Origin of the sequence: Caballeronia sp. LZ024 (assembly GCF_031451455.1) — a bacterium.
In the GTDB taxonomy this organism is placed as follows: Bacteria; Pseudomonadota; Gammaproteobacteria; order Burkholderiales; family Burkholderiaceae; genus Caballeronia; species Caballeronia telluris.
Map to the genome: position 1 here is coordinate 284909 of NZ_JARUXL010000004.1, position 226716 is coordinate 511624.

203 protein-coding genes and 5 pseudogenes (1 of these 208 running past the window's edge) are annotated in these 226716 nt (G+C 65.7%); 110 read left to right on the forward strand and 98 right to left on the reverse strand.

Annotated features, from left to right (window positions below):
* Window positions 1-190: 190 nt before the first annotated feature.
* The 4 genes and pseudogenes from QCE48_RS23465 to QCE48_RS23480 form a co-directional block, all read left to right on the forward strand.
* Window positions 191-499 carry a hypothetical protein gene (locus QCE48_RS23465; RefSeq protein WP_309782560.1) on the forward strand — a complete coding sequence of 103 codons (309 nt, stop codon included), beginning with the start codon at window positions 191-193 and terminating at the stop codon, window positions 497-499.
* Between the two features lie 2 nt (window positions 500-501).
* The gene (locus QCE48_RS23470; protein WP_309782561.1) at window positions 502-912 is read left to right on the forward strand and encodes a hypothetical protein; all 411 of its coding nucleotides are present in this window, start codon (window positions 502-504) and stop codon (window positions 910-912) included.
* Entirely contained in the window at window positions 909-1661 is a 753-nt protein-coding gene (locus tag QCE48_RS23475) for an ATP-binding cassette domain-containing protein (RefSeq protein ID WP_309782563.1), read from the forward strand. Before QCE48_RS23470 ends, QCE48_RS23475 begins: the two co-directional genes overlap by 4 nt.
* Window positions 1662-1839: 178 nt before the next feature.
* Window positions 1840-2559 (forward strand): annotated as a pseudogene (locus QCE48_RS23480) (NADPH-dependent F420 reductase); the annotation flags it as partial.
* 1 nt (window position 2560) lies between these two features.
* Here QCE48_RS23480 and QCE48_RS23485 read toward each other — a convergent pair.
* The gene (locus QCE48_RS23485) at window positions 2561-4180 is read right to left on the reverse strand and encodes an ABC transporter substrate-binding protein (RefSeq protein WP_404982035.1); all 1620 of its coding nucleotides are present in this window, start codon (window positions 4178-4180) and stop codon (window positions 2561-2563) included.
* 226 nt (window positions 4181-4406) lie between these two features.
* On the opposite strand from QCE48_RS23485, the gene ribA reads away from it, so the two are divergent.
* Window positions 4407-5093, forward strand: coding sequence for a GTP cyclohydrolase II (gene ribA, locus QCE48_RS23490; RefSeq protein WP_309782565.1), 687 nt, complete (start codon window positions 4407-4409; stop codon window positions 5091-5093).
* Window positions 5094-5099: 6 nt separating this feature from the next.
* On the opposite strand, the gene QCE48_RS23495 is transcribed toward ribA, so the two are convergent.
* From QCE48_RS23495 to QCE48_RS23520, 6 genes are all read right to left on the reverse strand, one after another.
* A complete protein-coding gene (locus tag QCE48_RS23495) occupies window positions 5100-5837 on the reverse strand; it encodes a 2OG-Fe(II) oxygenase (RefSeq protein ID WP_309782566.1) in 738 nt (245 codons plus the stop codon).
* A gap of 114 nt (window positions 5838-5951) precedes the next feature.
* On the reverse strand, window positions 5952-6557 hold the full coding sequence (locus QCE48_RS23500; protein WP_309782567.1) for a recombinase family protein: 606 nt from the start codon (window positions 6555-6557) through the stop codon (window positions 5952-5954).
* Window positions 6558-6594: 37 nt separating this feature from the next.
* Window positions 6595-7086 (reverse strand): hemerythrin domain-containing protein, encoded by a 492-nt coding sequence (locus QCE48_RS23505; RefSeq protein ID WP_309782568.1) that lies wholly within the window; start codon window positions 7084-7086, stop codon window positions 6595-6597.
* A gap of 81 nt (window positions 7087-7167) precedes the next feature.
* The gene (locus QCE48_RS23510) at window positions 7168-9495 is read right to left on the reverse strand and encodes an ATP-dependent DNA helicase (RefSeq protein ID WP_309782569.1); all 2328 of its coding nucleotides are present in this window, start codon (window positions 9493-9495) and stop codon (window positions 7168-7170) included.
* Between the two features lie 82 nt (window positions 9496-9577).
* Window positions 9578-9817 (reverse strand): hypothetical protein, encoded by a 240-nt coding sequence (locus QCE48_RS23515; RefSeq protein WP_309782570.1) that lies wholly within the window; start codon window positions 9815-9817, stop codon window positions 9578-9580.
* A 291-nt stretch (window positions 9818-10108) separates the two neighbouring features.
* Entirely contained in the window at window positions 10109-10336 is a 228-nt protein-coding gene (locus tag QCE48_RS23520; protein ID WP_309782572.1) for a DUF6900 domain-containing protein, read from the reverse strand.
* 273 nt (window positions 10337-10609) lie between these two features.
* Between QCE48_RS23520 and QCE48_RS23525 the strand changes: the two genes are divergently transcribed.
* Complete coding sequence (locus tag QCE48_RS23525; protein ID WP_309782573.1) at window positions 10610-12043, forward strand: cytochrome P450; 1434 nt, start codon at window positions 10610-10612, stop codon at window positions 12041-12043.
* Window positions 12044-12115: 72 nt separating this feature from the next.
* Here the strand turns inward: QCE48_RS23525 and QCE48_RS23530 are convergent, their stop codons facing one another.
* Entirely contained in the window at window positions 12116-12946 is an 831-nt protein-coding gene (locus tag QCE48_RS23530) for a transporter substrate-binding domain-containing protein (RefSeq protein ID WP_309782576.1), read from the reverse strand.
* Between the two features lie 177 nt (window positions 12947-13123).
* Here QCE48_RS23530 and QCE48_RS23535 point away from each other — a divergent pair, with 177 nt between their 5' ends.
* Window positions 13124-13477, forward strand: coding sequence for a DOPA 4,5-dioxygenase family protein (locus QCE48_RS23535; RefSeq protein ID WP_309782578.1), 354 nt, complete (start codon window positions 13124-13126; stop codon window positions 13475-13477).
* Between the two features lie 67 nt (window positions 13478-13544).
* Here the strand turns inward: QCE48_RS23535 and QCE48_RS23540 are convergent, their stop codons facing one another.
* Window positions 13545-14126, reverse strand: coding sequence for a phasin family protein (locus QCE48_RS23540; protein ID WP_309782579.1), 582 nt, complete (start codon window positions 14124-14126; stop codon window positions 13545-13547).
* A 530-nt stretch (window positions 14127-14656) separates the two neighbouring features.
* Here QCE48_RS23540 and QCE48_RS23545 point away from each other — a divergent pair.
* Window positions 14657-14941: an XRE family transcriptional regulator gene (locus QCE48_RS23545; RefSeq protein ID WP_309782581.1), complete on the forward strand. Its 285-nt coding sequence runs from the start codon at window positions 14657-14659 to the stop codon at window positions 14939-14941.
* A 23-nt stretch (window positions 14942-14964) separates the two neighbouring features.
* On the opposite strand, the gene QCE48_RS23550 is transcribed toward QCE48_RS23545, so the two are convergent.
* A complete protein-coding gene (locus QCE48_RS23550) occupies window positions 14965-15189 on the reverse strand; it encodes a hypothetical protein (RefSeq protein ID WP_309782585.1) in 225 nt (74 codons plus the stop codon).
* Between the two features lie 30 nt (window positions 15190-15219).
* Window positions 15220-16143, reverse strand: a complete 924-nt coding sequence (locus QCE48_RS23555) for a DMT family transporter (protein ID WP_309782587.1) — start codon at window positions 16141-16143, stop codon at window positions 15220-15222.
* Window positions 16144-16568: 425 nt separating this feature from the next.
* On the opposite strand from QCE48_RS23555, the gene QCE48_RS23560 reads away from it, so the two are divergent.
* Window positions 16569-16790: a hypothetical protein gene (locus tag QCE48_RS23560; RefSeq protein ID WP_309782589.1), complete on the forward strand. Its 222-nt coding sequence runs from the start codon at window positions 16569-16571 to the stop codon at window positions 16788-16790.
* Between the two features lie 19 nt (window positions 16791-16809).
* Here the strand turns inward: QCE48_RS23560 and QCE48_RS23565 are convergent, their stop codons facing one another.
* A complete protein-coding gene (locus tag QCE48_RS23565) occupies window positions 16810-17268 on the reverse strand; it encodes a hypothetical protein (protein ID WP_309782591.1) in 459 nt (152 codons plus the stop codon).
* 281 nt (window positions 17269-17549) lie between these two features.
* Between QCE48_RS23565 and QCE48_RS23570 the strand changes: the two genes are divergently transcribed.
* Entirely contained in the window at window positions 17550-17924 is a 375-nt protein-coding gene (locus QCE48_RS23570; RefSeq protein ID WP_309782594.1) for a hypothetical protein, read from the forward strand.
* A 25-nt stretch (window positions 17925-17949) separates the two neighbouring features.
* On the opposite strand, the gene QCE48_RS23575 is transcribed toward QCE48_RS23570, so the two are convergent.
* Complete coding sequence (locus QCE48_RS23575; RefSeq protein ID WP_309782595.1) at window positions 17950-18114, reverse strand: hypothetical protein; 165 nt, start codon at window positions 18112-18114, stop codon at window positions 17950-17952.
* Between the two features lie 306 nt (window positions 18115-18420).
* Here QCE48_RS23575 and QCE48_RS23580 point away from each other — a divergent pair, with 306 nt between their 5' ends.
* A complete protein-coding gene (locus tag QCE48_RS23580; protein WP_309782597.1) occupies window positions 18421-18708 on the forward strand; it encodes a hypothetical protein in 288 nt (95 codons plus the stop codon).
* Here the strand turns inward: QCE48_RS23580 and QCE48_RS23585 are convergent.
* The 3 genes from QCE48_RS23585 to QCE48_RS23595 form a co-directional block, all read right to left on the reverse strand.
* Window positions 18705-19733: a trypsin-like peptidase domain-containing protein gene (locus QCE48_RS23585; protein ID WP_309782599.1), complete on the reverse strand. Its 1029-nt coding sequence runs from the start codon at window positions 19731-19733 to the stop codon at window positions 18705-18707. The two genes, QCE48_RS23580 and QCE48_RS23585, sit on opposite strands and share 4 nt — an antisense overlap.
* Window positions 19734-19800: 67 nt before the next feature.
* Window positions 19801-20706, reverse strand: coding sequence for a DUF4922 domain-containing protein (locus tag QCE48_RS23590; RefSeq protein ID WP_309782600.1), 906 nt, complete (start codon window positions 20704-20706; stop codon window positions 19801-19803).
* Window positions 20707-20743: 37 nt separating this feature from the next.
* The gene (locus tag QCE48_RS23595; protein ID WP_309782601.1) at window positions 20744-21472 is read right to left on the reverse strand and encodes a GntR family transcriptional regulator; all 729 of its coding nucleotides are present in this window, start codon (window positions 21470-21472) and stop codon (window positions 20744-20746) included.
* Between the two features lie 159 nt (window positions 21473-21631).
* Between QCE48_RS23595 and QCE48_RS23600 the strand changes: the two genes are divergently transcribed.
* The 5 genes from QCE48_RS23600 (at window position 21632) to QCE48_RS23620 (ending at window position 29334) form a co-directional block, all read left to right on the forward strand.
* Window positions 21632-22852: an aminotransferase class V-fold PLP-dependent enzyme gene (locus tag QCE48_RS23600; RefSeq protein WP_309782602.1), complete on the forward strand. Its 1221-nt coding sequence runs from the start codon at window positions 21632-21634 to the stop codon at window positions 22850-22852.
* A gap of 4 nt (window positions 22853-22856) precedes the next feature.
* Window positions 22857-25865, forward strand: coding sequence for an FAD-linked oxidase C-terminal domain-containing protein (locus QCE48_RS23605; protein WP_309782603.1), 3009 nt, complete (start codon window positions 22857-22859; stop codon window positions 25863-25865).
* Between the two features lie 173 nt (window positions 25866-26038).
* Window positions 26039-27328, forward strand: coding sequence for an MFS transporter (locus QCE48_RS23610; RefSeq protein WP_309782604.1), 1290 nt, complete (start codon window positions 26039-26041; stop codon window positions 27326-27328).
* A gap of 13 nt (window positions 27329-27341) precedes the next feature.
* Window positions 27342-28124, forward strand: a complete 783-nt coding sequence (locus QCE48_RS23615; protein WP_309782605.1) for an enoyl-CoA hydratase-related protein — start codon at window positions 27342-27344, stop codon at window positions 28122-28124.
* A 1-nt stretch (window position 28125) separates the two neighbouring features.
* Window positions 28126-29334: a CoA transferase gene (locus QCE48_RS23620; RefSeq protein WP_309782606.1), complete on the forward strand. Its 1209-nt coding sequence runs from the start codon at window positions 28126-28128 to the stop codon at window positions 29332-29334.
* Between the two features lie 88 nt (window positions 29335-29422).
* On the opposite strand, the gene QCE48_RS23625 is transcribed toward QCE48_RS23620, so the two are convergent.
* Genes QCE48_RS23625 through QCE48_RS23635 form a run of 3 tightly spaced genes read right to left on the reverse strand, consistent with a single transcriptional unit; the run spans window position 29423 to window position 33254 of the window.
* Entirely contained in the window at window positions 29423-30517 is a 1095-nt protein-coding gene (locus tag QCE48_RS23625; RefSeq protein WP_309782607.1) for a serine hydrolase, read from the reverse strand.
* 33 nt (window positions 30518-30550) lie between these two features.
* On the reverse strand, window positions 30551-31843 hold the full coding sequence (locus QCE48_RS23630) for an MFS transporter (protein ID WP_309782609.1): 1293 nt from the start codon (window positions 31841-31843) through the stop codon (window positions 30551-30553).
* Window positions 31833-33254, reverse strand: coding sequence for a M20 family metallopeptidase (locus QCE48_RS23635; protein ID WP_309782611.1), 1422 nt, complete (start codon window positions 33252-33254; stop codon window positions 31833-31835). The genes QCE48_RS23630 and QCE48_RS23635 overlap by 11 nt, the downstream gene beginning before the upstream one ends.
* A 145-nt stretch (window positions 33255-33399) precedes the next feature.
* On the opposite strand from QCE48_RS23635, the gene QCE48_RS23640 reads away from it, so the two are divergent.
* The 3 genes from QCE48_RS23640 to QCE48_RS23650 all read left to right on the forward strand — a co-directional run bounded on the left by QCE48_RS23640 (window position 33400) and on the right by QCE48_RS23650 (window position 35458).
* Entirely contained in the window at window positions 33400-34305 is a 906-nt protein-coding gene (locus QCE48_RS23640; protein WP_309782613.1) for a LysR family transcriptional regulator, read from the forward strand.
* A gap of 126 nt (window positions 34306-34431) precedes the next feature.
* On the forward strand, window positions 34432-34734 hold the full coding sequence (locus QCE48_RS23645) for a hypothetical protein (RefSeq protein ID WP_309782614.1): 303 nt from the start codon (window positions 34432-34434) through the stop codon (window positions 34732-34734).
* Window positions 34735-34870: 136 nt separating this feature from the next.
* Complete coding sequence (locus QCE48_RS23650; protein ID WP_309782615.1) at window positions 34871-35458, forward strand: hypothetical protein; 588 nt, start codon at window positions 34871-34873, stop codon at window positions 35456-35458.
* Between the two features lie 28 nt (window positions 35459-35486).
* Here the strand turns inward: QCE48_RS23650 and QCE48_RS23655 are convergent, their stop codons facing one another.
* Both QCE48_RS23655 and QCE48_RS23660 read right to left on the reverse strand, forming a co-directional pair.
* Complete coding sequence (locus QCE48_RS23655) at window positions 35487-37844, reverse strand: type VI secretion system tip protein TssI/VgrG (protein WP_309782616.1); 2358 nt, start codon at window positions 37842-37844, stop codon at window positions 35487-35489.
* Window positions 37845-37876: 32 nt separating this feature from the next.
* Window positions 37877-38359 (reverse strand): type VI secretion system tube protein Hcp, encoded by a 483-nt coding sequence (locus QCE48_RS23660; RefSeq protein ID WP_309782618.1) that lies wholly within the window; start codon window positions 38357-38359, stop codon window positions 37877-37879.
* A gap of 160 nt (window positions 38360-38519) precedes the next feature.
* Between QCE48_RS23660 and QCE48_RS23665 the strand changes: the two genes are divergently transcribed.
* From QCE48_RS23665 to QCE48_RS23695, 7 genes are all read left to right on the forward strand, one after another.
* Complete coding sequence (locus QCE48_RS23665; RefSeq protein WP_087629433.1) at window positions 38520-39119, forward strand: type VI secretion system tube protein Hcp; 600 nt, start codon at window positions 38520-38522, stop codon at window positions 39117-39119.
* Between the two features lie 43 nt (window positions 39120-39162).
* Window positions 39163-39669 (forward strand): type VI secretion system baseplate subunit TssE, encoded by a 507-nt coding sequence (gene tssE / locus QCE48_RS23670; protein WP_309782621.1) that lies wholly within the window; start codon window positions 39163-39165, stop codon window positions 39667-39669.
* Between the two features lie 15 nt (window positions 39670-39684).
* On the forward strand, window positions 39685-41568 hold the full coding sequence (gene tssF, locus QCE48_RS23675) for a type VI secretion system baseplate subunit TssF (RefSeq protein ID WP_309782623.1): 1884 nt from the start codon (window positions 39685-39687) through the stop codon (window positions 41566-41568).
* Entirely contained in the window at window positions 41544-42629 is a 1086-nt protein-coding gene (gene tssG / locus QCE48_RS23680) for a type VI secretion system baseplate subunit TssG (RefSeq protein WP_309782625.1), read from the forward strand. The genes tssF and tssG overlap by 25 nt, the downstream gene beginning before the upstream one ends.
* A 107-nt stretch (window positions 42630-42736) precedes the next feature.
* On the forward strand, window positions 42737-45415 hold the full coding sequence (gene tssH / locus QCE48_RS23685; RefSeq protein WP_309782626.1) for a type VI secretion system ATPase TssH: 2679 nt from the start codon (window positions 42737-42739) through the stop codon (window positions 45413-45415).
* Between the two features lie 25 nt (window positions 45416-45440).
* The gene (gene tagH / locus QCE48_RS23690) at window positions 45441-46835 is read left to right on the forward strand and encodes a type VI secretion system-associated FHA domain protein TagH (protein ID WP_309782628.1); all 1395 of its coding nucleotides are present in this window, start codon (window positions 45441-45443) and stop codon (window positions 46833-46835) included.
* A 23-nt stretch (window positions 46836-46858) separates the two neighbouring features.
* Window positions 46859-47644, forward strand: a complete 786-nt coding sequence (locus QCE48_RS23695) for a serine/threonine-protein phosphatase (RefSeq protein ID WP_309782630.1) — start codon at window positions 46859-46861, stop codon at window positions 47642-47644.
* A 31-nt stretch (window positions 47645-47675) separates the two neighbouring features.
* On the opposite strand, the gene tssC is transcribed toward QCE48_RS23695, so the two are convergent.
* The 12 genes from tssC to QCE48_RS23755 form a co-directional block, all read right to left on the reverse strand.
* Window positions 47676-49181 carry a type VI secretion system contractile sheath large subunit gene (gene tssC, locus QCE48_RS23700; RefSeq protein ID WP_309782631.1) on the reverse strand — a complete coding sequence of 502 codons (1506 nt, stop codon included), beginning with the start codon at window positions 49179-49181 and terminating at the stop codon, window positions 47676-47678.
* 57 nt (window positions 49182-49238) lie between these two features.
* On the reverse strand, window positions 49239-49760 hold the full coding sequence (tssB, locus tag QCE48_RS23705) for a type VI secretion system contractile sheath small subunit (RefSeq protein ID WP_309782632.1): 522 nt from the start codon (window positions 49758-49760) through the stop codon (window positions 49239-49241).
* Window positions 49761-49827: 67 nt separating this feature from the next.
* A complete protein-coding gene (locus QCE48_RS23710; protein ID WP_309782633.1) occupies window positions 49828-51117 on the reverse strand; it encodes a TIGR02270 family protein in 1290 nt (429 codons plus the stop codon).
* A 211-nt stretch (window positions 51118-51328) separates the two neighbouring features.
* On the reverse strand, window positions 51329-52012 hold the full coding sequence (locus tag QCE48_RS23715) for a hypothetical protein (protein WP_309782636.1): 684 nt from the start codon (window positions 52010-52012) through the stop codon (window positions 51329-51331).
* A 9-nt stretch (window positions 52013-52021) separates the two neighbouring features.
* Window positions 52022-52918 (reverse strand): PAAR-like domain-containing protein, encoded by an 897-nt coding sequence (locus QCE48_RS23720; RefSeq protein ID WP_309782638.1) that lies wholly within the window; start codon window positions 52916-52918, stop codon window positions 52022-52024.
* On the reverse strand, window positions 52915-53946 hold the full coding sequence (locus tag QCE48_RS23725) for a hypothetical protein (RefSeq protein ID WP_309782640.1): 1032 nt from the start codon (window positions 53944-53946) through the stop codon (window positions 52915-52917). The genes QCE48_RS23720 and QCE48_RS23725 overlap by 4 nt, the downstream gene beginning before the upstream one ends.
* Before the next feature lie 9 nt (window positions 53947-53955).
* Window positions 53956-55044, reverse strand: coding sequence for a DUF2169 domain-containing protein (locus QCE48_RS23730; protein WP_309782641.1), 1089 nt, complete (start codon window positions 55042-55044; stop codon window positions 53956-53958).
* A 13-nt stretch (window positions 55045-55057) separates the two neighbouring features.
* Window positions 55058-55525 (reverse strand): DUF6484 domain-containing protein, encoded by a 468-nt coding sequence (locus QCE48_RS23735; protein WP_309782643.1) that lies wholly within the window; start codon window positions 55523-55525, stop codon window positions 55058-55060.
* Between the two features lie 59 nt (window positions 55526-55584).
* Window positions 55585-56595, reverse strand: coding sequence for a type VI secretion system protein TssA (gene tssA / locus QCE48_RS23740; protein WP_309782644.1), 1011 nt, complete (start codon window positions 56593-56595; stop codon window positions 55585-55587).
* A gap of 10 nt (window positions 56596-56605) precedes the next feature.
* Entirely contained in the window at window positions 56606-62464 is a 5859-nt protein-coding gene (locus QCE48_RS23745; RefSeq protein ID WP_309782645.1) for a filamentous hemagglutinin N-terminal domain-containing protein, read from the reverse strand.
* Between the two features lie 31 nt (window positions 62465-62495).
* Window positions 62496-64271: a ShlB/FhaC/HecB family hemolysin secretion/activation protein gene (locus QCE48_RS23750; RefSeq protein WP_309782646.1), complete on the reverse strand. Its 1776-nt coding sequence runs from the start codon at window positions 64269-64271 to the stop codon at window positions 62496-62498.
* 57 nt (window positions 64272-64328) lie between these two features.
* On the reverse strand, window positions 64329-66566 hold the full coding sequence (locus tag QCE48_RS23755) for a CHAT domain-containing protein (protein ID WP_309782647.1): 2238 nt from the start codon (window positions 66564-66566) through the stop codon (window positions 64329-64331).
* 150 nt (window positions 66567-66716) lie between these two features.
* Between QCE48_RS23755 and tssJ the strand changes: the two genes are divergently transcribed.
* The 9 genes from tssJ (at window position 66717) to QCE48_RS23800 (ending at window position 79761) form a co-directional block, all read left to right on the forward strand.
* Window positions 66717-67262, forward strand: coding sequence for a type VI secretion system lipoprotein TssJ (tssJ, locus tag QCE48_RS23760; RefSeq protein WP_309782648.1), 546 nt, complete (start codon window positions 66717-66719; stop codon window positions 67260-67262).
* A 133-nt stretch (window positions 67263-67395) separates the two neighbouring features.
* Window positions 67396-68742 carry a type VI secretion system baseplate subunit TssK gene (gene tssK / locus QCE48_RS23765; RefSeq protein WP_309782650.1) on the forward strand — a complete coding sequence of 449 codons (1347 nt, stop codon included), beginning with the start codon at window positions 67396-67398 and terminating at the stop codon, window positions 68740-68742.
* 32 nt (window positions 68743-68774) lie between these two features.
* Window positions 68775-70091 carry a DotU family type VI secretion system protein gene (locus QCE48_RS23770; protein WP_309782651.1) on the forward strand — a complete coding sequence of 439 codons (1317 nt, stop codon included), beginning with the start codon at window positions 68775-68777 and terminating at the stop codon, window positions 70089-70091.
* Window positions 70092-70104: 13 nt separating this feature from the next.
* On the forward strand, window positions 70105-73731 hold the full coding sequence (gene tssM / locus QCE48_RS23775; RefSeq protein ID WP_309782652.1) for a type VI secretion system membrane subunit TssM: 3627 nt from the start codon (window positions 70105-70107) through the stop codon (window positions 73729-73731).
* Window positions 73728-74480 (forward strand): type VI secretion system-associated protein TagF, encoded by a 753-nt coding sequence (gene tagF, locus QCE48_RS23780; RefSeq protein ID WP_309782654.1) that lies wholly within the window; start codon window positions 73728-73730, stop codon window positions 74478-74480. Before tssM ends, tagF begins: the two co-directional genes overlap by 4 nt.
* On the forward strand, window positions 74477-76327 hold the full coding sequence (locus tag QCE48_RS23785) for a serine/threonine-protein kinase (protein ID WP_309782656.1): 1851 nt from the start codon (window positions 74477-74479) through the stop codon (window positions 76325-76327). Before tagF ends, QCE48_RS23785 begins: the two co-directional genes overlap by 4 nt.
* 81 nt (window positions 76328-76408) lie before the next feature.
* Window positions 76409-78265 carry a murein transglycosylase A gene (locus QCE48_RS23790; RefSeq protein ID WP_309782658.1) on the forward strand — a complete coding sequence of 619 codons (1857 nt, stop codon included), beginning with the start codon at window positions 76409-76411 and terminating at the stop codon, window positions 78263-78265.
* A 36-nt stretch (window positions 78266-78301) separates the two neighbouring features.
* Entirely contained in the window at window positions 78302-79009 is a 708-nt protein-coding gene (locus QCE48_RS23795; protein ID WP_309782659.1) for a response regulator transcription factor, read from the forward strand.
* The gene (locus QCE48_RS23800; protein ID WP_309782660.1) at window positions 79006-79761 is read left to right on the forward strand and encodes a hypothetical protein; all 756 of its coding nucleotides are present in this window, start codon (window positions 79006-79008) and stop codon (window positions 79759-79761) included. Before QCE48_RS23795 ends, QCE48_RS23800 begins: the two co-directional genes overlap by 4 nt.
* 25 nt (window positions 79762-79786) lie before the next feature.
* Here QCE48_RS23800 and QCE48_RS23805 read toward each other — a convergent pair whose 3' ends face one another.
* Window positions 79787-81562: a hybrid sensor histidine kinase/response regulator gene (locus QCE48_RS23805; RefSeq protein WP_309782661.1), complete on the reverse strand. Its 1776-nt coding sequence runs from the start codon at window positions 81560-81562 to the stop codon at window positions 79787-79789.
* 219 nt (window positions 81563-81781) lie between these two features.
* On the opposite strand from QCE48_RS23805, the gene QCE48_RS23810 reads away from it, so the two are divergent.
* Window positions 81782-82558, forward strand: coding sequence for a hypothetical protein (locus QCE48_RS23810; protein ID WP_309782662.1), 777 nt, complete (start codon window positions 81782-81784; stop codon window positions 82556-82558).
* A 24-nt stretch (window positions 82559-82582) separates the two neighbouring features.
* Here the strand turns inward: QCE48_RS23810 and QCE48_RS23815 are convergent, their stop codons facing one another.
* The 6 genes from QCE48_RS23815 to QCE48_RS23840 all read right to left on the reverse strand — a co-directional run bounded on the left by QCE48_RS23815 (window position 82583) and on the right by QCE48_RS23840 (window position 88237).
* Window positions 82583-83413, reverse strand: coding sequence for a glycosyltransferase (locus QCE48_RS23815; RefSeq protein WP_309782664.1), 831 nt, complete (start codon window positions 83411-83413; stop codon window positions 82583-82585).
* A 29-nt stretch (window positions 83414-83442) separates the two neighbouring features.
* On the reverse strand, window positions 83443-84087 hold the full coding sequence (locus tag QCE48_RS23820; RefSeq protein WP_309782666.1) for a DsbA family oxidoreductase: 645 nt from the start codon (window positions 84085-84087) through the stop codon (window positions 83443-83445).
* Between the two features lie 31 nt (window positions 84088-84118).
* Window positions 84119-84652: a cytochrome b gene (locus QCE48_RS23825; protein ID WP_309782667.1), complete on the reverse strand. Its 534-nt coding sequence runs from the start codon at window positions 84650-84652 to the stop codon at window positions 84119-84121.
* The gene (locus tag QCE48_RS23830) at window positions 84652-85710 is read right to left on the reverse strand and encodes a catalase family peroxidase (RefSeq protein ID WP_309782668.1); all 1059 of its coding nucleotides are present in this window, start codon (window positions 85708-85710) and stop codon (window positions 84652-84654) included. Before QCE48_RS23830 ends, QCE48_RS23825 begins: the two co-directional genes overlap by 1 nt.
* A 96-nt stretch (window positions 85711-85806) precedes the next feature.
* Complete coding sequence (locus tag QCE48_RS23835) at window positions 85807-86787, reverse strand: bile acid:sodium symporter family protein (RefSeq protein WP_309782669.1); 981 nt, start codon at window positions 86785-86787, stop codon at window positions 85807-85809.
* Between the two features lie 190 nt (window positions 86788-86977).
* Window positions 86978-88237, reverse strand: a complete 1260-nt coding sequence (locus QCE48_RS23840) for a multidrug effflux MFS transporter (RefSeq protein ID WP_309782671.1) — start codon at window positions 88235-88237, stop codon at window positions 86978-86980.
* 376 nt (window positions 88238-88613) lie between these two features.
* Here QCE48_RS23840 and QCE48_RS23845 point away from each other — a divergent pair, with 376 nt between their 5' ends.
* Window positions 88614-90740 carry an ATP-binding protein gene (locus QCE48_RS23845; RefSeq protein WP_309783768.1) on the forward strand — a complete coding sequence of 709 codons (2127 nt, stop codon included), beginning with the start codon at window positions 88614-88616 and terminating at the stop codon, window positions 90738-90740.
* Window positions 90741-90772: 32 nt separating this feature from the next.
* Here the strand turns inward: QCE48_RS23845 and QCE48_RS23850 are convergent, their stop codons facing one another.
* Entirely contained in the window at window positions 90773-91672 is a 900-nt protein-coding gene (locus QCE48_RS23850) for a LysR family transcriptional regulator (RefSeq protein WP_309782672.1), read from the reverse strand.
* A 128-nt stretch (window positions 91673-91800) separates the two neighbouring features.
* Between QCE48_RS23850 and QCE48_RS23855 the strand changes: the two genes are divergently transcribed.
* The 5 genes from QCE48_RS23855 to QCE48_RS23875 all read left to right on the forward strand — a co-directional run bounded on the left by QCE48_RS23855 (window position 91801) and on the right by QCE48_RS23875 (window position 96903).
* Window positions 91801-92685 carry an NmrA/HSCARG family protein gene (locus QCE48_RS23855; protein ID WP_309782673.1) on the forward strand — a complete coding sequence of 295 codons (885 nt, stop codon included), beginning with the start codon at window positions 91801-91803 and terminating at the stop codon, window positions 92683-92685.
* A 225-nt stretch (window positions 92686-92910) separates the two neighbouring features.
* A complete protein-coding gene (locus tag QCE48_RS23860) occupies window positions 92911-94005 on the forward strand; it encodes an extracellular solute-binding protein (protein WP_309782674.1) in 1095 nt (364 codons plus the stop codon).
* Window positions 94002-94928, forward strand: coding sequence for an ABC transporter permease (locus tag QCE48_RS23865; RefSeq protein WP_309782675.1), 927 nt, complete (start codon window positions 94002-94004; stop codon window positions 94926-94928). The genes QCE48_RS23860 and QCE48_RS23865 overlap by 4 nt, the downstream gene beginning before the upstream one ends.
* Window positions 94925-95794, forward strand: a complete 870-nt coding sequence (locus tag QCE48_RS23870; RefSeq protein WP_309782676.1) for an ABC transporter permease — start codon at window positions 94925-94927, stop codon at window positions 95792-95794. Before QCE48_RS23865 ends, QCE48_RS23870 begins: the two co-directional genes overlap by 4 nt.
* A gap of 35 nt (window positions 95795-95829) precedes the next feature.
* Complete coding sequence (locus QCE48_RS23875; protein ID WP_309782678.1) at window positions 95830-96903, forward strand: ABC transporter ATP-binding protein; 1074 nt, start codon at window positions 95830-95832, stop codon at window positions 96901-96903.
* 491 nt (window positions 96904-97394) lie between these two features.
* Here QCE48_RS23875 and QCE48_RS23880 read toward each other — a convergent pair whose 3' ends face one another.
* The 7 genes from QCE48_RS23880 to QCE48_RS23910 form a co-directional block, all read right to left on the reverse strand.
* The gene (locus QCE48_RS23880; RefSeq protein ID WP_309782679.1) at window positions 97395-97802 is read right to left on the reverse strand and encodes a DUF3331 domain-containing protein; all 408 of its coding nucleotides are present in this window, start codon (window positions 97800-97802) and stop codon (window positions 97395-97397) included.
* Between the two features lie 236 nt (window positions 97803-98038).
* Window positions 98039-98704 (reverse strand): response regulator transcription factor, encoded by a 666-nt coding sequence (locus QCE48_RS23885; RefSeq protein ID WP_309782680.1) that lies wholly within the window; start codon window positions 98702-98704, stop codon window positions 98039-98041.
* Complete coding sequence (locus QCE48_RS23890; RefSeq protein WP_309782682.1) at window positions 98694-100889, reverse strand: PAS domain S-box protein; 2196 nt, start codon at window positions 100887-100889, stop codon at window positions 98694-98696. Before QCE48_RS23890 ends, QCE48_RS23885 begins: the two co-directional genes overlap by 11 nt.
* Before the next feature lie 208 nt (window positions 100890-101097).
* The gene (locus QCE48_RS23895; RefSeq protein ID WP_309782684.1) at window positions 101098-101517 is read right to left on the reverse strand and encodes a response regulator; all 420 of its coding nucleotides are present in this window, start codon (window positions 101515-101517) and stop codon (window positions 101098-101100) included.
* A gap of 110 nt (window positions 101518-101627) precedes the next feature.
* Entirely contained in the window at window positions 101628-102683 is a 1056-nt protein-coding gene (locus tag QCE48_RS23900; RefSeq protein ID WP_309782685.1) for an aldo/keto reductase, read from the reverse strand.
* Window positions 102684-102763: 80 nt separating this feature from the next.
* Complete coding sequence (locus QCE48_RS23905; RefSeq protein ID WP_309782686.1) at window positions 102764-103750, reverse strand: aromatic ring-hydroxylating dioxygenase subunit alpha; 987 nt, start codon at window positions 103748-103750, stop codon at window positions 102764-102766.
* A gap of 106 nt (window positions 103751-103856) precedes the next feature.
* On the reverse strand, window positions 103857-104342 hold the full coding sequence (locus QCE48_RS23910; RefSeq protein ID WP_309782688.1) for a hypothetical protein: 486 nt from the start codon (window positions 104340-104342) through the stop codon (window positions 103857-103859).
* Window positions 104343-104619: 277 nt separating this feature from the next.
* On the opposite strand from QCE48_RS23910, the gene QCE48_RS23915 reads away from it, so the two are divergent.
* Window positions 104620-106194: a methyl-accepting chemotaxis protein gene (locus QCE48_RS23915; RefSeq protein ID WP_309782690.1), complete on the forward strand. Its 1575-nt coding sequence runs from the start codon at window positions 104620-104622 to the stop codon at window positions 106192-106194.
* Between the two features lie 31 nt (window positions 106195-106225).
* Here the strand turns inward: QCE48_RS23915 and glcC are convergent, their stop codons facing one another.
* Complete coding sequence (gene glcC / locus QCE48_RS23920; protein ID WP_309782691.1) at window positions 106226-106993, reverse strand: transcriptional regulator GlcC; 768 nt, start codon at window positions 106991-106993, stop codon at window positions 106226-106228.
* 232 nt (window positions 106994-107225) lie between these two features.
* On the opposite strand from glcC, the gene glcD reads away from it, so the two are divergent.
* The 4 genes from glcD (at window position 107226) to QCE48_RS23940 (ending at window position 111252) form a co-directional block, all read left to right on the forward strand.
* Window positions 107226-108725, forward strand: coding sequence for a glycolate oxidase subunit GlcD (glcD, locus tag QCE48_RS23925; RefSeq protein WP_309782692.1), 1500 nt, complete (start codon window positions 107226-107228; stop codon window positions 108723-108725).
* Window positions 108725-109792 (forward strand): glycolate oxidase subunit GlcE, encoded by a 1068-nt coding sequence (gene glcE, locus QCE48_RS23930; RefSeq protein ID WP_309782693.1) that lies wholly within the window; start codon window positions 108725-108727, stop codon window positions 109790-109792. The genes glcD and glcE overlap by 1 nt, the downstream gene beginning before the upstream one ends.
* Before the next feature lie 13 nt (window positions 109793-109805).
* Window positions 109806-111023 (forward strand): glycolate oxidase subunit GlcF, encoded by a 1218-nt coding sequence (gene glcF / locus QCE48_RS23935; RefSeq protein WP_309782694.1) that lies wholly within the window; start codon window positions 109806-109808, stop codon window positions 111021-111023.
* 67 nt (window positions 111024-111090) lie between these two features.
* Window positions 111091-111252, forward strand: a complete 162-nt coding sequence (locus tag QCE48_RS23940) for a hypothetical protein (protein WP_309782695.1) — start codon at window positions 111091-111093, stop codon at window positions 111250-111252.
* A 22-nt stretch (window positions 111253-111274) separates the two neighbouring features.
* On the opposite strand, the gene QCE48_RS23945 is transcribed toward QCE48_RS23940, so the two are convergent.
* Both QCE48_RS23945 and QCE48_RS23950 read right to left on the reverse strand, forming a co-directional pair.
* Complete coding sequence (locus QCE48_RS23945) at window positions 111275-111781, reverse strand: CBS domain-containing protein (protein ID WP_309782696.1); 507 nt, start codon at window positions 111779-111781, stop codon at window positions 111275-111277.
* Window positions 111782-111879: 98 nt separating this feature from the next.
* Complete coding sequence (locus tag QCE48_RS23950) at window positions 111880-112191, reverse strand: zf-TFIIB domain-containing protein (protein WP_309783769.1); 312 nt, start codon at window positions 112189-112191, stop codon at window positions 111880-111882.
* A 130-nt stretch (window positions 112192-112321) separates the two neighbouring features.
* On the opposite strand from QCE48_RS23950, the gene nhaR reads away from it, so the two are divergent.
* From nhaR to QCE48_RS23990, 8 genes are all read left to right on the forward strand, one after another.
* Complete coding sequence (gene nhaR / locus QCE48_RS23955) at window positions 112322-113215, forward strand: transcriptional activator NhaR (protein WP_309782697.1); 894 nt, start codon at window positions 112322-112324, stop codon at window positions 113213-113215.
* 606 nt (window positions 113216-113821) lie between these two features.
* Window positions 113822-114844, forward strand: a complete 1023-nt coding sequence (locus QCE48_RS23960; RefSeq protein ID WP_309782698.1) for a glycosyl hydrolase — start codon at window positions 113822-113824, stop codon at window positions 114842-114844.
* Between the two features lie 207 nt (window positions 114845-115051).
* The gene (gene fae / locus QCE48_RS23965) at window positions 115052-115585 is read left to right on the forward strand and encodes a formaldehyde-activating enzyme (protein ID WP_309782699.1); all 534 of its coding nucleotides are present in this window, start codon (window positions 115052-115054) and stop codon (window positions 115583-115585) included.
* An 87-nt stretch (window positions 115586-115672) separates the two neighbouring features.
* On the forward strand, window positions 115673-116176 hold the full coding sequence (locus tag QCE48_RS23970; protein WP_309782700.1) for an SLATT domain-containing protein: 504 nt from the start codon (window positions 115673-115675) through the stop codon (window positions 116174-116176).
* A gap of 19 nt (window positions 116177-116195) precedes the next feature.
* Window positions 116196-117368, forward strand: coding sequence for a DNA polymerase IV (dinB, locus tag QCE48_RS23975; RefSeq protein ID WP_309782701.1), 1173 nt, complete (start codon window positions 116196-116198; stop codon window positions 117366-117368).
* A 213-nt stretch (window positions 117369-117581) separates the two neighbouring features.
* Window positions 117582-118529, forward strand: a complete 948-nt coding sequence (locus tag QCE48_RS23980; RefSeq protein WP_309782702.1) for a histone deacetylase family protein — start codon at window positions 117582-117584, stop codon at window positions 118527-118529.
* A gap of 350 nt (window positions 118530-118879) precedes the next feature.
* Window positions 118880-119923, forward strand: coding sequence for an ABC transporter substrate-binding protein (locus tag QCE48_RS23985; protein ID WP_309782704.1), 1044 nt, complete (start codon window positions 118880-118882; stop codon window positions 119921-119923).
* A 34-nt stretch (window positions 119924-119957) separates the two neighbouring features.
* Window positions 119958-121625, forward strand: a complete 1668-nt coding sequence (locus QCE48_RS23990; RefSeq protein WP_309782705.1) for a GMC family oxidoreductase N-terminal domain-containing protein — start codon at window positions 119958-119960, stop codon at window positions 121623-121625.
* A 12-nt stretch (window positions 121626-121637) separates the two neighbouring features.
* Here QCE48_RS23990 and QCE48_RS23995 read toward each other — a convergent pair whose 3' ends face one another.
* Entirely contained in the window at window positions 121638-122624 is a 987-nt protein-coding gene (locus QCE48_RS23995) for a LysR substrate-binding domain-containing protein (protein WP_309782707.1), read from the reverse strand.
* Window positions 122625-122724: 100 nt separating this feature from the next.
* Between QCE48_RS23995 and QCE48_RS24000 the strand changes: the two genes are divergently transcribed.
* The 6 genes from QCE48_RS24000 (at window position 122725) to QCE48_RS24025 (ending at window position 129090) form a co-directional block, all read left to right on the forward strand.
* On the forward strand, window positions 122725-123801 hold the full coding sequence (locus tag QCE48_RS24000; RefSeq protein ID WP_309782708.1) for an ABC transporter ATP-binding protein: 1077 nt from the start codon (window positions 122725-122727) through the stop codon (window positions 123799-123801).
* Between the two features lie 79 nt (window positions 123802-123880).
* Window positions 123881-124594 (forward strand): HAD-IA family hydrolase, encoded by a 714-nt coding sequence (locus QCE48_RS24005; RefSeq protein WP_309782709.1) that lies wholly within the window; start codon window positions 123881-123883, stop codon window positions 124592-124594.
* A 3-nt stretch (window positions 124595-124597) separates the two neighbouring features.
* Window positions 124598-125917, forward strand: coding sequence for an FAD-binding oxidoreductase (locus QCE48_RS24010; protein ID WP_309782711.1), 1320 nt, complete (start codon window positions 124598-124600; stop codon window positions 125915-125917).
* Between the two features lie 20 nt (window positions 125918-125937).
* A complete protein-coding gene (locus QCE48_RS24015; RefSeq protein WP_309782712.1) occupies window positions 125938-126843 on the forward strand; it encodes an ABC transporter permease in 906 nt (301 codons plus the stop codon).
* Window positions 126840-127637 (forward strand): ABC transporter permease, encoded by a 798-nt coding sequence (locus QCE48_RS24020; RefSeq protein WP_309782713.1) that lies wholly within the window; start codon window positions 126840-126842, stop codon window positions 127635-127637. The genes QCE48_RS24015 and QCE48_RS24020 overlap by 4 nt, the downstream gene beginning before the upstream one ends.
* Window positions 127638-127662: 25 nt before the next feature.
* A complete protein-coding gene (locus QCE48_RS24025) occupies window positions 127663-129090 on the forward strand; it encodes an aldehyde dehydrogenase family protein (protein WP_309782714.1) in 1428 nt (475 codons plus the stop codon).
* 44 nt (window positions 129091-129134) lie between these two features.
* Here QCE48_RS24025 and QCE48_RS24030 read toward each other — a convergent pair whose 3' ends face one another.
* The 11 genes from QCE48_RS24030 to QCE48_RS24080 form a co-directional block, all read right to left on the reverse strand.
* The gene (locus tag QCE48_RS24030; RefSeq protein ID WP_309783770.1) at window positions 129135-129467 is read right to left on the reverse strand and encodes an AraC family transcriptional regulator; all 333 of its coding nucleotides are present in this window, start codon (window positions 129465-129467) and stop codon (window positions 129135-129137) included.
* Complete coding sequence (locus QCE48_RS24035; protein ID WP_309782715.1) at window positions 129467-130618, reverse strand: FAD-binding oxidoreductase; 1152 nt, start codon at window positions 130616-130618, stop codon at window positions 129467-129469. The genes QCE48_RS24030 and QCE48_RS24035 overlap by 1 nt, the downstream gene beginning before the upstream one ends.
* The gene (locus QCE48_RS24040; RefSeq protein WP_309782716.1) at window positions 130615-131997 is read right to left on the reverse strand and encodes an FAD/NAD(P)-binding oxidoreductase; all 1383 of its coding nucleotides are present in this window, start codon (window positions 131995-131997) and stop codon (window positions 130615-130617) included. The genes QCE48_RS24035 and QCE48_RS24040 overlap by 4 nt, the downstream gene beginning before the upstream one ends.
* On the reverse strand, window positions 131982-132293 hold the full coding sequence (locus QCE48_RS24045) for a (2Fe-2S)-binding protein (RefSeq protein WP_309782717.1): 312 nt from the start codon (window positions 132291-132293) through the stop codon (window positions 131982-131984). The genes QCE48_RS24040 and QCE48_RS24045 overlap by 16 nt, the downstream gene beginning before the upstream one ends.
* Window positions 132290-134119 carry an ABC transporter ATP-binding protein gene (locus QCE48_RS24050; protein WP_309783772.1) on the reverse strand — a complete coding sequence of 610 codons (1830 nt, stop codon included), beginning with the start codon at window positions 134117-134119 and terminating at the stop codon, window positions 132290-132292. The genes QCE48_RS24045 and QCE48_RS24050 overlap by 4 nt, the downstream gene beginning before the upstream one ends.
* Window positions 134119-135072 carry an ABC transporter permease gene (locus tag QCE48_RS24055; protein WP_309782719.1) on the reverse strand — a complete coding sequence of 318 codons (954 nt, stop codon included), beginning with the start codon at window positions 135070-135072 and terminating at the stop codon, window positions 134119-134121. Before QCE48_RS24055 ends, QCE48_RS24050 begins: the two co-directional genes overlap by 1 nt.
* Window positions 135069-136025, reverse strand: coding sequence for an ABC transporter permease (locus QCE48_RS24060; protein ID WP_309782720.1), 957 nt, complete (start codon window positions 136023-136025; stop codon window positions 135069-135071). Before QCE48_RS24060 ends, QCE48_RS24055 begins: the two co-directional genes overlap by 4 nt.
* 67 nt (window positions 136026-136092) lie before the next feature.
* The gene (locus QCE48_RS24065) at window positions 136093-137712 is read right to left on the reverse strand and encodes an ABC transporter substrate-binding protein (protein ID WP_309782721.1); all 1620 of its coding nucleotides are present in this window, start codon (window positions 137710-137712) and stop codon (window positions 136093-136095) included.
* 73 nt (window positions 137713-137785) lie between these two features.
* Complete coding sequence (locus QCE48_RS24070) at window positions 137786-139060, reverse strand: FAD-binding oxidoreductase (RefSeq protein WP_309782723.1); 1275 nt, start codon at window positions 139058-139060, stop codon at window positions 137786-137788.
* A gap of 25 nt (window positions 139061-139085) precedes the next feature.
* Complete coding sequence (locus tag QCE48_RS24075; protein WP_309782724.1) at window positions 139086-139754, reverse strand: haloacid dehalogenase type II; 669 nt, start codon at window positions 139752-139754, stop codon at window positions 139086-139088.
* 195 nt (window positions 139755-139949) lie between these two features.
* Entirely contained in the window at window positions 139950-141428 is a 1479-nt protein-coding gene (locus QCE48_RS24080) for an aldehyde dehydrogenase family protein (RefSeq protein ID WP_309782726.1), read from the reverse strand.
* Between the two features lie 241 nt (window positions 141429-141669).
* Between QCE48_RS24080 and QCE48_RS24085 the strand changes: the two genes are divergently transcribed.
* The 4 genes from QCE48_RS24085 to QCE48_RS24100 all read left to right on the forward strand — a co-directional run bounded on the left by QCE48_RS24085 (window position 141670) and on the right by QCE48_RS24100 (window position 146256).
* Complete coding sequence (locus QCE48_RS24085; protein WP_309782727.1) at window positions 141670-142551, forward strand: GNAT family N-acetyltransferase; 882 nt, start codon at window positions 141670-141672, stop codon at window positions 142549-142551.
* 3 nt (window positions 142552-142554) lie between these two features.
* Window positions 142555-143481 (forward strand): glyoxylate/hydroxypyruvate reductase A, encoded by a 927-nt coding sequence (locus QCE48_RS24090; protein ID WP_309782728.1) that lies wholly within the window; start codon window positions 142555-142557, stop codon window positions 143479-143481.
* Window positions 143482-144288: 807 nt separating this feature from the next.
* Window positions 144289-145698 (forward strand): aspartate aminotransferase family protein, encoded by a 1410-nt coding sequence (locus QCE48_RS24095; protein ID WP_309782729.1) that lies wholly within the window; start codon window positions 144289-144291, stop codon window positions 145696-145698.
* A gap of 60 nt (window positions 145699-145758) precedes the next feature.
* Window positions 145759-146256: an Lrp/AsnC family transcriptional regulator gene (locus QCE48_RS24100; protein ID WP_087629512.1), complete on the forward strand. Its 498-nt coding sequence runs from the start codon at window positions 145759-145761 to the stop codon at window positions 146254-146256.
* A gap of 19 nt (window positions 146257-146275) precedes the next feature.
* On the opposite strand, the gene QCE48_RS24105 is transcribed toward QCE48_RS24100, so the two are convergent.
* Window positions 146276-147190 (reverse strand): LysR substrate-binding domain-containing protein, encoded by a 915-nt coding sequence (locus QCE48_RS24105; protein ID WP_309782731.1) that lies wholly within the window; start codon window positions 147188-147190, stop codon window positions 146276-146278.
* 94 nt (window positions 147191-147284) lie between these two features.
* Here QCE48_RS24105 and QCE48_RS24110 point away from each other — a divergent pair, with 94 nt between their 5' ends.
* The 4 genes from QCE48_RS24110 to QCE48_RS24125 are packed head-to-tail and all read left to right on the forward strand — an operon-like array spanning window position 147285 to window position 151208.
* A complete protein-coding gene (locus QCE48_RS24110; RefSeq protein WP_309782733.1) occupies window positions 147285-148367 on the forward strand; it encodes a tartrate dehydrogenase in 1083 nt (360 codons plus the stop codon).
* Between the two features lie 16 nt (window positions 148368-148383).
* Complete coding sequence (locus tag QCE48_RS24115) at window positions 148384-149856, forward strand: NAD-dependent succinate-semialdehyde dehydrogenase (protein WP_309782734.1); 1473 nt, start codon at window positions 148384-148386, stop codon at window positions 149854-149856.
* The gene (locus QCE48_RS24120; RefSeq protein ID WP_309782735.1) at window positions 149853-150830 is read left to right on the forward strand and encodes a M14 family metallopeptidase; all 978 of its coding nucleotides are present in this window, start codon (window positions 149853-149855) and stop codon (window positions 150828-150830) included. The genes QCE48_RS24115 and QCE48_RS24120 overlap by 4 nt, the downstream gene beginning before the upstream one ends.
* Window positions 150831-150863: 33 nt before the next feature.
* Window positions 150864-151208, forward strand: coding sequence for a cupin domain-containing protein (locus QCE48_RS24125; RefSeq protein WP_309782736.1), 345 nt, complete (start codon window positions 150864-150866; stop codon window positions 151206-151208).
* Window positions 151209-151267: 59 nt separating this feature from the next.
* Here the strand turns inward: QCE48_RS24125 and QCE48_RS24130 are convergent, their stop codons facing one another.
* From QCE48_RS24130 to QCE48_RS24145, 4 genes are all read right to left on the reverse strand, one after another.
* Window positions 151268-152044: an alpha/beta fold hydrolase gene (locus tag QCE48_RS24130; RefSeq protein ID WP_309782737.1), complete on the reverse strand. Its 777-nt coding sequence runs from the start codon at window positions 152042-152044 to the stop codon at window positions 151268-151270.
* A gap of 34 nt (window positions 152045-152078) precedes the next feature.
* Window positions 152079-153203, reverse strand: coding sequence for a DUF3182 family protein (locus QCE48_RS24135; RefSeq protein WP_309782739.1), 1125 nt, complete (start codon window positions 153201-153203; stop codon window positions 152079-152081).
* A gap of 170 nt (window positions 153204-153373) precedes the next feature.
* Window positions 153374-154624, reverse strand: coding sequence for an FAD-dependent oxidoreductase (locus tag QCE48_RS24140; RefSeq protein WP_309782741.1), 1251 nt, complete (start codon window positions 154622-154624; stop codon window positions 153374-153376).
* Window positions 154625-154729: 105 nt separating this feature from the next.
* Complete coding sequence (locus QCE48_RS24145; RefSeq protein WP_309782743.1) at window positions 154730-155887, reverse strand: epoxide hydrolase; 1158 nt, start codon at window positions 155885-155887, stop codon at window positions 154730-154732.
* Window positions 155888-156043: 156 nt separating this feature from the next.
* Between QCE48_RS24145 and QCE48_RS24150 the strand changes: the two genes are divergently transcribed.
* Genes QCE48_RS24150 through QCE48_RS24160 form a run of 3 tightly spaced genes read left to right on the forward strand, consistent with a single transcriptional unit; the run spans window position 156044 to window position 157370 of the window.
* Window positions 156044-156367 carry a metalloregulator ArsR/SmtB family transcription factor gene (locus QCE48_RS24150; protein ID WP_309782744.1) on the forward strand — a complete coding sequence of 108 codons (324 nt, stop codon included), beginning with the start codon at window positions 156044-156046 and terminating at the stop codon, window positions 156365-156367.
* On the forward strand, window positions 156360-156821 hold the full coding sequence (locus QCE48_RS24155; RefSeq protein WP_309782746.1) for an SRPBCC family protein: 462 nt from the start codon (window positions 156360-156362) through the stop codon (window positions 156819-156821). The genes QCE48_RS24150 and QCE48_RS24155 overlap by 8 nt, the downstream gene beginning before the upstream one ends.
* 15 nt (window positions 156822-156836) lie before the next feature.
* The gene (locus QCE48_RS24160; RefSeq protein WP_309782748.1) at window positions 156837-157370 is read left to right on the forward strand and encodes a nucleoside deaminase; all 534 of its coding nucleotides are present in this window, start codon (window positions 156837-156839) and stop codon (window positions 157368-157370) included.
* A gap of 4 nt (window positions 157371-157374) precedes the next feature.
* On the opposite strand, the gene QCE48_RS24165 is transcribed toward QCE48_RS24160, so the two are convergent.
* Both QCE48_RS24165 and QCE48_RS24170 read right to left on the reverse strand, forming a co-directional pair.
* A complete protein-coding gene (locus QCE48_RS24165; RefSeq protein WP_309782749.1) occupies window positions 157375-158766 on the reverse strand; it encodes an FAD-binding oxidoreductase in 1392 nt (463 codons plus the stop codon).
* Window positions 158763-159752, reverse strand: coding sequence for a 2-oxoglutarate and iron-dependent oxygenase domain-containing protein (locus QCE48_RS24170; protein WP_309782751.1), 990 nt, complete (start codon window positions 159750-159752; stop codon window positions 158763-158765). Before QCE48_RS24170 ends, QCE48_RS24165 begins: the two co-directional genes overlap by 4 nt.
* 288 nt (window positions 159753-160040) lie before the next feature.
* Here QCE48_RS24170 and QCE48_RS24175 point away from each other — a divergent pair, with 288 nt between their 5' ends.
* The 7 genes from QCE48_RS24175 (at window position 160041) to QCE48_RS24205 (ending at window position 165654) form a co-directional block, all read left to right on the forward strand.
* Window positions 160041-160868 (forward strand): transporter substrate-binding domain-containing protein, encoded by an 828-nt coding sequence (locus tag QCE48_RS24175; protein WP_309782752.1) that lies wholly within the window; start codon window positions 160041-160043, stop codon window positions 160866-160868.
* A 34-nt stretch (window positions 160869-160902) separates the two neighbouring features.
* Entirely contained in the window at window positions 160903-161553 is a 651-nt protein-coding gene (locus QCE48_RS24180) for an amino acid ABC transporter permease (protein ID WP_309782754.1), read from the forward strand.
* Between the two features lie 10 nt (window positions 161554-161563).
* On the forward strand, window positions 161564-162226 hold the full coding sequence (locus QCE48_RS24185) for an amino acid ABC transporter permease (protein WP_309782756.1): 663 nt from the start codon (window positions 161564-161566) through the stop codon (window positions 162224-162226).
* Between the two features lie 53 nt (window positions 162227-162279).
* Window positions 162280-163152, forward strand: coding sequence for an amino acid ABC transporter ATP-binding protein (locus QCE48_RS24190; protein ID WP_309782757.1), 873 nt, complete (start codon window positions 162280-162282; stop codon window positions 163150-163152).
* Complete coding sequence (locus QCE48_RS24195; RefSeq protein WP_309782758.1) at window positions 163149-163577, forward strand: aminotransferase class I/II-fold pyridoxal phosphate-dependent enzyme; 429 nt, start codon at window positions 163149-163151, stop codon at window positions 163575-163577. The genes QCE48_RS24190 and QCE48_RS24195 overlap by 4 nt, the downstream gene beginning before the upstream one ends.
* A gap of 12 nt (window positions 163578-163589) precedes the next feature.
* Window positions 163590-164393: a histidine utilization repressor gene (hutC, locus tag QCE48_RS24200; protein WP_309782760.1), complete on the forward strand. Its 804-nt coding sequence runs from the start codon at window positions 163590-163592 to the stop codon at window positions 164391-164393.
* A gap of 292 nt (window positions 164394-164685) precedes the next feature.
* A complete protein-coding gene (locus tag QCE48_RS24205; protein ID WP_309794335.1) occupies window positions 164686-165654 on the forward strand; it encodes a ferritin-like domain-containing protein in 969 nt (322 codons plus the stop codon).
* Window positions 165655-165675: 21 nt separating this feature from the next.
* Here the strand turns inward: QCE48_RS24205 and QCE48_RS24210 are convergent, their stop codons facing one another.
* The 3 genes and pseudogenes from QCE48_RS24210 to QCE48_RS24220 form a co-directional block, all read right to left on the reverse strand.
* The gene (locus tag QCE48_RS24210; protein ID WP_309782764.1) at window positions 165676-166542 is read right to left on the reverse strand and encodes an NmrA family NAD(P)-binding protein; all 867 of its coding nucleotides are present in this window, start codon (window positions 166540-166542) and stop codon (window positions 165676-165678) included.
* 297 nt (window positions 166543-166839) lie between these two features.
* Window positions 166840-167340, reverse strand: a complete 501-nt coding sequence (locus QCE48_RS24215) for a CPBP family intramembrane glutamic endopeptidase (RefSeq protein WP_309782765.1) — start codon at window positions 167338-167340, stop codon at window positions 166840-166842.
* Window positions 167341-167412: 72 nt separating this feature from the next.
* Window positions 167413-167952, reverse strand: a pseudogene (locus QCE48_RS24220) (aldo/keto reductase); the annotation flags it as partial.
* A gap of 167 nt (window positions 167953-168119) precedes the next feature.
* Here QCE48_RS24220 and QCE48_RS24225 point away from each other — a divergent pair.
* Window positions 168120-168257, forward strand: a pseudogene (locus QCE48_RS24225) (IS110 family transposase); the annotation flags it as partial.
* A gap of 103 nt (window positions 168258-168360) precedes the next feature.
* Here the strand turns inward: QCE48_RS24225 and QCE48_RS31975 are convergent.
* Window positions 168361-168485, reverse strand: a pseudogene (locus QCE48_RS31975) (IS5/IS1182 family transposase); the annotation flags it as partial.
* A gap of 150 nt (window positions 168486-168635) precedes the next feature.
* On the opposite strand from QCE48_RS31975, the gene QCE48_RS24230 reads away from it, so the two are divergent.
* Entirely contained in the window at window positions 168636-169613 is a 978-nt protein-coding gene (locus QCE48_RS24230) for a LysR family transcriptional regulator (RefSeq protein ID WP_309782767.1), read from the forward strand.
* On the opposite strand, the gene QCE48_RS24235 is transcribed toward QCE48_RS24230, so the two are convergent.
* Window positions 169555-171684: an FUSC family protein gene (locus QCE48_RS24235; RefSeq protein WP_309782768.1), complete on the reverse strand. Its 2130-nt coding sequence runs from the start codon at window positions 171682-171684 to the stop codon at window positions 169555-169557. The two genes, QCE48_RS24230 and QCE48_RS24235, sit on opposite strands and share 59 nt — an antisense overlap.
* Window positions 171685-171880: 196 nt before the next feature.
* Here QCE48_RS24235 and QCE48_RS24240 point away from each other — a divergent pair, with 196 nt between their 5' ends.
* Window positions 171881-172147, forward strand: coding sequence for a hypothetical protein (locus QCE48_RS24240; RefSeq protein ID WP_309782770.1), 267 nt, complete (start codon window positions 171881-171883; stop codon window positions 172145-172147).
* A gap of 62 nt (window positions 172148-172209) precedes the next feature.
* On the opposite strand, the gene QCE48_RS24245 is transcribed toward QCE48_RS24240, so the two are convergent.
* On the reverse strand, window positions 172210-172347 hold the full coding sequence (locus QCE48_RS24245) for a hypothetical protein (RefSeq protein ID WP_309782772.1): 138 nt from the start codon (window positions 172345-172347) through the stop codon (window positions 172210-172212).
* 226 nt (window positions 172348-172573) lie between these two features.
* Between QCE48_RS24245 and QCE48_RS24250 the strand changes: the two genes are divergently transcribed.
* Both QCE48_RS24250 and QCE48_RS24255 read left to right on the forward strand, forming a co-directional pair.
* A complete protein-coding gene (locus QCE48_RS24250) occupies window positions 172574-173416 on the forward strand; it encodes an alpha/beta hydrolase (RefSeq protein ID WP_309782774.1) in 843 nt (280 codons plus the stop codon).
* A gap of 84 nt (window positions 173417-173500) precedes the next feature.
* Entirely contained in the window at window positions 173501-173974 is a 474-nt protein-coding gene (locus tag QCE48_RS24255) for a hypothetical protein (RefSeq protein ID WP_309782775.1), read from the forward strand.
* Window position 173975: 1 nt separating this feature from the next.
* On the opposite strand, the gene QCE48_RS24260 is transcribed toward QCE48_RS24255, so the two are convergent.
* Together QCE48_RS24260 and QCE48_RS24265 are read right to left on the reverse strand one after the other, a co-directional pair.
* A complete protein-coding gene (locus QCE48_RS24260) occupies window positions 173976-175304 on the reverse strand; it encodes an MFS transporter (protein WP_309782776.1) in 1329 nt (442 codons plus the stop codon).
* Between the two features lie 109 nt (window positions 175305-175413).
* The gene (locus QCE48_RS24265; protein ID WP_309782777.1) at window positions 175414-176373 is read right to left on the reverse strand and encodes an MBL fold metallo-hydrolase; all 960 of its coding nucleotides are present in this window, start codon (window positions 176371-176373) and stop codon (window positions 175414-175416) included.
* 102 nt (window positions 176374-176475) lie between these two features.
* Between QCE48_RS24265 and QCE48_RS24270 the strand changes: the two are divergent.
* Window positions 176476-178117: pseudogene (locus tag QCE48_RS24270) on the forward strand (IclR family transcriptional regulator).
* Here the strand turns inward: QCE48_RS24270 and glgA are convergent.
* Together glgA and glgC are read right to left on the reverse strand one after the other, a co-directional pair.
* A complete protein-coding gene (glgA, locus tag QCE48_RS24275) occupies window positions 178114-179577 on the reverse strand; it encodes a glycogen synthase GlgA (protein WP_309782778.1) in 1464 nt (487 codons plus the stop codon). The pseudogene QCE48_RS24270 and the gene glgA overlap by 4 nt on opposite strands.
* Window positions 179578-179623: 46 nt before the next feature.
* A complete protein-coding gene (glgC, locus tag QCE48_RS24280; protein ID WP_309782779.1) occupies window positions 179624-180895 on the reverse strand; it encodes a glucose-1-phosphate adenylyltransferase in 1272 nt (423 codons plus the stop codon).
* Window positions 180896-181435: 540 nt separating this feature from the next.
* Here glgC and pdxY point away from each other — a divergent pair.
* The 4 genes from pdxY (at window position 181436) to QCE48_RS24300 (ending at window position 186575) form a co-directional block, all read left to right on the forward strand.
* Window positions 181436-182317: a pyridoxal kinase PdxY gene (pdxY, locus tag QCE48_RS24285; protein WP_309782780.1), complete on the forward strand. Its 882-nt coding sequence runs from the start codon at window positions 181436-181438 to the stop codon at window positions 182315-182317.
* 131 nt (window positions 182318-182448) lie between these two features.
* Window positions 182449-183249 (forward strand): SDR family oxidoreductase, encoded by an 801-nt coding sequence (locus tag QCE48_RS24290; RefSeq protein ID WP_309782781.1) that lies wholly within the window; start codon window positions 182449-182451, stop codon window positions 183247-183249.
* Window positions 183242-185095 (forward strand): glycoside hydrolase family 15 protein, encoded by a 1854-nt coding sequence (locus QCE48_RS24295; RefSeq protein WP_309782782.1) that lies wholly within the window; start codon window positions 183242-183244, stop codon window positions 185093-185095. The genes QCE48_RS24290 and QCE48_RS24295 overlap by 8 nt, the downstream gene beginning before the upstream one ends.
* 31 nt (window positions 185096-185126) lie before the next feature.
* Window positions 185127-186575: a dihydrolipoyl dehydrogenase gene (locus QCE48_RS24300; RefSeq protein WP_309782784.1), complete on the forward strand. Its 1449-nt coding sequence runs from the start codon at window positions 185127-185129 to the stop codon at window positions 186573-186575.
* Between the two features lie 76 nt (window positions 186576-186651).
* Here the strand turns inward: QCE48_RS24300 and QCE48_RS24305 are convergent, their stop codons facing one another.
* The 3 genes from QCE48_RS24305 to QCE48_RS24315 form a co-directional block, all read right to left on the reverse strand.
* Window positions 186652-186999 (reverse strand): hypothetical protein, encoded by a 348-nt coding sequence (locus tag QCE48_RS24305; protein WP_200818936.1) that lies wholly within the window; start codon window positions 186997-186999, stop codon window positions 186652-186654.
* 297 nt (window positions 187000-187296) lie between these two features.
* On the reverse strand, window positions 187297-188184 hold the full coding sequence (gene mmsB, locus QCE48_RS24310) for a 3-hydroxyisobutyrate dehydrogenase (protein WP_309782786.1): 888 nt from the start codon (window positions 188182-188184) through the stop codon (window positions 187297-187299).
* A 16-nt stretch (window positions 188185-188200) separates the two neighbouring features.
* A complete protein-coding gene (locus tag QCE48_RS24315) occupies window positions 188201-189739 on the reverse strand; it encodes a CoA-acylating methylmalonate-semialdehyde dehydrogenase (protein ID WP_309782787.1) in 1539 nt (512 codons plus the stop codon).
* Between the two features lie 190 nt (window positions 189740-189929).
* On the opposite strand from QCE48_RS24315, the gene QCE48_RS24320 reads away from it, so the two are divergent.
* Window positions 189930-190895: a LysR family transcriptional regulator gene (locus tag QCE48_RS24320; RefSeq protein ID WP_309782788.1), complete on the forward strand. Its 966-nt coding sequence runs from the start codon at window positions 189930-189932 to the stop codon at window positions 190893-190895.
* 39 nt (window positions 190896-190934) lie between these two features.
* Here the strand turns inward: QCE48_RS24320 and QCE48_RS24325 are convergent, their stop codons facing one another.
* Window positions 190935-191528, reverse strand: a complete 594-nt coding sequence (locus QCE48_RS24325) for a hypothetical protein (protein ID WP_309782789.1) — start codon at window positions 191526-191528, stop codon at window positions 190935-190937.
* 469 nt (window positions 191529-191997) lie between these two features.
* Here QCE48_RS24325 and QCE48_RS24330 point away from each other — a divergent pair, with 469 nt between their 5' ends.
* From QCE48_RS24330 to infA, 6 genes are all read left to right on the forward strand, one after another.
* Window positions 191998-192978 (forward strand): M23 family metallopeptidase, encoded by a 981-nt coding sequence (locus tag QCE48_RS24330; RefSeq protein WP_309782790.1) that lies wholly within the window; start codon window positions 191998-192000, stop codon window positions 192976-192978.
* A complete protein-coding gene (locus QCE48_RS24335; RefSeq protein ID WP_309782792.1) occupies window positions 192965-193333 on the forward strand; it encodes a hypothetical protein in 369 nt (122 codons plus the stop codon). The genes QCE48_RS24330 and QCE48_RS24335 overlap by 14 nt, the downstream gene beginning before the upstream one ends.
* 60 nt (window positions 193334-193393) lie before the next feature.
* Window positions 193394-193804: a polymer-forming cytoskeletal protein gene (locus QCE48_RS24340; RefSeq protein ID WP_309782794.1), complete on the forward strand. Its 411-nt coding sequence runs from the start codon at window positions 193394-193396 to the stop codon at window positions 193802-193804.
* Window positions 193805-193989: 185 nt separating this feature from the next.
* Window positions 193990-194967: a magnesium/cobalt transporter CorA gene (gene corA, locus QCE48_RS24345; protein WP_309782795.1), complete on the forward strand. Its 978-nt coding sequence runs from the start codon at window positions 193990-193992 to the stop codon at window positions 194965-194967.
* 555 nt (window positions 194968-195522) lie between these two features.
* Complete coding sequence (locus QCE48_RS24350) at window positions 195523-195813, forward strand: hypothetical protein (protein ID WP_062632301.1); 291 nt, start codon at window positions 195523-195525, stop codon at window positions 195811-195813.
* Window positions 195814-195898: 85 nt separating this feature from the next.
* Window positions 195899-196168, forward strand: a complete 270-nt coding sequence (gene infA / locus QCE48_RS24355) for a translation initiation factor IF-1 (protein ID WP_309782798.1) — start codon at window positions 195899-195901, stop codon at window positions 196166-196168.
* Window positions 196169-196297: 129 nt separating this feature from the next.
* On the opposite strand, the gene QCE48_RS24360 is transcribed toward infA, so the two are convergent.
* From QCE48_RS24360 to zwf, 3 genes are read right to left on the reverse strand one after another with little or no spacing between them, the layout of a single operon-like run.
* Window positions 196298-197188: an HAD family hydrolase gene (locus QCE48_RS24360; protein WP_309782799.1), complete on the reverse strand. Its 891-nt coding sequence runs from the start codon at window positions 197186-197188 to the stop codon at window positions 196298-196300.
* A complete protein-coding gene (locus tag QCE48_RS24365) occupies window positions 197185-197973 on the reverse strand; it encodes an ROK family protein (RefSeq protein ID WP_309782801.1) in 789 nt (262 codons plus the stop codon). Before QCE48_RS24365 ends, QCE48_RS24360 begins: the two co-directional genes overlap by 4 nt.
* A gap of 13 nt (window positions 197974-197986) precedes the next feature.
* Entirely contained in the window at window positions 197987-199546 is a 1560-nt protein-coding gene (zwf, locus tag QCE48_RS24370; protein WP_309782802.1) for a glucose-6-phosphate dehydrogenase, read from the reverse strand.
* Window positions 199547-199772: 226 nt separating this feature from the next.
* On the opposite strand from zwf, the gene QCE48_RS24375 reads away from it, so the two are divergent.
* The 6 genes from QCE48_RS24375 (at window position 199773) to QCE48_RS24400 (ending at window position 204080) form a co-directional block, all read left to right on the forward strand.
* A complete protein-coding gene (locus QCE48_RS24375; RefSeq protein WP_309782803.1) occupies window positions 199773-200597 on the forward strand; it encodes an arylamine N-acetyltransferase in 825 nt (274 codons plus the stop codon).
* A gap of 9 nt (window positions 200598-200606) precedes the next feature.
* Window positions 200607-202313 (forward strand): penicillin-binding protein 2, encoded by a 1707-nt coding sequence (locus QCE48_RS24380; protein ID WP_309782805.1) that lies wholly within the window; start codon window positions 200607-200609, stop codon window positions 202311-202313.
* 109 nt (window positions 202314-202422) lie between these two features.
* The gene (locus QCE48_RS24385; protein ID WP_309782807.1) at window positions 202423-202752 is read left to right on the forward strand and encodes a hypothetical protein; all 330 of its coding nucleotides are present in this window, start codon (window positions 202423-202425) and stop codon (window positions 202750-202752) included.
* Between the two features lie 14 nt (window positions 202753-202766).
* Window positions 202767-203045: a hypothetical protein gene (locus QCE48_RS24390; protein ID WP_309782808.1), complete on the forward strand. Its 279-nt coding sequence runs from the start codon at window positions 202767-202769 to the stop codon at window positions 203043-203045.
* 262 nt (window positions 203046-203307) lie between these two features.
* Entirely contained in the window at window positions 203308-203616 is a 309-nt protein-coding gene (locus QCE48_RS24395) for a hypothetical protein (protein WP_309782809.1), read from the forward strand.
* A 149-nt stretch (window positions 203617-203765) separates the two neighbouring features.
* The gene (locus QCE48_RS24400) at window positions 203766-204080 is read left to right on the forward strand and encodes a beta-xylosidase (protein WP_309782812.1); all 315 of its coding nucleotides are present in this window, start codon (window positions 203766-203768) and stop codon (window positions 204078-204080) included.
* 20 nt (window positions 204081-204100) lie between these two features.
* On the opposite strand, the gene QCE48_RS24405 is transcribed toward QCE48_RS24400, so the two are convergent.
* The 8 genes from QCE48_RS24405 to QCE48_RS24440 form a co-directional block, all read right to left on the reverse strand.
* Complete coding sequence (locus QCE48_RS24405) at window positions 204101-205015, reverse strand: formate/nitrite transporter family protein (RefSeq protein ID WP_309782814.1); 915 nt, start codon at window positions 205013-205015, stop codon at window positions 204101-204103.
* Window positions 205016-205142: 127 nt separating this feature from the next.
* Window positions 205143-206513 (reverse strand): exopolysaccharide Pel transporter PelG, encoded by a 1371-nt coding sequence (gene pelG / locus QCE48_RS24410; protein WP_309782816.1) that lies wholly within the window; start codon window positions 206511-206513, stop codon window positions 205143-205145.
* A gap of 27 nt (window positions 206514-206540) precedes the next feature.
* Window positions 206541-208097, reverse strand: coding sequence for a GT4 family glycosyltransferase PelF (gene pelF, locus QCE48_RS24415; protein ID WP_309782818.1), 1557 nt, complete (start codon window positions 208095-208097; stop codon window positions 206541-206543).
* A complete protein-coding gene (locus QCE48_RS24420) occupies window positions 208094-209164 on the reverse strand; it encodes a hypothetical protein (protein WP_309782820.1) in 1071 nt (356 codons plus the stop codon). Before QCE48_RS24420 ends, pelF begins: the two co-directional genes overlap by 4 nt.
* Window positions 209151-210632, reverse strand: coding sequence for a PelD GGDEF domain-containing protein (locus QCE48_RS24425; RefSeq protein ID WP_309782822.1), 1482 nt, complete (start codon window positions 210630-210632; stop codon window positions 209151-209153). The genes QCE48_RS24420 and QCE48_RS24425 overlap by 14 nt, the downstream gene beginning before the upstream one ends.
* 31 nt (window positions 210633-210663) lie before the next feature.
* Window positions 210664-211215 carry a penicillin-binding protein activator LpoB gene (locus QCE48_RS24430; RefSeq protein ID WP_309782824.1) on the reverse strand — a complete coding sequence of 184 codons (552 nt, stop codon included), beginning with the start codon at window positions 211213-211215 and terminating at the stop codon, window positions 210664-210666.
* A gap of 28 nt (window positions 211216-211243) precedes the next feature.
* The gene (locus tag QCE48_RS24435) at window positions 211244-215077 is read right to left on the reverse strand and encodes a tetratricopeptide repeat protein (RefSeq protein WP_309782827.1); all 3834 of its coding nucleotides are present in this window, start codon (window positions 215075-215077) and stop codon (window positions 211244-211246) included.
* Entirely contained in the window at window positions 215058-217973 is a 2916-nt protein-coding gene (locus QCE48_RS24440) for a bifunctional glycoside hydrolase 114/ polysaccharide deacetylase family protein (RefSeq protein ID WP_309782829.1), read from the reverse strand. The genes QCE48_RS24435 and QCE48_RS24440 overlap by 20 nt, the downstream gene beginning before the upstream one ends.
* A gap of 406 nt (window positions 217974-218379) precedes the next feature.
* On the opposite strand from QCE48_RS24440, the gene QCE48_RS24445 reads away from it, so the two are divergent.
* The 6 genes from QCE48_RS24445 (at window position 218380) to QCE48_RS24470 (ending at window position 223478) form a co-directional block, all read left to right on the forward strand.
* Window positions 218380-219516: a fatty acid desaturase gene (locus tag QCE48_RS24445; protein WP_309782830.1), complete on the forward strand. Its 1137-nt coding sequence runs from the start codon at window positions 218380-218382 to the stop codon at window positions 219514-219516.
* Window positions 219414-220259, forward strand: coding sequence for a DUF3667 domain-containing protein (locus tag QCE48_RS24450; protein WP_309782831.1), 846 nt, complete (start codon window positions 219414-219416; stop codon window positions 220257-220259). The genes QCE48_RS24445 and QCE48_RS24450 overlap by 103 nt, the downstream gene beginning before the upstream one ends.
* A 103-nt stretch (window positions 220260-220362) precedes the next feature.
* The gene (locus QCE48_RS24455) at window positions 220363-221178 is read left to right on the forward strand and encodes a PhnD/SsuA/transferrin family substrate-binding protein (protein ID WP_309782833.1); all 816 of its coding nucleotides are present in this window, start codon (window positions 220363-220365) and stop codon (window positions 221176-221178) included.
* Window positions 221179-221358: 180 nt separating this feature from the next.
* Window positions 221359-222351 (forward strand): LLM class flavin-dependent oxidoreductase, encoded by a 993-nt coding sequence (locus tag QCE48_RS24460; protein ID WP_309782835.1) that lies wholly within the window; start codon window positions 221359-221361, stop codon window positions 222349-222351.
* A 237-nt stretch (window positions 222352-222588) separates the two neighbouring features.
* Window positions 222589-222834 (forward strand): hypothetical protein, encoded by a 246-nt coding sequence (locus QCE48_RS24465; protein WP_309782836.1) that lies wholly within the window; start codon window positions 222589-222591, stop codon window positions 222832-222834.
* 335 nt (window positions 222835-223169) lie between these two features.
* Window positions 223170-223478 carry an H-NS family nucleoid-associated regulatory protein gene (locus QCE48_RS24470; RefSeq protein WP_087629577.1) on the forward strand — a complete coding sequence of 103 codons (309 nt, stop codon included), beginning with the start codon at window positions 223170-223172 and terminating at the stop codon, window positions 223476-223478.
* A gap of 57 nt (window positions 223479-223535) precedes the next feature.
* Here QCE48_RS24470 and QCE48_RS24475 read toward each other — a convergent pair whose 3' ends face one another.
* Both QCE48_RS24475 and QCE48_RS24480 read right to left on the reverse strand, forming a co-directional pair.
* Entirely contained in the window at window positions 223536-223931 is a 396-nt protein-coding gene (locus QCE48_RS24475) for a hypothetical protein (RefSeq protein WP_309782838.1), read from the reverse strand.
* 11 nt (window positions 223932-223942) lie between these two features.
* A complete protein-coding gene (locus tag QCE48_RS24480) occupies window positions 223943-224500 on the reverse strand; it encodes a hypothetical protein (protein WP_309782840.1) in 558 nt (185 codons plus the stop codon).
* An 888-nt stretch (window positions 224501-225388) separates the two neighbouring features.
* Between QCE48_RS24480 and QCE48_RS24485 the strand changes: the two genes are divergently transcribed.
* Window positions 225389-225793: a helix-turn-helix domain-containing protein gene (locus QCE48_RS24485; protein WP_309782841.1), complete on the forward strand. Its 405-nt coding sequence runs from the start codon at window positions 225389-225391 to the stop codon at window positions 225791-225793.
* Between the two features lie 44 nt (window positions 225794-225837).
* The gene (locus tag QCE48_RS24490; protein ID WP_309782843.1) at window positions 225838-226446 is read left to right on the forward strand and encodes a copper-binding protein; all 609 of its coding nucleotides are present in this window, start codon (window positions 225838-225840) and stop codon (window positions 226444-226446) included.
* A 166-nt stretch (window positions 226447-226612) separates the two neighbouring features.
* Here QCE48_RS24490 and rhaS read toward each other — a convergent pair whose 3' ends face one another.
* Window positions 226613-226716 carry the 3' portion of a rhamnose ABC transporter substrate-binding protein gene (gene rhaS, locus QCE48_RS24495; RefSeq protein WP_309782844.1) on the reverse strand. The gene runs 910 nt beyond the window's last position, so only the last 104 of its 1014 coding nucleotides appear in the window; its start codon lies beyond the right edge, outside the window; the stop codon is at window positions 226613-226615.

Below are 226716 nucleotides of genomic sequence, written 5' to 3' on the forward strand. Positions count from 1 at the left end.
TCTATACGCGGTTAAAGAACAAGTCGGCCCTCATTCATTTTATGCCAGCAAGTTTCTAAGTCCTTCACTGTTTCTTCATATGGATAACGCTAGCGGAAACAATCTGGACAATAAATTAAGTAAAGACTGCCACCTGGAATATATTCATGACCGTGTCGGCACCATGGTTCCATTTCCCTAGGATGATGTAATGAGTCTGTTGAAAAGCGCGAATATTTTCATCAAGGAACAGGTGCGTGAACCTATCGGCGTATTCTGGGCGTTCGGGGCGCCGCTAGCTTATATAGTCATGTTTTCTAATTCGCCGCACACCCAGGTCGACCAGACTATTTACCTTCGTCTGGTCGGACTCTGTCTAGCCTATATCGCACTGACAACATCCGTATTTAATTTTGGTCTGTACTGGTCGGACGACGAGAAAGCGGTTTCGTTCGAACCTTCCTCACCGATCCGCATCGCCGACATCGTTTTCTCGGGGCCCAGTTTCTGGCCTCGTTAGTCATGGCATTGGGCTATGGCGCTGCGTTTCTAGCCTTGACGTCGGCAATCGTGATGCGGATGCCGTTCACCCAGTTGCTCAGTTTTTATTCGCTGTACGCCTGCGTTTGTGTGCTTTTCATGTTCGGCGCGATTGTAGTTGCGGCCCTGCCGCTCACTTTTCAGGCAGCAAGCAGTTCGCTGTCTATTTTTGTCACGATATGCGTTGTCGCCGGGTTGTCCTCGCGCGACGTCCAGTACTTTGGTTTCCCTGCAGAAATGATCAATCCCTTTGCGCTAGCAGGAAAATTGATTTCCGGGGCGATGTCATTAACGTGGCTGACCGCCGTCTCAGTTCACGCGCTGTTGCTAATGGCGTTCGGATTTTTTGGCATCGCGCATCAGCGACTTAACCCGCAATGGAGTAACCGATGAGCGCCTACGTGCCGGCAATCAAAATAGAAGATCTGCATTTTTCTTATAAGGAACGGCCCGTCTTGCGCAGCTTGAATCTCGACATACCCCCGTCGAGCGTCGTCGGGCTGCTGGGTTCTAACGGGGCAGGAAAAACCACGCTGTTCGATATTGTCTGCGGATTGAAGAAGCGAGATAGTGGAGTCATACGGACGAGGTCGAATCGGCGCGACCTGGCCTATCTCACGCAGGTCATTACCATACCGAATGCGTTGAAACTCGGCGAGATGGCCGAGCTGGTTCAAGATTTCTCACGTGATGATCCGCAAAATCTGACGCAACTCGTGCTGAGTTTGAGTTCGAAAGAGCAGAATAAATTTGCCGACCTCTACGAGCGGAAAGCGACTGGTTGCAGTTACGGTGAGAAGAAATGGTTTGTTTTTTTGACGCTCATGGCGGTACGCGCGGAGATGTATCTCCTGGATGAACCGACTGCAGGCGTCGATCCGGAGTTCAGCATCTATATGCAGCGAACGCTACGACATGTCGCTAAAAGCGGGACGTCGATTCTTTTTTCGACTCATAACATCGCGGAAATAGATCGGAACTGTGATTTCTTCTACTTTCTCCACGACGGTGTGGCGCAGCGATTTGAAAACATCGCAGACTTCATTTGCTTCAATCACGCAGACAGCGCGGAACAGGCATTTGTCCGCTATGTGACCGAGGAACCACGCGATCATGCCGCATGCGGCGCGCTAACAGGTTAAACAGGTCAAACGCGTCACCGCTACCTGGTAGTGCGCTGCGAGTCGCCCACCGCAATATAAAGCGCGAGCAACTCGATCTATGACGATGGCTCCGATTTGGCGTGGTCCAGGTTCTGCTCGAAAACCGCACCGGCAGTAAGATTAGACGACCGGTGCCGCGCGTCGCGCGTGGCGACGCCGAGCAATCCAACGGAGAGTCGCAATGAAGATTGGCATCATCGGAGCGGGCAATATCGGCAGCGTGCTGGCGCTGCGTTTTGTGGAACGCGGGCACGAAGTCAGGATCGGCAACTCGCGCGGACCGGGCACGCTCGGCGAAGTCGAGCGCGAAACCGGTGCCACGCCTTCCGAACTGAAAGACGTGGTAAAGGACGCGGACGTCATCGTCGTGACGATCCCGGAGGCGAAGGTGCCCAACCTGCCGAAAGACCTGTTCGCGGGCGTGCCGGCGAGCACGGTCGTGATCGACACCGGCAATTACTATCCGCGTCAGCGCGACGGGCGCATCGCGGGCATCGAGAAGGGTTCGACGGAAAGCCGCTGGGTCGAGGAGCAGATCGGGCGGCCGGTCGTGAAGGCGTTTAACAACATCTACGCGGCGCATCTGCGCAACAAAGGCGCGCCTTCCGGCACGCCGAAGCGCATCGCGCTGCCGGTGGCGGGCGACGATGCGAAGACGAAAGCCGTGGTGATGAAGCTCGTCGACGAAGTGGGTTTCGATGCCGTCGACGCCGGCACGCTCGACGATTCCTGGCGCCAGCAGCCCGCGACGCCCGTCTACACCGCCGATCTCGACGCCGAAGGCGTGCGCGCCGCGCTGCAACAGGCCGATCCGGTCAGGAAGCCCGAGTGGCGCGCAACCGACCGGAGCCCCGGCGACTTCGACAACCCCGCGTGACCTAGTCGAGCGTGATGCCGTCGAAACGGTGGCCGCCGAGCGGGCTGATCAGATAACCGTGCACGCGCGTCGAAACGGGCTGATAGGCGTTCGCGTGGGCGATCGGCGTGTACGGCACCTGATCCTTGAAGACGACCTGCGCTTCCTCGTAGAGCTTCGTGCGCGCGTTCTGGTCCGTGACGAGACGCGCCTTCGCGAGCAGGTCGTCGAACTGCTTGTTGCACCATTTCGCCATGTTGCTGCCGTGCACGGCGTCGCAGCCGAGCGTCGTGCCGAGCCAGTTGTCCGGGTCGCCGTTGTCGCCGAGCCAGCCGTAGAGGATCGCGTCGTGCTCGCCGTCCTGCTTCGCGCGCTTGTTGTACTCGGCCCATTCGTAGCTGACAATCTTCGCCTTCACGCCGATCTTCGCCCAGTCCGACTGGATCAGTTGCGCCATCAGCCGCGCGTTCGGGTTGTAGCCGCGCTGGACCGGCATTGCCCAGAGCGTGATTGAGAAGCCGTCCGCGAAGCCGGCCTGCTTCAGCAGGTCGCGCGCCTTCGCGGGGTCGTAAGGGGCGTCCTTCAGCGCCTTGTTGTACGACCATTGCGACGGCGGCATCGGGTTGCTCGCGACGGTCGCCGCGCCCTCGTAGACGTTCTTGATGATCGCCTGCTTGTCGACGGCCATGTCGAGCGCGCGGCGCACGAGCACGTTGTCAAGGGGCTTGTGCGTCGTGTTGTAGCCGACATACGCGACGTTGAAACCGACGCCCGACAGCACCGCGAGCTTCGGATCCTTCTTCGCGGCGGCAATGTCGGCGGGACGCGCGAACGACGTCAACTGACACTCGCCGCTTGCGAGTTTCTGCATGCGCACGGCGGCATCGGGCGTGATCGAGAAGACGAGCTTGTCGATGTGCACGTCTTTTTTGTTCCAGTAGGTCGGGTTCGCGTCGTAGCGGATCGTCGCGTCCTTCTGATAGTCGCGGAACACGAACGCGCCCGTGCCGATCGGCTTCTGGTTGATGTCCTCAGGCTTGCCCGCCTTCAGCAATTGTGCCGCGTATTCGGCCGAAACGATCGAGGCGAATTCCATCGCGATGTTGCGCACGAACACGACGTCCGCCGTCTTGAGCGTGAAGCGCACGGTGTAGTCGTCGAGTTTTTCGACCGATGCGATGTTCTTGTCGTAGCCGAGGTCCGTCAGGTAAGGAAAGCCGACCGGATGCGCCTTCTGGAACGGCTCGTTCGGGTCGACCATGCGCTTGAACGTGAAGACGACGTCGTCAGCGTTGAAATCGCGCGTCGGCTTGAAATACGGTGTCGACTGGAACTTGACGCCGTGTCGCAGGTGGAAAGTGAAGGTTTTCGCGTCGGGCGCTTCGTCCCACTTTTCGGCGAGTCCCGGCACGAGATCGAGCGAGCCGCGCCTGAACTCGACGAGCGTATCGTAGACGGCGTGGGCGCCCGCATCGAAATCGGTGCTGGTCGTGTATTGCGCGGAATCGAAGCCCGCGGGGCTGCCTTCGGAGCAGAACACGAGGGTTTTGGTCGCGGCCGATGCCATGTGAGGCGCGGCGGCGAACGCCACGGCAATGGCGCCGAGCGCCTTCAAACGCGATACGGAACGTGAACGGATCATTTTTCTTCTTCGCTGGAGTGTTGAAAAGTTGCCCCGTACTCTACCAAGCGATGAATTTCTGACGAAGCGATGCTTTCTGCTTTCGATCCCCGGCACGCGGCATCCTGCCCCAAACGACGGCAAAAACCCTGCATACCGGGGCGAAAAGCTGCAAACTTTCCCGAGGGGCTTTAACATGACGTCCCGGGCAGCCGCAAATTGCCGCCAGAGACTCACCGAAACAACCATGAAAACCGCTTCCGATTCACAAGCCGTGCAAGACGCGCAGCCCACGCAGGCCGACCACGCGGGCTTCGGCCAGTGCGCCCCCAACGAAGACGTCGAACTCGCCGCCACCGCGACGATTCCGACGCGCTACGGCACGTTCGCGTCGTATGTCTATCGCGTGAAGCGCACCGACATCGAGCACATCGTGTTCGTGATGGGCGACGTGCGCGGCGGCGAATCGGTGCTGACGCGCCTGCATTCGGAATGCGTCACGGGCGACGTGTTCGGCTCGTACCGCTGCGACTGCGGCGAACAACTCGACCTCGCGCTGCGCTACATCGCGGCGGAAGACCGCGGCATCCTGCTGTACCTGCGCGGCCACGAAGGGCGGGGCATCGGCCTCGCGAACAAGATCCGCGCGTATGCGCTGCAGGAGCAGGGGCTCGATACCGTCGATGCGAACCTGCACCTGGGTCTGCCCGACGACGCCCGCGAATACGACTCCGCCGCCGCGATCCTGCGCGCGCTGAACGTGCGGTCGGTGCGCCTGATGAGCAACAATCCGTCGAAGTTCGACACGCTGCTCAAGCACGACATCCCGGTGTGCGAACGCGTGGCGCTCGCCATTCCGATGCGCGAGGAAAACGAGCGCTACATCAAGACGAAGCAGGCGCGCTTCGGCCACTACTTCGACGAAAACGAATAACGCGCGTCACTGTGCATCATGAAAGATGATGCCGAGCGTATGCCGGTGCCCCGAGCGCAGCCGGCTCACGCCATGTCGCATGGTCACGCGATACGCGCCACGCGTGCCCGTCACGGGCCGATGATGCACGGCAAAAACCACGGCGTCGCCCTGCGAAAGCGGCACGACTTCCGCGCGTGACTGCATCCGCGGACGCTGCTCGGTCAGCACGAACTCGCCGCCGGTGAAATCGCGTCCGGGCTGCGAGAGCAGGATCGCAAGCTGGATCGGGAAGACGTGTTCGCCGTACAGGTCCTGATGCAGGCAGTTGTAGTCGCCTGCGCGGTAGTGCAGGATCAGCGGCGTCGGCCGTGTCTGACCGGCGCGGTGGCAACGTTCGATGAATTCGCCGTGCCGCGCCGGATAGCGCGCGTCGATCTTCATGATCTCGTTCCAGCGGTTCGCGACCGGCGCAAGATGCGGGTAGGCCGCACCGCGAAGCGCTTCGATCGTCTCTGGCAGCGGATAGTCGAAATACTTGTACTCGCCGCGTCCGAAGCCGTGTCGCTCCATCACGACGCGGCTGCGGTAGAGGTCCTCGCGTGCATAGTTTGCGGCGAGCGCCTCGCATTCCTGCGGCGTCAGCAGTTGCTCGACCACCGCGCAGCCGAACCGGTCGAGTTCGTCTTCGACACGGGACCAGTCGACCGCCGCCACGCGCTCGGCCGCCGATGCGGCTTTCGCCGCGTTTTCCCACACCTTCATCGATGGCTCCTGTCGTCCACACGAGGCCTGATCGCCTTCCGAAGCATGCAGTGTGCATCCGGGCGCGCAGGAAGAACCATCCGCGTCTTGCTCTGACATTCGAAGCGCGGGCGATCAGGTGCCGGCGGGGGTGTCGGATTGCTCGCGCGCGTGCGCGTTGCGCAGGCGGATGATCGTCTGGCGCGATGTGTTGAAGGTCTGCGCGACCGCCGTCACGGTCTTGCCAGCGGCGAGCGCGCGCAGCGCCTGATTGCGCTGGCTGTCGGTGAGCGAGGCGGGCCGGCCTTGCGGCAATCCCAGGCGTTTGGCCGCAGCCGCGGCCTCCAGCGCCCGTGCGCGCTTGGCGAGACGCTCCACTTCGACTGCGATTTCGAGCGCGCGCATCGGCGAGTCGCTGCCGCTCGCGGTCAGGCTGGTGCGGCCGTACTCCAGACAAACGACATCGACACCGCGATGCCCGAGCATCTTGAGCGTGCTCACGACGTCGCCGATGCTGTTGCCGAGGTAGTGCAGCCGCGCGATCAGCATCGTGTCGCCGGCCGTCACGCGGCGCAGCACGCGCTGCAGCGCGGGGCGCGCCGCAGCGGGCGCGGCGATGCCGCAGGCGTCGGCCACCACGCCGCTCATGTCCACGAGAAAGCCGGCGGCGTCGATGTCGAAGAGATCGCGCTCGCGCACGGTATCGTCGTCGCCGGTGTTCATGTACACGATGTACGCCATCGATCGCGCTCCTCCGGTTCTGCCTCGTGGCCCGCGCTCAGTGCGCGGTCGCCACTTCGGTGATCTTGTTCTGCAGCGCCTCTTTGCGCGCCGCGATCTTCGCGCCGAGCGCCATCAAGTCGATCCCGGCGCCGCGCAACTCCGGAAAGAGCGTCGATTCTTCTTCCTCGACGTGATGCTTCACGTTTTCGGAGAGCACCTTGTAGGTCGCATCGAAGCCCTCGTCGCCGGCCTTTAGCTCGGTGAACTTTTCGATCAACGTCTTGACGAGGAAGTGCTCGACATAGGCCTCGTCGACTTCGTCTTTTTCGTCGTCTTTCAGGACGCCGCGCGCGCCGGGGTAAAGCAGTTCTTCCTCGACCATCGCGTGGATCGTGAGAAGTTCGCAGGTGCGCTGCACGAGCGTCGTCTTGCGTTCGAGATCGTCTTTCGGTGCGCGCTCGAAGGCGTCGAAAAGTTGTTCGATGGCGCGATGGTCGGCTTCGAGTATCGCGAGCGCGTCCTGCGCGGAGGCTTTTGCTGTGGTCATGATGGCACCTCGGTTGTGGGTGCACACCTATAGCAATGCGGGTGCCAGCGGTTAAAACCGGCATTACGGCCGCCCAGCGTTTCAGGCGTCGCAATGCCGCATCACGTCCACGCGCCACCACGCCGGCAAGAGCCTTTGTACATCGGGCCGCGCGAAGCGATCGTCGATCAGATAGAGCACGCCGCGGTCGTCGGGTCCGCGAATCACGCGACCCGCCGCCTGAACGACTTTTTGCAAGCCAGGGAAAAGATACGTGTAGTCATAGCCCGCGCCGAATGCCTCGTGCATGCGCGCTTTCATCTGCTGGTTGACGGGATTGAGCTGCGGCAGCCCGAGCGTCGCGACAAATGCGCCGACGAGCCGCGTGCCCGGCAAGTCGATGGCCTCACCGAACGCGCCGCCCAGCACCGCGAAACCGATGCCGCAGCCGTCCGGCGCGAAGCGCGCGAGAAACGTGTGCTGGTCGGCTTCGCTCATTGCGCGCGCCTGCTCCCACACCGGAACGTGCGGATGGCGCGCGGCGAATGCGGCCGCCACTTGCGCCAGATAGTCGAAGCTGCTGAAAAAGCTCAGATAGTTGCCGGGCGCGCGCGCATATTGCGCGGCGATCAGGTCGACCACCTGCGCGACCGATTGCGCGCGGTCGCGATAACGCGTGGAGACGTCGGCGATGGCACGCACCTGCAACTGCTCCGCGACGAACGGCGAATCGACATCCACGCGCGCGCTCGTTTCCGGCAGGCCGAGCGTGTCGCTGTAGAAGTGCGCCGGCGTGAGCGTCGCGGAAAAGAGGGCGACCGAATGCGCGCGCGCGAAGCGCGGCTTCAGATGTGGCGCCGGGATCACGTTGCGCAGGCACAGCACGGCGTTCGGCGTCGTCGAGCGAAAACGCGGGGCGAGCGTGATGTCGAAAAGCGAATGCGTGTCGAAGCGCTCGGCGATGCGCACGAAATGCATCGCGTCGAAATAGAAGCGCAGGGTTTCGGGCGCGAAGGCGTCGGGATGCTCGGTCAGGAAATCGCTCATCTGCGAGATCGCGCGTTGCAGGGTGTCGACGAAATCGGCCGGCAACGCCGTGGACGCGAGGTAATCGGCCGTCTGACCCGCCGCCAGATCCTTCCAGCTTCTCGCGACCCGGGCGAGGGCGCGCTTGAGCGGCGCTGGCAGGGTGCGGCGCATCGCGTCGAAGACAGCCTGGTGGAGCGTCGCCGAATACATGCCGCGCGCGCGTTCGACGAGATTGTGCGCCTCGTCGACGAGCACGCTCACGCGCCAGCGGTTTGCTTCGGCGAGCGCGTACAGCATGGCGCTCGTGTCGAAGTAGTAGTTGTAGTCGCCGACGATCACGTCGCTCCAGCGCGCCATTTCCTGCCCGAGGTAATAGGGGCAGACGTCGTGCGCGAGCGCGACCTCGCGAAGCGCGGTCTTGTCGAGGCTCGCGACTTGCAGCGCGGCGGCGCGCGCATCGGGCAGGCGGTCGTAGAAGCCGCGCGCGAGCGGACACGATTCGCCGTGGCACGCGCGGTCCGGATGCTCGCAGGCTTTCTCGCGCGCGGTGAGTTCGAGCACGCGAAGCGGCGCGCGGTCCGGCGCTTCTGTCAGCGTTTTCAGAGCGTCCAGCGCGAGTTGCCGCCCGGCGCTTTTCGCGGTGAGAAAGTAAATCTTGTCGAACTGCTGCGCGGGCCACGCCTTGAGCAGCGGAAAGAGCGTACCGACGGTCTTGCCGATGCCCGTCGGCGCCTGCGCCATCAGGCAGCGCTGATGCACCGCGCAGCGATAGACGGCTTCAGCCAGTGCGCGCTGTCCCGGCCTGAACGACGCGTGCGGAAAGGTGAGCGCCGCGAGCGCCGCGTCGCGCGCCTCGCGATGCCGCACTTCCTGCGCGGCCCACGCGATGAAACGCTCGCACTGTTCGACGAAATGCGCGCGCAACGCGTCGGCTGAGTGCGTCTCGACGATCACCGTTTCCTTCTGGCTCGCGATGTCGAAGTACACGAGGGCGATGCGCATCTGCGCAAGGCCGAGCTTGCTGCACAGCAGCCAGCCGTAGACGCGCGCCTGCGCCCAGTGCAGATGCCGGTGATTGTCGGGCATCGCATCGAGCTTGCCGCGATGGGTCTTGATCTCTTCGAGCTGATTCGACGCGGGATCGTAGCCGTCGGCACGACCGCGCACCTGAAGCGGGCCGAAGACCTCGCCGAGTGCAATTTCCGTCTGATAACCCACAGGCCGCCGGGCGGTCACCGTCGTGTGTCCGGCGATGCCTTCGAGTGCCGTGGGCGAAGGCGTGAAGCGTAGATCGAGGTCGCCGCGCTTGGCCGTGAATTCGCACAGCGCGCGGACCGCGACGACGTAGCGCGGCGCGTCGTCCGAGGCGGGAGGGTCCGGTTGTTTGGCTACTGTACGCATGTACAGTAGTTTAGCATTTGGTGCTAAGGACGCGTCCGGTAGCGATGACGCTCGCCGCCAGACGCATCTTTCCTGCAACGGTTTACTGCTGGGCTTCGGCGGTCACGTCGGCTTGCTGGGCTTTGGCGAGTCGCGCAGCGCTTCCGTTGTCCTGACCGGCTTGCTCGGCCGCAATCGTTTGCTCGCTCATCCCGCGTTGAGAACTCGGCGCGCCCTGCGACGGACCATAGAACGGCGCCGGCCCATAACCGCTCGCAAAGACAGACGACGCGAACACCGTGACGAGCGCGGCACTAATGGACATCCATACCTTCTTCATCATGTTGCTTCTCCTGGATCGGGTTTCAATATGCACTTCATCGGCCTTGCCTAACGGGGGTGAGCTTTCGACCAGCTGAAATGTGAAGGCAGTGTACGGGCCGATCCGTAAGATTTAATCCCCCAAGAAGCCCATGTTCTTTTGGGTGTACGGATGATCGATGCGATCGCTTGGATCGATGCGGAAGCGCTTCAAGAAGTGCTTAAATCAGGAGATGGAGAGGCGTCGAAATGCGCCTCATGGAGATTATAAAATTCGGATAACTAATTAAAAGCGATTTCGCTCGCGAGCCTGTCAGGCCGCGAGACCTGCGTCGTTCGATGCGGACTGCAAGCCCAGTCGATAACCCGTCACGAGACCGAGGTCATACGCGCTTTCAAGCGCACGCGCGAGATTTTCCACGCCGATCACGCGAAAGTCGGCAGTGAGTTTGCCGGTCGCTGCCAGACTCGTGATGCCGAGCGCGTCGCTCGCGATCATTTCCAGCAACTCAAAACGTTCGTCCTTGGTAATGTTGCTCATGTTCTGCTCCCATGTGCGAATGAACCCGAAGCCGCTCGTGCTTCAGGTTCGCTTGAACTGCTTAGATAATAGGCAGCAGGGGGTGCGACAACCTGTGGTGGAATGCCGCGGAAACGCGTCGTCGGGTGGAATATTCAATTGCAAAAATGTTCACGATGCGCGTCCGACCACAGGACGGGGCCGTGCGTGCGCCGCATGTTCTATGCTGGTTGATGGCCGGCCGATCTGCGCGAGCTTACGCCGCGGGCGGATACGGCACGTGAGGGAACGACGATGGACGTTCAGCAATTCGGCGATGCCCGCCTGAAGCACGTGCGCGATCTGCCCGGGCCGCCGGGGCTGCCGCTCTTCGGCAATTCGCTCCAGGTCTCGCCGAGCACGATGCATACCGTGCTCGAACGATGGGCGGTCGAGTACGGTTCGCCGTATCGCTACCGGCTCGGTCCGATGATCGTCACGGTCTGGACGCAGGCCGACCTCTTCCAGACTGTCATGCGCGAACGGCCGCATTTGTATCGCCGCTTTTCGCCGATCGAATCCGTGATGGCGGAGATCGGCGGCAACGGCCTCTTTTCCGCCGAGGGCGCCGCGTGGGAGCCGCAACGCAGGCTCGTGATGCAGGCGCTGTCGATTCCGAACATCAAGGCCTTTTATCCCGCGCTCGCCGCGATCACGGATCGCTTGCAGCGGCGTCTGACACGCGCGGCATCGGAAGGGCGCACGCTCGAGATGACCGAGGAGCTCAAGCGCTACACCGTCGACGTGACGAGCGCGCTCGCGTTCGGCGAAGATCCGAACACGCTCGAACAGGAACACGGCGTCATCCAGGAGCACCTCGCGCTGATCCTGCCCGAGATCATGCGTCGCGTGAGCGCGCCGTTCCCGTACTGGCGATATGTCCGCTTGCCGCGCGACCGCCGCTTCGATCGCACGATGGCCGAAGTGCACCGCTACATCCACGCGATGATCGGACGCGCGCGCGAGCGCATGCAGCAGGCGCCGAGAGACGAGCCGCGCGAACCGCACGATCTGCTCGAAGCGATGCTCATGGCGCGCGATGCGCCCGGCTCCGCCATCACCGACCAGCAGATCGCCGCCAACGTGCTTACGCTGCTCGTGGCCGGCGAGGACACCACCGCCAACACGATCAACTGGGCGCTCATGTACCTCAGCGGCGACGCGGCCCTGCAGCAGCGCCTCGCGGATCATGCGCGCGCAGTGCTCGGAGCATCGGCGGTCTGTCCGGACTACGGCGCGCTCAAGGGTCTCGATTTCTGCGAGGCGGTCTGCAACGAAGCGAACCGGCTGCGCCCGGTCGCCGCGATCCAGACGTTCGAGCCGCTCGAAGACGTGTGCCTCGGCGGCGTCGCGATTCCGGCGGGCATGCGGCTCTTTTTTCTCACGCGGCCGGCGATGCTCGAAGCGTCGAACTTCGCCAGGCCGCAAGCATTCGACCCCGACCGCTGGATGCATCGGCACGACGAATCACGGGGCGCGCACGAGCCGCGCGCATTCCTGACCTTCGGCGGCGGCCCGCGCGTCTGTCCGGGCCGTCACCTTGCGAACGTCGAAATGAGGCTGGTGCTGTCGATGCTGGCCGCGAACTTCGAGATATCGCTGGCGGTCGATCCCGCGACAATCAAGGAAATCTCCGCCTTCACGATGGTGCCGAGCAGGATGCCGATCAACCTCAAACTGCGCGCGTAATTGAATCTCCGGGAATATTCGGTCGCTCGGCGCGCGCGTTGCGTGACGAATCGGACGCGCACGCTGACGACGTCAGTCGAAGGTCTGCGCCATCTGCTGCGGCAGCGGCACATGCAGCCACTTCTGCACGATGGCGTTCAGCTCGCCGTTCTTCTTGGCGTCGGTCAGGACGCCGTTCACGCGCGTCATGAGCTTCGGCTCGCTCTTGTTGAGCCCGACGCGGCACGACGATTCATGAATCACGTATTTGAGCACCGGCTTGTTCGGCGCGTCGGCGGGCATCAGCGTGGCGAGCTTGGTCGCGACGAAGTCGCCGGTGCCGATGAGCGGCACCTGTCCCGAGACGTAGGCGGCGATCATGCCGTTGTTGTCGTCGTAACGCTTGACGACCGCGCTCGGCGGCACGCTCTTCGTGAGCAGCAGGTCCTGGAACGTGCCGCGCGCCACGCCGACCGTCTTGCCCGCGAGATCCGCCGGGCCGTCCACCTTGAGGCTCGCTGGACCGAACACGCTGTTGTTATAGGGCGAGTAGGGCTGCGAGAAGTCGATCACCTTGTCGCGCTCGGCGTCCTTGCCGAGCGTCGAGATCACGAGATCGACCTTTTTTGTTTGCAGATACGGAATGCGGTTCGCGCTCGTGACGGGCACGAGCTCGAGCTTCGCGCCCATCTTCTTCGCGAGCAGCGCGGCGACGTCGATGTCGAGCCCTTCGACCTGCATGCTCGGACCGACCGAGCCGAACGGCGCGAAATCCTGCGGGACGGCCACGCGCAGCACGCCGCGCTTTTCGATATCGTCGAGCGCGTCGGCGTGGGTCGCCGGCGCGTATGAGAGCGCGCCGAGTGCACTGCACAGGCTCAACGCAACTGCACTGGATCGCAACGAGAGCTTCGATTTATTCATGCGTCGTCTGAACGTGAGGAGGAGGGGAGATTGTGTCCGCCGGACCGCGCGGGCAGGCTCCGACTATCTCACGAAACGCGGCGCCGAAAAAAACCGGGCGGTGTGCGGGCGCGCATCGTTAGAATCGGTTCAGGGACGCAGCACGCGGCCTGCCATCGCACGCAAAGAGGACTCACGATGACCCCGACAGACGCATCGGCGATCAGCAGCTGGCACGCGCATGTCTACTTCGATGCCTCAAGCCGCGATGCCGCGTGGCAGCTTCGCGAAACCATCGAAACGCGTTTCGCGGGCAGGCTCACGATGGGGCGCTTTCACGAGCGGCCGGTCGGCCCGCATCCGATGTGGTCGTATCAGATGGCGTTCGAGCCCGCGCGTTTCGCGGAGATCGTCGAATGGCTGACGCTCAATCATGGCCCGCTCGACGTTTTCCTGCACCCCAATACCGGCGATGCCTTGCGCGATCATCGCGATGCCGCGGTGTGGATCGGGCGCTCGCACGAACTCGTGCTGAAGAACCTCGGTCCGTGAAGGGCCGCGCCAAAGAAAAAAGCGAGCCAGGCGGCTCGCTCTTTTTGCGACTGGCGACTGCCCGCGCTTACTTCTTCGCGCTGGCGGCCTTGCCGGCTGCGACCAGTTGCGTCGCGCCCTTGTTGGCTGCTTCGGCGCTGGCGTTCGCGTTGGTTTCGGCGGCGTCGACCACTTGCTTCGCGGCCTTCTTGGCGGCCTCGTAAGCCGTGTTCGCCGATTCCGTCGCCGCGCCGAACGCCGACTTCCACGCCGTCACGACCGCTTCGCTGCCGGCCGGCGCGTTCTTCGCGAGGTTTTCGACGTACGACTGCGCGTCGTCCTGCGACTTCTTCAGTTGCGCTTCGGCCGCGGAGGCGAAGGCGCTGCGCGTTTCGTTCACGACGGCATACACATCGCGCCAGTAAGCTTGCACGCGCTCGACGCTCGTCTGCGACTGGCCCGTCTGCAACGCGAGGAATTCCTGCGGATCGCGGACTGACAGCGCCTTGCCCACCAGCTCCTGGCTTTCTGCAAGCGACGTCTGAACGGCCTGCACATTCAGTCCGACCAGCTTTTCAAAACCTTCGAACGTTTTGGCGGCGAGACCGTACAGCGTGTCGAAGCCCGCTTTCTGAGAGGCAACGATTTGTTCCGGGGCAAGACTGCTCATCTGTGAACTCTCCAGTTAAAAATATCGGCCTGTTTGTAGTGTGATCTGCCGCGCCGTTTGTTGCGGCGCAACGAAGGAATCAATTCTAGGGATTAATCGATGTGTGTCAACTGCGTTTTCCCCGCTTGACCGGCATCGGGACAGTTTGATAGCGACGCCAAAATTGAATGAAGCCGATTATTAATTAACGGTCGTTCGTCATATTTCCCTTGCTGCGCGGTCCTCGGCGCCGATTCAGGGATTCCCCGGATAGCCATTCCACGTGCATCAGCAAATGGAGAAGCGTGCGAGTAAACACCTACGGGCAAAATCGTTAGAAATTATTTTTATAGTTGACAGTGACGCTTCGGCTCTCGAAAATTCATGCATTGCAGCAAGCGCAGAAAAATACGTGAAAACGCGCAAAAAGTGTAATTAGTAGGATTTAATCTGTGTCACGACGAGGTCATCGTCGGCAGTTAGCATTTCATTGACGCTGCAAAACGCGGCGCTCAATGTGAAAAATATAAATCGAGAGAGACTTGAAGCACATGGGGCGATATTCCCAAACCATCGGACACCTCGAACGCAGTCACGAGGACAACGCACTCCGGCGCGCCATTGCCGCGCGCCTCGACAGGACCCTTCAGAAGGCCGGCGTCAGTTCCGCGAAAGCGGCGAACTGGCTCGACGTGAGCGAACACGACGTGCAGTTCTGGCGACGTGGCATTACGGTTCCACCGCTCGCCGCCTTCACGCATATCGCGCGCACGCTCGACGTCGACGTGCACTGGCTCTGCACCGGCCAGTCGACTGCATCGCAGGCGGCGCCTTAACGTCGTCACGCCGTAACGGTTCGCTAGGACAGCGACGCGAGCACGTTCGACAGCCGTCTCACATGCGCCTTGAACGCGTCGCTTGTTTCGCGCTCGCTCGTTGTCAGATGCGACGTTTCGGCGATCGCGGCCTGCTCGTGAAAGTCGCCGACGATCCGGTCGCGCACGTCCGGCGGCATCGACCGGACGATGGAAACCAGCAGGGCTTCTTCTGCGTGCAGCATGCCGAGTATCGAACGCGTGTCCATGTGACGCTCCTTCGAGAGAAACGCGCGCGGCTAGGGCGCCGGCGTGCGTCCGTGCAGCAGCACCGTGCCGATGCCGCTCGCGGCGATCACGGCCATGCCGATCGACATCCACAAGTCGGGCGCCTGGCCGAAGAACGCCCAACTGAACAGCGACGCGAACGCGAGCTGCGCATACCCGAACGGCGTCAGCACGGAAAGCGGCGTGCGGCGCAGCGCCTGCAGCATCAGTAGTTGCCCGAGCGTCGCCATCGACGCCATCAGAACCACGAGCGCCCAGCTTCCGACGCGCACCTGCCCGAGTGCGGGCAGCGTCTCCGCCTGATCCATCCAGACGAGCACGCACAGCACGATGGTCGCGACCAGCGCGGTCAGGAAGTTCGTGGTGATTGCATCCTCGGTGCGCGACAGATGGCTCGACAACACCTGGAAGCACGCAAAGGTCGTCGCCGCCGCGATCGGAAAAATCACCGTCCAGCTGAACGCGCTGCCGCCCGGCCGCACGACGAGCAGCATGCCGACGAAACCGAGCACGACCATCGCCCACTTGCTGCGCGGCACGTTGTCCTTCAAAAGCGTCGCGGCGAGCAGGGTGGAGATGAGCGGCGCAAGCATCGCGAGCGAGGTGGTCACCGGCAGCGGAAGATGCCTCAGGCCCGCGAATGTGCAGGCAGAATTCGTGAGCAACAGGACGGCGCGCAGGCATTGCAGCTTCACGTTCGCCGAGCGAAACAGCCCGAAGCCGCCGCGCTTCGCGAGCCACACGCCCAGCACGATCATCTGGAACAGATAGCGCACCCAGAGCAGTGCAAGAAGCGGCACGGCCGCGCCGATCAGCTTCACGGTGGAATCGCTTGCCGCGAACGCCGCCGTGGTCAGAATCATGATGGCGATGCCGGCGCCGGGCCCTTGCGCATCGATGCGATATCGCGCGCGGCCTTCTCCTAGTGCTGCCATGTCGTGTCCGTCAATCTGCTTTCTCCCCGCGAAGCACCCTGCACGGCGATCGATCGCCGGCATGGACGCGCTCCACGCGTCCGATTTAACCAATTGGTTCATTTTACGGACGCGCGGCGCATCGTCAACGCGATTCTCCGGTGATCGAGCGCGCGAGGCAAGGCGCGGCGGGCAGTGGCGCAAAGCGGCATGCGCTTCGGTGTGCCGCAGCGAACACACACGCGGACCGGAACGTGAACGCGCGCACCGACGGCCGCTGCCGCGCGCCGCTATCGTCGGACCCGGATGGTCGAGATCTGAAGTACATCGCACAGCGCGATTCGCAGGGCGTTGCTATTTCGCGAAGAGGCTTTGCGTTCGGCTATTTGCGACCTACACTTAAAGTGATTTCTCAGGATGTCGGACGCTTGTTGCAGGAGGCAGCGATGAGAACGAGGACGCGTCAGGTGGTGCGCATGCTGGCGGACATGAGGCATGCAGCGCATTGCAGGGCATTGCGCGCCGTCGCGACCCAGCAGGCGATGCGCCTCGCCGCGGCGGAAGCCGAAGCGGACGCCGGGTCGCAGGCAGAAACGCACGAAGCGCCGGACACGAGCAGCGACGCGCGTCCGCTCGAAGCCGTCAAGCGAGGCCCCGGCTATCACTGATCGCGCGGGGCCACGCCGGTTATCGCGGCGTTCTTGATCCGCCGCGATAGGGCGAGAAGCGCCAGTGGCCCGAGGCGTCCTTCACGGCGATGGCGCCGTGTTCGTGCAGCATTTCGCCCACCGCGCCGGGCTTGATCTCGTCGCTCAGGCGGATTACAAGCAGGGTGCGTCCGCGGTATTCCACAGGCGGGGTTTTGTCGTTTCCCGGCAGCGGCTCGGGCAGCCTTGCACTCGCCGCCGTAAAGCGGTTCCGGCCGCCCACCACGCCCTGATGCTCGCCGTGCGCGACGTATTCCGCTTCATCCTCGCGATGCGCATCCGTCGTCGGCAGGCACTCCTCGTCGATTTGCGGCGCGCCTGGCTGCCCCGCGCGATACAGGTGGGCGTCGTCGCGCCTGAGTCCCGCCAATTGCAACGCGCGCAAAGCCTCGTGTCCATCTCGATACGACGCGAATACACCCACTATGACCTGATTCATCATCGACCTCCCACGTCGATTGGCGACGCACGGCCGGGACTGTGGTTGGCCCGGTCCGAAGCGACGCATCGGCGTCTTTGCTTTCATGCGTCGCCTTTCGTCAGAGGAACGAAAGCAACCCGCATTCCCGAGCGCCGAGAATCATTGATTTCGTCGGTGTAATGAGCGCACGCGCTAGCAAGGGGCTGCGCCGGGTTGCGGCCCGGGGCCCGATCACTTAAGCTGCACGCAATGCTGCATGAAGACGTCCTCAGCCCCCATCGCACCGACGCGAGGTTGGAATGACAGCGAAGGCCTGCGCTTATGCACTCTTGCTGCTGACGGCTTCTGCTTCAGCGGCCCCGTGCTATTCCGATGGCGACGTCGTCACGCTCGAGGGCACCGCCACGCGTCAGGCCGCGCGCGCCGCCGAAGCTTCGGCCAAATCCGTTTGGGTGCTCTCGCTCGCGAATCCCATCTGCGTGAATTCGCCCGGCGCCCCGGCGGGCCAGAAGCAGCAAAGCTCGATCGACGTCGTGCAGATCGTCGATACAACGCCCACCGAAAACTCGCGCATTCAATTGACCGGCAAGCTCGTCACGGGCAACGTGAGCGGCTACTACGCGGTGCCGACTGCGATCTGGGTGCTGAAGCAGCGCGTGCTGTCGGGGCAATGAATGAGGCGTGCCGAGCCTAACGCCTTCACGACGAAGGCCGCTGCAACCGGCACCATTGTGCGACCACGAACTGCAACGGCTGATGTTCCAGTCCGCGTTCCTCTGCAAACCGAACGATCGCATCGAATTCCTGGCCGGTGCAGCGAAACGCTTCACGCGTGGACGACGGGCAGTCTGTCTGGTTCGGCATGGCGATCCTTTTTTCAGGGCCTTCTCCCGGCGTGCATGCGTCATCGACCGATGGCACGCAGTCTCGGAGTGCTTGCACTGATTAAGCCGCAGCACCGATCCCGCCACCGCCTGCTAGCGCACACAAACGCTCATACGGATAGGATCGCCAACGGGAACGCGTCGTCTTCGGCGTGACACCGCACGCCGATGCGCCGCGAGCATGGAATAAAACCGATGCTTCGTCCGTTTAGTGGATGGGCCGGCGTTCGCGCATCGCCTTCATGTGGCGCGGCCCGGTGGCAAAGAAAACAAGAAACCGGAACCGATGCGCGTTGCCGTTGACGCAAGCGGCGAGGAGGAGACCGTGAGTTCGGAAGCGTTTCAGCAGCAGGAACTCGTGCATATCGAGCGGATGATCGCCGAACTCGAGCGCATGCCGGGGCGTCGCCGTGGCGTGGCGGCGCACAATCCCGTCATGCAGCCCGAGTACTGGAGAAAGCGCATCCACGCGCTGATGAAGTCGCCCGATGCCACCGAGACCGTGGTCCGTCACGCGGCCGCGTTGCTCGCGAAACTGGCCGAACCCGCCGACCCGCCGCGCCGCCGCGGCTAGGCGTTTTGCTCGACCGGCGTCACGACGAGGTCGAGCTTCTGCGAACCGCGCAGCAGGGTGATAGTCACCGCGCGGCCGATCCGCGATCCGTCGAGCGCACGCTGGAGCGCATCGACGCTGTCGACCGTGAGGCCGTCGATGGCGACGATGCGGTCGTCGTTGCGCAGCCCGCCGAGCGCGGCCGGACTGCCTTTGACGAGCTCCATCACATGCACGCCGCTCGTCGAGTTCAGGTCGAAATAGCGCTGCACGCGCCGCGAGACCGGCACCGTCGTGCCCGCCACGCCGATATACGCGCGCCGCACGCGTCCGTGCGCGAAGATCTGCATGATGACCCACTTGGCCGTATCGATCGCGATGGCGAAGCAGATCGCCTGCGCGCCCTGGATCACCGCCGTGTTCACGCCGATCACCTGGCCGGACGAATTGATGAGCGGCCCGCCCGAGTTGCCCGGGTTGAGCGCGGCGTCGGTCTGGATCACGTCCGGGATCATGCGGCCCGAGGTCGAGCGCAGCGACCGCCCGAGCGCGGAGACGACGCCCGTCGTGACCGTCTGCGCGAGCCCGAGCGGATTGCCGACGGCAATCGCGATCTGGCCGACCGACAGCCGCGACGAATCGCCGAGTTCCACATGCGGCAGCGGCTCCGGCGAGCCGATGCGCAGCACGGCGAGGTCGCTGCCGGGGTCTTCGCCGACGAGATCGGCGTCGAACGTCGCGCCGTCCGCAAGCGTCACGCGGATGTGCGTCGCGCCGTGCACGACGTGGCTGTTGGTCAGCAGATAGCCGTCGGGCGTGAAAATGAAGCCGGAACCCGTGCCACCGCGCGCGCCGCGGCCGTTCGCATCGCCGGGCAGGCGTCGTTCGACGGAAATGAAGGCCACAGCCTGCTGCACGCGTGCAAGCGCGCCGATGACCGTGCGGGAGTAGGCGTCGAGGAGTGCGTGGTCGCCAAGCGCAAGCGGTTCGGCTGCGTCCGGCGCGCCCCGCGACAGATCGTCGATGAAACGGGGACGGCTTCCCATGATGGGGCTCCGCAATGATCGGATACCGACATGCGGGGCGGACGAGATGTTTTCAAGACGTGCCCGTTCAGCGGCCTGCGCGTGCGAGCATGTTCATCGGTCCGAGCCGCTCGACGGTGCGCATTTGCGCTTCGTCGCGCACGAAGAGCGAGCCCGCATAGCCGAGCGCATTGACCGCGATGCCGTCGACCGTCGCGACGGAGCGCGGCACGAGCAGCATCCAGTCGCGTGCGACGAGCAGGTTGTACGGCGCTGACTGATGCGCCTTGCCGTCGACGTCCACGGGCGGCACGCCTGCTGCGTCCAGCAACGCGCGATAGCACGCCCAGGCACTGTGCGCGGTCCCGGGCGCATTCATGCCGCGCGATACGTCGAAGCGGGCGAACGCGTGGGCGAACGGCAATCCCGGCACGACGCCGGTTCCATCGCGCAGGCGCGCAGCCGCGACGAGCGGTTCGACCGGCAGCGCGGGGCCGGGATGCCCGAGCGGTAGCGGCACGATCTGCAAATGCTTGTGCGGCTGGCTCGCGCCCGCTTCGGGGCCGCCGTTGTAGAAACCGAGTCCGTCGAACTGATCGAGGCACGCGAACCACGCCGCGAAGTCCGCGAGGTCGATCAGCGCGGATTGCGGCTCGAAGCGGCGCGTGACGACGAGCAAATGCTGGTCGATCACGTTGAACTTGTTGAGCAGAAGAATGTGACTCTCGCCGATATCCGCGACGACCAGATCATCGTCGCACGGCAGGAAAGGGTTCACGCGCACCGTGCCCGGCGGTGCGGAATCGCGCCGCGCGCGGTCCTCGTCCTTGCGCGCGACGCTCGACACCTGCCGCACGAGAAACGTCACGCCTGCGTCGTCGATCGTCGCCTGAACTGTGTCGATTGGGCGCAGCGCGCCGCAGTCGAGCGCGCGGCGCGACTGCCGCAGGATTGCGGGCCACAGCGAGCCGGGTTCGGGGAAGGGTTGCGTCATCTGTCAAGCGTAACACCCGCGACGGCGCGCGTTCGATTCACGGCTCCTGGCGATCGGGCGCTGGACGCACCGTCGTCAAGGTGCGCTCGGCCAGCACCGCATCGCGCTTGGAAAGCAGATGCGCACGCAGGATGGTCGCCATGCGGCGGCCGTCGCGCGAATCGAGCGCCTGGATCATCTCTTCGTGATCGCGGATCGCGCTGTCCCACTTCGGCGTCTGAAAGTTCGAGCGAAAACGCAGCGCCTGCAGCCGCCGGTTGATCGACACATACGTCTGCCGCAAGGCCGAATTGCGCGCGGCTTCGTTGATCTTGTCGTGGATCGCCTGATTGCGCGCGTAGTAGCCGGACAGGTCGTTCTGCTGGCGGCACGCGAGCATCGCGTAGTGCAGCGCCTTGATCTCGGCGATCTCGGTTGCCGTGATCCGCTCGCAGGCGAGTTCGCCAGAAAACGCTTCCAGTCCGCTCATCAGCTCGAAAGTTTCGCGAATCTCGGCTTCGCTCATCTGCGAGACCGACGCGCCCTTGTTCGGCGAGATGTCGATCAGCCCTTCGGCGGCCAGCACCTTCAGCGCCTCGCGCAGCGGCGTGCGCGAGATGCCGAGCGTTTCGCACAGCTTGCGCTCGTTGAGCTTCACGCCGGGCGCGAGCCGTCCCTCGACGATGAACGTGCGCAGATGGTCGACGACCGTGTCGTGCAGCCGCTGGCGTTCGACTTTCGGCAAGGCCAGCTCGAACTGCGCTTCGGGCAGGTCAGCATTTTGCATTCAATACTCCGAGCTTCTTTTTTCGCGATTTTACCGCACTGCCGCACGCCGGCACCGCCAATTGCTGCGGCGGGGTTTTCCCCTAAGCAAAACGGCTTTGCGCGCGACCATCCGTGCGCTAGAGTATTTTGCATGCAAAATTCCAAAAGGACGCGCACCATGCTCAAGCTCGATTTCCATCCCGCCGGACGCCATTTCCTGCAGATTCCGGGGCCGAGCCCGGTGCCCGACCGCATCCTGCGCGCGATGAGCTATCCGACGATCGACCATCGCGGACCGGAGTTCGGCGCGCTCGGGGTGAAGGTGCTCGACGGCATCAAGAAGATCTTCAAGACGACGCAGCCGGTCGTGATCTATCCGGCGTCGGGCACGGGCGCGTGGGAAGCGGCGCTCGCCAACACGCTTTCGCCGGGCGATACGGTCCTCATGTACGAGACCGGCCATTTCGCGACGCTCTGGAAGAAGATGGCCGAGAACCTCGGCCTGAAGCCCGAATTCCTCGGGTTGCCCGGCATCGAAGGATGGCGGCGCGGCGTGCAGCCGGACATGATCGAAGCACGCTTGCGCGAAGACAGCGGTCACGCGATCAAGGCCGTGTGCGTCGTGCACAACGAAACGTCGACGGGCGTCACCTCGGATATCGCCGCCGTGCGCCGCGCGATCGATGCGGCGGGGCATCCGGCGCTCTTGCTCGTCGATACGATTTCCGGCCTCGCTTCCGCCGACTACCGTCACGATGAATGGGGCGTCGACGTGACCGTGTCGGGCTCGCAGAAGGGCCTGATGCTGCCCCCGGGGATCAGCTTCAACGCGGTGTCGCAGAAGGCGATCAAGGCGAGCGAAACCGCGACGCTGCCGCGCGCGTTCTGGGGCTGGGACGAGATCATCGAGATGAACAAGCAGGGCTACTGGCCGTACACGCCGAGCACGAACCTGCTGTATGGCCTTTCCGAAGCGCTCGACATGATCCTCGACGAAGGGCTCGAACAGGTCTTCGCGCGCCATCAGCGGCTCGCGGCGGCCTGCCGCGCGGCGGTGAACGCGTGGGGCCTGCCGGTCCAGTGCGCGGACCCGTCAGTGTATTCGCCGGTGCTGACGGGCGTGATGACGCCCGAAGGTGTCGATGCCGATGCGGTGCGCAAGCTGATCTACGAACATTTCGACATGTCGCTCGGCACGGGGCTCGGCAAGCTGAAAGGGCGCATGTTCCGCATCGGGCATCTCGGCGACTGCAATGACCTCACGCTGATGGCGACGCTCGCCGGCTGCGAGATGGGCCTGAAGCTCGCGGGCGTGAAGCTGGAAGGCAGCGGCGTGGCCGCCGCGATGGACTATCTGACGAGCCATGCCGCCAAGCCTCAGTTGAAGGCCGCTGCCTGAAGCCATGCTGACCCGAACTTCCGAAGCGCTCGTCAAGCCGATACACCTGCTGCCCGCGTCCGCGCGTGCCGCGCTCACGCCGCTCGCCGCGCGCCTGCAAAAGGAGTTAAAGGGCGACGTGCTGTTCGAGCGCGCCGCGCGCGGCCGCTACGCCACCGATGCGTCGATCTATCAGATCATGCCGCTCGGCGTCGTGGTGCCGAAGGACCAGGACGATCTCAGGCTCGCGCTCGAGATCGCGCGCGACAGCCGGACCGCCGTGCTCGCACGCGGCGCGGGCACGAGCCAGTGCGGACAGACGGTCGGCGAGGCGCTTGTCGTCGATACGAGCAAGTGGCTCAACAACATCGTCCACTTCGACAAGGATGCGCAGACGGTGACGGTCGAGCCGGGCGTCGTGCTCGATCACCTCAACGCGTGGCTGAAGCCGCATGGGCTGTGGTTCCCGGTCGATGTGTCGACGAGCGCGCAATGCACGATCGGCGGAATGGCGGGCAACAATTCGTGCGGCTCGCGCTCGATGGAATACGGGATCATGGTGCACAACGTCGAGGCGATCGACGCCGTGCTCGCCGACGGTCACGAGACGCGCTTCGCCGCGCTCTCGCAGATGCCCGCCGATGCCCGCACACGCGCGCTCGTCGAAGGCGTCGCGCGGATTGCGGCGCGCGAACGCGACGAGATTCGCGAGCGCGTGCCGAAAGTCCTGCGGCGCGTGGCGGGCTACAACATCGATCTCTTCGATTGCCAGAGCCCGCTGCCGTTCAGCGCAGGCGACGAGCCGAACCTCGCGAACCTGCTCGTCGGATCGGAAGGCACGCTGGCGTTCAGCCGGCAACTTACGCTCAAGCTCGCGCCGCTGCCCGCGCACAAGACGCTCGGCGTCGTGAACTTCCCGACCTTTCACGACGCGATGGACATGACGCAGCACATCGTGAAGCTCGGGCCGGTCGCGGTCGAACTGGTCGATCGCACGATGATCGACCTGTCGATGGGCAATCCGGCGTTTCGTCCGGTCATCGAGAAGGCGCTGGTCGGCGAGCCGCAGGCGGTGCTGCTCGTGGAGTTCGCGGGCGCGGACAAGGCCACGCAGGTCGCGAAGCTCGCGCAACTCGTCGAACTGATGGGCGATCTCGGCTTGCCCGGATCAGTGGTGGAGATGCCCGACGCGGCGCCGCAGAAGGCGCTCTGGGAAGTGCGCAAGGCGGGTCTGAACATCATGATGAGCATGAAGGGCGACGGCAAGCCGGTGTCCTTCATCGAAGACTGCGCCGTGCCGCTCGAACATCTCGCGGAATACACGGGGCGGCTGACTGAAGTGTTCCGCAGGCATCGCACGGAAGGGACGTGGTACGCGCACGCGAGCGTCGGGACGCTGCACGTGCGGCCGATTCTCGACATGCGCCGCGACGGCGCGCAGAAGATGCGCGCGATCGCGGAAGAAGCGGCAGCGATGGTGCACGAATACAAGGGCGCGTATTCGGGCGAACACGGCGACGGCCTGTGCCGCGGCGAATGGGTCGCGTGGCAATACGGTCCGCGCATCAACGAGGCGTTTCGCGACATCAAGGCGCTCTTCGATCCCGACAATCGCATGAGTCCGGACCGCATCGTGAATCCGCCCAAGATGGACGACGCAGCGCACTTCCGTTTCCCGCCGACATATCGCGAGCGCGCACTGAAGACGCAACTCGACTGGTCGGCATGGAACGTCACGCGCGATCCGCTGACGGGCGCAGAAGGCGGCCCAGGTTCCGGCGGCGACCTGAGCAGCGGGCTCGCGAAGGCCGTCGAGATGTGCAACAACAACGGCCATTGCCGCAAGTTCGACGCCGGCACGATGTGCCCGAGCTATCGCATCACGAAGGACGAACAGCACGTGACGCGCGGGCGCGCGAACACGCTGCGGCTCGCGTTGTCCGGCCAGCTCGGCGAAGAAGGACTCGCGAGTCAGGACGTGAAGGACGTGCTCGACCTGTGCGTGTCGTGCAAGGGCTGCAAGCGCGACTGTCCGACGGGCGTCGACATGGCGCGCATCAAGATCGAAGCGCGCGCTGCCTGGACGGCGCGCCACGGTCTGCGCCTGCGCGAGCGGTTGATCGCGTTCTTGCCGCGCTATGCGCCTTATGCGAGCCGCATGCCGTCGCTCTTCGGCGCGATCGACAAGATGCCGTGGCTCAAGAAGCGGCTCGGTCTGGCTGCGGAGCGCTCGTTTCCGCGCTTCACACGGTCGTTCCTCGAACGCGAGGTGCAGCCGATCAAGCCGCCCGTCGGCACGAAGGAAGTGCTGCTCTTCGTCGATACGTTCAACAACTGCATCGAACCGGACAACGCGCGCGCGGCCAAACGCGTGCTCGAAGCGGCCGGCTATGTGGTGCATTTCAACACGATGCCGAACGAGCGGCCGCTCTGCTGCGGGCGCACGTTTCTCGCCGCAGGACTCGTCGACGAAGCGAAGGCGGAAGCGCGCCGCACGCTCGATGCGCTCCTGCCTTATGTCGAGCGAGGCGTGCCGATCGTCGGGCTGGAGCCGTCGTGTCTGCTGACGCTGCGCGACGAATTCCTGGCTTTCGGTTATGGCGATGAAGCCGTGCGCCTGTCGAAGTCGTCGTTCCTGTTCGAGGAATTTCTCGTGCGCGAAAAGGCGGCGGGCCATATGCGTCTCTCGCTCAAGCCGCTCGACACCCCGAAGGCGCTCGTCCACGGACATTGCCATCAGAAAGCGTTCGACGCGTTTCGTCCCGTGCAGACGGTGCTCGGCTGGATTCCGGGGCTCGACGTGTCGGTGGTGGAATCGTCGTGTTGCGGGATGGCGGGCAGCTTCGGCTACGAGGCGGAGCATGTCGAGGCATCGAAGGCGATGGCGGAACTGTCGCTGCTGCCGGCGGTTCGCGCGGCGGGCGACGCGGTGATCGTCGCCGATGGCACGAGTTGCAGGCATCAAATCGCGGACGGTACGCAAAAGCATGCGCTGCATGTGGCGCAGGTGCTGGCCGCGGCGCTGGCAGATTGAATCGACCAAAACGAGCAGCACAGAAGACAGGAGACAAGCCATGACACGACCGCGCAAACCGAGAATCCGCACCCTCGCACGACGGATGCAGTGACCGCATCCGGCGACACGATACGAGCAATCCGCTTCGGGCGCACGCATGCGCCTGCGAAACACGCAGCCCCAAGGAGACGATGATGTTCCGTCGAGCCACGACGCGCGTTCTGTTGCTGCTATGCGCGATGTATTTCATCACGTATGTCGATCGAGTCAATGTCAGTACCGCTGCGAGCGCATTCGCCTCGGAGCTGCATTTGTCGCACACGGAGATCGGTTTCGTGTTCTCCGCGTTCGCCTATCCGTATCTCGTGTTCCAGATCATCGGCGGCTGGGTCGGCGACCGCTTCGGTCCGCACCGCACGCTCGCCGTCTGCGCGGTCATCTGGGCCGGCGCCACGGTCATGACGGGCTTGTCGGGCGGCTTCGTCTCGCTGATCGTCGCACGCCTTTTGCTCGGCCTTGGCGAAGGCGCCACCTTCCCGACCGCGACGCGCGCCATGTCCAACTGGGTTCCCGCCGACCAGCGCGGCTTCGCCCAGGGCACGACGCACGCGGCATCGCGCATCGGCAATGCCGTGGCGCCGCCGCTCATCGTCTGGCTGATGGTCGCGACGAGCTGGCGCGGCGCGTTCATCATCACGGGCATCGTGAGCTTCCTGTGGGCGGTGGCCTGGATCTGGTACTTCCGCGACAATCCGCGCGAGCATCGGGGCATCACCGAGCCCGAGTGCGCGACGCTCTCGAACTATTCCGGCATCAAGGAGCGCCTGCCCGTGCCGTGGCGCGCGTTGCTCGGACGCATGGCGCCCGTCACCGCCGTGTACTTCTGCTATGGCTGGGTGTTGTGGCTTTTCCTCGGCTGGATTCCGCAGTACTTCCTGCACAACTATCACATGCAGCTCGGCAAGTCCGCGCTCTTCGCGTCGGGCGTGTTCTTCGCGGGCGTGCTCGGCGACTGGCTCGGCGGCACGGTCACGGACCGCATCCTGCGCAAGAGCGGCAACGTGCGGCTCGCGCGCAACGTGATGGTCGGCGTCTGCATGCTGCTCACGCTGCTCTCGCTCGCACCGATCATGTTGGTGTCCGACATCTCGATCACGATGGCGGCACTGTGCCTGTCCGGCGGCTTCTTCTTTAACGAGATGACGATCGGGCCGATGTGGGCCGTGCCGATGGATATCGCGCCGAAGCACGCGGGCACCGCGAGCGGCATCATGAATTCGGGCTCGGCGCTCGCGGCGATCATCAGCCCGGTGGTGGGCGGCTTTCTCATCGACCGCACGGGTAACTGGAACCTGCCGTTCACCGTCTCGATGGTGCTGATGGCGGCGGGCATCGTACTCTCGTTCACGATGCGCCCGGATCGCGCGCTCGAAGTCGAGGGCGGCGAAGCGGCGGCCCGCGACGCACGCAAGTTTGTTTGAACGGAGAGTGAACGTGGCTGACGCATCCATCACGATAGAACGCGAGGAGACCATCGCGACCGTCGTCATCGACCGGCCTGAGAAGCTGAACGCGATGACGAAACCTCTGTGGCACGCACTCGGCGATGGGATCGAAACGCTGTCCGCCGACGAGTCGCTGCGCTGCATCGTGCTGCGCGGCGCGGGCGAGAAAGCGTTTTCGCCGGGCAACGACATCGCCGAGTTCCGCACCGACCGCGCGAATGTCGAGCAGGCGCGCGAGTACGGCGCGATCATGCATCGCACGCTTTCCGCGCTGAAGGACTGCCGGCATCCGCTCGTCGCGATGATTCACGGCATCTGCGTGGGCGGCGGGCTGGAGATCGCTGCGATGTGCGATTTGCGCATCTGCGGAGAATCGAGCCGCTTCGGCGTGCCGATCAAGAACCTCGGGCTCGTGATGGCGCATGCGGAGATCGAAGGACTCGTGCGTCTTGCGGGACCGGCGGTTGCGCTGGAGATTCTGCTGGAGGGCCGCGTGTTCGATGCGCGCGAGGCGTTCGAGAAGCGGCTCGTCACGCGCATCGTGCCCGACGACCAGGTCACCGCCGCGACCTACGAGACCGCACGCCGGATCGCGGATGGCGCGCCGCTCGTCGCGCGCTGGCACAAGCAGTTCGTCCGACGCGTGATGGACCCGGCGCCGCTCTCGCCGGAGGAACGCGACGAAGGCTTTGCCTGCTACGGCACGGAAGATTTTCGCGCAGGCTATCAGGCTTTCCTCGACAAGGTGAAGCCGCAATTCAAGGGACGCTGACATGACCCACCACGCACAAGGACCGCTTGCCGGCATGAAGGTCGTCGAGCTGGCGCACATCATGTCGGGGCCGATCTGCGGCATGATGCTCGCCGACATGGGCGCCGACGTCATCAAGGTCGAGAAGGTCCCCGGCGGCGACGACTGCCGCCGCTTTGCGCCGATCCTCGAAGGCGGCGAATCGGCGTCGTTTCTGATCGTCAATCGCAACAAGCGCGGCATCGCGCTCAACCTCAAGACCGAGGGCGGCCGCGAAGTGCTGCGCAAGATGCTTGCGACCGCGGATGTCGTCACCGAGAACTACCGTCGCGGCACGATGGAGAAGCTCGGCATGGGCTACGAGGCGCTCAGGCGCGACAACCCGGGCCTCATCTATTGCGCGATCTCGGGCTTCGGGCGCAGCGGACCGATGGCCGACAAGGGCGGCTTCGATTTGATCGCGCAGGGGATGAGCGGACTGATGAGCATGACCGGCGAACCGGGACAGGCGCCGATCAAGGCGGGCTCGCCCGTCACCGACATCAACGCGGGCATTCTCGCCGCGCTCGGCATCTGCGCGGCCTACGCGGGCAAGCAGAAGACGGGGCTCGGGCAGATGGTCGACACCTCGCTCTTCGAAGCGGGTTTGCAGCAGATGTACTGGGCGTTCGCCAACTACTTCGCCGATGGCACAGTGTTGCCGAAGGCGGGTTCCGCGAACCCGACGAGCGCGCCGTATCAGGCGTTTCGCACGCGCGACGGCTGGGTGAACATTGGTGCTGCGAACCAGAGCAACTACGAGCGGCTCGTCGGCGTGCTGGAGATTCCGGGGCTTGCCGACGATGAGCGCTTCCAGACCAACGCGGGGCGCCTGAAGCATCGCGGCGCGCTGGTCGATATCCTGACGGCGCGGCTCGTCGAGCGCACGACGGCGGAGTGGCTCGCGTCGTTCGATGCGATCGGCTTGCCTTCGGGACCGGTGCTCGAAGTGCCGGAAGCGGCCTCGCACGAGCAGGCGATCGCGCGCGGGATGATCGTTCAGACGGAGCATCCGCTCGCGGGCAGCATGCGCGGGATCGGGCTGCCGATTCATTTCTCCGAGGGACGCGCGGAGTCGTCGCGGCCTGCGCCGCTTTTGGGGCAGCATACGTCGGAAGTGCTCGCCGAGTATGGGTTCAGCGAGGCGCGCATTCGGGCGCTGAAGGAAGAGGGGGCGATTCTGGAAGGGTGAGGGCGCGCGGGGGCTTCGGGCGGCGTTGGACTGGTTCGCTTGCGCTTCTGCGGAGCTTGTTTTCAGGTTCCACAGAAGCGCAGAAACATCAAACTGCGTACCCCAACTCCCCTCGACGGCCACCGTCAACCGCCGGTCCATCGACCGCATCCAACACGAGCCCAAAGAACGCATCGGCATGCTCAGGATTGAGCCACCGAACGATGACGGTCATCCGCCGCTCGGGCTCGATCCACATGAACGAACTGCCCGCGCCGATCGCGAACCAGCTCGAAGCGGGCACGCTCGGAAACACGCGTCGCTCATGATTGAGCCAGACGAGGTAGCCGTAAAACGGGGCGATCGCGCACGGCGTGCGCATGCGCGCGAGCCACTCGCTCGACAGAACCCGCCGGCCGTTCGCCATGCCATCGTCGAGCAGCATCTGCGCGACCTTCGCCTGATCGTTCGCGTTGATCGAGAGGCCGCCGCCCCAGTGCGTGCCGCCCGGCACGGACTGCACGCGCCGTCCGCCGATCTCGACCCACGCATGGTCATATCCCACCCATTGCCAGTCTTCGCTCGCGCCCACCGGACGCATGATCGCTTCGCGAAACACCTCCGGCAGCGGCCGGCCGAACAGATGCAAGAGCGCAAGCGACAACTGATTGATCCGCACGTCGTTGTATTCCCAGTACGTGCCGGGCGTGCGCAGCTCGCGCAAGTCGCCCTTCCTGCCAGCGGGCGGCTCGCCGAACGTGACCGCGCGATAGTGGTCGGCCTGATCCGGCAAGCCGAAGCACGTGCCTTGCCATTCGCTCGTCTGCTGAAGCATCTGCGCCCACGTCACGCTCGCGTTGTGTTCGTCGTCGAAACCGATGCCGGGCACGCGCCGGCAGATCGGTTCGTCGACGTCGGGCAGCAGACCGCGGTCGTGCGCGACGCCCGCCAGCAACGCGAGATACGTCTTCGCGATGCTGAAGGTCAGGTCCGCGCGATCCGGCTCGCCCCATGACGCGAGCACGCGTCCGTCGACGGCAATCGTCCCTGACACCGGCCCGCGGTCATGCACCGGGCCGAGCAGGCGGTTCCACGGCGGCGGGTCGTTCGGATGCACGCCGAACACGCCGTCCACACTGCGATCCCACGTCGTTTCATGATCGATTGCGAATTGCGCTGCACGTTGCAGATCGTCGTGTTGCATGTCTTGCGATTCCTTTTGAATCCAGTGGGAAGTTCAGTGCGCGTTCAGGCGCCGGCGCGCCCACACGAGCGTGAAGAGACTGATGACCGCCGCGAGCATCAGATACAGGCCGGGCGCGAGGTTGTTGCCCGTCGCCGCGATCAGCGACGCCACCGCGAGCGGCGTGAAGCCGCCGAATACCGTCGTGCCGATGTTGTAGCCGACCGCCATGCCGGTCGTGCGCGTGCGCGTCGGGAACAGGTCCGACATCAGCGCGGGAATCGGCGCGAAGTAGGTCGCTTTCAGCAGGGCCACCCAGATCACGGCGGCAAGGAGCGTCGCGAGCGACGGATGCGCGTTCATGAACATGAACGCCGGATAGATCGTGATGAAGAAAAGCGTGCCCGCGCCGAGCATGATGCGCGTCCTGCCGACCTTGTCCGACCAGTGCCCGACGAACGGCGTGAGCACCATCACGATGAAGCCCGCGACGAGCGTCGCGATGAAGCCGTAGGACGGCGCGAGCCCGAGCTGGCGCGCGGCGTAGGTCGGCATGTAGAGCAGCATGTAGTTTGCCGTCGTGGTCAGCACGAGCGAGCCGATCGACACCAGAAGGCGTTCCTTTTGCGTCGCGAGCACTTCGCGGATCGGCGAAGCAGAGCGTTCGGTGCGTTCAAACTCGGGCGTCTCGTCGATATGACGGCGGATGTAGAGTCCGATCGGCCCGATCAGCATGCCGAACAGGAACGGAATGCGCCAGCCCCAGCTTTCGAGCTGCGGCTGCGTCAGCATGCCGGTCAGCACCGCGCCGAACGCGGACGCGAGCAGCGTGCTCGCGCCCTGGCTCGCGAACTGCCAGCTCGACATGAAGCCGCTGCGCTTGGGCGCATGCTCGATCAGGAACGCCGTCGAACTGCCGAACTCACCGCCCGCCGAGAAGCCCTGCAACAGCCGCGACAAAAAGATGCCGATGGGCGCGAGGATGCCGATGGTCGCGTAGGTCGGCATCAGCGCGACCATGCCGGTGCCGATTGTCATCATCGCGATCGAGAGCGTCAGCGATGCCTTGCGGCCGCGGCGGTCGCTGTACGAGCCGAGCACGAAGGCGCCCACCGGCCGCGCGAGATACGACAGCGCGAACGTGCCGAGCGTAAGCAGCAGCGAGACGGTGCGGTCGCTCGTCGGGAAAAACAGGTGCGAGAGCGTCGAAGCGAAATAACCGTAGACGACCAGGTCGTAGAACTCGAGCGCATTGCCGATCGAGGTCGCGAGGATCAGGCGCGAGACGCTGGTGTGACTGCCGTTGGTCGCGCCGGCGCGCGTTTCGGCGGCGAAGTCAGTGCTCATGGCTGTGCTCCTTCGCGACGGTTTTCATCGGCAGTGCACGGGCGTCGCCGAGATCCCAGAAGAGGCCCGCCATCATGCAGAGCCCCTCGCGCGCGACGGAACCGAGCAGGTGTTCGTTCGGCGCGTGCTGCGAGCAGCCGGGGTAGGAGTGCGGCACCCAAAGGGTCGGCATGCCGAGGATGTCGGCGAAGACGTCGTTCGGCAGCGTGCCGCCGAGATTCGGCAGCAGCACGGGCTCCTGGCCGGTCGTCGCACGCAACGACTGCCGCGCCCATTGCACCCACGCGTTCTCGGGATCGACGCGGGTCGCGGGCATGCCGCGCTCGACGTCGATGTCGATCATGTGAAAACCGTGCGCATCGAGATGGCGCCGCACGATCGCTTCGAGCGCTTCCCAATCCGTGCCGACGACAAAGCGAATCTGCATGTGTGCGTACGCATGCGGCGGAATCGCGTTGACGGGCTTCTCCGGATTGCCCGTGCGAAACGCCAGCACTTCGAGATTATTCCAGCCGAACACGCGCTCGGTCGGCGTGAGGCCGGGTTCGCCGTAATCCGTGTCGATCGCAGGCTCGCCCGGATTGCCGCCCACTTCGATATCCGCGAGCGCGCGGCGCACGGCCGGGGGCACGGGCGGCGGACGCAACCCGTCGACGAGAATGCGGCCGTTCGCATCGACCATCGACGCGATCGCGTTCGCGAGCACCACGCCCGGATTGCGCAGCAGACCGCCCCAGTTGCCCGAATGATGGCCGCCTTCGCGCAGCTGCACGTCGAGCCGGAAGTTCACGACGCCGCGCGAGCCGAGAAAGAGCGTCGGGCGCTTGGCGGCGAGCCGCGGGCCGTCGGAGGCGATCAGCACATCGGCGGCGAGCTCGTCGCGCAGTTGCGCGCCGAGCGCGTGCAGCCCCGGCGAGCCGACTTCCTCGCCGGTCTCGAACAGCATCTTGAGATTGAAGCCAAGCCGGCCGCCGCGCGCTTCGAGCACGGCGTCGAGCGCGGCGAGGTTGACGCTGTGCTGGCCCTTGTTGTCGGCGGTGCCGCGGCCATACCAGCGGTCGCCGTCGACCGTCACGCGCCACGGCGAGAGTCCCTCGTTCCATTGCGCGTCGTAGCCGCGCACGACGTCGCCGTGGCCGTAGGTCAGCACGGTCGGCAGGTCGTCGGATTCATGGCGATGCGCGACCAGGAACGGCCCCGCGCCCGCCTGCGGATTTTCGACGACGCGGCATCGAAAGCCGAGGCGCACGAGTGCGGGCGCGATTTCGTCGTCGAGATAGGCGCGCAGCAGCGCGCCGCTGTCCGCTTCCTGGCTCTCCGTGCGCAACGCGACGCGCCGCGCGAGGTCTTCGAGAAAACGGCCGGAATCATAGCGATTCGCCGCGTTTTGAATGGCCGACTCACGTGTCACGTCGTTCTCCGGTGCGGCGCGCACGGTGGCGCGCAGGGTTCGAATCGAAAGCGTTGTGCCGATCTTGCTGCCGCCGATATTTGTGGACAATCACAATATTTGGCAGATATCGTTGCCGAAAAGGCAAACCGGAGAAGCCATCGACATGCAAAGCACCGCGCTGCGTTATTTCCTCGAAGTGGCCCAGAGCGGGTCGCTGTCCCGTGCGTCGGAGAAGCTTTTCGTGGCGGTCTCGGCGTTGAGCCGGCAGATTGCGAAGCTGGAGGACGAACTCGGCACGCCGCTCTTCGAGCGGCGTCCGCGCGGCATGGTATTGAGCGAAGCGGGGCGCCTGCTTGCCGCGCATGCGCGGCGCAGCCTGCTCGAAAACGAACGCGTGACCGGGGAGATTCGCGGGCTGACGGCGGACGGGCGCGCGACGATACGCGTCGCGAGTTCGGAAGGCGTCGCGCGCGATTTCCTGCCGCAGGTGTTCGCGCGCTTTCTGGACACGCATCCGGCCGCGCATTTTCAGCTCGACGTGATGGCGCCGTCGGTCGCGACGCAGCGGGTGCGCGAGGGCGCGTCCGATATCGCGGTGTGCTTCAGCCTCGCGCCGGAGAAGGACGTGACCGTGGTCCATTCGCAGCGCGCGCCGATCTTCGCGCTGACGCGGCGCGGGCATCCGCTTGCCGCGCGCGAGTCCGTGACGCTCGCCGATCTCGCCGCGTGGCCCCTCGCGATGTCCGGCGAGGGCGTCACGATCCGGCAGTTATTCGATATCGCGTGCAGCCTCGAAGGGCTCATCTTCGAACCCGCGTTCACGAGTAACTATCACGCCGCGTTGCAGAGCTTCGTGCAGCGCACGGACGCGGTGACGCTCACCGGTTATCTGACGGTGCGCGGGCGGCTGGAATCGGACGGGCTCGCCGCCATTCCGATCAGCAACGTCGAACTGCATCAGCGCACCCTGCAGGTTCAGACGATGGCCGGTCGCACCTTGCCTCAGGCGGTGGAAGCGTTTTTGTCGCTGCTCACGCGCGCGATTCACGAACCGGCGTTGATCGACTGAAGCGGTAGGTGATCGGAAGACGGGAACCACCGGTGTCTTCAGCGTGTCTCGACGTAATCGGTGCGGCCGTGGTTTGCCGCTGACAGTAACTCGGGGGATGACATGAGCTATGTGCTTAGCGAAGGTATGTTGAGAATCACCAGCCAGTCGGGAGCGGTGGCCGAGTTGCCCGGCGACGCGCTGCGCTGGGAAGAGCCTTTCGAGGACCCTGAAACCGGCGAACTCGTGCACCTCGCGACGATCGCGGCCGAAGAATTCCAGGGCTCCGCCGACGACCTGATCGTTCTGAAACTGACGGAGACCGAGAGCGGTGGCGTGCAGGGCGGTGAAGTGACGGTCGAGCGCAACGACGGGGGCTATGAAGTCGATACGGAGTATCTGATCGTGACGCTCGAAGACGATCTGGATATCGGCGATGAGGATGATTAGCGAGGTGGTTTGGAGGCCTCGGATCAGGCGGTAGGTAAGTCTGCGGTCGCTTTGTAATTTTACATAAGATAAATTATCGAAGTTGTGTGTAGGTCCCAAGTTCAAATGTCCGGTTTTGCCCTTGAGGCGCACGCTGATGGAAAGCGTCCTCAAGGGACTCACCATGAACGAGCGTGGTTTAACAACCAACACGCACTGCTTCGTCTTTGCTTCTGAGACTGGCTTTCGAGACTCCATGTCTGGCGCCATTGCACCTGTCCAGTCGATCGCCATCAATTCCGCAAAGGGAGCAAACATGACCTGGGATCACCTCGCGAAGCAAAAGGAAAACGCGCTGATTGCGATCAACCGGCCGCGTCCTTATCGGCCCCTCAAGGTGATGCCGCATGATCCCGCGCGCGATCCCGCGAATATCCGCGAGATTGGCGGCTGGTTCGGCACGGAAATCTTTCTGATGGGCAAAAGCCCGGAACGGATGGAAACGTTGCTCGGCTTCTGCGTGGGCTACCTGAAACACGGCGTGGACGTGTTCGAGTTCGCGAGAGCGATAAACGCCGACGATATAGACTTGCTCGGCGCTTATACGTATCTGCCGGGCGGCAAGGAATGGAATCAGGTCGACTTGAAGTGGCCGCCCGGCCTCGGCGCGCCACAGTGGAAACTCAAGCGACGCGTGCCATGCCGCTTTATCAGAACCGTGCCACGCGGCACGCCGTTTGTTTGATCGGACTAAATCCGGAAGCCGACGGCAATCAATTCTGCAAGATCTTCGAGCCTTTCATCACGATATCGCTGCTCGCCTTGATATTAATCTTGCCACTGCCGTCGACCGTGATGTCCTTTCCCTTGATGTGGATCGTCCCGTCCTTCTTCATGCTAAGACTGGCATCGCCCGTGACGAGGGTAATCGAGTCCGTCGCGTTGATCGTGAGGTTCTTGCCGACGCTAAGCGCATCGTCTTCGCCTACCGACGTCGTTCGCCCTTTTCCCACCGTGCTCGACTGTGCGCCCTGGATCGACTCGCCCGCATCCTTCGCGACGCTGACCGTCTGCCCGCCACCTACGTTGAGCGTCTGATCACCGCCCACGCTCGTCGACTGATTTCCACCGACGCTCACAGTCTGATCCGACCCGACGCTAACCGTCTGGCTGGCCCCGATGGTTTCCCTGTGATACGCCCCGACCGTCACCACCTGATACGCGCCCACGGTCACGGCCTGGAACGCGCCGATGGTCACTTCCTGCGCGGCGCCCACCGTGATGGTCTCGTTGATGCCGACGCTGTGCGTCCGTTGCAACATGACGGTAGCTGTCTCGCTCGCATGAACGGTCTTTGTCCGGTTCGCGCCGATCGTGATGCGCTCGTCGACGCCGACCGTCTCGGTCCGGTTCATCACGATGTCGATCTTCTCATTGTTGCCCACCGTCTCCGTGCGGTCATGCTTCACGTGAGTGGTTTCATCGTTATCGATGGTCTTCTTTCGATCGTGCCCGACCCAGTGCGTCTCGTCTTTTTCGACCTCGATGTCCTGATTCCTTTCCGCGTGCAGCAGCACCTGCTCGGCGCCCTTCTTGTCCTCAAAGCGGAATTCGTTGCAATTCGCGCCGCTGCCGCCCTTGCTCGAACGGCTCTTGATGCCGGTCTGCGTCATGTTGGCCGGCAGATCGTAGGGAGGCATCTGCTCGGCGTTATAGACGCGGCCCGTGATGATCGGCCGGTCCGGGTCGCCTTCCAGAAAATCGACGATCACTTCCTGTCCCATGCGCGGAATCGCAATCGCGCCCCAGCCCTTGCCCGCCCACGGCTGCGATACGCGGATCCAGCACGAACTGTTCTCGTCGCGCTTGCCTTGCCGGTCCCAGAAGAACTGCACTTTCACGCGCCCGTATTGATCGGTGTAGATCTCATCGCCGCCCGGCCCGACGACCAACGCCGTCTGCGGACCCTGCACGAACGGCTTGCGCGCGGTGCGGGCCGGCGCGAACGGCTGCTTTGCATCGATCGCGGAAAACCAGCACTCGCAGCGATTGGTTTGCGCGCCGTCGAAGGCTTCGTAGTCGGCGAGGTCGATTGCATAGTGCGTGCGCGTGACGAGATACTGCACGTTCTGATCCGCGCGCGGATGCCGCGCCAGCTTGAGCAGCGTGCCCGCGCGCACGCTCTTGCCATTGGTGCGCGCATCCACCTGATGCCAGTTGATATCCGGATCGTCGGGCACGCTGCCTTCTATGCGCAGTTCGTCCGCCCTCGACTTCGCGCGGCTCTCGCCGTGATCGGCCTCCACATAGCCGCCCGGATAATCGAAATTTTCCAGCCCGGAGAACGCATCGAAACCCGGCATGTGCTTGACCGCCTGCTTTTGCAGCGGCCGCGACGGGTGCTTGAAATCGTAGTCGGTCAGCAGCCAGTTGCGCGTTTCGATCACATGGTTCACGCGCCACTCGCTCACATATTCGATATCGGGCGCGGCGGCCATCGCTGCGCCATAGGGCAGCGATTCGCAGCCCGCGACGCTCTCGTGCGCGGCGAGCGTGTCGGTCAGGATCAGCGATTCCTTGCCGTCCTTGTCCTGGAACCAGTAGTAGATGCCTTCATCTTCGAGCAGCCGGCTCACGAAGTTGAAGTCGGACTCGCGATACTGCACGCAGTACTCGCGCGGCGGATGAGCGCGCGCGTTCGCCTTCCATTTGATTTCGCCGAATTCGAGACCCTTGTAGACCGGATCGGCGAACACGGCCTTCACGATCTCTTCGACCGTCTTGTTCTGGAAGATGCGGCAGTTGCTGCGCCGGGCGAGCAGCCACAGCCACGGTCGCACCGCGGCTTCGTAGACATGGAGACGTCCGCGCATCCCGGTTTGCCGGAAGCCCACGACGTAGCCGCCGAACACGCGCGCTTTGGCCTTCGGCACGCCGAGCGAGACGCTCACGCGCTTGCCGAGTATCCGGCCGATGTCGAGGTCCGCGCGTTTCGAGACGAACGTCAGCTCGCAACGCGGCATGCGCCCGAGTTCCGCGCTCGCGCGCAGGCTCAGAAAGCGCAACTCGTCGGACAACGGCGTATCGACGGTGACGAGCGGTTGCGCGGTATCGGCATCGTTGCTAGCCATCGACACACCGTCCTGCCGAATCGGCGTCAGGGTCAGCGGGTTTCAGTGCTGCGCACGTCCCAGCCGAACTTGACGGCGCCGCCCAGCGCGCCCTTGTCGTCCTGTGGCTTGTATTCGAACTCGATATCCGCATACATCATGCTGACCGTTTCCCGTACTTCGCCGCCGGTGCCGCCGCCTACCGCGATGTTCGTCACGGTCACCTGCTTCAGCGTGACCGTCAGGAATTCCTTCTGCCCTTCGCCCGCCTTGCTTGCGGTGAGCTTCGCGCTCGGCAGATGCTTGCCGCTCGCGCAGCTCTTGGCGAGCGTCGGCGAAGCCTTGTCGTAGAAGTGCATGAACGTGAACATCCCGGGATGCGCTTTGCCCACGCCGCTGCCGCCGCCGACCGTCGGGCTGCTGGCGTTAGTCACGTCCCAGTCCCAGGTCTGCACCTCGATCTGCCCTTCCGCACCCTTGTGCTTCGATTCGCCGTCGATTCCGTCGATCTTCAAATAGCAATCGGTCGTAGACATGAGGTCCTCCGTCGTCATCGTGTATTCGTGGTGCATGCGTCGCGCACGCGGTCCGCATGGAATCACTCGGTAAACGAATGCGGGCGCCGGTTTTTTGAAGTTAAAAATCGCGCCGTGTCTGCCGTCTTGTCATCAGCACCCTGCTTACCGGATCAGGACGATGCCAGGCTCCGATGTACGCGATCAGCGCTTCGAAAGCATCCTCACGCTGGACAGCCTGCGCCAGTTCGATCAGCTCGCGCTCACGGAAGCCGACGACATGTTCCTGCAAGTCGTCCCGAAGCGCAGCAATACGCCGGTGAAGGGCGAAGCCGACAAGCGCGGCGACTGGGACACGCCCATGCAGATCCACGGCTGGCGCTGGGCGCAAGGCTACGATGCCGCGCCGCATGCCGCCGCCCTCAACGCGAGCGACATGCGCGTGACGGCACTCGGCGTCATCAAGACGGTGGATTCGGCGTCGCCCGTGCTTGCGAAGCTCTGTGCGCAAGCCGAACTGCTCACGCTCGCGCAGATCAAGTGCTTCAAGTCGGCCGGCACCGCGCACGGCACGCAGATCGAGTTCCTTTCGATGAAGCTGGAACAGGCGTACATCCGCAATTACCAGATCTACACGAGCGCGCGGCTCGCGCGGCCGTGCGAGATTTTCGAGCTGTCGGCGCAACAGATCACGATGACGTGCGCCCCGCAGACCGCGACCGGAAGCCGCGGCGCGGAAGTGACCTTTGCGCTCGACGTGTCCGCGCGTCGCGTGAGTTGACGCGCGTCCAGTCGGACCGCGATGAACCGGAAAAACCGTGCCGATGAACGAGCCCAAAGCAGCAGAACGCCTTCAGCCGTCGCTGCTCGACCGCCTGATCGACCACGATCCCGCGACTCGCGCCGATCCTCCCGGCGAGCGCTTCATGACGCATCGCGGATTGCGCGCGGCCGTGCTGCGCGATGTGTCGTGGCTTTTCAACACGACCAATCTCGGCGACGCGATCGCCGAGGAGCGCTATCCGCACGCGTTCGCGTCGGTGCTCAATTACGGCTTGCCGTGTCTGTCCGGGCGCTTCGCCTCGACGATCGACGCCGTGCTGCTCGAACAGGCGATCCGCCACGCAATCGAACGCTTCGAGCCGCGCATCGATCCGGCGACGCTCGAAATCGAACCGGTGCTCGACCGCTCGGTGCTCGACATGCATAACCAGATCGCGCTCGTGATCCGCGGCATGCTGTGGGCGCAGCCGGTGCCGCTCGAATTCGCGCTGCGCACGCAGATCGATCTCGAAGAAGGCGGCATCACGGTCATGGAACTGGCGCGCTGACGCCCGGGCATACTCATGGACCCGCGTCTCCTTCGTCACTACAACACCGAGCTTGCGCATCTGCGGGAGATGGGCGCGGAGTTCGCGCAGCAGTTTCCGAAGATCGCAGCGCGCCTCGGGATGAGCGGCATCGACGTGGCCGATCCGTATGTCGAACGCTTGCTCGAAGGCACCGCGTTCCTCGCCGCGCGCGTGCAGTTGAAGCTCGAAGAAGAATTTCCGCGCTTCACGCAGCAGTTGACGCATGTCGTCTTGCCGCAGGCCGCCTGTCCGACGCCCGCGATGCTGATCGCGCGTCTGGCGCCCGACCTCACGAGTCCGAATCTCGCGGAAGGCTTCACGGTGCCGCGCCATACCGCGCTTTTCGCGAGCCGCGCGCCGGGGCAGACGACGTCCTGCGAGTTCCGCACCAGCGCGGACCTCCGGCTCTGGCCGATCGAACTGACCGAGGCTCGGTATCTGGCCCAGGTGCAGGATTTGCCGCTCGCCGCGATGCCCGCGACGCAGGCGCTCGCGCCTCGCGTCAAGGGCGCGCTGCGCATCCGGCTCGCGACGCCGGAAGGTCTGTCGTTCGACGCGCTGCGTCTCGATGCGTTGAGCCTTTACTTCGCCGGCGGCGACGAAACGGCGTACCGGCTCTTCGAACTCGTCGCGGGCGATACGCTTGCCGTCGTCATATCAACGCCCGAGCGCCCGAGCCGCGCCCTCGCCGCCCTGCCCGGCGATGCCGTGACACCGGCCGGATTCACCGATCAGGAAGCGCTTCTGCCCGTCACGCCGAACGCGTTTCAGGGCTATCGCGTGCTGCACGAATATTTCGCGCTGCCCGAACGCTTTCGCTTCGCCCGTATCGAGGGACTCGCAAACGTCCTGCCGTCGTTCAACGCGCGCGAAATCGAACTGACGCTGCTCTTTGGCTCGGGCGCGGCGTCGCTCGAACGCATCGTCACGAAGGAGCACGTGTTGCTCGACTGCGTGCCCGCGATCAATCTCTTTCCGAAGCAGGCGGACCGCGCGCTGGTGACGGAAGCGAACGCGCGCTTCCATGTGATCCCCGACCGCACGCATCCGCTCGACTTCGAAGTGCACTCGGTCACCGCTGTGTCGGGTTATGGCGCGCACGACGATACGGAGCAGACGTTCCTGCCGTTCTATGCGGATTTTCTCGCGGACCGCCCGGGCGACGCCGCCTATTACACGCTCGAACGCGAGCCGCGCATCGTGCCCGCCGGACGGCGAAAGAGCGGCGCGCGCACGGAATACGTCGGCAGCGAGACGTATGTGTCGATCGTCGATCCGAATGCCGCGCCGTATCGCGGGACGCTGCGTCAACTGGCGTTCGCCACGCTGTGCACCAATCGCGACCTGCCGCTCATGATGCAGCGAAGCGGCGCGGGCAGCGATTTCTCGCTCGACATCGCCGCGCCCGTGTGCGCCGCGAAATGCGTGAGCGGCCCGTCGCGTCCGGCGCCGGTGAGTCTCGATGCGGGACAAAGCTGGCGCCTGATCGATCAGTTGTCGCTGCATTATCTGTCGCTCGGCAACGGCCCGCGTGAGGCCGCGGCGGCGTTGCGCGCCCTGCTGATGCTGCATGTTCCGCCCACCGATCAGGCTGGCCGCGCCCAAGTCGGCGGCGTCGTATCGGTCGAGGCGAAACCGGTCGTGCGCCGCCTGCCGATGCCGGGACCGATCGCGTTCGGACGCGGCCTCTCGATCCATGTCCTCGTCGACGATCTCGCCTTTCAGGGCGGCAGCGCGTGGCTGTTCGGCTGCGTGCTCGACCGCTTTTTCTCGCGTTACGTGTCGATCAATTCGTTCGTGCAGACGGTCCTCGCGACGAACGCACGCGGCGACATCCTGCGCCTGCCTCCGCGATGCGGCACGAGAGCCCTCTTCTGAACGCGGCCACGGCCGACGAAACCCACGAAGCGGAGACGCTGCGCGCGTTGCTCGACCTGTTCGACGCCGTCGCCGCCGAGCCGCATCGTCACGATTTCTATCGACTGATGCGGCACATCGAGGCGCTCACGCCGCAGTTGCCGCGACTCGGCTGCGGCGCGCGGCCCGCCGACGAACCCTTGCGTCTCGCGCAGGACGTTTCGCTCGCCTTCGCGCCCGCGCCGCTCGCGGCGCTCACCCGCACGGACGCCGATCCGGCACCGCGACTCGAACAGCGCTTTTTCGGCTACCTCGGGCCGAACGGGCCGCTGCCGCTGCATCTGACCGATTTCGCCCGCGAGCGCGCGCTGCATCATGGCGACCTGACGTTCGCGCGTCTGCTCGATATGCTGCTGCATCGCTTTCTGCTGCTGTTCTATCGCGCGTGGGCGCAGGGGCGCCCGGTCAACGGACTGGATCGACCCGGGAACGACCGCTTCGCGTTCTATGCGGGCGCGCTGATCGGTCTCGCCGATCCAGCCAGCCGCAATCGCGATGCCGTTTCGACGCACGCGAAGCTGCATTTCGCCGGCGTCATGAACATGCAGACGCGCCCCGCCGATGTTCTCGAAGCGATGACGTCCGCGATGCTGCGCGTGCCCGTGCGCGTCGAGCCGTATCGCGGTCACTGGATGACGCTTCAGCGCGAGGAACGCGCCGCACTGCGCTCGCGGATGGCGGGCGTGGCAGGTCTCGCGCAACTCGGGCGAGCTGCCGTGCTGGGCCAAGCCGTGTGGGACCGCCAGCATGCGTTTCGTCTGGTGATCGGGCCGCTGACGCTCGTGCAGTACGAATCGCTGCTGCCGGGCGGCGCGGCGCTGCCGACGCTCGTCGCGCTGGTTCGCCAGCATCTGAACGGCGAACTGACGTGGGACGCGCAACTCGTGCTCGTCGCGAGCGAGGTGCCTGCCGCGCAGCCGGGCCGCTATGGACGTCTGGGCTATTCGGCGTGGCTGGGTCTCGCCGACCGCCAAGCCGATTGCGCCGATCTCGCCCTCGACGCCGATACGCATCTCGCCTGACACGCATCGAAAGCAGGCGGGTTGAAAAATCGGCGCCGCAGCGCCGTCTTATCGGATGAGGACGCGCCTTCGGGCACCACGCGCCCACGAAAGAAGGGAGTCGGACGATGGCGGAAATCAGTCGCGTGGCGCTGTTCGGCAAGCTCGACAGGCTCGGCTACAAGACCGTCGAAAGCGCGACGGTCTATTGCAGGATGCGCGGCAATCCTTATGTCGAGCTCGCGCACTGGCTCATGCAGATTCTCGAAACGCCGCGCTCCGACTTGCAGCGCATCGTCGCGCATTACGGCGTGGACGCCGCCGCCCTCGCTCGCGAGATGACCGCGGCGCTCGATCGCCTGCCGCGCGGCGCGACGTCGATCTCCGATATCTCCGAGCACATCACCGATGCGATCGAACGCGGCTGGGTCTACGGCACGCTGATGTTCGGCGCAACGAAGGTGCGCACCGGCCACCTGCTAGTCGGCATCCTCAAGACGCAGCGCCTGCGCAGCGTGCTCTTCGGCATCTCGCGGGAGTTCGAGCGCATCAGGCCGGAAGAACTTTCGGACCATTTCGCGCGCATCGTCGCGGATTCCATCGAGGAAGAAGGGGAAGGACCGCAGACGAACCCGGACGACGCCCAACCTGCCCCGGCCAGCATGGGCAAGCAGGAAGCGCTGCGCAAGTACGCGACCGACCTCACCGAGAAAGCGCGCAACGGCAAGCTCGATCCCGTCACCGGCCGCGACGAAGAGATCCGTCAGCTCGTCGACATCCTGATGCGCAGGCGGCAGAACAATCCGCTCCTCACCGGCGAGGCGGGTGTCGGCAAGACGGCGGTCGTCGAAGGCTTCGCGCAGCGTCTCGTGCGCGGCGACGTGCCCCCGCCCTTGCGCGAAGTCGCGCTGCTGTCGCTTGATCTCGGGCTCTTGCAGGCGGGCGCGAGCATGAAGGGCGAGTTCGAGCAACGCTTGCGTCAGGTCGTCGAAGACGTGCAGGCAAGTCCGAAGCCGGTGATCCTCTTCATCGACGAGGTGCATACGCTCGTCGGCGCGGGCGGCGCGGCGGGCACCGGCGACGCGGCCAATCTGCTGAAGCCGGCGCTCGCGCGAGGCGATCTGCGCACCATCGGCGCGACGACCTGGGCCGAGTACAAGAAGCACATCGAGAAGGACCCCGCGCTCACGCGGCGCTTCCAGGTCGTGCAGGTTCACGAGCCGGACGAGGCGAAAGCCGTGCGCATGCTGCGCGGCGTGGCGGCGGTGCTCGAAGGGCATCATCGCGTGCAACTGCTCGACGAGGCCATCGAGGCGGCCGTGCGGCTGTCGCATCGCTACATTCCCGCGCGGCAGTTGCCCGACAAGGCGGTGTCGCTGCTCGATACCGCGTGCGCGCGCGTGGCCGTCAGCCAGCACGCGACGCCGCCGCAAGTGGACGACTGCCGCCGCCGCATCGAGGCGCTCGAAGTCGAAGCGCAGATCGTCGCGCGCGAGGCGAATGTGGGCGTCGACGTGGGCACGCGCGCGACGGACGTCGAAGCGTCGCTCGCGCGGGAACGCGACACGCTCGGCGGACTCGAAGCGCGCTGGAACGAAGAGAAAGGCGTCGTCGACGAGTTGCTCTCGCTGCGCGCGTCGTTGCGCGAACAGGGCGAAGCCGTGGATGCGAACCCGGCCGATAGCGCGCCACGGCTTTCGCCTTCGCCGGACACGTCGCGCGGCGCCCTGCTCGGCCGCCTCGGCGAACTGAAGGCGCGTCTCGCCGACCTCCAGGGCGACGCCCCGCTCATCCTGCCGAGCGTCGATGCGGGTGTGGTCGCCGGCGTGGTCGCGGACTGGACCGGCATTCCCGTCGGCCGCATGCTGAAGAACGAACTCGCGGCCGTGCTCAATCTCGCCGATGCGCTCGACAAGCGCGTGATCGGCCAGCGCCACGCGCTCGACATGATCGCGAAACGCATCCAGACATCGCGCGCACGGCTCGACAATCCAAACAAGCCGATCGGCGTGTTCCTGCTTGCGGGCACATCCGGCGTCGGCAAGACCGAAACCGCGCTCGCGCTCGCGGAAACGCTCTATGGCGGCGAGCAGAACGTCATCACCATCAACATGAGCGAGTTCCAGGAAGCGCATACCGTCTCCACGCTCAAGGGTGCGCCGCCCGGTTACGTGGGCTACGGCGAAGGCGGCATCCTCACCGAAGCCGTGCGCCGCCGCCCTTACAGCGTCGTGCTCCTCGACGAGGTGGAGAAAGCGCATCCGGACGTGCACGAAATCTTCTTCCAGGTCTTCGACAAGGGCTGGATGGAAGACGGCGAAGGCCGCTATATCGACTTCAAGAACACGATCATCCTGCTCACTTCGAATGTCGGGTCGGAGCTCATCATGTCGATGTGCCGCGATCCCGCCCGCGCGCCCGCGCCGGAAGAGCTCGCGCGCGCGCTGCGCAAGCCCCTGCTGGACGTGTTTCCCGCCGCGCTGCTCGGGCGGCTCGTCACGGTGCCCTACTACCCGCTCTCCGACGCGATGATGGCCGACATCGTGCGCCTTCAGCTGGAGCGCATCCGGCGCCGGGTCGCGGACAATCACGGCATCCCGTTCGATTACGACGACGACGCCGTGCGCCTCATCGTTTCGCGCTGCACGGAGGCCGAATCGGGCGGGCGCGTGATCGACGCGCTCCTGACCAACACCGTGCTGCCGCGCATTTCCACGGAGTATCTGACGCGGCTCACCGAAGGCGGCGCGCTCGAGCGCATACGCCTGTCGGCGAGTGCGAACGACTTCGTCTATTCGTTCGACTGAGGGACGCCCAGCGGAGTCGACGGCGATGCTCACACTCACGGTGACACGTCACAATGGAGAGCCGCAGCGTCAGCCGCTGTCGGCGACTTTCGACGCCCAAGGCGGCACGATCGGGCGCGCGGTGACGAATCGGCTCGTGCTCGACGACGCCGAGCGCACCGTTTCGCGCCTGCACGTGCAGATCGTGTGGCGCGAGGGGCGCTTCCGGCTGATCGACCGGGGCAGCAATCCGGCGCTCGTCAACGGCGCGCCGCTCGACCCCGGCCAGGAAGTGCCGCTCGCGCACGGCGACGAGGTGCAGATTGGCGGTTATCAGCTCCGCGCGGAGGTATCGAGCGAGGAAGAAACCGTCTGGGAGAATCCGGCTTCGAACGACTCGCCCAATGACGATCCCTTCGCGGGCCTGTTCGACGCCGCACCCAATGCGTCCAGTGCACCGCGCGCACCGGCGCCGCAAGAAGCCGCAAGCGACTTCGACGATCTGCTTGCCCCGCCGTCCACCCGCGTGCCGCCGAAACCGCTGGCGCCCGCTGAGGACTTCGACTTCGGCCTCGATGATCCGGCATCGAAACGCTCGATCGACGAACTGTTCGACCTGACGCCGGGCGCCTCGCCGCTCATCGAGCCGCTCATCGCGCCCATTACTCAGCCCAACACCGCGCACGACGCCGACCCCTTCACGAGCCTGACCGGTGGCGCGCGTCCCGTCCAGTCGCCCGCCACGCAATCCGATGCGGGTTCGGAACTGCACAGCGCGTTTACGCCGCCGAAGCCGCGCGCAGCGCCGTCGACCGTCGCATCAGTCGCGCTGCCCGCGAACGACCGCGCACTCCTCGACGCATTCCTGCGCGGCCTGTCCGCGCCCGGCGTGCGACTCGATGCGCTCACGCCCGAATTGATGCAGCTCGTCGGCGAACTTCTGCGCGAAACGACGCGCGGTACGCTCGAACTGCTCACCGCCCGCGCCGCGCTCAAACACGAGATGCGCACGGGCGCGACGATGATCGCCGCCGCCGACAACAATCCGCTCAAGTTTTCTCCGAATGTCGAAGCCGCGCTCGCGCATCTGCTCAATCCGCCGATGCGCGGCTTCATGCCGCCCGCCGCCGCGCTCGACGACGCCTACGCCGATCTGCGCGCGCATCAGGTGGGCGTCGTCGCGGGCATGCGCGCGGCGCTCGACGGCGTATTCGAGCGCTTCGAGCCGGAGCGCATCGAGGCGCGACTGTCCGGCCGCTCGATGCTCGACGGCCTCCTGCCCGGACTAAACCGGCGCGCGCGCTGCTGGGATCTCTTCATGGAGACGTACGGCCAGCTTTCGCGCGAAGCCGCCGAGGACTTTCACACGCTGTTCGGCAAGGCGTTCGTCGCCGCCTACGAGGCGCAGATCGAGGAACTGAAACGCAGCGGCCGACATTGACGCGCGGGTTCGAGAGAGACGACATGCAACTGCAAACCGCAAACGTGACTGACAAGGGCGGCCGCTCGCGCAACGAGGACGCCTACGCGCAATGGCGCCACGCGGCGCTATTTGCGAGCGTCGTCGCGGATGGCGCGGGCGGACATGGCGGCGGCGATGCGGCGTCGCGCATCGTCGTCGATACCGTGCTCGATGAACTCACGCGCGTGGCGGCGGCAGGCGTCGCACTCACCGGGCCCGCCCTCTTGCGCGTGCTCTTGCGCGCGAACGACGCCATCGTCGATGTGCAGGAACACGAGCGCGATCTCGCGCAGATGCGTTCGACCGCCGCCGTGCTCGGCATCGACGAGGCGGCGGGGCTCGCCGCGTGGGCGCATTGCGGCGATACGCGCCTCTATTGCTTCCGGCGCGGCGCGACGGTCGTTCAGACGCAGGATCACAGCCTCGTGCAGAGCATGATCGACGCGAATCTGCTCGACACGCGCGACGCGCGCAGTCATCCCCGGCGCAACGTGCTCTTTTCGGCGCTCGGCACCGCCGACGACCTGTCGATCGCGGCGTCGGACGAGCCGTTCCCGATCGCCGACGGCGACGCCTTCCTGCTTTGCACCGACGGCTTCTGGGAATATCTCGACGAGTCCGTGATGATCGACGCGATCGGGCAGGCGCAAACGCCGGTGGCGTGGCTCGATCTGATGGTGGCGCATCTGCGCGGGGCCGCGCGGCCCGGTCACGACAACTTCACGGCGTGCGCCGTATGGATCGGCGATGCATCGCAGACGACGGTGCTGAAGCTGCCCGCGACCTGAACCGGGTCGCGGGCTTGGGCGCGAGCGGTGCTCAGGCCGCCTGCTTGGCCGACGGCAGCCGCGAGACCAGCCGTAACGACACGGTCAGCCCTTCGAGCTGATAGTGCGGACGCAGATAGAACGTCGACGTGTAGTAGCCCGGCGCGCCCGCCACTTCCTGCACCTTCACTTCGGCGGCGGCGAGCGGCTTTTGCGACTTCGTGTGCTCGGACGAATTGGCGGGATCGCCGTCCACGTATTGCGTGATCCACTTGTTGAGCCACGTCTCCATGTCGGAGCGCTCCTTGAACGTGCCGATCTTGTCGCGCACGATGCACTTCAGGTAATGCGCGAAGCGGTTGCATGCGAACAGATACGGCAGGCGCGCGGCGAGCGCCGCATTCGCGGTGGCGTCCGGATCTTCGTATTCGAAGGGCTTTTGCAGCGACTGCGCGCCGATGAACGCCGCGAAATCCGAGTTCTTGCGATGGATGAGCGGCATGAAACCGTTCTTCGCGAGTTCCGCCTCGCGCCGGTCCGAGATGGCGATCTCGGTCGGGCACTTCATGTCGATGCCGCCGTCGTCGGTCGGGAAACTGTGCACGGGCAGGCCTTCGACCGCGCCGCCCGACTCCACGCCGCGGATGCGCGAACACCAGTTGTAGAGCTTGAACGAACGGTTGATGTTCACCGCCATCGCATACGCGGAATTGGCCCACGTGTACTTGGTGTGATCGGCGGAGCCGGTGTCTTCCTCGAAGTCGAATTCGTCGACGGGCTCCGTGCGTGCGCCGTAAGGCACGCGCGCGAGGAAACGCGGCATCGCGAGTCCGATATAGCGCGCATCTTCCGACGCGCGCAGCGAGCGCCAGCTTGCATACTCCGGTGTTCCGAAGATCTTCGTGAGATCGCGCGGATTGGCGAGTTCCTGCCACGAGTCCATCTGCAGGAGACTCGGGTCGGCCGCAGCGATGAACGGCGCATGCGCGGACGCCGCGATCTTCGAAATCTCCCCGAGCAGTTCGACATCCGGCGGCGTCTGATTGAAATAGAAGTCGCCGATTAGCGCGCCGAACGGCTCGCCGCCGAGTTGCCCGTATTCGTGTTCGTAGATTTGCTTGAAGAGCGAACTCTGGTCCCATGCGACGCCCTTGAAGCGCTTTAGCGTCTTGCCGAGATCCTTCTTCGAGATGTTCATCACGCGAATCTTCAGCATCTCATCCGTTTCGGTGTTGTTGATGAGATAGTGCAGCCCGCGCCACGAGCCCTCCAGCTTCTGGAAGTCCGGGTGATGCATGACCTCGTTCACCTGCTCGGTCAGCTTCGCGTCGATCTCGGCGATCATCGCCTGAATCGAGCGGATCGCATCGCCGGAGATGATCTTGGTCTGCGAGAGCGCCTGTTGCGCGAGCGTCTGCACGGCCGTCTGCACGGCGGTTTTGGCCTCGTCGCTCTTCGGCCGGAACTCCTTGTTCAGGAGCGCGGCGAGATCGTTGCCTTCGAGCGTCGCGCCCTGCAGTTCGGGCTTCGATTCGGACGATTGAGGGATGTCGGACATGGTCGTTTCCTTTCAGGCGATGTCACGCGCGCGGGCTGTCCCGGCGTGTCGCTGCATTCACTGAGCGGCCGGCGCGGCGCTGTCGGGCGGCGGTTGCGTGACCGTGGCGAGCGTCTTGAGCAGCGCGGGATCGTCGAGCACGCGGGCGATCAGTTCTTCCGCGCCGGTCTTGCCGTCCATGAAGATGACGAGATTGGCAAGCTGCGTGCGTGCTTCGAGCAGCTTCGAAAGCGCATCGACCTTGCGCGCGACGGCGGCCGGCGAGAAGTCGTCCATGTTCTCGAACGTGATGTCGACGGCGAGATTGCCCTCGCCCGTCAGCTTGTTCTGAACCTGGAACGCGACGCGCGGATGCATCGCCTTCATGCGGCTGTCGAAGTTGTCGATGTCGATTTCCTGGAACTTGCGCTGATCGACGGGCGGCAGCGCCTCGGCGGGTTTGCCGGAGAGATCGGCGAGGACGCCCATCACGAACGGAAGCTGGACCTTCTTCTCGCTGCCGTAAGTTTCAACGTCGTATTCGATCTGCACGCGCGGCGCGCGGTTGCGGCCGATGAATTTCTGACTGCTGGTTGCCATGACGCCTCCTTTGCGTGAGCGCGGGCCACGCTCTGAAGACGAACGATGTGGGCGGGAATTGAAAAGCCTAGGTCGTTGCGCGCACAAGGCGCTGCTGACGCCATGCGGGCGCGGCGCAGTTGAAGAGCGCCGTGCCGGGGCGAAGCAGGCACAGGTGGCGCGCAGCGGCCGTGCGCGGGCGCTGGTAGCCGTCTTTCAATACGTCGATGCAGTGCGCTTTAGATGGCGGCGCGCCTGCAAGATAGCGCGTGCCGCTTTGGAAGCGCGGCGCGTTCGTTTGCCACCATGCGGCGATTTTGCCGGCATCGGGCCAAGGCGCGCCTTCGTCTTCGTCTGTGGCGACGTTTGGGTCGTTGGGGTCGTCGGTCGGACCGGCGGGAATGTGCGCGGGCGGCTTGCGGTCGAGGTCGAGCCAGGCGAGATCGGCCCCGGTGATGAAGCTGAAGCTTTCCCCAGCGAGGCGGGCGTAGTGGTCGTCGGACATAAGGCCGATGAGCCAGGGCACATAGCGAGGGTCGCCTCCGTAGCCGACTGCGTGGATCAGGATGCGTTTGCTGTGTTGTTGCGCGGCGATCGCTTCGAGCAGGCGCGGCACGTCGGCCGATGGCAGGGCCATTGCGGCGAGCGCGGCGGCGTCGGGGCGTGACGGTGCGAGTTCCGTCAACACGTTCAGCGATGCGCCTCGATCGCCGAGCAGCAGCGCGGATTGCGCGGCGTGGAAGCGGCATGCGTTGTCTTTGTCGTGCAGGCCGTCGATGCAGGACGCGAGCAAGTCCACGCGCCCGATTTCACCCGCGCATTGCAGCGCGCGAGCGCGGATATCGTCGTTTTCCGAAGTGATGGCCGTGTCGAGAAAGCGTTTCGGGTCCACGCGATGCAGCCCGCAGGCCGCGAGGCCGGCGAGTTGCGCGGCGGGTTCGTCGCGGGCGAGCAACATGCCGACGGTCTCGCTCAGACGGCTCGCGGACACCCAGCCGAACGCCGAATGCAGGCCGCGGCGGGCGTCGGGAAGCGCTTGCGCCAGTGCGACGAGTCGCAGGAGGCCTGGGTCCGAACGCGCTTCGATGCAGCCGATGGTGGCGGTGAAGAGTTCGCCCTTGCCGGGGCGATCGAGCGCCTGCATGCTGAGTTGCGCGCCGACGCGGCCGGCCACCGCGATGCCGTCGAGATGCGCGGCGATGCGTTCGTCGAGGCGGCCGAGGTGTTTGAGTTTGACGTGCGGGGCGCGGACGAGGTACGAGCGCGTGTTGCGCAGGCAGGCGGCGTCTTCGAGGTGTTGGTGGAGGACATGGCGAATGACGTTTCCGCTATGGCCTGATGCGGCATTCGACGATCGATCAGGGCAAGCGGTTTTCATTGTCGACCTCCAATCGAGCTTGCAGCACGTAAAACGGCTACTGGCGCCCGGAATCGGGCACGGTGCTCTGGACAGCGTCCGGGCGGCAACAGGCTATCCAGGACCAGGAGGTCGATCGTGCGTCGCTCAGCATCACGAATACCAAACGGTTGCGGTGCGGTAAGCTTGCGAACAAATCACGAAACGTTACGGCCTGATGGCGTCACGGCCGTCACCGTTGTGATGTCGCATCGCTCAATGCAGCCACCACCCACCTGTCTATCGTCCCGAAGAGTGTAGACGGTGATTCCACTGCATCGTCGTCGGGCCAAAGCACGTGAGGAACGGGCGGTTGATCTGCTTCAAATCCGACTAAAGCTGAACCCTTGGATGCAATGCCGATCAACTTCGGCTCGTCTGCGGGCCTCCCAATCGTTTGCCATTCTTCCTCCGGCATCCATCCCAGATCGCCGCTAAAAAAGTCGAACCAGCCGTCATGCACCGTTTGCATCGAAACCAGCTCTGCAGGCAGATCTGGCTGCGTATCGGCGGGCTCCACAGGCGGCAGTCCCTCGAAGGCGGCGATATCGTCGTCGAGCACGAAAAAATATAGCAGCGAGGGCGCTTCACTTTGAGGCATCAGGACGCCAAGTCCAGCTAACTTCTCGCGCAGCAATTGGAAGGTCTTGGGGAGAATGGCGCGTTGCGCCGTCCATCCGAGCGCATCCAATGCGCCGTCGACATTCGATTGGGCAAGTCCAGCGACCCAGGCCGCCGGCAGACGGTTCTTCTCTAGCGGCGACCAGGCCGCTTCGTCGAATGGCGCTAGCTGAAATTGGACCGGTTCGTTCAGTTGCGCAACGCGATCCGACACGTAACGGTCCGCCATACTTTCATCGATTGCTGTGGGATACATGGACACTCCTTACTCGCCGTTACAGGTACCTTTTCTAATTTCCTTTACAAGGACCATTCTCGATAGTTTGGCTACTGCCTTTCCTTTGTTCGTCACTTTTTTAGGAATTTTCATGTCGCGGCGAAGATGAATCAGCCATTCTCCCCACAACTTATCCTGTTTCGACGAATTGCACGACCTGCACATACCCACAAAGTTATCCGGGTGATTAATGATCTTGCGCTTCGTCTTTGGTCCAAGACAAGCGAATCCAGGAATCGAACGGATTTCGTTAAGTGGCACGATGTGGTCAACGGACAGACGCCTCTTCCGGTCGCCACAGACGACGCAATATCGTGGATATTTCCTCGCGTTGACTTTATCCCGCATCGTTTGACTTGGCGTAGCGTCGCGCAGCTCTTCGTATTCAGCCTGCGACACGTCCTTTGGGCAGTTCTTGTTGCACGGCTTCGTCTTGAGGCCTTTGAGACTCGGCTTCTCGATGTTGGGCCACGTAAGCGCTTCGTTAGCGGTTGATCCATGATTGTGCGTTGTCAAGTCGAGATGACGATCGACATTCTCGCCTTCGAACAGTACATCCATGGACCACGACGTAAAGAACACCTTACCCGTGTTCTTGCTATTGACGACTCCCTTTTTGGGTGCGCATCCGGCTTCGTCGCCCGAACTCGACTTAAAAAACGATGTGCTTTTCAGCATGACTTCTTCGCCGGAAATCATGACAGAAGTGGAGCCGTCCGACGTATCGGAAGAAAACCCCGTGTTCGGATAGGGAACGGGTACGCCAGGCGGAGTCGCAGGAGTCTGCGGTGGCGTCATGCAGACATCGGGAAACGCGCAGACGGACTTGCTAGCTCCCGCTTTGCACGAAACTGCCCGCGAGTTCGCATATACCTCGTTGCTCAAGGCCACTCTCCGTAGTACCTCAGGACCATCGCCGCCCGCTCTCCCTGATCGTTGCTCGCGTGATAAAGAATCGTCCCGCCCGGTCCATAGTGCTTTTTTGAAGCAGAGTCGGCCACCGCGATAGCGATAACGCCAACGGTTGTCGCGGTCTCTCCAACGCTCTCAGCAGGATGCCAGAGGATTAGGTCCTCTTTGCGATAAGGCTCGACACGAGAAAGAGCTAGCGCCGTCTCCTTAAAGTAATATTGCTCTCCCGACAGACTAGCAATGCAGTAAGCGCAGTCATGCAGGGCGCATTTCGCGTCCGCTAAAGCTGCGCAGATCGCGTGTTTCAAGCCATCGCCTTTTAGAGGGCTTTCGGTACCGATATGTGCTCGCTCCATGCCCAGCCCTACACCTTCGCAGACAAGTGTGCCCGGTCGTTTGGTTGCCCCGACCAGAACTGCTCCGGCTGCCTCACCCGGCATGAAGCCGTCAGAGTTTGCCGACGTAAGCAAGCGGTCCTCGCGTTCGAAGGCCTTGAGGGTGCGCCAGTTCAGAAGACTGTCGACCGCTGCTATCACGACGAGGCCGGCGGCCTTCCGATCAAAGAACTGACGGGCGTATAGCATTGCAACAGCCGTGCTCACGCGCCCTTTTGCCACCAACGCCGAATCGCGGCTGAAGCGGGCACCGAGAACCTCCGCGATATCGGAGAGCAAGTGCTCGTCAAGTCCGTCGGGCCTTCCGGGCCGCTCCTTCTCCGCAACACACAGGAGGAGAGGGATTGCTGCCCACTCAAGCCGGTCGATACCGTCAAGGCATTCGGCAATCGCCATTGCTCCCATTCTTGCAAGCTTGGCACGCTCTCGCCAAGGCCTTTCGAGTCGAACCGGATGCGCCATGATCCAGTCACCCTCTGAGTCTAGGAAACGCGTCTGAGAAGGATTGCTGAGTTTTGCACGAATGGCGGCGCAGGTCGCAGGCGCGCTATGTCCCACGCTCGTAACGAGGCCGGTACTCATAACAACGACCGGTGAAGCGTTCATCGATCAATCTCACCAAGAGTCCGCAGACTCGATGACGGCGGACTTCCAATATTCGATTTCGTCGCGCTGTTGCCACCATTGCCGCCCCTTACGTCCTACCAGCACTTGCTCAATTTCGAACATGTCCTTCTTCAGCGGCCGGCGCACGCGCCAGTTCATCGTGAACAAACCGCGATCAGGCTCGAAGACGAGCGTGTCGAGTTTCCCGCAATGGTCTTCGCGTTCGCCGCGCCTCGGAAAAACATGCACCGGCGCCTCGAAATCCGGCAACACGAAACTGCGCCTGCCATCCGGCGTCAGATTCACCAACGTCACCTCCGCGCCTCCGACGGGCATCGCGAGTTGCTGATCCTCGGGCGCCGCCGAGTAATACCGCTCATCGAAATCCGGCGGCAAAAACGGAAAGTGTTTCTCCAGCCACTCGTCGTCATACGTGCCCGCATACCCGAGCCGCGGCGTCCACCCTCGCCCGAGCACGCCGAACGACATCGGCCGATACGCCTCGTCCGGACGCATCACCGGCCGATTCAACTCTTCCGTATTGGGCAGCAACCGCCCATCCACCCAATTCCGCCGCAGATGCCGCCTGAACCCCCGTCCGACCGGATTCGCCATAAACGCCGCATGCTGCATCGGATCGTCGTGTTCCTGATCGACGCCGCCGAACGCGACATCGTAGGTAATCGGTTTCGACACGAACGGCACGGGCGCGCTTACGTCGATGCGCGTCGCGCCCGCCTGCCAGACGCGGTCGCCGACCACCGCAAGTTGCTTGGTCAGGTTGCCCACACGCAAGCCGACCGGCACACGCGTCGCGGGCCGCCCGCCGGGCGCGTGCGCGCTGCCTAGCAGCAACACGTCGCAGCGCGGCTTATGCGGCGCGTAGTCCACTTCGTAGTACGGCGCGGAGTAGCCGGGCTGGCCGGTGAACGTATCGGCCATGACGAGCGGCAGTTGTTCTTCCGCGAGCCCCACCGCTTCGCCCGGCGCGGGCAGGCGAAACGTGCCCTTGACGACGACGATGAGCGATTCGCGGCCGCTCGGCTCCGTGCCCATCGTGTAGCCGGCGACCATGCGGGTGGCGTTGATCAGTTCCATGAGCCGGCCACGTTCAGTTGAGCTGCACCGAACCGCCCTTGATGCGGTTCACGCCCGACGATCGGCTCGACACATACGTGCCGCGTATCAGCACCTTGCCCGCTTTCGTCAGCGTGATGCTCGCCTGCCCGCAGCGCAGCACGATCTCTTCCTTTGCCGTGACGACGAGCCGCTGTCCGTCGGCATCGGCTTCGACTTGCGCGGGCGCTTCGTCGAGCGGCCAGGCTTCATCGGCCTGCAGGCAGCCGACGATGACCGGCCGCGTCGGATCGCCCGCTTCGAACGTCAGCAGTACTTCTCGGCCGATATGCGCGCCGCGCAGGTCGGGAATCGTGCGCGCGACGAGCGCGGCGTCGCCGGGCTGTCCGGCATACACGACGAGCGGCCGCGCGCCCTCTCCGCTGAATCCGATCAACGCGCCGATGCGCACGCCGTCGATGACCGGTATCGACGCCGGCTGCATGAAGTCTCGTCCGCTCATCACGCTCTCCCAAGCCTCACGCTCAAGAGACGAACGAAGCCGCGCCAGTTTCAAACGGATCACGGCTCGCGCTTTCCGGCGATCAGATGAATTTGCGCGAGACTGTCGGGCGCAAGGTCCTGCATCACGGCGAGAAAATCCTTGCCCATCAGCCCGCGCGCGCGACGAATGAGCAGCGGCGCGGGATTGGTCGGCTCGGTGCGTTCGAGAAACGCGCACACCGCATCCAGCAAGGCGATCGCGTCCTCGCGCGTCGTGAGTGCGCCTAGGCGCGCAGGCGCGAGACGCTCCATTTGAACCTCTTCCTCCGGCACCGAAGCGGGCGCCGCGACTGGCGCCACCGCGCTGAATTGCGCGGCGACATACCGCGCCGTCGCCAGCATTGCGTTCAGCAAAGGCGCATGCTCGGCGCCGAGCTTTTCCGTCATGCAGTCCGACAGGGCGTGCACCGCGCGCGGCAGATCGAGCCCCACGGCGAGCGCGTCGGGATCGTGGGCGAGCGCATCGGCGAGCATGCCCGCCACGCGCGGCAAGGTCGCGGTGTTGGAACCGTCGGGCGGGGCGATCTTGCCTTGGGCGATCAGGATGTCGCGGACCGTGAGCCGCTCGCCATGCACGCGGCACACCTCGCATTCGCGCAGGTCGTGCAGCAGGGTTTCGGCTTCCGCGAAAGGCGTATAGGCGTCGGCAAGCGGCGCGAGCGCATTGACGCGCAGCGCGGGGTCATTGTTGTCGTCGGGATCGAGCGGCGGATAAAGACGCTCCCAATAGCGCTCGAATAGGCCCGTCAGCACGCGCAATCCCGCGTGAAAACCCGCAAGACCGTGCACGTGCGACGCCGCGCGCGTATAAGCCACGGCGATACGCAGATCCTTCGATCGCGACAGCAGCGCCTCGGCTTGCTCCATGACGTCGGCCCAGGGCGGCGGCTCGGTGAGCGTGTCGAACTGGCGCTCGGGCATGCCGCGCGCGAGCGACTCGAATTCGAGGAACGCCGCATCGTATTCCAGATCGATGCCGGCGGGCGGCATCGCCTGAGTCGGCGCGAGCAGCGGTTCAACGTCGATCATCGCGACTCCATCAGAATTCACCGCAGCCATGCTGGCCGTTCACGACCAGACAGTTGTTCAGATTCGGCCGCGAACGCACGCGCTTCCATTCGGCGGCGAGCGTGTCGGCCGCGCCTTCGGCCTCCTGCAGCGCGAGGATCGGCTCGTTGGTGCCCACGCAGATGTTGACGCCGCCCAGATTGCTTTCGTAGACGAAGCTGTCTTCCTGCGCCGTGAAGAGCGGCTGCAAGCCGGAACGGTTGAAGACGCCGCCGTTCGCGAGCGGGTCCTGCACCGTGAGCGTTCCCGGGGTGACGACCACGTTGTAGCCCGTCGGTGACGAAAACGTGCCGCTGATCGGGTACGTGCCGCCGGGCGACGCCAGCGTCGCCGGTGATGCAAGCGGCCCCGCAGCAAGCGCACTGCCCAGTTGATCGCCGCTCAGAAGCCCGCTGACCGCGAAGCCGAACGGGCCGTTCGCGCTGCCCCGGATGCGGGTCTGACCGCCGATCGTGACGGTGAGCGTCGGCCGCTCGGCGTACACGAAGTGGTTGCTGTTGCCGGGCACGACCGCGAGCGACGGCTGGCCGTTCCAGCTGCAAATGCCGCCGTAGACGCAGCCGTAGAAGTTAGGCAGCGTGCCGCCGGGATCGATGCCGCCGCGGTTCTCCTGCTGATCGCGACTCCGGGCCCACACGCGCCATGCGTTGCCCGCGCTCAGCGAGCCGCCCGCCGCGTTGTCGAAGACGACGTTCTGCATCACGAGGTCGATGCTGCCGCCCGCGCTCAGGTGCGTCGGCGAGCCGACGGAGCCGAGCGACACGCGGCCGTTGTCGGAAATCGCCGCGAGGTTGCCCGTCACGGTCGATTGCGTGCCGTCGATCGTCGCGGCCCTGCCGGTCGCTCCGTCGAAGCCCTGCGCGGAAACCGGCCCGATCGTGAAACCGTGGGACGCTTCGAAACTCACGTCGTGTGCGCCGGCCAGTGCGAGCGTGTTCACGTCGTTGCCGGCGTCGGTGAGCGTGAAATCGCCGCCGCCCGCGAGCAGCAGCGACTGCGCCTGAATACCGCCCGGATCGGTCACGATGCCGCTCGAAGCGAGCGCGAGCGTCTTTCCGGGCAGCGAGATGCCCGACGGCAGGTCGATGCCCTGGCCGCCCGCGCCGGTGTTCTGAAGCGTCAGGCCGGTCGCGACGGCGGGACGTTGCGCGCACGCCGAGCCGCCTTCGCACGCGCCCTGGACCGAGATGTGCCCCGTTTGCGTCGATGAGCCGAGCACGAGTGTCTGGAGGGTCGTCGAGAAGGTCTGGTAGGTCGCGGCGTCGATGGACAAACCCTGTGTCGCGTTCGTGCCGAACAGCGTGATGGGCACGGCGTTCTGCACGGTGACGTCGAAGGTCGACGGGTCGACGGATGCGGGCGAGATGAAGAGCGATCCGCCCTGCGCGTCGATCGTTCCAGCGCCGCTCCGCCCGCGAAGGCTGGTGGCGGTGCCGTTGTTCGACGCGCGAAGGGTGACGACGCCTTGCGCTCCGGTGGTGACGGAGAATGGCCCGGCGAAGAGCCGCTCGTTGCCCGGAAGCGGGACGGCGCCATAGGCGATGCCGGCGTCGGCGGTCGTGGTCGATCCGGCGATCGACACCGTGCCGTTCGCCGCGCTAGCGTTGATCGATCCGTTCAGCAGCAAAACGCCGTAGGTCGGCGAAAGTGCGCCGGGTCCTGTACTGGCGATGCTGCCGCGAATGTCGATCGGACCGCCGGCCGTGGTGAGCGACGAGCCGTCGATGAACGCCACGCCGTAGTTGCCGGCGCCGCTGCCGGTGCCGTAGATGCGGATGGCGCCGGTGGTCGTCGTGATGTGCGCCGGACCACCCGCGACCGCCGTGCCTGCGGCCGCGTTGCCGATTACGACGCCGCCGCCAGGGTTGACCGCCGGGTTCAGGCTCTGCCCGACGAGTTGGACGCTGCCGCTTCCCGTCCAGATAGAAGCGCCGTCCACTTCGACGCCGACATTCGATCCGGCGAACGATCCCTCGACGTTTCGCGGCTCCGGCATGATGCCGCGCGCGGTCACGTCGCCGCCTGTCGACGACGGCGCGCCGGCGGCCGCGCCCACGCGCGTGTCCACGTCGGCGAAGCGGATCACGACAGCCGCACCGCTGCTGCCTCCCGGGCCGCCCGGTCCGCTTACCGCACGGCCCGCCGCGCTCAGATTCACGCTGCCGCCGTTGGTGAGTACCGCGATATGCGGGGTGCTGTCGCTGCCATTGCTCACGCCTCCGATGAACACCTCGTTCGGCGCGTTTGCGACAATGTCGAGCTTGCCTTGCGCTGACGTGATGTCATTCCCCACATCGACGAAATCGGCGGCGCGCATGTCGAGCGTGATGTCGTGGCCCGACACGTTTTCCACGGGCGCCACAAGGGTCACGTCGCCAACCGTCGATGTCAGCGTCAGGTTGCCCGCGAGCGTCGCTCGGCCGTTGCTGTCGATCGTCGAGAAGGCGTTCGTTCTCGTGTCGAACACGGCGCCGTTGCCCGACCCGACGGAGAGGCCGTCACCGGTGATCGACGTGTCGCCCGTGCCGACGAGCGCCACCGTGCCGATGCTGTTGCCCGGGTTCGTCAGCGTGAAGGTGCCCGGTCCCCCGAGCAGCAGAAGATTCGCGACAAGCGGCGCGCTCTGCGTGACGGGGCCCGCGGAATCGAGCGTCAGCCCGGTAACGGAGATCGCGGACGGCAGCAATATGCCAAGGCTCCCGGTGCCGCCGTTCGCCACCGCCAGATTGGTCGTGGCGGGCAGACCCGCGCACGGCGGCTCGGCGCAGGTCGGCCCGAGCGTGATCCGGCCCGTGTGCGTCGTCGAGCCGATGTAGACGCTGTCGATGTTGGACGAGAACCGGCCGCCGAAGCTGCCATCGAGCGTGAAGCCGCCTCCGGTCGCGCCGGGCACGCCGATGTTGATCGGCGCGGCGTCGTCGGCGGCGATCGCGAACGTCGTTGGCGAGACGCTGCCCGGCAGGAGCTGCAACGTGCCGGCAGGCACGGCGAACGCCGAGAACGCGTCGACCGAGATCGACGACGTATTCGCGCCGGTGTTGGACGCGCGCAGTGTGAGCGTGCGTGTCTGGAGCGTGCCCACGGTGGAGTCCACGATCTGCAGACCGTTCTGCTCCACTGGCGCCCCGCTGCCTGAGACCGAGCCGGCGAGCGTGATGTTGGAGCCGTTGAGGCTCGCATTGGCGAGCCTGACGCCGGCGTGGTAGCCCGAGTCGCTACCGGAGGCGGTGACGAGCGCACCGTTGGTCACGCCGCGAATGTCGATCGGCCCCGGCGCCGCAGGGTCTTGCGAAGTGAAGAAGACATGGCGTCCGGTGTCTGAGGTCGAGCTCGCTCTGGTTGACACGCCCTCGTAGCCGTTGCCACTGCCATAGACGCGAATGCCGGGCAGGCCCGACGTCAGGACGAAAGTGCCTTCGCCTGCCGCCGCGATGGTCACGCCGGTGCCCATCGGTCCCTGCGAGGCCGCCGCGCCGCGCAAGAAGATGCCACCCGACGTCTCGATCGGCTCGGCGAAGAGACTGACGCCGTCGGCGCGCGCGACTGCGCCGGACGCGAGCGCGGTGCCGTCGATCGTGATATCGCCCGTGTCCGCCGTCATGCTGCCAAGCTGGGCGGACACGCCGCCCGCGCCGCCGCGGCCCGTCACAGTGATCGCGCCGGCAGCCGACTGGAGTGCCGCTGAATCCATGTCGATCCCGATGCCCGTCGACGACGTACCAGTGAGCAAGACGTTGCCCGCAGTCGCCGTGATATCGGAAGCGCCCACCGATACGCCGCGCGTGACGCCGTTGCCGGTGATCGTGATCGGGCCGGTGGTCGTCTGGAGCGCAGACCCGTTGCTGATGTCCACGCCGATACCGAGGCCGGCGACACCGGCGATCACATCCACCGGCGCCTGCCCATTGATCGTAATCGCGCCGCTCGGCGCGTTCTCGCCAATCACGACGGCGGGGTCCGAACCCGGCAGCGTCACCACGGTGAGGGTGCGCGTGTCGATACTCGCGTTCTCGAGGATGATGCGCGGGGCGGGGCCATTGACTGGCCCGTCGATCGAAACATCGCCGCCATTGCTGTTCAGCCGGAACGGCGCATTGTTCGCTGATCCGCGCAGCACGATCTCTGCGCTGCCATTGGTGCTGCCGGCGGTGTTGGCGACCAGCACGACCGAAAGCGGTCCGGTCGTGCCGTTTGGCTGCGTGGAAACGATCGACGCGCCGCCGCTGCCGTCCAGCGTCCGGTCGGCGATGATCGAGCCCGCGGCTTGCAACGTGAGCGTTGCCGGGCCGCCCGCATTCTTGTTGATCAGCCCTTGCAGCGTGATGTCGCCGCCGGGCTCACCGCCGACGCCGGTATCGACCAGCACCGACGTTCCCGAATTCAGGCGCGCGTTGATGGTGCCAACGGAGACGGTCGACAGATTCGTGGACCCGACGAAGTTCGGCCCGCCGCCGCTATCGACAGTCGATGTCGTTATCGTCACGTTGAACGGATCCAGCACCCACGTGCCCCCCACGCCATGCAGTGCGGACGCATCGATCTCTGCGCCCGCCACATCCAGAAACCGCGCCGACGTCTCGACCAACCCGCCGTTACCGCTTTGTGCGCCGCCTTTCGCCGTCAGCATCCCGTAGACGCGCGCCGCGTGAGTCCCGTAGATGACGACATTCCCGCCATCGCCGCTGGCGAGCGCATCCGCCCGCACTTGCGCGCCCGGCCCCATCCACACCGCATCCGCATTATGGATGTCGGTCTCCTTGCCCGCCGCGCCACCGCCCACGCGCACGCGTCCGCCGCCCTGCGCGCCGCTCGCATCGATGCGCGCACCGTCGTTCACCGCGACGTGATACCCGGTCGCGTCGATCTGTCCGCCCGAAAGGCCTGAAACGCCCGTCGCATCGACATTGCCGGCAATCTCGGTCACGCCCGCCGCGCCGCCGTCGAGCACGATGCGCCCGTTGCGCTCCGCGACGCTCTGCGCGCGTACCGTGCCCATCTGGTTCAGCACGGTGGCGGCGAGCGCGTCGGCCGTCTGCACCGACATCAGTACCTGCCCGCCGTCCGCCGCCAGCACGCCGGAGTTGCTCGCGAGCGCCTGCGCCGCCGCGCCGTTGACCTTCAGCATGGTGAGACCGTCGCCGGCGAAGTCGAGCGTGATGTCGCTGCCCGCGCCCATCGCGACGGTGCCGAGCTTCGCGCTCACCGTGCCGCTGTTGTCCACCTGCGCCCCGAGCAGCGCGACCGTGCCGTGCTCGCCGGCCGTGATCGCGCCTTGATTGACCACCTGACCGCCCGCCTGCGGCGACGCGCTCGCGAAGCGATACCGGCCCGCCAGAAAATCGCGGTCCGAAATCCCGAGCGTCGACGCGACGAGCGATCCCACGTTGACCGACGCGCCGCGCGCGAACAGCACGCCCGCCGGATTGACGAGAAACACCTGCCCGTTGGCGTTCATCCGTCCTGCGATCGTGCTGGCCTGGCTGCCGACGACGCGGTTGAGCAACACGGCCTGCGCCGAAGGTTGCGCGATATTCACCGTCTCGTTCGCGCCGATCGAAAACGAGTTCCAGTTGACGATGCCTTTCGGCGTGCCTTGCGTGATCGCCATCGTGTTCGGAGCGGGCGTGCCGATGGTCACGTTGCCGCTCGCGACCTGTCCGCCGAGCGGCAGTGCGAATGCGGGCGGCGCGACGAAGAGCGCGATCACCGGCAACAGCGACGGCACGATCGCCACGCCCGCATGACGCGCCGCGCGCCTGGCGAGCCGCCTGATCGCACGCTCCCATGCCCGGCGATGCTTGCGGGTCCGAAGGCCGGTGTTGTCGTTCATGTCGAACTCCTCTTTGACCGTTTTCCTGCCGCTAGAACGACTTCGACACCTGCACGTACACGCGCGGCAGCTTGTCGTCGCCGGTCGTGTCGGCTCGGGTCGTGCGCCAGGCCATGCTCGCATCCACGCTGAGGCCGTAGGGCCCGTTCCAGAACAGGCCGAGCCCGGGTCCGCTGCGCGTCACGGTATTGGCGCCCTGTTCGGGAATCGAGCGCGCGTTGTAGCGCCCGACGCCGATATCGAAGAACGCGGAGAGCGTGAGCGTCGGCATGACCGCGTAGCGGAACGCGGCCGTCGCGATCAGCCCTTCGTCCACGACCGATTCCGACGGCGAATAGGCGCGCACCGCGCGCGGGCCGCCGAGCGCGATGCGCGACGAGCTGTCGAGGTTCTGGTTGGCCCACTGCCCCGACACGCCGACGAACATGCTGACCTTCTGCGTGATCGCGTTGAGGCGGTTCGCCTGCATCGTCACGCGCACGCTGTTGCCTTGCGTGTTGCGCCCGAACGGACTCTGGTCGATCTGCTCGGCGAGCGACGAATCGATGTTCAGATGCGCGAACGCGAGCTGGATGTCCGCGCTGTTGAAGCCGCCGCCGAGCAGGCTGTCGCGGCTCTCGTAAGACAGCCCGACGCTCGCGACCACCAGCTTCTGCGGATTGTCGAAGTTGACGCTGTCGATCTTGTCGGTCAGCGCGCGGTATTCGAGCGCGCCGCGCAAGAGCAGGTTCTGGCTGCGCGAGCGGATGAGCGGATGCGACACCGAGGCGGTCACGACATCGGCATCGCCGTGGGCATTCAGCGAGGAGAAATCCTGCCCGAGGTAGTAATACAGATGCGAGTACGCCACACCCACGCGCGTGCCGTTCGCGTCGACCGGTGCGTCGTAGCCGATGCGCCCGTACAACGTGTCGGCGCGCTCGGCCGCGAGCAGGTTGACGTCGAGGTTGTCGCCGATGCCGAACGGCGACGCGAGCCGCCCCACCGCGCCCAGCCGCCAGCGCCCGGCGGCGGCCGCGCCGTAGTTGTCGGTGGCGAGGGCGAAATCCCAGCGGCGCGAGGGCTCGACGGTCACGCTCAGATCGACGGTGCCGGGCGTGCTGCCCAGTTCCAGCGCCGAGGTCACGCGAATGCCGGGCAGGTCCGAGAGCAGCAGCATCGTGCGTTCGAGTTCGCCCTGCCTGAGCGGCTTGCCGGGCTCGATCGCGGCGAGCCGCGCGCGCACGAGCGATTCCTTGATCGGCGCACCGGGCACGATGGTCAGCCGAACCGCGCCGATCTTGCCTTCGAGCACGGTGAAGGTGACATCGCCGTTGGTCACGTCCTGCGGCGGAATCACGACCTGCGCGAGCGGATAGCCGCGATCGCGATACGCCTTTGCGATCAGCGCGCCCATCGCGTTGAGATCGTCGATCGACACTTCCTGACCGATCTTGCCGGCGACGAGCGGCAGCAGCATGTCGGACGGCAAGGTCTCGTTGCCCGCAAGACGGATGCTCTTCAACGTGAACTTGCGGCCTTCGGGCACGGCGGCCGGCGCGGCAGGCGGCGCGGGCAGCACGGCTGCGCCGCCCGGCGGCGGCGCGGCAGGCGTCGGGCGCTGCTGTTCGTTGAGCAGCGTGCCGGCGCTCGGAATCTGCTGCGTGCCCGGCATCGGCACTTGCTGCGCCCACGCCGTGAGCGCGCTCGCGCAGGCGAATCCCGCTCCGGCGAGCCCGGCCGCGCGCGCGAAACGTCGTCCACGAGGGAAGCGCGCGGGCGCCCCGGTACGTTCGCCCGGCTGCGATGCGATGAGTTCGGTTTTCATGGCGTCGTTCACTGCAGCATCCTCATCGGGACGGCGCCGGGCACGAGGGTCCGGCGTTCAGTGGGCGACCGAGAGCCGCCAGTTGCCCATCAGGTCGAAGGGCGCCCAGTAGAACGGATGGGCGAACCGGCTGTCGGCCAGCACGGCGAGCTGCGCGTCGCGCATGGCGTCGATCGCCTCTTCGCCCTTGGTGAGCGAGCCGTAGAACGTGCGCATGGTGAGCGAGGTCGAATCGTCGGCGACGGGCCACATCGACACGAGCAATGCCGACGCGCCCGCATAGAAGAACGCGCGCGTGAAGCCCATGATTTCGTCGCCACGTTCGATGCGACCAAGCGCCGTTTCGCACGCGGAAAGCGTGACGAGCGCCACCGAATCGAGCTTGAGGTTGTAGATGTCCTGCGCGAGCATCGGGTCCGGGCCGTCCGCCGGCTGCTTCGCGGGCGCGAGCAGCACGCGCGAATGCAGCGGATCGACGGTGTCCGCCTGCGCGTGCGTCGCGACGTGGACGATGCGGCCCGCCGGCGCGTTGTCGCTGAAGGTCTTGCGCGTGACGTCGCTCTGCACGAAGGCCTCGTGCTGCGCGAACAGCGGTCCGATCGCGCGGACTTCGGCCTCGGCGCCCGGCAGGTCGAATTCCGGCGCAATGCGCGGATTGCCGAACGCGACGAGACTGCTCGCGATGCGCTGCTGGCGGCGCACGAGCTGCACGGCGACGCTCGCCGAAGGCGCGAGCGCGAGCGCATGCCGCTGGATCAGAAAGCCCTGCGGATTCCTGAGCGCCTGAAACGGCATGTAATGCAGCGCGCCATTCGGCACGATGATGAGCCGCTCGCCCGGACGCACGCCGAGCGGCTGGATGAGCAGCGCGTCGAGTTTGGTTCCGTAGGTGAGCGCTTGCGGACGCCCGCGGATGATCGCGTTGCGAAAATCGCCGACGGCAAGCGTCATCTCCTTGCGCGCGATCGGCAGCGTGAAACCCTGGATGCCGTCCGGGCGCACGACCCACGCGATCATCCTGTCGGGAAGACCGTGATATTCGACGATCGCCTCGCCTTGCCTGAGCGTGCCGCGCACGTCGTCGAGCGAGAGCGTGCGGCCGTTCAACTGAGCCTCGTCGACGTTGGCCGCGAGCCGGTTGCGCACGACATCGAGCAGCGCGCGGCTGCGGCTTCGCTCGGAGAGCGTCCACGCGAGCGGATAGTCGCCATCCTCGACGACGAGCGCAATCGTCTCCTCGAAGACTGTCTGCGTATCGGAGAACAGTCCCGTCTTGAACTCGTCGCTGCGAAAGCGCGCGCGGATCTTTTCGGAGTCGTCGAGCGCGGCGAGCCACGCGTCGCGCGCCTGCTGGCGCTTGCCGAGCGCGAGATACGCGCGGCCCATGCCTTCGTGCGCCCACAAACTGTCGTAGCTCGCGTCGGCGCCGCCCGCCGTCGCGCTGGCGGCGAACGCGTCGAGCGCTTCCTGCGGCTTGTGTTCGGCGAGCAGCAAATTGCCTTCGATGCGCTTCCTGAGCGGCGCCAGCAGGCTTTCCTCGACGCCGCTCGTCTGCTCGAAGGTGGCGCGCGCGCCCGCGGCGTCGCCGGATGCGATCTGCGCATTGGTGATCGACAGGAGCACCATCGGGCGATAACGCGCCGAAGCGCTTTCCAGCGCGACCCGGTATTGCGCGAGCGCCGCCGCCGGATCGCCGCGCCGGGCCGCGATGTCGCCGAGCACCTTGTACGCGGGCGCGAGCACCTGCTCGGGATTCTTCGCGCCCGCGGCGATGGCTTCCTTCGCGTAGCGTTCGGCGTCGTCCAGGTCGCCGGCGTAGCTGTAGGCGATCGCCAGATCGCGGCGCGAGAGCGCGGCGAGGTTCGCGTTGTCCGTCTGCCGCGCGACGACGAGCGCGCGCGACGCCGCTTCGATGCTGTCGCGGAAATCGCCGCGCTCGGCGGCCGCCACCGACATGCTGCAGTACGCGTAGCCGTCGAGCTTGACCTGATCGCGCGCGAGCAAAAGACGCCCTTCCTGCGACAGCGTGGCGATCGTTTCGGCATCGCGCACGCGGGCTTCGGCATCGCGCGCGACGGGCGTGAGCGCCGCGTCCGGCGGCGTCGGCGCGGTCTGAACGGCTGTCGCGCCCTGCGTGCCTTTCTTTTGCGCGCCTTGCGCATGGACGCTCGGCGCGGCGAGCGCGAGCGCCGCAAACAGCAGGAACGCGAGGCCAAACCGTCTTGCCGCGCTGCCGTCAAGTGCGCAAGCGCGGGCCGCCACACGGACCGACGCGATCTGCCCGATCGGTTTCACGAATGCGCTCCTCGAAGACCGTAGCCGCGCACCGGCGCGAGCGGCGCGCTGCCGCCGCGGTGCCACTGCTAGACGAAACATCGCGCCGGATTTGAAAAGCGCCCCCGGATCATTCGTCTGCTGCTGTGTTGGAAGAGACACAGATCAATCATGCAAACCATCGGTTCGATCCCGAGCCGCGCGCGTCCTGTGCGTCTCACTCGCAGCGCGGCGCGCGTCGTCTGCGTGTGCGCGCTCGTCGTCGCGGCCTGCAAGTCCGCGCCGCCGCCCCCGCCGCCGCCGACGGTCGTGCGCATCACCGTGAGCGCGCTCGACCAGGCGAATCCCGATCAGCGAGGCCGGCCCTCGCCCGTCGTCGTGCGCGTGTACGAACTGAAGACGACCGCCGCCTTCGACAGCGCCGACTTCTTCACGCTCTACGCAAAGGACCAGGCGACGCTCGGCGGCGATCTCAACGCGAAGAACGAATTCCTGCTCAAGCCCGGCGACAGCCGGAGCGTCGAGGCGACCGTGCAGCCGGGCACGACATTCGTCGCGGTCGTGGCCGCATATCGCGACATCGAGCGCTCTCGCTGGCGGGCGACCGTGCCGGTGCCGCCGAACCAGACGACCGTGCTCGACGTGCGCATCGACGCCGCCGATGTCTCGATCGCCGCACACCGCGCGAGCGCGCCGGCATCGAAGGCCGCCAAGTAAGCGCGCGCGCCGGCGAGTTCCAAATCGGTATCGCTCGTTCGTTTTTGAGGGAGCGTCGGGGTTGCTGACCCGCCGGCGCCGGCGAAGCGCGCGCGGCGCCGTGTCGAACCCCAGAGAGCGGATACGAGCCACCATGACCTGGCACCAACGCATGATCTGGTCCGAGGGGCTGTTCCTCGAACCGCAGCATTTCCAGCAACACGACCGCTTCATCGAGCATCTCGTGAGCGCGCACGCGCGCGCGACTGAAGCGTGGCCGTGGGGATGCGCCGCCGTCATGCTCGACGAGATCGCGCTCGGGCTCGGCAAGGTCGCGCTCGCGTCCGCGTTCGGCATGCTGCCCGACGGCACCGCGTTTTCGTTTCCCGACGACGCGCCCGCTCCGCCGCCGCTCGACATTCCCGCCGGCACGCGCGACGAAGTCGTGCTGCTCACCCTGCCGCTCGCGCGCGCCGGCGCGAAGGAGTTCGATGCCGATGGCGCGGGCGATCGCATCGACGGCGCGAGCGGCCTGCGCTATCGCACGACCGACACCGCCGTCGTCGATGTCACGACGAGCACCGACCGCGTCGCGCAGATTCGCGTCGGCGCGCCGAACCTGCGGCTGATGCTCGCGCGCGACGCCACCGACGCGTTCGCGACCATCGGCATCGCGCGCGTGCTCGAACGGCGCGCGGACAATCGCGTGCTGCTCGACGCGAGCTACATCCCGCCGATGCTCCACGCGCTCGCGGACAAGCGTCTTCTCGGCCACGCGCAGGAACTCGCGGGACTGCTGCATCAGCATGCGGACCGGATCGCGCGTCATCTCGCCAGTCCGGGACGCGGCGGCGTCGCGGAGATCGCCGATTTTCTGCTGTTGCAGACGCTCAACCGGTTCGAGCCGCAGTTCGCGCATCTGCTGAACGTGCCCTTGCTGCATCCCGAGCGCCTGTACCAGACGACGCTCGCGCTCGCCGGCGATCTCGCCGCGTTCGACGAGCGCCGCCGCGTGCTCGCGTATCCGCCGTATCGCCACGACGATCTCGCCACATCCTTCGAGCCGCTCATGCGCGACGTGCGGCAACTGCTCGCGCAGGTGCGCGAGCCGGACGCGGTCGCCATCGAGTTGCAGAGCCGCAAGCCCGGCGTGCGCGTCGCGATGATCAACGACCTCGAACTCGTGCGCACGGCGGGTTTCGTGCTCGCCGCCAACGCCCAGATGCCCGGCGAAACGCTGCGCACGCGCTTCCCGACGCAGGTGAAGGTCGCCCCCGCCGAAAAACTGCGCGATCTCGTGAATCTCGCGCTGCCGGGGATCGGTCTGCGCGCGATGCCGGTGGCGCCAAGGCAGATTCCGTTTCACGCGGGCTTTTCGTATTTCGAGCTGGATCGCGGGGGCGAGCTCTGGAAGGAACTGGAGCAGACCGGCAACCTCGCGATGTACATCGCCGGCGAATTCCCCGCGCTCGAACTGGAGTTCTGGGCCATCCGTCATTGAGGTCATTGAGGTCATCGGGATCAGGAAGTGCCATGACGAACGACGACGATCCTTTCGCCGGATTCGAATCCGACCAGACCATGATCAAGCCCAATCCCGGCGCGCGCCGCCGCGCCGGGAGCAGCGGCGGCACCGACGGGCCGTTCGCGCCGGGCACCGCGCCGGGCGCCGAACAGCGTGCCTTCGACGCCGCGTTCACCCGAGGCGGCGCGCTCAATCCGCTCGTGGCGGCGTGCGCGCCACTCCTGCAACTCGCGCCCCGCATCCGCGCGATGAGCGCCTGCGCCGACCCCGCCGCCCTGCGCGATTCGCTCGCGGCGGGCGTGCGCCGCCTGGAGTCGGAGGCGCGCGCGAGCGGCGTCGCGGCCGAGCAGGTGATGGCGGCGCGCTACATCGTCTGCACGATGCTCGACGAAGCCGCTTCCGGCACGCCGTGGGGCGCGGGCGTCTGGGCGCGGCAAAGTCTGCTCGTGACGTTCCACAACGAGGCCTGGGGCGGCGAAAAGGTGTTTCAGCTGCTCGCGAGGCTCGCGCAGAAACCCGCTCAGCATCTGCATCTGCTGGAACTGGCGAGCATGGTGCTCGCGCTCGGCTTCGAAGGCCGCTATCGCGTGGCGGCGCAAGGCAGGCAGACGCTCGACGCGATCCGCGCGCGGCTCTACGACCTGATCCGCAAGGAGCGCGGCGAGCCGGAGCGCGCGCTGTCGCCGCACTGGCAAGGCGTGCACGCCGCGCGGCGGCGCACGACCGACGTGTTGCCGGTCTGGGTCGTCGGCGCATTCGCGCTGCTGTTCGTCGCGATGGCCTATCTCGCGATGAGCTTCCAGCTCGGCCGCCTGTCCGATCCCGCGTTCGACACGCTCACCTCGATTCGCGCGGGGGCGCAGCGCCCGCTCGTCGTGACGCAGGCCGCGAAACCGCGTCTCGCCGAATTCCTCGCGCCGGAAATCCGCGACGGTCTGGTCGCCGTCGACGACCGCGTGGACCGCTCGGTCGTCACGCTGCACGGCGATAACATTTTCCGGCCCGGCAGCGCGGAAGTCGCGACGCCGGTCAGGCCGCTCGTCGAGCGCATCGCGGCGGCGCTCAACGCGGTTCCCGGCAACGTGCTCGTCACGGGTCACACGGACGACCGGCCGATCCGCTCGGGGCGTTTTCCATCGAACTGGGAACTGTCGAAGGAGCGCGCCGCGAACGTGCGCGACCTGCTCGCGGCGACCGTCCCGGCCGCGCGCCTGAAGGCCGAGGGCAAGGGCGACGCCGACCCCGTCGCGCCCAACGATTCGCCCGCCGGCCGCGCGCGCAACCGGCGCGTCGAGGTGACGCTGTTCGCGAAGCCCGGGTCCTAGGGCCGCACGCGCCATGAAGAAGCTCTTGTCGATCCTCTTTCATCCGGTCCTGCTGCTGATCGTCGGGCTGGCGCTCATGGCGGGCGCGATCTGGATCGCCGGGCCGCTCATGTCGTTCGCGCGCAGCTATCCGCTCGAATCGCGCACGGCGCGATTCATCGCGATCGGCTGCGTCGCGCTCGTCGTCATCCTGAGGCGAATCTGGGTGGCGTGGCGCGCGCGCCGCACGCAGGCAGCGCTGTCGGCGGGACTCGCCGCCCATCGCGAGGCGCCGCGCGCCGCCGCCGCGCCGACGCCGGGCGAGACGGAAATCGCGACGCTGTCAAAGCGCTTCGACGAAGCGCTTGCCGTGTTGCGCGAGGCGCGCATCACCGCATCCGGCAAGAAGCCGGGCTGGCGCGACTGGGTCACGCTCTCGGGCAGGCAATATCTCTATCAATTGCCGTGGTACATGTTCATCGGCGCGCCGGGCGCGGGCAAGACCACGGCGCTGATTCACTCGGGCCTGCGCTTTCCGCTCGCGGAACGCTTCGGCACCGACAAGATCCGCGGCGTCGGCGGCACGCGCAACTGCGACTGGTGGTTCACCGACGACGCCGTCCTGATCGACACCGCCGGCCGCTACACGACCCACGAAAGCGACCGCGATGCCGACCAGGCCGCGTGGCAAGGCTTTCTCGCGCTCCTGAAGAAGACGCGTCCGCGCCAGCCGGTCAACGGTGTGCTGATGACGCTCGCCGTGCCCGACCTGATCGCCGCGATGCCCGCCAACGTCGAGGAGATGGCCTCGACGCTGCGCGCGCGCATGCGCGAACTGATGCAGGCGTTCGGCACGCGCTTTCCCGTCTACGTGCTCGTCACGAAAACGGACCTGCTCGCGGGATTCACGGAGTTCTTCGCGGACATGCCGAAGGAAGAGCGCGCGCAGGTCTTCGGCTTCACGTTTCCCTACGACCCGAAGCACCCGCTCACGGAAAGCGAATTCGGCGCGCGCGTCGATGCCGAACTGGATGCGCTCGAAGCACGGCTCGTCACGCGTCTGCCGGAACGGCTGAATGCCGAAACGGGACTGGCGCAGCGCGCGGCGATCGTTGGCTTTCCGCAGCAGTTCGCGGCGCTCAAACCCGCGCTCGCCGAGGCCTTGCGCGCAACCTTCATGCAGTCGAAACACGACGACATCCCGCTCGTGCGCGGCGTCTATTTCACGAGCGGCACGCAGGAAGGCACGCCGATCGACCGCGTGATGGGGTCGCTCGCGCGTGCATTCGGCGTCGAGCGGGGCGTGCAGCCGCCGCGTCCTTCGAGCGGGCGCAGCTACTTCATCGAGCGGCTCCTGACGCAGGTCGTGTTCGCCGAACAGGGCCTCGCCGGATCGAATCTCAGATGGGCGCGCCGGCGGCATCTGTGGCGGCTCTCGGCCTACGCGGCGATCGCGGCCGTGAGCGCGTGCGTGCTCGCGCTCTGGGGCACGAGCTATCTGCGCAACCGCATCTACGTGGCGAGCGTCGATCAGGCGGCGCACACGGCGCAACAGGCCGTGGCCGGCACCTCGGCGGCCGGCACGAGTCTCGTCGCGTTGCTGCCGCTCTTGTCGGCGGTGCGCCAGCTCGCGTCGACCCGCCAAGTCGATGCCGCGCGTCCGCCGCTTTCGATGCAATGGGGGCTGTGGCAAGGCGCCAAGCTCGACGCCGCCGCCAGCGACGCCTACGAGCGATTGCTGACCGACCTGTTCCTGCCGAAGCTCGCCGCGCGTATCGAAGAGCAGGCGCGCAGCGCGAACCGCGCGAATCCGGGCTACGCCTACGAAGCGCTCAAGGCGTATCTGATGCTCAACCAGCCGGAACATCAGGACCCCGACGCGCTCAAGACCTGGATCGTGACCGACTGGGAGCGGTCACTGCCGCGCGAAGTCGGCAACGAACAGCGCGCCGCGCTTGCCGGTCATCTCGACGCGCTCCTCGCGCGCGGCGTCGTGCATCCGAATCTGCCTTTCGACGAACGCCTCGTCGCGCATCTGCGCACGATGCTCGCCGCCAGCACGCTCGCGCAGCGCGTGTACGGGCGCGTGAAGCAGCAAGGCGTCGGGGCGAACTATCCGGAGTTCACCGTGGCGCACGCGGGCGGGCCGAACGCGTCGCTCGTGTTCGTGCGCGCGAGCGGCATGCCGCTCACGCGCGGCGTGCCGGGACTCTATTCATTCGACGGCTATCACAAGGCATTCCTGAGCGGCGTCGACCAGGTTGCGGTGCAACTCGCCACCGAGGAACCGTGGGTGCTCGGCATCCGCGACCAGAGCGGCCTGCCGCGCGGCGATCCGGCCGCGACCCAGCGCCTGACTGAAGACGTCCGGCTGCTCTACCTTCAGGACTATGCGCGCATCTGGAACGACTTCCTGAACGACATCCGCATCGTTCACGCGGACAGCCTCGCCCAGTCGGCGCAGATCGCGCGCATCCTGTCCGCGCCCGATTCGCCGCTCGCCATGCTCGCGAAGGCGGCGTCGCGCGAAACGTCGCTCGCCACCCGGCCCGAGAACGAAACGACCGTCGTCGACAAGGCCAACGACAAGATCAGCGCCGCGCGCGAGCAGTTGCTGAAGATCATCGGCGGACCCGATCCCACGCAGATCGCGCCGGTAGCGCCGGGCACCCGGCTGGAGAGCATCGTCGACGACCGTTTCGCCGGATTGCGCGCGCTCGTCACGAGTCCGGGCGCCGGTCAGCCGGCGCCGATCACGCAGACGCTCGCGCTCATCAACGATGTCTACGCCAGTCTGAGCGCCACCGACGAAGCGTTGCAGCAGAAGACCGCGCCGCCGCCGTCGGATGCGCCCGCGAAACTGCGCGCGCAGGCGGCGCGCCTGCCCGAGCCGATCCGCACCGCGCTGCTCGATCTCGGCAGCCAGGGCGCGGCGCAGACGCAGCAGGCGCGGCGCGTGAACCTGTCGGCGGACCTGAAGGAATCGATCGCCTCGTTTTGCGAGCGCGCGCTGAAGGGACGTTATCCGTTCAACCCGAATTCCGCGCGCGACGTGCTGCCCGAGGACTTCGGCGCGCTCTTCGCGCCGGGCGGCAAGTTCGACGACTTCTTCCAGAAGAACCTCGCCGCAGACGTCGATGTATCGGCGAAACCCTGGGCCTTCCGGAAATCCGATTCGTCCGCCACGCAGATCAGCCCCGCCGGGCTCGCGCAGTTCGAGCGGGCGGCGACGATTCGCGGCGTGTTCTTCCGCGCGGGCGGCAAGACGCCCGCGCTCGCCCTGCAATTCAAGCCGCTCGACATGGACCCGACCATCCTCTCGTTCACGCTCGACGTCGACGGCCAGGTGCTCACCTACGCGCACGGCCCGCAGATCGCGACGGCGATCCAGTGGCCCGGCACGCGCGGCTCCGGCCGCGTGAGCGTGCAACTTTCGCCGCCGCCTGGCGGCGGCGCGAGCGATCTCGTCTTCGAAGGCCCTTGGGCGCTCTTTCGCATGTTCGACCGGCTCGACGTCCAGTCGACGGAACAGCCCGAGCGCTTCATCGCGACCTTCGACGTCGAGGGGCGCAAGGCGCGCTTCGAAGTGACGGCGAACAGCGTCGAGAATCCGTTCCGGCTCGCCGACCTGCGCGCGTTCTCGTGCCCGGAGCGGCTATGAACGACGCGCTCGACACGACCCTCGCCGACGACGGCGAAACGATCGCCGGCTGGTACGGCAAGCTGCCGTCGCTCGGCGACTTCGCGGCGCGGCGGCTGTCCGACGCGTTCGTCGCGCCGTGGGACGCGTGGCTCGCCGCGCGCGTCGCCGAGACGCAGCTCGCGCTCGGCGCGGACTGGCTTCCGCTCTATCTCACGTGTCCGGTGTGGCGTTTCTTCGCGATGCCCGGTGCGATCGCGCCGACGCTCGCCGGATGCTGGACGGGCGTCGTGATGGCGTCCGTGGACCGCGTCGGGCGGCATTTTCCGCTCACGATCGCCGCGTCGATGCCGTGCGCGCCCGCGACGGGCGGCGAAATCGCCGCGCTCTGGCAATGGCTTTCCGCGATCGAAGGCGTGGCGCTCGCCGCGCTCGACTTCGATCACGGCATCGAGCGCCTCGACGCGCAACTCGCCGCCCTGCCGGTGCCGCTGCCTGTGCCGGCCTCTCACGGCGCACGGGCTGCCGTGCTTCAGGAGCCGTGGGTCGTGCAGTCGCCCACGACGCTCGCGAGCGCGCTCGCGCGGACCTTCGCGCCGGTCTGGCAAACCGAGGTCGTCGGCATGAGCATGTGGACCTCCGCCCAGGCCGCGCCCGACGCCGCGCTTGATCCCGAAGACCCGTCGCCGCGGCCGTTCACGATCTGGCCGGTGTACGGCCTGCCGGACACCGCGCTTTTCACCACCTTGCTGCGGGACTTCGGATCATGAACGCGGCTGGCGAGCTACCGGGCAAAAACGGCGACGGCGGCGACGGCGGCAAGACCGAAAGCAACGCCGAAAACAGCGCTGAAACCGACAAGACGGTCATCGTGACCGGCGCGCGGGTAGCGCCTGCGAGCCGGTTGTGCGCGCCGGGCGAGCTCGCGTCGCACAACATCCTGCCGCCCGGCACGCGACTCGGCGAATTCGAGATCGTGGGGCTGATCGGCGAAGGCGGCTTCGGCATCGTCTATCTGGCCTTCGACACCTCGCTCGACCGGCACGTCGCGCTCAAGGAATACATGCCCTCGGCGCTCGCCTCGCGCGTGGGCGGCACGCAGGTGCAGGTCAAGTCCGAGCGCTACGAGAACATGTTCCGCGCCGGGCTGAAGAGCTTCATCAACGACGAGGCGCGGCTGCTCGCGCGCTTCGACCATCAGTCGCTCGTGAAGGTGTATCGCTTTTGGGAAGCGAACGGCACCGCCTACATGGTGATGCCGTACTACAAGGGCGTGACGCTCAAGGACGCGCTCAAGGCGATGAAAAAGCCGCCCGACGAAGCCTGGCTGCGCGCGCTGCTCACGCCGCTCGTCGATGCGCTCGCCGTGCTGCACGCGTCGGACTGCTTTCACCGCGACATCGCGCCCGACAACATCATCCTGCTCGAAGAAAGCCATCGTCCCGTGCTGCTCGATTTTGGCGCGGCGCGGCGTGTGATCGGCGACATGACGCAGGCGCTCACCGTGATCCTCAAGCCGGGCTATGCACCGATCGAGCAGTACGCCGAAGTGCCCTCGCTCAGGCAAGGGCCGTGGACCGATCACTATGCGCTCGCCGCGCTCGTGTATTTCGCGATCACCGGGAAAACGCCGCCGCCTGCGGTCGGCCGGATGGTGAGCGACAGCTATCAGCCGCTCGCGAAGCTCGCGGCGGGCCGGTATTCGGAGCGCTTCCTGAAGGCGATCGATCACGCGCTCGCGGTGGCACCGGCGAACCGGCCGCAGACCGACCGGCAGTTCGCCGCCGAACTCGGCATCACGCTCCATGACGCGCCCGCACAGCGCGCGGCGGGCGGCGCAAAGGACAAGACGGCGCGGCGGCGGCGCGTCGGCTGGGCGCTCGGCGCGGGGTGCGTGCTGACGGCGGCGGCGCTCGCCTTTCTCGTGCCGACGTTCCTCTCGCATCGGTCGCCTGCACCACAGATCGGACGCGCCGCTAACGGCGGCGTGACACCGACTCCACCCGCGCCAACGTCCCCCGCGCTGGCGCAACGCGTGCCGAAGCCCGCCGACGTGCCGCGCGAATCTCCGCCGCCCGCCGCGTTGCCGCCCTTCTCGCCGGCCGACGAATTCACGCGCATCGTCTCGCTCGCGGACCCGTCGATCGCCGTGAAGGTGGACGTGCCAGTCGCGCGCGCCGTCGTGGACCGCGACCGGCTGCGCTTCTCGATCCTCAGCAATCGCGATGGCTATGTGTACGTATTCGTCGTCGATCCGGCGAATCAGTACTTGCAACTCTTTCCGAACGAACTCGACCGCGACAACCGCATCAGCCAGAAGAAGCACCTCACGCTGCCGCGTCCCGCCTGGCCGATGCAGGCGGGCGAGCCGGTCGGTGCGAATCATTTCGTGGCGATCGTATCGCTCGCGCCGCGCGATTTTTCCGCGCTCGGCATGACGCACGATGCGGTGTTCGCGAGCCTCTCGCCCGAGGCTCAGGCGGCGGCGAGCGCCGCGCGGACCCTCACCGCATCGCCGTTCGCGGGCGTGCCGGCGTGCGGCGCCGAGGCGCCTTCGTGCGCCGTCGCGTACGGCGCGGCGACCTTCAAAATCGAGGTCGTCCGTTCGTCTAGATAGCGAATGGTCATTCGCTCGAAGACGCGCAGGGCATGGCCCGATGGCGAATGACGGACGGTTCTGCGGCAGCGCGAGGACATCATGGCATCACGAACGAGCGGCGCCGCCGCGCAGTCGGGCAGGACGCCTGGCGTATCCGTTGCAGATTCCCCCACCGTCGCACCGTGCCCTTCGGGCGTGAAGATCCGCGCGACAGCCGCGCTCTTCGCGCTGGCGGCGGCCGCGCTCGCCGGCTGCGCGAGCACGCCGGCCCCGACCGTCCAGAGCGCGCGAACGACGGCAAACGCGCCGTCCGTCGAGGCGCCCGACGACGCCCGCATCGTCAGCGCGACGGGTGCGGATGCGGGCATCGCCAATCCGCTGCCCGCGAGCCCGGCGGCGTCGCTGGCCGGCACCGCGGCGCCCTTCGCCACGAAAAACGCGCTCTACACGCCCGTGCCCTTCGCGAGCGTGCCGGGTTGGGCGACCGACAACGTCGTCGAATCCTGGGAAGCGTTCCGGCGCGGTTGCGCGGTGCTCGGCGGCAAGTCCGGATGGGCGGCGCCGTGCGCGGCATCGCGCGGCATCGACACGAACGACAGCGCTTCGGTCCGCCGCTTTTTCGAAGACAACTTCACGGTCTACCAGATCCGCAATGTCGACAAGTCGACGCGCGGCGTGCTGACCGGCTACTACGAGCCGATCCTCAAGGGCAGTCGCGAACGCCGCGCGCCGTATGTGTATCCGGTCTATGGCGTGCCGAACGACATGCTGTTTCTCGATTCGCGCCGTCTTCCGCCCAACGCGCGCGGCACGCCGGTTCCGGCGCGCGTCGAAGGCCGCAACGTGATACCGCTCGCGACCGTGCCGATGAGCGGCAAGACCTATACCCTCAGGCTCGGCGACAGCACGCCCGACATCCGCGACAAGAAACTGCGGCTGCGCCGCAACGGCAGCGAAATCGTGCCGTACTTCGCGCGCGCGGAGATCGAGCGTGGGCGGCTCAATGCGCCAGTACTCGCCTATGTGGAAGACCCTGCGATGCTCTATTCTATGCAGTTGCAGGGCGCCGGAAAGATACGCCTGCCTGATGGCTCCATCTTGCGGCTCGCCTATGCGGAACAGAACGGCCTGGCTTTCAATCCGCCCGTCGCCAGCGCGGGAAGCAAGGGCCGCAAGATTCTGGTGCGGGGCGTCGAGATCGACCTGGAAGAAGGCACCGTGAGCACCCAGAGCACGCAAGACACCGCCAGCGGCCCCGCGCCCGACGATGCACCGCAGTCGTCGCTCTTGCGCGGCGCGCAGGATATCGGCGAGCCCGATGCCGCCTCGGCCATCGCGAGCGGCAACGCGGACTCGCCGCCCGACTCGTCGCTCCTGCGCGGCTTCAATCTCGCCAAGGGCGCCGGGCCCGCCGTCCATCCGGCACGCGTGAGCAACCCGTCGCCGGCGCCCGCCGCGAGCACTGCCGCCCGCCCGTCCGCGCTCGCGAGCGCCCCGCCGATCGCCTATACGTTTGCAAGCTCGGACCCGAGTTACGTGTTCTTCCGCGCCATCCCCGATTCGCCGACGGGTCCCATCGGCGCGCTGGGCGTGCCGCTCTCCGCGGGGCGTTCCGCCGCCATCGATCCGCGCACGACGCCGCTCGGCGCTCCTGTTTTCATCAACGCGAACGAGGGCGCTTCCGGCGCTTCTTCCGTCACGCGCCTCCTGATGGCTCAGGATGCGGGTGGCGCGATTCGCGGCGCCGTGCGCGCCGACTACTTCTTCGGCACGGGGCCGCAGGCCCAGCAACAGGCGAGCCGGATGAAGCAGCCCACGCAGATGTGGGTCCTGCTGCCGAAGGGACTCCGGATTTCCGCGAAGGAAACGGCCGTGCGCGTGCGCGGCGGCCCTTCGCTGCCGAGCGCCGATTGCGTCGTGAGCGACCCGGACCTGTGCGTCGACGACACCCCGTGACCCCATCGGGCGCCAGTCTCAACTGAGGGAGAGAGCATGAGGTTCCTCGTCGCCGACGACCACGAACTGATCCGTCAGGCCGTCAAGTCGCTGTTGCGCAAGATCGATCCCGAAGCGCAGTTCGACGAGGCCGACAACTGGGACACGCTCGCCGCCGCCGCGCGTCCCGAAGCGAATCACGATCTCGCGATCGTCGACCTGCACATGTCGGGCATGGCGAGCGCTTCCTCGCTGACGGCGCTGCTGAAGGCCAATCCCGCGTTGCCGCTCGTCGTGCTGTCGGCGGAAGAATCCGTCGACGAGATGCGCGCGGTGCTGGCCGCGGGCGCGCTCGGCTTCGTGCCGAAGCGCGAGCCGGCCAACGTGATGCTCAAGGCCATCGAACTCGTGCTCTCGGGCGGCGCCTACGTGCCGATCGAAGCGCTGAGTCTGATCGGCGCTGCCCCGCCGAATCCGGCGCGTTCCTCCGCCGCCGAGCGTGCGCGCCCCGTCACGAGCCTGCCGGCGGCGTCGCTCGCGCCGCATCATCTTCATCTGATGGAGAACCTGTCGCCGCGCCAGCGCCAGATCATGCGGCTCGTGCATAGCGGCTGCACCAACAAGATGATCGCGCGCGAACTGCAAGTGGCCGAAGGCACGGTCAAGGTGCACCTGTCGGTGATCTTTCGCGCGCTCGGCGTGCACAACCGGTCGTCGGCGATTGCGATCATCAACGGCTGGCTTCAAGGCGGGCGGCCGCTGTGAGCGCACCCAACGTGCTCATTTGCCTGCCGACCCATCACGACGACGTGCACATCAACTTCGCCTTCTCGCTGATGGAAACCGCTCGCGCGCTGACCGATGCGAACTACGGCTTCCAGACCATGCACGTCGGCTCGTCGCACATCATTCGGGCGCGCAATTTCTTCGCGAGCTATTTCGTCGCGCATCCCGAGTTTTCGCATCTGCTCTTTCTCGACACCGACATGCAGTTTCCACCGCAGGCCGTCATGAAATTGCTCGCGGCGAACAAATGCGTCGCGGGCGTCGCGTATCCGTACCGGCGTCTCAATCTGGATCAGCGTATCGACGAATCCGACCAGGGACTCTCGATGCGCGAGTGGCTCGAAAAGCATGCCGACTACACGGTGCGGCTGCGGACCTCGGAAGACGGCCGCGCGCACGTGGTGGACGGCTTCGTCGAAGCGGAGCATGTGGGCACCGGCATCTTTCTCGCGCGGCGCGATGCGTTCGACGTCGCGAAACCGTTCACGCAACGCTATGCGCCGCCCGAGCAATACCGCGAAGCGCTGCCCGCCGGCGACTTCTATGGCTTTTTCGACACCATCGAAGAGCAAGGCCACTATCTTTCCGAAGACCTCTCCTTTTGCCGGCGCGTGCGGCTCGGCGGCGCGGCGGTCTGGGCGCTCGTGGATCAGACCGTGGTGCACTACGGCGCGTCCGAAGTCGCGGGGCAGTATCTGCGCGCCTTGCGTCTGCGCGGCAACATCGCCTGAAGCGAGGGCCGCCGCCGCGTGCGGTTCAGGCGGCTTCGTCCTGTCCGCGCGGCTGAAGCAGCGAGTCGAGCGTGCGGCGCAGGCGCGCCGGCGTCACCGGCTTGCGCAGCACCGGCACGCCCTCCGCCGCGAGCGCCATCAATTCGGGCGATGCCATGTCGCCGGTGATCATCACGCTCGCGAATCCGTTATGTCCGCGTCGCCGCAACGCTTCGCGCACTTCCTTCAGTGCCTCGACGCCCGTCTGGTGGCGGCCGATCTGATAGTCGCACAGCACGGCGTCGGGAACGAAGCCCTCGGAGATCGCACGGACGGCGGCGAGTTCGTCGCGGCAACCGCGCACGATGCAACCCCAGCGCGCGAGCAAGGTGCCGAGCGCGTCGAGATTGCCGGGATCGTCGTCGATGCACAGCACGCGGCGGCCTTCGATAAACGCGCTCACGGCGAGCGGCGCAGCGAAACTCGCCGTGACGAGGCCCGCGTCGCCCATTCCGAATGGAACGCGGATGGTGGTGCCGCGCCCGAGATCCGAGCGCAGCGACGCTTCTGCGCCCAGTAGCCGGGTGAGACGCCGCACCGTCGCAAGACCGAGACCGTGACCCTGACGCACCGCGTTGTGCGGCATCGGTACCTGGTAGAAGTCTTCGAAAACGAGTTCGTGTTCGTGCGCGGCGATGCCGATACCCGAATCGCGAACCTCGATCCGCGAGCGCGCGGGATCGCTGCCGTGCCGCACACCGATCCAGATCGAGCCGCGCTCGGTGTAACGCACCGCGTTCGACACGAGATTGGCAAGCACGCGTTCAAGCAGGACCGGATCGGTGAACGCGACGCAAGCCGTCGGCGCGACGCGCAACGCCAGCCCTTTCGCGGCGGCGCTCGGCCGGAACTGCCTTTCGATGCGCGTCAGCAGTTCCGAGACGCGGAAATGCTGCGGCATCACTTGCGTCACGCCGCTTTCGATCCGCGCCAGGTCGAGCACCTGATTGAAAAGCTGATTCAATGCATCGACGTTGGAGATGATGTGCTGCGCGGTTTCATCGCGCTCCTGCGTGCTTGCGCCGTGATCGGCCAGCGCGTAGGCGAGCAGTCCGATTGCATGGAGCGGCTGGCGCAGGTCGTGACTCGCGGTCGCGAAGAAACGCGTCTTCGCCAGACTCGCTTCCTCGATCACGGACTTTTGCCGCGCAATGGTTTCGGCGAGCCGCTGCTGATCGACGCGCGCTTCGACGATGCCGCGAAAGAACCCGCGATACTGCGTCGCGAACCCGTAGATCGCGACCATGAACACCGCGAGCACCACGCCCAGCGCGAACCCACCATCGAGCGGCTGTAGCAGATATAAAGCGGTTGCGGGCAGGAGCAGTATCGGCACCGCGCTGCACAGGTTGAGCAGGTTCATGCCGTTGGAGGCATACGCGAGCGCGGCCAGCGCGACGAGCAGCACGGTATGCGCGGCAGCAAGATCGGCGGATTCGCTCTGGAACACGAACCAGATCGACAGACCCGGCGCGGCATGAAGTACCGCGTTTCTCAGCGCGTGCAGACCGATCCATTGTCGCGCGCTGAAAAAGAGCGGCCGCTGGCGGCGCCATGCCCACAGACCCATCGCGAAACAATTCGCAATCCCATAGAAAACCACGCAAAGGGTCGCCATCCAGCCCGCTTGCGGCCGTGTCAGACAGACAGCGCCGAGGAGCGCCAGAGCACACCCGTGGGCGAAAAACGATGCGGGGTCCGTCGCATAGAGCGCGCTGGCGAGATCGTCCGAGACCTCGCATGGCTCAAGATCGCCTTGCATTCTGTCATCCCCTTTATGCGTTGAATATGTCGGGTGACGTCAGGAATTCGGCGGACGCTTGAACGAGGCGACGGCATGGCCGTGGCGCGATTCGGCTAGTCCCCTGCTTGACAGGTTTACCCGAAAGTTTAGACGACGGATATCACTAATTCCATATTGGTCGTTTGGTAAGAGAAAACCATACTCATCACGTTGCCACCGCTTTGGGGGGATTGACACATGGAGACCTTGACGATGGACGCCGCCTCAGAGACAGGCGCGCCCTCGAATCTCACCGACCTTTGGCGTCGTCGCACGCATCTGTCGCACGACGAAATGGTGTCGATCTACAACCTCGTGAAGGGCGCATTGCGCAGCTATCATCCGCCCGAGTTGCAATCGCTACGCGAAGACAAGGAAGAACTGATCGCGCAGTTCATCTATTCGAAGGTGTTGCGCCTCGAACCGGGACACGGCGAATCGCATGCGAGCGAGCAAAGCGCGCCATCGACCGGCTACGCAGTATGTACCTATTTCAGGCGCTTTCTAATCGACTGCCTGCGCAGCGCGAGCTATCAGCGAGACGTCTCGATGGAGCTGGACGGCATCGGGCAACAAGTCGACGAGCGCGCCCATGTCGTCGACGATCCGGTCGAATCGGTGCTGCTGCAATACGGACTCGACGAAGCGCGCGTGCGGCGACTTGCGCGCGGCTTCATCGGCGGACTGGACAAGTACGAGCAACTGGTTCTGGCGGGCACGCTCGGCTGGTGCTCGGGCGGCAAGGGCGGGCTGTTCGGACTCGCCGCGCAGCACCAGATCCCTTCGTATCACTATCGCGCGATGAAGCTCGGCGTCACGCTCAAGAAATCCGCGCGAAGCGAAGATTTCGCAAGCACGAAGATCGGACGCTGGATCGTGGGCACGCTCGGCATCGAGATCAGCTTGGACAATCAGACCGCCATCCTGCTCATCCTTAACCTGCTTGCAGTCGAATCGAGCCAGAGCATGTCCTGATGCCGCGTCGTGCGGTGCAGGCGCTTATGTCAGGGCCGCGCGCAGATAGTCGGCGGCGCTGCGCGATTGCATCGCCGCCAGGCCGTCGCGCGCAAGCCGCTCGCGTTCCGCAGGCGATGCGAGTAGCTGCGCGGCGCGTTCGGGCAATGCGTCGTAGTCGGCAAAGGCGATCGCGTGCGCTAGCGGCGCTTCTTCCGCAGGGTCGGCGCAGCGCTCGCTCAGCACCGCGCAACCGTTCGCCAGCAGATACGAAAGGCGCACCATTTCGAGCACGCCGCCTTCGCGCCCGTGTAGGTTGAGCACCAGCTTGGTCCGGGCGAGAAGGAGATCCCGCGCACGTCCATATATCCCGAATGCCGCGACGACATTCACGCCGGCAGCGCGCATCCTGTCGATGATGCGCTGACGTCGCGGACAAAGCGCGCCGACGAACAGCACGTCGATATCGCGCGTCGTCGCGAACCGGATGCGCGTCAATTCGGGCACGTAGCCGATGGGCAGCACGCGCGCCACATGCACGCCGAGTCCGGCGAAGGCGCGCGCGTTCGCTTCGCTGTAATCCCATACGACATGACGGCGCAGGATGTGAAGCAGTTCAGGCGTGATCCACGACGATTCCGTGTAGACCTGCTCGAGGTTGTAAAGAATCGCGTCGGGTGCGAGCAGCAGCCCGTAATGAGGCAACAGGTTCGATCCGAGCACGATGTGCCGCCGCGAATCGAGCCGTCCCTCGCGCGTCATCACACTGTCGAGGCCTAACGCCAGCAACGCGTGATGAAGCGTTTCGGCCACTTCATGGAATGCGGCGGAATGCGGATACCCCGGCGGAGAGACCACGGTGACGGCGAAGTTCATGGCCTCGGTGCACGGAAGATGGCGAACGGCTAGTGCGCTTCGGCGAGAATCTGGCGTATCGCCTGCTCGAATGCCTCGACCGGTTGCCCGCCGCTCACGAGATGGCGCTGGTTGAAGATGATTGCGGGAACCGACTGGATTCCCATCGCCTGAATCTGGCTCTCCTGCTCGCGAACTTCGTCGGCATAGGCGCCGCTTTCGAGCACGGCTTGCGCTTTGGCGGCATCGAGCCCAACCGAGCGCGCCGTCTCGACGAGGACTTCGCGATTGCTCGGATCTGTGCCTTCGCCGTGATAGGCGCGCAGCAACGCCAGTTTGAGCGGCACTTGTTTGCCCTCGATGCCCGCCCAGTGCAACAGGCGATGCGCGTCGAACGTGTTGTAGACATGCGTGCGCGGGGCGAATTCAAAGCCGACGCTCGCGCCGCGTGCGCGAATCGCGCGCTGCGTTTCGGCGATCTGTTCCGGCGTGCGCCCGTACTTCCTGCCGAGATACTCGTCGATGGCTTCGCCGTCAGAACGCATCTGCGGATTCAGTTCGAACGGATGCACGACGATTTCGGCATCGACGACATCCGAGAGCCGTGACAAGGCGAGTTGAAGCGACGACAGCCCGATTGCACACCACGGACAGGCGATGTCGGAGATAAAGTCGATATGAAGCGCTTGAGTCATGGAAGACCTGCGAGAAGGGAAATTCAGTCGCTCAACGCCACGGCGCCATCGCCTGGAACACGCCGTCGCGCCTGACCAGCGCATGAAACAGCGCCGCTGCCAGATGCACGACGATCAGCGCGAAGAAACACAGCGCGAGGAAGCGGTGCGCATTCCACAGCAGCGTATGAAGTTCGTTACTGTGCGGCAGCAGCGAAGGCAATCGCACGCCGAACACCACCACCGGATAATCCGCCGCCGAGAGCATCCCATACCCCAGCAACGGCAGCGCGATCATCAGTGCGTAGAACGCGAGATGCGACAGATAGGCCGCCAGCTTCATCGGCGCGGGCATGTCCGCGGGCAGCGGCGGCGCGCCGCGCACGAGCCGCACGACCACGCGAATCAGCGCGAGTACGAGTATCGTGACGCCCAGCGGCTTGTGTATCGACACGAGTTTCAGATAGTCGGGCTTGACCGTGGACACCATGCCCACGCCGATAAAAAGCATCGACAGGATGCAGACCGCCATGATCCAGTGCAAGGCGCGCTGAAGCGGCGAGAACCGCGTGTGGGTCGGGTTCATCACTTGGCTCCTTGCGCCGCGGTGCGTGGATAGTCCTTGTCCTCGGCGGTTCGGCGGTTGAACGAGACCGAGTAGGCGGCTGAACGCGCGGCGGGAAACGGGTCGTCGGAAACGCGCATGCCCGGCGGCAGGACGGTCGGATCGAAGTTGAGATCGCGGCACGGGCCGTCGGGCTCGGCTTCGATGGCTTTCACCACCAGCATGCCCGCCTCCACGGAGCGCCGATCCTCGCCCCACGCCTTGCTCGGGTCAGCGGTCGGATCGCCCGGATTCGCGATCGTGACGACCATCGACCAGCGCTGCGGCGCGCTGCCGACACGCTGCGTGATGTCCGCACCGAGAAAGTCGGCGCCGCGCTTCTTCAAATCGTCGGCCGACACGTTCTCGGGCGTGGCCGCGGGCACGAACGACCAGCGCACGGTCTCGTCCTTGCCGTCGGCGTTGGTGAAGACAAAGCTGTTCAGGCTGTTGTAGCGCTCCTCCGCATAGGACGCCGTCCACGGCGCGCTGCCCGCCCACTTGCCGAATGCACCGATCTCCGGGTGAGCGGCGGCGAAGGTCTTCATCGCGTTCGGATCGTCCTTGTGCGCGAGCGCGCGCTGCAGGTCGAAGAACGCCTGCGGCGTGGCAACGGGGAAGAAAGGCGCATCGATCATCGCGGAGCGCCACTCGCTGCCGTCCGGCATGACGATGCGCAGGCTCAGGCCGCGCACTCGCGCCATCGCGTCCGACGCCTTCGCGTCCGGCGTGGCGAGATTGAAACGCCCCGTGACCGGATAAGTGCCGGCCGCGAACATGCGCGCTTTGGACAACTGCGCGGCCGCGCCGTTGGATTCGAACTCGCCGGTAAAGCAGATGCCCTTCGCGTGATTCCGGCGAAAACCCAGCGCCGGGCCGCCGGGCGGCGCGAGACTGTCGACGATCTTCGCGGGCGTGAGTCGTCCCGGTGAAAGCCAGCCTGCCGTGTACGCGAAGGCCGCGACCAGCGCGGCCGCGACCAGTGCGATGACGATCAGCGAACGGACATGCGATGCGGGGGAATTGGGTCTGCCGGCCATCGGACACTCTCAGTCGACGATTTTGCTGACGGCTAATCTATCAGCACGGCGCGAATCGTGCAGCGACGCGGGAAGCCGCGACTTCCCGCGCCGCACTCAGCCCGAGTGTCCCGTCGGGGTCGCCGCGGCTGCCCTCGCCGCTTCTTCGTGCGTCGAGCCTTTTGCCGGCCGGCCCGCCCAATAACCCGCGAGCATTGATCCGGAAAGGTTGTGCCACACGGAAAACAGCGCGCCGGGCAACGCGGCGATCGGCGTGAAATAGAGCTTGCCGAGCGTCGCGGCGAGCCCCGAATTCTGCATGCCGACTTCGATCGCCAGCGTGCGGCACACGGCTTCGTCGAAACCGAGCAGACGGCCGCCCCAGTAACCGCCGAGCAAGCCGATACCGTTATGCAGCACGACTCCGAACGCAACGACGAGCCCGACCGAAGCGATGCTCTTCTGCGTCCCGCCGACCACCGCGGCGATGATCAGCAGGATCGACACCATCGACACGAGCGGCAGCAGCCACTCGATTTTGCGCACGAAGCGGCCGAACAGATGGTTGATGACGAGCCCCAGCACGATCGGCAGCGCGACGATCTGCAGGATGCTCATCAGCATGCCGTGCACGTCGACGGCGATCGAGGCGTCGACGTAAAGGCGCGTGAGGAGCGGCGTCGCGAACACGCCGACCAGCGTCGACAAGGCGCTGATCGTGACCGACAGCGCCACGTCGCCGCGCGCCAGGTAGATCATGACGTTCGACGCCGTGCCGCTCGCGACGCTGCCGACCAGCACCATCCCCGCCGTCAGGTCGGGCGGCATGTGCAGCGCCTTCGCGATCACCCACGCGGCGAGTGGCATCACGAGGTAATGCAGCACGATTCCCGCAATGACCGGCGCGGGACGCGTGAAAACGCGCCGGAAATCGGCCACGGACAGCGTCACGCCCATCGAGAGCATGATGATCGTGAGGAGCGTCGTCACGTGCGGCGCGATGCCGGTCACGGACGAAGGCGAAAAGTAGGCGGCCGTGGAAACCAGCACGGCCCAAACCGGAAAGAGACGAGTGAGACGGGTGATGCGGGCAAGCATGAAAGCAATCCTCGAGTGTCGTGGCGTGTCGTGTTCAGGACCGGATGCCTTCGTGAGGCGGATGCCCGTTGCCGGCGCCCGTCGCACGGGTCACGCGCGACACGGCCGGAAAGCGGGCGGGCGCAGCATTTTATCGGTCCCGCCGACGGATTTCGGGAATTGCTTAACTCGCGCGATCAGGTGGGCGCGCTCAGGCCGCTTCCGCGCTGCGCTCGGCCGCGTGCGCCTGCATTTGTGCCAGATGCCGCAACAGCTTGGTCACCATCCACACGACCGTGATGGCGAGGATCACGAAGAAGCCCGCAAGCGGCGCCAGTATCTGCACCGATACGAAGCCCGCGAGGCCCATCATCAGCGACGAGACGAGCAGCAACGCGCATCCGAGAATCGCGCTCGTCAACCCCGCGATGTGCGGAAAGAGCGAATTGCCCTTCGCCATCAGCGTCGGATACATCGCGCCGGCGCAAAAACCCATCACGAGCACGGGCGCCGCGAGCGTCCAGACGCGCAGGCCGACCGTCAGCGCGAGCACGAGCATCACGATGGACGCGCCCGCCATCGCGCGCGAGCAGATCAGGAGACGCGCTTCCGCGCTCGGCAAACGCTTGCCCTGCATGCGATTGGACAATCCGCCGAGGAAATACATCAGCCCGATGCCGAGCGCGAGGTAGCCGAAATAAGTCGGCGGCTTGTGCAGCGTGTTCTGCACCATGAACGGCCCGATGATGTTGAACACCAGCAAGATGCTGTAGCACAGGCCCTGCGCGAGAAAGCAGCTTTGAAACACCGGGCTCGACAGCACCTTGCCGGCGTTGGCGATCAGCGTGCGCGGCTCGAGATGGACGGCGCGCGGCAAGGTTTCGCGATAGCGCCAGACGAGCGCCCACATCACGAGCGAATAGACGAGCAGGAAGACGAGGCATGCCTGCCAGCCGAACCACGTCTGCAAATGCGCGCCGATCACGGGCGCGACGATCGGCGCGAGTCCCCAGGCAATCGACATGTAGGTGAACGCGTGCAGAAGCGCGATTCCCTTGAACGAATCGGTGATGATCGCCTTCGCGAGCAAGTTCGTCGCCGCGATACCGAAGCCCTGCAAACCGCGCGCGATCAGAAATGTCTCCAGATTCGGCGCCGCGAGCGACAGCAGACAGCCGATCGTGAAGATCACCAGCCCGAATGCCAGCACGGGTTTTCTGCCATAGGCGTCGGCGATGGGCCCGAAGACGAGCTGGCCGAGCGCATAAGCCGCCATGTAGCCCGATACGCTCGACTGGATCGCCTGGGGCGACGTTTCGAAAAAACGGGCCATCGCGGGAAGCGCGGGCACGTGGATGTCGATGGCGAGTTGCCCGGCGGAGGCGAACAGACACACCAGAAACAGCAGGAAACGCTGCGAATTGGCGGCACGCGCCGGCATGGGCGGCCGCAAGGGAATATCGTGGTTCATGGGATCGGGGGACGGATTACCGCGACGCAGCGCATCTGCGGCGTCTTCGGCGCGTATTGTGCCTGTCGACGGCAACGCTCGCTGGAGCGCACGCAAATTTACACTTTCGATCAGCGCATGTTTGGCGGTATCGCCGGAGAAAATGCCGCAAAACGCACGATGATAGGAAAACACGTATAAATGTATACCCCAGGAGAAAGCGATTATCTCGACATATTGCTTTCCGAACATCGTTTGACGCTGTGCGGCTAACTGAATATGCTTCGCCTTTCGCCGAAGCACGTCTCTTATGATTACAAACCCGGAATCGTCCGCTCTAGATATATCGGCGCTCGAAATTCCCGTGCCACCGCGCGATTTCGGCGCGACGCGCCGAATGTTGATGGCCGCACTGGTTGCATCGATTGTCACACCCCTGCTGTTCCTGGTGACTTACGGTTATTTCGGTTATCAGACGCGCGTCGCCGATTCGTCGGAGGTAATCGATCGCCTCGCACGGGTCGCCGAAGAGCAAGCAGTAAAGATTCTGGACGTCGATCAGGAAATGTCGTTGCGCGTCATGTCCATGCTCGGGACGGACGGCGACGCGCAAATCCGCGCGCGCCAGCAACAGCTTCACCACTTTCTGCAGGAAACCGCGCAGCGCCTGCCTCCCGTTGCGTCGATCGCCATCTTCGGCAAAAAAGGCGATTTGCTCGTCAGCAGCGGCACCTATCCGGTCGGGATTCTGTCGATCGGCGATCACGCCGAGTTTCGGTCCGCGCAAGTTCCGGAGGCTGCCACGACGGAGGTATCGCTGCCGGAGCGCGCGCCGGCCACGGGTGTCGACGTGTTCAATACGAGCACGCCACGCTACGACGCGAATGGCCGCTTTCTCGGCGTCATCTATATTTCGCTGCGCCGAGACGCCTTTCTCTCTTTCTATGAACAACTCACGTCGCACGACCGCGCGCTGACGCTCGGATTATTCAGGAAGGACGGCGCGATTCTGGCCCGCTCGCCTTCGCCCAAGGCCCGCCGCGCCCCGACAAACAATCAGCCGCTCGTCGACGCCATTCGCGTCAGAAACCGCGACGGCCGAATCCGGATCAATTCGACGCTCGATGGCGTCGAAAAGCTCCTCGTCTATCGGAAAGTCGGCGCTTACCCGCTCTACGTGACGGCCGGCATTCCGGTCTCGGCCGTCACGTATCGATGGATCAAGCATGACGGGCTCATTGCCGTCGCTACCTTGCTTCCCTGCTGCGGTATCTGGCTTCTCGTGCTCTTCAGCTTGCGCCGTCTCAAAGCGGAACGAATCGCGTGGGAAAGATGGAGGGCCGAGTTCGGAATGCGATTATCGGCGGAGGCGACCGGCCGGCAAATGAAGCGAATGAGCGCGCTCGGTAATCTCGTGGCGAACGTCGCGCACGACTTCAATAATCTGCTCATGGTCGTCAAGGCCAATATGGAACTCGCGCGGCGCAAAGGCTTCAACGGACTGGAAAAGGAAGTGATGGCCGTCGAACGCGCATCCGCCGGAGCGGAAGTGCTGGCTCGCAGGCTCTTGAGCGTCGCCCGCAAGCAGCCGTTGCGACAGGAGGAAATTCACCTGCAGCGCTGGTTCGAAGACGACGCCGCGCTGATCCGCACGTCGCTCGGCGACCGCGTCAGCCTGAGCATCTCGTCGTTCGCAGACATCTGGCCCGTCCACGTCGATGCCAGCGAGTTGCAGTCGGCGTTGATCAACCTCGCGGTCAACGCCAAGGATGCCATGCCCGATGGCGGCGAATTCATCATTAGCGGGGAGAACATCGAGGTGGCGCATGCGTCGGGCGGCCTCAAGCCGGGCGAATACGTCGTCATTGCGTGCACGGATACCGGCGTCGGCATGACGCGTTCGGTCGCACAGCGCGCTTTCGAGCCGCTCTTCACGACGAAGACCGCGAGCGCCGGGACGGGGCTCGGTCTCGCTCAGGTCATCGCGATGTGCGAGCAGGCGGGCGGCACGGCGCGGATCGAGAGCGCTGTCGGCGAAGGCACCACGATCCGCCTCTATCTTCCAAGACGGGCTGCAAAGACAGAAACCGGAACGCGCGTGATGCCGCCGTCGCAGGCTCCGGCGAAGGCGTCGGGAAAGGGTTCGATCCTGCTTGTCGAGGACAACGAGGAAGTCGCAGCCGGGCTCGCGGCCGTGCTGGAGGTGTTCGGCTGGCGAGCGCAGCATGAACTGACGGGCGATGCCGCGCTCAGGCTGCTGGACGACGGGAAGACCTTCGACCTCATCCTCTCGGACATCCAGATGCCGGGCGTGAACAATGGCATCGACGTGGCGGAAAAAGTCCGGCGCAGGTGGCCCCGGCAAGCCGTTGCCCTGATGACCGGCTATGCGGATGAACTGGAAAGAGCGAAGCACGCGGGCGTCGCGATCCTGTCCAAGCCGTTCAACATCGACGACCTGCAGGCGCTGCTGCAAAGCGTACATGTCGCGACGTCGCCCGTGGCCGGTTCGGGCAATGCCTGACACGCGCGGCGAACCCGACTGAAACGGGAAGTTCAATCGACGGGCGGCGCCCGATCCGCCTCGTCCAGTTCGCGCAGCATGTCCAGAAACGCGCGCACCTTCGCGCTCAACAACCGGCGCGAACTGTAGAGCGCCCAGACCTCGACGGGCGGCCCGGCATCCTTTCCCCAGCACGCGAGACGTCCCGCCGCCACGTCCCGCGCGACCAGCAGACCCGGCAGCAACGCGGCGCCCGCGCCTTCCAGCACGGCCTCGCGCACCATCAGCAGCGACGACAGCCGCAAGACCGGCACCGGAATAAACGCGCACAGGTTCCCCGGCGATGTCGCCACTTGCCAGCTCGCTGCCGGCCGCGCCGTCGGCAGCACGACGGCCGGCACCTCCTGTTCCTGCGCTTCGGACCCGGGCGCGGGCGGCATCGGCAAATCGGGCGAAGCCACCAGTAGTCGCGTATCCGCGACGATGCGACGGCCGATCAGCAGTTCGTCGGCCGGCGGATTGATGCGGATCACGAGGTCGTAGTTGTCCTCCACCGGATCGACGACGCGGTCTTCCGCCACGAGTTCCACCTCCACGCGCGGATGGGCGAGCGCAAAACGCGCCGCGATGCGCGCGAGGATCACGTGCGCGAAGACGACCGGCGCGCTGATACGCAGCTTGCCGGCCGGCACCGGCGCGCGCGACGCCACGGCTTCGCCCGCCTCGTGGATTTCGGCGAGCAGCCCGAGCGTGCGTTCGTGCAGCGCGAGACCTTCCTCCGTCAACCGCAAATGGCGCGCGCCGCGCTCGACCAAACGCACGCCGAGGCTCTCTTCGAGTTGAGCGACGCGTCGCGAAAGCGTCGCCTTGGGACGGCCGAGCGCGCGGCTTGCTGGTCCGAAGCCGCGGTGCTGCGCGACGGCGTTGAAATCCGCGAGTGCTTCGAGATCCATGATCGTTCCGCTGGCGAGACGAGGTGTTCCGATTGTGACTCTTCCGACGCATGAATGAAACGTTTATCGTGGGTGCTGTCGGGCCGCTCGGGTCCTCCACCACCCTCTTTTCCCACGGAGAAAACGTCATGACCATTCTGGTTACGGGCAGTACGGGCAGCATCGGAACGCAGGTTCTTGACCACCTGAGCGGCAAGGCGCAGATCCGCGCGCTGACACGTTCGCCGGAACGCGCGCACTTCCCTGCCGGCGTGACGGCCGTTCAGGGCGATCTGTCGGACGTCGACGCGCTGCGGCAAGCGATGCGCGGCGTCAGCACGCTCTTCCTGCTCGCGCCGAACGCCGCCGACGAACTGACGCAGGCGCTGCAGGCGCTCAACGTCGCACGCGACGAAGGCGTGAAGGGAATCGTCTACCTGTCGGTCTTCAAGGGCGCGGAGTACGCCGACGTGCCGCATTTCACCAGCAAGTACACGGCGGAACGGATGATCGAACAGTGCGATCTGCCCGCCACGATCCTGCGCCCGGCCTACTTCATCCAGAACGACGTGCGGCAGAAGCAGGCGCTTCTCGGGCAAGGCGTGTACGCGATGCCGATCGGCGACAAAGGCATTTCGATGGTCGACGTGCGCGACATCGGCGACGCGGCCGCGCGCGAACTGCTGCGTCGCGAGGATGCGGCCGGGCCGTTGCCCATCGAGCACTACGAACTCGTCGGACCCGACGCGCTGGATGCCACGAGCATGAGCGCCATCTGGAGCGACGTGCTGAAGCGGCCGATCCGTTACGCAGGCGACGATCTCGATGCGCTCGAAAACGGCCTGAAGCACGCCGCGCCCGGCTGGCTCGCCTACGACATGCGCCTCATGATGCGGCGCTACCAGCAGGACGGCGCAGTGGCGAAGGCGGCGGACGTCGAACGGCTCACGGCATTGCTCGGCCGGCCGTTGCGCTCGTATCGCGAGTTCGCGGCGTCGATGGCGGCCGAGTGGGCAAATCAGCCGGCGTCCTGACGGCGACGGCAGTTGCAGCAGGCGCATCGATCGGGAAACGGGCGCGGCATCGCACGGCGCTAGACAGCAGGCGCCGGCTTCGTTCATCGAACACCTGCGCCGCGCGCTCGTATGAGCGTCACACATGCCTCCCATGCAGAGATTTCGTTGGTGACGGTATTTTGACGCGCCTACAGTGCATTCACGCGCATCAGAACGTTCCTTCGATCACCACGGGAGACCGCCATGCAGCACATCAAGAAAAGCAGAAGGCAGGCCATCAAGGCAATCGGTACGGCGCTCGCGGCCTCTGCCCTCCCGATGCCCTTCGTCAATCTGAGGGCACAGGAACAGAACTTCGCGGGCAAGACGCTGCGCCTCCTGACGTGGTCCGACGATACGGGCGCCGCCGCGCTGCGCAATATCGCGGGGACGTTCTCGGCGAAGACCGGCGCCAAGGTGATCGCCGACCGCGCCGACGGCACGTCCGGCATGGTCGCCAAGCTGAAGGCGGCGGGCGACCGTCCGACGTATGACGTCATCACGCTGGCGGGCGTGGGCGCCGCGGGTCTCGCGGATGCGGGCCTCCTCGTCAAGCCCGACCTCGACAAGCTGCCGAATCTCAAGGAAGTCGCGCCGCAGTACCGCACGGGCGCCAACGGCTTCGGCGTGGGTTATCTGCTGTGGTCCGACGGGCTCATCTACAACACGTCGACCGTCAAGACGCCGCCTTCGTCGTATGAAGCGCTGTGGGATCCGAAATACGCGGGGCGCCTGTTCCTGCCGCCGCCCGAGTGGGCCGAAGCGGTCGACCTCGCGATCATCGCCGCGAAACTGGCGGGCGGCTCGCAGCAGAACATCGAGCCCGGCTTCAAGAAGCTGATGCAACTGAAAGACCACGTCATGACGCTGGGCGAAAATCCGAACCAGGTTGCCGACCTGTTCCGGACCAATTCGCTCGATATCGGCGGCATCTATTCGCCCGCGTTCTTCCCGGCCCAGATTCGCAAGCCCGAGTACAAGATGGGCGTCACCTACGGGATGAAGGAAGGCTTCGCCACGCAGCTGATGTTCACGGTGATCCCGAAGTCGCATCCCGGCGACAGCGACCTGATCCACGCCTTCATCAATCATTCGCTCGATGCCGGCGTGCAGGGCCGCATGGCCGCCGACGTGCTGAACGGGCCGGTCAATTCGAAAGCCGTGATTCCGGCCGAAAGCCGCGCGTTCGTGCCGAGCCCGCAGCAGATCGCGGAAAAGGCCGTGCTGCACGACGACAAGGCGCTCGCCGCCGTGCAACCCGCCTGGATCAAGCGCTACACCGAGATCTTCTCGGCATGACCACGATGCGCACGCGCTTTTCGCGGCGCCCTTCCGGCACGTTCGACGAACCCGCGTCCGCGCCGCCGGGCGCGGCGCTGGCGAAGGCGCGTCCGTGGCTGTTGCTCGCACCGATCCTGCTGTTCCTGCTGATCCTCGCCGCGGCCGCGCTCGTCGTGCTGCGCATGAGCTTCGGCACGCCGGGCGCCGAGTGGCGCGGTTTTACGCTGCACAACTACGTCGAACTGGGCGATGGCTATTTCCTGAAGTCGCTCTGGCTGACGCTGCGGCTCGCGTTCCAGAGCATGATCTGCGCCGTGTTGCTGGCGATTCCCGTCGCGCTTGCGATGGCGCGCACCGAATCGCGTGTCGCGCGACGATTGTTGCTGGCGGGCGTGCTGTTGCCGCTGCTTGTCAATCTGCTGCTGCAGGGCTATGGATGGCTCATCATCCTCGGGCCGGCGGGTCTGCTCAATCACGGCCTGCTTGCGAGCGGCCTCGTCGAGCGGCCGGTCATGTGGCTGTATCGTGAGCATGGCGTGCTGCTCGGCCTGATCCAGACGGCCTTCCCGCTCGCGGTGCTGCCGTTGTCGAGCGCGATGCGCGCCGTCTCGCGTTCGTATGAGGAAGCCGCCGCGACGCTCGGCGCGAGCCGTTGGCAAATCCTGCGCGACGTGATGCTTCCGCTCGCGATGCCGGGTCTCGTTTCGGGTGCGCTGCTCGTGTTCGCCTACAACGCGAGCGCCTTCGCGGTTCCGCTGCTGCTCGGCGGACGCCGCGTGCCGATGCTCGCGGTACTGGTCCACGATCAGGTCGCGCCGCTCTTGAACTGGCCTGCCGCATCGGCATCGGGCATTGTGCTGATGGCCGCGACGCTCGCCGTGATGGCGATTTCGCAGCGTCTGGTGCGCCGCACGCGCCGTATCGAGGAGCCTTCCGCATGAGCACGCCCGCCACCCTCCTGCGCCCGCGCGCGTGGCGCCTGCGCGCATCGATGCCCGGCCAGCTCGGCAAGCCGACGGCACTGCTCGCCGCGATCGTCTTGTTCCTCGCCGCGCTGCCGATCCTGACGATGATCACGATGTCGTTCAGCGCCGCGGGCACGCTCGAATTCCCGCCGCCGAGCTACAGCCTGCAATGGTATCGGGCGGCCTGGCACAGCTTCATCGCGCCCGATGCGAACGGCGCGCTCTCGATGGGCGATGCGCTCGCGAACAGCATGATCGTCGCGGTCTCGACGATGCTCATCGCCACGCTCGTCTCGGTGCCCGCCGCTTATGCGCTTTCCCGTTACCGGTTCCGCGGCAAGTCGGCGGTCGAGCAACTGGTCGCGCTGCCGCTCGTCTATCCGCTCGTGATGCTCGGGCTGTCGCTGCTGCTGGTGTTCAACGTGCTGCCGGTCGAACTCGGCCTCGCCCGGTTGGTCATCGCGCACGTGATCCTGGCGTTGCCGTTCACCGTGAAGAACTGCGCGGCGTCGGTGGCGTCGATCGGCCCGGAATTGGAGGAAGCGGCCTGCGTGATGGGCGCAAGCCCGGGCCGCGCGCTCATCGACGTGGTGCTGCCGCTGATGCGCCCCGGCATTCTCGCGGGCATGCTGTTCGCGTTCATCGTGTCGTTCAACGAGTTCACCGTGACCTTTTTCCTGTACGGCATCGACACGATGACCTTGCCGGTCTGGCTGTACAGCCGCACGGTTTCGTCGCTGGACCCGACCGTGTTTTCCTTCGCGGTCTTCATCGTCGTCATCGACTTCGCGCTGATCTGGATGCTCGAAAAGCTCGTCGGCGATGCGGGCGTGGCGCTCTGACTTCGCATCTGCATTCGTATTTCCAGGGGCATTCGATGACTCATCTGACATTGCAGGCCGTCACCAAGCGTTTCAACGCGGCATACGCCGTCGATCACGTCGACCTGAGCGTCCCCGACGGCAAGCTCGTCTCGTTCCTGGGTCCGTCCGGCTGCGGCAAGACCACGCTCTTGCGCATGATTGCCGGGCTCGATACGCCGACGTCGGGCAGCGTGACATTCGCGGGCCGCGACATCACGCACGTGCCGGCCAGCCGGCGCGACTTCGGCATGGTGTTCCAGTCGCTCGCGCTCTTTCCGCATATGACCGTGGCCGAGAACATCGCGTATCCGCTGCGGCTGCGCAAGACCGACAAGCCCGCGCGCACGCGCCGCATCGCGGAGTTGCTCGAACTGATCCAGTTGCCGCACATGGCGAACCGGCCGGTGACGCAACTGTCCGGCGGGCAGCGTCAACGCGTTGCGATTGCGCGTGCGATCGCGTCGTCGCCGAAACTGCTGCTGCTCGACGAACCGCTGTCCGCGCTCGACGCCAAGCTGCGCGAAGCGATGCAGGTCGAGATCCGCTTGCTGCAGCAACGTCTCGGCATCACGACGATCATGGTCACGCACGATCAGCGCGAAGCCATGACGATGGCCGACGAGATCGTCGTGATGGAAAAGGGCCGCATTGCGCAGGTGGGCAAGCCGCTCGACATCTATCGTGAACCCGTCAGCGAGTTCGTTGCGGACTTCATCGGCCTCGGCAATATCCTGCCCGTGACCTACGACGGAAGGGACAGCGTGAGCCTGCCGGGCGGCCAGCAGATCGTCGTCACGCGGCCGGCGCGCGCGCCCGATGCGAGCACGGACATCCGGCTGCTGATCCGTCCCGAGGACGTCTGTGTGAAACCTGTTTCGATGGGCGTCGGCCCGAACCGGCTGAGCGGCACGGTAACGTTCATACGCGATGTAGGCGCATCGGTCGAAGCGACGATCGACTGCGCGGGCTTCACGCTGACTGTCGCCACCACCTCGCGCGAGACGCCGGGGCTGACGCCCGGCATGCCGGTCCTCGCGGAATTGCCCGCGCAGGCGTGCAAACTCGTGGCAGCACGTCAGACACATTGAGGTCTCGTTTGCCAGCGGCGGATCACACCCAGGTATGAGTGCGTCATGCGATCGGCTGGCGCATCGAGTCGTTCGTAGAATGGTCCGCGCGCCTCGTCTCTTCTAAGCTGACTCCATCGCCCTGTCACTTCGATGGGGCGCAAGGAGCGCACATCATGAAGGTCATACGAGCGATACGATCCCGGTCGGGTTTGGCAGCGGTCGCCGCGTGCCTCGCGATGACCGCATGGTGCGGCGCGAGCGCGCCAGGCTATCGGCACGCACTCGACGACGTGGGCCGCGACGCACAGTTGCCGCTGGAACGCATCGCGGTGTCCGGCACAGACCGCGCCAAGCCTGAATCGTCCCCGCACTCTGACCGAGGGCAATCGGCACGGCCGCGCGCGTCGTAGCGGCGACGAGGCTTCTATCGGTCGATCCGGAATGCGCAGTACTACAAAGCAAAATCCGCTGCATGATTCATGCAGCGGATTTTTTATCGCACGAGCAGATCAAAGCGTGGGCGCTTCTTCGAGCACCGAGCGAAGGATCATCGCGTCGCTATTGATCGGCATCGGGCGGCACGCACGCGGCTTGTAGATCGCATCGCCCGGGCGAATCGGACGCCCGCTCATCGCGCACACGCCCGCCACGCGCGCACAACTCGTGCGCCAGACCTGATCGCCATAGCAGCAATGCGTCGGATCGCGCCACTCGATCGTCGCGGTCGAGCGCGACGGCCGGTCGATCAGGCGAACCTGCACGCCCTTTAACTGCGTCCCGACCTGTGGGCGACAAGCCTGCGGCCTTCCTTCGCTCGCCGCAGCGCGCCTGTTACCGGCACCCCCGACACCCGACAGCAGCGAGAGCAAACCGATGGTCTGCATCCACGGATCGATGAAATTCGCGTTGGGCTGCATCCTCGCACTCCTCGTTAAACAATAGAGTTGATCTTCGAGTCACTCGGCGCTTCGAAGCGAGCGCCGCATGACTCCAAGTTATCGCGCCGCCACGCGCCCGAATAGCCGTACATAGGGTTGCGCCGAACATCCTATCGTTGGGTCCTCTCATATCAAGGTTTAGGGGCGCCGTGCAACGGACGCGCGCTCGCAAGGCTCATGCATGTGCATGAGCCTGCAAGGTCATCGTGGGATATTCAGTTGCGCTGCGTGCGCGCTGGCGTCGTGGCGCCTTCCGGCATCTTCACGCCGAGCGCTTCGGCCTTCAGCACGAAATCGGCAAGCGAGCGAGCGCCCATTTTCTTCATCGCCTGTCCGCGATGAATCTTCACGGTGATCTCGCTCAGGTTCAGCTCGGCGGCGATCTGCTTGTTCATCAGGCCGGAAGCCACGTAGGCCATCACCTCGCGTTCGCGCGGCGTGAGCGACTCGTAGCAACGGCGCAAGTCGGCGACCGAGCGGCTGGCCGCGCGCCGTTGTTCGTCGCTCGCGAGCGCATGCTCGACGGCATCGAGCATGTCCTGGTCGCGAAAGGGCTTCGCGAGAAAATCCTTTGCGCCCGCCTTCATCGCCTTCACGGTCATCGCGATGTCGCCGTGCGCGGTCATGAAGACGATCGGCAGGCCAAGTTCGCTCGCCGAAATCTGCTCCTGCACAGCAAGCCCGCTCTGCCCCTTGAGGCGAACGTCGAGAATCAGGCAGCTCGGCACGTCGGGCATGTCGAACGCGAGGAACTCGTGCGCGGACGCGAAGGTCTCCACGCTCAGTCCCACCGAGCGCAACAGCATGCTGACCGCGTCGCGCATCGACTCGTCGTCGTCCACCACGTAGACGATCGCGTTGCTGATCTTGTCACTGCTCATCACATGTCTCCCCGACAGGCAGCACGAACTGCAGCCGCGCGCCGCCTTCTTCCGGCGATTCGGCCCAGATCCGTCCGCCATGTGCCTCGACGATCGACCGGCAGATCGACAGCCCCATGCCCATCCCTTCGGCCTTCGTCGTAAAGAACGCATCGAAGAGCCGGCTCGCGTTGTCTTCCCGGATGCCCGTGCCCGAGTCCTGCACGATCACCTGCGCGTGCCGGGCATCGAAGCGGCGCGTCGCGATGGAGAGCCTGCGCGGACCGTTCACCTCGGACATCGCCTGCGCGCCATTCATCAGCAGATTGATGAGCACCTGCTGCAATTGCACGCGGTCGCAGCACACGATAGGCGTCGGCGTTGCGAGATCGACTTGCACCTCGACGCGATGACGTTCCAGTTCGCGCCGCACCAGTTCGACCGATTCGCCGACGATCTCGTTCAGATCGAGCGCCGCGGGCAGACTGTCGTGCTTCTTCGCCATCGCGCGGATGCGCCGGATCACATCGCTCGCGCGCTTGGCGTCGCGAATCATCTGCGCAATGGATTGCTGCGCTTCGGCGAGTTCCGGGCGCGGGCGGTTGAGCCAGCGCAGTGCGGCGTCGCCGCAGGTCACGATCGCGGCGATCGGCTGCGTGACCTCGTGCGCAATCGACGCCGCCAGTTCGCCGAGCATCGTGATACGCGTGACGTGCGCGAGTTCGGCGGTCGATCGCGCGAGCGCTTCCTGCGCGCGCTTGGTCTCGGTGACGTCCATCAGCGCGCCGACATACTCGATGCCCTCCGCCGCCGGCACCGCGAGATGCGCGACGTAGTGCACATACTTGATGCTGCCATCGGGCATCGCGAGGCGGTGTTCGACATCGACGTGCATCGCGCCGCCGATGGACTGCCGGTACGCGTCCTGCACGATCGCGAGGTCGTCGGGATGGGTGCGCGCAAGGATCAGGTCCATCGACGGCACGACGTCGCGCGCGTAGTCGAAGATCCGGTAGGCTTCGTCGGACCACCACATGTCCCCGTCGGGCAAGCGCATCGCGATGCTGCCGGTGCGGCTCAGGCGCTGCGCGTCGAGCAGAAACGCCTCGCTGCGTTCGAGTGCCTGTTCGGCCTGCTTGCGTTGCTCGATGTCGGTGTTCACGCCGTACCAGCGGCAGATCGCTCCCGTGCTGTCGCGCAACGGCTCGGCGCCGATATGCATCCAGCGATAGACGCCGTCGCTGCCACGGATGCGCGAGACGTTCTCGAACGACGCGCCCGTTTCGATGGCCGTGCGCCAGTCCCGCTGCATCTGCATCAGATCGGACGGATGGACGATCGTCGGCCACACGTCGGTGTTGCCGTCGCCGAGCGTCACGCCCATGTCGTTCCAGCGCCGGTTGATGAACGTGAGCCGCCCGTCGCTCGATGAACTCCACACCATGCCGGGGATCGCGTCGATCGTGTTGCGAAGCTCTTCGCGCTGACGCTGCAATTCGGCTTCCATCCGCTTGCGCGCGGTGATGTCGTTGCTCGTCGCGAGCACGGCGCGCGGCGCGCCCTTCTCGTCGCGCCACAGTGCCAGGCGGCTGGAAATGACGACCGCGCTGCCGTCGTGCCGCACGCGCTCGAGTTCGCCGTCCCAGCGGCCCGAGCGCAGCAGTTCCTCGCGGATCTGCGCGAACGGCACGGGAAAGGTGGTCTGCGTCAGACGGTGGATCGGCTGTCCGACCGCTTCCTGCGCGCTCCAGCCGTAGAGCGCTTCGGCGCCGCGATTCCAGAACGTGACGCGCTCGTTCATGTCATACGCCACGATCGCGTCGTGAGCCAGGTCGAGGAGTTCGAGTTGCTCGTGCAGCGTGGTCGTCGCGGTGAGGTTCCTCAGCGTGAGCACCGAAGTCGTGGCGATCGCGAGCAGGCTCACCACGCAACGCGCGACCGCCGCGTTCGAATAGTTGACGTCGTGCGACAGCACGAAACCGGCGAGTGTGAGCGCGACGCAGCCCCAGGCGGTCGCCACCGTCGCGGGGCGGTTGCCGGTCGATGCCACGAGCATCACCACCACGACATACAGCACCGCGATCGCGATGTCGAGCGGCGTCAGCGCATCGATCAGGAACACGGCGAGCGCGATCACCGCCGCAAGCGTCAGGGCGACGCGCGCGTCGCGGCGCACGGTGCGGGGCGCGCTGCTGAGGGTATCCATCGCGGCCACGTCAGCCGCTCGACATGCGGACGACGACACGAAGCGGAAAGAGCGGCACGGACATAGGCGTTCGATTAGGGGTTCGTTGGCGAATACCGGCAATCTGCGTGTCGTGACAGAGGTCGCGGCACACGGCTTCAGCGTCCGGTGGCGTTGAGTCTGAACGTCATCCTGCGCGCGTGCGTCGGGCCAAGGCACGCAACCGATTCTAATCCTTCGAAAATCCGAGCCTCACGCGGTCCATGCATTCCGATACCGCCGCACCGTCCACCGGCTTGCTGAGAAAACACATCGCGCCGCCGTCCAGCGCCTGTCTGCGCGCGGCCTCGGATGCAAACGCCGTGATGAAGATGACCGGCAGCGCCAGCCCCAGTTCGCGCAAGCGCTGCTGCAATTGCAGGCCCGTCATGCCCGGCATCTGGACATCGGTGATCACGCAGGCCATTTCGTCGACCTGTCCCGATTCGAGAAACGATTCAGCAGACGCATAAAGACTCACCTCCCAGCCGAGCGAACGCAGCAGGCTGGACGTGGCGACGCGAACCGATTCGTCGTCGTCGATGACTGAAACTCGTGAACGGGGCTGCACTTGCTTGTCCTCGACCGTGCGTGAAATGGGGGCGGGCATCGTGGACTGGCTCACCGCTTGGATGAACCCATGTTACGGATAACGGGCGCGGCCGGGAATCATATGTAGGTATAGGGACGGCGCCTTGGGAGACGGCGCCGTGCAGGAGACTACGTCGTCAAATGCGGCCGCAGCAGCGACAGGTCCGCCGCACTGAGCCGGTCGCTCGCCGTCTGCACCTGATGCCAGTACGGATAGAGCAGCGGCGGCGCACTCACCTTGTCGAGCCGCTCGCGCTGCTCGGCGGAAAGCGTCAGCTCGGCCGCGCCGAGGTTGTCGCGCAACTGCGCCTCGTTGCGCCCGCCGATCACGACCGACGCCACCGCCGCACGACCGAGCGTCCACGCAAGCGCGACCTGAGCCGCCGACACATTGAGTTCGCCCGCGATCTCCACGAGCACGTCGACGATCGACCACAGGCGATCCTCGTCGCGGATCGGCGGCTCGGTCCAGCCCGCGAGTTGCCGCGTGCCTTCGGGCGTCGTGTCGCGCCGGTGCTTGCCCGACAGCAGTCCGCCCGCGAGCGGGCTCCAGACGAGAATGCTCAAGCCCTGATCGAGCGAGATCGGGACGAGTTCGTATTCGGCCTCGCGCGCTTCGAGCGTGTAGTGGATCTGCTGGCTCACGAAGCGCGGCAGGCGCTCGCGCTCGCTCACATGGAGCGCCTTCATCAGATGCCAGCCGGCATAATTCGAGCAGCCGACATAGCGGATCTTGCCCTGCCTTACGAGCAGATCGAGCGCGTCGAGCGTCTCTTCGAGCGGCGTCAGGCCGTCCCATTCGTGCACTTGATAGAGGTCGATGACGTCGGTCTTCAGGCGTCGCAGGCTCGCCTCGCAGGCCTCGATCAGATGATGACGCGACAGTCCGCGATCGTTCGGGCCGTCGCCCATCGGAAAGCGTGCCTTGGTGGCGATCAGCACGCCGCCCTTTCGCTTGCCGCCGAGCGCCTCGCCGACGATCTCCTCCGAGGCGCCGCCCGAATAGACGTCCGCCGTATCGATCAGATTGACGCCCGCGTCGATGCACATGTCGATCTGCCGCCGCGCATCGTCGAGGCCGACGTCGCCGACACTCGCAAACTTGCCCTTGCCGCCCATCGTCATCGTGCCCAACGTGATGGTCGATACCTTGAGGCCCGAGCGGCCCAGTTGACGATATTCCATTGCGAAAGCGCCCCGTAAGAGTGAGTGAAATCCGGGGACTGCGCGGCTGTCCCCGCCAGCATGCAGCCGACAGATTACGCTCAAGTGCCGAGCGACGTACCGTAGCCGAACGCCTGCGCCGCCAGCCATCGGCGATATGCCACCGACATCCGGTCGCAACGCTGATGCAATTCCGCCGTCAGGTCGAGCGGGAGGTACTTCGGGTATTGCGACTCGACGATCGGCGTGTCCTGCACGAGGATCTCCATGTTGAAATCGTAGAGTTGCTGGTCGGTGTGGAGCGCGTCGTCCTCGTGAGCCGAGACGAGCCACGCGCGGCTTTCCGTGGCGGACACCGGCGACACCGCGATCATGATGTGCAGCGCGCCCTGTCCGCTGCCCGCCTTCTTGCTGAGGCTCGCGACGAGCGGACGCTTCACGCGGTACACGTATTCGATGTCGGCGCCCGGCTGCCCAGGCAATCCCGCCGGTTGCCAGAAGAAGCACTGCGTGGCTTCGAGGCCGCCATCGGTTTCGGCGACGTCGTAATCGCGCACCTCGGTGTGCGCGGGCTCACCGAGAATCCCCGTGTGGACGAACGGGAAGTGCGCCATGTCGAGAAAATTCTCGACGACGCGCGGCCCCGAAGACCGCACCCGCTGCGGCGCGAGATTGATGCATCGCGCGCCGGGCAGGTCGTATTCGGGAAAGAAGTCGAGCGCACGAGCCGGTTCGCCGAAACACATCCAGATCACGCCGTATTTTTCCGCGGCGCGAAAGCTGCGAGCGCACGCGCGTAGCGGCGGAACAAGCGAAGGGTTCGACGGAATGTGCACGCATTGTCCGTGCGTGTCGTAGCGCCATCCGTGATACGGGCAGACGAGTTCGCCCGCCTGCACCAAACCGAGCGACAGTTGCGCGCCGCGATGCGGGCAGTAGTCGCGCCAGACGTGCACGCGGCCGGCCTCGTCGCGCCACACGACGATCCGCTCGTCCGCGACGACGTAGGCCGATGCGGATGCAGGTCCCACGTCGGAAGCGTTGCAGACGGGCAGCCATTCGGCGAGAAGCGAGGTAACGGGATGCATGGTCGGCGCAAGAGGTTCGTGAATGACGATACCGAACGTTAAAGCGCTTTCCCGCACGCCACAACATCGCGCGTCAGGCGGACGACCGGACTCCCGGCCATGCGCGCTATTTCGTCCCGACGAACAACACGCCCGACTTCGAAGGCGTCTGGACGAACGCATGAATCACGTTGCCGGTCATGACGCCGAGGCCAGTCGCGGACGCGTTGGGGTACGCGCAGCCGTCGCCCGGACCGAACGTCAGGCCGACGTCGTACACGTTGCCCTTCGCGCGCGGCTTGATGGTCCCTGTGAACGTGCAGTGGGTGCCGGTGCCCGTGATGTTGCCGGCGGCGTCGGCGGTAAGCGTGACGTTGTCCAGCGCGACGTTCGCGCCGATGTTCGTGGCGCTCGTGCCTTTGAACGTGCCGGTGACGGCAGCGAGCGTGGGCGCCGTGTCGTAGCTCGTGTCGTAGCTGCGGCTGAACTCGGACTTGCCGTCGCCGGGATAGGAATCGTCGCCTGGCGGCCGTTGACGGTGCCGTCGTACTGCCGCTCCGCCGACGGACCCAGCGTAGGTCCCGAGCCGCCGCGGTGTCCGCCGCCGCCGCATGCCGCCAACATCACGCTCATCCCCGCTGCTGCACAAAACCCCGTTTTCATCGCTTCTGCGTTATCAGCCCTGACACCACTCGGGCACGGAGTGTAAGTTTTTGTAACAGTTTTGGAATGGCCGATTAGCAACAAGCGGCCGGCCGGGCGCTCCACGCCGACTCTTTTCACGCCAAACGTTTTCATTTCGCAAGTCGAACTTTCGTCGATCTCAAGTCGGACGTCGGGCTGCCGTAAAGCCGTCGTAAGCTTCCACCCACCGTCACGAAGAAAGAAAAATGCACACGCAGCGTATGACTGTCAGGACGAAACTTTCCATTGGCTTCGGTTTGCTCACGGGCGCCGTCCTGCTCGTGTCGGGACTGTCCATCGAAGCGCTCAGCGCGTCGAACGAGCGTTTCTCGAGCTACGTCGACGGAATCAACGCCCGCGCGAACGTGGCCGAAGACGTGCGGACCGCCGTCGACCGGCGCGCGATCGCCGCGCGTAATCTCGTGCTGGTCACGGAACCCGCGGAACTCGAGATCGAAAAGGCCGCGGTCGCGCAGGCCCACGAGGACGTGCAGAAGAGCCTGCGCAAGCTCAACGACATGATCGCCCGCTCGACCGACGCCACCGCCGACGCGCGCGCACGCATCGCGGAGATCGATCGCATCGAGTCGCTCTACGGTCCGGTCGCGCTCGCCATCGTCGATCTCGCGCTCAAGGGCAAGCACGCGGAGGCGATCGCGAAGATGAACGCGGAATGCCGGCCGCTGCTCGCCTCGCTCGTGAAGGCGACAGAGGGCTATTCCGACGCGACGAACGCCCGCGAAGCGGAACTCGTCAAGGAATCGGCGGAGCATTATGCGAATCAGCGGATGCTGACGATCGGCGTGTGCCTGGCGTCGGTTCTGGCAGCGCTGTTCGCTGGCGTGCTTATCACGCGCGGCATATTGCGCGCGCTCGGTGCGGAACCCGATCAGCTCGGCGAAGTGGCGCGGCGCGTGGCGAGCGGCGATCTCGGTCCGGTCGCCGATGCGGACCGCGCGCCGCCGGGCAGCGTGCTCGCGTCGATGAGCACGATGCAGACGAGCCTCGTCGGGCTGATTGGCGACGTTCGTGCGTCGGCCGACAGCATCGCGACCGGATCGAGCCAGATCGCGACGGGCAACATCGACCTGTCGACGCGCACCGAGCAGCAGGCCGCCTCGCTCGAAGAGACCGCGTCGAGCATGGAGCAACTCACCGCGACGGTCCGCCAGAACGCGGAGAACGCGCAGCAGGCGAGCACGCTGTCCGCCACGGCGTCGGCGGTCGCGCAGCAGGGCAACGCGGTCGTGGGACGCGTCGTCGATACGATGTCGTCGATCAGCAGCAGTTCGTCGAAGATCGCGGACATCACCGGGATCATCGAAGGCATCGCGTTCCAGACCAACATCCTCGCGCTGAATGCCGCCGTGGAAGCCGCGCGCGCCGGCGAAGAAGGACGGGGATTCGCGGTCGTGGCGTCGGAAGTGCGCAATCTTGCGCAGCGTTCATCGAGCGCGGCAAAGGAGATCAAGGAGCTGATCGGCGCGTCGGTCGAATCCATCGCGGACGGCTCCGCGCTCGCCAGCACCGCCGGGTCGACGATGGCCGACGTCCTGCAAGCAGTCGCGCGCGTGAGCGACATCATGGGCGAAATCGCCGCGGCATCGGGCGAGCAGAGCCGCGGCATCGAGCAGGTGAACCTCGCGATCGCCCAGATGGATCAGGTGACGCAGCAGAATGCGGCGCTCGTCGAGGAAGCGGCGGCGGCCTCGCAATCGCTCGATGAACAGGGACGACGGCTCACGCAGGCCGTGGCGTTCTTCAGGCTGACGACGGCGTAGTTTCGCGTCTGCGGCGGCGCGCGCCGCCGCGTTAGCCCCATCCTTCGAGCCGCAACGTCGACCTGACGAGCCGCTGTTCCTCCTGCTCGATCTCCGCAAAACTCTCGCGCACGCGCTTGATGTGCTGGCTCGCGGCCCGGCGCGCCTGCTCGGGCAGCTTGCCCGTCACCGCGTTGAAGAGCCGCGCGTGCTGCCGGTCGATGACCCGCTTCTGCGCCTCGCGGTGATACAGATTGTTCACCGACGCGAACACCGAACTCAGCATCAGATCGTTCAGCGTCGCGAGCGTGTGCACGAGCACCGGATTGTGCGACGCCTCGCAGATCGCGAGATGGAACGCATGATCGAGCCGCGCGTGGGTCGACGCGTCGGTTTCCTGCGGATGCGCGGCCACCATTTCGTCGTAGCGGCGGGTAATCAGGATGTAGTCCGCGGGCGTGCCGCGCAGCGCCGCCAGCCGCGCCGATTCCGCTTCGAGCATCTCGCGCACTTCGAGCAGATCGTAGAGCGTGCGCGGCTGCGAGCCGAGCAGATGCATCATCGGCGTCTGGGCCGGCTCGGCCGTCAGCTTGGCAATGAAGGAGCCCTTGCCCTGCGATGTCTCGATCAGTCCGCGCGCGCGCAGGATCTTGAGGCCTTCGCGAAGCGCGGTCCGCGATACGCCCAGCTTTTCCGTCAGGCGCCGTTCGGACGGCAGCGTCTGCCCCTGCTTCAGCACGCCATCGACGATCAATTTCTCGATGCGCTCGGCGACGACGTCTGCCAGTTGCCGTTTCCCTGCGTGTCCTGTCTCTTCCATGACGTCCGCCACTGGTATTACCACCGTCCGATCGTAGCATGGACGCGAGCCGTCGTTCGCGCAACAGCCCCATGCGCCTGTGATTCGCTCGATTTTCCCCGAACAACCTTGCTGAAAAAACTGGTATTACCACTGAAAAACGATTCGACAGCGCCATTTCGGCCCGGAACAATTCGAAAGACGCGCGGCATCCGAAGCTCACAAGAAACCGCGGCCCCACCGGAGACAATGCATGACCTACGCCTACGACGAGCAGCTCGACGGCCCGCTTCGCGATCACGACAAAGCCGCGATCGTGCGCGATCTGCAGTCGCTGCTCCCCCACCTTCAGCTTCTGCATACGAACGAAGAGCTGCGTCCTTTCGAATGCGACGGCCTGTCCGCCTATCGCATCACGCCGATGCTCGTCGCCCTGCCCGGCAGCGTCGAAGAAGTTCAGGCGCTACTGAAATACGCGCATGCGCACGGCGTGCCGGTCGTTGCGCGCGGTGCGGGCACCGGGCTTTCGGGCGGCGCGCTGCCGCTCGAAAAAGGCATCCTGCTCGTGATGGCACGCTTCAACCGCATCCTCGAAGTCGATGCCGAAGCCTGCATCGCGCGCGTGCAGCCAGGCGTGCGCAACCTCGCGATCTCGCAGGCGGCTGCGCCTCACGGCCTCTATTACGCGCCCGATCCGTCGTCGCAGATCGCGTGTTCGATCGGCGGCAATGTCGCGGAAAATGCGGGCGGCGTGCATTGCCTCAAATACGGGCTGACCGTCCACAACATCCTGAAGGTCGAGATCGTGACCATCGACGGCGAGCGGCTCACGCTCGGCTCGGAGGCGCTCGATTCGCCCGGCTTCGACCTGCTCGCGCTCATCACCGGCTCCGAAGGGATGCTCGGCATCGTGGTCGAAGTCACGGTGAAGCTGCTGATCCGGCCGCAGAGCGCGAAGGTGCTGCTCGCGAGCTTCGACGACATTGAAAAGGCCGGCGATGCGGTCGCGCAGATCATCGGCGCGGGCGTGATTCCCGGCGGCCTCGAAATGATGGACAACCTCGCGATCCGCGCGGCGGAGGACTTCATTCACGCGGGCTACCCGGTCGATGCCGAAGCGCTCCTGCTATGCGAAGTCGATGGCGCCGAATCCGACGTGAAAGAAGACTGCGAGCGCGTCGAGACGCTCCTGCGCGCGGCGGGCGCGACCGATATCCGGCTCGCGGCGAACGAAGCCGAACGTCAGCGCTTCTGGGCGGGCCGCAAGAACGCGTTTCCCGCCGTAGGCCGCATCTCGCCCGACTACTACTGCATGGACGGCACGATTCCGCGCCGCGAACTGTCGCGCGTGCTGCGCGGGATCGCCGCGTTGTCGGCGCAATACGGGCTGCGGGTCGCGAACGTGTTCCATGCCGGCGACGGCAACATGCATCCGCTGATCCTCTTCGACGCCAACGCGCCCGGCGAAATGGAACGCGCCGAAACGATCGGCGCACGCATCCTAGAACTGTGCGTCGAGGTGGGCGGCAGCATCACGGGCGAACACGGTGTCGGCCGCGAGAAGATCAACCAGATGTGCGCGCAGTTCAATAGCGACGAGCTGACGTTCTTCCACGCAGTGAAGGCCGCCTTCGATCCCGACGGCCTGCTCAATCCCGGCAAGAACGTGCCGACGCTGCATCGCTGCGCCGAGTTCGGCTCGATGCACGTGCATCACGGCGCGCTGCCCTTTCCCGAACTGGAGCGCTTCTGATGCGACGCGACCCTCTCTCTATCGACGATAGCGCGCGCCTCGTCGAGCAGGTTCGATCCGCGCTCGCCGACAAACAGCCGCTCTCGATTCGCGGCGGCAACAGCAAGGCGTTCCTCGGCCGCCCCGTCGACGCTCAAGCCATCGACACGCGCTCGCATCGCGGGATAGTGAGCTACGATCCGAGCGAACTCGTGATCACCGCACGCGCCGGCACGCCGCTCGCAGAGATCGACGCGATCCTCGACGAAGCCGGCCAGATGCTGCCCTGCGAGCCGCCGACCTTCGGCGGTGCGGCGACCGTCGGCGGCGCAGTCGCGAGCGGCCTGTCGGGTCCGCGTCGCCCGTGGGCGGGTTCGGTGCGCGACTTCATCCTCGGCTGCCGGATCATCACGGGCGAGGCGAAGCATCTGCGCTTCGGCGGACAGGTCATGAAGAACGTCGCGGGCTACGACGTGTCGCGTCTCATCGGCGGCAGCTTTGGTTGCCTCGGGCTCGTCACGGAAGTCTCGCTGAAGGTGCTGCCGAAGCCACGCAAAGCGCGATGCCTCACGCTCGCGATGGAAGCGAGCGAAGCGATGCGCGAACTGTCGGCATGGCGCAAGGCGTCGCTGCCCGTGAGCGGCGCATGTCATCTCGACGGCAAGCTGCATGTGCGTCTCGAAGGCGGAACGGGTTCGGTGCACGCGGCGCTCGAGCGCATCGGCGGCGAGCGTCTGGACCCGGCATTCTGGACCTCCCTGCGCGAACAGCGCCTTGCCTTCTTCGACGATCCGCGCCCGCTCTGGCGTTTGTCGCTGCCTAACGACACGCCGCTCGTCGCCTTGCCGGGCGACGCGCTGCTCGACTGGGGCGGCGCGCAAAGATGGTTGAAGAGCGACGCACCCGCCGCCACGATCCGGCAGATCGCGAGCGCGGCCGGCGGCCATGCGAGCTGCTTTACGCGAGTGCCGGGCATCGAACCGTTTCATCCGCTTGCCGCGCCGCTGATGCGCTTTCACCGGCAATTGAAGCAACGCCTCGATCCGCACGGCGTCTTCAATCCCGGGCGCATGTACTCCGACTACTGAAGCAATCACGATCATGCAAACGAATCTCAGCGACGAAGCGAAAGCGCTCCCGCGCGCCAAGGAAGCCGAAGACATCCTGCGCTCATGCGTGCACTGCGGCTTCTGCAACGCGACGTGCCCGACGTATCAATTGCTCGGCAACGAACTCGACGGACCGCGCGGACGCATCTATCTGATCAAGCAGATGCTCGAAGGCGAGCCGGTCACCGACAAGACCCAGTTGCATCTCGACCGCTGCCTCACCTGCCGCAACTGCGAGACGACGTGTCCGTCGGGCGTGACCTATCACGCGCTCCTCGACATCGGCCGCGAGATGCTGGAGCGCCGGGTCGAGCGGCCCGTCGCGCAGCGTGCGTTGCGCGCGGGCCTGCGCCACGTGATCCCGCGCGCGAAGACCTTTGGTGCGCTGCTGAAGGCCGGGCGCATGACGCGGCCCATGCTTCCCGCCGCGCTCGCCGCGAAGATTCCCGAGCGCGCGCCGCTCGCCGGCACGCGGCCCGCTGCGCGTCATGCACGCCGCATGCTGATGCTCGAAGGCTGCGCACAGCGCTCGCTGTCGCCGAACACGAATGCAGCCGCCGCGCGCGTGCTGGACCGGCTCGGCATCAGCATCGAGGCGACGCCGGAAGCCGGCTGCTGCGGCGCGACCGACTATCACCTGAACGCGCAGGAAGCGGGACTGACGCGCGCACGCCGCAACATCGACGCATGGTGGCCGAAGGTCGAAGCGGGCGCCGAAGCGATCATCCAGACCGCGAGCGGCTGCGGGGCGTTCGTCAAGGAATACGGCCACCTGTTGCGCGACGATCCGCTTTACGCGGACAAGGCCCGTCGCATCAGCGAGGTCGCGCGCGATCTGGGCGAAGTCTTTGCGGATGCGCCGCTCGAGCAGTTGCAGATCCGCGCCAGCCAGCGCGTTGCGTTCCATTGTCCGTGCACGCTGCAACATGCGCAAAAGCTCGGCGGTTCGGTGGAAGGCGTGCTCGGCCGACTGGGTTTCGACCTTGCGCCGGTTGCCGACGCGCATGTGTGCTGCGGCTCGGCCGGCACCTATTCCTTCACGCAGCCCGAACTCGCCCGCAAGCTGCGCGACAACAAGCTCGACGCGCTCGAAAGCGGCCAGCCCGATGTGATCGCGACGGCCAACATCGGCTGCCAGACGCATCTCGGCGCGGGCGGGCGCACGCCGGTGCGTCACTGGATCGAGATCGTCGACGAAGCGATCGCCTGAACGGCGCACAACGAAACGCCAGCGGCGGCCGCCCGCCGGCTTCGTCAGCGCGTCGATCATCGGCCGGATGAAGGTCGTTACGCACAGCACGAACGCGGGAATCTATTGCGTCGCGGGCGCGCTGGTCTTCGGCGCGGTGCTGGCCCGGCTCCAGCCGCGCAAGCTGGTGAACAGGGCGGACCGAACGGCCGGGCTGCATGGCACGCCGCCCATGCGGCCCGATCCGTGACGATCAATCGTCACGCGCGTCATCACGACAAGGCCGTCGCGAACGCATCCGGCAGCGACGCGCGCCGCGTCAGCGTGGACGTCCCTGGATCGTGGCTGCCGCCGCTCACATAGCGTTCGAGCTGGTCGATGGCGAACTGCTGTTCATCGATCAGGTTCTTCACCAGGTCGCCGATCGACACCATGCCGACCAGTTGCCCGCCGTCGATCACAGGCAGATGACGGATGCGATGCTCGTTCATCAGCGTCATGCACTCGTCGGTGGTCTGTCGCGGCCGCACATAACGCAGCGCGCGGGACATGATCTCGGATACGTAGGTGCTCTTCGAGGACCGCTCCTTCAGCACGACTTTCCTCGCATAATCGCGCTCGGTCACGATGCCGCGCACTGCCGAACCTTCCGTGACGATCAACGCGCCAATGCCCTGCCGGGACATCAACGCGATGGCGTCGTAGACGCTCGCGCCGACGTCGATCGTATGAACCGACGCATCGGTCTTGGCGTTCAGCAGTTGCATAACAGTTGCCATTACACAGCTCCGTATCGATGACCCGCCGCCGGGCACATGCCGGCGGTCGGGATGCAGCAAACCAGCTTCAATCGCTCGCTTCGGGTTGAAGGCGATCCTCAGCCAAAATCGAACAATTCCCCAAGCAGCGATTTCTTCTTCCTCTGCGTGTGACGCCGGTCGTGGTGACCGTGGTATCCCTCGTCGCGCGTGCCCCAGTCAGCACGCCGTTCGCGTTCGGTGTAGTCGCCGCGCTCGCGCGGCGCATGCCGGCGGCCGTCCGCCACCGCATGTTCTTCGATGCGCACCAGCAGCTTGTCGAGTTCGCCGCGATCCAGCCAGATGCCGCGGCACGTCGCGCAATAGTCGATCTCGACGCCGTCGCGTTCGCTCATCAGCAAATCGGGTGTCTTGCAGACAGGACACTTCATGGCGGTGTTTCCTTTCATATGGCCTACGATATGCATCAATGTAGCGAAGAAGCGTGTGATATAAAACTCGTATTTTCTGTTTGTTTCATTCGATAAAACCGAATGATTCGTGTCCGCGCGGAGGGACATCGTGAACTTCAAGCATCTGTATTACTTCTGGGTATCGGCGCGGGCCGGGAGTCTCGCGCGCGCGGGTGCGCAACTGCACATCACGCCGCAGACGTTGAGCGGGCAGATCAAGCTGCTGGAAGAGGCGCTCGACAAGAAGCTCTTCAGAAAGAGCGGGCGCAACCTTGAAGTCACCGACGCGGGCCGTCTCGCGCTCGACTACGCCGACGAAATTTTCTCGCTCGGCGCCGAACTCGAAAGCGCGGTCAAGCGCGATCAGGCGCTCGCGCAGACGCAGCTACGCGTGGGACTCGCGGACTCCGTGCCGAAAGCGGTCGCCTATCGGCTGCTCGAACCGGCGCTCAATCGCTCGGAGTCGCTACGGCTGATTTGCCATGAGGGCAACCTGCATGCGCTGCTCGGGCAACTCGCCGTGCATCGCCTCGACATGATCGTCGCCGATGCGCCGATTCCGCCGGGCGTGAACGTCAAGGCGTTCAATCACCTGCTCGGCCGCTCGACGCTCAGTTGCTTTGCGCCGAAGTCGCTTGCCAAACGTGCGGAGCGCGATTTCCCGGCATCGCTGGAAGGCATGCCGGTGCTCTTGCCGGGCACCGAGTCTGCCGTGCGCCGCAAGCTGGATCACTGGCTGAAGGCACAGGGCGTGTCCCCGCGCATCGTCGGCGAATTCGACGACAGCGCACTCGCCATCGCGTTCGGACGCGAGGGGCGCGGCGTGCTGTTCGCGCCGACCGTGCTCGCAGCGCAACTCAGACGTGAGCATCTTCTCAGCGTGGTCGGACATATCGACACCATCGTCGAGGAGTTCTTCTCCATCTCGATCGAGCGGCGCATCAGTCATCCGGCGATCGCGTCGATTCTCAGCGCGGCGCGCAGCGAACTCTTCGGCGCCTGAGCGACGAGGCTGCTGTCAGAAAAGTCATTGCATAGCTAACTTGTATTGCCGAATGCGTGCGGCTTTAATCAATCAGAGAAATCTTTAAAGGCCGACGCACGCTCTTTAGCGGTTAGAGCTAAGAACGCACTCAATGCGCCTTTCATAACTGCAACGCGGTTATTTAACCCGCCGCTTAAGACGGCATTCTTGCCTATTCAACCAAGATGCATCGAATTCGCTAAGAAATTACCGACTGACAATGTCTTGACGGTAAGTCTTAGCCTCAGCAAGCCTCGCGGCATTTATTTTTCGTTTTTCCCGGGAATTTTGGGCTTATTAGAGCGTTTTGTCCCGCGCGATCGAGGTCATACATTCCATATCACTCGATAAAAAGCAAAACACGGGAATGATCTCAAACGACACAAGAACAATTTCCTTAACGGTCATGTTGTTACCTGACGTTACAGGTTCAGGCATATCGGTCCGACTATACTTTTTTCGCCTGATCAAACCCGTGACCATTTACCTATGTCCAAACGAAACCCTTATCCAGACGAGCAACAATTCCCCGATATCGACAACGAGGCCAGCGCTCGCTTGCCGCGTCGGAAATTTCTGTCACTCATGGCGGCCGGCGCCGGTAGTGTCGCGCTATCAACATACGGAGAAGCGGCGAGCGCGGCAACAAGCGTCGATGCGACAGCAAAGGCGGCCACCGGCCAGAAGCTGTTCTATGGCATGAACGGCCATATCGCCTGGAACGAAGGCATCTACAGCACCTTGTCAGCGGCCGTGCAGCTCGCGCAGTTAAGGGATCTGGGATGCACGATGTACCGTGCGGACACGGCAAGCGACGGCATGTCGGAAACGCTCGCGCGCCTGCTGGTCGGCGTGTTCAAGGCGGGCGGCGTATCGATTCTTCCCGTGCTCAATGCGCAGTCCGCTGGATGGGACTACACGAGTTCCGAGTCCGCCGCCTATTCGCTCGGCTACAAGCTGGGCGTCGATTGCACGAGACCGCTCAAGGGCCTCGTCAACTACATCGAATGCGGCAACGAACTCGATGTCCAACTCAAGATGCACGGTGACGGCAGCAGTTCCGCCGACTGGAACCCCGCGCACTGGGGCTCGTTTCGCGGCGTGATTCGCGGCATGATCGACGGCGTGAAGGCCGTGGATCCGTCGATTCAAGTCGGCGTCAACGTCGGCATTCCGATGGCCTATCGCGCGCTCCAGATGCTGTGGAACGGCATCTCGCCGAACGGCACGGAAAACGGCGCGGGCGGTGCGAGTGCCCTGCGCTGGGACTTCACGACCTATCACTGGTACAAGAGTTCATACGACATTCAACGCGCCGGCAGAACCGCATCGATCGACGTGCTTCAGATCCTCAAGGACTCCTTCGGCGTGCCGATCTGGCTGACCGAATGGGGCTGGTCCGGTTCGAAGGATTCGCCGGAATCGGCGGCCGAGTACGTGACGAGCGCACTCACGCAGTACAAGTCGATCAAGGACAAGTACGACATCCAGTGCATCATGATGTACTGCATCATCGACGACAAATACGGCCTGATCCGCCCGGACGGCGTCTCGCGCAATCCCGCCTACTCCGCGTTCAAGCGATTCGTCGAAGCGAATCCGGTCTGAACGTCGCGAGACGTGACGCGTCGGCGAGCGTCGCTGGCGCTCGTCGCGCCCGGCCAATGTGTCACGACTCGCTGACACTCTGTTGCGCGCGACGACTCGCGACTTGCCGTCGTGTGCGCTGCCTGCGTCATTGGCATTGTCCTTGCATCGCTTGCCCGTTCTTTTAGCGGGTCATCGAAGCAGCACGTGAAGGACACAGGAGCCACCATGAGTAACGATCTGACATTCCGCGCTGGCGAAGCCACCGTCTTCGCCGCGCCCGGACAGGCGACCGACGCCATGCCGGAGATCCTGATCGGCCGCGTCGACGGTCCGGTCGGTCACGCTTTCGCCAACATGATGGCGCAGAGCAAGGGCCACACGGCAATGTTCGCGATCCGCGCCTGCAATCAGATGGTGCGCCCCGCGACGATGATCGTCCCGAAGGTCACGCTCAAGGACATGGCGACGATCGAACTGTTCGGCGGCGTCGTGCAGTCGGCGACGGCGGACGCCGTGGTCGATTGCCTGATCGAGGGCATCCTGCCGAAGGATCAGGCGAACGACTTGTGCATCATCAGCCTCGTGTGGATCGACCCGCGTTGCGTGACGGACGCGAATCTCGACAAGAAGGACATGTACCGCACGAACTACGAGGCGACCAAACTCGCGATCCAGCGCGCGATGAACAACGAGCCGAGCGTCGATACGCTGATCGCAAACCGCCATAGCATCAAACACGACATGGACGACTGGAGTTGAGCGCGCGCCACGATTTCGCCGGTGTTGATACCATATCCATCCTGCCGGACCGCCGGTCCGTGAACAGGCTGCATCGCGTATCGACACATGACCCAATCGACCGACTATCACCCGCCCACCGACGAAGCCGAGTTGCTGCTGAAGTGGATCCGCCGTGCGCGCGAGTCGCAGGCGAGCCATTACGACATGGCCGACCGCCTGCACCGGCGCGGCCGCTGGCTCGGCATCGCGGTCATCGCAATTACCTCGCTCATCGGCACGTCGGCCTTTCTGTCGCTGATCGCGACGGCGGTGTCGTCGTTCCTGCGGGCGGTCGTCGGGCTGACGAGCATCGTGGCGGCCGTGCTCGCCGCGCTCCAGACCTTCCTGCGCTATGAGGAACGCGCCGAGCAGCATCGCGCGGCGGGCGCCCGTTATGGCGCGGTGCGGCGCAAGCTGGAAGCGATCCATGCCGGCGACGCCGATGCCCGCGACGGCCACTATCTGAGTTCGATCCGCGAGGAACTGGACCGGCTCGCCGAGGATGTGCCGAACGTACCGACCGCGTATTTCCAGCGTTCGTGCGCGAACTTGTCGAGCGTCGCGCAATAGCATCGCGGCACATCCAGACATGAGCGCCCCGACCCGCCGTATCGCGCATCTCGACATGGACGCGTTCTTCGCGTCCGTCGAATTGTTGCGCTATCCCGAGTTGCGCGGCGAGGCGGTCGTCGTTGGCGGCGGCCATCGCGCCACGCCGACCGTCGATGAAAACGGCACGCGCCACTTCGTGCGGCTGCGCGAGTACGCGGGCCGCGGCGTCGTGACGACCTCGACCTACGAGGCCCGCAAGCTCGGCGTCTTCTCCGCAATGGGCATGATGAAGGCGGCGCAACTCGCTCCCGACGCGTTCCTCTTGCCGAGTAACTTCGATTCGTACCGCCATTACTCGGAGCTGTTCAAGGACGCGGTGGCAAGCGTCGCGCCGCGCATCGAGAATCGCGGCATCGACGAAATCTACATCGATCTCACCGACGTGCCCGGCGAGACGCGCACGCTCGCTGAACGCATCAAGCGCGTGGTCGCCGATGCAACGGGGCTCACGTGCTCCATCGCCGTCGCGCCGAACAAGCTGCTCGCGAAGATCGGCTCGGAACTCGACAAGCCGGACGGGCTGACCCTCCTCACGATGGAGGACCTCGAACCACGCATCTGGCCGCTCGCCGCGAAGAAGGTGAACGGCATCGGCCCGAAGGCAAACGACAGGCTCGCGGCGCTCGGCATCCACACGGTCGGCGACATCGCCGCCGCCGATCCCGCGTTCCTTCAAGAGCACTTCGGTCTGAGCTATGCGAGCTGGCTCACGCGCATCGCGGCGGGCATCGACGAGCGCGAGATCGAGACCGAGTCGGTGCCGCGCTCGAAGTCGCGCGAGACGACCTTCTCGCGCGACCTGCATCCGCGCCGCGACCGCGCCGAACTCTCGGAGCGTTTCACCGCGCTGTGCATGCGGCTCGCCGAGGACCTCGAACGGCGCAATCTCACGTCCGCGTGCATCAGCATTAAAGTGCGGTTCAGCGACTTCCACACGGTCACGCGCGACCACACGCTGGAGCGCGGCGTGACCGACGGCGCCTCGATCCGGCGCGCCGCGACCGAATGCCTGAAACGCGTCACGCTCGATCGCAGCATCCGGCTGCTCGGCGTGAAGGCGAGCGCGCTGTCGCAGCAACGCGTCGATGGCGGCGCGCCGCAGTGGGTGCAGGCCGAAATGCAGTTCGACGCATCCGCCGATCTCGGCTAACGCCGGCCGTCTTTGCACGCTCGGTCTCGCATAAGAGATCGTCTATGCTGTGCCAAAGTTTGTCTAACTATCGTGGCGAGTCGGCGGACGCTAAGCTCGGCGATGCGGCGCGCAACGACTGGCGTGTCGCGACGCGCGCGGAAGCAGGCCGTCTGCGCACACGACAGAAAGCGACGACAGCCGGACGTGCACCGGCTGCGATAGGCGACCCTCATGAACACCACCCTTGTTTATTCCCACGCGGCCTGTCTCGAACACCGGCCTGGCCCGAATCATCCTGAGTCGCCGGAACGGTTGAAGGCCGTGCTCGGCGCGCTGCGTTCGCCGGCGTTCTCGTCGCTGGAATGGCGCGAAGCGCCGATGGGCACGCTCGACCAACTGGCGTTGATTCACGAGCGCGACTTCATCGACGAGATCGCGGACATCGCGCCGAAGCAAGGCTACGTGCCGCTCGACGGCGGCGATACCGTCATGTCGCCGGGATCGTGGGAAGCGGTGATGCGTTGCGTCGGCGCGGCGTGCGCGGGCGTCGATGCCGTGATGAACGACGAGGCGCGCAACGTGTTCTGCGCGACGCGCCCGTGCGGCCATCACGCGGAACCGGCGCGCGCGATGGGCTTTTGCATCTTCAATCAGGCGGCGATCGCGGCCGCCTATGCGCACGATGTGCACGGGCTGGAACGCGTTGCAGTCGTCGATTTCGACGTTCATCATGGCAACGGCACGCAGGCCGCGTTCTTCAGCCGGCCCCAGTTGCTCTATGCGTCGAGCCATCAGTCGCCGCTCTATCCGGGCACGGGCGCCGCGTCCGAGACGGGCGTCGACCATAACATCGTCAATGTGCCTTTGCCGCGCGGCTGCGATTCGGACCTGTTCCGTACCCGCATCGGCGCTGAAATGCTGCCGGCGATCCGCGAATTCGCGCCGCAACTCATCATCATTTCTGCCGGCTTCGATGCCCATCACCTGGACCCGCTCGCGGGCCTGCGCCTCGAAAACGACGACTTCCACTGGATCACGCGCGAGCTGATGAGCATCGCCGATGCGACATCGGAAGGACGCATCGTCTCGATCCTCGAAGGCGGCTACAGCCTCGAAGGACTCGCCAGCGGTACGGCGGCGCACGTTCGCGCCCTGATGGACCTCGACGCCGCCGCCTGACGAAATAGCGCTGTATTAAAAGGTGGAACGGCCTCGTTCCACCTTATCCCTTCACGCCCTCCGCCCCTCGTCGATTCATGTGATGTTTTTGAATCGGCTGTCACTCGCGCTACCATTCAGTCCCGCTTCATCGCCCCGTCATAACCTCATGTCATGGGCGCTCCAACAATTCGGGCGTTGTCGCGGCGAATTTGACTCACTATATTTTTTGCTGATGGCGCATCATCGAAGGGCCGAGGCTCCGGTGCGCGCCTTCCCTGCGTCGCCGCATTCGCATTCGGCGACGCGGCGCGACGAACACCGCATTACATCGACGATCTCTTTCGCATAACCATCTCGAGGACAAAGTCGTGATCAAAAAGCCAACGTTGCGCCCGCTTGCCGCTCTCCTGATTTTGAGCGCCGCGAGCCTTGCGCCCGCCTTTGCCGCCGGGAAGATTACCTTCGTCTCGCAGGGCGGCACGTATCAGGAAGCGCAGACCAAGGCCATCCTCGACCCCGCCGCCAAGCAGCTCGGCATCACCATCAACCAGGAAAGCATCCCCGACGCGTGGCCGCAGATCAAGGCGCAGGCCGCGACCGGCAAGCCGATCTGGGACGTGGTCGACACGCCGACGTCCAACTGTCTGCGCGGCGGCCGTGAAGGCCTGCTCGAAAAGCTCGACTTCTCGAAGATCCCGAATGCGGCCGCGATGCCCGAGAAGTACCGCACGCCCTACTCGGTGGCTTACGAGTTCTATTCGACGGTCATCGGCTACAACAAGAAGACGCTGAAGAAGGTGCCGAAGAGCTGGGCCGACTTCTGGAACGTGAAGGACTTCCCCGGCACGCGCGCGCTGCGCAACGACCCGATGACGGTGCTCGAAGCCGCGCTTCTCGCCGATGGCGTGCCGCGCGACAAGCTGTATCCGCTCGACGTCGACCGCGCGTTCAAGAAGCTTCAGCAGATCAAGCCGGACGTGACGGTGTGGTGGACGTCGGGCGGGCAGTCGGCGCAACTGCTGCACGACGGCGAAGTCGACATGACGATGATCTGGAACGGCCGCGCGAGCGCGGTGCGCAAGGACAATCCCGACGTCGACTTCACGTTCAACGACGGCATCCTGCAGAACACGCAGTTGTGCGTGCTGAAGAACGCGCCGAATCTCCCGGAGGCGATCAAGTTCGTCGACGCGGCCGTGTCGCCTGAATTGCAGGCGAACCTGCCGCTCTATATCGACTACGGCCCGGGCAATCCGGCGGCGTTCAAGACCGGCAAGATCGACGCGAAGCGTGCGAGCGAACTGCCGAGCTCGCCCGATAACGCAGCGAAGCAGGCGCTGATGTCGGAGGATTGGTGGGCGTCGGACGCCGGCGTCCAGGCGAAGGCGCGCTGGCTCAAGTTCATGCAGTAACGCTCGCCGTGGCGCGCCGGCGCATTCCTCGAACGTGATCGACTATCTGATTCTCGGCGGCGGCTCGGCGGGCTGCGTGCTCGCCGCGCGCCTGTCCGAAGACGCCGGCAAGACTGTGTGCCTCGTCGAAGCCGGCCGCAACATCTCGCAGGCCGACATGCCCGCGGCCATTCGCAGCCGCTATCCCGGCCGCGCGTATCTCGACACCACTAACATCTGGCAGCGGCTCACCGCGCGCATGAGCGCGACGGCCGCGATGCGCCGCTACGAGCAGGCGCGCGTGCTCGGCGGCGGCTCGGCGATCAATGCGCTGATGGCGAACCGCGGCGCCCCCGCCGACTACGACGAATGGCACGCGCTCGGCGCCCACGGCTGGAACTGGACCGCATGTCTGCCGTACTTCCGCAAGCTCGAAACCGATTGCGATTTCGGCGGCGAACTGCATGGCACGAGCGGCCCGCTGCGCGTGCAGCGCGCGAGCTGGGCGCGCGTTTCGCCGTTCGTGCGCGCGGTGCTCGGCACGCTCGACGCGCGCGGCCACCGACGTCGCGACGACCAGAACGGCGTGTGGGAAGACGGCACGTTCATCGGCGCGATCGGCGTGAGCGAAACGGGCGAGCGTATTCCGACCTCGGTCTGCTATCTCGACGACACCGTGCGCGCCCGCACCAATCTCACAATCGTGACGGACACCGCCGTCGAGCGCGTGCTATTCGATGGCAAGCGCGCGATTGGCGCGCTCCTCGCGAATCGCAAGGAATTGCGCGCGGCGAAGGTGATCGTCTGCGCGGGCGCGATTCATAGCCCGGCGCTCCTGCTGCGAAGCGGCATCGGCCCGGCCGCCGATCTCGCCGCGCTCGGCATCGACGTCATCGCGGATCGCGGCGGCGTCGGCGGCAACCTGATGGAGCATCCGTCGATTGCGGTCTCCGCGTTCCTGCCGCCCGCGGCCCGCACGCCCTTTCCCGACGAGCATCACGAACAAGCCGTCGTGCGCTTTTCGTCGGGCCTGCCCGGCACCGTTCCCGGCGACATGCACGGCGCGATTCTTTCGCGCTCGGGCTGGCATTCGGTCGGCCACCGGCTGGGGACGATCTTCTTCTGGGTGAACAAGTCGTACTCGCGCGGGCGCGTGAAGCTCACGTCGGCGAATCCGCTGGACGAGCCCGCCGTCGACTTCAACATGCTCTCCGATCCGCGCGATCTGGAGCGGCTGAAGCTCGCGCTGCGCTTCGGGGCAGAGACGCTCGCCGATCCGCTGATGGCGCGGCATCGCGCAACGGTTTTGCCGACGAGCTATTCGCCGCGCGTCGCGAGCGTGGCCGTGCCGGGCTTGTGGAACGCGTTCCAGCGCGGCTTGCTTGCTGCATTGCTGGATATCGCGGGGCCGTTGCGGGCGTGGCTCGTGAGGCGCGTGGTGACGCAGGGCGTGACGCTGGATCGACTACTCGCCGACGATGACGAACTGACGCGCTTCGTCACGCGTTCGGTGGGCGGCACGTGGCATCCGTCCGGAACGTGCCGCATGGGCGCGGCGGACGATCCGCTCGCGGTTTGCGACGCGCGCGGCGCAGTGCTTGGCGTCGATGGGCTCTATGTGTGCGACGCGTCGCTGATGCCGTCGATTCCGTGCGCGAACACGAATGTGCCGACCATCATGATCGCGGAGCGGATCGCGGATATGTTGCGGGGACGTGGGTGATGCGGCGCTTCATCACGACGACGTGACCGCGTCCAACACGAGCCCGTTCCCGCCAAGCGCGTCGCGCAACTTCAACCCGGGATACGCACGATCGACGACCGCCATGTCCGCGCGCGTCTCCTCGATGATCCAGTCGCGCAGATCGGCGACGACCGGCCGCAGCGGCCGATTCTCCGGCCAGACGAGGCAGCACCGCCGGTTCGTCACGACGACTTCCTGCTCCGCCGGCAGCAACGCGCCTTGCGAAAGCCAGTGCGACACCACGTTGAGCCATCCCAGCGCGATGCCCTGACCCAGCAGCGCGGCCTGCACGACGATCGCGTAGTCGTTGAAACTCAGCATGCCCGCCGCGTGCCGTCCGTGCCCGGCGAAGGTGGCGAAGCGCTCGTGCCAGCCGCGCTCGCCGTCGTCCATCACGATCACCGTATCGCCCTGCTCGCGGCCCGCCGCGCTCGCCGACGTCTCGTGATAGCGCGGGTTGCAGACCGGCAGCAGCGTCTCCGGCATCACGAGCACGCTGTTGTCGCCGATCTCGTCCTCGCGCATGAAGCGCATGCCGAGATCCACGTCGACGAGCGGTCCGCCGATGCGCCCCGAGATCAACTGAAACCGCAGATCGACCGACGGAAACGCCTGGTTCAGCCGGCTCATGCGCGGCATCAGCCAGTGCGTCGTGAACGCGGTGGACACCGAGAGCGTGACCGATTCCACGCCCGTCGCCCGCGCCTCGATCTCGCGGATCGCGCTTTCTATCCCGTTGAAGCCTTCGGAAATCTTCCGGTAGAGAATCCTGCCGTTCTCGGTCAGTTCGATGCCGCCGCGCACGCGCTCGAACAAACGCACGCCCAGATGGTCTTCCATCCGTGACAGCATGCGGCTCACGGCAGGCTGGCTGACGTAGAGTTCCTGTGCCGCGCGCGTGAAGTTCCCGCAGCGCGCAGCGGCCTCGAAGACGAAGAGCGCATTGGCGCTCGGCAGTTTTTTGCGAAGGTTCGGCATGACCTGATGTTATGCCTGATCCAACAATTTGGGAATTGCCGCCAAAAAAGACGCGGCCTATATTTTCTTCAACGCAGGCTTCTCAGCGAGAAAAAACGCAATGGACGCACGAGCGAAAACAGGTGTTTCGATCCGATCGGCAGCGAAGCGTTACGGCCCGGTCGTGGCCCTCGACGACGTATCGCTCGACATCGCTCCCGGCGAATTCGTGTCGCTGCTCGGGCCCTCGGGATCGGGCAAGACCACGCTGCTCGGCATCCTCGGCGGCTTCGTGCAGCCGAGTTCCGGCGCGGTCTGGGTCGGCGAGCGCGACATTACATTTGCGCCGCCGCACAAGCGCGACATCGGCATCGTGTTTCAGAACTATGCGCTGTTCCCGCACATGAGCGTCGGCGAGAACGTCGCGTTTCCGCTGCGCGCCCGGCGCCAGCCGAAATCGACGTGGGCAAGGAAAGTCGCCGATGCGCTCGCGATGGTCGAACTCGCGGGTTACGAGAACCGCGGCATCGGCCAGCTTTCCGGCGGCCAGCGTCAGCGCGTGGCGCTCGCTCGCGCGATGGTCTTCGAGCCGCAACTGATCCTGATGGACGAACCGCTTTCCGCGCTCGACAAGCAGTTGCGCGAAACCATGCAAATCGAATTGCGCAGGCTGCACCGCAAGCTCGGCGCGACGATCGTCTATGTGACGCACGACCAGCGCGAGGCGCTCACGATGAGCGACCGCGTCGCCGTGCTGAAGGACGGCCGGCTCGTGCAGATCGACACGCCCGAGCGGCTTTACGACCGTCCGTGCGATGCGTTCGTCGCGAGCTTCATCGGCGAGGCGACGCTGCTTCACGTGACGCGCGCCGGCGACGATGCCGTGCGTCTCGGCGATACCGTCTTGCGTACCGCGCATCCGCTGCCGCGCGGCGAGAAGCTGCTGCTCGCGGTGCAGACGGAAAAGCTGGTGATCGACAGCGGCGACGCGATGAACGGCGTGAACCGTCTCTCATGCCGCGTGACCGAAGTGCTGTATCAGGGCGAAAGCCTGCGCGTGTTCGCCGCGCTCGCCGACGGCACGCCGATCAGTCTCAGGCAGCCGGGCAGCCACGAAGCGCGCCGGCGCATTCCGGAACCCGGTGCGCAGATGAGCGTCGTGCTCGATCCAGAGGACACGATCGTCGTGCCTGCCTGAAGCCGTTTCCGCATTTTTAGCCGCCCGCGCTTCGGGCATTCCTTTCCCGATTCATAGCAAACTGCACAAGGATGATTTCATGAAGCTCACCGATTTCAAGGTCCTGACGTTCGACGTCGTCGGCACGCTGATCGACTTCGAGCGCGGCGTGCTCGCCTCCGTGCGCCGTCTCGGCGGCGCGGCGGCGAAGGACCTGACCGACGACCAGATCTTCGAGCCGTACATGCGCGGCCGCGCCGCCTATCCCGGCCGTTCGAGCCACGAGATGGCGAACGTCTACCTGTCGCTCGCGAAGGAACTCGGTCTGCCCGACGATCCGCAATCGGCCGCCGCCTTCCAGCGCGACGTGCTCGAATGGCCCGCGTTCGCGGATTCGGTCGCCGCGTTGAAGCGCCTGCGCAAGCACTATCGCCTGGTCGCGATGACGAATGCGGATCGCGTGGCGTTGTCGGCGTATGCGCACACGCTCGGCGACCCGTTCGACGACACCGTCTGCTGCGACGAAACGGGCGTCGCCAAGCCCGATCCGCAGTTCTTCGCGTACAACCGCGGCCGTCAGGCGGCGTTCGGCTACAAGTTCGGCGAGATCCTGCACACGGCGCAGAGCCAGTATCACGACATCGGCATCGCGACGCAGCTTGGTTATTCGACCTGCTGGATCCAGCGCCGTCAGAACCAGAAGGGCTTCGGCGCGACGCCGGTCCCCGAGGCCGTCACGACGCCGACCTTCAGGTTCGCGACGCTCGCCGCGCTCGCGGATGCGGTCGAAGCCGAAGCGCGTCAGGCCGCCTGATCCATGCTCGCGCCGACTCCGAAGCGTCCGCTCCCCGACACGCTATGGCGCGCGCTCGCCTCCGATGCGCCGTTCAGCGCGGGCGCTACGCTTGCGCGCGACCTCGATGTCGAGGTCGCGATCATCGGCGCGGGCTATTCGGGGCTCTCGGCCGCGTATGCGCTGCAAAAGCGCGGCGTCGAGTGCGTCGTGCTTGATGCGAACCCGGTCGGCTGGGGCGCGAGCGGGAGGAATGGCGGCGTGGTGTCGTCGAAATTCAGGCTGTCGTTTCCCACGATCCACAAGGTGCACGGCCTCGATACCGCGAAGCGCATGCACCGGCTCGCGCACGAGGGCGTGCGGGTGGTCGAATCGTTCGTCGACGAATTCGGGATCGGCCGCGCGCGCTTCGAACACACGGGCAGCCTGCGCTGCGCGCATACGGAACGCGCGCTCGCGGCGATCTGCGCCGAGGCCGACTGGGTGCGCACGACGCTCAACGATACGTCGATGACCGTGCAGTCGCGCGCCGAAGTCGAGCGCGAGACGGGTTCGAAGGGCTTCGTCGGCGGCGTGTTGAGCGCGGATGCGGGCACGATCCTGCCGCTCGAATACGTGCGCGGGCTCGCGCGCGGCATGACGGCCCGCGGCGTGCCGATCTGCGAATCGACGCCGGTGCTGAAGATGCATCGCGCGTCGGGTGATGCGCGGGTCACGCTCGTCACGCCGGGCGGCACGGTGCGCGCGAAGCAGGTGATCGTCGCGACCAACGCCTACTCGGATCTGACTTCGGCGACAGCGCCTTATCAGCGTGAACTCGTGCCGTTTCGCAGCGCGATGATCGCGACCGAGCGCCTTCCCGCCGATCTCGACGCGCGTCTGATGGTCGAGCGCCGCAGTTACACCGAGACGCGGCGCATGATGAAGTGGTTCCGCAAGGTGGACGGGCGCATGCTGTTCGGCGGCCGCGACGCGTTCGGCAAGGAAGGACAGATGACCGGCTTCGATGCGCTGCAACGCGCGATGGTGGCGCTCTTTCCCGATCTCGCGGATGTGCGCATCGAGTATCGCTGGTCGGGTTATGTCGGCATGACGTTCAATTCGCTGCCGCACGTCGGACGCAGCGACGATGCCACGACCTTTTGTCTGGGGTATAACGGCGCGGGCGTCGCGATGGCGAGTCTGCTCGGCCAGCACGCCGCGGCGCTCGCGCTCGGCGAGACCCCCGAGCTGTCCCTGCTCGGCGCGCCGGGGCTCAGGCCAGTGCCGTTTCATTCGCTGCGCGCGCCGGGCGTGAGGCTCGTCGCCGCGTGGTATCAGATTCTCGACGCCATAGGTGCGTGACCCATGCTCTCAGGTGCATCATGACGACTGCCAAGCGGATATTCGAAGGACCCACACTGATGCAGGCCACCGAGTCCGATCCCGGGGTGCGCTACCAGCGCCGCGAGGACCGCACGATGCTTCTCCTGATGACGCCCGCGCTCCTCGTGATCGTCGTGTTGCTGCTCGTGCCGCTTGCGTGGCTGTCGTGGCAGTCGATCTATCACGACGGCTTCACGCTCGAAAACTATCGACGCATGTTCACGGGCGCCTATCTCGACACGTTCCTGCTGACCTTCAAGCTGAGCATCATCGTGACGGTCATCACGCTGCTGCTCGGCTATCCGGTCGCGTACTTCGCGGCCTCGCTGTCACCGAAGCTGAGTGCACTCGTGCTCGGCATGGTGATCCTGCCGTTCTGGACGAGCGTCCTCGTGCGCACCTACGCGTGGCTCGTGCTGCTGCAACGCACCGGTATGATCAACAAGTCGCTTCTGGCGATGGGCCTGATCGACCGGCCCGTGCAGCTCGCCTACAACCAGTTCGGCACGATCATCGCGATGGTGCACATCCTCTTGCCGTTCATGGTCCTGCCGCTCTATTCGGCGATGCAGAAAATCCCCTCGAATCTCTCGCAGGCGGGCGCGAGCCTTGGCGGCTCGCCGCTGCACGTGTTCATGCGCGTGTTCCTGCCGCTCTCGATGAGCGGCGTGTTCGCGGGCGTCACGCTCGTGTTCGTGCTGTGCCTTGGCTTCTACATCACGCCCGAACTGATGGGCGGCGGCAAGTCGATCATGGTGTCGATGGTGGTGAGCCGCAACGTCGAGATCTACAACAGCTGGGGCGCGGCGAGCGCGGTGAGCGTCGTCCTCCTGATCTGCGTATTCGCGATCTTCTATGCGGCGAGCCGCGTCGTGCCGCTCGAAAAGACCCTGGGGGCGAAATGAAGCGCTTCTCGTTCGGACGCATCGTCCTCGGCGCGACGGTCGCGCTGATTCTCCTCTTCCTGATGGTGCCGGTGCTGATCGTCGTGCCGCTGTCGTTCTCCGACACGCGCTTCATGACCTTCCCGCCGCCCGCGTATTCGCTGCGCTGGTATCACTCGTTCTTCGACAACCCCGCGTGGATCGACGCGGCGCGCACGACGCTCACCGCATCGGTCTGCGCCGCGCTGATAGCGACGCCGCTCGGCGTCGCCGCCGCCTACGCGATCCAGAACGGCACGCACTGGATCATGCGCTATCTGCGCACGCTCCTGATGCTGCCGCTGATGGTGCCGATCATCATCGTCGCGGTGGGCGTGTTCTTCGTGTATTCGCAGGCGGGCTACGTGAATACGCTCGGCGGCCTGATTCTCGCCGATACCATGCTCGGCCTGCCGTATGTCCTGATCTCGGTCGGCGCGGACCTGCGTACCTTCGACCGCACGCAGGAGATGGTGGCGCGCAGCCTCGGCATGAACCGCTTTCGCAGCTTCATGACCGTCACGCTGCCGCAGATCAAGGCGAGCGTGATTTCCGGCGCGGTGTTCGTGTTCATCCAGGCGCTGGATGAAACGGTCGTCGCGCTGTTCGTCTCGGGCGGATCGAATCAGACGCTCACGCGCCGCATGTTCGTGACGCTGCGCGACGAAATCGATCCGACCATCGCCGCGATCAGCACGATGCTGACCGCGCTGACGCTGTGCCTCGTGATGATCGTCGTCGTGAGCCGGCGTTCTTCTTCCGCCGCGCGCGCCTGAACCCTTCTGAGTGAAACCCATTCGCATGAACCATGCACTGAAGTTCTACATCGACGGCGCGTGGGTCGAGCCGTCCGGCCCGGCGCGCCTTCCTGTCATCGATCCCTGCACGGAAGAAGCCTTTGCCGACGTGGCAATGGGCACGCCCGCCGACGTCGATCGCGCGGTGACGGCTGCGCGGCGCGCGTTCGCATCGTTCTCGCAGACAACGCCCGATGAGCGCCTGGCGCTGATCCGCCGCATCCTAGAAGTCTTCATGGCGCGCCACGACGAACTGGGCGACACGATCTCGCGCGAGATCGGCGCCCCGCGTGCGCTCGCGCATGCATGGCAGGCGGGCATCGGGCGGCGTCATCTGGAAGAACTCATCCGCACGTGCGAGACGTTCCAGTGGCAGCGCAGAAAGGGCACGACGCTCGTCAACCACGAGCCGGTCGGGGTCGTCGCGCTGATCACGCCGTGGAACTGGCCGATCAACCAGATCGTCTGCAAGGCCGCGCCCGCGATCGCGGCGGGCTGCACGATGGTGCTGAAACCGAGCGAAGTGTCGCCGCTGAACGCCGTGCTGTTCGCCGAGATACTCGATGCAGCGGGCGTGCCGCCCGGCGTCTTCAATCTCGTGAACGGCGACGGACCGACCGTGGGCGCCGCGCTCGCGGCGCATCCGGAGGTCGACATGGTGTCGTTCACCGGCTCGACGCGCGCGGGCATCGAGATCGCGAAGCTCGCGGCGCCGACCGTCAAGCGCGTGCATCAGGAACTGGGCGGCAAGTCGGCGAACATCCTGCTCGACGACGCCGATTTCGAAGCGGCCGTGACTGCGGGCGTCAACTCGTGCTTCGGCAACAGCGGGCAGTCGTGCAATGCGCCCACGCGCATGCTCGTGCCCGAGGCGCGTCACGAAGAAGCGGTGGCGATTGCGCGTCGCGCGGCCGAAGCGCATCGCGTCGGCCCGGCTGACGATGCGCGCACGACGATGGGACCGGTCGTCAGCGCGCTTCAGTTCGAGCGCGTGGAGCGGCTGATCGCGATCGGCATCGACGAAGGGGCGCAGGTCGTGACGGGCGGACCCGGGCGTCCGGCGGGTCTCGAGCGCGGCTATTACGTGCGGCCGACCGTGTTCGCCGGCGTGCGTCCTTCGATGACCATCGCGCGCGAGGAAATCTTCGGGCCGGTGCTCGCGATCATGCCGTATCGCGACGAAGAAGATGCGATCGCGATCGCCAACGATACGCCGTTCGGGCTTGCGGCCTACGTGCAGTCCGGAGATCTGGCGCGCGCGCGGCGTGTGGCGCTCAGGTTGCGCGCGGGCAGCGTCTATCTGAACTATCCGTCGTGGGATGCGGGTGCGCCGTTCGGCGGGTACAAGCAGTCGGGCAATGGCCGTGAGTACGGCGAGTGGGGTCTGGAAGCGTTCCTGGAAGTGAAGGGAATCGTGGGGTATGGAGCGTAACCGGGGCGTGCGTCCATAACAGCAACCGCCCTCGCCCCATCTCCCTACCGCCCCGCGCTCTGCAAGAACGAACTCGGCGTCATCCCGCAAAACCGCTTGAAGTGCCTCGCGAAATGGCTCTGGTCGAAGAAGCCGACCTCGGCCGCAACGACCGACCCCGGCACGCCGGCAAGCAAGAGCGTTTGCGCACGCCGGATGCGCACGCCGCACAGATACCGATACGGCGACAAACCGACCTGCTTCCGGAACACGGTCGCAAACCGCGAAACCGAAAGCGACGACAACTCGGCGAGTTGCGCAAGCCGCACTGGCTCGTCGAAATGCGCTTCGATGAAAGCGAGCGCTTCGTCGAGCGGGGCCGCCGTCCTGGTAGACATCATGTCGAGAGCACCGGAGTAGAAGGCGCGAGGGCAAACCGCCGGATGGAAAACGAATCGAGCGGGATCGGCGTCGCGCCGGTATCGACGAGTTCGGCCAGCGTCTCGCCCACGCCCGGCCCGATCTGGAATCCCGACCCGCTGAACCCGAACGCATAGAACAGACCATCGACCTTCGAACTCGGCCCGATCACGGGCTCCGAGTCCGGCAGATAACTCTCGACGCCGCTCCACACGCGGATCACGTTGAGCGGCGCCATCGCGGGCACGAGGCGGCGCAATTGCGCGAGCTGGCCCACCGTGTTGTGCGGCAGCACCGACGCACGTCGCGTGTCGGCATCGGCGGGACCGGGCGGGCCGCCGCCCAGGATGATGTTGCCGCGTGGAATCTGCCGGAAATAGATGCTCTCCGCCTTCACCGACGTGTACACGCCCATCGAAGACCGGAACACGTAAGGGACCGGCTCGGTCACCGCCATCTGCGGCCCGCGCGCGACGAGCGGCACCGGCTCGCCGAATTGCTGCGTGAGCGCGCTCGCCCACGCGCCCGCGCAGATCACGAGTTGCGCCGCGCGATAGACGTCGCCCGCCGCGCTCTCGACGCGAAAGCCGCCGCCCTCGCGCTCCACGCGCACGATCTCCGCGTTCTCGACGATGCGCGCGCCGAGCCGCGCCGCCGCGCGCGCGAAGGCGGGCGCGGCGAGGCGCGGGTTCGCGTGGCCGTCGAACGGCGAGATCGACGCGGCGAGCACCTCGCGTCCGAGAAACGGAAAGCGCTCGAACATCGCCGCGCCATGCAGCACTTCGAGGTCGAGGCCATAGGCGCGGGCATCGGCGGCATAACGGTCGAAATAGTCGGCGTCGTGCGCGTGATAGCAGACACGCGTATGGCTCGACGCAAGGAATTCGACGTCCTCGTTGAGCAGTTCCTTCGAGCGCCGCCACGTGTCGAGCGCGCGATTCGCCATCGCGAGTTGCGGCAGCGCGCGTCCTTGCCGGCGAATGCCGCCGAAGTTGACGCCGCTTGCCTGCTGACCCGTGAGGCCGCGTTCGAGCAGGATCACGGAACGCTTGCGGCGCCTCAGGAAGAACGCCGTCGACGCTCCCATGATGCCGCCGCCGATCACGATCACATCGGCTTCTGCGCTCATTGCGCGCTCTCCTCTTCGATGTCCGCTTCCAATGCCACCGGCAGCGGCTTGACGGGCGCCTGTCCGCGCAGCCGTCCAACCGACGACAACGGCACGCGCGCTTCCGCCGCGATCACTTCGGCGCCGGCGTGGGCGCAGAAACGCCCCTGGCAGCGTCCCATGCCGACGCGCGAAAACGCCTTCGCGCGGTTCGCTTCCGCCGCGCCCGTCTCGCGCACGACGCGCCTCAGTTCTCCCGCCGTGATCGCTTCGCATCGACACACGATGGTGTCGTCGGGCAGGTTCGCGGCGAAGCGCGCAGGCCACGGAAACGCGGCGCGCAAACCAGCGGCGAAGCGCGTAAAGCGCGCGAGGTCGGCGCGCAAGGGCGCGGGGCTCGCGGCCCGGATGCCGAGGTCGGCGAGCGCCGCCAGCGCCGCCAGACGGCCCGAGCGTTCGGCTGCATCGGCGCCGCGCACGCGTGCACCGTCGCCTGCGAGATAGACGCCCTTCACGCTGCTGCGGCCGTCTTCGTCGATATGGGCAAGCCATTGCTGCACGGCCTCGTCGAAGCGGAATTCGCAGCCGGCGAGATCGGCGAGCTGCGTCTCGGGACGCAGGTGATAGCCGAGTGCAACGGCGTCGCACGCGATGTCCAGCTTCGCACCGTTCGCGCGCGCCACCTGCACGCCCGCCACGCCATGTTCCGTGGATCCGTCGATACGCACCGGCGTCACGCCACGATGGACCGGCACGCGCGCGCGCTTCAACACGCCGATCAGCGCGATGCCCTTTTTCAACGCGGCGGGAATCGCGAGCAATTGCGGCAATGCACGAAGGCGCTGCATCGCGGTGGACGTATCGAGCACCGCTGCGACCGTCGCGCCCGCCTTCACGTACTGCGCGGCGACGAGGTACAGCAACGGACCGCTGCCCATCATCACGACGCGCGCACCGATCGCGCAGCCCTGCGACTTCAGCGCGACCTGCGCGCCGCCGAGGCTATAGGTGCCCGCGAAGTGCCAGCCGGGCACGGGCATCAGGCGGTCGGTCGCGCCGCTGCAGACGATCAGCGCGTCGAAGGCGAGTTCGCTGTACTGCGTGCCCGAAACGAGATGCACGTGCTTCGCGCCGATGTTCCAGACGAGCGTCTCCGGCCGATAGTCGATGCGGTCCTTGAACGCGTCGAAGTCGCGATGCAACGCGGCGGCGCGCCCGGCTTCCGTGCCATAGAGCGTGTCATACGAACGCGAAAAGCCGTCCGGCTGCCGTCTATAGATCTGCCCGCCGTCGCGCCGTCCTTCGTCGATCACGACCGGCACGAGCCCCGCTTCCACCAGCGCCTGGGCCGCGCGCACGCCCGCCGGCCCCGCCCCGATCACGACTACCCGCGCGGCCATACGCCCTCCCCGGCGGCAAGCCGCGTTACGATCGACATGCCGGGCGAGGCCGGCGTCGTGCAGGCGCGCACGCGGCGGCCGTCGGCCGTCCACACCCAACAGTCCTGGCACGCGCCCATCAGGCAGAAGCCAGCGCGGCGGCCGTCGCCGAATTCGGAGTCGCGCAAGGTGTCCTGCGCGATGAGGAGCGCGACCATCAGCGTGTCGCCCTCGGCGGCCTGCGCCATGACGCCGTCGATCTGGATCGCGAACGTCTCGCGGCCCTGTTCCGCGACCCGCACGAAGCGTCCGCTCATACCGCCACCGGGTCGGCGGTCTGCATGCGGTTCAGGTCGGCCGCCGAGTGATGGCAAAGAATTTCCGCGCCCGAAGGCAGCTTTTTCATCAATGGCGGCGTGACGTTGCATTTGCCGTCGATGCGCACCGGACAGCGCGCGCGGAAACTGCACAGTTCGCCGAGACCGCTGCTTGCGCCCATCGGCGGCAGCACGGCGCCTGCGATCTCGCGGCGCGCGTCGAGCCAGCCCGGCTGCAGCGCGGGCACCGAATCGACGAGCAGCCCCGTGTACGGGTGATATGGCGGCGCGGCGAGCACGTCGCGCTGGCCCGCTTCAACACGCTGGCCGGCATAGAGCACGATGACTTCGTCGCAGATCGCGCGCACCGTAGAGATGTCGTGGCTGATAAACATGTACGACACGCCCAGTTCGCGGCGCAGCTCGGCGAGCAGTTCGAGGATCGCGGCGCCGACGACCGTATCGAGCGCCGACGTCACTTCGTCGCAGAGGATGAGCGCCGGATCGGCGGCGAGCGCGCGGGCAAGATTCACACGTTGTTTCTGTCCGCCCGACAGTCCGCCCGGCTGGCGCTTCGCAATCGACGCGGGCAGCTTCACCAGATCGAGCAGTTCGAGCATGCGCTTGTGCGCCGCGTTGCCCCGCAGGCCGTGATAGAAATTCATCGGCCGCGCGAGGATATCGGCGATCGTGCGGCTCGGGTTCAGCGCGGTATCGGCGTTCTGGAACACGATCTGGATGCGCCGGTACTGGTCGAGCGTGCGTCTGGACAACTGCGCGGGCAGCGGCTTGCCGTCGAGCAGCACCTCGCCGCGCGCGCGATCGACGAGACCCGCGACCACGCGCGCGAGCGTCGTCTTGCCCGAGCCCGATTCGCCGATCACGCCGAGCGTGCTGCCGCGCACGATCTTCAGGCTGACGTCGTCGAGCACGCGCACGGCGGGCACGCCCTTGCTGTCGATGCGCCCATAGCCCGCGCTCAGTCCGCGGATTTCGAGCAGCGGCGGCACCGTGTCCTTCGATACCGCTATCGCTTCCGGCTCGGGCCGGCGCGTCGCCGCGAGCAGTTGACGCGTGTAGGCATCGACGGGCGCATCGAGCACTTGCGCGGTCGTGCCGTTCTCGCGCACCGTGCCGCCGTTCAGCACGACGATACGGTCCGCCATCTGCGCGACCACCGCGAGATCGTGCGACACGTACACCGCCGTCGTGCCGAGTTCGCGGATCACCTTCTTGAACGCCGCGAGCACTTCGATCTGCGTGGTGACGTCGAGCGCGGTCGTCGGTTCGTCGAACACGACGACGGCCGGATCGGTGATCAGCGCCATCGCCGCCATCAACCGCTGCAACTGGCCGCCGGACACCTGATGCGGATAGCGTGCGCCGATCGCCTCCGGTGCCGGCAGCGCGAGCGCGCGAAAGAGCGCGATGGCCTTCTCGCGCGCGGCGGCGGGCGTCATCAGCTTGTGCAGGAGCGCGGGCTCGGTCACCTGGTCCATGATCGTGCGCGCGGGGTTGAAGCCCGCCGACGCGCTCTGCGCCACATACGCGACGACGCGTGCTCGCAGCGCACGCCGGCCGCGCTCGTCGAGCGAGAGCACGTCGAGATCGCCGATGCGCACCGAGCCGCCCGAGATCGCGCATCCGGCGCGCGCATGACCGAGCAGCGCCAGCGCGATGGTCGTCTTGCCCGAACCCGATTCGCCGATTAGCGCGAGCACTTCGCCCTTCTTCACCGAGAAATCGACGCCCTTCACGATCTCGACGACCGCATCCGGCGCCACGCCGCCCGTCACGCGCAGGCCCTTCACTTCGATCATGCTCATCATGCGGCTCCCCCGCGCCCGCTCTTGCGGCGCAGATTGTCGATCAAGAGATTCACGCCGATGGTCAGCGTCGCGATCGCCACGGCCGGCATCAGCACGGCGGGCGCGCCTTCCGAGAGACCGCCAATGTTCTCGCGCACGAGCGAGCCCCAGTCGGCGTTCGGCGGCTGCACGCCGAGACCGAGGAAACTGAGGCCGCTCAACAGCAGCACGATGAACACGAAGCGCAGGCCGAAGTCCGCGAGCATCGGATGGATCATGTTCGGCAGCACTTCGACGCGCGCGATGTAGAACAGCCCTTCGCCGCGCGCCCGTGCGACCTGCACGTATTCGAGCGTCATCAGGTTGACCGCGAGCGAGCGCGAGATGCGGAACGCGCCGGGAATGTAGGCGAGCGCGGCGACCATCGTGAGCATCGGAATCGACGAGCCGAACGCGGCGATCACGACGAGCGCGAGCACCTTGCTCGGAATCGAGATCAGCGCGTCGAAGAGACGGCTCAGGATTTCGTCGACCCAGCGGCCCGACACCGCCGCGATCAGCCCGAAGAAGATGCCGATGCAGCTCGCGAGCACCGCCGCCGCGAGCGCGAGCCCGACCGTGTAGCGCGTGCCGTAGAGAATGCGGCTCAGCATGTCGCGGCCCAGATAATCGGTGCCGAGCGGATAGGCGGTGCTATACGTGCCGAAGATTTCCGTCGACGTGAGCACGCCGCCCTTGTACGGCGCGACGAGCGGCCCGATGAACGCGACGACGAGCCAGAACACGACGATCACGAGGCCGATCAGGCCGAGCACGGAAAAGCGGCGCGTGAGACGGCGCAGCATGCCGGGCCGCACGGCAGTCACTTCGGGCAGCGGCTCCTGCAACGCGGGCGCGGCGACATCGGCTTCGTTGTCCGAGACCGCATAGAGAACGGTGGTGGCGTGGGGAGTGGTGGCGGGTCGGATCATCGTTGACGCAGCCTCGGGTTGGATACGATTTGACACAGGTCGGCAATCAGCACGAGCGCCAGATACGCGACGCAGAACACCATCACGCAGCCCTGCACGAGCGGCATGTCGCGGTTGGTGACGGCATCGACCATCAGGCTCGCGAGCCCCGGATAGTTGAAGATCGACTCGACGATCACGACGCCGCCGAACAGATACGACAGCGAAAGCGCGACCGCGTTGGCGATCGGACCGATGGTGTTCGGCAGCACATGGCGCAACACGATGCGCATCGGCGAGGCGCCCTTGAGCAGCGCCATCTCCACATACGATGCGGTCAGCTGGTCGAGCACCGCGGCGCGCGTCATGCGCGCCATCTGCGCGACGATCACGCAGCAGAGCGTCATCACGGGCATCGCGTAGATGCGAAGCAGCGCGCCAAACGACGACACCTCCGACAGATACGACAACGCCGGGAGCCAGCGCAGCTTCACCGCGAAGATCAGCACCGCGACGGTTGCGATCAGGAACTCGGGCACGGCGACCGTCGAGAGCGTGAGCACGTTGAGCGCGCGGTCGAGGAGCGAGCCGCGGAACATCGCCGACGAGATGCCGATCACGAGCGCGATCGGCACGGAGACGAGCGCGGTCAGTCCGGCGAGCACGAGCGAATTCGGCAGGCGCGTGGCAATCAGTTCGCTGACCGGCAGGTTGTTCGAGAGCGACGTGCCGAAGTTGCCGCTCACGATATGAACGAGCCACTGGAAGTAGCGTTGCAATGCCGGCTGGTCGAGCCCGAATTGATGCCGCAGCGCAGCCACCGCTTCCGGCGTGGCCGCCTGGCCGAGCGCCTGCTGCGCGGCATCGCCGGGAAGCAGGCCGGTGATCGCGAACACCACCGCCGACACCAGCAACAGCGTGAGCAGCGCGAGTCCGAGGCGCGCGGCGATGAGTCGTTGCGCGTGTGCTTTCATCGGTATCGCCTCCTGGGTTGGGGACGCACGCCGCATGCGTGCGGCGTGCTTCTTGGCGCGTCGGGCGTCAGGCTTCGAGCCAGACATTCTCCGCGAATGCGAAGCCCATCAGGCCCGCGAGCGGCACCGAGCCGAGGCCCTTCAGCTTGGTCGTATGCGCGTCGATCGAGCTCTGGAACAGCGGAATGCCGATGCCGCCCGTCTGGTTCACGAGCACCTGCATGTCGCCGTAGATCTTCTTGCGCTTGGCGTCGTCGGGTTCGCCGCGCGCGGCGACGAGCATCTGGTCGAACTGCGGGCTCTTCCAGTTCGCCTCGTTCCAGGGCGCGTCGAACTTGAAGAACTGCGTGAAGATCACGTCCGCGCTCGGACGGCCGTTCACCGAGCCGAAGCCGAGCGGATGCTTCATCCAGTGATTCGACCAGTAACCGTCGGCGGGCACGCGCGTCACCTGCAGGTTGAGGCCCGCCTGCGGCGCGACCTGTTGCAGCAACATCGCCATTTCGATGGAGCCGTCCGCCGCCGGCGACGCCACGATCTGCACCGGCGCGCTGCCGAGCTTGGCCTTCTGGAAGTGGAACTTGGCCTTGTCGGGATCGAAACCGCGTTGCGGCAGGCCCGCCATGTAGTACTTGTTGGTCGGATCGATCGGCTGGTCGTTGCCGATCGCGCCGTAGCCTCGGAATACCGCGCGACGGATCTGCTCGCGGTCCATCAGGTACATCATGCCGCGGCGGAAATCCTCGGTGCCGGTGATGCCGCCTTCGTCGCGCACGATGAGGTCGGTGTAGGTGCCCGTCTTCGTTTCGAGGATCGTGTAGCCGCTCGTGCCCTTGATGCGCTCGGTCGAACGCGGGCTCACCGCGTTGATCAACTGCACGTCGCCGGAAAGGAGCGCGTTCACGCGCGCGGGTTCGTCGCCGATGCCGATCAGTTCGATCTCGTCCAGATGCGGCATGCCCGGCTTCCAGTACTTCTCGTTTCGCACGCCGACCGTGCGCACGCCCGGCGCGAATTCCTTGACCTTGAACGGGCCCGTGCCGATGGCCGTCTTGAAGTCCTTGGTACCGTCCTTGACGATGAGAAAGTGCGATGTCGCGAGGATCACCGGCAGGTCGGCGTTCGCGCCTTCGAGCGTGATCGTCACTTCGTTCGGGCCGGTCGCCTTCACGTCCTTCACCTGGTCGGCGAGCGTCTTCGCCTTCGATGCGGTGGCCGGGTCCTTGTGGCGCATGATCGAGTAGACGACGTCGGCGGGCGTGAGCGACTTGCCGTCGTGGAACTGCACGCCGCTCCTGAGCTTCACGACCCACACGGTCGCATCCTTGGTTTCGAGCGACTCGGCAAGCGCCATCCGCGCGCCGAGATGCGAATCGAGTTCGGTCAGGCCGTTGTAGAACATGTTTGCGCGCACGTAGTCGGTGCCGAGCGCGCCCTTGGCCGGATCGAGCGTATCGGCAGCGGAAGCGGACTGCGTCGCGACGCGGATGCGGCCGCCCTGCTTCGGCTTCGCATCCTGGGCGAACGCGGCACCGCTCGCGGCGAGAAGGCCCGCGCCCGTCATCGACATCAGGCCGCCCGCGGCCAGCGCGCGCAGGACGTCGCGGCGCGAGGCCCCGCGGCGAGTCAGCTCTTCGAGACGGATGCCGGCGTTGGCGACAGCGTCCAGCGATTTGTCGTGGGTCATGGAAACTTCTCCGCGTGAGGATGACGTGGGGTGCGCAGTTCTGACTCTGCGATCGGGTCTTTAGGTCGGTCAGTCAATAGAAAACGTCTTTGATGCGGTAGTACGTGCCGACGAGCGGCAGAAACCAGGGCTTGCCGGTGTGTCCGGGAATCGCGGGCCAGTCGAACTCGCGCCACGGATTCGCTTGCGCGTTGCCGCCGATCACCTCGGCCATCATCTGGCCCATGTGCGTTGCCATCTGCGTGCCGTGGCCGCTGTAGCCCATCGAGAAATAGAGGCCGTCGTGCTGGCCCGCGCGCGGCAGCCGGTCCGCCGTGATGTCGACGAGACCACCCCAGCAGTAGTCGATGCGCGCGCTCGCGAGACTCGGGAACATCTGCGCGAGATTGGCTTGCAGGATGCGGCCGCTCTTCTCGTCGGACGGACGCTCGGACGCGGTGAAGCGCGCACGTCCGCCGAAGAGCAGCCGCGCATCCGGCGTCACGCGAAAATAGTTGTGCATCAAACGACTTGTCGTGTACGAACGGCGCTTGGGCAACAGGCGCGCGAGTTCGGCAGGCGGCAGCGGCTCGGTCACGACGATGAACGAACCGACGGGCGCGAGTCTTCTGCGATACCAGCCGAACGGGCCATGTCGCGAAGGGCCCGTGGCGATCAGCACTTGCTGCGCGCGCAGTTCGCCGCGCGAGGAAGCGATGCGATAAGCGCCGCCGTCCTTCTCGATCGACGTGACTTCGGCCTGTTCGAAGAGCCGCGCGCCGTAGCGTGCGGCGGCGTTCGCGAGGCCCATGCCGAACCGGCCCATGTGCATCTGTCCGCCGTGCTTGTGCAACAGGCCGCCGTAGAAACGGTCGGAGCCGACTTCGCTCGCAATCCGGTCGCGTCCGATCAGTTCGATGTCGGGATCGACTTCGCGCCGGATCAGCTCGGCGGTCTGCTCCAGATGGTCGAAGTGATGCGGCTTCGAGGCGAGCTTGAGCTTGCCCGAGGCCACGTAGTCGCAATCGATCGCTTCTTCGCGGATCAGCCGCTCCACGGTTTCCACTGCCGACGCATACGCGCGATAGCAGCCGCGCGCACGCTCGGCACCGAGTTGCGCGTAAAGCGCCGCATAGTCCTGCGCGACGCCCGTGTTGCACTGCCCGCCGTTACGGCCCGACGCGCCGCCCGCAAGACTCCCCGCATCGAGCACGACGACCGACGCGCCGCGCTTCGCCAGCGCGAGCGCCGCCGACAGGCCGGTGAAGCCGCCGCCGATCACGGCGACCTCGGCATGGCCTTCGACCGGCCCCTCGCTCGCGAACGAACACATGGGGGCGGTGTCGAGCCAATAGGAATCGAGCTTCATCGGGTGTCCTCGGGCCGTCGGCGTATTACAGGCCGAGCAGCGTCGCGACGCCGCCAATGTCGTCGACTTCGTGATACTCGTAGTACGGCGTCGACGGCTCGTGACCACGCTTGACGAACGCCTTGTGCTTGATGCCCATGTCGTGCGCGGTCATCAGGTCGTAGCGCAGGCTCGACGACACGTGCAGCACGTCTTCCGGATTGCAGTCGAGCTGGTCGAACATGTACTCGAAGCCCTGCATGCGCGGCTTGTACGACTGCGCCTGCTGCGCGGTGAAGACCTTGTGAAACGGCGCGCCGAGCTTGTCGACGTTGCTCTGGATCTGGTCATCCGACGCATTCGAGAGGATCACGAGCTTGTACTTCTTGGCGAGCCGCGACAGGCCTTCCGGGACATCCGGATGCGGGCCCCAGGTCGGCACGGCGGTGTAGTACTTCTCGGCCTCAGCTTCGTTGAATGCCACGCCCATGCGCTCGCACGCGCGGCGCACCGCGTTCACGATCACGTCGCGATACGGCTTCCATGCGCCGAGCACTTCGTCGCGCCGATAGCCCGAAAAGAATGCGACGAACTTCTCCATATCCGCGCCTTGCAGACGGTCCGCGTACATCTCGCGCGTCATGTCGGCCATGCGGAATTTCGTCAGCGTGCCGTAGCAGTCGAACGTGATGTACTTCGGCTCGAAATCGATCATGATGATGGTCCTATCGTTGGTGTGAACCCGTGGCGAGTTCAGTGGCGAAAACAGGGAAGCTCGTTCCTGTTGAGAATTTAAACAGCGCAAAAACCGGGGGTGTCGCTGATTCGTGGCGCTCAAACACACAACCGCTGCGTTTTGGGGGGCCTTCACAGCAGAGTCTGCGGTGAAGGCGATCAGTGCATCAGGCGCTTAAGACTGCAGGTCGATCAGCACGCTCTTGAAGCGCAGATTCGCCTCGTAGGCGTGCCGCCCGAGGTCCTTGCCGATGCCCGAACGCTTATAGCCGCCCGTCGGGATCATGAAGTCGCTGGTGCGCCCGTACCGGTTCACCCACACCGTGCCCGCCTCGATGCCGCGCACGAGCCGCAGCGCCCGCCCAAGGTCCGCGGTATGGACGCCCGCCGCTAACCCGTAGTCGGGATGCTGCGCGAGGGCGAGCGCTTCCTCTTCGGTATCGAAGGTCTGGACCGTCAGGACCGGGCCGAACACTTCCTCGCGCACCGCTTCCGATTGCGCGGTCACGTTCGAGAGAATCGTCGGCGAATAGAAGGCGCCGGGCGCTTTGCCGTCGGCGCGCGTGCCGCCGCACTGAAGATGCGCGCCGCTCGCGACCGTCCGTTTCACGATGGCCTCGATGCGCGCGGCCTGCGGCTCGGAGATGATCGGCGGCAGCGTCGTGCCGCGCGTCCAGGTCGCGCCCGGCTTGAGTTCGGCGAAGATGCGGCGAACGCGGGCCGTGAGATCGTCGGCGACCGCGCGTTCGACGATCAACCGCGAGCCCGCGTTGCACACCTGTCCCGCGTTGCCCGCGATCGCGCCCGCGATGCGGCGCGCGACATCGTCCAGGCGCGGCGCATCGGCGAAGACGAGCTGCGGGCTCTTGCCGCCGAGTTCCAGCGTAACCGGCTTGGTGCCGGTCTGGGCGCACGCGGCCATGATCGCCGCCCCTGTTCTCGTCGAGCCGGTGAACGTGACCTTACCGATGCGCGGATGCCGCACGAGCGCATCGCCGGTCGTGCGGCCGTCGCCCTGCACCACGTTGAAGATGCCCTTCGGCACGCCCGCCTCGACCGCGAGTTCGGCGAGACGAAGGACCGAGAACGGCGTCATCTCCGAAGGCTTCAGCACGACCGCATTGCCTGCCGCGAGCGCCGGCGCGATCTTCCACGACGCCATCACGAGCGGAAAATTCCACGGAGCAATCGCGCCGATCACGCCGTAGGGTTCCGCGATCGTCATGCCGAGATGATCGTGATCCGTCGCGATCACCTCGCCGCCGAGTTTGTCGGCGAACTCCGCGTAGAAGCGGATGCCTTCGGCCGTATAGGGGACGTCCCAGGCGAATGCATCGCGAACCGGGCGCGTCGAGCCGAGCGCTTCGAGCGGCGCGAGCGTCGCGGCATCGGCGGCGACGAGATCGGCGAAGCGCCGCAGGATGCGCGCGCGTTCGCGCGGCGCCATGCGCGCCCAGCCGCTCGTTCGATAGGCGGTAAAGGCGTTGTCCACGGCGCGGTCGATCATGGCGGCGTCGGCGACCGGCACCGACGCGTAGACGACGCCATCCGAAGGCCGCGCGACGTCGATGCGCGCCGCATCGTCGTCTACATACTCGCCGCCGATGAAATGCCCGCCGCGCACGACGATGCTGGCCGGATCGAAATTGTCCATTGCGTGGGTCCTTGACTCGTGCCTTGTGATGCCTCAAATCGTAGGCCTGCTGGGTCGGCATATGTCGCTGACAAAAAGGACGATTCAGCACAACGCGCTCGTTGTGGACCGGCCGACTTCACGTTTTGCATTGATTCGCATCGAGCACGGCGAACGCGGATGCGATAGAAAGATCGTCCTAGTCAACGCTGCACTGCAATGCGAGAGTGACGGCGTGAGTCCCTAGACAAAGGAGGCCGGCGTGTCCGACCTGAGAGAGAAGGAAGCGCAACCCGAAGCGCCCACGTACAGACCGTTCACCGCCGACGACATCGGCGCCGCGCATGCGCTCACGACCGAACTGAACTGGCCGCATCGCGCCGACGACTGGCGTTTCGTCGCCGAAGCGGGCAAGGGTTTCGTCGCCGAGGATGCGAGCGGCGTGATCGGCACGGCGTTCTGCTGGAAATACGGACGCGATACGGCGTCGCTCGGCATGGTGATCGTGTCGCCCGCGCGGCAGGGCAGCGGCATCGGACGGCGGCTGATGGAACTGCTGCTCGACGAACTCGGCGAGCGCACGACCATCCTGCACGCGACGCCCGCCGGCAAGCCGCTCTACGAGAAGCTCGGCTTTCGCGAGGTCGGCACGATTCATCAACATCAGGGCGCCGCGTTCCAGCCGCCGTTGGTTTCGCTGCCGCCCGGCGAACGGCTGCGCCCGATCGGCGCGAACGATGCGCCGCGCCTCGTCGAACTGGCTTCGCGTGCGAGCGGACTGGATCGCAGTGCGTTACTGCCCGCACTGCTCGACGTGGCGAGTGGCATCGCGCTCGACCGTGACGGCGAACTGCTCGGCTTCGCGCTCTTCCGCCGCTTCGGACGCGGCTATGCGATCGGACCGGTGGTCGCGCCCGACTCGGCCGATTCGAGCCGCGCGAAGGCACTCATCAGCCACTGGCTGGCGCTCAACGCCGGCGTGTTCGTGCGCATCGACACGCCCGGCGACAGCGGTCTGTCGGAATGGCTGGAGGGCCTTGGCCTTGCGCGCGTCGACACGGTCGTGAAGATGGCGAAGAACGGCTTGCTGGCGGTGGATCGTGAAGTCAGACAATTCGGCATCATCAACCAGGCGGTCTGTTAAACCATGACGTTTCTCTATAAAGCCGATCCCGCGCGCGGCGAGCAATGGGCGCGGCTCTTTGCGCAGAAGGCGCCGGAACTGGGGTTTCGCGTGTGGCCGGACGTGGGCGATCCTGCATCGGTCCGCTATCTAGCCGCGTGGATGCCGCCCGACGATCCGACGCGCACGCTGCCGAATCTCCAGGTGATCTTTTCCGTGGGCGCGGGTATCGATCAGTTCGACCTGTCGGGTGTGCCCGCGCATGTGCCGGTGGTGAGGATGATCGAGCTGGGGATCGTCGAGGGAATGGTCGAGTATGTGACGCAGGCGGTGCTCACGATCCACCGCGATCTCTTCGACTACGCCGGGTTTCAGCAAAAGCGCGAGTGGCGCGAGATGCCGGTGCGTGCGGCGGCTTCGCGGCGTATCGGCGTGCTTGGGCTGGGCGTGCTGGGGACCGCCGTCCTCGAGCGGCTGCGGCTGTTCGGGTTTCCTTGCGCGGGATGGAGCCGTTCGGAACGGGTGATCGATGGCGTCGAGTGTCATGCGGGTATCGATTCGCTCGATGCGTTTCTTGGGCGCACGGACGTGCTGATTTGTCTTTTGCCGCTGACGGACGCTACGCGCGGGATGTTGAATGCGCGGGTTTTTTCTGCCTTGCCCAAGGGTGCTTCCGTCATCAACGTCGGGCGCGGGGCGCATCTGGATCAGGACGATTTGCTCGCGGCGCTTGCGAGCGGGCAGCTCGATAGCGCGATTCTCGATGTGACCGAGCCGGAGCCTTTGCCCGCTGATCATCCTTTGTGGACGCATCCGCGCGTGCGCATCACGCCGCACATCGCCAGTGCTACCCGGCCTGAGAGTGCCGTCGATGTCGTGATCGAGAATATCCGATTGCATCGGGCGGGGTTGCGGATGATCGGACAGGTTGATCGGGCGCGCGGGTATTGAATTGGGCGTCTGCTCGCGTTTGCGTGGGGATATCGTTGGACGTATCTGCGCTTCTAGGGAACTTGTTTTCTTAGTGGTCTATTGGCTCTGCCCCTGTCCGGGGCGGGACTTACTTTCTTTGGCTAGCGCAAAGAAGTAAGCAAAGAAAGCAGCTTTTCCAGGCAGCAGTCGCCAAGCGAAAACGCAATTGATGCACTGAGTGGACATACCGCCTAAGTGTCGTTCTCAAACATCCACCCGGCTTGGCGCGCAGTACGACTGACACCTCCCGAACTTCAACAAAGTGGTATGCGCTCCGTTCAGCTCCGTCCACGCTTCGCTCGGACGAGGGGCACAACCGCGAAGCTCAACCGCGCGACTCGTGCACCCCTCGTCCAGCGAAGCAAAAACGGATGAATGACTGCTGTGCCAACTCGTTCGCTGTGCGATAACACCATGGTTAATCGGACCAGGCGCCTCTTGTCCTTTGAGGGCGACATTTAGGCGGTATGTCCACTCAGTATTGCGAGTGCGTTGCCGTGCTGCGACTGCTGCCTAAGAAGCTGCTTTCTTTGCTTACTTTCTTTGCGCTAGCCAAAGAAAGTAAGTCCCGCCCCGGACAGGGGCAGAGCTAATAGACCACAAAGAAAACAAGCTCCATAGAAGCACAGATACGAACAACCCCAAACCCACAACCCCAGCACAAAATGCTGTAGAGCAAGAAAAAATGCATCGCCCAAACGGTTTGGGCACTTTTTTACCACCACGCGCGAGCGAAGGCACCCGTACCATGGAATGGTAAAAACCTACCCCGTCCGAGGACCGTCCATGTCGACCCAATCGCTCATCGAAGCCGATCGCAAGCACCTGATCCACCCGGTAGTCAGCTACCGCGCCCACGAAGCCCGCGGTGTCACCGTGCTCGAATCGGCCCAAGGCGTCTTCCTGCGCGACATCGACGGCAACGAACTGCTCGACGCGTTCTCCGGCCTCTGGTGCGTCAATACGGGCTACGGCCACGAGAGCATCGTCAAGGCCGCCACCGAACAAATGACGCGGCTCCCCTACGCCACCAGCTATTTCCACTTCGGCTCGGAACCCGCCATCGAACTGGCCGCGAAGCTCATCGACAAAACTCCCGCTTCGCTGCAACACGTCTACTTCACACTCGGCGGTTCCGATGCCGTCGATTCCGCGCTGCGCTTCATCACACACTATTTCAACGCGACCGGACGCCCGTCGAAGAAGCACATCATCGCGCTCGAACGCGGCTATCACGGCTCGTCGTCGATCGGTGCCGGGCTCACCGCGCTGCCGGCGTTCCATCGCAACTTCGACCTGCCGCTGCCGCATCAGCATCACATCGCGTCGCCCTACGCCTACCGCAACACATTCGCCGACGACAACGCGCTCATCGCCGCCTCCGTCGCCGCGCTCGAAGCCAAGGTGGCCGCGCTCGGCGCCGACAACGTCGCCGCATTCTTCTGCGAGCCGATCCAGGGTTCGGGCGGCGTGATCGTGCCGCCCGCCGGCTGGCTGAAGGCGATGCGCGAAGCCTGCCGCAAGCTCGACATCCTCTTCGTCGCCGACGAAGTCATCACGGGCTTCGGCCGCACCGGCCCGCTCTTCGCCTGCGAAGGTGAAGGCGTCGAGCCGGACCTGATGACGGTCGCGAAGGGTCTCACCGCCGGCTATGCGCCGATGGGCGCCGTGCTGATGTCCGACGCGGTGTACCAGGGCATCGCCGATGGCGGCGATCCGGCCGCCGCGATCGGTCATGGGCACACGTATTCGGCGCATCCGGTCAGCGCGGCGATCGGTCTCGAAGTCATGCGCCTCTATCACGAGGGCGGCCTGCTCGCGAACGGCCAGGCACGCGCGCCGCGCTTTGCTCGCGGGCTCGATGCGCTAACCGCTCATCCGCTCGTCGGCGATTCGCGTCATCGCGGCCTGCTCGGCGCGCTCGAACTCGTCGCGGACAAGGAGACCAAGGCAAGCTTCGATCCGGCGCTCAAGCTCTCGGAGCGCATCGCGACCGCCGCCTATCAGAACCGGCTCGTGTTCCGCGCCTTCAACGACAACATCCTCGGCTTCGCGCCCGCGCTCTGCTACACGGAAAGCGAGTTCGACATGCTGTTCGAACGCCTCGAAAAGACGCTCGACGACGTGCTCGCGCAAGCCGACGTGCGCGCGGCGCTCAACACGGCGGGCAAGGCGCCCGCACGCGCGGCTGCGTGAGAAATATCGCGTGATAAGATCGGCGGACGTTTTTCCAAAGATGCCCTGCGATCCGACCCAATGAGCAACGACAGCAAGCTTGACCGTATCGACCTGCGGATCCTTTCGCAATTGCAGAAGAAAGGGCGCATCACCAACGTCGAGCTTGCCGATGCGGTCGGTCTGTCGCCGAGTCCGTGTCTCATCCGCGTGAAGCGCCTGGAGAAGGCGGGCTATATCGTCGGTTACGGCGCGCAGATCGCGCTCGAAAAGCTCGGCGACGTGCAGATCGTCTTCACCGAAGTGACGCTCGCCGATCATCGCCGCGAAGACTTCATCAAGTTCGTCAACGCGATCAAGGATATCGACGAGATCGTCGAGTGCCATCTCGCGAGCGGCGGCTACGATTACCTGCTCAAGTTCGTGACGCGCAGTGTGAGCCACTATCAGAGCATCATCGAAGGGCTGCTCGAACGCGACATCGGCATCGAAAAGTACTTCAGCTACGTGATCATCAAGTCGCCGTTCGTGAAGTCGCACTATCCGCTCGAAACGCTCTTCTCGCAGCCTCATCCCTGACCAGGATGGCGTGCCCGCTTCAGCCGGGCCAGCGCGCGAACTCCTCGCTCAGGAAATCCACGCACACCCTCACCTTCGCCGACGTCGCGAGCCGCTCGGGATAAACGGCCCACACGTTGGCGCTCTGCGTCGCCTCCGGCAGCACCTGCACGAGCGTGCCGTTCGCGAGCAACGGGCGCACGTCCCACATTGAGCGCAGCACGATACCGCGTCCCTCCACCGCCCATTGCACCGCCACTTCGCCGTGATTGGTCGAGAGCGGTCCCGTCACGCGGATCGAGGTGATTTCGCCGCGCACGGAAAGCCGCCAGACGCCGAACGGATGATCGCGTTCCTTGATCGCCAGACACGGATGCGCGGCGAGATCGGCAAGCGCACGTGGCGCACCGTGTCGCTCCAGATACGCGGGCGATGCGCACAATACCCGGTGATTCGACGCAAGGCGCTTCGCGATCAGATGCGGCGCGATATCGTCGCCGATGCGCACGTCGAGATCGAAGCCCTCGCCCGCGACATCGACGATACGGTCGAACAGTTCGAGCCGCACGTTCAGTTGCGGATAACGCTCGGTCAGGCGCGAAAGCGCCGGCGCGACGACGTGCCGCCCGAAGCCGAAGCTGCTCGACACGGAGAGCGTGCCGCGCGGCAGGCGCCGGGTAGTCGAAACGTCCTCGACGAGATGGTCGACGTCATCCAGAATCTTCTCGGCCCACGCGTAGACGCGCTCGCCCGCCTCGGTGATCGCAACGCGGCGCGTCGAGCGATGCAGAAGGCGCGTGCCGAGATCGGCTTCGAGCACGCTTACGCGCTTGCTGACATACGCCGCCGACACCGCGAGCGCGTCCGCCGCCGCGCTAAAGCTGGCCTTGCGGGCGACGAGGCAGAACACGCGCAGGTCGTCGAGGTTCGGCGTGGGGTTCGGCGCTTTCTTCACGATTCGTGCATAGTGGCTTAACCAAAAGCCGAATTTTATGACGATCCAGCAGGAATAAACTAATCGTTATCCACATTTCGATCAGGAGACCCGCATGACCCGCAAAACGTATCACATCGCCGTCATTCCCGGCGACGGCATCGGCCGTGAAGTCATGCCCGAAGGGCTGCGCGCGCTCGACGCGGTCAGCAAGCGCTTCGGCATCGCGCTGGAATACCGGCACATCGAGTGGGCGAGCTGCGACTACTACGCGAAGCACGGCCAGATGATGCCCGACGACTGGAAGGCGCAACTCGCAGACGCGGACGCGATCCTGTTCGGCGCGGTCGGCTGGCCCGACACGGTGCCCGACCACGTCTCGCTCTGGGGATCGCTGCTCAAGTTCCGCCGCGAATTCGACCAGTACATCAACCTGCGCCCCGCGCGTCTCTTCGACGGCGTGCCTTCGCCGCTCGCGGGCCGCAAGGCGGGCGACATCGACATGATGATCGTGCGCGAGAACACCGAGGGCGAGTATTCATCGGTGGGCGGCACGATGTTCGAAGGCACGGATCGCGAGTTCGTCACGCAGCAGTCGATCTTCACGCGCAAGGGCTCCGAGCGCGTGCTGAAGTTCGCATTCGACCTCGCCGAGCGTCGCGAGAAGAAGATCACGGTCGCGACGAAGAGCAACGGCATCTCGATCAGCATGCCGTGGTGGGATGCGCGTGCCGCCGAAGTCGCGGCGCTCCATCCGGACGTGAAGTGGGACAAGCAGCACATCGACATTCTCTGCGCGCGTTTCGTGCTGAACCCGGACCGCTTCGACGTCGTGGTCGCGACCAACCTCTTCGGCGACATTCTTTCGGACCTCGGTCCCGCCTGCACGGGCACGATCGGCATCGCGCCTTCGGGCAACCTGAATCCGGACCGCACGTTCCCGTCGCTCTTCGAGCCGGTGCACGGCTCGGCGCCCGACATCTCCGGCAAGAACATCGCCAATCCGATCGCGATGATCTGGTCGGCGGGCATGATGCTCGACTTCCTCGGCAACGGCGAAGGCCCGGAGCACGAAGCGCACGATGCGATTCTCGCTGCGATCGAAGCGGTGCTGAAGGAAGGCCCGCATACCGGCGACCTCGGCGGCCGCGCCAGCACGACGGAAGTCGGCAAGGCCATCGCCGAACGGCTCGCGTGATCCAAGGAGCATGGCGATGACAACGAAGTTCGAACTGAAGGACCTGATCCGCGCGGACAATTTCATCGACGGCAAATGGGTCGCGGCCGCAAGCGGCAAGCGCTTCGGCGTGACGAACCCGGCGACGGGCGAAGTGATCGCCGATGTCGCCGACAGCGGTGAAGCCGACGCCCGCGCCGCCACCGACGCCGCCGCACGCGCCTTTCCCGCATGGCGCGACGCGCTGCCGAAGGACCGCGCGGCCGTGCTGCACCGCTGGCATGCGCTGATGCTGGAGAACGCCGACGCGCTCGGCCGGCTGATCTCGCTCGAACAAGGCAAGCCGTTCGCGGAAGGCCGCGGCGAGGTGCTGTACGGCGCATCGTATGTCGCGTGGTTCGCCGACGAAGCGACGCGCATCTACGGCGACATCATCCCGCAGCAGCAGCGCGGCAAACGGATGAGCGCGATCAAGGAACCGATCGGCATCGTCGCGGCGATCACGCCGTGGAATTTTCCGCTTGCGATGATCGCTCGCAAGATCGCACCGGCGCTCGCAGCGGGCTGCACGGTGGTCGGCAAGCCGGCCGAGGACACGCCGCTCACCGCGCTCGCGCTCGTGCTGCTCGCGCATGAAGCGGGCGTGCCGCCAGGCGTGCTGAACCTGATTTCGGCGTCGCGCGAAAACGCGGTGCCCGCGGTGGCGGACTGGCTGCACGACGGCCGCGTGCGCAAGATCACGTTCACCGGTTCGACGCCGGTCGGCAAGTATCTCGCGCGCGAATCGGCCGGGACGCTCAAGAAGCTTTCGCTGGAACTCGGCGGCAATGCGCCGTTCATCGTCTTCGACGACGCCGATCTCGACGCCGCCGTCGCGGGCCTGCTTGCCTCGAAGTTCCGCAACGGCGGGCAGACTTGCGTCTGTCCGAATCGCGTGTACGTGCAGTCGGGCGTGTACGAGAAATTCGCGGACCTGCTCGGCACGCGCGTCGCGGCGCTCAAAGTCGCGCCCGCCACCGATCCGGACGCGCAGATCGGCCCGATGATCAACGCCCGCGCGATCGACAAGATCGCGCGCCACGTCGACGATGCCGTGCAGAAAGGCGCGCGCGTGGTCGCGGGCGGCAAGCGGCTCACCGCGCTCGGACCGAACTACTACGCGCCGACCGTCCTCGCCGATGCAACGAGCGACATGCAACTGAGCTGCGAGGAAACCTTCGGGCCGGTCGTGCCGCTCTTTCGCTTCGACGACGAAGAAGAAGCGCTTCGCGCGGCCAACGACACGCCGTTCGGACTCGCCTCGTACTTCTACAGCAACGACCTGCGCCGCATCGACCGGGTTGCTCGCCGGCTCGAAGCGGGCATCGTCGGCATCAACGAAGGCGCGCTCGCAAGCGAGGCCGCGCCCTTCGGCGGCGTGAAGGAATCGGGCTACGGCCGCGAAGGCTCGAAGTACGGCCTCGACGATTACCTGTCGATCAAGTATCTCTGCCAGGGCGGACTCGAATGAGCAAACCGGCCTATCCGATCGAGATCCCGTTCCCGGACATCGCCGCTCACGAAGCGAGCGACTCCGGCATCGCGTATGTGCACACGTTCGACTCGGGCGTGCCCGGTCCGCACGTGATGATCAACGCGCTCACGCATGGCAACGAGGTGTGCGGCGCGATTGTCGTCGATGCGTTGTTGCGCGCGAAAATGCGCCCGCGCCGCGGACGGCTCACGCTTTCGTTCGCGAACGTGGCGGCGTATGGACGCTTCGACGCATCGAAGCCCGATGCCGCCCGCTTCGTCGATCAGGACTTCAACCGCGTGTGGACCGCGAAGACGCTCGACGACACCGCGCGCGTGTCGAGCGAACTCGAACGCGCACGCGCGATGCGCCCGCTGATCGATACGGTCGACCTGCTGCTCGACCTCCATTCGATGCACGAAAAGAGCGCGCCGTTGATCGTCGCGGGACCGCTCGCGAAGGGCATCGAACTCGCGGCGAAGCTCGGCACGCCCGCGACGGTCATCTGCGACGAAGGCCATCCGGAAGGCCGCCGGATGCGCGATTACGAAGGCTTCGGCGATCCGTCGAGTGCGAAAAACGCGCTTTTGATCGAATGCGGGCAGCACTGGGAAGCGAGCGCCGTCGATGTCGCGCGCGATGTCACCGCGCGCTTTCTCGCGCTCTCGGGCGTGGTCGACGCGAGCGATCTGCCGCAAGACTGGTTCGCGCCGCTGCCCGATGAAATGCGCGTGGTGCGCGTGACCGAGCCGGTCGTCGCGAAGAGTACGGACTTCCGGTTCGCGGGCGAATACACCGGCCTCGAAATCTTCGACAAGGCAGGCAGCGTCATCGGCTGGTCGGACGGCGCTCCGGTCACGACGCCCTACGACGACTGCATGCTCGTGATGCCGTCGCTGAGGCAACTGCGCCCGGGCGTGACGGTCGTGCGGCTCGGCAGGATCGAACAGCGCATCGCCACTTCACGCTGATCCACTCATCATCATCATCTTCAGACGAGCGACATGAAAGTACAGCAGATCAGGCAGAGCATCGCATTGCAGGCACTCGAAGACTGGGGCACGGCCGGGCTTCCCGGCACGCCGGAGATCAGGGTATCGGGCGCGCAGCGCGTGATACCGGGCAACGAATCGATCGATACGGGCGTGTTCGAATGCACGCCGGGCACCTATCGGCGCGCGGTGAAACGGGCGGAAGTGATGCACATGCTCGCCGGACGAGGCCGCTTTACGCCCGACGGCGAACCGACGATCCATTTCAAGGGCGGCGATACGCTGTTCTTCGAAGCGAATACGGAAGGCCTGTGGGAAGTCGAGGAAACGATGCGCAAGATCTATGTGATTCTCTGAAGGACGCAAGGTTCGAGCGGGGCGCATGGTCGATGGGCCCCCGCACGCGATGACCCGGCCTAGCGCACGGCCTGCGTCGCTGCTTCACCGCGACTGCCTGCGCGGCGCCCGCCAATCATCTCCGCAAGCCAGTTCACGACCAGCGCGGTGTACGCGCGCTGACTGCCCTCGTCCGAGAGGCCGTGATCGGCGCCGTCGATCACGCGGTACGTGAGCGAATGCGCCTTCAGAAACGCCTGCAGATAGCTCGCGATCACGGTATGCGGCACGATTTCGTCGCGCTCGGATTCGACGAGCAGCACGTCGCCGCGAAAATCCGCAGCCGCGCGCAGCGCGCGATTCTCGTCCGAGCCCACGATGCGCCGACGATACGCCACCAGATCGTGCTCCTTATGCAGCGCGCGCTTCGGAATGTCCCAGCCTTCGTCGAGATAGAGCGCGGGCACGCGCAGACCGAGCCAGCGCACCGGCCGGATCGACGTGAGAATCGAAGCCAGATACCCGCCGTAGCTGCTGCCCGCCACGGCGATCGAACTGCGGTCGATCAGCGGATGCGCAGCGAGCGTGTCGTAGGCGGCGAGCACGTCGGCGAGATTGGTCGCGCGCGTGACGGTGTCCTGCTCGTGCCGCGTGCGGGCGTGGCCGGTCAGATCGAAGGTGAGGCACACGCAGCCCAGCGCCGCCGCCTGACGCGCGCGCTCCATGTATTGCTCCTGATTGCCGCCCCAGCCGTGGACGAACAGGATGCCCGGGATCGTCGTCTGCGGCGCGACGAAGGTGGCGTCGAGATAGCCGCGCCCGATGGGAATCTCGATCTGGTATTTGTCCGCCGTCATGGCTTTGCGCTCCTTGGCCGTCTGCCCGGGCGACTTACCGTGCCCGTTCACCGTCGACCGTGCAGTACTTCGTGATCTCGCCCGCCTGCGGATCGATGCCGTGGTAGTACACGCATGCATCGGCCGGAACCGCCGCGTTCGCGCCGTAGACTTCCGTCGTCGAGGCTCGCACGATTCGTACCGCCGGGTCATCGCAAAATGCCCTGAACGCGCCGATCTCGGCGCCGCTCGCGCCGCCGATCCGCCACGACTGTTCCAGCACGCCGCAATACGCCTGCCCGCGCGCGTCGGCGCCGTTGCCGACGTCGTAATTGCGCCGCGATGCGAAGAAACCGTCGAATGTTTCGGAGACGGCTTCGTCGAACGCGCGCGATTGTTCGATCGCGGTGCGCGCTTCGGCTGGCATGTCGATGCGAGTGAGCGCGTCGAAATCGCCACGCACCACGACCAGATCCGAGCCGCCATACACCTGATGGCCGTGATTGTTGGTCGTCAGCCGCTGCACGCCGTAGTAGCTCGCTTCCAGATCGCCGAGCCGCAACCGCCCGACGCTCAGCGTCTCAATGTTCTGCAAGTCGCGCTCCAGCACAACGCCTTCCGCGCGCAACACCGCGTCGCCGATATCGTCGAGCTGGGCGTCGAGCGCCGCGCGGTCCGCGACGACCGCCTGCCCGGCGCCGCCGATTCCCGACGGCCGCTTGAGCCGCACCGCCCCGTCACGCCACAAACGCGACGCGGCCGCGTGCGCGTCGTTACGCGTGAACGCCGAGAAACCCGGCAGCACGATCGCGCTGACGCGCTCGCCGAAGGCGGGCGCCCAGCCTGCGGGCGCCTCGCGCGCTCCGGGCGGCAGACCGTGGACGACCACTTTCGTCGCGACGAACGGAAACGGCACGACGCCGCCGTAAAGGTCCCGCTCGCTCGCGAGGTTCAGGCGCCGCGCGTCGTGGCTGTCGAGCGTGTCGTCGGGAATCAGGTAGCGGTTCGACGGATACTGCTGCGCCGGATCGAACACGCCTGCGAACGATGCGCCCATCAGCGCCGCGATTTGACGCGCGAGTTCGAGCTGCGTCTCGATCTCATGCCGTCCGCGGGCCGCCTTGCGTCCCTCGCTGTACGCGATCACGACCGGTCCTTCGTCTGAGGGCAGCGCGTTCATGTTGGCACTCCCGGCGCTCGATGCCGAATGGAAATGTCCGCCGCAGAGTGCAACCGGCGGAATCAAACACCGACCGCCTCAGCAAGTCACGTACCGCTCGTCATGGGACTGAAAGCGCACGGTTGTGCGAACGCAAACTTTCTTGCGACACGCGCGGCGCGACGCACCGTCTAATGCGAGCCCGAAGCGCGCCGGGTCGGCGGCGGCGTCTGAACGACGGGCGCCGCCGCTTCGAGGATGTCCGCCCGCACGCGATTGCGGGGCGGATAGATGCGCTCGCAGTTGATCGTCTGCTTGGTCTTCTTCGCCGCCGCTCCTTCGGCCACGAGTTGCCGGTCCCAGCCTTCGGTATAGACGGCGCCCCACGGACCGAGGTCGAGAATGGTCGTGTACCAGTCGATCGAAAGCGGCAGCATCGGCATGCCGAACAGATCGCAGACGACGTTGTGCCCGGCAAAACGCCCCATCGGCCGGCTGTGCTGGCACGACATCACCGACGCCCGCACGCCATCGACCAGAAGTCGCGCGCAGTCGCCGGCGGCGAACGCGTCGGGCACGCCTTCGACGCGCAGGAACGAATCGACGGGAACGCGGCCCAGCGCGTCGAGCATCACCGGAAACTGCGCCGCGAGCGGGCTCGCGCGCATGCCGCCGCACCACGCGACCGTGGCCGCCTCGATGCGCGTGCCGTCGGTCAGCTCGACGCTCTCGCCGTCAAGCGCCTTCAATGACACGCCTGGCAGCAGTTCGACGCCGAGCGTCGTCAGCGCCCGCTCGATGACGGGCTGCGCGCCGCCCATCGCCTGCGCGATTTTGGCGGTGCGGTCCGCGAGCACGACGCGGATTGCGTGCCGGTCGGCCTCCGGCACGATGCCGTGCAGGCGCGACGGCAACTCGGCGGCGAGTTCGACGCCCGTCAGTCCCGCACCGACCACGACGGCCGTATAGCGCCCCGGCGACGCACCGCGCGCACTGAGCGAGTGCAGATGATCCTGAAGCCGGCACGCGCCCGCATAGGAGTCGACGTCGAATGCGTATTGCGCGAGGCCGGGAATATCGGGATGTACCAGCCTGCTGCCCGCGGCGAGCACGACGCGGTCATACGGAAGCTGCTGCGCGGGCTTCGAGTCATCGAGCGCGTCCGGTAGCACGGAAACGCACTGGTTCGCCACGTCGATCTTCGACACTGTTCCTTCGATCAGACGCACGCCGACCGGGTCGAGCACATCGGTCAGCGGGACGAGTGTCGCCGCGAGTTCGGACTCGTAGTTGCGCACGCGGATGCTGTGAAAAGGCGCACCGTTGACGACCGCTACCTCGACTTCGCCCGCTGGAACCGACAGTTCGTCGAGCTTGCGGGCCGCGCCGATGGCGCTCCACAGCCCGGCGAAACCCGCGCCGATCACCACGATTCGCTTCATGAGCCTCTCCCGTCAGGCGATGCGCGGCAACGGAGAACCAGCCGCCCGGCGCGGCCGGACGCTGCACGTAGCGTACTCGCCGCGCCGGCCGATGAAAAGGCGCCCCTAACGCAACGCCCCGAAGAACGCGCGCACTTCCGAGGCGAGCAAGTCCGGCTGTTCGAGCGCCGCGAAGTGGCCGCCTTTCGGCATGACGCTCCAGCGGCGCAGGTCGGTGAACACGCGCTCGGCGGCCGAGCGCGGCGGCCTCAGGATTTCGCACGGAAATTCGGCGTAGCCCGTCGGCACGCCGATGGTTTCGCCCGGTGGCAGCGTCACGGCGCCATGCGTGCGCCCGTAGTACGGCCAGAACGACGCGTTGATCGACCCGGTGAACCAATAAAGCGCGATGTCGGCGAGCATCTTGTCGCGGCTGATCGCCCGCTCGACGTCGCCGCCGCAGTCCGACCACGCCCGGAATTTCTCGACGATCCACGCGGCAAGCCCCGCCGGCGAATCCGTGAGCCCGAACGCGAGCGATTGCGGCCGCGTTCCCTGAATCGACGAATACGCGCTCCCGTCGGCGTTCCAGTGGGCAAGTTGGTCGAGATAGCGCTGCTCCTCGGCGCTCGGGCTCTGATACGCCGCCGCGTTGCGGCTCGCCGCCGACATGTAATTGAGATGCACGCCGATCATCGCGTCCGGATGCACGTAACCGAGCCGGCTCGCGATCGCCGAGCCCCAGTCGCCGCCCTGCGCGCCGAAGCGCTCATAGCCGAGGACGTCGTGCATCAGGTCGAACAGGCATTCGGTCATCGCGGGGATGTCAAAGCGCGGCTGGTTCGGGCGAAACGACAGGCCGTAACCCGGCAACGACGGCACGACCAGCGTGAACGCATCGCGCGGATCGCCGCCGAAACGGGCGGGATCGGTGAGACGCGGGATGATCTCGATGAACTCGAACACCGAGCCCGGCCAGCCGTGCAGCAGCACGAGCGGCATCGGCGCGGGACCGTTGCCCGGCACGTGCAGGTAATGCACGTCGATGCCGTGCAGCGCCACCTTGTATTGCGGGAACGCGTTGAGCGCCGCTTCCTGCGCGCGCCAGTCGAAGCGCTCGCGCCAGTAGTCGACGAGATCCGCGAGATAGGCGACGTCGGTGCCCGCCTGCCACGGCTCGCCGGGCGCTTGATCGGGGAAGCGCGTGCGGGCGAGACGCGCGCGCAGGTCGTCTATGTCTTCCTCGGGGACATGGAGGGAAAACGGAACCGGCTTCTCTTTCATGGTGTGATCCGCCTTGGTCGGTTGCGTGCCGGCCCGATGCCAGCCGTCAAGCAAACACGTTACCAGCAGGCGCGTCTCCTGACGAACGATGAAAACTCACAGCGGTTGTGAGTAAAACTCGCTTGACGTGCAACCAGGTGGTTGCATAATAGGTTCATGGACGACGACGCGGTATTTCGTGCTCTGGCGGATGCGAACCGCCGGCTTCTGCTCGACCGGCTGCACGCGAAAAATGGTCAGACGCTCGGCGAACTGTGCGTGGGGCTCGACATCACGCGTCAGGCGGTCGCGAAGCATCTCGCCATTCTCGAAGACGCGAATCTTGTCTCATGGAAGCGCCAGGGCCGCGAGAAGCTGCACTTCATCAATCCCGTTCCGATCAACGAGATCGCGGAACGCTGGATCGGCAAGTTCGAGCAACCGCGGCTCGCCGCCCTGTCCGATCTCAAGAAGTCCCTCGAAGGAGATGAATATGACTGACGCAGGTTCCACTCAATTCGTTTATGTCACCTTCATCCGCACCACGCCCGAGCGGCTCTGGTCCGCGCTGACGAGCACCGCATTCACGAAGCAGTACTGGTTCGGCATGCATCACGAAACCGACTGGAAAGCAGGCTCGCCGTGGCGGCTGATGTTCCCCGACGGACGCGTCGCCGATTCCGGCGAAGTGCTCGAGAGCGAAGCGCCCCGGCTCCTCGTGCTCAAATGGCGCAACGAGTTCCGGGAAGAACTGAAGGAGGAAGGCTATTCGCACTGCCGCTTCGAGATCGAACCCGTCGAGCGCGCCACCAAGCTGACCGTCACGCATTCGATCGCCCGGAAGGAGTCGAAGTTCATCGGCGCGGTGTCGGGCGGATGGCCGCGTATCCTGTCCAACCTGAAGTCCCTGCTCGAAACGGGCGAACTCGTTTTTTCCCCCAACCCATCCACCTGACCGAGAGGAAACCGCATGAGCATCGACGTGCGTGACAATCAAGCAACCCGCTATCCGCCGCAAGGCCTTCCGCCAACGCGCGAGCAGATCGTGCGGCATCTGCGGCATGCAAGCGCCGTCGCCGAGCGCGCAACGTTGATGGGCCATCATCCGTTCGGCGCGATCCTGGTCGGCCCCGATCAGGAAAGCGTGCTGATGGAGCAAGGCAACGTCGATACGGTCAATCACGCCGAGTCGGTGCTGGCGCGTGTTGCGGCGTTGAACTTCACGCCCGAGTATCTGTGGGGCTGCACGCTGTATACGACGGTCGAGCCGTGCTGCATGTGTGCGGGCACAGCGTACTGGGCGAATATCGGCCGAGTGGTGTTCGGCATGACCGAGGAACGGCTGCTCGAAGCCACCGGCGATCATTCCGAAAATCCGACGATGAGCGTGGCATCGCGCTACGTCTACGACCATTGCCAGAAGGCCGTCGATTTGATCGGCCCGGTGGCGGAGGTCGAAGAGGAAGTGCTGCGTGTGCAGCGCGAGTTCTGGTCGAAACGCTGACGCGCTAGATCAGCTTGCCGGGGTTCAGGATGCCGTTCGGGTCGAGCGCGCGTTTGATCGCGGTCATCGCCGCGATCTCCTCGGGCGAGCGCGAGAGCGGCAGGAACTCGCGCTTGAGCAACCCGATGCCATGCTCCGCCGAGACCGATCCGCGATACGGCACGACCATGTCGTAGACGAACGCGTAGACCTCGTGATGCGGCACGCCCGGCACCGAATGTCCGTCCACGGTCACGTGCAGGTTCGAGTCGCCGATATGGCCGAAGTAATACGAACGGTTCGACGGCCAGCGCGCATCGAGCGCGGCGCGGCATTCGGCGACGAACTGGCCGATCGAGCCGATCGGCAAGCTCACGTCGAAATTGACCGGGTCGAGCCGCGCGGGAAATTCCGCCGTGCACTCGCGAACTTGCCAGAGCGCGCGTGCATCCGCCACCGATTGCGCGACGATCGCATCGCGCACCGCGCCGGCGTCGAAGGCGTCGGCGAGCGCGGCGGCGAAGCGCTCGCCGTCGTCGTCGGCATCGAAGCCCGCATGTTCGATCAGCGCGTAAAGCGGATGCGGCGCGGCAAACGGCGAGCGCGCGGAGGACGTGAGGGAAACGCCGAAGTCGAAGAAGTCCGGCCACATGATTTCGAACGCGCCGATATCGTTGCCGAAGCGTGCCGAGAGCGTACGCAACAGCGCGACGACCTGATCGTAGCCATCGAGCGCGACGAGTGCCGTGTGACGTCCCGCGCGCGGCGGATGCAGCCGCAACACCGCGCGCGTGATGACGCCGAGCGTGCCTTCCGAGCCGACGAAAAGCTGCTTCAGGTCATAGCCCGTGTTGTTCTTGATCATCTTGTTCATCGAACTCAGCACGGCGCCGTTCGCGAGCACGGCTTCGAGGCCGAGCACCTGTTCGCGCGCGGTGCCCGACTGGATGACGCGATTGCCGCCCGCGTTGGTCGCGAGATTGCCGCCGATCTGACACGAGCCGCGCGCGCCGAGGTCGAGCCCGAGTTCGAAGCCCGCCGCCGCCGCGGCTTCCTGCGCGGTCTGCAAGGTGGTGCCGGCGAGCACGGTCATCGTCGCCGATGCCGCGTCGATTTCCTCGATTCCGGCGAGCCGTTCGAGCGAAATCGCGATGTCGGCCGGGCGCGCAATCGCGCCGCCTGCTAGCCCCGTCATGCCGCCTTGCGGCACGACGCTCTGGCGCGCTTCGTTGCAGATCGCGAGCGCGCGCGACACCTCGTCGGTTGAGCGCGGCAGCACGAGCGCCGCGGGCCGCGCGGGCGCGTAGCCGGTCCAGTCGGTCATCGAACGTTCGCCGATGGCTTCGCCCACGCGCACGCGGTCGTCGCCCAGGGCCTCGCGCAACGCGGCGATGGTGGCGTCGAGCGGCGCGCTCATGCGGCCGTGCCCTGCTGCTCGGCTGCGCGCTTCTTGCGATAGCCCATCGAATCGTTGATGCGCCCGAGGATGTAATCGCCCGCCGCCACCGGCGCATGACGCACCTCGCCGGCAGGCGTGCCGAGTTCCGCCGGATCGACGATGGCGCCGTAGGTCGGATCGTAGAAGGTCGCGATCGAATAGCGCTCGCGGCCTGACGCATTGATCACGCGATGCAATGTCGAGCGGAACCGGTCGTTGGTCCAGCGCGCGAGCAGATCGCCGACATTGACGACGAAGCTGCCCGGAATCGGCGGCGCGTCGATCCAGGTGTCGTTCGCGATTTCGCGCACTTGCAGGCCGCCCACCTGGTCCTGCCAAAGCAACGTGATGCAGCCGTAGTCCGTATGAGGCGCGACGCCGAACTGATTGTCGTCGGATTGCGGCGGCTGCGGCGGGTAATAGACCATCTGCGTGCGCTGCATGCGCTTCGTGTAGCGCGACGCGAAAAAATGCTCGTCGATGTCGAGACTCGACGCCACCGCGCGCAGCAGATGACTGCCGCACTCGCCGATCGCCTCGTAATAGCCGTACAGCGCCGGCCGCAGTTCGGGCATGAAGTCGGGCCAGTTGTTCGGACCGCGCAGCGCCTGACCCGCGAGCACGTCGGGATCGTCTTCCAGCAGTTCGAGGCCGATGCTGTAGAACTCCTTGTAGTCGGGGCGCTTGGCCTGATACATGGTCGCGTCGCCGAGCGAATTGAAGCCGCGATGCCGGTGATTCACCGCCGCGCGCCGCTTCGTCTCGACCGGAAACGCGAAGAATTTGCGCGCGGCGGCTTCGGCCGCGTCGATCACATGTTGCGGCACACCATGATTGACGATGTAGAAGAAGCCGATGGTCGTGCAGGCTTCGCGAATCTCGTGGCCGACGCGCGCGCGCGCGGCGGCGTCGCCTTCGCGCACACCGCTGAAATCGATGAGGGGAATTCGGGTGACTGACGGCATCGGCTGGCTCCTGTAGCGGCGTGGCGACGGGGACGTTCGGCTCGCCGTCACGCGAAAAAACGCGTGCACGGCATGACGCATCTTCGGTTGTATATACCGCCAATTCCAGCGCTGCAAGTTGCATTGCAGCGACCGCAGCGCGACCTTTCCCGGCACGCTGATGTCCTATGAATCCGCGCAGAATTTCTTTTTGGTCATCGAAATTTCGCGGTATATACTGCCTCGCATACCGCGCTGACCACCCTCTGCCGGATGCGCGACGACCGCTTTGCCACCCCGGAGACTCTGATGAATATCCTTGCAGGCTGGAGAAGTCGTGTGCTGATGCTGGCACTGTGCGCCGCGAGCGTGTGCGCGCATGCCGAAGATCAGCTATCGAAGGTGAAGAAGGCGGGCGAACTGGTGGTCGGCACGGAGATGCAGTTCGCGCCGTTCGACTTCCTCGAAAACGGCCAGCAAGCGGGTTTCAACAAGGATCTTTTCGCGGAGATCGGCAAGGAGATCGGCGTGAAGGTGCGCTTCATCGACCTGCCGTGGCCGAGCGTGCTGCCCGGTCTCGAAGCGGGCAAGTTCGACATGGTCGGCGGCCCGATCACGGTGACGAAAGCGCGCATGGAACGCTACACGTACACGCTGCCCGTCGCCGATGCCACCGACGCCTTCCTCAAGCGCGCCAACGATTCGAACCTCAAGCAATCGTCCGATGTAGCGGGCAAGACGGTCGGCGCGGGCAAGGGTTCGGCGCAGCTCGATCAGTTGAAGGCCTACGCGGCCACGCTGCCGAAGCCGCCGGAAATCCGCGAATACGTCGACAACAACCAGGCCTATGCGGACCTCGCGGCGGGCCGGATCGTCGCGGTGGCGAATTCGATGACCAACATCGCCTACGTCGCGAAGCAGCGGCCGGAGACGTTCGCGGTCGTCCAGCCGCCGTTCGGCGCGAAGGTGTACTTCGCGTATTGCCTGCGCAAGGACGCGGACAGCAAGCCGCTCGCCGACGCGTTCAACACCGCGCTGCTCAAGCTCGACAAGGACGGGCGCCTCGCCACGCTGCAGAAGAAGTGGTTCGGCGTCGCGATGCAGGTCCCGCCGACGCTGCCCACGCCGAACTACTGAGCCAGCGCCTCGAGCGTCCGAACACGGAGGCCCCATGTTCAGCATGACCGTTTTCGCCCAGGGCATTCCGCTCTTGTTGCAGGCGGCGGTCGCGACCATCGGCATTTCACTCGCCGGGCTCGTGATCGGCTTCTTCGTTGCGATCGGTGTGTGCTCGGCGCGGCTCTCGCCGAGCCGGGGCTGGCGCGCGGCGGGCGGCGCGTATGTGTTTTTCTTTCGCGGCGTGCCGATGCTCGTGCAGTTGCTGCTCGTCTATTACCTGCTGCCGTTCGCCGGGATCAACGTGCCGCCGCTCGTCGCCGCAATCAGCACGGTGTCGCTGTGTTCGGCGTCGTATATCGCGGAGATTTTGCGCGGCGGCTTTCTCAGCATTCCGCCAGGCCAGATCGAAGCCGCGCGCATGCTCGGCCTGCCGCCGCTCGACACGTTGCGCCGCATCCTCGTGCCCCAGGCGTTCCGGCTGACGCTGCCGTCGCTCGTGAACGAGATGGTGCTGCTCATCAAGGCGTCGTCGCTGATCTCGGTGGTCGGCATCGCCGAAATCACGCGCACCGCGCAGAACATCGCGGCAAGCACCTACCGGCCGCTGGAGGCGTATGTCGCGGCAGGGCTCATCTACTTCGTGATCTGCGGCGCGCTGTCGCTCGTCGCGCACGCCGCCGAAGTGCGGCTGCAACACGCCTGAGGACGACGCCATGCAGCAGTTCGACCCCGCCGTCATCACGCACAACCTGTCCGCCATCGGCGCGGGACTCGCGACAACGCTCGGCACGTGGATCGCCGGCGTCGTGCTCGGCCTCGCGATCGGCTTCGTCATCGCGCTGTTGCAACTTTTTTGCGAGCGCTGGGTGCGCGCCGTGCTGCGCGCCTACATCGAACTCTTTCGCGGCACGCCGTTTCTCGTGCAGCTCTTTTTGCTGTACTACGGCGGACCGTCGTTCGGGCTGACGCTTGAACCGCTGACGGCGGGCATCCTCGGCCTCGGACTCTACGGCAGCGCGTACTTCGCCGAAGCCTTCCGCTCGGGCTTTCGCGCGGTGCCGCCGGGACATCTCGAAGCGGCGTCGTGTCTTGGCATGTCGCGCTGGCAGATCGTGCTGCGCATCCAGATTCCCCAGATGTTCGTGCTGATCGTGCCCGCAATCGTCAACTTGATTATCGTGCTCAGCAAGGAAACCGCCGTGCTGTCGATCGTGACCGTTCCCGAACTCACGTTCGTCTTGACCGGCATCGGCTCGGCGACGTTCGCCTTCGTCGAGACGCTGCTTGCGCTGTGCGTGTGCTATCTGCTGCTCGTCGAACTCGCGTCGCGCGCGGGACTCTGGGCGGAGGCGCGGCTCACGCGCTTTCTCGTCTGACGCGTGGACCATGCGGACCATGTGGATTGTTATCCCTCGTCACCAGGTGAACGATGAATGCCATGATCGACCTTCCCGTTTCCGCGTCCGAGTCCTCCGTCATCGAGACGCCCGCGCCCTCCTCGCCGCTGATCGAAGTGCGCAATCTCGGCAAGCGCTTCGGCGAGCTGGAAGTCCTGCGCGGCGTCGATCTCGACATCGAACGGTCGGAAGTGGTCTGCATCATCGGGCCGTCGGGTTCAGGCAAAAGCACGCTCTTGCGCTGCCTCGCCGCGCTCGAAACGTATGACGCGGGCGAAGTGCGCATCGAAGGCGAACTGCTCGGCTACGGCGAGAAGAACGGCCGGCGCGTGCGCGCGTCGCAGGGCGAGATCAATCGCGTGCGGCGCAACATCGGCATGGTGTTCCAGCAGTTCAACCTGTGGCCGCACATGACCGCGCTCGAAAACGTGATGGAAGCGCTCCTGCGCGTGCGCCGCCTGCCGCGCGCGGACGCGAAGCGGCGCGCCAACGCGATGCTCGACACGGTCGGCCTCGCGCACAAGGGCGACGTCTATCCGGCAAAGCTCTCGGGCGGACAGCAGCAGCGCGTGGCGATCGCGCGCGCGCTCGCGATGGAGCCGCACATCATGCTCTTCGACGAACCGACGTCCGCGCTCGATCCCGAACTCGTCGGCGAGGTGCTGCAGGTGATGAAGCAACTCGCGCGCGACGGCATGACAATGGCCGTCGTCACGCACGAGATGGGCTTCGCGGCGCAGGTCGCGGACAAGGTGATGTTCATCGACCAAGGACGCATCGCCGTGCAAGGCAAGCCGCGCGAAGTCTTCCACGATGCCGGAGAGCCGCGTCTGCGCCAGTTTCTGCAGAACTACTTCGACCGCAACGCGTTCTGGTCGCGCGGCGGCGAAGGAGAAACCGCATGAGCGCGGCCGATGCGTTCATCGCGGCGTTGCGCCCCGAAGTGCGCGATCTGCCCGCCTACCACGCCGGCGCGTCGGCCGAGCGCGTGCGCGAACAGTTCGGCGTGGCGCGCGTCGCCAAGCGCGTGAGCAACGAGAATCCGCGCGGCGCGAGCCCGCTCGTGCACGCGATCCGCGAGTGCGAACGCATGCGCGACGCGCTCACGGCGATGGGCTCCGCCTGCGCGCCGTCGCTCGCTAACTTTTTGTTCTTCGACGCGCGCGAAGACGCCGACGCGCTCGCGCAACGCCTGATGCGCGCGGGCGTGATCGTGAAGCCGTGGCGCGGACCGGACTTCACGCGATACGTGCGCGTCTCGACAGGCAGCCGCGACGACAACGATCTCTTCATCGAGACGCTCGGGCGTTTGCGCTCGGCGCGGCACTGAGGAGACGGCGCGATGTCGGAAACACCGCACACGAAGCCGGCCGAGCCGGCGCGCAAGCCCCTCGACACCGCCGACACCGATGCCGACACGGACGCCCCGCTCGCCCGCTACGCGCAGGTGAAGACCTACATCCGCGGCAAGATCGAGGCGGGCACGTGGCAGCCGGGCGATCGCATTCCTTCGGAACTGAGTCTCGTCGAATCGCTCGGCGTGTCGCGCATGACGATCAACCGCGCGCTGCGCGAACTGACGGGCGAGGGCTGGATCACGCGGCTGTCGGGCGTCGGCACGTTCGTCGCCGAGGCGAAGCCGCAGTCCACGCTGCTGATGATCGCGCACATCGGCGACGAGATCCGCGCGCGCGGTCACGAGTACAGCTCCGAGACGCTTCTCGTGCAGCGCGAGAGCGCGCCGGCCGCCGTGGCGAACGCGCTAAGCCTGCCGCCGAGTTCGTCGGTGTTTCATTTGATCTGCGTGCATCGCGAGAACGGAGTGCCGGTGCGTCTCGAAGACCGCTACGTGAATCCGGCCGTCGCGCCCGCGTTCCTCGAACAGGATTTCACGTCGCTGCGCCCGTCCGAATATCTCTCGGCGACGGTGCCGGCGCACGAGATCGAACATGTCGTCGATGCGTGCCTGCCGACGCGCTCCGAAGCCGAACTGCTCGAAATCGCACCCGACGAGCCGTGTCTCACGCTCGTGCGCCGCACCTGGTCGGGCGACGCCGCGGTCACGTTCGTGCGCTTCGTGCATCCCGGTTCGCGCTATCGGCTCGGCTGCCGCTTCAAGCCCGACGACTCGCGCTACCAAAGCTGATCCGCCTCGACGGCGTAACGCTTGCCGATTCCGCTTCCCTCCTCCCGGTAGGTCCTGCGCGAACGCCCCACGCTCGCGCTTTATTTGCGTCGCCTTGCATCCGTCCTCGTCACGCCGTCGTAACTGCTACTGAAGACAGCACGCGGTCGCATCCGTTCGACCCGGCGCCTCTTCGCGTTCTTCGCGCCCGCGTATCGCCATCGTCCTGTCGCGCAAGGCTGTTTCTTGCGCCCCGGAGCGCGCAGTCCCGCAGGCACGTCGTCAAATCGACAAACCATTGAAGGAGATGACCATGAACGATGCTTCCGTGCTGATGGGTGTGATGGACCGCCGCGCCGAACGACGCGCAGAGCGGCGCCGCTTCTTTCGCAACGCGGGCGGACTGGGGCTCGGGCTCGTCGGCGGCACGCTCATCAGCGCATGCGGCGGCGGCTCGGGCAACAACGTGATGGCGAGCACGACCGCGCCCACCGACGAAGAAATCCTCAACTTCGCGCTCAACCTCGAATATCTCGAAGCGCAGTTCTACGCGTATGCCGTGACGGGCGCCGGACTGCCGGCCGGCATGCTCGGCGGACAGGGCACGCAGGGCGCGGTGATCGGCGGCGCGCAGGTGCCGTTCCAGGACCCGCTCGTCTCGCAGTACGCGAAGGAGATCGCGCGCGACGAGATGGAGCACGTCAACTTCCTGCGTACCGCGCTCGGCGGCGCGGCGGTCGCGCAACCGGCCATCGACATCGGCGGGACCGATCCGCTCGGCGCGTTCTCGACAGCGGCCCGCGCGGCGGGTCTGGTGGGCGCGGGCGTCGCGTTCAATCCGTACGCAAACGACAACAACTTCCTGCTCGGCGCGTTCATCTTCGAGGACGTGGGCGTGACTGCGTACAAGGGCGCGTCGCCGCTCATCAGCAACAAGACGTATCTCGAAGCGGCGGCCGGCATTCTCGCGGCCGAGGCCTATCACGCGGGACTCGTGCGCACGACGCTCTATGCAAAGGGACTCGAAACGCCGAGCCTGCGCACGTCGGCCGGCGCGATTTCGGACGCGCGCGACAGTCTCGACAACACGGTCGACGACGACCAGGGCATCGTCGGTGCAACGCCCGACATTGCCAATATCGTCCCGCTCGACCAGAACGGGCTTGCGTTCAGCCGGAGTTATGCCGACGTGCTCAACATCGTGTATCTGACGAGCGCGTCGGCGGTCAAGGGCGGCTTCTTCCCGAATGGCGTGAACGGGACGCTGCACATGAGTTCGTAGGCGTTCAAGGGCGCGCGGGCGTTACGACGCCCGTTCGACCAACCCGCGCAGCGCTGCTTCCAGGCCGATTTCGCCCTTCACGATGCCGGCCGGGTCGCCTTCGAAGTCGATCCAGCCTTCGTTGAAGCCGTCGAGCATCTGGATGCGCGGCATCGGGTCCTTCGTACCTTGCGATCGAAAGAGCGCGCCCCACGTTTCGCGCGGGACGGCTTCGGCGCGAACCGGCCGGCCGAGGATGCGTGCGAGCGTATCGGCGATCTCGTTCGGCGTGACGCGCTGCGGCCCTTCCAGTTCGACGATGCGCCGTCCATCCCAGGTTTCCAGGAGCATGCGCGCGGCCACGCTCCCGATATCCGCCGTGGCGATCATCGGGACCGGCTTGTCGAGCGGCTGCAGGAAGCTTTGGATCACGCCTGTGTCGCGCGCGGACGCGACATCCCACGCCGCGTTCTCCATGAACCACGCGGGACGCAGGAACGCGACGGGCATCGGCAAATCACTGAGTGCTTCTTCCATCAGCGTGCGCTGCGTCAGCAGGTTCGACTGCTTCGCCTGCACGCCGATCGTCGACAGACACACGACCTTCGCAGGCCGCGCCGCTTCGAGTGCGGTTTTCACGGCGTCGATGACCGCGCGTGCCTCGGGAAAGCCCGGCGATGGGTCGAATTCCGATGGCGGCAGGATGAAGACGCCTTGGGCGTCGTGGAACGCTTCGGTGAGCGAAGCGCCATCCGTCATGTGCGCCACGGCCAGGGCGCAGTTACGATCGGTCCATGCTCGGCCCTTCTGCGCGTCGCGCACGACGGCGCGTACTGAGACGTGCTTCTCCAGCAGCGCGTTCGCCAGCGCTCCGCCGACCTGTCCGGTAATGCCTGTGATGGCGTACATGCTCTCTTTCTCCTCGGTGGGGTGGATTGCATGCGTTGCATCTTAGGCGCCCGGCAACTTTGATGGAATCGACGCTGTGTCACATGATTGGTGACTTTTAGTCAGTAATTGGTTTGGACGCTTGTGCGCTTCCGCGGAACCTGTATTCACGTCGGTTTATTAGCATTGCCCCTGTCCGGGGCGGAACTTACTTTCTTTGTGGCGGCAAAGAAAGTAAGGGAAGGTCTGCATAACCGAATACAACGCGTCAATGCCCGTATGCCTCATCAGCGTACGCACGCGCTGACGGCCAATCGGCTATGCGAGCAGCAGATGAGCCGAAACAATCCAGTTCTTCAGTGCATGCACTGCGAGCGTAGCGAGAAATGGATAGCCCCGCTTTTTTCTCTCGACGACAAAAACAGTTGACAGGACAACTCCGCTAAAGAAAGCCGTTAACATATACGGAACACTATAATCGTGGGCTGCCGCAAACCCGAGCGACGACAAGACAATCGCGACAGACGCTCTGACGCGAAGCTTTTCAAGTATCCGAAGACACGCCCACTGATGGACAATCGTCTCCAGCAGAGGGGCCAATACACACCCCCAAAGTATCATGCGCCCGACATTGTCAGCACCCCAGCCAGGACCTCCAAATTGCAAATCCGGATTCAGCAATAATAAAGCGAGCGACGGCAGCGTCGCTACGAACAACAAGAGCAGTGCAAAAATGATGAGTCTGGTCGTCGATAACGCAAAAAGCATCATTTTTAGCTTTTGTAGCAAAGGCAGGTTCACTGACGAAATGTCTTCCATGGTCTATATCCCATTGAGAGGCGGGTCTGTTCAACCGACTTAGGCCCGACTTGCGGTTCAGGCGAATTCCATCTACCTCGTGCCATGCAAAAACTCCGACTCTCGTGGCTCAGACGTCAAGATTTGATTCAATGCCTCAATATCCTGCGCTGGAATGGCCCACCGTCGCGCCTTCACATTCTGGCGAACCTGTTCGATATGACTGGCTCCCGCAATAACGGAAGGAACATAGGGCGCGCCCAGCAACCACCCTATCGCAAGCTCCAGCAGCGAATAACCTCTGCTGCTGGCGAACTGCGATAGCACGCCGACACGATGCCGCTTGTACTCGGACAGATAACGGTCGGATGTCGTGACCGACGCACCAATCCGCGAATCGGCGGGCGGTATCAGAACACTCCGGTATTTGCCCGTCAGAACGCCCGCAGCAAGGGGCAAAGAGGGAATGAAGCCAAGCCTGGTATCGGGTAGCGTTGCATACCAGTCGATTAGTGTTGATGGATGCAACAAATTGCACTCCGACTGTAACGATATGAAGTTCTGCGCGCTGATCGCCCAGGAAAGCAGACTACTGCGGTTCAACGTCGTCGTGGCAACATCGCAAAAACCAAAATATCGAACTTTTCTGCACTAACAAAGTGCTCAAGCTCGCGGAGAACGATTTCGGTCGTCGAGTCGGGAACCGGCCCGTATCCTATTCGGGCGATCTCGCAAGAGCTCGCCCGATACGTGGGGCATGATACGGCCGCTAACGGTTATATCTCCTTTGGCGGTGAGCAAGCCGCTGGTTGCAGGAGTCGATTGCGCGGGGCTATAACAGAGCATGCGTTGCACTCGCCAACAAGAATGCACGCGTCATTCAGGTGCTCCTAAGCAGCGAGGCCAAATACAAACCTGCTGAGCGGGCGGATGCATGAAAGCACTGAAAAGTGCGAAGAACCCGTGTAGCCCATCGGGCAAGCCGGATACATGTTTGCAGACCTTTTACATCACGAAAGAAGCTTGCAAAACGCGTCGGATCCATACATGCGTGAAGTGAATGCGCAGCATCGTTGGGATCGGAAATGGCGCGCGACCCGTTTTGCCCTTCGGATAGTGCGGCTCGATGAGCGCAATCAGTTCCGCCACGGCACCACGCGTGTCATCTCATCGAGAATTCGCGTTTGTGGGTGCGCTTGGTCGACAGGTTCAAGCCAAGATCCATGTGCGACATCTCCACAGCTCATCCGTTGAGCCCGTTTCAAGCGCAGAACCATCAAACGGTGTTCAAACACCCTCGCCCAAAGGAGCAAAAAATGAGCTTCGACAGCCGCATGCTGTCCAACATCAGCATCCTGGCGGCAATCGTGGAAAGCGGCAGTTTCGCGCGTGCCGCCGACGCGCTCGGCATGACGCCATCGGGCGTGAGCCGCGCCCTCGGCCGGCTCGAAACAAAGATCGGCGTGCGACTCTTCGACCGCACCACGCGCTCGGTCTCGCTGACCGACGAAGGCCGCCAGCTCTACGCGGAAATCGCGCCGCTCATCGCGGGCATCGGCGACGCGGTCACGCTCACGTCCAGCTCCTCCGAAGCCGTGCGCGGCCGCCTGCGCGTCAACGTCGACGGGTATTTTTCCCGACGTATGCTCGCGCCGCACATCGCCAAGTTCCTCGACCGCTATCCGGACATCTCGCTAGAACTCGCGGCGCGCGACCAGTTGGGCGATCTCGTCGCGGAGGGCTTCGATGTCGCGGTGCGCTTCGGCCAGCCGCCGTCGTCGTCGCTCGTCGCGCGCAAGCTGCTCGACACGCGCACGATCACCGTCGCCGCGCCGTCGTATGTCCGCAGGCGCGGGCGCCCCGAGACGCCCGACGATCTCGCCCGCCATGATTGCATCCAGATGCGCAATACGCTGACCGGCGAACCGCTCGAATGGCAATACCGCGCGGCCCGCAAGACGCTGACCGCGAAAACGGGCGGGCGGCTGACCGTCAACGACGCGGGCACGCTGCTCGGCGCGTGCCTCGCAGGAGCAGGCATCGCGCGGCTGAAGGCGGGCGGCGTGCGGGAACTCGTCGAGAAAGGACGCCTCGTCGAACTGCTCGCCGACTGGACCGGCGAATCGTTCGATCTCTATGCGCTCTATCCGTCGCGTCACCTGCCCGCGGCGAAGGTGCGCGCCTTCATCGACTTCGTGGCGGAAGTGCTCGATGCGCCAGCGGATCAGGCGACGCCTAAGGCGCCGCGCGGCCGGCCTGTTCGAGCAGCGTCGACAGCACGCTCACCTGATTGACCGCGTCGGCTTCCAGCCGCGTGAGCCGGATCGCCGGAAACGTGCGGGCGGCGGCAGCTCCCGCGCGCGCGCGCAGGCGTTCGTCAAGCGCATGGGCACTCGCGCGCACCCACGCGACCAGCCGTTCGTTGGGCGCGGGCGCGTCCCGGGAAAGACGCGCCCGCGTGGCCGTCCCCGCGATCCGGCGCAACAGCGCGAGCGCCGTCGAACCGAGTTCTTCGGTCGCCGATGCGTTGAGCCGCTCCAGACGCAGCCGCGTGAGCGTTTCCTCCGCGTTGTTGCTCGCGAGGCCCGCCGCGCGTCGCAGCCGCTCCAGTTCGGCATCGTTCGTGCGCGCCTTCGCGAGCGCGGCGGCAAGGTAGGCGAGATTCGCGTCGATGGCGCGCGCGAGCTTGTCGTCGAAACCGGCGCTCTCGCGGCTCGGCCACAGCAAAAAGGTCGCCGCGATCGCGATCACGCAGCCGAGCACGTTGTTGCCGAGGCGCATCGCGGCGAACGCCGGCGTCGGGCCGGTCTGCGACGCGAAATCGGCGACCAGCACGAAAGTCGGCGTCATGAAGAACACGAAGAGCGCATAGCTCACGGTGCGCAGCGCCATCGTCGCGCAGACGAGCGGGAAGACGAACAGCGAAATGCCGAGCGGCGTATGCACGACGAGGCCGAGCCCCGCGGCAACGAGCGCGCCCGCGACACTCCCCGCCGCCCGCTCGACGCTGCGCGGCCAGCTCGTCGCGATCGACGGCTGGAGAATCAGGAGCGTCGCCATCGTCGCCCAGTAGCCGAACGGAACGGACAGCGCGCGCACGATCAGGAACGCGAGCGTCGTCGCCACGCCCACGCGCGCCGCGTGCCGCACGCCGATCGACTCGCCCGACGCGTTCGCCCTGACCGTCTCGCGCGCGCGACGCAGCACGCTCGCGGCGGCGGCGCGCCAGTGCTGCAACGGCTCGGACGCCGCTTCCACTTCGGCGGGCTCCGTGCAGAATTCGAGCGACGTCCGCTCGCCGATCGCCGCATCGAGCCGTTTGCCGAGCGTGCGCAGGCGCTCGTGCAACTGCGGCGATTCAGCCGACGACGCCCACGATTCATCCGTCACCACGCCGCCGATGCGCTGCAGCGTCGCCGCGATGGCGTTCAACGCGCGCGCGGCGCGACGCGGGCTCGGCAGCGGAGCGTCCGACGCACGGCCGCCGCGCTCGCACGCATCGCTCGCGGCGATCAGGTAGGCGAAGATCTGCTCGCTGTTCGCGAACGCGATCAGGAGGTCGTTGTAGCTGCGGCGCCGGTCCGTCCTCGCCGGCGCAATCTTGCCGAGCGCGGCGCGCGCCGTTTCGACTGCGATTCGCGCGCGGCCGCGGAATGTCGCGGCGTGCGCGGCCCAGTGCGTCGCATCCGCTTCGCGGTCTTCGACGAGGCGGGCGCAGTCGCGCGCCATGTCCGCGAGACGCTGATACGCGGCACGCAGGGCCGCGCGTCCCGGCCCGAACGGGTGGATGCGCCAGACGGTGAAACTCAGGAACGTCGCGAACGCACAGCCGGCGAAGTACAGCGCGAGAAAGCGCCATTCGGCCGCGCCGCCGTGAACCGGCCGGTCGACCATCACGACGCAGGCCGTCGCCGCGAGGATCGCGACCTGCGAGGCCGCCGCGCCCCAGATCCGCCCGAGCGCGCCGAGCGTCGAAAACACGAGGACCGCCGCCGTCGCCGCCGCGAAACCGTGCCCCGAAGCCCACGCGGTGAGGCCGCCGCAGAGCGTCGAGAGCAGCGCGAACGCCGTCATCGACGCGAAACGCATGCGGTTCGAACCGGCCGCGTCGGCAAGACAGGTCCAGAACGCGCCGATCGCCGCATAGGAAAAATCGGGCTGATGCAGGAAATTGCCGACGAGGAGCATCGCCGTCGATGCGCACGCGGCACGCAATCCTTCCGACAGGTTCGCCTCGGCGAAAGCGAGCGACACCATCCACGTGGGACGGCGGCGCGCGAGCGTGTCGAGAAACGCCGACCACGCGCGCGCCTGCCGCCCGGCCAGGGTCGCGGACCACGCGCGCCAGTCAGCCAGGCGGCGCATGGGGAATGGCTTTCGGACGCGCTGAAATCGAACGGGCGGTCGCGTTCATGAAGCCGCCGCGCACGTTTTCACCATGATTTTTCGCGACATTGACACGCGTTTTTGATGCGCGCAATTTTGTGTTGCAACGCAGCAAGCGAGCCATCCGGGCAGTGCGATTCCGACCTTCCGATCCCTTTCGTGCGCGAGGTGCGTCATGTGGAAAATTATCCTGTGCGGTTCCGTGATCGTCGTGGCGTCGACGTCGGTGCCCGGCCAGTCGTCGGTCGCGGCGGGCGAAGGTCGCCGGGAGGCTTCGCCGGAGGGCGCAGAGATGCAGGTCGCAGCAGCCGCCACGCGGCCGGTCGTCCGGACGCGCTATGACACGATGTGCGGCGCGAATGCGCGTCGCGTGCAAGTCGACCTGCGCGGCTCGATCGACGGCGGCGCGCGCTGCAAGCTCGAAGCGGGCGAAGAAGAATGAGCGGCCGGCCGTCGCGCCTGGAAACGGCGGCGACGGCCGGGTGACGAAACGATCGCGACGAATCAGTGCGCTACGTGCTTCACATGCTTGGCAGGCGGGTACTTGTGATGATGATGCGTGCTCTTCGCGATCGCCGCGGTCGAAACGGCGAAGGAAGCGAGCAGCAAAACAGCGAGGCCTTTCTTGACGACATTTTTCATCGGATGGTCCATAGGTGATGCTTCGGTTGACGCACCGCGCGTGCGCGGACGCCGCGATGCGGGATTAGTCTAACGCGTCATTTTTCCGGATGTCGAGATGGGTTGGTGTCTCGGGCGCGCGTGGCATTACCTGTGACGTAATTGTTCCGCTTCCCTCGAACTGCGACGATGAAGTCATCGAACGGCGCCTGCCGCGCGACCTTCCCGCCACTCAGAGGAGAACACCATGCTCACCGCCGCCACGCCTTCCGTCAGCCGTCCGAGCCACGTCACCACCCGCGACGGCGCCGAGCTTTTCTATCGCGACTGGGGCACGGGCCGGCCGGTCGTGTTCATCGCGAGCTTTTCGCTGCCGAGCGACATGTGGGCCTATCAGATGTTGCCGCTCGTGCGCGCCGGCTTTCGCTGCATCGCCTTCGACCGGCGCGGCCACGGACGTTCGAGCGACCCCGGCCGCGGCTACGACTACGACACGCTCGCGGACGACATCGCGGCCGTGATGGACACGCTCGATCTCGAAGACGCGACGCTCGTCGGCTATTCGATGGGCGGCGCCGAAGCCGTTCGCTATCTCACGCGTCACGGGACGGCGCGGGTCGCGCGGCTCGCGCTGATCGCGTCCACGCTGCCGATGCTCGCGAAGACGCCCGACAACCCCGACGGCTTCGAACCCGCGCACGTCGAGATGTTTCAGCGCGATCTCGTCACCGACTACCCGCGCTGGCTCGCGGAAAACGCGCGGCCGTTCGCGGGGCCGGAAGTCTCGGAGGCGATGATCGAGTGGATTCGCGAGATGGCGTTGCGCACGTCGCAGTTCGCGCTTTCCGCGTGTTACGACACGATCAACGGCGGCGACTTCCGCGCGGAACTCGCGGCGCTCGACGTGCCGGCGCTCATCGTCCAGGGCGACGACGACGCGTCGAATCCGCTTGAACTGACCTCGCGGCGCACGGCCGCGCTGATGCAGGATGCGCGGCTCGTCGTGTACGAAGGCGCGCCGCACGGCGTGTTTCTGAGCCACGCGGAGCGGCTCAACGCCGACCTGCTCCGCTTCGCGGGCGCCGCCTGACGCTTGCGAAACCGGGTAAACGAAGCTGAATCGCGCGAACGGGCGGTGCTACCGTACAAGGCGTCGACGAAACGGAGCCTCGCGATGATCTTCCATGCCTCGATACCCGCGCGCGATCCGCAACGCGCCGCGACCGTACTCGCCGAGCTGTGGGGCGGCTTCATCGCGCCCTTCGCCGTGTTCCCCGGCTCGTGGATCGCGGTCGCGGGCGACGAGCGCGGCACGGCCATCGAAGTCTATCCGGCCGGTCGCGTCCTTCGTCCTGCCGGGGCCGAGCCGGGCAACATGCCCGCCGACGTTTCCCGCGTTCGCTACAGCGCATTCCATCTGGCGGTCGCGACGAAGCTGCGAGCGGAGGACGTGATCGCGATCGGCCATCGCGAGGGCTGGCGCGCGGAGCGCTGCACGCGCGGCAATCGCTCTTTCGACGTGATCGAACTCTGGATCGACAACGCGACGCTGATCGAATGCCTGACAGCCGAGATGCAGGCCGACTATCTGGCGTTTGCGACGCCCGACACCTTCCGCGCGATGGCGAACGCCGCGCCGCCGCGCTGAACTACGCGCGCCTGGCCGGCTCCTTCGCGATGCCGAACATCAGCGCGAGACCGCTCGCAAGCAGCAATCCGGCGAGCAGATAGACGGCGAGGTCCATGCTGCCGGTCGTCGTGCGGATCTGGCCGATCACCCACGGGCTCACGATGCCGCTCGTAATCCCGATGCTGCTGATGAGCGCGATTCCCGCCGCCGCCGTCTTGCCCGTGAGATAGCTCGACGGCACGGCCCAGAAAATCGGCAGCGCGGCGAAGATCAGCACGCAGGCGAGCGAGAGAATCGCGAGCATCGCGGGAAAGCTCGGCAGATGCAGCGTGAGCGCGGCGAGCGCAATGCCCCCGCCGATCGTGCAGAACGCGAAGTGCTTGCGGCGTTCCTTCACGCGGTCGGAATGACGCGCGATCAGGATCAGGCCGACCGCGCCGATCGCGTTCGGCACGACCGAATACAGGCTCACCGAGACCACGTCCTTGATGCCGAAATCGCGGATCATCAGCGGCATCCAGAAGCTCAGCGTCAGCGACGCGCAGGTCAGTGAAAAATAGATGAACGCAAACAGGTACACGCGCGGATTCCTGAGCGCGGCGAAGAGGCTATCCGAATCGTGGGCGCCCGGCGCGGCGTGCCCCTGGGCGCACAGCGTTTCCAGCCGGTCGCGCTCGTGCGGCGTGAGCCATGTCGCGTGGCGCGGCGAATCGACGAGATAGACGAGCGCGACGAACGCGAGCAGCACCGCCGGCGCGCCTTCGAGCGCGAACATCCACTGCCAGCCGAAGAGGCCCATCACGCCGCCCATGTCGCGCATGATCCAGCCGGAGACGAGCCCGCCGAACACGCCCGCCACCGCGACGCCCGCGAAGAACACCGAGAGCACCGCCGCGCGTCGGTGCGCCGGAAACCAGTAGGTCAGGTACAGCACGATGCCGGGGAAGAAACCCGCTTCGAACACGCCGAGCAAAAAGCGCAGCAGATAGAAGTGTCCCGGCGTCGAGACGAACATCATGCCGACCGACGCGAGCCCCCACAGCAGCATGATCCGCGTGAAGGTGCGGCGCGCGCCGTACTTCGCGAGCAGCAGGTTGCTCGGCACTTCGAACATCACGTAGCCGACGTAGAACACCGCGGCGCCGAGGCCGTACATGGCGTCGCTGAAACCGAGGTCGTGCTTCATCTGCAACTGCGCGAAGCCGATGTTGATGCGGTCGAGAAACGACACGACATAGCAAAGAAACAGAAACGGGATGATGCGCCACGCAACCTTGCGCAGCAGCAGGTCGTCCTCATCCGCGACGACGGTCACAGGGACCGTCGCCGGATTGATCGGCTTCGACATGTCTCACTCCAGAAAACGGAAAAGCGGGATGGATCGGCGTCTTGTCGCGCCGTCGGTCCGGGATGGGAGGCGAACGGCGAGCGCCGTTCGCTTGGGTTACAGCAAAGGATCAGTCCTGCAGCGCGGCCCACATTTCCTTGTCGCGCTGGGCCGTCCAGATGCGCGGATGCGTGAGGCCGCTCGCTTCGTCGTAGGCGCGCGAGACGTCGAACGGCAGGCAGTGCTCGTAGATGAACACCTTGCCGAACTTCGGGTCCATCGACTTGCGCGCGAGCGCCATCGCGCCCTTCAGGTCGAGCTTTTCCGCGACCGCTTCACGGCCCGCCTGAAGCAGCGTCGTGACGAAGTCCTTCGTGTAGTCGATGCCCTTGTTCACGTCGGCCGGCGACAGCAGCGCTGGGCCGCGTCCCGGCACGAGCTTGTCGGCGCCGAGCGCGCGCAGCGCTTCGAGCGTCGTCGGCCATTGTTCGAGCTGGGCGTCGCCGCAATAGCAGGCCGCGTCGTACTCGACGAGATCGCCCGAGAACAGCACCTTCTGCGACGGCAGCCAGACGACCGTGTCGCCCTTCGTGTGGCCCGAACCGAGATGCGCGATCTTCACTTCGAGCTTGCCGAGCCACAGCGTGATTTCCTTCTCGAAGACGAGCGTCGGCCAGGTCAAGCCCGGCACGGTCTCGACGCCCGCGAACAGGCGCGGAAAGCGTTCGATCTCCGACTTCATGTCCTGCTCGCCACGCTCGACGATCATTTCATACGTGCCGCGGCTCGCGATGACCTGCTGCGCGCCTTCCGCGAAATACGCCGACGCGCCCAGCACGCGCACCGCGTGGTAATGCGAGAGCACGACGTACTTGATCGGCTTGTCGGTGACGCTGCGGATTTTCGCGATCAGGTCCTGCGCCATCGCGGGCGTGGCCGTCGTGTCGACGATCAACACGCCGTCGTCGCCGATGATCACGCCCGAGTTCGGATCGCCTTCCGCCGTGTACGCGTAGGCGTTCTCCGAAAGCTGCGTGAACGTGATTTTCTTCTCTTCCAGATCGGCCTGCGATGCAAATGCCTTTGCCATGTTCGTCTCCTGCGTGTTCGTGGGGAATGAGCTTGTGGGGATGGGATCATGATCGGCCGCGTCATGACATTTGTCAACAGCAAGTCGCTTTGTTATTTGCAAATGTCGGGTAAACGATGGGGCGTTTGCCATGCGAACCGTGCGGGCGGCGTGTCGGCTACCATTTGCCTTTCTCAATATAATCATCGGGACTTTTTTTTGGCACAGCAATCGACTCGCGACGCGTCGGAAAAGAAGCAGCGCGGCGTGCAGAGCGTCGAAGTGGGCGGCCGGCTGCTCGATGCACTCGCGCGTCACCGCACGCCGCTCGCGTTGAGCGCGCTCGCCGACGCCGCGCAACTCTCGACCGCGCAGGCGCACACCTATCTTGTGAGCCTGACGCGGCTCGGGCTCGTCAAGCGCGACGCACTGAGCGGCGATTACGAGCCGGGCCCGCTCTCGCTGCGGCTCGGCCTGATGCAGCTGGAGCAGCAGAACGCGTACCGCGTCGCCGTGCCGCACGTCGCGGCGCTTGCCGAGGCGACGGGCGCGAGCGTCGCGGTGTGCGTCGGCGGGCCGCAGGGGCCGACCATCGTGCGCTACGAGCGCGGCGGATTTCCGCTGCACGTGAACCTGCATGTCGGCACGGTGATGTCGCTGTCGGCGACGTCGACGGGGCGCGTATTCCGCGCGTTCTACGATCCGGCGCGCGTCGCCGCGATGCTCGCGCATCAGAAAGACGACGCCCCGCTCGCCGACGACGACCTTCGCCGACGCGGCATCGAGCGCAGCATCGATGCACCGAGCCCCGGCATCAGCAGCATGAGCGTGCCGGTCTGCGACGCCGACGGGCGCATGCAACTCGCACTGACGGTGATCGGATCGTCGGGCTCGATCGACGTTGCGTGGGACGGACCCGTCGCGCGGGCGCTCCTCGCCACCGCGAAAGCCATCGCCACCCTGCTCTGACGACGCCATGAATTCCCCTCTCATCGACGACACCCGCGCCCAGCGCGGCATCAACGCGCTCGATAACACGGGCGAACTGCTCGTCGCGCTGGCCGGCGCGGGCAAGCCGCTCTCGCTGCGCGATCTGGCGGCGGCCGCCGGCATGCCGGCGGCGAAGGCGTTTCCGCATCTGGTCAGTCTGGTGAAAACCGGCCTGCTCGCACGCGACGACGCCGGACTCTTCGAAGCCGGGCCGCTCGCGCTCGAACTCGGGCTGATCGCGCTCCAGCGGCTTTCGCCGATCCGCGACGCCGAACCGGAAATCGCCGCCCTCGCCGCCGACACCGGGATGAGCGTCGCGGCTGCCGCGCTCGGGCCGCTCGGACCGACCGTCGTGCGGCTGGAAGAATCGGCGCGGCCGCAGCACGTGAGCCTGCGGATCGGCACGGTGATGTCGCTCGTGAATACGGCGATCGGGCGCGTGTACGCGGCGCATCTGCCCGACGATGTCCTGCTGCGCCTCTTGCAGCAGGACGCGATCCGGCTCGCCGGCACGACGCTCGCACCCGATGAAGGCTACCGCGAGCGGCTCGCTGCGATCCGCACGGGTGGCCTGGACACGGCGCTCGGCGCGCCAGTGCCCGGCATCCACACGCTGGCCGCACCGGTCTTCGATCACACGGGCAGCGTGTGTCTGGTGATCGCGGTCATCGGTTCGTCGGGCGGGTTCGAGAGCGATCCGCACGGCGCGCTCGCCACGCGCCTTTTGGCCGCGACGCGGCGGCTGTCGTGGCGATTTGGGTTCGTCGAGGCTTAAGCGAGCAGCCCGCGATACACCGCGTCGTATTGAAGCGCCGCCGCTTCCCAGCCGAAATTCTGCTCCATCGCCCGCCGCGTCACCGCCTTCCACTCCGTGCGTCGCGCCTTGAGCGCAAACGCGCGCCGGATCGCCGCGACGATGCCCGCGCGGTCGAATGTCTCGAAGACGAAGCCGGTCGCGCGTTCGTCGGCGAGATCTTCGAGCGACGAATCCACCACGGTATCCGCGAGTCCGCCCACCCGATGCACGAGCGGCAGCGACCCGTAAGCGAGCGCATACAACTGCGTGAGCCCGCACGGCTCGAAACGCGACGGCACCATCACGATGTCGCTGCCCGCGATGATCGAATGCGAGAGCGTTTCGTCGAATCCCAGTTCCACCGCCACCGCGCCCGGATGCGCCGCCGCCGCGTTCTTCATGCCGGTTTCGAGTGCCGGGTCGCCGGTGCCGAGCACGGCGAGCTGGCCGCCGCGCTGCACGATGTCGGGAATCGCCGAGAGCAGCAGGTCCAGCCCCTTCTGCTCCGTCAGACGGGAAACGACGCCGAACAGCAGCGCGCCGTCGTTCTGTTCCAGCCCCATGCGCGCCTGCAGCGCCGCCTTGCACTTCGCCTTGCCCGCGGGCTTCGCGGCCGTGTAGCGCGTGTCGATCGTCGTGTCGGTCGACGGATTCCAGATCGAGTAATCGACGCCGTTCAGGATGCCGCTGATGTCGTGCGAGCGCGTCTGCAAGAGGCCGTGCAGGCCCGCGCCGTGGTGCTGCGTCTGGATTTCGCGCGCGTAGGTCGGGCTGACCGTCGTGATGCGCTCGGCGTAGTACAGCCCCGCCTTCAGGAATGAAACGTGGCCGTAGAACTCCAGTCCCTCGACCGCGTAGAAATCGGGCGGCAGTTGCAGCACGCCGTAATGCGCGGCGGGAAAGACGCCCTGATAGGCGAGGTTGTGCACCGTCATCACCGACGGCACGCGCGGCCTGCCGCTCGCGCGCTCGAACGCGCGCAGGTACGCGGGTGTGAGCCCGGCGTGCCAGTCGTGCACGTGGACGACGTGCGGCGTCCAGCCCGGATCGGCGCCCGTCGCGACGCGCGCCGCCGCCCAGCCGAGCAGCGCGAAGCGACGGTCGCTGTCGGCGTAGGGATGATGCGACGCGTCGAGATACGGATTGCCCGGCCGGTCGTAGAACGCATCGGCCCGCACGACGTACACGACGACGCCGTGCGGTTCCAGCACGCCGCGCTCCAGTCGCACGTCGCCGATGCCGAACGCGTGCCCGAGATCGGCGACCGGCTCGACGCCGCTCAACCCCGCGAGGACGGCCGGAAAGGCCGGCAGGATCACGCGGGCGTCGGTGCCCAACTGCGACTGCGCGGGCGGCAGCGCGCCCACGACATCGGCGAGCCCGCCGGTTTTCAACAGCGGATACATCTCAGCTGCGACGTGCAGCACGCAAACGGTCATCTGCGATTCCTTTTATTGATTGTGTCGCGGACGTCGGCCGCTGGCGCTATTTGTCGAGCCGCCGCAGCGCCTCCTGCGTGACGAGCGTAATGCCGTTCTCGGTACGGAAAAAGCGCCGCGCATCGTCTTCGGCATCCTCGCCGATCACGAGGCCTTCCGGCACCGTGCAACCGCGGTCGATCACGACGCGCGTCAGCCGGCAATTCGGTCCGACGGTCACCTGCGGCAACAATACTGCCTCGTTGATGTGACAGAACGAATGCACCCGCACCGCCGACGACAGCACCGACTTCGTCACATGCGAGCCCGAAATCACGCAGCCGCCGCAGACGAGCAGATTGGTGATCTCGCCCTGCTGGCCGTTCAGGTCGCGCACGAACTTGGCGGGCGGAAGCTGCTCCTGATTGGTCCAGATCGGCCATTTGCGGTCGTAGAGGTCGAGTTCCGGGATCGTCGAGGCGAGGTCGAGGTTTGCCGCCCAGTAGGCGTCCACCGTGCCGACATCGCGCCAGTAGGCGGGCGCGTTCGGGTCGCTGTCGGAGGTCACGCACGACATGCCGAACGGATGCGCGATCGCGCGGCCGCTCGTCACGACGCGCGGGATGATGTCCTTGCCGAAGTCGTGATCCGTGTTCGACGCCGCGATGTTTTCCTCGAGCAACTGGAACAGGTACTTCGAGCTGAACACGTAGATGCCCATGCTCGCGAGCGCGATGTCCGACTTGCCGGGCATCGGCGGCGGATCGGCGGGCTTTTCCAGGAACGCCGTGACGCGGCGGTCCTCGTCGACGTGCATCACGCCGAACGCCACCGCCTCCATGCGCGGCACCTCGATGCAGCCGACCGTGCAGTCCGCGCCGCTCTCGACGTGGTCGAGCACCATGCGCGTGTAGTCCATCTTGTAGATGTGATCGCCCGCCAGCACGACGATGAATTCCGGCGCGATCGAACGGATGATGTCGAGGTTCTGGAACACGGCGTCGGCCGTGCCGCGATACCAGCTCGAATCGACGCGTTGCTGCGCCGGCCAGATATCGATGAATTCGTTGAACTCGCCGCGCAGGAAACCCCAGCCGCGCTGGAGATGGCGCAGGAGCGAATGCGCCTTGTACTGCGTGACGACCGCGATGCGGCGGATGCCGGAGTTCAGGCAGTTGGACAGCGCGAAGTCGATGATGCGGTATTTGCCGCCGAAGTGGACAGCGGGCTTCACGCGCTTGTCGGTGAGGGGACCGAGCCGGGTTCCGCGCCCGCCGGCGAGAACAATAGCAAGCGTGGACTTCTGCAAATCGGTGCGATTCTTTGCCAGCGTCTCCATTCCAGCCTCCTGATTTGACTTGCGTTTTTGGTGTCGGTCTTCGTTTTTGAATCGCCTTGTTGTCCTATTTGTCGTATGAAGATTGCGTGGCACGCACGCGTCGGAACATTATCCGGCGCATGAGAGAAATAGTGTGCCTGGAATATTCGATTTTTTATCGTGCGCGAAGGGATCGACCTGGATTTCGATCCGCCGTCAATGAACGCCCTGAGCAAGTGCCATGCCGTTGAAACGGCGCGAGCAGCACCGGTGTTGCAACGGCGCGACCATTCGTGCACTGGCAAGGCGCAGCGGAGGCTGCAAGTGCCGAGTTTGCAATTAATAACGCTGCCGCGGCGCCACGGCGCGCGGCGGCGCGGCACAATAGGCTTCTGCGCCGACAGGCCGCGCTTTCCGGCTTCGTTCTGTTTCTGTCCGGATCGCGCGGTCCGGCGCGTCGCGGCAATTCATGCTTCACGCGGCTCGCCCGTCGCGGCGCGAGTCCTTCGATCAACCGAGCATCCCGTCTTGCAGGGCGCCGTCCGAATCCCGGAAGAGATCATGAACAACGTCCTCAGTATTCAGTCGCATGTGGTTTTCGGTCACGCCGGCAACAGCGCGGCCGTGTTTCCCATGCGCCGGCTCGGCGTCAATGTGTGGCCGCTCAACACCGTGCAGTTTTCGAATCACACGCAATACGGCCGCTGGACCGGCGGCGTGTTCGACGCCGACGAGTTGCAGAACGTCATCGACGGCATCGGCGCGATCGGCATGCTCGCGCGCTGCAACGCCGTCCTGTCGGGCTACCTCGGCGCAACCGACCAGGCGCGCGCAGTGGTCGAGATCGTGAAGACGGTGAAAGCCGTCAATCCTCGCGCGCTCTTCTTCTGCGACCCGGTGATGGGCGCGACGGGCGGCTGCACCGTCGAGCCGGGCATTCAGGATTTCCTCGTCACGACGATGCCCCAGTTCGCCGACGCGATGATGCCCAACCATATCGAGCTGGAAAAGCTGTCCGGGCGGACGATCGAAACGGTGGAAGATGCCGTCGACGCGTGTCGTGAGGTGATCGGGCGCGGACCGCGCTTCCTGCTGGTGAAGCATCTGATCGACCGCAACAGCCGCGCCGACACCTTCAACATGCTGGTCGTCAGCGCGACCGAAGCGTGGTTCGCGCAACGGCCGCTCTACCCGTTCGCGCGCCAGCCGGTGGGCGTGGGCGACCTGACGAGCGCGGTGTTCGTCGCGCGCACGCTCCTCGGCGACTCGTTGCGCGACGCGCTGGAACACACGCTCGCGGCGGTCAACGCCGTCGTCAAGGCGACTTACGAAGCCGGGCGCTACGAGCTGGAAATCGTCGCGTCGCAGGACGAAATCGCCAAGCCGACCGACCGCTTCCCCGCGATCCGCGTATCGGGCAACGACAGCGCCCGCCGCGCCTGAGGCGCGCGACCGACAGATCGCGCACGCTTAGGCGCTGCGCCGGCGCTCCCGGGTCCGGCACTTGCTGCCTCGCCGAAGACGCGCCGCTGTGACTGGCATCCGCCGCCGGGGCGCGTCCTCAGAGGATCGCCATGCACAAACCCCTCGAAGGCCAGACCGCGCTCGTCACAGGCGCCAGTTCCGGCATCGGCTTCGGCGTCGCCGAGGCGCTCGCGGCAGCCGGCGCGGCCGTCGCCATCAATTACCACTCGCACGGCGAGCCGGCCGAAAAGCTCGCCGCCGACATCGAAAAGGCCGGCGGCAGCGCGTTTGCCTTTGGCGCCGACGTCTCCGACGAAACCCAGCTCGACGCCATGTTCGACGCGGTCCGCGAGCGTTTCGGCACGGTCGACATCGTCGTGGCGAATTCGGGCCTGCAAAAGGACGCGCGTTTCATCGACATGACGCTCGACGAGTGGAACACCGTCATGAACGTCAATCTCGCCGGCCAGTTCCTGACCGCGCAGCGCGCCGTGCGCGAATTCGTGCGGCGCGGCCCGCGTCCGGTGTCGAAGGCGCTCGGCAAGATCATCTGCATGAGTTCGGTCCACGAGATCATTCCGTGGGCGGGCCACGTGAACTATGCGGCGTCCAAAGGCGGCATCCAGATGATGATGAAATCGCTCGCGCAGGAGGTCGCGCCGCAGCGCATCCGCGTGAACGCCATCGCGCCCGGCGCGATCCGCACGCCGATCAACCGCGACGCCTGGGACTCGAAGGAAGCGCTCGACAAGCTGCTGAAGCTCGTGCCCTACGGGCGCATCGGCGAAGTCGACGACATCGGGCGCGCCGCCGTCTGGCTCGCGTCGGACGAAAGCGACTATGTCGTCGGCACGACGCTCTACGTCGACGGCGGCATGACGCTCTATCCCGGCTTCGCGGACAATGGCTGACCCCGCCCGCACACGGGACGCCCGCGCGCACACACGCGTGCCGTGCAGCACGCCGATCGAGGAACACGGCGTGATCGGCAACATGACGACGACCGCGCTCGTCGCCACCGACGGCGCGCTCAACTTCATGTGCTATCCGCGCGTCGATTCGCCGACGATCTTCGGCGCGCTGCTCGACGCGGCGCGCGGCGGCCATTTCCAGGTCGCGCCCGCGTTCGAGCGTCCGCGCGTCAAGCAGATGTACCTGCCGGAAACGAACGTGCTGGTGACGCGTTTCATGTCGCCGGACGCGGTGTGCGAGGTGCTCGACTTCATGCCGCTCACGCGTTCCGGCGAGGATGCGCCGAACTGCGTCGTGCGCGTGGTGCGCTCGGTGTTCGGGCGCATCCCGGTGGCGATGCGCTGCGCGCCGCGCTTCGATTACGCGCGCACCGCTCACACGGCCGCGCAGTCCGACCCGCACCGCGTGCGCTTCGAGCCGGCGGGCGGCGGCGAGCCGCTCACGCTGCTGTCGACCGTCGCGCTGTCGATCGAAGACGACGACGCCTCTGCCCATTTCGAACTCGACGAACGCGACAGCGCGTGTTTCGTCTTCGGCGCGGCGTCCGAGCCGCTCGAGCGCGCAAACCCGTGCGAGGCCTTGCTCGACGAAACCGTCGCGTTCTGGCGCGCGTGGGCGGCCGAATCGACGTATCGCGGACGTTATCGCGAAGTCGTCATGCGCTCGGCGTTGCTGCTCAAGCTGCTGAGTTCGCGCGAGCACGGTGCGATCGTCGCGGCACCGACGTTCGGCCTGCCGGAGACGCCGCAGGGCGGCCGCCGCTGGGACTACCGCTACACGTGGATCCGCGATGCCGCGTTCTCCGTGTACGCCCTCCTGCGCCTCGGTTACACCGGCGAGGCGCAGCATTTCATGCACTGGATCGCCGAGCGCAACCGGCGCTGCGATTCCGACGGCTCGCTCTCCGTGATGTACGCGGTCGACGGCGAAAAGCCGCCGGAAGAAGCCGCCGCCGACCAGTTGCACGGCAGCGGCGTCGCGCCGCCGCTCATCGGCAATGCGGCGCGCGACCAGATGCAACTCGACGTCTACGGTGCGCTGATGGACGCCGTCTACCTGTACAACAAGTACGGCGCGGCGGTGTCGCACGACGGCTGGCGACACGTCACGCGCACGGTGAATTACGTCGCCGAACACTGGCACGAGCCGGATCACGGCATCTGGGAATTTCGCAACGGCCCGCGCGCCCTGCTGCACTCGCGGCTGATGTGCTGGGTCGCGCTCGATCGCGCGCTGCGTCTCGCGCAAAAACGCTCGCTGCCCGCGCCCCTCGCGCAATGGTTCGACATCCGCGACCGCATCCACGCGGACATCCACGAGCATTTCTGGAACGACGACCTGCAAAGCTTCGTGCAGACGCCCGGTTCCATCGTGCTCGACGCCTCCGTGCTGATGATGCCGCTCGTGCGCTTCATCGGGCCGAAGGACGCGCGCTGGCTCTCGACACTCGATGCGGTTGGCCGCGACCTGCGCGTCGATCCGCTGATCTTCCGCTACACGCGCGGCGGCGCGCTCGACGGCCTCGACGGCGAGGAAGGCGGCTTTTCCGCCTGCTCGTTCTGGTACGCGGAAGCGCTCGCGCGGGCGGGACGCGTCGACGAAGGACGGCTCGTCTTCGAGAAGATGCTCGCCTATTCGAACCATGTGGGACTTTACTCGGAGGAAGTCGCGGTCGACGGCGCGTCGCTCGGCAACTTCCCGCAGGCGCTCACGCACCTTGCGCTGATCAGCGCGGCCTTCCAGCTCGACCGCAGTCTCGAAGGCCGTCATGCGCCGTGGTCGTGAGCGGCGCTTTCAACGCTTCTGAAGGAATCAGATGAAAGAAACTCAAGTGGACGTCGCCGTGATCGGGGCCGGCACGGCGGGCATGTCGGCCTTTCGGGCCGCGCGCTCGGCGTGCGGGCGCGCGGTGCTGATCGAATCAGGCGAGTTCGGCACGACCTGCGCGCGCGTCGGCTGCATGCCGTCGAAGCTGCTGCTCGCGGCGGCGAACGGTTTGCATGACGCCAGGGCGCTTGCGCCGCGCGGCATCGACGGCACCGAGGCGCTGCGCGCGAACGGCGCGCTGGTGCTCGACTACGTGCGGCGCGAGCGCGACTACTTCATCGGCGGCATCCTGGAAGAAACCGACTCGTTTCCCGCCGACTGCGTGATTCGCGGACGCGCGCGGTTCGAATCGTCGTCGGCGGGTCGTCACGTGCTCTCCATCGACGATACGCGGCGCATCGAGGCAAAGAGCGTCGTGATCGCGACCGGCGCCGTGCCGACGATCCCCGACGCGTTCAAGGTGTTCGGCGAGCGTCTGATCACGAGCGACGCCGTGTTCGATCTTAAGACCCTGCCGCAACGCGCGGCCGTGTTCGGCGCCGGGCCGATAGCGCTGGAACTCGGGCAGGCGTTCGCGCGGCTCGGCGTCGACGTATTCATGTTCGGCCAGGGCGGGCGCGTGGCGTCGCTCACCGACACGCCCGTGCGCGACGCGCTCGCGGCGGCGCTCTCCGAGGAGTTCTATTTCGATCCGGATGCGAAGATCGAATCGATGTCGATGCAGGACGGCGTGCCGACGATCCGCTTCAAGGCGCTCGACGGCCGCACGCGCACCGAGCAGTTCGACCTCGTCCTCGTCGCGACGGGGCGCGCGCCGGACCTGAAGGCGCTCGATCTGGCGAAAGCGGGTATCGAGCTGAACGACAAAGGCGTGCCGCGATTCGACGAAGCGTCGATGCAATGCGGCAAAAGCAGCATTTTCATCGCGGGCGATTGCGACGGCACGCGGCCGTGGCTCTCGGATGCGGCCGACGAAGGCAAGATCGCCGGCGACAACGCCGCACGCTTTCCCGACGTGCAACCGGTGAAGCGCAAGGTGCCGTTTGCGCTGGTGTTCTGCGAGCCGCAGGTGGCGATCGTCGGCGCTTCTTACGACGACCTCGACAGACAGATGACCGTCACCGGCTCGGCGTCGTTCGAAACGCAGGGGCGCAGTCGCGTGATGCGGCAGAATCGCGGCGTGCTGCACGTCTACGCGGACGCCGGGACCGGCAAGTTGCGCGGCGCGCAGGCGTGCGGCCCGGCGGTCGAGCATCTGGGGCATTTGCTCGCGTGGCTGTTGCAACTGGACCTGACGGTGGACGAGGCGCTCAAGCTGCCGTTTTACCATCCGGTGGTGGAAGAAGGACTGCGCACGGCGCTCAAGGACGCGAGCCGCAAGTTCTACGAAGAGCGGTCCGAAACGCCGCCCGCCTTGCCAACTGCTGCGGGATGCTGATCGATTTGCCGCCCTGAAAACAACAAGGCCGGTTGCGAGCAACCGGCCTTGTCGGATCGAGCGTCTATTTCAGCGATCAGATCGCGTATTGCAGCGCGAGATCGAAACCCAGCACGACCACCGAGCAGAACAGCCCGAGCAGCAGATTGCTCAGACGATGTCCGAAATCGTGATGTTTGCTGAGTCCCGCGGCAGCGAGAAACGCCAGTTCGACGATGACTTGCATGGCAAACACGGCGACCATCAGCGCGAACTCATAGCCCATCGACCGGAAGTTCATGAAGTTGAAGCCGTTGACCGACACCCACGACCCCACTCGCCACGCTTCATAGGCCAATAGCAGCAACGGGAAAATGTAGCTCGCCACGTAAGTCGGCACTGTGGCGTGGCGCAATTCCATGTTCAGGTGACGGGTAACTTGCATCGCGTACTCCTTTGTCCGTGTCGGCGAAATGCCGAAGTTCTACGTGCATCCCAAGTTCCGGCTCACGATTCGGATCGCTAAAAACCTGTGATACCCAGTGCTCCGTTTTCGGTAGCGCAGAACGTCGTGCTTTCAGAATAGGACAAATTTAAGAAAAGCGAATCATCGTATTCCCGATGCCTAAGCCCGATAAGCCGCTCCGGGCGTCGTTGTGCAGTGCAACTTAATAAAGCGGTTATAGGAAGCACGGAAACAGACACGCACGTGCGTGCCCGTTTCCTCCGGTAAATGCACGCTTCATTCCTTCCCGTACAACTTGATGATGCCTGAAAAATCGATTCCGCCCAGGCCCTGCTGGCTCATCGACTGGTAAAGCTGCTGCGCGAGCGCGCCGAGAAAGACGGGTTGCTTCGCCTGCCGGGCGGCATCGACGGCGAGACCGAGATCCTTGAGCATCAAGTCCGCGCCGAAGCCGCCGGAATAGCCGCGCGACGCGGGCGCATTCGGCACAATCCCGGGATAGGGATTACACGTATCGGAACTCCAGCAGCGGCCGGTCGATGTATTGACGATGCTCGCCAGCTTTTGCGGGTCGATACCGAGCGACTCGCCGAGTTTCATCGCCTCCGCCACGCCGATCATCGAAATGGCGAGCAGCAGGTTGTTACACAGCTTCGCGATTTGCCCGGTGCCGGTCTCGCCGCAGCGCACCATGTTTTTGCCCATCCCGGCCAAAACCGGTTTGAGCGTTTCAAAAAGCGTTTCGTCGGCGCCGACCATGAACGTGAGCGTCCCCGCCTGCGCGCCGACGACGCCGCCCGACACCGGCGCATCCGCGAACGGATTGCCGCGCGCGCGTGCCGTCTCGCCGATCATGCGCGCGGTCGCCGGATCGATCGTGCTGCTGTCGATGAGCGGCACGCCCGTGCGCACGCCGGCGAGCACGCCGTCGTCCTCGTTCAGGTAGACGGCCTTCACGTGCGCGGACGCCGGCAGCATCGTGACGACGACTTCGCTCGCCTCCGCCACCGCGCGCGGCGACGGCGCGAGCGTCGCGCCGTTCTGCTTCGCCTCGTCGAGCGCCGCTTCCGACAGGTCGAACACCGTCAGCGCGTGACCCGCTTTCAGCAGGTTCGCCGCCATCGGGCCGCCCATGTGTCCCAGTCCTATGAAACCGATTTGCATTGCTGTCTCCCCGGTGCTATCGCAGCGAAATGGTCGTGTTGACGCCGTCGTTGACCGTGGCGTCATCGAACCAGCGCGCGGTCACGGTCTTCGTCTGCGTATAAAACTGCACGACCTGTTTGCCGTAAGGCCCGAGGTCGCCGAGTTTCGAGCCGCGCGAACCCGTAAAGCTGAACGACGGCACCGGCACTGGAATCGGAATGTTGATCCCAACCTGACCGATATCGATTTCGCTCTGGAACTTGCGCGCCGCCGCGCCGCTTTGCGTGAAAAGCCCGACGCCGTTGCCCATCGGATTGCGGTTGACGAGCGCGATCGCGTCGTCGAGGGTCGCGGTTTCCAACACGCAGATCACCGGTCCGAAAATCTCCGTCTTGTAGATCGACATGTCGGTCGTGACGCCGGAAAAGATCGTCGGGCCGATGAAATTGCCCTTTTCATAGCCCTGCACCGCCACGCCGCGCCCGTCGAGCGACAGGGTCGCGCCTTCGTCGACGCCCTTCTCGATCATCCCGAGAATGCGCTCCTTCGCGCTACGCGAGACGACCGGGCCGACGTCCGTGTTCGGCTCCGTGCCGCCGTTCACTGTCAGCCCGCGCGCGCGTTCGACGAGATCCGGCAGCCAGTCCTTCGACGCCCCGACCAGCACCACCACCGACGTCGCCATGCAGCGCTGCCCGGCCGCGCCAAAACCGGCGCCGGCGAGTGCGTTGAGCGTCTGCTCCTTGTTGGCGTCGGGCAGCACGACGGCGTGGTTCTTCGCGCCCATCATCGACTGCACGCGCTTGCCGTGCTGGCTGCCGAGGTTGTAGACGTGCGTGCCGACCGCCGTCGAGCCGACGAACGAAATCGCCTTGATGTCGGGATGCGTGCAGATCGCGTCGACCACTTCCTTGCCGCCGTGAACGACGTTCAGCACGCCCGGCGGAATGCCCGCCTGCACGGCGAGTTCGACGAGCTCCATCGTCGAGAGCGGGTCCTGCTCGGACGGCTTGAGCACGAACGTGTTGCCGCAGACGATCGCCATCGGAAACATCCAGAGCGGGATCATCGCGGGGAAATTGAACGGCGTAATGCCCGCGCAGACGCCGATCGGCTGGCGCAGCGTGTACGTATCGACGCCGCCCGCCACGTTCTCCGCGAATTCACCCTGTTGCAGCGTACTGATCGAACACGCATGTTCGACGACTTCGAGTCCGCGGAAGATATCGCCTTCGGCGTCGGGCAGCGTCTTGCCCTGCTCGGCCGTGAGCGTCTGCGCGACGCGCTTCATGTTCTGCCGCACGAGGTCCTGGAACTTGAGCATGAGGCGCATGCGCACGCCGAGCGGCGTCGTGCGCCAGGTCTGAAACGCCTTGTGCGCCGCGGCGACGGCCGCATTCACTTCGTCCACGGTCGCGAACGGCACGCGCCCGATCACTTCCTGCGTCGCCGGATTGACGATGTCGCGCCATTCGGCCGATTTCGAATCGACGAATTCGCCGTCGATCAGCAGTTTCGCGGTGCGCAGGCCGTGCTTTGCGGCCTGCGCCGGATGTTCAGCAGCGATGTTCACGTGAGCCTCCGTAGGGCGTGATCGAAGAGAAAACGACGGGGATGGATGCGCGAGGCCGCACGCGCTGGCGCGTGGAGGGGAATGGCATGTCGTCTCCGTTTTTTTTGCCCGCCGGTCGGGCGGCGGGCCTGTCTCATTGAGTATAGTTATGCAAAAGTCCATCAACCATCGATAAAAATACCCGTCTGATATGCAGAAAAGTATCAAGCTGGATGTCGCGAGACTGAACTGGGACGACCTGCGCTATTTCCTCGAAGTCGCCCGCACGCAGCGCGCGAGCGGCGCGGCGAAGCGGCTGGGCGTCGATTACACGACGGTCGCGCGGCGCGTGCGGGCGCTTGAGGACGCGCTCGGCACGCTTCTCTTCGACAAATCTCGAAGCGGAGGATTCGTGCTGACGGCCGAGGGCCAGCGGCTGCTCGGCTACGTCGATTCGATCGAAACCACGGTGCAATCCGCGACCGAGCAGATCGCCAATACGGGCCACGCGTTGTCGGGGCACGTGCGGGTCGGATCGACGGAAGGTTTTGGATGTTTTTTCCTCGCGCCGCAACTCGCGCGCTTTCAGGACGCGCATCCGAGCATCACGATCGATTTGCTGCCCGTGCCGCATTTCGTGAGCCTGTCGAAACGCGAGGCCGACATCGCGGTGACGCTGGAACGCCCCGAACAGGGACAGTACGTCTACACGAAGCTCTGCGACTACCGGCTGAAGTTGTACGCGACGTCCGGCTATCTCGCGCGCCACGCTCCGATCGCTTCGGCCGAGGACCTGCGCACGCATCGTTTCGCGAGCTATATCGACGACCTCGCGTTCAGTTACGAACTGCTCTATCTGGAGCGCGCGGTGCCGGGCGCGCAGTCGCGCTGGCGCAGCACGAGCGTGATCGCGCAGTATTTCGCGGCGTTGCAGGGCGGCGCGCTCGCGATCCTGCCGTGCTTCATGGCCGCACAGGACCCGCGGCTCGTGCCCGTGCTGCCCGGCGAGATCGAGGTGACGCGCGCGTTTTATCTGTCGTGCCGCGAAGATTTGCGCAAGCTCAAGCGCATCACGGCCGTGTGGGACTACTTGCGCGCGGCGGCGGAATCGAATCGCGCGCTGTTGATGGGCGAAAACAATACGATGGTGTGGAACGAAAGCGGGGCGCCGCCCTGACTCGCGCGCCCCGTTTGCGCGTGACGACGGCGCTGCGCTTCAGTGCACCGGCGTGACCGCGACCGACACGGCTTCCGTGTACGCGAGGGACACCGGTGTGCCCGGCGTGACGCCGGCGAGCTTCGCGCGGTCGTGCACTTGCACGTTCAGAAGATTGCCTTGCGGGCCCTTCAACTGCACGACGCCGCTCGTCGGATCGACTTTCACGACGTCGGCCACGACTTCCACCGGAGGCGCGGAACGTGCCATCGACGCGACGGCGGCGCTCACGACCGCGCCGCCCTTCGCCGCACGCCCGAACCGGACGACGACGTCGCGCGTCATGCGAACGCGCACTTCGTCGCCGGCGTTGAGTTGAGCAAAATACTTCGCATCGGGCCGCACGGTGATTTTCGTCCGGCCGCCCTGCCTGTCGCCGATCATCACTTCGCGCGTGGTGCGGTTGACTGCCTGGATCGACCCGACCGTCTCCACGACGCTCACGCCTTCGACTCCACCCGTCGGTGCTGAGGCGCTGATGGCCGCACCCGGCATCGCGGCGGCCGGCGAAGGCGCCGCGAAAGCGATCGACAGGAACGTGGGCGACAGCGAAATCATCGCGCCGGCGACGATGTTGAAAGCGGTGTTATGCATGTTTCCTCGATACGTCGAAAAAGAGTGGCGAAGCGTGCCCGTGGAAATCGGTTTGATTGGTTTTCCGAATTTTCTGAAAAGGCGGTCCGAACGCAGTGTGTTTTTCGAGATAGCGTTTGTCAACGGCGGCCGGCGGGACGCGATTTCCAAGCATTGCAGATCGTCCGAAACGGCGCCGCGCAAGGGTAGCCGGACATCGCCGGCGCAGTTGAAAGCGGTCTCGACGACGCCCGTCACGTCGCGCGTCGGGGAAGATCGCCTGCGCCGACCGCGGCGCATCCCAAGGCTGAAACAGCGCATTGCCGACTTATTGAGATGCGGCGCTCGCGAGGCCATGCATAATTGCCGACCGATTCAAATATCGCCCGCACTTGCCGCGGCACCCTTTCCACGACGTGACACTTATTCCGATCAAGCCGACCGTACAGTCCGCGCGCCCGGCGGCCGCCTTCACACGCAAGGTTCACTGATGGCGTTCGTCATCTGGTCCCGCCGATCCGTTTCCAGCCAGCGCGTGCGCTTCGTCGAAGCGCGCACGGCGCGCGTGATCGCGATCGTCGCCGGCATCGCGCTGATTCTGGCCGCGCTCGCGCTCGGCATCGCGATCGGTTCGACGCTCGGCAGCAGCCACGCCTTCGACGAGCGCGCCCAGTCCGCGCGTCATTCCTACGAGCTGGAGGAACTCGGCAAGGTCAGCGCGACCTTGACGAAGATCGAGCCGCGCGTCGCGCAACTGAGCGCGCAGGTCGGCGAACTGCGCGACTTCGAGGAGCGCCTGAAGGCGTCGCGCAAGTCCGCCGACGGCCCCGACGTCCATATCGTCCCGCCGCTGCCCGACAGCGAGGAAACCGCGCCGCTCGACGGCGCGGGCGGCCCGCTCCTGCCGCCACGGCTCTGCGGCGCCGGGAAAACGGCGAACGAAGGCAGCGCGCCGCAGCGCATGAAACGCACGCAGAAGTTCATCGACTGTCTCGACGACACGCTCTCGCAACTCGAAAGGGATGTCTTGCCGCACTACGCATCGTATATGGCGTTTCCGGGCCGCGATCCCGCGCCGGGCTCGCACGCGGGTTCGCCGTACGGCAACCGCATCGATCCGTTCACGAAGCATGCGAGCTTCCATCCGGGCGTCGATCTCGTCGCACCAACCGGCGCCACGATCCTCGCGACCGCGGGCGGCCGCGTGATCCAGGCGGGTCCACACGGCGGCTACGGCAATGCCGTCGACATCCGGCACAGCGACGGGATCGTCACGCGCTACGGCCATACGTCGAAGATCTTCGTGCGGGTCGGCGATGTCGTGATGCCGGGGCAGAAGATCGCCGAAGTCGGATCGACCGGACGTTCGACCGGACCGCACCTGCACTTCGAAGTGATCGTCGATGGCGCTCAGATCAATCCGACGCCGTATCTGGCGCTTTTCAGGCTCAAGTCCCATGCGCAAAGTTGACCGGAACCGCGCGACGCACCGGCTCGCACGGCGCACCTATTCGCTCACGCCCCGGCGCGCGCCGACGCTCCTGCTCGGCGGCATCGCGGCGGCGTGCGCGATTTCGGCGCTCGCGGCGGCCGGCTTCGCGCTGAAGAGTTCGCGCGAGCACGTCCGGCAGGTTGACGCGATCTGCGCGCCGCCAGTCTCCGAGCAGGAACTGCGCGACCAGCTCACGCACGCGCAACTCGCGCTCGATCACGAAGCCGCCACGCGCGCCGCGCTCGAGAAGCAGGCGGAAGACACGGCGGCCGAACTGAGCCGCCTGCGCACCGATCTCGCCTTTTTCAGACGCCAGCACGACAAGTCCGACTGATTCAAAGAAGTCCTACCGAACCCCGCTTTCAACGAACCGACGCAACGGAAGAACCCCGCCATGTTTGCAAAGAAGAAATCCCCCGGCATCCAGCAGGCCAAGCTCGCCACGCTCATCGCCCATGACGTCCATCTCAGGGGCGATCTCGAATTCAGCGACGGCCTGCGCATGGACGGCCACATCACCGGCAATGTCACCGGGCGCCCAGGCGAACAGACGCTGCTCGTCGTCAGCGACCAGGGGACGATCACGGGTAACGTCTGCGCCTACGACATCGTGATCAACGGCACGATCACGGGCGATGTCACCGTCGAGCATTTCGTCGAACTTCAGTCCAATGCGCACGTGAACGGCAACATCTTTTACCAGCAACTGCGCATGGACGTCGGCGCGTCGGTGGAAGGCAAGCTCACCAAGCGCGAACATGCGCCCGCGCGTCCCGACGCCATCGCCGACCACACCACCGACTGATCGCACGTATCCCGTTCCGTCCGGCCCGCGCCCGGCCTTCGCCAGCGCGCGCCATGGCTCAAGCAAGCCCGGGCAAATCCGCTAAGATGCAAAACAAGAGCGACGCGCCAAGGCCGTCGCAGCACAAGCGCGCTGTAAGCCGGCGGCGCGCGGACCTCAATACATCACACCCGGGGCACTCATTCATGCTGGTCAATTGCGCGGCCTATCAGAACGGCCGCAAGCTCGCCGATGTGCCGATCGACGATATCAACGCCTATCGCGACCTGCCCGACAGCTTCATCTGGGTGGCGCTCAAGGAGCCCGGCCCCGGCGAACTCGCGCACATGATGCATCAGTTCGGCCTGCACGAACTCGCCGTCGAAGATGCGCAGCACGGCCATCAGCGGCCGAAGATCGAGGAGTACGCCGAGTCGCTGTTCGCCGTGTTCCACACCGTCGAATTCGATGATGAAGGCGAACTGCTCGTCGGCGAGATCAATGTGTTCGTCGGGCCGAACTATGTTTTGTCCGTGCGCAACCGGACGACGCAGGGCTTCCAGGAAGTGCGCAAGCGCTGCGAGCGCGAACCGCATCTGCTGCGGCACGGTCCGGCGTTCGTGATGTATGCGCTGCTCGACAATGTCGTCGACCGCTATTTTCCGGTGCTCGAACAACTCGCCGCCGAACTCGACGAAGTCGAGGAGCGCATCTTCGAGCGCAACGGACTGGCGGCGTCGCGCGAGATCATCGAGGACCTGTATTCGCTCAAGCGCCGCCTTGTGCTGCTGCAGCATCACACGGCGCCGCTGCTCGAAGCCGTCAGCAAACTGTATGGCGGACGGCCGCCGGGCGTCTGCGCGGGCATGCAGGAATATTTCCGCGACGTCTACGATCACCTGCTGCGCATCGTGAAAACGATCGAGGGGCGGCGCGAAATGATCGTCACCGCGATTCAGGTGAATCTCGGCCTGATTTCGCTCGCGGAAAGCGAAGTGACCAAGCGTCTCGGCTCGTTCGCGGCGCTTTTCGCCGTGCCGACGATGATCGCCGGGATCTACGGGATGAACTTCCACCGCATCCCCGAACTGGACTGGGCATACGGCTATCCGGCGTGCCTCGGCGTGATGCTGGTAGTCGACATCATGTTGTATTGGCGGTTCCGCAAGTCGGGTTGGTTATAATGGATACTTCGGTGCATTGGACGCGACATTGACAACACGATTCGCGGCATCGAGAGGCGGGGCTTCCGGCGACAGCGGAACTATTTTCCGATTTCGATGTCTTACTTGATCTTGCGCGTGAGCAGCACCAGATGCGTAGCAGGATCTCCCCGGCAGCAGCGACCACCCAGCATGTCAGCGCGAACGTCCAGAATCAGGCGCTGAATGTCATCGCCCCGGCAATGTCGGCAGCAGTTTCCCGGCGTTCGTCTTCAAGATTCGGCCCGGGTTCGGGCCACAGTTGAGTTTCAGCGACGTCGGCGGTTCGTGACCGTCACGTTCTTCATTACGAAAAGCCCATGAAGCGACCGCGCCGCCGAAGCGCAGCGCTTCGTTTTTTGCTCGCTTGGCAGACGAGTCGGCCCCGAGCCGCGCTTCTGAGCCGCGCTATTGAGCCGCCTCTGGCCGCTTGTGGCTGTCCGCAGCCGCTTGCAAGAGCCTCGACGGCTCGCGGCCGCGGTTTCATGGCCGCTCACGTGCGCGTCCGGGGCGAGCGCAACACAGGACACAGGAAACATGAAAGACACGATCAAGACGTATAAAGGATACGAAATTCATCCGCTGATTTATCCGCGCGGCGCGCGGGACGGCGTCGCGGTTCGCGCGGCGGATGCGGGCTACGAGGCGTCGGTGCGAATCCGCCGCGCGGTGCCCGAAGGCGAAGAAGCCGCGGGCGACAGCCGCGTGTTTCGCGTCACCCAGCCGCAGGCGTTCGAAAACGGCGGTCAGGCGCGCCGCGCATGTCTCACGCATGCGGAAAAGCTGATCGACGGAGAAATCGACGGCCAGACGGTCGCGGACCTCTGACACCCGTATCGATATCCGCGTGATGCGGGAGCGCAAAGCCCGCGCGTCACCTACAATCTCATTATTGTTCAGACAGGAGCTTCATATGGCGAAAGAAGAACTCATCGAGTTGGACGGCATTGTCGACGAAGTACTGCCCGATAGCCGCTACCGCGTTACGCTCGATAACGGCGTCGTGGTCGGTGCTTACGCGTCGGGCCGCATGCGCAAGAATCACATTCGCATTCTCGCGGGCGACCGCGTGACGCTGGAATTGTCGGTGTACGACCTGACCAAGGGCCGCATCAACTTCCGGCACAAGGACGAGCGCGCAGGCGGCGGCGGACCCCGTCCGCAGCAGATGCGTCGCCGCTGATGCATCGGCGTGCGTCCGCCATTCCGACGGACGAGCGCCAGGAAGAGCACGGTTCGACGTCGCCCGGCATTGCCGCCGGCGGTGCGCGCGCGTCGAAGCCGCCCTCTCCCGTCCCGTTTTCCTCGCGACCTATCCCGCGACCTCGGCGCGCGCAGCCAAGAGCGCATCGATCGCGATAGCAAATCCCTCTTCGTCGTTGCTCGCCGACACCAGGCACGAACGCGCCTGCACGGCTTCCGACGACTGTCCCATCGAAATCGCGAGCCCCGCTGCATCGAACATCGGGACGTCGTTCGCCATGTCGCCGAGCACGGCCACGCGGCCGAGCGGCACGCCCGCATGCCGCGACAGCTCGCACGCCGCTTCGCCCTTGTTGGCGAGCACGTGCGTGACGTCGAGGTAATAGCTTTGCGAACGCGCGGCGTTCGCCCGGCCGCGCAGCGCCGCCTGCAATTCGCTTTCCGCGCGCGCGAGAAGCGCAGCGTCGGCACTCGACCCGACGATCTTGTCGACGGCCGCGAGATCCAGCTCGTCAAAGCTTTTCACCGATACGCCGTCGTAACCCACCGTGCGCCGTTCGAGCGGCACGTAGGCGCCCGCGGGGTTCGTCAGATACCACGCGTCGCCGATGAACACCCACGCGTCGATTCCGTCGCGTTCGAACCGCGCGAGCACGGTATCGACCGCCTCGCGCGGCAGCTTGTGCGCACCCAGCACGTCCCACGTGCCCGGCGCCACGATATTGCCGCCGTTATATGACGCGAACGGCAGCTTGACGTCGAGCGCCTCGACGATCTTTCGCATGCCCGCGCCCGGCCGGCTGCTCGCGACCGTGAACTTGACGCCCGCCGCCTGCAGGCGCCGGACCGCGTCGATGGCGGCGATGCTGAGCGATTTGTCGGTATGCAAGAGCGTGCCGTCGCAATCGGTGATCACGAGGTCGATTTGCGCGAGCGCGTCGAACGCGGCCTGGCCGTCGCCGATCACCGCGCGCAGTCCGTATTTGCGATGAGCCGTCATTCGAACGCTCCCGTGCGCTGATTGGCGGCGGGCAACTGACGCGACTCGCGCACCGAGCGCGGATGCCAGAGCCGCGCGCCGCCCTCGATGCCCGCCGCATTCGACACCACGCCCACGTTCGCCGGCAGGTCGAACGTGAGATGCGCGGCATTGCCGCCGCCGATCCATAGCTTGTCGTAATTCACGAGCGACGCGAGCACGCCGAGGATCTTCTCGACGCGCCTGTTCCAGCGCTTGCCGCCCACTTTCTCGCGCGCCGCATTGCCGATGTACTCGTCGTAGGTCTTCTTCTTCGCGACCGGATGATGCGCGAGTTCGAGATGCGGCATCAGTTCGCCGTCGCGGAAGATCGCCGTGCCCGCGCCGGTGCCGAGCGTCAGCACGAACTCGATGCCGTGCCCTTCGATGGCGGCGAGACCCTGCATTTCGGCGTCGTTGATCATGCGCACGGGCGGGTTGCCGATCCGCGCGGCGAGCAGGTCGGCGAGCGGAAAATCGCGCCAGCTCGCGTCGCCGATGTTGGGCGCCGTCAGCACGCGGTTATTGCGCACGACGCCGGGAAAGCCGATCGAAACGTGCGTCGGCGGCGGCGCGACGAGCGGCGCGACCAGTTCGGCGAGCGTGTCGACGAGTTGTTCGGGCGTGCACGGATGTGGCGTCGCAACACGCAGGCGCTCGCTTTGCATGTCGCCGTCCGCGCCGATGAGCGCCGCCTTCAGGCCCGTTCCGCCGATGTCGATCGCAAGAATTCGCTCGGGCCGGCCTGGTTTCTTTTTTGTTGCCACGTGTCGGTTCTCCTTAGTCTTTTTTCTTGCGGGTATCGACGAGCGGCCGCCAGGCGCGCCCGTCGGCGGCGAGCAATGCGTCGGCTTCTGCCGGACCGCTCGTGCCCGCCGCGTAACCGTGCACCGGAAGCGGCCCGTCTTTCGGATGCAGCACCGGATCGGCCGCGGCCCAGGCCGTTTCGATGCTGTCGGCGCGCTGGAACAGCGTTTCGTCGCCGAGCATGCAGTCGTAGAGCAGCGTCTCATAGCCGACGTTCGCGCGCTCGGCGAAAAAGTCGGCGTAATCGAACGACGAGCGCACCGCGCCGATTTCCATCACCGGCCCCGGCACCTTCACGTTGAAATCGAAGCTCGTGCCGTGCGCCGGGTCGATGCGCAGCGTGAGCACATTGGGCGTCAGGCGGTCGACGGGCGTATCGCGAAAGAGGCGAAACGGCACGGTCTTCAACTGCACCGAAAGCTCCGTGCGGCGCGCCGCGAGCCGCTTGCCCGTGCGCAGGTAAAACGGCACGCCGGCCCAGCGCCAGTTGTCGATGAACACGCGTGCCGCCGCGTAAGTCTCCGTCTGGCTGTCGGACGCGACGTCGGGTTCTTCCCGGTAGCCCGGGCCCGCCGGCCCCTTCTCGTACTGCCCGAAGACGACGTCCTGCGCGGTGAGCGGCTTCATGGCGTCGAAGACTTCGGCCTTCTTGTCGCGCACGGCTTCGGCATCGAACGAATTGGGCGGCTCCATCGCGATCATGCCGAGCAACTGGAACAGATGGTTCGGCACCATGTCGCGAAACGCGCCCGTCTGCTCGTAGAAGCGCCCGCGCCCTTCCACGCCGATCGTCTCGGCCGCCGTGATCTGCACGTGGTCGATGTATTCGCGCCGCCACATCGGCTCGAAGAGCGCGTTCGCGAAGCGCACGGCGAGAATGCTCTGCACCGTGTCCTTGCCGAGAAAGTGATCGATGCGATAGATCTGCTGTTCGTTCGCGTAACTCAGGATGTGCGCGTTGAGGTCCTTCGCGGAGGCGAGATCGGTGCCGAACGGCTTCTCGATCACGATCCGCCTGAAGTTGCCGTTCTCCTCCTTCAAGAGCCCCGCGCGCCCGAGATGTTCGACGATCGGCTTGAAGAAGCGTGCCGTCACGGCGAGATAGAACACGACGTTGCCCGTCTTCATCGTCGAGAGAAGCTGCTTCAGTCCGTCGAAGGTATCGTCGGATTCGAATTCGCCTGCGAAGTACTGCGTGCGCTCCACCACCCAGTTCCACGCCTTTTCGTTTAGCTGCGACGTGTGGAACGTGCTCGCGCGGTCGGCGGCGAACTTGCGCAGCGACTGCGTCAGCTCGTCGCGAAAGTCGCTGGTCTCGCGCGCGCCATGATTCACGCCGACGATCTGCATGCCGTCGTCGAGCAATCCGTCCGACGACAGGTTGTAAAGCGCCGGCATCAGCAGGCGTTTCGTCAGGTCGCCGCCCGCGCCGAAGATGACGAGCGCGCAGGGCGGCGCCGGATGCTTGCCGGCGAGCGGCGCGGCCTGGGTCCCTTCGGCATGCGTGGCGGGTTGGTCGTGTTCAGTGGGCATGGTCCGTCCGTAAGTGAGTGAAGCGGAAGGTGGGCACGTGAATCTGGAAAGACCGCTTTGCCTGCGGCACAGTTCAAAACGTCGGCATCGCGCGTCGAGAAAGCGCATGAGAGAGCACGTTGTCGTAGGTAATTTGTAATTTTTAACCTTTCGTGTCGTAAAATGTGCGCCATTCGGCGGCGGGCGATCGCGCCCCGGCACGCTTTCACGGACAAGCCTTCGGACAATGAACGCACCCAATTCTTCGATCGACCTCGACGCGTATTTCGAGCGAATCGGTTACGACGGTCCGCGCGAGGCCTCGCTCGATACGCTCGCCGCGCTTCACCGGCTGCATCCGCAAACGATTCCGTTCGAAAATCTCGATGCGCTGCTCGGGCGTCCCGTGCGGCTCGATCCGCAATCGATCCAGCAAAAGCTCGTCGGCGCGCGGCGCGGCGGCTACTGCTTCGAGCACAACCTGCTGTTTCGCGGCATGCTCGACGCGCTCGGCTTTACGACCCGCAGTCTCGCCGCGCGCGTCGTCTGGGGCCGCACCGATGCGCCGATGCCGGCGCGCACGCACATGCTACTGCTGGTCGATCTGGAAGGCGTCACTTATCTGGCCGACGTCGGCTTCGGCGGCGTGACGCTGACCGCGCCGCTCGTGTTCGAAACCGGGCGCGAGCAGGCGACGCCGCACGAGCCGTTCCGTATCGACGTCATCGACGCGAACAACTACCTGCTGCAAGTGAAGCTGGACGATGCGTGGGCGCCGCTCTACCGCTTCGACCTCGGACCGCAGTTCGACATCGACTATGAACTCGCGAACCACTTCGTTGCAACGCATCCTCAGTCGATTTTCGTGAGCAACCTGCTCGTGGCGCGCGTCGCGGGGAATTCGCGCTACGCGATGTTCAACCGGCGGCTGACCGTGTACGGCCCCGATCCGTCGCAACGCGAACTGACGACGGCCGACGCCTTGCGCGACGTGCTGCAAAACGAAATCGGCATTCGTCTGCCGGATGACGCGAACCCCGCTCTCGACGCCATGCTCGCTCGCCTGCCCTGACCCGCCGCCATGTTCAACAAGAAGAAGACGCCCGGCCGCGTCGCTTACCAGACGCCGCACCCGAATCCGATGCTCGCGAGCCGCCTGCCGAAGTGGCGCTCGACGCTCGTCCTCTTGTGCGTCTCCGGCGCGTTCGCCGCGCTCGCCGGCCGCGCGCTGTGGGTGCAGGTGCTCAACCAGGACTTCTACATCAACGAAGGCCAGAAGCGTTATCAGCGCACGCTCGAACTGGAGGCGACGCGCGGCCGGATCGTCGACCGCAACGGCGCGATGCTCGCCGTGAGCCTCGCAACCTACGAAATCTGGGCGACGCCGAAGCTCTTCGATGCCGAACGCGCCCGCGACATCGCGCGCCTCATCGACATGCCGGAGAAGGAATTGCTGCGGCGCCTCAACGCGAGCCGCTCGTTCGTGCTGCTCAAGCGCCAGGTCGACGCCGACACGGCGACACGCATCGCCGAGACCGGCCGCGCGGGCGTCACGCTGGTGCCGGACACGAAGCGCTTTTATCCCGAGGGCGAGTCGGCGGCGCATATCGTCGGCTTCACGAACAGCGAGGACAGCGGTCAGGAAGGCATCGAACTCGCCGCCGACGCGCGCCTCACGGGCGAGCAAGGCCAGCGCGAAGTGATCCGCGACCGGCTCGGCCGGGTGATCTCTGAAATCGGCGAGAGCGCGCCGCCGCAGAACGGCGAAACGATACATCTGACGATCGACCGCCGCATCCAGCAGCTCGCGCACACACAACTGAAGGCGGCGATCACGAAGCATCAGGCGCGCGCGGGCAGCGTCGTCGTGCTCGACGCGCGCAACGGCGAAATCCTCGCGCTCGCGAACTATCCGACCTTCGACCCGAACGACCGCGCCCGCCTGACCGGTGAGCAGTTGCGCAACCGCGCGCTCACCGACACCTTCGAACCCGGCTCGACGATCAAGCCGCTCGTCGCGGCGCTTTCGATCGACCTCGGGCTCGCGCGGCCGGACACGCGCATCGACACGTCGCCGGGCACGTTCAAACTCGGGCCGAACGTGATCCACGACACGTCGAATCACGGCGTCATCACGGTGTCGCAGGCGGTGCAGATGTCGAGCAACATCGCGCTCACCAAGCTCGCGCTCAGGCTGCAGCCCGAGACGATGTGGCAAAAGTACCGTGAATACGGCATCGGCAGCGCGCCCGACCTGACGTTCCCCGGCGCCGCGACCGGCCGGCTGCGTTCGCACGAGCGCTGGAAGCCGATCGAGCAGGCGACGATGGCCTACGGCTACGGGCTCTCGCTCTCGCTGTTGCAGATCGCCCAGGTCTACACCGCCTACGCCGGAACCGGCCACTTCCATCCGGCCACGCTCGTGCTCGACGACACCCGCGCCGCGCCCGTCGCCGTCACGAAGCCCGCGACCGCCGCCGCGATCCGCACCATGCTTGAAATGGCGATGGGACCCGAAGGCACCGGACGCGCGGCAAACGTCGAGGGATATCGCGTCGGCGGCAAGACAGGCACGGCGAGAAAGCAGGTCGGGCGCGCGTATGCGAAGAACAAGTACCGCGCGTCGTTCGTCGGCATGGCGCCGATGAGCGCGCCGCGCGTGATCGTCGCGGTGATGATCGACGAGCCGTCGACAGGTTCCTATTACGGCGGGACGGTGGCGGGGCCGGTGTTTTCCGGGGTCATCGGCGGGACGATGCAACTGCTCGGCGTGCCGCCCGACGCGTGATTCGCCGCGTGCCGGGCGCGCGCCTTGCTGCCGTCATGCTGTCGAAACCGTAAGGGCGCCGTGCTCTAATGACGCCTTCAGAACGAGAGAACGAATGCTCAGAGAGACCATGAAGAAACGCGCAGCGCTCGTCGCGCTGCCCCTGCTGCTCAGCGCATGCGGCTACTTTCACAACCCGGACGCAGGCGAGCCGGAAGTCGAGAAGGCGTCGAACAGTTCGGTCGACAGCATAGTGCAGTGCATCACGAAGGAAGCCGACAAGCACGACGCGCCCTACAAGAAAACGCCGATCCCGCAGGGCGTGATGCTCGAATTCGGCGAATCCAACGTGATCAAGGTGCGCTTCGACAACGGCGAGACGAGCTATCGCTTCTATCCCGGCCAGCGCCACACGTCGAACATGTGGATCGAGGGCGCGGGCAAGAAGTGCGCGCCCTGAGATAAGACCCGACGATGCGTTCCACCAAGGCAATCGCCGCTGTCGAGCGGCTCAAGACCCGCAGCGGGAATCCGCAGTTCGCGGCCGTCAGCATGAGCAGCGGCCTGTTTTATCTCGTCGACAAATCGGCGGATGGCGACCAGAAAGTCTCCGCGCCGCTGCCGATGGACGAATTCGTCGCATTCGTCAACGCGATCCAGCCAGCGAAGCCGCGCAAAACCAGCAAGCTCGATCTCGCGATGGAAGCGCAGATCCGGCGCAGCGGCAAGGCGCGCGACACGGGCGAAGGCTGAACGCCCGCACTATTTCATTACGCCTGCGCGCATCCCGGTTCGCCGCGCCACGGCACGAGTCAAACATCGCGCCGTTCGGCGAAACAATGTGCGATGCCAGACGGAGCACCTACCCTCGCGTTGCGTACATTTTTGACAACGGTCGCAAAAACCGAGGGGCCGCCTGAAACGACGTCGAGCGTTCGGGCGAACGGGGTGCCCGCGCGGAGACGGAAGCGTTGATTCGCATCCGTTGCCGCGTGGCTGAAACGGTGACGAGTACATGAAAAAGAAGAAAACCGAGACCACGGGCAGCCTGCTGCCCTCGGCGATGGCCGATGTCGAACTTCAGCACATCGAACGCGCGCTCGCCCAGCTTCGGACGATGAGCGCGCAATCCTCCGGAACACTGAACGTCGAATACTGGCGCGAGCGGCTCAATGCCGTCGGCACGCAGTACGCGCTCGTGCCGGCGCAGAGGCGGCGCATCGAGGCGTTGCGGAGCGCGCTCGACGCGGTCGGCAAAGGACCGGGCGACTCCACGCCGGGCCGCGGGAAAACGACCAACAGGCTTTGGGCGAAAGCGGCTTAACCACCGCTTTCGCCCCTTCGCGCCGCGGCGCGAGCCATGAGCGCCGTCGCGCGAGCGACGGCGCGCAAGCTTTCCTGTAAGCATTCCAGCCGATGCCGTCAGGCATTCTTCCTGCTCCTCGCATAGACCTTGGTCTTTCTGGAGTGCGCATGTCCCGATTCGATTTCACTTTCCTTCGCCGCGCCGCGACGGCCGCTTTTGCGTGCTCGATCGCCTTGACCAGCACCAGCGGCTTCGCGCAGATCACGAGCGGCAGCGGCTCCGAGCAGCAGGAAAATCGCGCATCCGCGATGGGCACGCAGCCCGCCGCCGCCAACTCGGCCGTCCACGAATCGCAGGCGCCGCAGTCGAAGGACGCCGCCGGCAAGAGCCGCGGCGCGACCGCCGGCAAAGGCCACAAGACCGAAGGCGCCGGCGGCTTCAACAACGGCCTTTACGGCACGGGCGCCGGCAGCAACAAATAACGCCGTCGCGCCGGCTCGCGTCAGTCCTGCCGGTTCGGCGCGCCGGTGATCTCCGGTGCGATCGCCGCATGGTTGACGATTGCCACGAGCGAGATCCCGCCGATCATGTTGCCGATGAACGTCGGCAGCAGGAACACGCCGAAGTAATCGCCGACGCTCGCCGCGCCGGTCATCACCGCATAGGACGCCTCGACCGACCCCGCGATCACGTGCGACAGCTTGCTCACCGCGACCGTGTAAGTGATCAGCAGGATCGTCAGGAGGCGCGCCGAACGCGCGCTCGGCAGCAGCCACACCATCAGCGCGATCAGCCAGCCGGCGAACATGCCGCGCACCACGGTCACGCCGAAGCTTCCCGTCAGCGGCGTCTGCGCGACTTTGCCGAGCGACTCGGTGACCTCCGGCGAGAACACGCCGGGAAACTGCAAAATCCCCGCGAAGATCACCGTGCCGACCAGGTTGAACAGCAGCACGATCGACCAGAGGCGCAGCGTCTTGAGGAGCGTCTTCATGTCGCGCCGCGTGAGTACCGGCAGCACCGCGGAAAGTGTGCTCTCGGTGAAAAGCTGCTGGCGTCCGAGAATCACGATCACGAAACCGATCGTATAGCCGAAGCTCGATACGAGCCCGCGCCAGCTCGTCTCGGGCAGCGCGCTTTCGAGGATCGACTGCACCAGAAACGAAAAGCCCATCGACAACCCCGCCGCCAGCGCCGACCAGATCAGCGCGCCCGCGGTGCGGTCCATCGCGGCTTCCCCTTCCTCGCGCACGATCTCGTGGATCACCAGTGCGCGTGGCGTCGAGTGCTCGGCGGCCTGGTCCTGCTCGTCGCGGTTCAGGTGGGGGGAATTCGCGCCGGCCTCCGACGCTTCCGGCGTCGCAGTGGACGCGTCTGGTCCGGAACGCGTGCGTGAACGGTTCTGATCGTCTGACATGGACTGGTTGCTCCGGGATGCTCGCCGACGATCCACGAACGAACGCGGCGAATGAACAGGAAAGGCGCGTCCGTGTGTGTGCGGAAACGACGTCCCGGTCAAGCACGAACAATGCCCGCCGCACGCATTACTGGAGCATGAAGGTTTCGTATTCGAGCGTATCGAGCTTCCGGTCGAGCCAGTAGAGACTCAGGAGCACGACGGCGAGCAGCGAGAGCGCGAAGCCATAGCCGTACCAGCCCGGGTTCAGCGCAAGCGTGACGCCCGTGAACACGACGTTGAACAGCACGAACAGCGCGACCAGCGTGAGCACCACGCGGCGCTTGTCGAGATAGAAGAACACATTGATCACGCCCATGAAGATCACCTGCAGGCTCGCGGCGATCACGTCGACGTAGAAGAGCGGCAGATAGAGCGTCGAAATCCGCAGCCAGTCGAGCAGCACCGCGCCGATCGCGAACAGCATCAGCGCGGCGGTTGCCTGCACTTTCACGATCTCATAGAGTCCGTTGCGCAGCGCCTCGACCATCGCGTTGCGCATGCGCTCGATGTGCTGCAGCGAGGCGCCCTCGCGCACGGCGTTGTAGAACTCGTCGTAATACTCGACGAAGTCCGTCTCGATGCGCATCAGGAACACCGCCATCCCCGGGATGATCGCGAGGTAGGACAGGAACACCGGAATGTCGTAGATGATCGACGCGCGCAGCGGTCCGATCACGCTTTGCCCGGTCGCGGGCGAGTACCAGAACATGAACTTGTCGGCCCAGATGCCGAGGTTGTACAGGAAGCCGGTGAGCATCAGCGTCGGATAGCGATAGCGCTTCATGAAAAGCTCGAACGCCATGAAGCGGCTGCCGGTGTAGTCGCGATAGATGAGCGTGAGAAGCCCGGCGAGCAGCACCGTCTGCCCGCCGACGAAGCCGCCCAGCAGCCCGGTGAGCCCGAACACGTTCAGCGTGATCGCGGCGCCGGTCGTCAACGCATAGCCGATGAAGAACACCCACAGGATCGACATGTACTGCTTCATGCCGGAGAGGAAGATCGTCGCGAGCCAGATGTTGCTCATCACGACGAAGCCCGCCAGCATCAGCAGCCGGTACGCGGCGCTTTGCGTTGGAAAGAGGATCACGACGGCGAGCCCGCCCAGCACCGCCGCCGCCACCGTGATGACGAGCGCCGCGCCGTGGAAATTCGGCAGCACGAGGTCGGCGCGCTTTTCGAAGAGCCGGTCCGACGTGAAGCGCGTATAGGCGAGTTGCAGCGGCCCCGTCAGCACGAGGCTGAGTGAAATCAGATACGTGACCGACACCTGGAACTGCGTGATGAGTCCGGTCGGCAGCACGAACGGCAAGCTGAGAATGCCGATCAGCAGAATGCCGACGATCGAGAGAATCCACGGCCCCGCGCTGATGAGGCCCGCGTATGCGTAGGCCTGCATCAGTCCCGCGAGCGTGTCGCGGCGGAGCATCTTGCGCAGTTCGAAGCCGATTCCAGCCATGTCGGTGCCTTGGAAGTGATTGAGCGCTCAGTCCGGCGTCGCGATCAGGCGCGCATACAGCGACCGATAAGCGCCGACCATCATGTCCTGCGTATAGAACCGCTCGACTCGCGCGATACCGGCCGCCTGCGCCGCGTGCCAGTTTTTTTCGTCGAGCAGGTCGAGCGCGGCCTGCGCGAGCGCGCGCGGATCGGCGATCTGCACGACGCGTCCCGCCGCGCCCAGCGCCGCGTCCTCGCCCGGCAGCCCGTAGATGAGTTGCCGGCACGAGCCGACATCCGTCGTGACGGACGGCACGCCCGCCGCGAAGCCTTCGAGCACGACGAGCGGCAGCGCCTCCGAGATCGAACTCAGGATCAGCACGCCACAGCGCGGCAACAGTTCGTCGATCTTCTGGAAGCCGAGAAACTTGACCTTCTCTTCGAGTCCCAGGCTCTCGACGAGACTGCGGCATTCCTTCGCGTATTCCTCGTCTTCGTCCTCGGGACCGGCGATCCACGCCTCGGCTTCCGGCTCCTCGCGCACCACCGTCAGCATCGCGCGGATGAAGGTCTTGATGTCCTTGATCGGCACCACGCGGCCAATCAGGCAGAGCGTCTTCGGCACCTGCGGCGCGCGCTTGGCGCGCAGCGCCGCGAGCCGCGCGAGATTCACGCCGTTCGGAATGCTCGCGGTCTTGTGCGCGGGCGCGCCGTCCGTGACCTGACGCTGCCGGTTGCCCTCGTACAGCGCGATGATGTCGTCGGCGGCGTCGTAGCACACGCGTCCGAGCGTTTCGAAGAAGCGCACCCACAGATCGCGGAAATAGCCGACCTGCGAGACGTCGCGCTCGAAGATGCTGCGGTTGTCGCGAATCCACTGGCTCTGGAACAGGTCGATCTTGCGTTCCTTCGTGTAGATGCCGTGTTCCGAGACGAGCAACGGCCGTCCCGTCCGATGATGCGCGAGCGCGCCGAGAAAGCCCGCATAGCCCGTCGATACCGTGTGGTAGACGCCCGCCAGCGGCAAGGCTTCCGCGATGCGCGCGAGTTGCCAGAGCGGCTTGTGCATGATCCGCACGGTCCAGAAGTAATCGACGAAGGACGGGTCCGTGCAGCGCTCGCGATACTGCTCGGTGATGAACTTCCACGCCTCGCGCGAGTAGAGAAACTCCGGCTCGGAGAGCTTGCCGCCGGGCGCCAGTTCGCCGAGCATGTCCTTGAGCATCGCGCCGGCTGCCGCGCGCATCGCCGGGTTGCGCATCGCGTCGTGCAGTTGCGCCGACTGCGCGAACGCCGCACGGTCGCCGCGGCCCTTTTCGATCGACGGCGGCGCGTCGAAATCGTAGAGGAAGTGGTTTTCCTGATGCACGACGTTATCCGGCAGCGGATACGAAAGCTTCGGATAATCCTGCGGCCGGCTGCCGAGAAAGCACAGCGCGAACGAGTGCTCGGGGAACGCGCGGATGATCTGGTTGACCCAGCTCGACACGCCGCCGCTCACATACGGAAACGTGCCTTCCAGCAGCAGGACGACATCGGCCTTCGATGCCTTCGGAAGCGCCACGCTGGCGGTTTCCTTCGAAACGTGCTCGACAGTACTCATGACAGCGCCTTTTTCGTGAAAGCAGAAGACGAAGCAGAAACGCCGCCCGGCAGCCAGTAGTCGAGCACGGGTTTCATCACGGGCAGCACCGCCGACGGATTCATCTGCGCCAGCAGCGAACCCACGCGGACGTAATCGCCGCGCAAATACGCGGCTTCCGCGAGGTAAGGCAGCATGCGGTCGCGGGCGAAGCCGCACGCGATCGCGCGCGCGAGCAGCGCTTCGGCGTCGTCGAGATCGCGCCGGTCGAGCGCGAGACGCCCGCGCATGCGCCACAACGACGCATCGCCCGGCTCGATGGCGAGCGCCGCCTGCGCGTAGGCGTCGGCCTGCTGGGCGGCGTTCCGGTAGACATCGCCCTGCACGAGATGCCCGTAGATCAGCTCGCCATAGAGCGCCGCCAGCGTCTTGTTCACGCGATACCGCTCGCGCGGCGCGAGTTCGCGCGCGAGCTTCGGGCGCTCGGCGAGAATCTTCTGCGTCAGGAGCTTCTCCTGACTGTCGAGCATGCCGTAGGCGAGCAAGCGGATATCGTCGAGCGGATCGGCCAGCATGCCGCGCAGCAGCGGACTGATGGTGTGCGCGGGCATCGACTGCATCGCGAGCAGCGCGGTCATGCGCAGCGACGTCGCGGCTTCGGCGTTCTGCAATTCGGCCTTCAGGCGCGCGCCGCGTCCATACGACACATGCGGGATCAGGTGCGTCGCGAACTGCGGCTCCTCCACATAGGCGATGCCGCTCGCCTCGATCCGGCGCGGCAGCGCGAGCGCGAGCGTCATTGCGCAGACGGTGGCGAGCACGCCGCCCACCGGCACGCTGAAGTTGAAGAGCCACAGATAGAACCACGACGCCTTGCCCGGAATCCGGTAGCGGCGCGGCAGCACCTGCCAAGCCGCAAGCGCGATCAGCACGGCGGCGAGCGCCTGCAGTTCGAGACAGCGCAGCAGCAACGCGGTTTGCGGTCCATCCCCCGCCGCCATCACGAAGACGCGGACTTGCAGCGCCGCCCCGGCGACGGCCGCGACGAGCGCGAACGCGGCGACGACGCGCGAATCACCGATCGACATGGCAGAGCCTCAGAAAAGCGAGCAGCGCCTCGACGGGCGCCGCGCGACCGACGCGCATCGAATAGGTCGCGACGTGCGCCGTCTCGAAGTCGGTGCCGAACTGCGCGCGCAGGTTCTCTTCGATGCGCAGCAGATAGCCGTCGACCGCGCCCTCGCCCGAGAGCGGCATCAGCGTGAGCACGGCGCGCTGGCCCGGTTGCGCGATCGGCCACTGCACGTCGAGCGAGCGGCGCGAGCGCAGCACGTGCTCGTAGAGCGACGCGGAGAGCGCGCTCGCATCGAACACCAGCGCGACGAGCGACGATTCGATGCCGGTATCGCGGTGCAGATGTTCGAGGCGCGCGTAATCGAGGGCGAAGTCGTAGGGAACGCCCGGAAACGCTTCGATGAGCGCGCGCGTGATCTCGGCGTGACGCACGCCGTCCGCGTAATAGCCGCACAGCACCAGCAGGAACTGGAGGTTGTCGCGCGTGAGCGCCAGAAACGGCATGCGTTCGACCACCAGCAGCGCCACCCGGCGCCCGCCCGCATCCAGCAGCGGCGCGACCGCCTGATAGCGCGTGTGCAATCGCGGATCGGCGCTGCTTGCGTCGCCTTCGGCCGAGCGCGGATGGGCGAGCGCGTGCTTGTCGAGCGCCTCCACGACGAGCGGATCGGCAAGATCCAGCTCGAACGGCGCGCCGACCGTCGCGGCGGGCGTCGACACGACGCCGCCGTCGCGCCATTCGTAGAGCGCCGCCGTCTCGATCTGACAGGCCTGCGCGGCCGCCTCCAGAAAGCGCGCGGCGCCCTTGAGCGCGCCCGGGTCGTCGTCGCGCAACGCGAGCGCGCGCAGGCGCCCGAGCGAATCGCGCAAGGTCGCGGGCCGCGCGAGCAGGTCCTGTTCGAGCCGCTCGTGCGAAAGCCGCAGCAGGAACTGGTTCTTCGTGAGGATCGACAGGCGCTCGGCGAGATAGTCGTTCGCGACGCGCGCCTGCCGCTGCCGCCCGATCCAGATATCGCCGAACTGCCCGCAGAGCAGCGTCGCGATGAAGCCGCCGAAGAAGAACGCGCCCGGAAACGCCGCTCCGACAGGCGCGCCCGCGTGCACGCCGGCCACGAGCGGCATGAGCGGCCCGGGCGCCTGCACATACCAGCCGGCGAGCAGCAGCAGCCCGCTCGCGGTGCCGGCGATCGTCCCGTAACGCAGCGCGAGCACGATCGGCACGAGCCAGACCCAGCCGAAGCCCGTGCGCACGAGGAGCGGATCGGCGGGATCGACGAGCCGGCAGATCGCGAGCAAGACGAGCGTCGCCACGACGACTTCCGCCGCGACATACGCGGCGCGCTTTCGCGAAATGCGCGACGGCGCGATCACCCGCGCCCACAGCATGTCCTGCGCGATGCTCTGCCCGCCCTGCGAGCTGGTGCGGCGCACGCGCGAGTCGCCGCGCTTTCCGCCTGCCGCACGCCCTGTCTGGTTCGCCACGTCGTCTCTCCTCCTTGCCCGGCTCTGCGGCCTAGCGCGTGAGCGGCGCGAGCAGTTGCTTCTCGAGCTTCTGCGCGACGCCCGAGAGCGCGTCGCGGCTCCAGCCAGTGCGGCTGCCCGCCGCGCTCCAGAGCACCTTGCCGCTCTCGACGTCGATCACGTCGAAGGTCAGGCCGACGGCGGGCTCCCCGTCGACGCCCACTTTATAGCGCCACTCCGTCACGGTGCCCGTGAGCGCATAGCGGATCTTCTGCGAGCGCGCCCAGTCGAGCGCTTTCGCGGCGGCGTCGGGCCGGGCGGGATCGAAGAGATTTTCGTCGTCGCTGCTCGCCGGATAGCGCGTCAACTGCCGGAAGCCGCCTGATGCAAGCAGGCTCTGCGCAATCGACGCGGCCCGCTGACCCGCCTGCGGCGTCTCCGTCTGGTTGACGATCGGCAGGACGGTGAAGCTGTCGTCCTTTGAAACGCCCGTCACTGCGTCGCTGCGATCGACGACCGCGCACGCGTTGAGCGCGAGCGCCGCCGCAAGCGCGATGCTCACGCGGACCGCGCCGCCGTTGACACTGGCAATCCTGTTCTTCATGTCGATTCTCCGTTTGCTGCAAACCGGTTCAGTACAGCCAGCGATATCGCACGCCGTATTCCGTGAAAGGCTGCGAGCGGCCCGAACTCGCGCCCGCATGTTCGTAGTAGACGACCGCCTGATCGTTGCCGAAGACGCTGCCCGCGAGCCCGGCGCGCACTTGCGCGACCCAGCCCTGGTTCGAGTCGTGCACCGGGCCGGCGGCGAAGAAAGGCCGCCAGCGGCGCGTATAGCCGCCGTCGAGATCGTCGCCGACCGAGAACAGCACGCCCGCCTGCGTGAAGGTCTGCGGCATGAACTGCGACGCGGTGAGCGGCACGCCCGCCGGCAGAAGCCTGAGAAGCTGGCCGCCCGGCGTGCCCGACGCGCTGTATTGCCCGTGCGTGAAAACCGCGCGCACCGTGTAGTCCGGATAGCCCGTGCGCAGCTTGTAGCCGGCGCTCAGGTCGTAGACGGCGCCCGTGCCGAGAAACGACTCGTCCTGTCCATAGAAGCGGTCGTATTCGAAGCGGCCGTTCAGGAATACATGCGGATCAGGCCGATACAGAAAGCCCACGCTCGCGAGATTCTTCATCCCGCCGACGATCAGCTGGCTCGTCTCGGTCGCCATCTGATGCACGCCGAGCGCGTAGCTGAAGCTCAGGCTGCGCGTATCGCGCAAGGTGCCTTCGAGGCGGAACGTCGTGAAGTCGTCGAGTGCGTTGCGGCGGCCGAGCGTCGCCTTTTCGCTGTGATCGAGGGCGAGGTTGCGAAACGTCAGGTCGAGCCTGCGATCGTGCTGCGGCACGCCCGGCAGCGACTCGCTGCCGGTCTGGTTGCGCTCGCTGTAGTCGAGCGTAAGCGACTGCGTCGGCGAAAGACGGATGCCCGCGCCGATGCCGCTTTCGGTGAAACGCAGCCCGCCCTGATCGACCACCCGGAAGCGCGGCGCGAGCGCCTGCGCGTTGCGCAGCAACTGCTCGCGCAGCACGGCGTTGACCGTCTCGTCGTCGGGCAGCGCGAACTGCTGTTCGTATGCGTGAGTCTGCACGGCGCCGAAGCGGCCGATCACCGCTTCGGCATCCAGACGGTTCTGGCGCGGCACCCAGTCCGGCTCGGTGTCGAGCAGACGTTCGATCGTCGGCGTATCGCGTTCGGCGAGCGCGATCGTCATCTCGGCGTAGACGGGCCGCGTCGCGCTGTCAATGTATTGCCGCAGCAGCCACACGCGCTCCAGATCGTAGGCTTCGTGCGACTGCGCCCAGCCGAGCGCCGCCTCGCGCGCGACCGCCGAATAAAGACGCTGCCTGCCCGCGATGCGCGCCGCCTCGCTCGCGGGCAAGGCATCGGCGGGCGACGGCGCGGCAGCCGTATCCGGGTCGCGGTCTTCGCGCAGCAATTCGATCAGCACCGCCCGCGACGCATCGCCGCCCCGGAACAGGTCCGTGAGGCCGACCATCCGCGCGCGCAGGTCGGCGCGCTGCGCATCGTCGAGCCTCGGGCTGGCGCTCGCGCGCGCTGTCATCTGGCGGCGCCAGACGGCGTTGCGCACGCGCCAGACTTCGTCGATCCGGCTGTTCAGCTCCAGCGCGTCCGCGTAGCCGAGCGCCCAGAGCGGATCGTCGCGGCGCGTCGCGGCTTGCTTGTGCATCATGTGCAGCGCGGCGCGGCCGTCGCCGAGCCGCAGATAGGCCGCCGCGTAAGGTCCCCACAGCGAACCGTCGCCTTCGGCGTCGCGGGCGTAGCGTCGGAGCGCGGTGCGCAGCTCGGCGTCGCTGCCGCGCTCCGCGAGCGACCACATCAGCGCCGTGCGCGCCTCCGCGTTGCCGGGCGCGAGCGCGAGCGCCGCGCGCACGTCGCGCAACGCGCCGTCCGGATCGCCCGCGTCGCGCAGATACTGCGCCCGCGCGAGCAGGAACGCCGGGCGCCGTTCAGCGGCGGCCCGCTGCGCCGGATCGAGCGACGCCAGTAGCGACGCGATGCGCGCCGTCGCATGCGCGCGCGTGTATTCGTAGACGGCGAGTTCGAGCAGGCGCTCGCGGCCCGTCGAGCGGTAGGCGAATTCGGCGAGCCGCCCCGCTTCGAGCGGCGTGTCGTCGTAGAGGCCGACCATCGACGCCATGTCGTCGGACGACGCCTTCCCGCCCTGCACGAGCGCCTGATAGCCCTCCTTCGCGGCGGCGTCGTCCTGACTCACGGACGCCACCATCGTGTAGAGACGCCAGAAGTCGTCGTCGGCGGGCGTGGCCGCGCGCCGCGCGTTCTTCAGGACCGCGAGCGAGCGCCCGAAGTCCGTGCGCACGTAATACAGGATGCCGAGCCTGAACGCGTACTTCGGATCGGGACCGTAGTCGTCGTTCAGGCGCGTGTAGGTGGAGAGCGCGAGATCGTCGTCGCCCTTGCGACCGGCGAGCGCCGCGTAGCGTTCGAGCATCGCGCGGCGGACCGGTCCGCGCGGCTGGCGGTCGATGCGCGCCTTCAGGAAACGCAGCGCGGAATCGGGGTCGCCGAGCAGTTCGTAGGCGTTCACGACGTGATCGACGCGCTTCATGTCGGCGGGATCGCGGTCGGCTTCGAAGATCGACGCTTCGAGCAGCGCAGCGTCGTCGCCGAGCGCCGGGGCGAGGCGCTCGACCTGCGCCCAGCTGGCGGCGTCGTTGCGTCGGCGGGCGAGGATCGCGTAGTTCTTGAGCGCGACGTCCGGCGCGTGGTTCCATTCGGCGACCTGCGCCAGTCGTTCGCGCCAGACGATCGAATCGGGATCGTGGTCGACGGCGCTTTGCGCGACGCGCTGCGCGCTCGCCACATTGCCGTTCGCGAGGAAGACCTTGAAGGCGAGTTCGTAGTCGTCGTTGTCGAAGGCGGCGCGCGGGGCGCTCCGGTGCGATGGCGGCTCGGCCGAATCCGACGCGATCCGGCGCAGGCCGTAGCGCATGTCTCGCGGACCGGGCGTCCAGACGGCGCGCCTCACGCCGACAGACGGCTTATCGGCAACCGCTTCGCGCCGCGACTCGCCTTCGGCACGCCCGCGCGCGGACATGTCGATGAGCCGCCGCGCGTAACGGTCCGCGAGATCCGGCCGCCCCGCCGCCAGCGCGAGCCGCGTGAGAAAACGCAACGTCTCGCGGTCGCGCGCGAGCGAGCCGAGTTGCTGATCGGCGGCGAGCAACGCTTCGTTCAACCGATTTCCCGCTTGCCACGCCTCTACGCCGCTCAGGAAAAGACGCCGCTCTTCGTCGATGCCGTGCGCCTTCCCGCGCGCCGCGAAGAACGCATCGGCCGCCGCGGCATAGTCGCGCGCGCCGAGCGCAAGCTTCGCGCTCGCCTCCAGCCATTCGCCCGCGCGCGCGGGCTCGGCGTCGGCGAGACGCGCGTAGTAGCGGCCCGCCAGCGCGGCATCGCCGAGCGCCGCGGCCTTCGCCGCGAACGCTTCCAGTTCGCCCGGCGGCCACGGCTTGCCAGCCGCGGCCGTCAGCAGCCGGTCGAGTTCGCGCAGCCGCGCGGCGCGCGCCGGGTCGTCCGGTTTCAACGCGTATGCCTGCGTCTCTGCGAGTTCGATACGCACTTTCAGCGAGCGCGCCTGCGCGTCTTCGTCGGACGACACGGCGAGCCGCGCGAGCAGCCGTTCGGCATCGGCGATGCGTTGCGCCTTCAGATACTGCCGCGTGAGTTCGGTCAGCACTTCGGCGTTGTCCGGCGCGATGCGCAGCCACGCCTCCAGGTACGCGATGGTCAGCGTGTCGGTCTTCTGGCCCTGCAGCAGCCGCTCCTGCAAGCGCTCGCGCGGGAACGCGAGCATCAGCATGAGCATCACGAGCAGCCCGAACGCGGCGATGACGATGGGCGAGAACAACCGCTCGCGATCAGGTTCCGCAGGCGACATCGACGTGGACCGGGTTTGTGTCGGCTAGAGACCGGCGCGACGGCGCGTACTCGGCACGCGTCTGCCGGCCGGAGCCAAGCGTGGCCGGCAGCGCGCGGCCATCGGCGCGGACGCGGCACGCGCGCGTCCCCGCGAGCGAAAAGCGCGGCGCGACATGCGACGCAAGATCGAACGACAGGCCGTTCGCGGTGCGCGTGAAGCGCGAGATCGCGCCGTTCGCGTCGGCGAGATACGGGAGGCTTTGCGCCCGCGCGGCATCGACGGTGCGAAAGCGCGCGTCGGCGCCCGTCAGGTGCACGTAGACGCCGCCCGGTCCCGCGAGATAGCCCGCGACACCTTCGGCGCTGGCAAGCTCCGGCGCGCGCCCCGGCGGCAGCCGCACGGTGCGCAGCGCGCCGCCGCCGTGGACGCGCCAGAAATCGCCGTCTTGCTCGATGCTCATGCGCTCGAAATCGAGCACCTTCTGCGCATATTCCGATGCGTACACCGGCATCAGCGGCTCGGCGAGCAGCCTGCCGTAGACCCGCTTCAACGCCTCGACCGACGCGAACTTGGTGCCGCTGAACATGTGGTAATAGACGTCGACGGGCTTGAAGCGGATCGGCGTTCCGGTCATCTCGAACGTTTCGAGCACGCGCGTGTAGCCGTAATACGGTCCCTGCCAGAGCTGCGTGTACGCTTCTTCGTTCTGGTTCGGCGCGAACACCTGGAAATAGCCGTCCTTGTTCACGCCGAGGGGCGCGATCGCGGTCCAGGTCGGGTCGCTCTTCGTGATCAGCGTGTCGCCGCCGTTCATGTTGTAGACGCCCGCCGCGTCGGCGGCCTGGATCACGCTCGCCGGCACCTGACAGTCGCCGCTCCAGAGCAGTACCTTCACGCGCTTGCCCGGCGGCGCGAGACGGCCGATATAGCCGATCGATCCGCCGATCTCGCGCGCGGTGTCGTACCGGTAGCCGGGAATGTCGATCGACAGGCCGTTGTAGTTCGCGCGGCTGCCGCCTTCGGTCGTGGTGTCTTCGCTGTTCTGCGCGGCGAGGCCGGTCACGCGCATCCATTGCAGCGGATGCGTGTAGGTGTGGCTCGCCATCTCGACGTTCGGCAGCGCAAACATCCGGCGCGCGATCTCGCGCAGGCGCGGCGCGATGCGGCGATACGGGCCATCGTCGGAGACTTCGCCCTCGATCACGGAGACGGTCGTCGGCAGGCCGAATTCGCGGATCACCTCGTAGAGCGCGTCGCCGGAATACTGCGGCGCCTTCGGGTTCATCGCGCCGCCGTCGACCGGATACTCGGCGCGCGACGCGAGTCCGTCGCCGTCGATATGCGTCATCAAGAGACGCCGGCCGTTTTCCGTCGACGGGTCGGGTGCGGGCATGTCGTCGCGCAGGCGCAGCGCCGCCTTGAAGAAGCGGATCGGCTGCACGACCCAGCGCGCCTGATTCGCCATCGGCATGTCGAACACCGCGAACGGCCGCAGCGCGTAGCCGCCCCACGGCGTGATCGCGGCGGCGTCGATGGCGTAGTCGTTGCCGGGGTCCGCCGAAACGAGGCGCAGGAGCGAGCGGCTGTGCGGTCCCGCGCGCACGCCGGTGATGTCGCGCGGATCGGGACGCGGCTTCATTTCGAAGCCCATCATCGCGCCGTCCATCGATTCGACCCGCAAACGTTTGCCCGCAAGGCCTCGAACCGGCTCCAGATCGAGCCTGGCGGCGAGCGCATCGTCGAGATTCACGCCGAAGCTCGTCAGCATCGCGACATGCATGCCGCTGCCGGTCTGCGCGAGCAGCCACGCGCGGAATGCGCCGGCGTCGGGCGGCGGGCCGTCGAGCCAGACGACGATGCCCGCATAGCGCGCGTCGAGCGGCGCGGCGGGCAGCTTCGACACATCCGCGAATTCGACGCGGTAGCCGAGGTAATTGAGCGGCATCGACACATAGCGCACGCCGGGCGTCACGTTCAGATTGGTGCTCGCGGGCGCGTTCTGGACGACGAGGATCGTGCGGGCGAGCGCGCCCGTCCGCGCGTTCTGCTGCGGCGCGTCGCCAGGCGCGCTCGCCGCGCCGACGCCGACCGTGCTCAACGCGCCATCGGTGACGTAGGGAATCAGGCCGTCCGCGCCGATTTTGGCGGCGGTTTCGCGCGCGCAGCGCCGGTCGGCGGGCGCGCAATAGTCGATGGCGAGCACCGGCAGGCCGTACTGCTCGCGCAGCGTCTTCGCCTGCGCCATCAGCCAGTCGCGATCCGCCTGCGGCACCGCGACGTATTGCTTGCGCGCCTGATTCCAGCCGCGATAAAGCGACTCGAACGCGACCGCATACGCGAGATCGTGGACCTGCGGCATCAGTTCGAAACCGCGGTTGAAGATGAGCCGCGCGTCGGGATAACGCGCCTTGATCGCGCGGATCACCGCGACGAGGCCGGCTTGCTGCCGCGCGCGGGCGTCGTCGGAATGCGCGGCGAGCTGGTAGGAATCGAGCGTATCCAGGAAAAAGCCGCGATAGCCTTTGTCCCACAGCGGCGCGATCACTTCGTCGACGAAAAAGCGAGGCCAGCCGTCCGCCGATTGATCGACGACATGCGATTGCCACGCCGCATTGCCGCCCACGAGCCAGGATGGCGGGATCTTCCGATAGTACGAACGCGACGGCGTCACCTCGCCGACGCTCACATACGCGAACCATTTGGACGCATCGGCGGATTGCGCTCCTTGCGCGCGCGGATCGAAGCCGCTGTCCGGCTCGACGACGACCGCGTCGAACGCGGACAATTGCGCGGCCGGCACCTTCGCCCCGTAAAAAAGCGCGATCGACGGCGGGGCCGACGGATCAGCGCTCGCGCACCACGGCAGGAGCATCGCCGCGAAGGCGGAGAACCACGCCAGCGCGACGGCTTGCATCCGGCGGCAGCGCTTATCGCACACGCGTGCGCGGCGCGAAGACCGCATCAGTCGACCGGGCGGCACTGTGCGCCGCCTGCTTCCCCGGGCATCGGGCGCGAGCCCGGCTGCTTCGGCGATGCGTCTGTGCTCGGGACAGCCGCTCCCGAACGGATCTTGTTGAAAGTCATCTATTGTTCTCGGTTTTTCAAGCCCGGCGCTCACGTACTCGGAACCGGGATTGACTCAGACTGGTGCCAAAACCGTCTTAAGACACGAAGCGACGAGGCTCCGGTAGCAAGTGCCGTACCGCGCCGCGTCGATGCGCAAACCTTTCCCGTCAGCGGCACATGGTTAGGCGCAATGCTTGGTTGGGCCGGGCGGCGGGCGTCGCTACCATTTGGGCTCGCCATGTCACCGAACGCCGATGTCCATCTATCTCGACGACGCCCAACGCCGCGACATCCACCGCCTGCGCGCCTCGTGGCGCTGGCGCAGTCAATGGCCGACGTGGCTCTTGATCGCCTGCGTGTACGGCGGGTGGTTCGCCGTCGCGCTCAATGCGCGCACGCTTGGCATGCCGCTCGCGCTCGGCGCGCTGGCGCTGCTGTCGTGCTGGTACATGTCGCTGCAACACGAACTGCTGCACGGTCATCCGACGCGCTTTCCCCTCGTCAACGCGCTGTTCGGCATCGCGCCGCTCGCGGCCTGGTTTCCGTATGCGGTGTATCGCGAGTCGCATCTGCGTCATCACGACGATGCGCACCTGACCGATCCCGCCCGCGATCCCGAGAGCTTTTTCGTGTCGGCCGAGCGCTGGGCGCGCGCCGGAACCTGCCTGCGCGCGCTTTTCGCCATCCGCAACACACTGCCCGGCCGCATGCTGATCGGGCCCGCGTTCGCGATCGTGGGGACGCTGCGCGGCGCGGTATCGTCGATGGCTCGCGGGGACTGGCGCGCCGCCGGCAGTTGGGCGCTGCACGGCGTGTTGCTCGCCGTGCTGATCGACTGGCTCGACAGCCGCTGCGGTATCGGCTGGTTCGCGTTTCTGTTCGGCATCGGCTATCCGGCGCTCGCGCTGGGCGCGATCCGCTCGTTCCAGGAGCACCGCGAGGCCGCCGATCCGGCCGCGCGCACCGTCATCAACGAAGCGGGCGGGTTCTGGCGGCTGCTGTTCCTGAACAACAACTATCATTTAGTCCATCACGATTTGCCGCACGTCCCGTGGTTCGCACTCCCCGGCATCTACGCGAAGGCGCGCCCGGCGTACCTGAAACGTTGTAACGGCTTCATGTACGAGGGTTACTCGGCGATGGCGCGCCGCGTGGCGTTCGCCGCCGTCGCGCATCCGGTGCAGGTGCGGACATCGGCCGGCATCCCGCTTCGCCCGGCGCGCGCCGGCACGCACGCGACGGCCGCAGGCATCGCCGCCATCGTGCGCGCGGTCCAACCGAGGAAGCCATGTCTGCCACCGAGCCCTGGACATGCCCGACGTGCGCCATCCGCGTCGCCAGCCCGTTCTGCCCACAATGCGGCGAGAGCCCTCTTCGGCCGCCAGACCTGACGCTGCGCGGGATCGGCGCGAAGCTGCTGCACGCGGCCACGAGCATCGACGGCAAGCTGGTTCGCACGCTCTGGCTGCTGTTGCGTCATCCGGGCCGGTTGACGGTCGCGCATCTGAACGGCCAGCGCATGCCATACGTGCCGCCGTTCCAGTTGTTTCTCGTCGCGAACGCGTTTTTCTTCGCGATGCAATCGCTGACCGACACGCAGATCTTCGGTTCGACGCTCGACTCGCATCTTCATCATCAGGACTGGAGTCCGCTCGCGCAGTCGCTGGTGGCAGAACGCGCCGAGACATGGCGGATGGACGCGGCGCAGTACACGCTCCTTTTCGACCGCGCCGCCGTGCTCAACGCGAAGTCGCTGATCATTCTGATGGTCGTCCCGTTCACGCTGATGTCGTGGCTGCTCCTGCTGCGCGCGGGCAAGCCGTTCGTCGCGTTCTTTTATTTCTCGCTACATCTTTACGCGTTCCTGTTGCTGCTGTTTTCGCTCGCGCTCGCGATCGCAGCCATCGACGTCCGGCTGGGCGGCGCCGGTCTCGGCTCGCCCGTCGTGGACAAGATTCTCTCGATCGTCAATCTCGCCGTGTGCGGCGGCTATGCATTCCTGGCGCTGGAGCCCGTGTTCGGGTCGCGGGGAATCGGGCGCGTCGTGAAGGCGGTCGCGATGGCGCTCGCCGCGGGCGTCATCGTGCTCGGCTACCGGTTCGCCATTTTTCTGATCACGCTTTACACCGCGTAACCGGCGCGAGCGCGGGACTATACTGCGCCTCCAACGCGGAGAGGCAGAGGAATACGCGCCGGCATGTCATCGCGCCATCGCCCCGAAACGAAGCCGAGAGCCCATGAACTGGATCGCCGCCCTGCCGATGTACAACGTGACGCCCGATCTCGCCTCGGACTGGCGCGCGCTGCTCGCGCACGTCGGCGCGCGGCTCGAACCGTGGCTCGCGGCTCGCGGCGATTCGCTCACGCTCATCGAGCCCGACGAGCCGCTCGAACGCTTCTGGCTGCGCGACGATCTTCTGCTGTCACAGACCTGCGGTTATCCGCTGGTTCGCGCGCTGTCGGAGCGGGTTCGCGTGATCGCGACGCCCGCGTTCGGCATCGACGGCTGCGCAGACGGCAACTATCGCAGCGTGCTCGTGACAGGCGCGCATGTCGACGCGACGACGCTCGCGCAGTGCCGAGGCCTGCGCGCCGCCTTCAACGACGACGACTCCAACAGCGGCATGAACCTGTTTCGCGCGGCCGTCGCGCCGCTCGCACCCGGCAAGCCGTTCTTTTCCGCCGTGCTGCGAACGGGCGGCCATTTGCAATCCCTGCGCGCGCTCGCGATCGACCGCAGCGCCGACGTCGCCGCCATCGACTGCGTGACGCTCGCCTTCGCGCGCGACCGGCTGCCTGAACTGGCCGATGGAATACGCGAGATCGGCGTGACGCAAAGCGCGCCGGGCTTGCCGTTCATCGCGTCGAAGGCAGTGCCGGCGGAAGCGGCCGCCCTTCTCGCCGACGCGCTCGACGACGCCGTCCGCGCCGATCCCGCGCTCGCGCGCCGGCTGAAACTCACGGGCTTCGTGCGCCGCCCGGCGAGCGACTACGCCTCGATTCTCGACATCGAGCGCGCCGCCGTCGCGCAAGGTTATCCGGTGCTGGCATGATCGCCAGCGCCTTCGGAAACGTCCCGCGAATAACCCTACACCCGGTGTAACGGGCACGTTTTCCCGACTTTCGGCACAATCGGCTTTTCATCCGGCGTCGCAAGACGCGCCTCGCAATCTGCACACGCCCATGCAATTCGCCCCGCGCGCTCCGACGCCTCCAGACACCGGACCCGTCGAATGATCCCCTTTTCAGTACTCGATTTATCTCCGATTCCGGCGGGCGCTACCGCCGCCGACGCCTTTCGCCATTCGCTCGACCTCGCGCAGCACGCCGAACAATGGGGCTATCTGCGCTACTGGCTCGCCGAGCATCACAACATGACGGGCATCGCGAGCGCGGCCACGTCGGTCGTGATCGGCCATATCGCGGGCGGCACGAAGACGATTCGCGTCGGCTCCGGCGGCGTGATGCTGCCGAATCACGCGCCGCTCGTGATCGCCGAGCAGTTCGGCACGCTCGCCTCGCTGTATCCGGGCCGCATCGACCTGGGACTCGGCCGCGCGCCCGGCACCGACCAGACCACCTCGCGCGCGCTGCGCCGCGACCTGCAAGGCAGCGCGGACTCGTTCCCCGACGACGTCGTGGAACTGCAGCGCTATTTCGCCGATCCGGTTGAAGGCCAGCGCGTGCGCGCCGTGCCGGGCGCCGGGCTGAACGTGCCGATCTGGCTGCTCGGTTCGTCGCTCTTCAGCGCGCAGCTGGCCGCGGCGCTCGGCCTGCCGTTCGCCTTCGCGTCGCACTTCGCGCCGGACTACCTGCTCACCGCGCTGCAGGTGTATCGCGCGCAGTTCCGTCCATCGAAGACGCTCGACAAGCCCTACGCGATGGTCGGCGTGAACGTGTTCGCCGCCGATCGCAGCGACGACGCGGCGTTTCTCTTCTCGTCGTTGCAGCAGCAGTTCATTAACCTGCGGCGCGGCACGCCCGGCCAGTTGCCGCCTCCGACGCGCGACATCGCGTGGAGCGAGACGGAGCGCGCGGGCGTCGAGCATTCGCTCGCGTGCTCGGTGGTCGGCGATCCGGGCGAGGTCGAAGCCGGACTGGCCTCGCTGATCGACCAGACACAGGCCGACGAACTGATCGTGACGGCGCAGATCTTCGATCACGCGGCGCGGCTGCGCTCGTTCGAGATCACGGCGCAGGCACACGCGGCCCTCGCAGCGCGTTGAGGGCAGGCGCGCAAAGCCGCGATCGTCGCGCGCCGCGCGCATCCTCGATAATCCGCGCGCCTCTGGACGCGCGCGGATTTGGCAAGCAATAATGGAATCGTCGCCGGCGCGTCCGATTGACGCGGGCTGCGGGCGCTGTGTCTGTCGCGTGCACGTTTTGCGTGCGCGTTTTGCGTGTGACGTGGCACGAGGCGCGCGCGAGAACCATCACGTCGATCACCGGAACGGAGAATGTCGATGCCAAGAGGTCCCGCCACAGGATCGATGACCTTGCTGACGGAATGCGATGAAGCGACCGGTCAGGAACTGCGCACGCTGCGGCTCGTGCCAGCCGACGACGGCAAGGCCGTCCTCCTGATCGAAATCGACGAGCGTAAAGCCGGCATTCACCGCGAAGTGCGCTATGAAATTACGGCGGCGGAATTGATCGCGGCCATTCGCGCGCACGGCGCCGAATTGCCGGGTGAACAACATAATCGTTAAAAGGATTTAGCGATTACAATAAGCGGCATACAATAGAAGGGTTCGAGGTTTCGAAGCGCCCTGGCATCGCTGGCCGGCTTCCCGGATTCCGCAAGAGCACCCTGACGTGTCTTCTTTACGCGCCTGTCCTTCGCAACGTCCGCCAGCCATAGCCGAAGCGCCGCCGTCCCCTCATCGCGTTCTCAGGGAATGACGGCATTGCGGTATTACACTAATTGACGTGCGGTTCGCCGCGCGCCACGCTTTGTAAAAATCATTTAACTCATCGAACCGCCCCGGTCCGCGCGGGATATCGGTTCGCCTTCCAGAAAGTAATAAGCTGAATCAGGACAGCCGTGGACGAAAGAAAGAGAGACAGCATCATTGCCTATTTGCGTGGCCGAATGGTCGAGTTCGGCATAACCGAAACGGCGCTCGCCGAGGCCCTGGCCGAAGCAAACGTGGCAGCGACTCCCCTCCCCCCAAAGACGAACGGCACGAAGCGGCTGATGCCGCAATTGCCCTCCGTGCCGCACGCCGGCAACGGCGCGAAGCCTGCGTTCATGAACGCGAGCGGCGACACGTGGGACGGTATTGGCGACATGCCCGAGTGGCTCAAGCGCGCGGTGCACGCCGGACAGGACATCGAGTTCTACCGGGTCTGACAGCGAGTCCGAACGCGCGCGACAGGCCGCCGCGCGCGCGCCGCGCGTGGGGCGATGCTAGGCGACCGCTTTTTCCGCGCGTCCCGCGTCCTCGCGTGCATGCTCGTACACGCGCGCGCGCTCCGTCGCGGCGATGAGCCGCTTCTGCTTCATCGTCGCGTTCTGCAGCGGCGACGATCCGACCACCGCGGCATATTCCCCGTTGCGGCACCGGCGAAAGCGCTGAAAGAAATCGGGACCCGGCAGGCCGTTGTCGCACGCAAGCAGCACGCCGTAGTCGACCGACGAGACATCGGCGAAAGAACGCACCGCCGCCTCCAGCACACGATAACGCTCGGTGAGCGGCACCGTGCGCTCGAACATCGCGTGGAACTTCACATAGGGCAACACACCTTCGTTCGCCGCGGCGCGCGTCAGGGCGCGGGTGATGCGTTCGGTCATCGGGGTGTCCATGAAGGCTCCTTTCATAGGATCGAGTCCGGGTTTGCGTGCGCGGATTCGCGCGCACTGATGTTGAAAAGCGGACCGGTTCGCACGAAACGGGTGCCTGTGTGCGTCGCCCGCCGGACCCGGGCGAATCTGTCCGCATGACGCGGCGTGCTCACGGCGCGCGCGCTCGAACGTCGCGCTGAGCGAATGCAGCACGGCGTTTCCTTTCGGGCGGTTATGCGCCTCGAATTCGTTGACCCGGCGCAGTCCGCAGAAACCGGCGTCCTGGCGACCTTCCCGGCCCACGTGATAACCGGCCCGAGGCCGACCGATGTCGCGAAGTTCCAGCCGCCCAACGTGATGCCCCGGGTCTTGATCAGGTTTGCCTGCGAATAGACGGCGGTGTAGGTGAGCCCCGCCGTGATCGTGCCCGCTACCGGCAAGGTTCTGCTCGAACCGAGCGAGCCTTCGTAGTAGATGATTGCGAGCGTCACGATCCAGTCCGAGGCGGGCGGCACGACGCCCGCCTCGGGCGTCGGTTGCATGCCGGTGATCGGCCGCCCGACGCCGCCTTCGGTCGCGCGAACCGGCATCGATGCCGCCAGCAACGCGCACGGGCCGGCGATCGCGAGTGTCGCGCGGCGAGCGCGGTTCGGCGATACGCGACGTCGCGTTCGCTTCGACCCGTTTCCGAAAGCGCACGGCGAAAAAGGCGGGACTAATAGGCCGAAATGACCGGCGAGGTGTCGATGGAATATCCGAGCGAATGCGTCGCACATTAAAAGTGCTTCGGCGAAATAGGCCGCTAGTCGACACCGCGTCTTTACCTCGCTCCGACGATCCATTTCAAGCAATCCTTTGCGTTGGTCCTAACGGAACATCGAAAAAAAGCGCGAGAAATCTCCCGCCCTTTGCGTGCGCGATTATAAAAACGCTCGATACGGATTACGCTGGCGGACTCGGCCGACAGATCGAATGACAGGACGCAAATGTCCGCGCGGTTTCGACTGCCGAGTCTGGCTCGCGGGCTGCTAGCAAGGGAAAGCCATACACGTTCCTCGGAAAACGTGGGCGGCGCGCGAAGCCGCGGTGGCGCGGATGAGTGCCTTACAAAGAGCTTCTTTGTCTCCTTTTACAGATGCTAACAAACGTTTTTTGTCCATGCCAAGAACATTTTTATTACTGCACCAAAAAATGCAACACGAGCGCCGCCAATTTCATTCTCCGAATTCTTTAGACCGATTCGATCCGACGTCCCTGCCATAGGAAAAAGAAAATCGAATTACAAGGGAAAAATTTTGACTGCTTTTTCCCAAATCGACGAGAAAACGTATATTGATACATGCTGTAAGGGAGTTCGAGGTTTTGGCATCGGAAAACGGATTGTGCTTTCCACGAACGGTCTCGATCCTGACGGTTGCGGCAGTTGCGCGACACAGGGAATCAGCCGCTTTCCTGCGATCACAACGACGAGTGCGCAGATGCTTTCCCGACCAGAAAACCTTCCGAGCGTCGTCCGGAGAATGACAGCCGGGCAGATGCTGCTCGACGGCGCGTCGGTCGAAGCCGTCGCCGAGCAGTTGCATCTTTCTACGCAGACGGTGAAGCGCTATCAGGCGATCGTGTCGGCGGGCGGGCTCGAAGCATTGCAGAAGATGGGCGTCGGCGGCCGCTCCTCGGTGCTCGATCAGGAGGCGCTCGAATGGATCGCGTCGGCCCTCAAAGGACCGGCGCGCGCGCATGGCTTTGAAAGCGACGCGTGGACCAACGCTCGTCTGCGCGCGTTGATCGAACGACGTTATGGCGTGCGTTTTTCGCGCGTCTATATCTGGCAGATCGCAACCAATCTCGGTCTCGGACACCTGCTGTCGAAGTCGCGGCGCTAGTCGCGCCGCCCCAGACGCCTTCTCACTCAAGCAAGGAGCAACGCATGTCACTTCAAGCTCAGTCACGTGTCCTGCATACGGCCCTCGTGCGCGCCGCCGCTTTCACCGCAATCGCGCTCGCGCATCCGGTCCTTGCACAGGACGCGGCATCGGGCGCGGCGGTCGACGCGCGCGGCGCCGCGGCGGTCGCCGAGGTTCAGGCGCATGTGGTCGGCATCGATCCGGCGACCAACAGCGTGGCGCTGCAGGGGCCGCAAGGACGCATCGTCGAGGTCGCGGTGAATCCCGAAGTCGGTGACGTGAAGAAACTGCAAATCGGCGATACGGTCAACATCCAGTACCGGAACGCGCTCCTCGTGCGCGCGACGAAGGTCAAGTCGACGGGGATTCGCGAACGTGTCGACACCGAGGCCACCATTCCCGCTTCGGGCGGCGTGGCCGCTACCGCTCGCAGCGTGCAGATTCTCGCGACGATCCAGAAGATCGATCCGAAGAAGCGCCTGATTACGTTGCGCGGGCCGAACCGCACCGAAGTGTTCGAGCTTTCGCCAGATGTGTCGCTCGACGGGTTGAAGACCGGAGATACCGTGCGGGCGGAGTTCGTGTCGGCGACGGCGATACAGGTGTTGCGTGGGGGGTCGACGGTGAAGTGAGGGGAGTTGTCCACAGTTTTCGTTCATAACTCTGTGGACAGCTCGTGCGCGAACGAGCCAACACGCTGATCGGCAAGGGTTTAATCACGTGCCGCCTGCAACCAGCAGCGAACAAAAAAAAGCGCAGCGACCGACATGGCCGCTGCGCTTTCCGCCAAGCTCAACCTCAGAAGTTGAAGTTGTCGATATTAGCCGCATCGAACGTGGTCGGCGGCCCGAGGATCACCTCGCCGCTCTTGCCGACCGTCCGCTTGCCGAGCTTGCCCGCTT

Bases quoted from the DNA above. Each gene is read 5' to 3' on its own strand.
- QCE48_RS23625 (WP_309782607.1), bottom strand. From the start codon at position 30,517: ATGCAACACGACGATCTGCAACGTGCAGCGCAATTCGCAATCGATCAT.
- QCE48_RS24130 (WP_309782737.1), bottom strand. From the start codon at position 152,044: ATGACGGCGGACAAATACCAGATCGAGATTCCCATCGGGCGCGGCTAT.
- tssE (WP_309782621.1), top strand. From the start codon at position 39,163: ATGAACGAGCCCAAAGCAGCAGAACGCCTTCAGCCGTCGCTGCTCGAC.
- QCE48_RS23900 (WP_309782685.1), bottom strand. From the start codon at position 102,683: ATGGAATATCGTCAACTGGGCCGCTCGGGCCTCAAGGTATCGACCATC.
- QCE48_RS23565 (WP_309782591.1), bottom strand. From the start codon at position 17,268: ATGAATCAGGTCATAGTGGGTGTATTCGCGTCGTATCGAGATGGACAC.
- QCE48_RS23710 (WP_309782633.1), bottom strand. From the start codon at position 51,117: ATGAAAACCGCTTGCCCTGATCGATCGTCGAATGCCGCATCAGGCCAT.
- QCE48_RS23510 (WP_309782569.1), bottom strand. From the start codon at position 9,495: ATGCGTACAGTAGCCAAACAACCGGACCCTCCCGCCTCGGACGACGCG.
- QCE48_RS24160 (WP_309782748.1), top strand. From the start codon at position 156,837: ATGAGCATCGACGTGCGTGACAATCAAGCAACCCGCTATCCGCCGCAA.
- QCE48_RS23940 (WP_309782695.1), top strand. From the start codon at position 111,091: ATGAAGGTCGTTACGCACAGCACGAACGCGGGAATCTATTGCGTCGCG.
- QCE48_RS23520 (WP_309782572.1), bottom strand. From the start codon at position 10,336: ATGAGCAACATTACCAAGGACGAACGTTTTGAGTTGCTGGAAATGATC.
- QCE48_RS23500 (WP_309782567.1), bottom strand. From the start codon at position 6,557: ATGGCGTACATCGTGTACATGAACACCGGCGACGACGATACCGTGCGC.
- QCE48_RS23525 (WP_309782573.1), top strand. From the start codon at position 10,610: ATGGACGTTCAGCAATTCGGCGATGCCCGCCTGAAGCACGTGCGCGAT.
- QCE48_RS24155 (WP_309782746.1), top strand. From the start codon at position 156,360: ATGACTGACGCAGGTTCCACTCAATTCGTTTATGTCACCTTCATCCGC.
- QCE48_RS24150 (WP_309782744.1), top strand. From the start codon at position 156,044: ATGGACGACGACGCGGTATTTCGTGCTCTGGCGGATGCGAACCGCCGG.
- QCE48_RS23600 (WP_309782602.1), top strand. From the start codon at position 21,632: ATGCTCAAGCTCGATTTCCATCCCGCCGGACGCCATTTCCTGCAGATT.
- QCE48_RS24040 (WP_309782716.1), bottom strand. From the start codon at position 131,997: ATGGCCGCGCGGGTAGTCGTGATCGGGGCGGGGCCGGCGGGCGTGCGC.
- QCE48_RS24475 (WP_309782838.1), bottom strand. From the start codon at position 223,931: ATGGACACCCCGATGACCGAACGCATCACCCGCGCCCTGACGCGCGCC.
- QCE48_RS24490 (WP_309782843.1), top strand. From the start codon at position 225,838: ATGTCACTTCAAGCTCAGTCACGTGTCCTGCATACGGCCCTCGTGCGC.
- QCE48_RS23665 (WP_087629433.1), top strand. From the start codon at position 38,520: ATGCCAGGCTCCGATGTACGCGATCAGCGCTTCGAAAGCATCCTCACG.
- QCE48_RS23730 (WP_309782641.1), bottom strand. From the start codon at position 55,044: ATGGAACTGATCAACGCCACCCGCATGGTCGCCGGCTACACGATGGGC.
- QCE48_RS24320 (WP_309782788.1), top strand. From the start codon at position 189,930: ATGCAGAAAAGTATCAAGCTGGATGTCGCGAGACTGAACTGGGACGAC.
- hutC (WP_309782760.1), top strand. From the start codon at position 163,590: ATGTCGGAAACACCGCACACGAAGCCGGCCGAGCCGGCGCGCAAGCCC.
- glcF (WP_309782694.1), top strand. From the start codon at position 109,806: ATGCAAACGAATCTCAGCGACGAAGCGAAAGCGCTCCCGCGCGCCAAG.
- QCE48_RS24190 (WP_309782757.1), top strand. From the start codon at position 162,280: ATGAATGCCATGATCGACCTTCCCGTTTCCGCGTCCGAGTCCTCCGTC.
- QCE48_RS24230 (WP_309782767.1), top strand. From the start codon at position 168,636: ATGAGCTTCGACAGCCGCATGCTGTCCAACATCAGCATCCTGGCGGCA.
- tssB (WP_309782632.1), bottom strand. From the start codon at position 49,760: ATGGCAACCAGCAGTCAGAAATTCATCGGCCGCAACCGCGCGCCGCGC.
- QCE48_RS23655 (WP_309782616.1), bottom strand. From the start codon at position 37,844: ATGGCTAGCAACGATGCCGATACCGCGCAACCGCTCGTCACCGTCGAT.
- QCE48_RS23960 (WP_309782698.1), top strand. From the start codon at position 113,822: ATGGCGGCCGGCGCCGGTAGTGTCGCGCTATCAACATACGGAGAAGCG.
- QCE48_RS24100 (WP_087629512.1), top strand. From the start codon at position 145,759: ATGAGCAACGACAGCAAGCTTGACCGTATCGACCTGCGGATCCTTTCG.
- glgA (WP_309782778.1), bottom strand. From the start codon at position 179,577: ATGACCGTTTGCGTGCTGCACGTCGCAGCTGAGATGTATCCGCTGTTG.
- tssJ (WP_309782648.1), top strand. From the start codon at position 66,717: ATGCAAACCATCGGTTCGATCCCGAGCCGCGCGCGTCCTGTGCGTCTC.
- mmsB (WP_309782786.1), bottom strand. From the start codon at position 188,184: ATGCAAATCGGTTTCATAGGACTGGGACACATGGGCGGCCCGATGGCG.
- QCE48_RS23605 (WP_309782603.1), top strand. From the start codon at position 22,857: ATGCTGACCCGAACTTCCGAAGCGCTCGTCAAGCCGATACACCTGCTG.
- QCE48_RS24240 (WP_309782770.1), top strand. From the start codon at position 171,881: ATGTGGAAAATTATCCTGTGCGGTTCCGTGATCGTCGTGGCGTCGACG.
- QCE48_RS23640 (WP_309782613.1), top strand. From the start codon at position 33,400: ATGCAAAGCACCGCGCTGCGTTATTTCCTCGAAGTGGCCCAGAGCGGG.
- QCE48_RS24390 (WP_309782808.1), top strand. From the start codon at position 202,767: ATGCGTTCCACCAAGGCAATCGCCGCTGTCGAGCGGCTCAAGACCCGC.
- QCE48_RS24335 (WP_309782792.1), top strand. From the start codon at position 192,965: ATGCGCAAAGTTGACCGGAACCGCGCGACGCACCGGCTCGCACGGCGC.
- QCE48_RS24195 (WP_309782758.1), top strand. From the start codon at position 163,149: ATGAGCGCGGCCGATGCGTTCATCGCGGCGTTGCGCCCCGAAGTGCGC.
- QCE48_RS24035 (WP_309782715.1), bottom strand. From the start codon at position 130,618: ATGAGCGCAGAAGCCGATGTGATCGTGATCGGCGGCGGCATCATGGGA.
- QCE48_RS23580 (WP_309782597.1), top strand. From the start codon at position 18,421: ATGCGCGTTGCCGTTGACGCAAGCGGCGAGGAGGAGACCGTGAGTTCG.
- QCE48_RS24435 (WP_309782827.1), bottom strand. From the start codon at position 215,077: ATGTCGCCTGCGGAACCTGATCGCGAGCGGTTGTTCTCGCCCATCGTC.
- QCE48_RS24135 (WP_309782739.1), bottom strand. From the start codon at position 153,203: ATGAACGCGCTGCCCTCAGACGAAGGACCGGTCGTGATCGCGTACAGC.
- QCE48_RS24025 (WP_309782714.1), top strand. From the start codon at position 127,663: ATGAACCATGCACTGAAGTTCTACATCGACGGCGCGTGGGTCGAGCCG.
- pelG (WP_309782816.1), bottom strand. From the start codon at position 206,513: ATGGCTGGAATCGGCTTCGAACTGCGCAAGATGCTCCGCCGCGACACG.
- QCE48_RS24305 (WP_200818936.1), bottom strand. From the start codon at position 186,999: ATGCAAGTTACCCGTCACCTGAACATGGAATTGCGCCACGCCACAGTG.
- QCE48_RS24030 (WP_309783770.1), bottom strand. From the start codon at position 129,467: ATGTCTACCAGGACGGCGGCCCCGCTCGACGAAGCGCTCGCTTTCATC.
- QCE48_RS24170 (WP_309782751.1), bottom strand. From the start codon at position 159,752: ATGCCGTCAGTCACCCGAATTCCCCTCATCGATTTCAGCGGTGTGCGC.
- QCE48_RS23870 (WP_309782676.1), top strand. From the start codon at position 94,925: ATGAGCACGCCCGCCACCCTCCTGCGCCCGCGCGCGTGGCGCCTGCGC.
- QCE48_RS23620 (WP_309782606.1), top strand. From the start codon at position 28,126: ATGACCCACCACGCACAAGGACCGCTTGCCGGCATGAAGGTCGTCGAG.
- QCE48_RS23535 (WP_309782578.1), top strand. From the start codon at position 13,124: ATGACCCCGACAGACGCATCGGCGATCAGCAGCTGGCACGCGCATGTC.
- QCE48_RS24295 (WP_309782782.1), top strand. From the start codon at position 183,242: ATGGCTGACCCCGCCCGCACACGGGACGCCCGCGCGCACACACGCGTG.
- QCE48_RS24075 (WP_309782724.1), bottom strand. From the start codon at position 139,754: ATGATCGATTTCGAGCCGAAGTACATCACGTTCGACTGCTACGGCACG.
- QCE48_RS23575 (WP_309782595.1), bottom strand. From the start codon at position 18,114: ATGCCGAACCAGACAGACTGCCCGTCGTCCACGCGTGAAGCGTTTCGC.
- QCE48_RS23695 (WP_309782630.1), top strand. From the start codon at position 46,859: ATGCAACTGCAAACCGCAAACGTGACTGACAAGGGCGGCCGCTCGCGC.
- corA (WP_309782795.1), top strand. From the start codon at position 193,990: ATGCTGGTCAATTGCGCGGCCTATCAGAACGGCCGCAAGCTCGCCGAT.
- QCE48_RS24215 (WP_309782765.1), bottom strand. From the start codon at position 167,340: ATGGAAGACATTTCGTCAGTGAACCTGCCTTTGCTACAAAAGCTAAAA.
- QCE48_RS24080 (WP_309782726.1), bottom strand. From the start codon at position 141,428: ATGGACAATTTCGATCCGGCCAGCATCGTCGTGCGCGGCGGGCATTTC.
- QCE48_RS24055 (WP_309782719.1), bottom strand. From the start codon at position 135,072: ATGATCCGACCCGCCACCACTCCCCACGCCACCACCGTTCTCTATGCG.
- QCE48_RS23590 (WP_309782600.1), bottom strand. From the start codon at position 20,706: ATGACGCAACCCTTCCCCGAACCCGGCTCGCTGTGGCCCGCAATCCTG.
- QCE48_RS24090 (WP_309782728.1), top strand. From the start codon at position 142,555: ATGACGTTTCTCTATAAAGCCGATCCCGCGCGCGGCGAGCAATGGGCG.
- infA (WP_309782798.1), top strand. From the start codon at position 195,899: ATGGCGAAAGAAGAACTCATCGAGTTGGACGGCATTGTCGACGAAGTA.
- QCE48_RS23915 (WP_309782690.1), top strand. From the start codon at position 104,620: ATGCACACGCAGCGTATGACTGTCAGGACGAAACTTTCCATTGGCTTC.
- tssG (WP_309782625.1), top strand. From the start codon at position 41,544: ATGCGGCACGAGAGCCCTCTTCTGAACGCGGCCACGGCCGACGAAACC.
- QCE48_RS23825 (WP_309782667.1), bottom strand. From the start codon at position 84,652: ATGAACCCGACCCACACGCGGTTCTCGCCGCTTCAGCGCGCCTTGCAC.
- QCE48_RS24460 (WP_309782835.1), top strand. From the start codon at position 221,359: ATGATCCCCTTTTCAGTACTCGATTTATCTCCGATTCCGGCGGGCGCT.
- QCE48_RS24070 (WP_309782723.1), bottom strand. From the start codon at position 139,060: ATGAAGCTCGATTCCTATTGGCTCGACACCGCCCCCATGTGTTCGTTC.
- QCE48_RS24065 (WP_309782721.1), bottom strand. From the start codon at position 137,712: ATGACCCACGACAAATCGCTGGACGCTGTCGCCAACGCCGGCATCCGT.
- QCE48_RS23830 (WP_309782668.1), bottom strand. From the start codon at position 85,710: ATGGCCGGCAGACCCAATTCCCCCGCATCGCATGTCCGTTCGCTGATC.
- QCE48_RS23555 (WP_309782587.1), bottom strand. From the start codon at position 16,143: ATGGCAGCACTAGGAGAAGGCCGCGCGCGATATCGCATCGATGCGCAA.
- QCE48_RS23595 (WP_309782601.1), bottom strand. From the start codon at position 21,472: ATGCAAAATGCTGACCTGCCCGAAGCGCAGTTCGAGCTGGCCTTGCCG.
- QCE48_RS23505 (WP_309782568.1), bottom strand. From the start codon at position 7,086: ATGACCACAGCAAAAGCCTCCGCGCAGGACGCGCTCGCGATACTCGAA.
- tssA (WP_309782644.1), bottom strand. From the start codon at position 56,595: ATGATCGACGTTGAACCGCTGCTCGCGCCGACTCAGGCGATGCCGCCC.
- QCE48_RS23585 (WP_309782599.1), bottom strand. From the start codon at position 19,733: ATGGGAAGCCGTCCCCGTTTCATCGACGATCTGTCGCGGGGCGCGCCG.
- QCE48_RS23945 (WP_309782696.1), bottom strand. From the start codon at position 111,781: ATGGCAACTGTTATGCAACTGCTGAACGCCAAGACCGATGCGTCGGTT.
- QCE48_RS24385 (WP_309782807.1), top strand. From the start codon at position 202,423: ATGAAGAAACGCGCAGCGCTCGTCGCGCTGCCCCTGCTGCTCAGCGCA.
- tssM (WP_309782652.1), top strand. From the start codon at position 70,105: ATGAAGAAGCTCTTGTCGATCCTCTTTCATCCGGTCCTGCTGCTGATC.
- QCE48_RS24375 (WP_309782803.1), top strand. From the start codon at position 199,773: ATGAACGCACCCAATTCTTCGATCGACCTCGACGCGTATTTCGAGCGA.
- QCE48_RS23950 (WP_309783769.1), bottom strand. From the start codon at position 112,191: ATGAAGTGTCCTGTCTGCAAGACACCCGATTTGCTGATGAGCGAACGC.
- QCE48_RS24480 (WP_309782840.1), bottom strand. From the start codon at position 224,500: ATGCCGGTTCGCGCGACCGAAGGCGGCGTCGGGCGGCCGATCACCGGC.
- QCE48_RS23750 (WP_309782646.1), bottom strand. From the start codon at position 64,271: ATGAAAACCGAACTCATCGCATCGCAGCCGGGCGAACGTACCGGGGCG.
- QCE48_RS23650 (WP_309782615.1), top strand. From the start codon at position 34,871: ATGGAAAGCGTCCTCAAGGGACTCACCATGAACGAGCGTGGTTTAACA.
- glgC (WP_309782779.1), bottom strand. From the start codon at position 180,895: ATGGAGACGCTGGCAAAGAATCGCACCGATTTGCAGAAGTCCACGCTT.
- QCE48_RS23895 (WP_309782684.1), bottom strand. From the start codon at position 101,517: ATGCCCGCCCCCATTTCACGCACGGTCGAGGACAAGCAAGTGCAGCCC.
- QCE48_RS24000 (WP_309782708.1), top strand. From the start codon at position 122,725: ATGGACGCACGAGCGAAAACAGGTGTTTCGATCCGATCGGCAGCGAAG.
- QCE48_RS23850 (WP_309782672.1), bottom strand. From the start codon at position 91,672: ATGGATCTCGAAGCACTCGCGGATTTCAACGCCGTCGCGCAGCACCGC.
- QCE48_RS24005 (WP_309782709.1), top strand. From the start codon at position 123,881: ATGAAGCTCACCGATTTCAAGGTCCTGACGTTCGACGTCGTCGGCACG.
- QCE48_RS23470 (WP_309782561.1), top strand. From the start codon at position 502: ATGGCATTGGGCTATGGCGCTGCGTTTCTAGCCTTGACGTCGGCAATC.
- QCE48_RS23875 (WP_309782678.1), top strand. From the start codon at position 95,830: ATGACTCATCTGACATTGCAGGCCGTCACCAAGCGTTTCAACGCGGCA.
- QCE48_RS23540 (WP_309782579.1), bottom strand. From the start codon at position 14,126: ATGAGCAGTCTTGCCCCGGAACAAATCGTTGCCTCTCAGAAAGCGGGC.
- QCE48_RS23845 (WP_309783768.1), top strand. From the start codon at position 88,614: ATGTTGATGGCCGCACTGGTTGCATCGATTGTCACACCCCTGCTGTTC.
- QCE48_RS23805 (WP_309782661.1), bottom strand. From the start codon at position 81,562: ATGCAAGGCGATCTTGAGCCATGCGAGGTCTCGGACGATCTCGCCAGC.
- QCE48_RS24095 (WP_309782729.1), top strand. From the start codon at position 144,289: ATGTCGACCCAATCGCTCATCGAAGCCGATCGCAAGCACCTGATCCAC.
- QCE48_RS24445 (WP_309782830.1), top strand. From the start codon at position 218,380: ATGTCCATCTATCTCGACGACGCCCAACGCCGCGACATCCACCGCCTG.
- QCE48_RS24060 (WP_309782720.1), bottom strand. From the start codon at position 136,025: ATGAAAGCACACGCGCAACGACTCATCGCCGCGCGCCTCGGACTCGCG.
- QCE48_RS24465 (WP_309782836.1), top strand. From the start codon at position 222,589: ATGCCAAGAGGTCCCGCCACAGGATCGATGACCTTGCTGACGGAATGC.
- QCE48_RS23630 (WP_309782609.1), bottom strand. From the start codon at position 31,843: ATGAGCACTGACTTCGCCGCCGAAACGCGCGCCGGCGCGACCAACGGC.
- QCE48_RS24185 (WP_309782756.1), top strand. From the start codon at position 161,564: ATGCAGCAGTTCGACCCCGCCGTCATCACGCACAACCTGTCCGCCATC.
- QCE48_RS23475 (WP_309782563.1), top strand. From the start codon at position 909: ATGAGCGCCTACGTGCCGGCAATCAAAATAGAAGATCTGCATTTTTCT.
- QCE48_RS23770 (WP_309782651.1), top strand. From the start codon at position 68,775: ATGACGAACGACGACGATCCTTTCGCCGGATTCGAATCCGACCAGACC.
- dinB (WP_309782701.1), top strand. From the start codon at position 116,196: ATGAGCGCCCCGACCCGCCGTATCGCGCATCTCGACATGGACGCGTTC.
- tssH (WP_309782626.1), top strand. From the start codon at position 42,737: ATGGCGGAAATCAGTCGCGTGGCGCTGTTCGGCAAGCTCGACAGGCTC.
- QCE48_RS24045 (WP_309782717.1), bottom strand. From the start codon at position 132,293: ATGAGCGGACGCTTCGTGCGGGTCGCGGAACAGGGCCGCGAGACGTTC.
- QCE48_RS24420 (WP_309782820.1), bottom strand. From the start codon at position 209,164: ATGTCGATCGGTGATTCGCGCGTCGTCGCCGCGTTCGCGCTCGTCGCG.
- QCE48_RS23910 (WP_309782688.1), bottom strand. From the start codon at position 104,342: ATGCGGCGGCGGCGGACACCGCGGCGGCTCGGGACCTACGCTGGGTCC.
- QCE48_RS24440 (WP_309782829.1), bottom strand. From the start codon at position 217,973: ATGCAAGCCGTCGCGCTGGCGTGGTTCTCCGCCTTCGCGGCGATGCTC.
- QCE48_RS24255 (WP_309782775.1), top strand. From the start codon at position 173,501: ATGATCTTCCATGCCTCGATACCCGCGCGCGATCCGCAACGCGCCGCG.
- QCE48_RS24180 (WP_309782754.1), top strand. From the start codon at position 160,903: ATGTTCAGCATGACCGTTTTCGCCCAGGGCATTCCGCTCTTGTTGCAG.
- QCE48_RS24360 (WP_309782799.1), bottom strand. From the start codon at position 197,188: ATGACGGCTCATCGCAAATACGGACTGCGCGCGGTGATCGGCGACGGC.
- QCE48_RS23515 (WP_309782570.1), bottom strand. From the start codon at position 9,817: ATGATGAAGAAGGTATGGATGTCCATTAGTGCCGCGCTCGTCACGGTG.
- QCE48_RS23970 (WP_309782700.1), top strand. From the start codon at position 115,673: ATGACCCAATCGACCGACTATCACCCGCCCACCGACGAAGCCGAGTTG.
- QCE48_RS23610 (WP_309782604.1), top strand. From the start codon at position 26,039: ATGATGTTCCGTCGAGCCACGACGCGCGTTCTGTTGCTGCTATGCGCG.
- QCE48_RS24020 (WP_309782713.1), top strand. From the start codon at position 126,840: ATGAAGCGCTTCTCGTTCGGACGCATCGTCCTCGGCGCGACGGTCGCG.
- QCE48_RS23855 (WP_309782673.1), top strand. From the start codon at position 91,801: ATGACCATTCTGGTTACGGGCAGTACGGGCAGCATCGGAACGCAGGTT.
- QCE48_RS24140 (WP_309782741.1), bottom strand. From the start codon at position 154,624: ATGAAGCGAATCGTGGTGATCGGCGCGGGTTTCGCCGGGCTGTGGAGC.
- QCE48_RS24125 (WP_309782736.1), top strand. From the start codon at position 150,864: ATGAAAGTACAGCAGATCAGGCAGAGCATCGCATTGCAGGCACTCGAA.
- QCE48_RS23545 (WP_309782581.1), top strand. From the start codon at position 14,657: ATGGGGCGATATTCCCAAACCATCGGACACCTCGAACGCAGTCACGAG.
- QCE48_RS24485 (WP_309782841.1), top strand. From the start codon at position 225,389: ATGCTTTCCCGACCAGAAAACCTTCCGAGCGTCGTCCGGAGAATGACA.
- tssF (WP_309782623.1), top strand. From the start codon at position 39,685: ATGGACCCGCGTCTCCTTCGTCACTACAACACCGAGCTTGCGCATCTG.
- QCE48_RS24290 (WP_309782781.1), top strand. From the start codon at position 182,449: ATGCACAAACCCCTCGAAGGCCAGACCGCGCTCGTCACAGGCGCCAGT.
- QCE48_RS24250 (WP_309782774.1), top strand. From the start codon at position 172,574: ATGCTCACCGCCGCCACGCCTTCCGTCAGCCGTCCGAGCCACGTCACC.
- QCE48_RS23550 (WP_309782585.1), bottom strand. From the start codon at position 15,189: ATGGACACGCGTTCGATACTCGGCATGCTGCACGCAGAAGAAGCCCTG.
- QCE48_RS24350 (WP_062632301.1), top strand. From the start codon at position 195,523: ATGAAAGACACGATCAAGACGTATAAAGGATACGAAATTCATCCGCTG.
- QCE48_RS23980 (WP_309782702.1), top strand. From the start codon at position 117,582: ATGAACACCACCCTTGTTTATTCCCACGCGGCCTGTCTCGAACACCGG.
- QCE48_RS24015 (WP_309782712.1), top strand. From the start codon at position 125,938: ATGACGACTGCCAAGCGGATATTCGAAGGACCCACACTGATGCAGGCC.
- tssK (WP_309782650.1), top strand. From the start codon at position 67,396: ATGACCTGGCACCAACGCATGATCTGGTCCGAGGGGCTGTTCCTCGAA.
- QCE48_RS24300 (WP_309782784.1), top strand. From the start codon at position 185,127: ATGAAAGAAACTCAAGTGGACGTCGCCGTGATCGGGGCCGGCACGGCG.
- pdxY (WP_309782780.1), top strand. From the start codon at position 181,436: ATGAACAACGTCCTCAGTATTCAGTCGCATGTGGTTTTCGGTCACGCC.
- QCE48_RS23890 (WP_309782682.1), bottom strand. From the start codon at position 100,889: ATGGATACCCTCAGCAGCGCGCCCCGCACCGTGCGCCGCGACGCGCGC.
- QCE48_RS24010 (WP_309782711.1), top strand. From the start codon at position 124,598: ATGCTCGCGCCGACTCCGAAGCGTCCGCTCCCCGACACGCTATGGCGC.
- QCE48_RS24210 (WP_309782764.1), bottom strand. From the start codon at position 166,542: ATGTACGCCATCACAGGCATTACCGGACAGGTCGGCGGAGCGCTGGCG.
- QCE48_RS24165 (WP_309782749.1), bottom strand. From the start codon at position 158,766: ATGAGCGCGCCGCTCGACGCCACCATCGCCGCGTTGCGCGAGGCCCTG.
- QCE48_RS23715 (WP_309782636.1), bottom strand. From the start codon at position 52,012: ATGTATCCCACAGCAATCGATGAAAGTATGGCGGACCGTTACGTGTCG.
- tagF (WP_309782654.1), top strand. From the start codon at position 73,728: ATGAACGACGCGCTCGACACGACCCTCGCCGACGACGGCGAAACGATC.
- fae (WP_309782699.1), top strand. From the start codon at position 115,052: ATGAGTAACGATCTGACATTCCGCGCTGGCGAAGCCACCGTCTTCGCC.
- glcE (WP_309782693.1), top strand. From the start codon at position 108,725: ATGCGACGCGACCCTCTCTCTATCGACGATAGCGCGCGCCTCGTCGAG.
- QCE48_RS23810 (WP_309782662.1), top strand. From the start codon at position 81,782: ATGGAGACCTTGACGATGGACGCCGCCTCAGAGACAGGCGCGCCCTCG.
- QCE48_RS23570 (WP_309782594.1), top strand. From the start codon at position 17,550: ATGACAGCGAAGGCCTGCGCTTATGCACTCTTGCTGCTGACGGCTTCT.
- QCE48_RS23820 (WP_309782666.1), bottom strand. From the start codon at position 84,087: ATGACTCAAGCGCTTCATATCGACTTTATCTCCGACATCGCCTGTCCG.
- ribA (WP_309782565.1), top strand. From the start codon at position 4,407: ATGAAAACCGCTTCCGATTCACAAGCCGTGCAAGACGCGCAGCCCACG.
- QCE48_RS24205 (WP_309794335.1), top strand. From the start codon at position 164,686: ATGAACGATGCTTCCGTGCTGATGGGTGTGATGGACCGCCGCGCCGAA.
- QCE48_RS24395 (WP_309782809.1), top strand. From the start codon at position 203,308: ATGAAAAAGAAGAAAACCGAGACCACGGGCAGCCTGCTGCCCTCGGCG.
- QCE48_RS23485 (WP_404982035.1), bottom strand. From the start codon at position 4,180: ATGATCCGTTCACGTTCCGTATCGCGTTTGAAGGCGCTCGGCGCCATT.
- QCE48_RS23785 (WP_309782656.1), top strand. From the start codon at position 74,477: ATGAACGCGGCTGGCGAGCTACCGGGCAAAAACGGCGACGGCGGCGAC.
- QCE48_RS24450 (WP_309782831.1), top strand. From the start codon at position 219,414: ATGTCTGCCACCGAGCCCTGGACATGCCCGACGTGCGCCATCCGCGTC.
- QCE48_RS24330 (WP_309782790.1), top strand. From the start codon at position 191,998: ATGGCGTTCGTCATCTGGTCCCGCCGATCCGTTTCCAGCCAGCGCGTG.
- QCE48_RS24115 (WP_309782734.1), top strand. From the start codon at position 148,384: ATGACAACGAAGTTCGAACTGAAGGACCTGATCCGCGCGGACAATTTC.
- QCE48_RS23880 (WP_309782679.1), bottom strand. From the start codon at position 97,802: ATGCAGCCCAACGCGAATTTCATCGATCCGTGGATGCAGACCATCGGT.
- QCE48_RS24325 (WP_309782789.1), bottom strand. From the start codon at position 191,528: ATGCATAACACCGCTTTCAACATCGTCGCCGGCGCGATGATTTCGCTG.
- QCE48_RS24175 (WP_309782752.1), top strand. From the start codon at position 160,041: ATGAATATCCTTGCAGGCTGGAGAAGTCGTGTGCTGATGCTGGCACTG.
- glcC (WP_309782691.1), bottom strand. From the start codon at position 106,993: ATGGAAGAGACAGGACACGCAGGGAAACGGCAACTGGCAGACGTCGTC.
- zwf (WP_309782802.1), bottom strand. From the start codon at position 199,546: ATGCCCACTGAACACGACCAACCCGCCACGCATGCCGAAGGGACCCAG.
- QCE48_RS24400 (WP_309782812.1), top strand. From the start codon at position 203,766: ATGTCCCGATTCGATTTCACTTTCCTTCGCCGCGCCGCGACGGCCGCT.
- pelF (WP_309782818.1), bottom strand. From the start codon at position 208,097: ATGAGTACTGTCGAGCACGTTTCGAAGGAAACCGCCAGCGTGGCGCTT.
- glcD (WP_309782692.1), top strand. From the start codon at position 107,226: ATGACCTACGCCTACGACGAGCAGCTCGACGGCCCGCTTCGCGATCAC.
- QCE48_RS23735 (WP_309782643.1), bottom strand. From the start codon at position 55,525: ATGAGCGGACGAGACTTCATGCAGCCGGCGTCGATACCGGTCATCGAC.
- QCE48_RS23560 (WP_309782589.1), top strand. From the start codon at position 16,569: ATGAGAACGAGGACGCGTCAGGTGGTGCGCATGCTGGCGGACATGAGG.
- QCE48_RS23865 (WP_309782675.1), top strand. From the start codon at position 94,002: ATGACCACGATGCGCACGCGCTTTTCGCGGCGCCCTTCCGGCACGTTC.
- QCE48_RS23905 (WP_309782686.1), bottom strand. From the start codon at position 103,750: ATGCATCCCGTTACCTCGCTTCTCGCCGAATGGCTGCCCGTCTGCAAC.
- QCE48_RS23530 (WP_309782576.1), bottom strand. From the start codon at position 12,946: ATGAATAAATCGAAGCTCTCGTTGCGATCCAGTGCAGTTGCGTTGAGC.
- QCE48_RS23795 (WP_309782659.1), top strand. From the start codon at position 78,302: ATGAGGTTCCTCGTCGCCGACGACCACGAACTGATCCGTCAGGCCGTC.
- QCE48_RS23745 (WP_309782645.1), bottom strand. From the start codon at position 62,464: ATGAACGACAACACCGGCCTTCGGACCCGCAAGCATCGCCGGGCATGG.
- QCE48_RS24405 (WP_309782814.1), bottom strand. From the start codon at position 205,015: ATGTCAGACGATCAGAACCGTTCACGCACGCGTTCCGGACCAGACGCG.
- QCE48_RS23835 (WP_309782669.1), bottom strand. From the start codon at position 86,787: ATGCTTGCCCGCATCACCCGTCTCACTCGTCTCTTTCCGGTTTGGGCC.
- QCE48_RS24050 (WP_309783772.1), bottom strand. From the start codon at position 134,119: ATGAGCATGATCGAAGTGAAGGGCCTGCGCGTGACGGGCGGCGTGGCG.
- QCE48_RS24260 (WP_309782776.1), bottom strand. From the start codon at position 175,304: ATGTCGAAGCCGATCAATCCGGCGACGGTCCCTGTGACCGTCGTCGCG.
- QCE48_RS23660 (WP_309782618.1), bottom strand. From the start codon at position 38,359: ATGTCTACGACCGATTGCTATTTGAAGATCGACGGAATCGACGGCGAA.
- QCE48_RS23840 (WP_309782671.1), bottom strand. From the start codon at position 88,237: ATGAACCACGATATTCCCTTGCGGCCGCCCATGCCGGCGCGTGCCGCC.
- QCE48_RS24455 (WP_309782833.1), top strand. From the start codon at position 220,363: ATGAACTGGATCGCCGCCCTGCCGATGTACAACGTGACGCCCGATCTC.
- QCE48_RS24340 (WP_309782794.1), top strand. From the start codon at position 193,394: ATGTTTGCAAAGAAGAAATCCCCCGGCATCCAGCAGGCCAAGCTCGCC.
- QCE48_RS24120 (WP_309782735.1), top strand. From the start codon at position 149,853: ATGAGCAAACCGGCCTATCCGATCGAGATCCCGTTCCCGGACATCGCC.
- QCE48_RS23790 (WP_309782658.1), top strand. From the start codon at position 76,409: ATGGCATCACGAACGAGCGGCGCCGCCGCGCAGTCGGGCAGGACGCCT.
- QCE48_RS24245 (WP_309782772.1), bottom strand. From the start codon at position 172,347: ATGAAAAATGTCGTCAAGAAAGGCCTCGCTGTTTTGCTGCTCGCTTCC.
- QCE48_RS23465 (WP_309782560.1), top strand. From the start codon at position 191: ATGAGTCTGTTGAAAAGCGCGAATATTTTCATCAAGGAACAGGTGCGT.
- QCE48_RS24110 (WP_309782733.1), top strand. From the start codon at position 147,285: ATGACCCGCAAAACGTATCACATCGCCGTCATTCCCGGCGACGGCATC.
- QCE48_RS24145 (WP_309782743.1), bottom strand. From the start codon at position 155,887: ATGAAAGAGAAGCCGGTTCCGTTTTCCCTCCATGTCCCCGAGGAAGAC.
- QCE48_RS23860 (WP_309782674.1), top strand. From the start codon at position 92,911: ATGCAGCACATCAAGAAAAGCAGAAGGCAGGCCATCAAGGCAATCGGT.
- QCE48_RS24430 (WP_309782824.1), bottom strand. From the start codon at position 211,215: ATGAAGAACAGGATTGCCAGTGTCAACGGCGGCGCGGTCCGCGTGAGC.
- tssC (WP_309782631.1), bottom strand. From the start codon at position 49,181: ATGTCCGACATCCCTCAATCGTCCGAATCGAAGCCCGAACTGCAGGGC.
- QCE48_RS24235 (WP_309782768.1), bottom strand. From the start codon at position 171,684: ATGCGCCGCCTGGCTGACTGGCGCGCGTGGTCCGCGACCCTGGCCGGG.
- tagH (WP_309782628.1), top strand. From the start codon at position 45,441: ATGCTCACACTCACGGTGACACGTCACAATGGAGAGCCGCAGCGTCAG.
- QCE48_RS23645 (WP_309782614.1), top strand. From the start codon at position 34,432: ATGTTGAGAATCACCAGCCAGTCGGGAGCGGTGGCCGAGTTGCCCGGC.
- QCE48_RS23725 (WP_309782640.1), bottom strand. From the start codon at position 53,946: ATGAACGCTTCACCGGTCGTTGTTATGAGTACCGGCCTCGTTACGAGC.
- QCE48_RS23995 (WP_309782707.1), bottom strand. From the start codon at position 122,624: ATGCCGAACCTTCGCAAAAAACTGCCGAGCGCCAATGCGCTCTTCGTC.
- QCE48_RS23885 (WP_309782680.1), bottom strand. From the start codon at position 98,704: ATGAGCAGTGACAAGATCAGCAACGCGATCGTCTACGTGGTGGACGAC.
- QCE48_RS23815 (WP_309782664.1), bottom strand. From the start codon at position 83,413: ATGAACTTCGCCGTCACCGTGGTCTCTCCGCCGGGGTATCCGCATTCC.
- QCE48_RS24380 (WP_309782805.1), top strand. From the start codon at position 200,607: ATGTTCAACAAGAAGAAGACGCCCGGCCGCGTCGCTTACCAGACGCCG.
- QCE48_RS23495 (WP_309782566.1), bottom strand. From the start codon at position 5,837: ATGAAGGTGTGGGAAAACGCGGCGAAAGCCGCATCGGCGGCCGAGCGC.
- QCE48_RS24265 (WP_309782777.1), bottom strand. From the start codon at position 176,373: ATGGCAAAGGCATTTGCATCGCAGGCCGATCTGGAAGAGAAGAAAATC.